The sequence below is a fragment of the Actinoplanes sp. NPDC023936 genome, from assembly GCF_040639325.1.
GTDB lineage: Bacteria > Actinomycetota > Actinomycetes > Mycobacteriales > Micromonosporaceae > Actinoplanes.
Genome location: NZ_JBEZZR010000004.1, coordinates 1 through 229,784 on the forward strand (window position 1 = coordinate 1; position 229,784 = coordinate 229,784).

At 71.3% G+C, this 229,784-nt stretch carries 203 protein-coding genes and 2 pseudogenes (1 of these 205 running past the window's edge); 105 read left to right on the forward strand and 100 right to left on the reverse strand.

The features are described 5' to 3' along the window. Positions 1–208: 208 nt before the first annotated feature. The 5 genes from AB0F72_RS06295 to AB0F72_RS06315 form a co-directional block, all read right to left on the reverse strand. Positions 209–502: a DUF1540 domain-containing protein gene (locus tag AB0F72_RS06295; protein ID WP_360426075.1), complete on the reverse strand. Its 294-nt coding sequence runs from the start codon at positions 500–502 to the stop codon at positions 209–211. 199 nt (positions 503–701) lie between these two features. Further along, positions 702–1,901, reverse strand: coding sequence for an adenylosuccinate synthetase (locus tag AB0F72_RS06300; RefSeq protein WP_360426078.1), 1,200 nt, complete (start codon positions 1,899–1,901; stop codon positions 702–704). Continuing rightward, positions 1,898–2,857 (reverse strand): hypothetical protein, encoded by a 960-nt coding sequence (locus AB0F72_RS06305; RefSeq protein ID WP_360426081.1) that lies wholly within the window; start codon positions 2,855–2,857, stop codon positions 1,898–1,900. Before AB0F72_RS06305 ends, AB0F72_RS06300 begins: the two co-directional genes overlap by 4 nt. A gap of 11 nt (positions 2,858–2,868) precedes the next feature. After that, a complete protein-coding gene (locus AB0F72_RS06310) occupies positions 2,869–3,840 on the reverse strand; it encodes a molecular chaperone DnaJ (protein WP_360426084.1) in 972 nt (323 codons plus the stop codon). Beyond that, positions 3,837–4,589 (reverse strand): NUDIX domain-containing protein, encoded by a 753-nt coding sequence (locus AB0F72_RS06315; protein WP_360427033.1) that lies wholly within the window; start codon positions 4,587–4,589, stop codon positions 3,837–3,839. Before AB0F72_RS06315 ends, AB0F72_RS06310 begins: the two co-directional genes overlap by 4 nt. Positions 4,590–4,864: 275 nt before the next feature. Between AB0F72_RS06315 and AB0F72_RS06320 the strand changes: the two genes are divergently transcribed. Both AB0F72_RS06320 and AB0F72_RS06325 read left to right on the forward strand, forming a co-directional pair. Next, positions 4,865–7,783: an IPT/TIG domain-containing protein gene (locus tag AB0F72_RS06320; RefSeq protein ID WP_360426087.1), complete on the forward strand. Its 2,919-nt coding sequence runs from the start codon at positions 4,865–4,867 to the stop codon at positions 7,781–7,783. A gap of 240 nt (positions 7,784–8,023) precedes the next feature. Beyond that, the gene (locus AB0F72_RS06325; protein ID WP_360426090.1) at positions 8,024–9,829 is read left to right on the forward strand and encodes an IPT/TIG domain-containing protein; all 1,806 of its coding nucleotides are present in this window, start codon (positions 8,024–8,026) and stop codon (positions 9,827–9,829) included. A 147-nt stretch (positions 9,830–9,976) separates the two neighbouring features. Here AB0F72_RS06325 and AB0F72_RS06330 read toward each other — a convergent pair whose 3' ends face one another. Next, positions 9,977–10,630 carry a hypothetical protein gene (locus tag AB0F72_RS06330; protein WP_360426094.1) on the reverse strand — a complete coding sequence of 218 codons (654 nt, stop codon included), beginning with the start codon at positions 10,628–10,630 and terminating at the stop codon, positions 9,977–9,979. 377 nt (positions 10,631–11,007) lie between these two features. On the opposite strand from AB0F72_RS06330, the gene AB0F72_RS06335 reads away from it, so the two are divergent. Further along, a complete protein-coding gene (locus AB0F72_RS06335; protein ID WP_360426097.1) occupies positions 11,008–12,957 on the forward strand; it encodes a S8 family serine peptidase in 1,950 nt (649 codons plus the stop codon). Positions 12,958–13,028: 71 nt separating this feature from the next. Here the strand turns inward: AB0F72_RS06335 and AB0F72_RS06340 are convergent, their stop codons facing one another. Beyond that, positions 13,029–13,757: a hypothetical protein gene (locus tag AB0F72_RS06340; RefSeq protein WP_360426100.1), complete on the reverse strand. Its 729-nt coding sequence runs from the start codon at positions 13,755–13,757 to the stop codon at positions 13,029–13,031. A 946-nt stretch (positions 13,758–14,703) separates the two neighbouring features. Between AB0F72_RS06340 and AB0F72_RS06345 the strand changes: the two genes are divergently transcribed. Then, entirely contained in the window at positions 14,704–14,934 is a 231-nt protein-coding gene (locus AB0F72_RS06345) for a hypothetical protein (protein WP_360426103.1), read from the forward strand. Positions 14,935–14,998: 64 nt separating this feature from the next. Here the strand turns inward: AB0F72_RS06345 and AB0F72_RS06350 are convergent, their stop codons facing one another. The 5 genes from AB0F72_RS06350 to AB0F72_RS06370 form a co-directional block, all read right to left on the reverse strand. Then, entirely contained in the window at positions 14,999–15,841 is an 843-nt protein-coding gene (locus AB0F72_RS06350; protein WP_360426105.1) for a class I SAM-dependent methyltransferase, read from the reverse strand. 14 nt (positions 15,842–15,855) lie between these two features. After that, entirely contained in the window at positions 15,856–17,079 is a 1,224-nt protein-coding gene (locus tag AB0F72_RS06355; protein WP_360426108.1) for a VWA domain-containing protein, read from the reverse strand. Continuing rightward, a complete protein-coding gene (locus AB0F72_RS06360; RefSeq protein WP_360426111.1) occupies positions 17,076–19,250 on the reverse strand; it encodes a DUF5682 family protein in 2,175 nt (724 codons plus the stop codon). The genes AB0F72_RS06355 and AB0F72_RS06360 overlap by 4 nt, the downstream gene beginning before the upstream one ends. Further along, entirely contained in the window at positions 19,243–20,304 is a 1,062-nt protein-coding gene (locus AB0F72_RS06365) for an AAA family ATPase (protein WP_360426114.1), read from the reverse strand. Before AB0F72_RS06365 ends, AB0F72_RS06360 begins: the two co-directional genes overlap by 8 nt. Before the next feature lie 89 nt (positions 20,305–20,393). Next, complete coding sequence (locus AB0F72_RS06370; RefSeq protein ID WP_360426117.1) at positions 20,394–23,348, reverse strand: SWIM zinc finger family protein; 2,955 nt, start codon at positions 23,346–23,348, stop codon at positions 20,394–20,396. Positions 23,349–23,399: 51 nt separating this feature from the next. On the opposite strand from AB0F72_RS06370, the gene AB0F72_RS06375 reads away from it, so the two are divergent. Continuing rightward, complete coding sequence (locus AB0F72_RS06375; RefSeq protein WP_360426120.1) at positions 23,400–24,044, forward strand: epimerase; 645 nt, start codon at positions 23,400–23,402, stop codon at positions 24,042–24,044. Between the two features lie 52 nt (positions 24,045–24,096). Here the strand turns inward: AB0F72_RS06375 and AB0F72_RS06380 are convergent, their stop codons facing one another. The 3 genes from AB0F72_RS06380 to AB0F72_RS06390 all read right to left on the reverse strand — a co-directional run bounded on the left by AB0F72_RS06380 (position 24,097) and on the right by AB0F72_RS06390 (position 29,761). Continuing rightward, on the reverse strand, positions 24,097–25,098 hold the full coding sequence (locus tag AB0F72_RS06380; RefSeq protein WP_360426123.1) for a glutathione S-transferase C-terminal domain-containing protein: 1,002 nt from the start codon (positions 25,096–25,098) through the stop codon (positions 24,097–24,099). A gap of 899 nt (positions 25,099–25,997) precedes the next feature. Beyond that, positions 25,998–26,768 (reverse strand): DUF5995 family protein, encoded by a 771-nt coding sequence (locus AB0F72_RS06385; protein WP_360426126.1) that lies wholly within the window; start codon positions 26,766–26,768, stop codon positions 25,998–26,000. 176 nt (positions 26,769–26,944) lie between these two features. Then, on the reverse strand, positions 26,945–29,761 hold the full coding sequence (locus AB0F72_RS06390) for an AAA family ATPase (protein WP_360426129.1): 2,817 nt from the start codon (positions 29,759–29,761) through the stop codon (positions 26,945–26,947). Between the two features lie 177 nt (positions 29,762–29,938). Between AB0F72_RS06390 and AB0F72_RS06395 the strand changes: the two genes are divergently transcribed. The 3 genes from AB0F72_RS06395 (at position 29,939) to AB0F72_RS06405 (ending at position 35,270) form a co-directional block, all read left to right on the forward strand. Next, positions 29,939–30,547 (forward strand): adenylate/guanylate cyclase domain-containing protein, encoded by a 609-nt coding sequence (locus tag AB0F72_RS06395; protein ID WP_360426132.1) that lies wholly within the window; start codon positions 29,939–29,941, stop codon positions 30,545–30,547. Between the two features lie 111 nt (positions 30,548–30,658). After that, the gene (locus AB0F72_RS06400) at positions 30,659–32,740 is read left to right on the forward strand and encodes a DNA topoisomerase IV subunit B (RefSeq protein ID WP_360426135.1); all 2,082 of its coding nucleotides are present in this window, start codon (positions 30,659–30,661) and stop codon (positions 32,738–32,740) included. Between the two features lie 10 nt (positions 32,741–32,750). Continuing rightward, positions 32,751–35,270 (forward strand): DNA topoisomerase IV subunit A, encoded by a 2,520-nt coding sequence (locus AB0F72_RS06405; protein WP_360426138.1) that lies wholly within the window; start codon positions 32,751–32,753, stop codon positions 35,268–35,270. Positions 35,271–35,598: 328 nt separating this feature from the next. Here AB0F72_RS06405 and AB0F72_RS06410 read toward each other — a convergent pair whose 3' ends face one another. From AB0F72_RS06410 to AB0F72_RS06460, 11 genes are all read right to left on the reverse strand, one after another. Beyond that, on the reverse strand, positions 35,599–35,757 hold the full coding sequence (locus tag AB0F72_RS06410; protein WP_360426141.1) for a hypothetical protein: 159 nt from the start codon (positions 35,755–35,757) through the stop codon (positions 35,599–35,601). A 76-nt stretch (positions 35,758–35,833) separates the two neighbouring features. After that, on the reverse strand, positions 35,834–36,034 hold the full coding sequence (locus AB0F72_RS06415; protein ID WP_360426144.1) for a hypothetical protein: 201 nt from the start codon (positions 36,032–36,034) through the stop codon (positions 35,834–35,836). 45 nt (positions 36,035–36,079) lie between these two features. Further along, entirely contained in the window at positions 36,080–36,907 is an 828-nt protein-coding gene (locus AB0F72_RS06420) for a class I SAM-dependent methyltransferase (RefSeq protein WP_360426147.1), read from the reverse strand. After that, positions 36,904–38,220 (reverse strand): GH1 family beta-glucosidase, encoded by a 1,317-nt coding sequence (locus AB0F72_RS06425; RefSeq protein WP_360426150.1) that lies wholly within the window; start codon positions 38,218–38,220, stop codon positions 36,904–36,906. The genes AB0F72_RS06420 and AB0F72_RS06425 overlap by 4 nt, the downstream gene beginning before the upstream one ends. Before the next feature lie 69 nt (positions 38,221–38,289). Further along, positions 38,290–39,285, reverse strand: a complete 996-nt coding sequence (locus AB0F72_RS06430; protein ID WP_360426153.1) for an ABC transporter ATP-binding protein — start codon at positions 39,283–39,285, stop codon at positions 38,290–38,292. Further along, on the reverse strand, positions 39,282–40,286 hold the full coding sequence (locus AB0F72_RS06435) for an ABC transporter permease (RefSeq protein WP_360426156.1): 1,005 nt from the start codon (positions 40,284–40,286) through the stop codon (positions 39,282–39,284). Before AB0F72_RS06435 ends, AB0F72_RS06430 begins: the two co-directional genes overlap by 4 nt. Before the next feature lie 3 nt (positions 40,287–40,289). Further along, a complete protein-coding gene (locus tag AB0F72_RS06440) occupies positions 40,290–41,270 on the reverse strand; it encodes an ABC transporter permease (protein WP_360426159.1) in 981 nt (326 codons plus the stop codon). Next, a complete protein-coding gene (locus tag AB0F72_RS06445; protein WP_360426162.1) occupies positions 41,267–42,310 on the reverse strand; it encodes an ABC transporter ATP-binding protein in 1,044 nt (347 codons plus the stop codon). The genes AB0F72_RS06440 and AB0F72_RS06445 overlap by 4 nt, the downstream gene beginning before the upstream one ends. A 66-nt stretch (positions 42,311–42,376) precedes the next feature. Next, positions 42,377–44,065, reverse strand: a complete 1,689-nt coding sequence (locus tag AB0F72_RS06450) for an ABC transporter substrate-binding protein (protein ID WP_360426165.1) — start codon at positions 44,063–44,065, stop codon at positions 42,377–42,379. A 142-nt stretch (positions 44,066–44,207) separates the two neighbouring features. Next, a complete protein-coding gene (locus AB0F72_RS06455; protein WP_360426168.1) occupies positions 44,208–45,212 on the reverse strand; it encodes a LacI family DNA-binding transcriptional regulator in 1,005 nt (334 codons plus the stop codon). Positions 45,213–45,310: 98 nt separating this feature from the next. Continuing rightward, positions 45,311–46,195 carry an NAD-dependent protein deacetylase gene (locus tag AB0F72_RS06460; RefSeq protein ID WP_360426170.1) on the reverse strand — a complete coding sequence of 295 codons (885 nt, stop codon included), beginning with the start codon at positions 46,193–46,195 and terminating at the stop codon, positions 45,311–45,313. A 398-nt stretch (positions 46,196–46,593) separates the two neighbouring features. On the opposite strand from AB0F72_RS06460, the gene AB0F72_RS06465 reads away from it, so the two are divergent. Together AB0F72_RS06465 and AB0F72_RS06470 are read left to right on the forward strand one after the other, a co-directional pair. After that, a complete protein-coding gene (locus tag AB0F72_RS06465; RefSeq protein WP_360426173.1) occupies positions 46,594–47,295 on the forward strand; it encodes a hypothetical protein in 702 nt (233 codons plus the stop codon). A gap of 89 nt (positions 47,296–47,384) precedes the next feature. Further along, on the forward strand, positions 47,385–48,437 hold the full coding sequence (locus AB0F72_RS06470; protein WP_360426176.1) for a phosphatase domain-containing protein: 1,053 nt from the start codon (positions 47,385–47,387) through the stop codon (positions 48,435–48,437). 16 nt (positions 48,438–48,453) lie between these two features. Here the strand turns inward: AB0F72_RS06470 and AB0F72_RS06475 are convergent, their stop codons facing one another. Next, complete coding sequence (locus AB0F72_RS06475; protein WP_360426179.1) at positions 48,454–48,618, reverse strand: hypothetical protein; 165 nt, start codon at positions 48,616–48,618, stop codon at positions 48,454–48,456. A 17-nt stretch (positions 48,619–48,635) separates the two neighbouring features. On the opposite strand from AB0F72_RS06475, the gene AB0F72_RS06480 reads away from it, so the two are divergent. Further along, positions 48,636–49,292: a hypothetical protein gene (locus AB0F72_RS06480; RefSeq protein ID WP_360426182.1), complete on the forward strand. Its 657-nt coding sequence runs from the start codon at positions 48,636–48,638 to the stop codon at positions 49,290–49,292. A gap of 334 nt (positions 49,293–49,626) precedes the next feature. Here the strand turns inward: AB0F72_RS06480 and AB0F72_RS06485 are convergent, their stop codons facing one another. Continuing rightward, a complete protein-coding gene (locus tag AB0F72_RS06485; protein WP_360426185.1) occupies positions 49,627–51,201 on the reverse strand; it encodes a DEAD/DEAH box helicase in 1,575 nt (524 codons plus the stop codon). Between the two features lie 245 nt (positions 51,202–51,446). Here AB0F72_RS06485 and AB0F72_RS06490 point away from each other — a divergent pair, with 245 nt between their 5' ends. Continuing rightward, positions 51,447–52,298 (forward strand): sigma-70 family RNA polymerase sigma factor, encoded by an 852-nt coding sequence (locus tag AB0F72_RS06490; protein ID WP_360426188.1) that lies wholly within the window; start codon positions 51,447–51,449, stop codon positions 52,296–52,298. A gap of 6 nt (positions 52,299–52,304) precedes the next feature. On the opposite strand, the gene AB0F72_RS06495 is transcribed toward AB0F72_RS06490, so the two are convergent. Beyond that, entirely contained in the window at positions 52,305–52,820 is a 516-nt protein-coding gene (locus AB0F72_RS06495) for a hypothetical protein (RefSeq protein ID WP_360426191.1), read from the reverse strand. A 154-nt stretch (positions 52,821–52,974) separates the two neighbouring features. Here AB0F72_RS06495 and AB0F72_RS06500 point away from each other — a divergent pair, with 154 nt between their 5' ends. Next, a complete protein-coding gene (locus AB0F72_RS06500; protein WP_360426194.1) occupies positions 52,975–55,311 on the forward strand; it encodes an ATP-binding domain-containing protein in 2,337 nt (778 codons plus the stop codon). 90 nt (positions 55,312–55,401) lie between these two features. On the opposite strand, the gene AB0F72_RS06505 is transcribed toward AB0F72_RS06500, so the two are convergent. Continuing rightward, a complete protein-coding gene (locus AB0F72_RS06505) occupies positions 55,402–55,902 on the reverse strand; it encodes a DUF456 domain-containing protein (protein ID WP_360426197.1) in 501 nt (166 codons plus the stop codon). Positions 55,903–56,083: 181 nt separating this feature from the next. Between AB0F72_RS06505 and AB0F72_RS06510 the strand changes: the two genes are divergently transcribed. After that, positions 56,084–56,998, forward strand: a complete 915-nt coding sequence (locus AB0F72_RS06510) for a sigma-70 family RNA polymerase sigma factor (protein ID WP_360426199.1) — start codon at positions 56,084–56,086, stop codon at positions 56,996–56,998. Positions 56,999–57,316: 318 nt separating this feature from the next. Here the strand turns inward: AB0F72_RS06510 and AB0F72_RS06515 are convergent, their stop codons facing one another. Both AB0F72_RS06515 and AB0F72_RS06520 read right to left on the reverse strand, forming a co-directional pair. Then, on the reverse strand, positions 57,317–58,540 hold the full coding sequence (locus tag AB0F72_RS06515; protein ID WP_360426202.1) for a serine hydrolase: 1,224 nt from the start codon (positions 58,538–58,540) through the stop codon (positions 57,317–57,319). After that, entirely contained in the window at positions 58,531–58,962 is a 432-nt protein-coding gene (locus AB0F72_RS06520; RefSeq protein ID WP_360426205.1) for a hypothetical protein, read from the reverse strand. The genes AB0F72_RS06515 and AB0F72_RS06520 overlap by 10 nt, the downstream gene beginning before the upstream one ends. Before the next feature lie 190 nt (positions 58,963–59,152). On the opposite strand from AB0F72_RS06520, the gene AB0F72_RS06525 reads away from it, so the two are divergent. After that, the gene (locus tag AB0F72_RS06525) at positions 59,153–59,503 is read left to right on the forward strand and encodes an Lsr2 family protein (protein WP_360426208.1); all 351 of its coding nucleotides are present in this window, start codon (positions 59,153–59,155) and stop codon (positions 59,501–59,503) included. A 102-nt stretch (positions 59,504–59,605) separates the two neighbouring features. Here AB0F72_RS06525 and AB0F72_RS06530 read toward each other — a convergent pair whose 3' ends face one another. The 4 genes from AB0F72_RS06530 to AB0F72_RS06545 all read right to left on the reverse strand — a co-directional run bounded on the left by AB0F72_RS06530 (position 59,606) and on the right by AB0F72_RS06545 (position 62,678). Continuing rightward, the gene (locus tag AB0F72_RS06530) at positions 59,606–60,487 is read right to left on the reverse strand and encodes an LLM class flavin-dependent oxidoreductase (protein WP_360426211.1); all 882 of its coding nucleotides are present in this window, start codon (positions 60,485–60,487) and stop codon (positions 59,606–59,608) included. Positions 60,488–60,508: 21 nt separating this feature from the next. Next, positions 60,509–60,967, reverse strand: coding sequence for a MarR family transcriptional regulator (locus AB0F72_RS06535; RefSeq protein WP_360426214.1), 459 nt, complete (start codon positions 60,965–60,967; stop codon positions 60,509–60,511). Positions 60,968–61,041: 74 nt separating this feature from the next. Beyond that, positions 61,042–62,184, reverse strand: a complete 1,143-nt coding sequence (locus AB0F72_RS06540) for a PP2C family protein-serine/threonine phosphatase (protein WP_360426217.1) — start codon at positions 62,182–62,184, stop codon at positions 61,042–61,044. 95 nt (positions 62,185–62,279) lie between these two features. Beyond that, a complete protein-coding gene (locus AB0F72_RS06545) occupies positions 62,280–62,678 on the reverse strand; it encodes an ATP-binding protein (RefSeq protein WP_360426220.1) in 399 nt (132 codons plus the stop codon). Between the two features lie 132 nt (positions 62,679–62,810). Here AB0F72_RS06545 and AB0F72_RS06550 point away from each other — a divergent pair, with 132 nt between their 5' ends. Beyond that, positions 62,811–64,670, forward strand: a complete 1,860-nt coding sequence (locus tag AB0F72_RS06550; RefSeq protein ID WP_360426223.1) for a sigma-70 family RNA polymerase sigma factor — start codon at positions 62,811–62,813, stop codon at positions 64,668–64,670. Between the two features lie 9 nt (positions 64,671–64,679). Beyond that, on the forward strand, positions 64,680–65,678 hold the full coding sequence (fgd, locus tag AB0F72_RS06555) for a glucose-6-phosphate dehydrogenase (coenzyme-F420) (RefSeq protein ID WP_360426226.1): 999 nt from the start codon (positions 64,680–64,682) through the stop codon (positions 65,676–65,678). Between the two features lie 413 nt (positions 65,679–66,091). Here the strand turns inward: fgd and AB0F72_RS06560 are convergent, their stop codons facing one another. Further along, positions 66,092–67,363: a glycosyltransferase gene (locus tag AB0F72_RS06560; RefSeq protein ID WP_360426229.1), complete on the reverse strand. Its 1,272-nt coding sequence runs from the start codon at positions 67,361–67,363 to the stop codon at positions 66,092–66,094. A 238-nt stretch (positions 67,364–67,601) separates the two neighbouring features. Between AB0F72_RS06560 and AB0F72_RS06565 the strand changes: the two genes are divergently transcribed. From AB0F72_RS06565 to AB0F72_RS06580, 4 genes are all read left to right on the forward strand, one after another. Continuing rightward, positions 67,602–68,255: an HAD family phosphatase gene (locus tag AB0F72_RS06565; RefSeq protein ID WP_360426232.1), complete on the forward strand. Its 654-nt coding sequence runs from the start codon at positions 67,602–67,604 to the stop codon at positions 68,253–68,255. Positions 68,256–68,315: 60 nt separating this feature from the next. Further along, a complete protein-coding gene (locus AB0F72_RS06570; protein ID WP_360426235.1) occupies positions 68,316–69,992 on the forward strand; it encodes a sodium:solute symporter family protein in 1,677 nt (558 codons plus the stop codon). Positions 69,993–70,002: 10 nt separating this feature from the next. After that, positions 70,003–70,272: a hypothetical protein gene (locus AB0F72_RS06575; protein WP_360426238.1), complete on the forward strand. Its 270-nt coding sequence runs from the start codon at positions 70,003–70,005 to the stop codon at positions 70,270–70,272. A 121-nt stretch (positions 70,273–70,393) separates the two neighbouring features. Continuing rightward, positions 70,394–70,645, forward strand: coding sequence for a hypothetical protein (locus AB0F72_RS06580; RefSeq protein ID WP_360426241.1), 252 nt, complete (start codon positions 70,394–70,396; stop codon positions 70,643–70,645). Positions 70,646–70,664: 19 nt separating this feature from the next. Here the strand turns inward: AB0F72_RS06580 and AB0F72_RS06585 are convergent, their stop codons facing one another. Further along, positions 70,665–71,783, reverse strand: coding sequence for a PQQ-dependent sugar dehydrogenase (locus AB0F72_RS06585; protein ID WP_360426244.1), 1,119 nt, complete (start codon positions 71,781–71,783; stop codon positions 70,665–70,667). Positions 71,784–71,922: 139 nt separating this feature from the next. Between AB0F72_RS06585 and AB0F72_RS06590 the strand changes: the two genes are divergently transcribed. The 5 genes from AB0F72_RS06590 (at position 71,923) to AB0F72_RS06610 (ending at position 79,550) form a co-directional block, all read left to right on the forward strand. Next, positions 71,923–73,431 (forward strand): alpha/beta hydrolase, encoded by a 1,509-nt coding sequence (locus AB0F72_RS06590; RefSeq protein ID WP_360426247.1) that lies wholly within the window; start codon positions 71,923–71,925, stop codon positions 73,429–73,431. 82 nt (positions 73,432–73,513) lie between these two features. Further along, positions 73,514–75,307 carry a gamma-glutamyltransferase gene (ggt, locus tag AB0F72_RS06595; protein ID WP_360426250.1) on the forward strand — a complete coding sequence of 598 codons (1,794 nt, stop codon included), beginning with the start codon at positions 73,514–73,516 and terminating at the stop codon, positions 75,305–75,307. A gap of 161 nt (positions 75,308–75,468) precedes the next feature. After that, on the forward strand, positions 75,469–76,518 hold the full coding sequence (locus tag AB0F72_RS06600) for a hypothetical protein (RefSeq protein WP_360426253.1): 1,050 nt from the start codon (positions 75,469–75,471) through the stop codon (positions 76,516–76,518). Positions 76,519–76,546: 28 nt separating this feature from the next. Continuing rightward, on the forward strand, positions 76,547–77,224 hold the full coding sequence (gene trmB / locus AB0F72_RS06605) for a tRNA (guanosine(46)-N7)-methyltransferase TrmB (RefSeq protein ID WP_360426256.1): 678 nt from the start codon (positions 76,547–76,549) through the stop codon (positions 77,222–77,224). A 133-nt stretch (positions 77,225–77,357) separates the two neighbouring features. After that, a complete protein-coding gene (locus AB0F72_RS06610) occupies positions 77,358–79,550 on the forward strand; it encodes an ATP-binding protein (RefSeq protein ID WP_360426259.1) in 2,193 nt (730 codons plus the stop codon). Between the two features lie 326 nt (positions 79,551–79,876). On the opposite strand, the gene AB0F72_RS06615 is transcribed toward AB0F72_RS06610, so the two are convergent. Continuing rightward, positions 79,877–80,935 carry an EamA family transporter gene (locus tag AB0F72_RS06615; RefSeq protein ID WP_360426262.1) on the reverse strand — a complete coding sequence of 353 codons (1,059 nt, stop codon included), beginning with the start codon at positions 80,933–80,935 and terminating at the stop codon, positions 79,877–79,879. Positions 80,936–81,401: 466 nt separating this feature from the next. After that, entirely contained in the window at positions 81,402–82,085 is a 684-nt protein-coding gene (locus AB0F72_RS06620) for a hypothetical protein (RefSeq protein ID WP_360426265.1), read from the reverse strand. Positions 82,086–82,315: 230 nt separating this feature from the next. On the opposite strand from AB0F72_RS06620, the gene AB0F72_RS06625 reads away from it, so the two are divergent. Together AB0F72_RS06625 and AB0F72_RS06630 are read left to right on the forward strand one after the other, a co-directional pair. Continuing rightward, complete coding sequence (locus tag AB0F72_RS06625) at positions 82,316–82,663, forward strand: YciI family protein (RefSeq protein ID WP_360426268.1); 348 nt, start codon at positions 82,316–82,318, stop codon at positions 82,661–82,663. After that, a pseudogene (locus tag AB0F72_RS06630) lies at positions 82,657–83,850 on the forward strand (sigma-70 family RNA polymerase sigma factor). Before AB0F72_RS06625 ends, AB0F72_RS06630 begins: the two are co-directional and overlap by 7 nt. Positions 83,851–83,853: 3 nt before the next feature. Here AB0F72_RS06630 and AB0F72_RS06635 read toward each other — a convergent pair. Further along, the gene (locus AB0F72_RS06635) at positions 83,854–84,756 is read right to left on the reverse strand and encodes a PAC2 family protein (RefSeq protein WP_360426270.1); all 903 of its coding nucleotides are present in this window, start codon (positions 84,754–84,756) and stop codon (positions 83,854–83,856) included. 195 nt (positions 84,757–84,951) lie between these two features. Between AB0F72_RS06635 and AB0F72_RS06640 the strand changes: the two genes are divergently transcribed. From AB0F72_RS06640 to AB0F72_RS06660, 5 genes are read left to right on the forward strand one after another with little or no spacing between them, the layout of a single operon-like run. After that, positions 84,952–85,620, forward strand: coding sequence for an EcsC family protein (locus tag AB0F72_RS06640; protein ID WP_360426273.1), 669 nt, complete (start codon positions 84,952–84,954; stop codon positions 85,618–85,620). A 31-nt stretch (positions 85,621–85,651) separates the two neighbouring features. Then, complete coding sequence (locus AB0F72_RS06645; protein WP_360426276.1) at positions 85,652–86,245, forward strand: fibronectin type III domain-containing protein; 594 nt, start codon at positions 85,652–85,654, stop codon at positions 86,243–86,245. Positions 86,246–86,300: 55 nt separating this feature from the next. Then, positions 86,301–87,875 carry a Na+/H+ antiporter gene (locus tag AB0F72_RS06650; protein WP_360426279.1) on the forward strand — a complete coding sequence of 525 codons (1,575 nt, stop codon included), beginning with the start codon at positions 86,301–86,303 and terminating at the stop codon, positions 87,873–87,875. Then, a complete protein-coding gene (locus AB0F72_RS06655; protein ID WP_360426282.1) occupies positions 87,872–88,135 on the forward strand; it encodes a UBP-type zinc finger domain-containing protein in 264 nt (87 codons plus the stop codon). The genes AB0F72_RS06650 and AB0F72_RS06655 overlap by 4 nt, the downstream gene beginning before the upstream one ends. Before the next feature lies 1 nt (position 88,136). Continuing rightward, on the forward strand, positions 88,137–89,078 hold the full coding sequence (locus tag AB0F72_RS06660; protein WP_360426285.1) for a 2-dehydropantoate 2-reductase: 942 nt from the start codon (positions 88,137–88,139) through the stop codon (positions 89,076–89,078). Positions 89,079–89,262: 184 nt separating this feature from the next. Here the strand turns inward: AB0F72_RS06660 and AB0F72_RS06665 are convergent, their stop codons facing one another. Together AB0F72_RS06665 and AB0F72_RS06670 are read right to left on the reverse strand one after the other, a co-directional pair. Further along, positions 89,263–90,492 (reverse strand): glycosyltransferase family 4 protein, encoded by a 1,230-nt coding sequence (locus AB0F72_RS06665; protein WP_360427036.1) that lies wholly within the window; start codon positions 90,490–90,492, stop codon positions 89,263–89,265. Positions 90,493–90,500: 8 nt separating this feature from the next. Further along, positions 90,501–92,327, reverse strand: coding sequence for a glycogen debranching enzyme N-terminal domain-containing protein (locus AB0F72_RS06670; RefSeq protein WP_360426288.1), 1,827 nt, complete (start codon positions 92,325–92,327; stop codon positions 90,501–90,503). A gap of 208 nt (positions 92,328–92,535) precedes the next feature. Between AB0F72_RS06670 and glgX the strand changes: the two genes are divergently transcribed. The 8 genes from glgX (at position 92,536) to AB0F72_RS06710 (ending at position 104,324) form a co-directional block, all read left to right on the forward strand. Beyond that, a complete protein-coding gene (gene glgX, locus AB0F72_RS06675; RefSeq protein ID WP_360426291.1) occupies positions 92,536–94,647 on the forward strand; it encodes a glycogen debranching protein GlgX in 2,112 nt (703 codons plus the stop codon). Next, entirely contained in the window at positions 94,647–96,962 is a 2,316-nt protein-coding gene (treY, locus tag AB0F72_RS06680) for a malto-oligosyltrehalose synthase (RefSeq protein WP_360426294.1), read from the forward strand. The genes glgX and treY overlap by 1 nt, the downstream gene beginning before the upstream one ends. Continuing rightward, on the forward strand, positions 96,959–98,689 hold the full coding sequence (gene treZ, locus AB0F72_RS06685; RefSeq protein WP_360426297.1) for a malto-oligosyltrehalose trehalohydrolase: 1,731 nt from the start codon (positions 96,959–96,961) through the stop codon (positions 98,687–98,689). The genes treY and treZ overlap by 4 nt, the downstream gene beginning before the upstream one ends. 38 nt (positions 98,690–98,727) lie before the next feature. Next, entirely contained in the window at positions 98,728–98,925 is a 198-nt protein-coding gene (gene yidD, locus AB0F72_RS06690; RefSeq protein WP_360426300.1) for a membrane protein insertion efficiency factor YidD, read from the forward strand. A 24-nt stretch (positions 98,926–98,949) separates the two neighbouring features. Continuing rightward, entirely contained in the window at positions 98,950–100,098 is a 1,149-nt protein-coding gene (locus AB0F72_RS06695) for a transporter substrate-binding domain-containing protein (RefSeq protein ID WP_360426303.1), read from the forward strand. Continuing rightward, positions 100,095–101,129, forward strand: coding sequence for a hypothetical protein (locus AB0F72_RS06700; protein WP_360426305.1), 1,035 nt, complete (start codon positions 100,095–100,097; stop codon positions 101,127–101,129). Before AB0F72_RS06695 ends, AB0F72_RS06700 begins: the two co-directional genes overlap by 4 nt. Before the next feature lie 81 nt (positions 101,130–101,210). Further along, positions 101,211–101,933 carry a protein phosphatase 2C domain-containing protein gene (locus tag AB0F72_RS06705; protein ID WP_360426307.1) on the forward strand — a complete coding sequence of 241 codons (723 nt, stop codon included), beginning with the start codon at positions 101,211–101,213 and terminating at the stop codon, positions 101,931–101,933. Between the two features lie 105 nt (positions 101,934–102,038). Next, positions 102,039–104,324 (forward strand): bifunctional diguanylate cyclase/phosphodiesterase, encoded by a 2,286-nt coding sequence (locus AB0F72_RS06710; protein ID WP_360426309.1) that lies wholly within the window; start codon positions 102,039–102,041, stop codon positions 104,322–104,324. Positions 104,325–104,675: 351 nt separating this feature from the next. Here the strand turns inward: AB0F72_RS06710 and hrpB are convergent, their stop codons facing one another. Beyond that, complete coding sequence (gene hrpB / locus AB0F72_RS06715; protein ID WP_360426312.1) at positions 104,676–107,246, reverse strand: ATP-dependent helicase HrpB; 2,571 nt, start codon at positions 107,244–107,246, stop codon at positions 104,676–104,678. A gap of 110 nt (positions 107,247–107,356) precedes the next feature. On the opposite strand from hrpB, the gene uraD reads away from it, so the two are divergent. The 6 genes and pseudogenes from uraD (at position 107,357) to AB0F72_RS06745 (ending at position 113,208) form a co-directional block, all read left to right on the forward strand. After that, positions 107,357–107,851 carry a 2-oxo-4-hydroxy-4-carboxy-5-ureidoimidazoline decarboxylase gene (gene uraD, locus AB0F72_RS06720; protein WP_360426314.1) on the forward strand — a complete coding sequence of 165 codons (495 nt, stop codon included), beginning with the start codon at positions 107,357–107,359 and terminating at the stop codon, positions 107,849–107,851. Next, on the forward strand, positions 107,841–108,203 hold the full coding sequence (gene uraH, locus AB0F72_RS06725; RefSeq protein WP_360426317.1) for a hydroxyisourate hydrolase: 363 nt from the start codon (positions 107,841–107,843) through the stop codon (positions 108,201–108,203). Before uraD ends, uraH begins: the two co-directional genes overlap by 11 nt. Before the next feature lie 4 nt (positions 108,204–108,207). Next, positions 108,208–109,068 (forward strand): factor-independent urate hydroxylase, encoded by an 861-nt coding sequence (pucL, locus tag AB0F72_RS06730; protein WP_360426322.1) that lies wholly within the window; start codon positions 108,208–108,210, stop codon positions 109,066–109,068. Then, complete coding sequence (locus AB0F72_RS06735) at positions 109,065–110,417, forward strand: 8-oxoguanine deaminase (protein WP_360426324.1); 1,353 nt, start codon at positions 109,065–109,067, stop codon at positions 110,415–110,417. The genes pucL and AB0F72_RS06735 overlap by 4 nt, the downstream gene beginning before the upstream one ends. A 93-nt stretch (positions 110,418–110,510) precedes the next feature. Further along, positions 110,511–112,061: pseudogene (aceB, locus tag AB0F72_RS06740) on the forward strand (malate synthase A); the annotation flags it as partial. Between the two features lie 10 nt (positions 112,062–112,071). Next, the gene (locus AB0F72_RS06745) at positions 112,072–113,208 is read left to right on the forward strand and encodes an aldolase/citrate lyase family protein (protein WP_360426326.1); all 1,137 of its coding nucleotides are present in this window, start codon (positions 112,072–112,074) and stop codon (positions 113,206–113,208) included. A 103-nt stretch (positions 113,209–113,311) separates the two neighbouring features. Here the strand turns inward: AB0F72_RS06745 and AB0F72_RS06750 are convergent, their stop codons facing one another. Then, a complete protein-coding gene (locus AB0F72_RS06750; RefSeq protein ID WP_360426329.1) occupies positions 113,312–113,944 on the reverse strand; it encodes a hypothetical protein in 633 nt (210 codons plus the stop codon). 362 nt (positions 113,945–114,306) lie between these two features. Next, on the reverse strand, positions 114,307–114,732 hold the full coding sequence (locus AB0F72_RS06755; protein WP_360426332.1) for a glutaredoxin domain-containing protein: 426 nt from the start codon (positions 114,730–114,732) through the stop codon (positions 114,307–114,309). Between the two features lie 90 nt (positions 114,733–114,822). On the opposite strand from AB0F72_RS06755, the gene allB reads away from it, so the two are divergent. Genes allB through AB0F72_RS06780 form a run of 5 tightly spaced genes read left to right on the forward strand, consistent with a single transcriptional unit; the run spans position 114,823 to position 120,000 of the window. Then, entirely contained in the window at positions 114,823–116,154 is a 1,332-nt protein-coding gene (gene allB, locus AB0F72_RS06760; RefSeq protein ID WP_360426335.1) for an allantoinase AllB, read from the forward strand. Then, complete coding sequence (gene alc / locus AB0F72_RS06765) at positions 116,154–117,149, forward strand: allantoicase (RefSeq protein ID WP_360426338.1); 996 nt, start codon at positions 116,154–116,156, stop codon at positions 117,147–117,149. The genes allB and alc overlap by 1 nt, the downstream gene beginning before the upstream one ends. Further along, the gene (locus AB0F72_RS06770) at positions 117,146–118,264 is read left to right on the forward strand and encodes a phosphotransferase (protein ID WP_360426340.1); all 1,119 of its coding nucleotides are present in this window, start codon (positions 117,146–117,148) and stop codon (positions 118,262–118,264) included. Before alc ends, AB0F72_RS06770 begins: the two co-directional genes overlap by 4 nt. A gap of 39 nt (positions 118,265–118,303) precedes the next feature. Next, positions 118,304–119,392, forward strand: a complete 1,089-nt coding sequence (locus tag AB0F72_RS06775) for a methyltransferase domain-containing protein (protein ID WP_360426343.1) — start codon at positions 118,304–118,306, stop codon at positions 119,390–119,392. An 11-nt stretch (positions 119,393–119,403) separates the two neighbouring features. Next, the gene (locus AB0F72_RS06780; protein WP_360426346.1) at positions 119,404–120,000 is read left to right on the forward strand and encodes a GNAT family N-acetyltransferase; all 597 of its coding nucleotides are present in this window, start codon (positions 119,404–119,406) and stop codon (positions 119,998–120,000) included. 4 nt (positions 120,001–120,004) lie between these two features. Here the strand turns inward: AB0F72_RS06780 and AB0F72_RS06785 are convergent, their stop codons facing one another. After that, entirely contained in the window at positions 120,005–121,588 is a 1,584-nt protein-coding gene (locus AB0F72_RS06785; protein WP_360426349.1) for a phospholipase D-like domain-containing protein, read from the reverse strand. A 99-nt stretch (positions 121,589–121,687) separates the two neighbouring features. Here AB0F72_RS06785 and AB0F72_RS06790 point away from each other — a divergent pair, with 99 nt between their 5' ends. Further along, positions 121,688–121,816 (forward strand): hypothetical protein, encoded by a 129-nt coding sequence (locus tag AB0F72_RS06790; protein ID WP_360426352.1) that lies wholly within the window; start codon positions 121,688–121,690, stop codon positions 121,814–121,816. Between the two features lie 885 nt (positions 121,817–122,701). On the opposite strand, the gene AB0F72_RS06795 is transcribed toward AB0F72_RS06790, so the two are convergent. Next, positions 122,702–123,649: a pirin family protein gene (locus AB0F72_RS06795; RefSeq protein ID WP_360426355.1), complete on the reverse strand. Its 948-nt coding sequence runs from the start codon at positions 123,647–123,649 to the stop codon at positions 122,702–122,704. Between the two features lie 3 nt (positions 123,650–123,652). Continuing rightward, entirely contained in the window at positions 123,653–124,093 is a 441-nt protein-coding gene (locus AB0F72_RS06800; protein ID WP_360426358.1) for a MarR family transcriptional regulator, read from the reverse strand. Positions 124,094–124,287: 194 nt separating this feature from the next. Here AB0F72_RS06800 and AB0F72_RS06805 point away from each other — a divergent pair, with 194 nt between their 5' ends. Next, positions 124,288–124,764 carry a GNAT family N-acetyltransferase gene (locus AB0F72_RS06805; protein ID WP_360426360.1) on the forward strand — a complete coding sequence of 159 codons (477 nt, stop codon included), beginning with the start codon at positions 124,288–124,290 and terminating at the stop codon, positions 124,762–124,764. A 100-nt stretch (positions 124,765–124,864) separates the two neighbouring features. On the opposite strand, the gene AB0F72_RS06810 is transcribed toward AB0F72_RS06805, so the two are convergent. The 7 genes from AB0F72_RS06810 to AB0F72_RS06840 all read right to left on the reverse strand — a co-directional run bounded on the left by AB0F72_RS06810 (position 124,865) and on the right by AB0F72_RS06840 (position 131,154). Then, a complete protein-coding gene (locus AB0F72_RS06810; RefSeq protein WP_360426363.1) occupies positions 124,865–125,566 on the reverse strand; it encodes a Clp protease N-terminal domain-containing protein in 702 nt (233 codons plus the stop codon). A 1-nt stretch (position 125,567) separates the two neighbouring features. Further along, positions 125,568–125,804 (reverse strand): helix-turn-helix domain-containing protein, encoded by a 237-nt coding sequence (locus AB0F72_RS06815; RefSeq protein WP_360426366.1) that lies wholly within the window; start codon positions 125,802–125,804, stop codon positions 125,568–125,570. Positions 125,805–125,942: 138 nt separating this feature from the next. Beyond that, entirely contained in the window at positions 125,943–126,152 is a 210-nt protein-coding gene (locus AB0F72_RS06820) for a DUF3072 domain-containing protein (protein ID WP_360426369.1), read from the reverse strand. Positions 126,153–126,208: 56 nt separating this feature from the next. Beyond that, positions 126,209–126,985: a VOC family protein gene (locus AB0F72_RS06825; protein ID WP_360427039.1), complete on the reverse strand. Its 777-nt coding sequence runs from the start codon at positions 126,983–126,985 to the stop codon at positions 126,209–126,211. A gap of 84 nt (positions 126,986–127,069) precedes the next feature. Then, a complete protein-coding gene (locus tag AB0F72_RS06830) occupies positions 127,070–128,314 on the reverse strand; it encodes a cation:proton antiporter (RefSeq protein ID WP_360426372.1) in 1,245 nt (414 codons plus the stop codon). Continuing rightward, a complete protein-coding gene (locus AB0F72_RS06835; RefSeq protein ID WP_360426375.1) occupies positions 128,315–128,980 on the reverse strand; it encodes an HAD family hydrolase in 666 nt (221 codons plus the stop codon). 11 nt (positions 128,981–128,991) lie between these two features. After that, entirely contained in the window at positions 128,992–131,154 is a 2,163-nt protein-coding gene (locus tag AB0F72_RS06840) for a SpoIIE family protein phosphatase (RefSeq protein ID WP_360426378.1), read from the reverse strand. A 267-nt stretch (positions 131,155–131,421) separates the two neighbouring features. Between AB0F72_RS06840 and AB0F72_RS06845 the strand changes: the two genes are divergently transcribed. Next, entirely contained in the window at positions 131,422–133,047 is a 1,626-nt protein-coding gene (locus AB0F72_RS06845; RefSeq protein WP_360426381.1) for a hypothetical protein, read from the forward strand. 106 nt (positions 133,048–133,153) lie between these two features. Here the strand turns inward: AB0F72_RS06845 and AB0F72_RS06850 are convergent, their stop codons facing one another. Beyond that, positions 133,154–133,510 carry a DUF6401 family natural product biosynthesis protein gene (locus AB0F72_RS06850; protein ID WP_360426384.1) on the reverse strand — a complete coding sequence of 119 codons (357 nt, stop codon included), beginning with the start codon at positions 133,508–133,510 and terminating at the stop codon, positions 133,154–133,156. A 111-nt stretch (positions 133,511–133,621) separates the two neighbouring features. Between AB0F72_RS06850 and AB0F72_RS06855 the strand changes: the two genes are divergently transcribed. Further along, positions 133,622–134,071 (forward strand): hypothetical protein, encoded by a 450-nt coding sequence (locus AB0F72_RS06855; RefSeq protein WP_360426386.1) that lies wholly within the window; start codon positions 133,622–133,624, stop codon positions 134,069–134,071. Here AB0F72_RS06855 and AB0F72_RS06860 read toward each other — a convergent pair. Next, positions 134,059–134,268, reverse strand: coding sequence for a hypothetical protein (locus tag AB0F72_RS06860; RefSeq protein ID WP_041830174.1), 210 nt, complete (start codon positions 134,266–134,268; stop codon positions 134,059–134,061). The two genes, AB0F72_RS06855 and AB0F72_RS06860, sit on opposite strands and share 13 nt — an antisense overlap. Before the next feature lie 100 nt (positions 134,269–134,368). Between AB0F72_RS06860 and AB0F72_RS06865 the strand changes: the two genes are divergently transcribed. Then, the gene (locus AB0F72_RS06865; RefSeq protein ID WP_360426390.1) at positions 134,369–135,133 is read left to right on the forward strand and encodes a hypothetical protein; all 765 of its coding nucleotides are present in this window, start codon (positions 134,369–134,371) and stop codon (positions 135,131–135,133) included. 33 nt (positions 135,134–135,166) lie between these two features. Here AB0F72_RS06865 and AB0F72_RS06870 read toward each other — a convergent pair whose 3' ends face one another. Continuing rightward, entirely contained in the window at positions 135,167–135,352 is a 186-nt protein-coding gene (locus tag AB0F72_RS06870; protein WP_360426393.1) for a hypothetical protein, read from the reverse strand. 72 nt (positions 135,353–135,424) lie between these two features. Continuing rightward, complete coding sequence (locus tag AB0F72_RS06875) at positions 135,425–135,889, reverse strand: SRPBCC family protein (RefSeq protein ID WP_014446455.1); 465 nt, start codon at positions 135,887–135,889, stop codon at positions 135,425–135,427. A gap of 118 nt (positions 135,890–136,007) precedes the next feature. Here AB0F72_RS06875 and AB0F72_RS06880 point away from each other — a divergent pair, with 118 nt between their 5' ends. Continuing rightward, on the forward strand, positions 136,008–137,597 hold the full coding sequence (locus AB0F72_RS06880; RefSeq protein WP_360426396.1) for an NAD(P)/FAD-dependent oxidoreductase: 1,590 nt from the start codon (positions 136,008–136,010) through the stop codon (positions 137,595–137,597). Positions 137,598–138,149: 552 nt separating this feature from the next. On the opposite strand, the gene AB0F72_RS06885 is transcribed toward AB0F72_RS06880, so the two are convergent. Then, positions 138,150–138,581: an SRPBCC family protein gene (locus AB0F72_RS06885; protein ID WP_360426399.1), complete on the reverse strand. Its 432-nt coding sequence runs from the start codon at positions 138,579–138,581 to the stop codon at positions 138,150–138,152. A gap of 153 nt (positions 138,582–138,734) precedes the next feature. Between AB0F72_RS06885 and AB0F72_RS06890 the strand changes: the two genes are divergently transcribed. The 7 genes from AB0F72_RS06890 (at position 138,735) to AB0F72_RS06920 (ending at position 144,708) form a co-directional block, all read left to right on the forward strand. Further along, positions 138,735–139,934 (forward strand): glycosyltransferase, encoded by a 1,200-nt coding sequence (locus AB0F72_RS06890; protein ID WP_360426402.1) that lies wholly within the window; start codon positions 138,735–138,737, stop codon positions 139,932–139,934. Between the two features lie 81 nt (positions 139,935–140,015). After that, positions 140,016–140,930 (forward strand): ABC transporter ATP-binding protein, encoded by a 915-nt coding sequence (locus AB0F72_RS06895; protein ID WP_360426405.1) that lies wholly within the window; start codon positions 140,016–140,018, stop codon positions 140,928–140,930. Next, positions 140,927–141,667 (forward strand): ABC transporter permease, encoded by a 741-nt coding sequence (locus tag AB0F72_RS06900; protein ID WP_360426408.1) that lies wholly within the window; start codon positions 140,927–140,929, stop codon positions 141,665–141,667. Before AB0F72_RS06895 ends, AB0F72_RS06900 begins: the two co-directional genes overlap by 4 nt. A gap of 37 nt (positions 141,668–141,704) precedes the next feature. Further along, on the forward strand, positions 141,705–142,934 hold the full coding sequence (locus tag AB0F72_RS06905) for a sensor histidine kinase (RefSeq protein WP_360426411.1): 1,230 nt from the start codon (positions 141,705–141,707) through the stop codon (positions 142,932–142,934). Further along, entirely contained in the window at positions 142,931–143,557 is a 627-nt protein-coding gene (locus AB0F72_RS06910) for a response regulator transcription factor (RefSeq protein WP_360426414.1), read from the forward strand. Before AB0F72_RS06905 ends, AB0F72_RS06910 begins: the two co-directional genes overlap by 4 nt. 55 nt (positions 143,558–143,612) lie before the next feature. Beyond that, complete coding sequence (locus AB0F72_RS06915; protein WP_360426417.1) at positions 143,613–144,110, forward strand: SigE family RNA polymerase sigma factor; 498 nt, start codon at positions 143,613–143,615, stop codon at positions 144,108–144,110. Further along, entirely contained in the window at positions 144,100–144,708 is a 609-nt protein-coding gene (locus tag AB0F72_RS06920) for a hypothetical protein (RefSeq protein ID WP_360426419.1), read from the forward strand. The genes AB0F72_RS06915 and AB0F72_RS06920 overlap by 11 nt, the downstream gene beginning before the upstream one ends. 12 nt (positions 144,709–144,720) lie before the next feature. On the opposite strand, the gene AB0F72_RS06925 is transcribed toward AB0F72_RS06920, so the two are convergent. From AB0F72_RS06925 to AB0F72_RS06945, 5 genes are all read right to left on the reverse strand, one after another. After that, on the reverse strand, positions 144,721–146,010 hold the full coding sequence (locus AB0F72_RS06925) for a vanadium-dependent haloperoxidase (protein ID WP_360426422.1): 1,290 nt from the start codon (positions 146,008–146,010) through the stop codon (positions 144,721–144,723). 118 nt (positions 146,011–146,128) lie between these two features. Then, positions 146,129–146,506 (reverse strand): VOC family protein, encoded by a 378-nt coding sequence (locus AB0F72_RS06930; RefSeq protein ID WP_360426425.1) that lies wholly within the window; start codon positions 146,504–146,506, stop codon positions 146,129–146,131. After that, a complete protein-coding gene (locus AB0F72_RS06935; protein ID WP_360426428.1) occupies positions 146,472–147,338 on the reverse strand; it encodes a helix-turn-helix transcriptional regulator in 867 nt (288 codons plus the stop codon). The genes AB0F72_RS06930 and AB0F72_RS06935 overlap by 35 nt, the downstream gene beginning before the upstream one ends. 169 nt (positions 147,339–147,507) lie before the next feature. Next, a complete protein-coding gene (locus AB0F72_RS06940) occupies positions 147,508–148,011 on the reverse strand; it encodes a hypothetical protein (protein WP_360426431.1) in 504 nt (167 codons plus the stop codon). Between the two features lie 73 nt (positions 148,012–148,084). Then, positions 148,085–149,125, reverse strand: coding sequence for a class I SAM-dependent methyltransferase (locus AB0F72_RS06945; protein WP_360426434.1), 1,041 nt, complete (start codon positions 149,123–149,125; stop codon positions 148,085–148,087). A gap of 76 nt (positions 149,126–149,201) precedes the next feature. Here AB0F72_RS06945 and AB0F72_RS06950 point away from each other — a divergent pair, with 76 nt between their 5' ends. Beyond that, the gene (locus AB0F72_RS06950; protein WP_360426437.1) at positions 149,202–151,763 is read left to right on the forward strand and encodes an AAA family ATPase; all 2,562 of its coding nucleotides are present in this window, start codon (positions 149,202–149,204) and stop codon (positions 151,761–151,763) included. 4 nt (positions 151,764–151,767) lie between these two features. Then, a complete protein-coding gene (locus AB0F72_RS06955; RefSeq protein ID WP_360426439.1) occupies positions 151,768–152,439 on the forward strand; it encodes an MBL fold metallo-hydrolase in 672 nt (223 codons plus the stop codon). A gap of 23 nt (positions 152,440–152,462) precedes the next feature. On the opposite strand, the gene AB0F72_RS06960 is transcribed toward AB0F72_RS06955, so the two are convergent. The 7 genes from AB0F72_RS06960 to AB0F72_RS06990 are packed head-to-tail and all read right to left on the reverse strand — an operon-like array spanning position 152,463 to position 160,085. Then, positions 152,463–154,532: a PQQ-dependent sugar dehydrogenase gene (locus tag AB0F72_RS06960; RefSeq protein WP_360426442.1), complete on the reverse strand. Its 2,070-nt coding sequence runs from the start codon at positions 154,530–154,532 to the stop codon at positions 152,463–152,465. Positions 154,533–154,535: 3 nt separating this feature from the next. Then, positions 154,536–155,486: a LamG-like jellyroll fold domain-containing protein gene (locus AB0F72_RS06965; RefSeq protein WP_360426445.1), complete on the reverse strand. Its 951-nt coding sequence runs from the start codon at positions 155,484–155,486 to the stop codon at positions 154,536–154,538. A 10-nt stretch (positions 155,487–155,496) separates the two neighbouring features. Further along, positions 155,497–156,246 carry an ABC transporter ATP-binding protein gene (locus AB0F72_RS06970; RefSeq protein WP_360426448.1) on the reverse strand — a complete coding sequence of 250 codons (750 nt, stop codon included), beginning with the start codon at positions 156,244–156,246 and terminating at the stop codon, positions 155,497–155,499. Further along, positions 156,236–156,970 (reverse strand): ABC transporter ATP-binding protein, encoded by a 735-nt coding sequence (locus tag AB0F72_RS06975; protein WP_360426451.1) that lies wholly within the window; start codon positions 156,968–156,970, stop codon positions 156,236–156,238. The genes AB0F72_RS06970 and AB0F72_RS06975 overlap by 11 nt, the downstream gene beginning before the upstream one ends. Then, on the reverse strand, positions 156,967–158,028 hold the full coding sequence (locus AB0F72_RS06980; RefSeq protein WP_360426454.1) for a branched-chain amino acid ABC transporter permease: 1,062 nt from the start codon (positions 158,026–158,028) through the stop codon (positions 156,967–156,969). Before AB0F72_RS06980 ends, AB0F72_RS06975 begins: the two co-directional genes overlap by 4 nt. Then, positions 158,012–158,899, reverse strand: a complete 888-nt coding sequence (locus AB0F72_RS06985) for a branched-chain amino acid ABC transporter permease (RefSeq protein ID WP_360426457.1) — start codon at positions 158,897–158,899, stop codon at positions 158,012–158,014. The genes AB0F72_RS06980 and AB0F72_RS06985 overlap by 17 nt, the downstream gene beginning before the upstream one ends. 7 nt (positions 158,900–158,906) lie before the next feature. Then, a complete protein-coding gene (locus tag AB0F72_RS06990; protein ID WP_360426460.1) occupies positions 158,907–160,085 on the reverse strand; it encodes an amino acid ABC transporter substrate-binding protein in 1,179 nt (392 codons plus the stop codon). Positions 160,086–160,239: 154 nt separating this feature from the next. Here AB0F72_RS06990 and AB0F72_RS06995 point away from each other — a divergent pair, with 154 nt between their 5' ends. Further along, on the forward strand, positions 160,240–161,298 hold the full coding sequence (locus AB0F72_RS06995; protein WP_360426463.1) for a LacI family DNA-binding transcriptional regulator: 1,059 nt from the start codon (positions 160,240–160,242) through the stop codon (positions 161,296–161,298). Between the two features lie 193 nt (positions 161,299–161,491). Here AB0F72_RS06995 and AB0F72_RS07000 read toward each other — a convergent pair whose 3' ends face one another. The 3 genes from AB0F72_RS07000 to AB0F72_RS07010 are packed head-to-tail and all read right to left on the reverse strand — an operon-like array spanning position 161,492 to position 164,227. Beyond that, positions 161,492–163,135 (reverse strand): RecQ family ATP-dependent DNA helicase, encoded by a 1,644-nt coding sequence (locus AB0F72_RS07000; protein WP_360426466.1) that lies wholly within the window; start codon positions 163,133–163,135, stop codon positions 161,492–161,494. Beyond that, entirely contained in the window at positions 163,132–164,082 is a 951-nt protein-coding gene (locus AB0F72_RS07005) for a TIGR03557 family F420-dependent LLM class oxidoreductase (RefSeq protein ID WP_360426468.1), read from the reverse strand. Before AB0F72_RS07005 ends, AB0F72_RS07000 begins: the two co-directional genes overlap by 4 nt. Before the next feature lie 16 nt (positions 164,083–164,098). Then, the gene (locus AB0F72_RS07010) at positions 164,099–164,227 is read right to left on the reverse strand and encodes a hypothetical protein (RefSeq protein ID WP_360426471.1); all 129 of its coding nucleotides are present in this window, start codon (positions 164,225–164,227) and stop codon (positions 164,099–164,101) included. Positions 164,228–164,365: 138 nt separating this feature from the next. On the opposite strand from AB0F72_RS07010, the gene AB0F72_RS07015 reads away from it, so the two are divergent. Further along, positions 164,366–165,955 carry a glycoside hydrolase family 3 N-terminal domain-containing protein gene (locus AB0F72_RS07015; protein ID WP_360426474.1) on the forward strand — a complete coding sequence of 530 codons (1,590 nt, stop codon included), beginning with the start codon at positions 164,366–164,368 and terminating at the stop codon, positions 165,953–165,955. An 18-nt stretch (positions 165,956–165,973) separates the two neighbouring features. On the opposite strand, the gene AB0F72_RS07020 is transcribed toward AB0F72_RS07015, so the two are convergent. Beyond that, positions 165,974–166,261 (reverse strand): GNAT family N-acetyltransferase, encoded by a 288-nt coding sequence (locus tag AB0F72_RS07020; RefSeq protein ID WP_360426477.1) that lies wholly within the window; start codon positions 166,259–166,261, stop codon positions 165,974–165,976. Positions 166,262–166,302: 41 nt separating this feature from the next. Here AB0F72_RS07020 and AB0F72_RS07025 point away from each other — a divergent pair, with 41 nt between their 5' ends. The 7 genes from AB0F72_RS07025 to AB0F72_RS07055 all read left to right on the forward strand — a co-directional run bounded on the left by AB0F72_RS07025 (position 166,303) and on the right by AB0F72_RS07055 (position 170,550). Then, complete coding sequence (locus AB0F72_RS07025) at positions 166,303–166,629, forward strand: hypothetical protein (protein WP_360426479.1); 327 nt, start codon at positions 166,303–166,305, stop codon at positions 166,627–166,629. Between the two features lie 60 nt (positions 166,630–166,689). Next, positions 166,690–167,514 carry a DUF1206 domain-containing protein gene (locus tag AB0F72_RS07030; RefSeq protein WP_360426482.1) on the forward strand — a complete coding sequence of 275 codons (825 nt, stop codon included), beginning with the start codon at positions 166,690–166,692 and terminating at the stop codon, positions 167,512–167,514. A gap of 126 nt (positions 167,515–167,640) precedes the next feature. Next, entirely contained in the window at positions 167,641–168,822 is a 1,182-nt protein-coding gene (locus AB0F72_RS07035; protein WP_360426485.1) for a mechanosensitive ion channel domain-containing protein, read from the forward strand. 80 nt (positions 168,823–168,902) lie between these two features. Continuing rightward, on the forward strand, positions 168,903–169,373 hold the full coding sequence (locus AB0F72_RS07040; protein WP_360426488.1) for a phage holin family protein: 471 nt from the start codon (positions 168,903–168,905) through the stop codon (positions 169,371–169,373). Further along, positions 169,370–169,744, forward strand: a complete 375-nt coding sequence (locus AB0F72_RS07045; RefSeq protein ID WP_360426491.1) for a DUF3618 domain-containing protein — start codon at positions 169,370–169,372, stop codon at positions 169,742–169,744. The genes AB0F72_RS07040 and AB0F72_RS07045 overlap by 4 nt, the downstream gene beginning before the upstream one ends. Next, the gene (locus AB0F72_RS07050; protein WP_014446413.1) at positions 169,744–170,016 is read left to right on the forward strand and encodes a DUF4235 domain-containing protein; all 273 of its coding nucleotides are present in this window, start codon (positions 169,744–169,746) and stop codon (positions 170,014–170,016) included. The genes AB0F72_RS07045 and AB0F72_RS07050 overlap by 1 nt, the downstream gene beginning before the upstream one ends. Before the next feature lie 330 nt (positions 170,017–170,346). Further along, positions 170,347–170,550, forward strand: a complete 204-nt coding sequence (locus AB0F72_RS07055; RefSeq protein ID WP_011905669.1) for a cold-shock protein — start codon at positions 170,347–170,349, stop codon at positions 170,548–170,550. Between the two features lie 198 nt (positions 170,551–170,748). Here AB0F72_RS07055 and AB0F72_RS07060 read toward each other — a convergent pair whose 3' ends face one another. Then, entirely contained in the window at positions 170,749–170,967 is a 219-nt protein-coding gene (locus AB0F72_RS07060; protein WP_360426495.1) for a hypothetical protein, read from the reverse strand. 11 nt (positions 170,968–170,978) lie between these two features. Next, a complete protein-coding gene (locus tag AB0F72_RS07065) occupies positions 170,979–171,956 on the reverse strand; it encodes an aldo/keto reductase (protein WP_360426498.1) in 978 nt (325 codons plus the stop codon). 67 nt (positions 171,957–172,023) lie between these two features. Here AB0F72_RS07065 and AB0F72_RS07070 point away from each other — a divergent pair, with 67 nt between their 5' ends. Both AB0F72_RS07070 and AB0F72_RS07075 read left to right on the forward strand, forming a co-directional pair. Beyond that, complete coding sequence (locus tag AB0F72_RS07070) at positions 172,024–172,749, forward strand: methyltransferase domain-containing protein (RefSeq protein WP_360426500.1); 726 nt, start codon at positions 172,024–172,026, stop codon at positions 172,747–172,749. A gap of 9 nt (positions 172,750–172,758) precedes the next feature. Continuing rightward, entirely contained in the window at positions 172,759–173,781 is a 1,023-nt protein-coding gene (locus tag AB0F72_RS07075) for an adenosine deaminase (protein WP_360426503.1), read from the forward strand. Positions 173,782–173,789: 8 nt separating this feature from the next. Here the strand turns inward: AB0F72_RS07075 and AB0F72_RS07080 are convergent, their stop codons facing one another. From AB0F72_RS07080 to AB0F72_RS07095, 4 genes are all read right to left on the reverse strand, one after another. After that, positions 173,790–173,936 carry a hypothetical protein gene (locus AB0F72_RS07080; protein WP_014446408.1) on the reverse strand — a complete coding sequence of 49 codons (147 nt, stop codon included), beginning with the start codon at positions 173,934–173,936 and terminating at the stop codon, positions 173,790–173,792. A gap of 32 nt (positions 173,937–173,968) precedes the next feature. Continuing rightward, on the reverse strand, positions 173,969–176,257 hold the full coding sequence (locus AB0F72_RS07085; RefSeq protein WP_360426506.1) for an RICIN domain-containing protein: 2,289 nt from the start codon (positions 176,255–176,257) through the stop codon (positions 173,969–173,971). 233 nt (positions 176,258–176,490) lie between these two features. Then, on the reverse strand, positions 176,491–177,909 hold the full coding sequence (locus AB0F72_RS07090; RefSeq protein ID WP_360427042.1) for a HAMP domain-containing sensor histidine kinase: 1,419 nt from the start codon (positions 177,907–177,909) through the stop codon (positions 176,491–176,493). Positions 177,910–177,911: 2 nt separating this feature from the next. Further along, positions 177,912–178,601 carry a response regulator transcription factor gene (locus tag AB0F72_RS07095; RefSeq protein ID WP_360426509.1) on the reverse strand — a complete coding sequence of 230 codons (690 nt, stop codon included), beginning with the start codon at positions 178,599–178,601 and terminating at the stop codon, positions 177,912–177,914. Positions 178,602–178,697: 96 nt separating this feature from the next. Here AB0F72_RS07095 and AB0F72_RS07100 point away from each other — a divergent pair, with 96 nt between their 5' ends. The 5 genes from AB0F72_RS07100 (at position 178,698) to AB0F72_RS07120 (ending at position 184,964) form a co-directional block, all read left to right on the forward strand. Then, positions 178,698–179,612: an ADP-ribosylglycohydrolase family protein gene (locus AB0F72_RS07100; RefSeq protein ID WP_360426512.1), complete on the forward strand. Its 915-nt coding sequence runs from the start codon at positions 178,698–178,700 to the stop codon at positions 179,610–179,612. Positions 179,613–180,222: 610 nt separating this feature from the next. Then, entirely contained in the window at positions 180,223–182,220 is a 1,998-nt protein-coding gene (thrS, locus tag AB0F72_RS07105; protein ID WP_360426515.1) for a threonine--tRNA ligase, read from the forward strand. 74 nt (positions 182,221–182,294) lie between these two features. Then, entirely contained in the window at positions 182,295–184,307 is a 2,013-nt protein-coding gene (locus AB0F72_RS07110; protein ID WP_360426518.1) for a sensor domain-containing diguanylate cyclase, read from the forward strand. 9 nt (positions 184,308–184,316) lie between these two features. Next, complete coding sequence (locus tag AB0F72_RS07115; protein WP_360426521.1) at positions 184,317–184,826, forward strand: HIT domain-containing protein; 510 nt, start codon at positions 184,317–184,319, stop codon at positions 184,824–184,826. 3 nt (positions 184,827–184,829) lie between these two features. Next, positions 184,830–184,964 carry a hypothetical protein gene (locus AB0F72_RS07120; RefSeq protein WP_360426524.1) on the forward strand — a complete coding sequence of 45 codons (135 nt, stop codon included), beginning with the start codon at positions 184,830–184,832 and terminating at the stop codon, positions 184,962–184,964. Here the strand turns inward: AB0F72_RS07120 and AB0F72_RS07125 are convergent. After that, positions 184,961–187,111 (reverse strand): elongation factor G-like protein EF-G2, encoded by a 2,151-nt coding sequence (locus AB0F72_RS07125; protein ID WP_360426527.1) that lies wholly within the window; start codon positions 187,109–187,111, stop codon positions 184,961–184,963. The two genes, AB0F72_RS07120 and AB0F72_RS07125, sit on opposite strands and share 4 nt — an antisense overlap. A 142-nt stretch (positions 187,112–187,253) precedes the next feature. Here AB0F72_RS07125 and pgsA point away from each other — a divergent pair, with 142 nt between their 5' ends. Genes pgsA through AB0F72_RS07145 form a run of 4 tightly spaced genes read left to right on the forward strand, consistent with a single transcriptional unit; the run spans position 187,254 to position 190,486 of the window. Next, entirely contained in the window at positions 187,254–187,880 is a 627-nt protein-coding gene (gene pgsA, locus AB0F72_RS07130) for a phosphatidylinositol phosphate synthase (RefSeq protein WP_360426530.1), read from the forward strand. After that, complete coding sequence (locus AB0F72_RS07135) at positions 187,877–188,743, forward strand: phosphatidylinositol mannoside acyltransferase (RefSeq protein ID WP_360426533.1); 867 nt, start codon at positions 187,877–187,879, stop codon at positions 188,741–188,743. The genes pgsA and AB0F72_RS07135 overlap by 4 nt, the downstream gene beginning before the upstream one ends. Positions 188,744–188,754: 11 nt before the next feature. Further along, entirely contained in the window at positions 188,755–189,891 is a 1,137-nt protein-coding gene (locus AB0F72_RS07140; protein WP_360426536.1) for a glycosyltransferase family 4 protein, read from the forward strand. A gap of 43 nt (positions 189,892–189,934) precedes the next feature. Continuing rightward, positions 189,935–190,486 (forward strand): hypothetical protein, encoded by a 552-nt coding sequence (locus AB0F72_RS07145; protein WP_360426540.1) that lies wholly within the window; start codon positions 189,935–189,937, stop codon positions 190,484–190,486. A gap of 797 nt (positions 190,487–191,283) precedes the next feature. On the opposite strand, the gene pdxS is transcribed toward AB0F72_RS07145, so the two are convergent. Next, the gene (gene pdxS / locus AB0F72_RS07150) at positions 191,284–192,180 is read right to left on the reverse strand and encodes a pyridoxal 5'-phosphate synthase lyase subunit PdxS (protein WP_360426544.1); all 897 of its coding nucleotides are present in this window, start codon (positions 192,178–192,180) and stop codon (positions 191,284–191,286) included. Positions 192,181–192,300: 120 nt separating this feature from the next. Here pdxS and pdxT point away from each other — a divergent pair, with 120 nt between their 5' ends. Together pdxT and AB0F72_RS07160 are read left to right on the forward strand one after the other, a co-directional pair. Continuing rightward, positions 192,301–192,906, forward strand: a complete 606-nt coding sequence (gene pdxT / locus AB0F72_RS07155; RefSeq protein ID WP_360426547.1) for a pyridoxal 5'-phosphate synthase glutaminase subunit PdxT — start codon at positions 192,301–192,303, stop codon at positions 192,904–192,906. A gap of 15 nt (positions 192,907–192,921) precedes the next feature. Further along, the gene (locus AB0F72_RS07160) at positions 192,922–193,677 is read left to right on the forward strand and encodes a YebC/PmpR family DNA-binding transcriptional regulator (protein ID WP_360426549.1); all 756 of its coding nucleotides are present in this window, start codon (positions 192,922–192,924) and stop codon (positions 193,675–193,677) included. Positions 193,678–193,684: 7 nt separating this feature from the next. On the opposite strand, the gene AB0F72_RS07165 is transcribed toward AB0F72_RS07160, so the two are convergent. Next, a complete protein-coding gene (locus AB0F72_RS07165; protein ID WP_360426552.1) occupies positions 193,685–194,209 on the reverse strand; it encodes a hypothetical protein in 525 nt (174 codons plus the stop codon). A gap of 109 nt (positions 194,210–194,318) precedes the next feature. Here AB0F72_RS07165 and ruvC point away from each other — a divergent pair, with 109 nt between their 5' ends. The 8 genes from ruvC to AB0F72_RS07205 all read left to right on the forward strand — a co-directional run bounded on the left by ruvC (position 194,319) and on the right by AB0F72_RS07205 (position 203,480). Next, positions 194,319–194,834, forward strand: a complete 516-nt coding sequence (gene ruvC / locus AB0F72_RS07170; RefSeq protein ID WP_360427044.1) for a crossover junction endodeoxyribonuclease RuvC — start codon at positions 194,319–194,321, stop codon at positions 194,832–194,834. After that, complete coding sequence (ruvA, locus tag AB0F72_RS07175) at positions 194,831–195,430, forward strand: Holliday junction branch migration protein RuvA (protein ID WP_360426554.1); 600 nt, start codon at positions 194,831–194,833, stop codon at positions 195,428–195,430. The genes ruvC and ruvA overlap by 4 nt, the downstream gene beginning before the upstream one ends. Beyond that, on the forward strand, positions 195,427–196,470 hold the full coding sequence (gene ruvB / locus AB0F72_RS07180; protein ID WP_360426558.1) for a Holliday junction branch migration DNA helicase RuvB: 1,044 nt from the start codon (positions 195,427–195,429) through the stop codon (positions 196,468–196,470). Before ruvA ends, ruvB begins: the two co-directional genes overlap by 4 nt. Positions 196,471–196,616: 146 nt before the next feature. Then, a complete protein-coding gene (gene yajC, locus AB0F72_RS07185; protein ID WP_360426561.1) occupies positions 196,617–197,003 on the forward strand; it encodes a preprotein translocase subunit YajC in 387 nt (128 codons plus the stop codon). A 160-nt stretch (positions 197,004–197,163) separates the two neighbouring features. Continuing rightward, complete coding sequence (gene secD / locus AB0F72_RS07190; RefSeq protein ID WP_360427046.1) at positions 197,164–199,044, forward strand: protein translocase subunit SecD; 1,881 nt, start codon at positions 197,164–197,166, stop codon at positions 199,042–199,044. Between the two features lie 2 nt (positions 199,045–199,046). Beyond that, positions 199,047–200,225: a protein translocase subunit SecF gene (gene secF, locus AB0F72_RS07195; RefSeq protein ID WP_360426564.1), complete on the forward strand. Its 1,179-nt coding sequence runs from the start codon at positions 199,047–199,049 to the stop codon at positions 200,223–200,225. A gap of 57 nt (positions 200,226–200,282) precedes the next feature. Continuing rightward, positions 200,283–200,813, forward strand: a complete 531-nt coding sequence (locus tag AB0F72_RS07200) for an adenine phosphoribosyltransferase (protein WP_360426567.1) — start codon at positions 200,283–200,285, stop codon at positions 200,811–200,813. 174 nt (positions 200,814–200,987) lie between these two features. Then, positions 200,988–203,480: a bifunctional (p)ppGpp synthetase/guanosine-3',5'-bis(diphosphate) 3'-pyrophosphohydrolase gene (locus AB0F72_RS07205; protein ID WP_360426570.1), complete on the forward strand. Its 2,493-nt coding sequence runs from the start codon at positions 200,988–200,990 to the stop codon at positions 203,478–203,480. Positions 203,481–204,047: 567 nt separating this feature from the next. Here the strand turns inward: AB0F72_RS07205 and AB0F72_RS07210 are convergent. Further along, positions 204,048–204,875 (reverse strand): peptidylprolyl isomerase, encoded by an 828-nt coding sequence (locus tag AB0F72_RS07210; protein ID WP_360426574.1) that lies wholly within the window; start codon positions 204,873–204,875, stop codon positions 204,048–204,050. Between the two features lie 155 nt (positions 204,876–205,030). Further along, positions 205,031–205,891 (reverse strand): peptidylprolyl isomerase, encoded by an 861-nt coding sequence (locus tag AB0F72_RS07215; RefSeq protein WP_360426577.1) that lies wholly within the window; start codon positions 205,889–205,891, stop codon positions 205,031–205,033. 157 nt (positions 205,892–206,048) lie between these two features. Between AB0F72_RS07215 and AB0F72_RS07220 the strand changes: the two genes are divergently transcribed. Further along, positions 206,049–206,741 carry an MBL fold metallo-hydrolase gene (locus tag AB0F72_RS07220; RefSeq protein ID WP_360426580.1) on the forward strand — a complete coding sequence of 231 codons (693 nt, stop codon included), beginning with the start codon at positions 206,049–206,051 and terminating at the stop codon, positions 206,739–206,741. 40 nt (positions 206,742–206,781) lie between these two features. Further along, positions 206,782–208,095, forward strand: a complete 1,314-nt coding sequence (gene hisS, locus AB0F72_RS07225; RefSeq protein WP_360426583.1) for a histidine--tRNA ligase — start codon at positions 206,782–206,784, stop codon at positions 208,093–208,095. Between the two features lie 209 nt (positions 208,096–208,304). Here the strand turns inward: hisS and AB0F72_RS07230 are convergent, their stop codons facing one another. Together AB0F72_RS07230 and AB0F72_RS07235 are read right to left on the reverse strand one after the other, a co-directional pair. Next, on the reverse strand, positions 208,305–209,891 hold the full coding sequence (locus AB0F72_RS07230; protein ID WP_360426586.1) for an MFS transporter: 1,587 nt from the start codon (positions 209,889–209,891) through the stop codon (positions 208,305–208,307). Between the two features lie 27 nt (positions 209,892–209,918). Beyond that, positions 209,919–210,446, reverse strand: a complete 528-nt coding sequence (locus AB0F72_RS07235) for a helix-turn-helix domain-containing protein (protein ID WP_360426589.1) — start codon at positions 210,444–210,446, stop codon at positions 209,919–209,921. Between the two features lie 56 nt (positions 210,447–210,502). Between AB0F72_RS07235 and AB0F72_RS07240 the strand changes: the two genes are divergently transcribed. The 6 genes from AB0F72_RS07240 (at position 210,503) to AB0F72_RS07265 (ending at position 219,083) form a co-directional block, all read left to right on the forward strand. Next, positions 210,503–211,021 carry a PaaI family thioesterase gene (locus tag AB0F72_RS07240; RefSeq protein ID WP_360426592.1) on the forward strand — a complete coding sequence of 173 codons (519 nt, stop codon included), beginning with the start codon at positions 210,503–210,505 and terminating at the stop codon, positions 211,019–211,021. Positions 211,022–211,564: 543 nt separating this feature from the next. Then, positions 211,565–212,380 (forward strand): cyanophycinase, encoded by an 816-nt coding sequence (locus tag AB0F72_RS07245; RefSeq protein ID WP_360426595.1) that lies wholly within the window; start codon positions 211,565–211,567, stop codon positions 212,378–212,380. Then, on the forward strand, positions 212,377–215,163 hold the full coding sequence (gene cphA / locus AB0F72_RS07250; RefSeq protein ID WP_360426598.1) for a cyanophycin synthetase: 2,787 nt from the start codon (positions 212,377–212,379) through the stop codon (positions 215,161–215,163). The genes AB0F72_RS07245 and cphA overlap by 4 nt, the downstream gene beginning before the upstream one ends. Before the next feature lie 387 nt (positions 215,164–215,550). Beyond that, positions 215,551–217,521 (forward strand): serine/threonine-protein kinase, encoded by a 1,971-nt coding sequence (locus AB0F72_RS07255; RefSeq protein WP_360426601.1) that lies wholly within the window; start codon positions 215,551–215,553, stop codon positions 217,519–217,521. Positions 217,522–217,732: 211 nt separating this feature from the next. Beyond that, entirely contained in the window at positions 217,733–217,984 is a 252-nt protein-coding gene (locus tag AB0F72_RS07260) for a hypothetical protein (RefSeq protein WP_014446370.1), read from the forward strand. Positions 217,985–218,180: 196 nt separating this feature from the next. After that, positions 218,181–219,083 carry a sigma-70 family RNA polymerase sigma factor gene (locus AB0F72_RS07265; protein WP_014446369.1) on the forward strand — a complete coding sequence of 301 codons (903 nt, stop codon included), beginning with the start codon at positions 218,181–218,183 and terminating at the stop codon, positions 219,081–219,083. A gap of 175 nt (positions 219,084–219,258) precedes the next feature. On the opposite strand, the gene AB0F72_RS07270 is transcribed toward AB0F72_RS07265, so the two are convergent. The 10 genes from AB0F72_RS07270 to AB0F72_RS07315 form a co-directional block, all read right to left on the reverse strand. Then, on the reverse strand, positions 219,259–220,134 hold the full coding sequence (locus AB0F72_RS07270; protein ID WP_360426606.1) for an urease accessory protein UreD: 876 nt from the start codon (positions 220,132–220,134) through the stop codon (positions 219,259–219,261). Positions 220,135–220,197: 63 nt separating this feature from the next. Continuing rightward, positions 220,198–220,917 carry an urease accessory protein UreG gene (ureG, locus tag AB0F72_RS07275; RefSeq protein WP_360426609.1) on the reverse strand — a complete coding sequence of 240 codons (720 nt, stop codon included), beginning with the start codon at positions 220,915–220,917 and terminating at the stop codon, positions 220,198–220,200. Beyond that, complete coding sequence (locus AB0F72_RS07280) at positions 220,907–221,554, reverse strand: urease accessory UreF family protein (RefSeq protein ID WP_360426612.1); 648 nt, start codon at positions 221,552–221,554, stop codon at positions 220,907–220,909. Before AB0F72_RS07280 ends, ureG begins: the two co-directional genes overlap by 11 nt. A gap of 1 nt (position 221,555) precedes the next feature. Beyond that, positions 221,556–223,274: an urease subunit alpha gene (locus AB0F72_RS07285; RefSeq protein ID WP_360426615.1), complete on the reverse strand. Its 1,719-nt coding sequence runs from the start codon at positions 223,272–223,274 to the stop codon at positions 221,556–221,558. A 40-nt stretch (positions 223,275–223,314) separates the two neighbouring features. Beyond that, entirely contained in the window at positions 223,315–223,749 is a 435-nt protein-coding gene (locus AB0F72_RS07290) for an urease subunit beta (RefSeq protein ID WP_360426618.1), read from the reverse strand. After that, a complete protein-coding gene (locus AB0F72_RS07295; RefSeq protein ID WP_208470219.1) occupies positions 223,746–224,048 on the reverse strand; it encodes an urease subunit gamma in 303 nt (100 codons plus the stop codon). The genes AB0F72_RS07290 and AB0F72_RS07295 overlap by 4 nt, the downstream gene beginning before the upstream one ends. Positions 224,049–224,224: 176 nt before the next feature. Then, the gene (locus AB0F72_RS07300) at positions 224,225–226,468 is read right to left on the reverse strand and encodes an acyltransferase family protein (RefSeq protein ID WP_360426621.1); all 2,244 of its coding nucleotides are present in this window, start codon (positions 226,466–226,468) and stop codon (positions 224,225–224,227) included. A 100-nt stretch (positions 226,469–226,568) separates the two neighbouring features. After that, positions 226,569–228,071 carry a serine/threonine-protein kinase gene (locus tag AB0F72_RS07305; protein WP_360426624.1) on the reverse strand — a complete coding sequence of 501 codons (1,503 nt, stop codon included), beginning with the start codon at positions 228,069–228,071 and terminating at the stop codon, positions 226,569–226,571. A 144-nt stretch (positions 228,072–228,215) separates the two neighbouring features. Beyond that, positions 228,216–228,596 (reverse strand): RidA family protein, encoded by a 381-nt coding sequence (locus tag AB0F72_RS07310; RefSeq protein WP_360426628.1) that lies wholly within the window; start codon positions 228,594–228,596, stop codon positions 228,216–228,218. Further along, positions 228,596–229,784, reverse strand: the 3' portion of a protein-coding gene (locus AB0F72_RS07315) for an amidohydrolase/deacetylase family metallohydrolase (protein ID WP_360426631.1). The gene runs 11 nt beyond the window's last position; only the last 1,189 of its 1,200 coding nucleotides appear in the window; its start codon lies off the right edge, out of view — the gene reads right to left on this strand; it ends in the stop codon at positions 228,596–228,598. The genes AB0F72_RS07310 and AB0F72_RS07315 overlap by 1 nt, the downstream gene beginning before the upstream one ends.

Genomic DNA, 229,784 nt, shown 5'->3' on the forward strand with positions numbered 1-229,784 from the left:
TGTCTTGGAGTGACAAACCTCTATACCGAGACCCCGCCGCCTTCGTCTCGCGACACTCTTGACACCCGCCGCGAATCCTTAACTACCCGGCATTGGGGCTAGCCGCTCACCAGCACCGACTCCAAGATGCACTTAAGCGAAGTGGCATCGTACGACGCGGGCCCGTCACCGGAAGACGGTGACGGGCCCGCGGCGAGGCGCGAACGGCTCAGGCGCGCGCGTAGGTCAGGCAGTCGGCCTTGTCGGCGGAGGCGCCGACGGTGATCGCCGGGGCGCGGCACTCGAGGTTCTCGTTGTAGGTGCAGTCGGCGCGCTTGCAGGCGCCGACCTGGGCGGTGGCGACACCCATGCCGCCCTTCTCGCCGGAGCCGATGAAGGTGTCGCACTCGGCGGTCTGCAGGCTGCCGATCGTGATCGCGAAGGCGGTACAGCCGTCGTGGTTGTAGCCGCACTCGGCGACCGTGCAGGTCTGCACACGCGGCATGTTCATCATCTGCGTCATGGTTTCGACTCCCCTGATCGTTAATGGCCTTACCGAACCATAACCCCGATCGCGGATTCTATTCCAGTCATTCAATGATGCCGCCGGAAAAGTTCTATTACATTAGGTAAGGCAAGCCTCAATCAATTTAGGTTAGCCTTGCCTACGGCTCTGAGCAGGGAATGTTTCCTTCCCGTGCCTCCAGGGTAACGAATTCAGGTCACACCGCGACGCCAATTCTTTTGTCGCTGCTACGGGGCCCGTGTGATTCGATTGCCACAGGTGTGCCGAGCAATTCTGATATTTCCCGTGCCCAGTTTTCCGGCCGGTGCGTCGCGGCCGGCACGGCGCGGGCCAGGCGCTCGGTGAGCCGTTCCTGGTACGCCAGGTCCCGATGCGGGCCGGGCTCGATCCGGTCCCAGATCGCGCCGCCCTCCCGGTACGCCGTGCAGATGCCGAGATCCGGGCAGCGCTCCGGCGCGTCCAGGTGGGTGATCGCGAGCGCGTCGGCCCCGCCGGCCACCTCGGCCGCGTACCGGTGCGCCACCGCGTCGAAATGGCCGGTCCGGAACGCGCCCTGCCAGGCGTCCGCGCCGTTGTGCGCCTCCGGCAGGTCCAGGCCGGGCGCCTCGGTGACGAATGGGCCGGTGCCGTGCCGGGTGGTGTAGGCGCGGACCACGCCGAGACGCCGGAACGAGTCGCAGAGCTCGGCCACGTTGTCGAACGTCGTCGTCGACCACGTCGTGTACGGATGCCAGCCGCGCCACTCGTCGAGAAGGACACCCTGGGCGCCCTCGAAGACGCACGGGCCCTCGCTGAGCAGGCGGCCGGTGTGCTCGGGGCCGACGATGCGGACCGCCTCGCCGAACGCGGTGAAGGCGTCGATCACGTCGTCCAGCGAGATCCCCGGATCGGGGAGGGCGGCCTGGACCGCCGCCAGCCGGCGGCGCAGGCGTGCCGGGGAGAGCACGTCGGCGACCCGTGGGGCATCGGAGTTCGTCAACGCGTACCCCATCGTCTCGCCGACGCCCATGCCGCACGAACCGTGCCGCTCAGGCCCGCGCGCGACCTCCCGCCGCCGGTTCGCGGCGCGATGCCACGGAGTGGCGAGCAGTGCGTCGGAATCCACCGTGAGCAGGTGAAACGGGTTTCCGAGAGCCTTCGCCTCACCGGCCAGCGCGAGCGGGTCGACGATCATGAAGCGGGTCAGGTGGGTCGGGACGCCGCGCAGGGTGCCCGAGCCGAACTGGGCGAACGTGTGGTGCCGGCCGTCCTCGGTGACCACGTTGTGTGCCGCCTGCGCCCCGCCGTTGAAGCGCAGCACCGCCCGCCGCGGCGAGGCGGCACAGAGCGCATCGACGATCGTGCCCTTGCCCGCATCGCCATAACCGAGATCGACGACGGCGATGTGCTCCGTCACAGCCGCTGGTTCCCGCCCTGGCCGGCGGTGATCTCGAACGGCTCGCCACGGACCACAGCGGTGCGCTGCAGCGGCGCCAGGGCGCGGCCCACCGAGTCGCCGGCCGCCGAGCCGACGTCCTCGAGATCGGCGATGCCCTCGTCCAGATCGATCGCGTCCTCGCCGAGGCCCACGGTCAGCGCGATCGTCTCGCAGACCGCGTCCAGATCGTCGAGTTCCAGCACGTTCTGCCCGAGCAGTTCGCGCCAGCGGGCCAGCACCTCGGAGTCGCCGCCCCAGCCGGCCGCGGTCGGCAGGATGTAGTAGACCTCGTAGCGGCGGCGCAGCTCGGCGATGATCTCCTCGATCGGAATCGGCTGCTTGATCCGGTCGCCGATCACGGCCTGCACCTCCCGCGGCTTGACCCGCGGGTACGGCATCTCGTCGCCGATGATGAAGAGGTATCCCCGACGTCCGCGATTGACCATCGAGTCGATGATCGTGTGCCGGGCCATGAAGTAGAGCGCGAGCTCATAGGACTCGTGCTTCTGCCCACCGCCGCCGCCCTCCAGGTAGATCTTGGAGAGATCGTCGTCCATCCGGTTGTCCGACTCGAACTGTCCGACCTGCAGCGGCGCCCGGTCACACGTCGCGTCACCGATCGCACCGAACATGATCTGCGGGTCGATCGCGTAACTCTTCCTGGTCAGCAGCCCGAGCAGCTGCGGAAGCTTGGTCTGCAGCACCCGCGGCACGTTGCCCATCGAGCCGGTGACGTCGAAGAGGACGGCGATCGGCGTGCTGAACGGGTGCTCCTCCGAGTCCCGCGACTCCCGCATGAAGACCCCGTCCGGATCGAGATCCGGGTGGACCCGGCGCGCGCCGCTGTCGCTGTAGTCGAAGGCGCTCTTGCCGGTAGCGGCGCGGTAGGTCGAGGCTGCGGTGTAAACGTCGGTGGACCAGTGTCCGCTTCCCATCACAAACTCCTTCAGTTCCGGTACCGCTCGGGGATCAGCTCGTCGAATTCGCCCAGCAGCGCCCAGGCGTCCTGGGGCCGCATCCGCGGCGCGTCGTAGCAGCAGCCTGCGGCGAACCGCCGCAGCGGTTCGGGCATCCGGGCCGGGCCGATGATCCGTGTCATCAAGCCGGTCGCCATGTAGATGTCGGTGGCCGGGCTCGCGGTCCTGTCGTGAAGCACCTCCGGCGGGTAGGCCGCCTCGCTTGCCTTCACTATCGCTCTCGGTCGATGCCCGGCATAGCACCAGTCGAGGAGGACCAGGCCGCGTCGCTCCGGGTGGATCAGGACGTGGCTCTCCAGCACCGCGCCGTGCACCACCCCGGCCCGGTGCGCCCAGCCGATCGCGATCAGCAGCCGCCGCCAGATCCAGATCGCGTCCGGGATCGTGATCTGCCCGGCTTGATCGAGGCGCAGCATGCCGCGCTGCCGTTCCACCACGTTGATCCGTCTGCGACGTTTCGCCTGGTCCTCGTGGAGAAAGCTGTCGGTGAGGACCGGCGCGTAGGCCCGGAATCGCGGATCTCCCCGGGTCTGGAGATCGTGGAGAGCCTCGGCCTCGGCCTCCATCAGGTCGTTGTCCGCCGGGTCGCGGGGAATCTTCAGCAGGACCGCGCCGTCCGCGTAGATCTCCGCGATGTCGCCGCTCGCGAAGACCGGACCGACCCGATATGTCGCGGTTTTCGTCTTGAGTGTCGCGCCGCTGTTCCGCCGCTGATAAAGGGCCGAAAGCTTGGCGAAAGCCTCCGTCGCGATGGCGCGCCGTTGCGCGCCGGCGGCATCCGGGTGCACGATCTTGGCCCATTCCCGGTACGTGTGACCGCCGCCCGCCAGCTCCGTGAAGCTCGTGGCGGACATGATCCGGGCGACCGCGTCGTCGAAACTCACGTGCCCCATGTGCTCGGCCTGCCGGCGTCGTCTCTCCGCTCCGACCAGGGTGCTCATCGGACCCGGTCCTCACCGGTCGGCCGCAGCAGCGCCGGGTGCAGCAGCGTGGCGTCACCGGCCCGGTAGAGCTTCGCCTTCGGGCCGCCGCGCTCGCCGCCCCGCGAGGTCGTCCGCCCGGTGCTCTCCACGAACCCCGGCACCGACAGCACCTTGCGGTGGAAGTTACCGGGATGCAGGTCCTCACCCCAGACGGCGGCGTAGACCTGGCGCAGCTCGCCGACGGTGAACTCCTCGGCCACGAACGCGGTGGCGAGCGGCGTGTACTCCAGCTTCGACCGGGCCCGCTCCAGGCCGTCGGCGAGCACGTCGTCGTGATCGAACGCCAGATCCTTCGCCTCGTCGACCGGCACCCAGTACGCCCGCGCCGCGTCGCTGCCGGCCGTAGGCTCGGGCAGGCTCGGCGCGAACGCCAGGTACGCGACGGACACGACCCGCATGCGGGGGTCGCGGCCGGGGTTGCCGTACGTCTTCAGCTGCTCCAGGTGCACCCGGTCGAGCTCGCCCCGGCCCGGCGTCAGCCCGGTCTCCTCGGCGAACTCCCGCAGCGCCGCGTCGTCGAGCGTCTCCTCCTTGACGAAGCCGCCGGGCAGTGCCCGCTGCCCGGCGAACGGCTGCGCGCCGCGCTCGACCAGCAGCACGCAGAGCGTGCCGTTGCGGATCGTCAGGGCGACAACGTCCACGGTGACCGCGACCGACGGGTATCTCCGCGGGTCGTAGCCGGCCAGGAAGCTCTCCTGATCCTCCATCGTCGCCTCCGCCTCGGTTGTTCTCAACAAGTAGTTCTCAATGTGAGTCTTACTCGATCTGAGAGCAACTTAGCGCGGCATGATGCGGCTGTCAACTGGATGTTTGCTGAGAGTTTGTACGTGAATGTCAGACATATACCCATCTTGGTAACTCTGGGGAGGCGAACCGTCTCTAATCGTTACGCTTCCGGCGAGACGGCCCACGACGGTTCCCCGAACCGCGGGCCCCCTTTCCAGCCAAACGCGGTTCGCATGAACCCGTAGGAGGACCTCGCATGTCCAAATCCAATCCCAGGGCCCGGCTTGCGTATGCCGGGCTCTCCATCGGGGCGCTGGGAGCCGCCCTACTCGTGGGCCCGCAGGCGGCCCACGCCGCCGTGGCACTGAGTTCGATCACCCCGAGCAGCGCCTCCGCCGGCACCCTTGTCACGGTGGTCGCTCCGAGCTCGATCTTCACGCAGAACGTGACGCCGGTCGTCACGCTCACGACCGGGAACACCACCTGCTCCGCCACGTCGAACGGCTCGACCATCATCGACGCGACAGGTGAGGACGCTGCCAACAGCGGCGGCGCCACCGCGACGATGACGTTCGTCATGCCGGGCGGGCTGGGTGCCACCGCCGGATCCGTAGCGCGCAACGTCAACCTGTGCATCTATGTGAGCGGTACCCTCCAAAATGATCCGGCGACGATCAGCGCCCTGCCGCCGATCACGCCGAACGCGGGCGTCCCCGGCACCGCCGTCACCGCGACGTTCTCGTCGGCCACGGCCACCGGGCCGTTCGCCGCCGCCACGCCGACGGTTCTCTTCAGCTCGGCCGTCAACTGCCCGGGCACCAACGCCACCAGCACGACCGCCTTCGCGGCCACCAACGTCGCCAAGAGCGGCAACTACTCGGTCACCTTCAACGTGCCGCCCGGTATCTCGTCGGCGGGGGTGAACCGCAACTACCTGGTCTGCGTCTATACGGGAGCGAGCACGCTGCTCTCCGACTCGGGCAGCCCACGGAACTTCACCGTCCGGCCCACGATCAGCCCGAGCGGCGCCGCTGCGGGGTCGACCGTGACGATCAGGACGGCGGCCCCCCTTGCGGGCGGCAGCACGCCGGGCGTCGTGATGACGACGAACCTCAGCTGTCCGACCAACTACACGACGACGATCTCCGGTCAGACGACCGCGGCCGGCACCAACGTCACCCGGGTGGACGAGAACACCGCCACCTTCACCATCCCCAGCACGCTGGCCCTCAGCAGCGGCGGGGCGCGGGCCTACAACGTCTGCCTCTACGCCGGGGCCACGACGACGAGCGCTCAGCTCGCCGACCCGCTGCACGCCTTCATCCTCACGCCGGGTGTGGCGCTGAGCGCGCAGACCGGTACCAGCGGCGGCGGCAACACGCTGACCTTCACCGCGCCGACGGGTAGCGCGCCGTTCACCGACATCCCCGGTGTGGTGTTCACGACGACCGGGTGCCCGGGCACCTACGGGAGCCCGGGCGGTGGCATCGCCACCAGCATCGTGCGCACCTCGACCAGCGTGGTCACGGCCACCGTGCCGACCGACGTGCTCGCCACCGGGCTGAGCACGCCGTACACCGTCTGCTTCTACGGCGGCACCGCCACGTCCGACGTGCTGATCGCCGCGGCCGCGGCGCCCTACACGATCCTGCTGTCTCCGGTGACCCTGAGCAGCAGCGTCGGCTCGAGCGCCGGCACGTCCCCGGGCGCGATCACCGTCTCGTCCACCACTGCCTTCCTGGTCGGTGTCTCGGCGCCGGGTGTCGCCTTCACCACCGCGGCCACCTGCCCGGCGATCTACCCGTCCAACGTGCCGTTCGCGGCCGCCTCCGGCAACACGCCGGTCGTGCACGGCGTCATCCAGGCCTCGGCGCCGCGCGTGGTGTCCACCAGGTCTCTCGCCGTGGTCGTTCCCGCGCTGCCGTTGAGCCTGGGCACGCCGACGCCGTACCAGATGTGCGTCTACAACGGCACCAACACGTCGACCAGCACCCTCATCGCTGTCGCGACCTACACCTCGACGACAGTCCACACGCTGGTGAGCGTGTCGCCGCGGGCCGGCTCCGCGCTGGGTGGCGACGAAATCGTCATCACCGGTACCGGCTTCCCGACCACGCCGGGCTCGATCACGGCGACGCTGGGCGGTGTCCCGCTCATCGACGTCACCCCGGTCAACGCGACCACCTTCACCGCGATCACTCCGATCCATGCTCCGGAGAACGGTGTGCCGCTGGTCGTGACCACCTTCGCCGGAACGCGGACGCTCGCGTCGTCGTTCTCCTACCTGCACGCTCTCAAGGCAGACCCGAACACGGCGCCGAACACGCGGCCGATCGACATCGCCGTGCGTGGCGCGGACTTCCTCAACGTCACCTTCGGCGCCAACGATGCCGACGCGCACATCTACCTGGTTCGCGGGGAGTACAACTCGCGTACCGTCGTGTCCGCCGGTAACAAGGTCAACGGGCCGGTGCAGGAGTGCGGCAGCGTTCTCGTCATCACCGACAACGATCTGGTCTGCACGCTCAATCTCCACCGCCGGCTCGGTCCGGACGGCGCGCAGATCGCCCAGACGACGGCAGCGCTCGACACCCGCGCGGCGGCGGACACGGCCGTCGCGGGCACCGGCGACCGTCTCATCACCTCCGCTGCCAACGCGCTCTTCACCTACGCCGACATCGGCAAGACGGTCACCGGCATCGGTTTCGCGCCGAACACCGTGATCGTGGACGTGACCCCGGCTTCCGGCGGTACCGTGTCCAGCGCGACCATCTCGCGGGGAACCACGGGCGCCCACTCCGGAGGCACCACCATCGTCTCCGCGGCACGTAGCGTTCCGCTGGTGGTGACCGGAAACGCGTCGGCCAATGTCACCGCGCCGCCCGGATCGTTCACCCAGGGTGACGTCGGACGGCCGATCACCGGTGGCAACATCGACACCGCGACCACGATCAGCGTCGTCGCTCCCGGTGGAGCGAGTGCCACGCTGTCCAAGCCGACAACCGCCACCACCGGTGGGACGCATACGGTGTCGGTCTTCGGCGCTCCCGTGCCGAACGGCGCCTACAACCTCACCTATGTGAGCAACGGTTCGCCGGACGCGGTCACCGCCGACCCGAACTACCGCCAGAGTGTCCTCTCCAGCGGCTCCGTATTCACGGTTGCCCCGTTCTGACAGATCAGCACCAGCTGAATCTTCAGCCGGCGGCCCGAGCTCATGCTCGGGCCGCCGGTCTGTCCCTGCCGGACGGCGGCGAATGGACCAGCTAAAGCGGACCAATCCATTGGACTCCGGCGTTATGAGCTTTTATCGTGATTTGCCGGGCTAGGCTCCTTCCAGACGGCCCGCTGACCTCGCGCGCGGGCTCACCCAAACCCACTGAGCGGTTCGTCAGGAACCGTAGGAGGACCTCGCATGCGCAAGTCCCAACCTCGAACCGGCTTCCGGCCCCTCCGGGCCGGCACCGTCGTGGCGGCGGCGGCCGTCGCAGTGGTGGCCGGCACCGCAGCACCGGCCTTTGGCGTCACCGGGGAGATGTCCGTCGACACGGCCCCCATCGGTGGTGGCACTACAACCGTGGTCACCGCCGTCGGCGCGTTCACCACCCTGAACAACGAGGCCAAGGCCCGCTTCGTGGCCAGCACCGCGAACTGTGGCACCACGTTCGGAACCTCCACGACCGGCATCGGCACCGTGGCGATCGATAACGACGACACCGCCACGGTCACCATCCCCGCTCTCGCGGCAGGTAGCTACAAGGGATGCATCTACGCGTCCGCGACCACGGTCGGCGGCACCACCGCCCTGACCGTCAACACCACGGACCTCCTGGTCGTCAGCGCGGCGTCCACAACGCCGACACTGAGCCAGACGGCCGGCCCCGTCGCCGGTGGCAACGCCATCACCGCGACCGGGGTCGGCCCCTACCTGGCCTCCGCCACCACTCCGGCGGCGACCTTCAAGCTGAACTCGGCCGGCGCCTGCAACGCGACGTACCTGACGACAGGCGTGACCACGGCGACGATCACCAAGGTCGCGGCTGACGCCAACGCCGGCATCGCCGCCAACACCGTCGCGTCGATCACGGTTCCGAGCGGCCTGACCGCCTCCTCGGCGTACAAGATCTGCATCTACGCGGGCAACGCCAGCAACTCCGCGCTGCTGGCGACCGCGACCTACACGCCGCTTCCGCCGGCCACCCTGAGCCCGACGGCCGGCAACTCCGGCGGCACCAACACCATCACGCTGACGACCGCGTCGGCCATCATCGAGGGTGACGCTCCGGGCGCGATCTTCACGCTGGAGAACTGCCCGGCGACGTACACCACCGGCAACGCCGACTACCTCAACGTCGTCACCATCACGAAGATCTCGAACAGCAAGGTCGCGCTGCTGGTGCCGGCCACTGTCGAGGTTGAGGACGACGTGGCCACGAGCACGTACAACACATGCCTCTACAGCAACAAGACGACCGGCCCGCTGCTCGCCGCTCCGGCCAGCTACACCGTGGCGCCGGCGCTCGACCTCGGCACCGCGGTGGCCAGCCCGGCCGGCGGCCCCGCGCAGGGTGGCACGAGTGTCCTGTTCACCGGCCTCGAAGGCATTCCCGAGGCCGACGATGCTCTGCTCACCGCGACCCTGGGCGGCAAGGCGATGACCGACATCCGGGTCATCGACGACACCTCGTTCCGGGCGACCACGCCGGCCAGCGCCGCCGGTCCCGCCGCGCTGAGTGTCACCACCTCCGCGGGCACGCAGAACAAGGCCGCGATCTTCACGTACTCCTACGGCATCACGACCGCGCCGAACGCCGCCGTGGCGAACACGACACCCACCCTGGACATCATGGGCGCCGGGTTCAACGATCTGGTCGTCACCAACACCAATGACTACGACGACGCGAGCTCGCGGGTCTTCCTCGTGACGACCGACTGGTTCGCCAGCGCCAGCGGTGGTACCAACGGCGCCTGGGCGACCGTCGACCCGGTCACCGCCTGCACCGGGATCGTGGTGATCAGCGATGTCGAGCTGATCTGCACGCTCGCCCTGAACAACCTTCTCGACGCCACCACCAAGGACTTCACCGCGGCCACGGATGAGGTCGCCGACGGCACCTATTCGCTGGTGGTGGTGGAGGACGCCTCGGACACCAGCACGCTGGTCGACGTCGACTTCTCCCGCATCTCCAGCGGCTCCACCTTCACCGTCGCGGACTACTAGGAACACAGGTAAGTCCCGCTGCATCACTACGGCGGCCCGGAGCGCGGATGCTCCGGGCCGCCTTCTGTGCCCGTACCGGGAAAATGGGAATGAAGAGCGACCGCGGCAGTGCCGGAAGCACCGCCGCGGTCGCGTTGTGATCTCTGCTCAGCCCATCTTGTTCCACTGTTCGTCGAGCTTGGCCACGGCCTTCTCGGCATCGGGCTTGCCGCCCGTGGGCCGGACCGCGATCGTGATGACGCTCCTCGTCTTCTCGGTGCGCCAGCACATCAGCATGGTCGGGCGGACCCGCGGCTCGTCCTCGTTGCTGAACCGGAACTTCTGGGTGCACTCGGCGTCGCCGACCTTCTTGACGCCGCCGGCGATCCAGAGCATCTCGCGCTGGCCGGTGAGGTCGTACTTCGCGGAGATGGTGCGCAGCGTGCCGCCCTTCTTGGGATCGCCCTCGTTCGTGACGGCGACCTCGCCGACCGGGGCGGCCACATCTGTGCCCGGCTCGAGCGCGCGCTTCACCTCGTAACCGTCCTTCGCGGCCTTCGCACGGGCCTCCATCACCTGCTTTCTGACCTCTTCGCTGGTCAGCGGGGCAGGTGACGTGGTCGCGGCGCCATCGGATTTCGCCGGCGACTTCGACGGGGACGGCGCGGGCGACTCGGTCGCCGGGGACTCCGCCGGGGTCGACGCCTCCGGTGGAGGCGCCAGCGCGGTGACCTCGCGGGTCTCGGTGGCGTTGTCGCCGCTGACGATCCAGGTGGTGGTCAGGTAGGAGCCGGCGCCGAGGATCGCGGCCAGTCCGGCCACGCCCGCCACCGCCCGCGCGCGGCGACGGGGTGGCCGCGCGACGCTTGCCGCCGGCGCCGGGCGGTCGGCCTCTCCCTCGGATCGGTCTTCGTCATGAGTTGTCATGATTGGTACCCCTCTGGGTTCTGGCTGGTCGAAACTGGTTGATCCGCCGAAGTCGGGATGGCGGACCCGAGTATTCATGCTGCCAATGCCTGTGACATAAGGGGCTAAATCCACCAATCCGGGTGCTGAGAGTTTGATGAGTGCGCCTCCTCACCGGCCGGATCCGCTGCTACCGGACCGCAACTCTTCGCTCACTCAGCGCGGAACGAACCTGGCCGACGCTCGTACCCAGCGCCAACGGGAGAAATGACAACGGGAGAACGAGGTCGAGGATGAAGGTTCAGCTGCGCCGGTACGCCGCCGGAGCCGTTGCCGCAGGTGCGCTCGCGGCCGTGGGCGTGGTCGCCCTGCCGGCCGGGACGAACGACTTCGTGCCGGTCACCTACGGCCTTGCCGAGGCGCCGGAGCAGATCGTGCCGGTCACCTACGGCCTCACCGAGGCGCCGGAGCAGATCGTGCCGGCCACCGTGAGCACGACGCGGCCTGCCCGGGTCGTCAGCACGACGATCGACGAGGAGGGCCGCCCGGTCGTCACCGTCGAGGAGGCGACAAGCAAGAAGGCCGCCGTCAAGCTGGTGAAGAAGGCGCAGCAGGCGGAGAATGCGGTCGGCGTCGAGGTGGACGCGCCGGTGCACGCGCTCGGCATCCCCACCGGCAGCGACCCGTACCGGTCCCAGCAGTGGGACTTCACCAAGATGAACGTGGCGAACGCCTGGCAGCGGTCGACCGGTTCCGGCGTCACCGTCGCGGTGATCGACACCGGCGTCGACGCCGCCCACCCGGACCTGGCCGCCAACACGCTCAGCGGCTACGACGCAATCGCCGACCGGGCCGGTGTGAGCACCGACGGCAACGGGCACGGCACGCACGTGGCCGGCACGATCGCCGCGGTCACCGGCAACGGGGTGGGCGTCTCGGCGGTCGCGCCGGACGTCAAGATCCTGCCGGTCAAGGTGCTCGACGCCAACGGCAGCGGGTACATGTCGGACACCGCCGAGGGCATCGTCTGGGCCGCCGACCACGGCGCTCAGGTGATCAACATGTCGCTCGGCTCCACCGCCAAGGTAACCGCGGTGACCAACGCTGTCGCGTACGCGCGGAGCAGGGGCGTCACGGTCGTCGCGGCCGCCGGCAACAGCCGTACCTCGGGGAGCCCGATCTCCTACCCGGGCGCCGACGAGGGCGTGATCGCGGTGGCCGCCACCGATTCGGCGGACCGGTACGCGTCGTACTCGAACGCCGGCGGCTATGTGGACGTCGCCGCCCCCGGCAGCGGCATCATCAGCACCTACCCGACCGCCCGCGGCATGTACGCGAACCTCAACGGCACCTCGATGGCGGCGCCGCACGTCGCGGCGGTGGCCGCGCTGCTGAAGAGCTACCGGTCGGCGCTGACCCCGGACCAGATCGAGTCCCTGCTGGAGAAGTCCGCCGTGGACCTCGGCGGCGCCGGGTTCGACACCGACTACGGTTACGGCCGGATCGACGCCGCGGCTGCGCTGGCCGCCGCCGGATCGCCCGCCACCACCGCGCCGACGACGGCTCCCACCAAGGCGCCGACCACTGCGCCCACCACTGCGCCGGCCACCAAGGCGCCGACGACGGCTCCGACCACCAAGGCGCCCACCGCCGCGCCGACCACCAAGGCGCCGACTCCCACGCCGACCAGGACCACCCCCGCGCCGGTCGTTCTCACGCCGGTGATCACGGCGAACGTCAGCGCCAAGGATGTGAACTACGGGACGACGAGCGTCACCACGTTCACGGTGAAGGCCGGCGGCAAGGCCTTCGCGAAGAAGGCGGTCCAGGTCTGCGTCGCCGACAACGGCGCCGGGTTCGCCTGCACCGACACCGTGACGACGTCCTCCGGCACCGTCGCGGTGAGCCGCAAGGCGACCGCCGCGTACCAGCTGCAGCTCAAGGTCGTCCCGTCGGCGACGAACGCGGCCGCGACCTCGGCCACGGTGAGTTACCGGGTCAAGGCCACGGTGAGCGCCGTCCGCGGTCTGAAGGGCTCGATGACCGTGACGATCAACGGGGTCGCCGGCCAGACCGTGCGGGTGCAGCAGTTCGTCGGCGGTCTCTGGACCGACGTGAGCACCTTCGTGGCGCAGACCGCGAAGACGCCGGTGACCGGGCTGACCGTCAAGCAGAAGTACCGCGTCGTCGTGCCGGACGCCGCCGGCATCCTCGGCGCGACCAGCGCCACCGTCACCCTCTGACCGTCACCCTCTGACCGTTATCGGTCGCTGAATGATCGGGCAGGGCCACAATGGCCCTGCCCGATCGCCGTTCAGCCGAGTTTCGCCCACTCCCTGCCGATGATCTCGACGCTGGACGCGGTCGGTGGCTCGCCGGACGGGACGACCGCCATCGTGACCACGCTGCGCTCCTCCGAGGTGCGCCAGCAGAGCAGCATGGTCGGGCGCGCACTCTCGGGGACACCGCCGGTGATCCGTACCGTGGTCGTGCAGGTGACCCCCTGACCCGCCGGCTTTCCCCGGTCGGCGGCCAGCTGGAGATCCCGCTCGCCGGTCAGGTCGCGCGGCGCGGAGACGATGCGGATCGTGCCGTTCTTCAGCAGTTCGGTGCGCTCGGACACCGGTCCCGCGGTCACGGTGGCCGCTTTGAGCCGGTCCTTCGCCGCGGCGGAGGCTTCCGCCTCCGTCGCGCTCGGCGAGGGGGAAGGCGCGGGGCTGATCTCGACGGCATCCGCCGGCTTGGTGGTCTTCTTGGGGGTACGAGTCTCGCTGGGATCTGCTTCGCTGGACTCCTGTTCGGCCGGGGCGGACGCCGGGGCCGAGTCCGTCAGGGGTGCGAGTGCCGCGGGTTCGGGGAGGCTCGGTTGCTCGGCGCTGTTCAGCTGGAGCACCAGGAAACCGGCGCCGGCCAGCACCGCGGCGGCGCCGGTGATCCCCACGATCGCCTGCTTGCGCCGGCGGTTCCGGCGTTCCGGGGTGTCGGCTACCGCTGAGGCGTACAGGCCGCTGGTCACGGGTTCCTTCTCGTCCTCGTCGGCCATGTCGTCCTCCTCCCGTTGATTTAGCGAGCCTCCATGCTCCCAAATATGAGGACATACAGTACGGAATTCGACCAGATCGCCACCTTCTCAGCGCCCTCCGCTGGCCCGGGCGTGCGCTGGGTTCCGCTGGCCCGGCCGTGCGCTGGGCTCCGCTGGCCCGGGCGTGCGCTGGACTCCGCTGGCCCGGGCGTGCGGTCCGCCCCGCTGGTCCGGCCTCGCACTTCGCCGCGCCGGCCCGGCCGCGGAGGGCTCGCGCCGCCGGTCCTGCCCCGAGCCGTAGCTGAAGCAGGTCAAAGCGCTTGATCACCGTGCTGGGCTACGGCCGACGATGGCGAGCCGTAGCGGGGACAGGTCAAAGCGCTCTGGTTGCCTGTCCCAGCTACGGCTGGGTTCGCCGAGCCGTAGCTGGGACAGGTCAGAGCGCTCTGGTTGCCTGCCGGAGCTACGGCTCGGTTGTGGCTGGGCCTCCGGCGCGTCGGGGTCGTGGACGGGCCTCATCATGCGGGAGTGTTCCGCGATCTTGGAGCCTTCGCGCTTCACGGAACCTCGCGGACGCCAGGGGCCCCACCAGTTACCGCAGACCCGCGCCGCACCACCACACCGACAAGTGGGGACGGCGCGGCGGGGCAACGGGGCGCAACGGGGCGTGGCGGGGCAACGGGGCGCGGCGGGGCAACGGGGCGCGGCGGGGCAGGACGGCGGGGCAGGCCGGCGGCGCGGGGTGGCGGGCTGGTCGGGGGTGTCGGATCGAGGTCAGGCGGGGCTGGTCCGGCCTGGTGGGGCGTCCCCTGAAGGGGGAGTGGCAGCGGTGGCGGTTGACCCCGCACCGGATCGCCCAGCAAGGTGTGTGAACCACGGGTGCGATGGCGGCGGACCTGGACGCTCCCTCGTGCGCGCGTATGCCGGAGGAGGGGCTCTTGCCTGATCAGACGGGTTGCGGCCGGTCATGTCCGTGACCGGGGGCGAGGTGGAGCATGCGCCCGCCAAGCCGTCCTGGAAGTGCGAGTCCTGCGGCCGCCCCTGGCCGTGCGCGCCGGCTCGCGAGCGCCTGACCCGCGAGAACGGCCGCGTCGAACTCGCCGTTCTGATGTGGGACTACATCGAAGAGGCGGCCCGCGACATGCCGCAGTCCCCGGCCTCGGAGTTGTTCGACCGCTTCCTCCGCTGGACCGACTGACACGCCGGACCGACTGACACGCCGGACCGACTGACACGCCGCGGGCCTCAGCCTTCGGCAGGTGTCAGCGCAGGCCGGCCACTGCCGCGTCCGTGCCGCCGCGCCAGATCACTCCGGCCTCCCGGAACCCGCCCGCCAGCAGCGCCTGGACGTGCCACGACGCGGGCGGCGTCCACGCGTCACCGTGCTCGCGGGCCGGGTAGATCCGCTCGCGCTCGACGGCCTTCGGCGCGAGCTGCTCGTCGGCGGCGGCGCGGGCCCACCAGTCGGGCCACGAGGTGGACGCTCCGGACGCGTACCGGGCCTCACGCTGTGCCCGCGCGTGATCGCGCAGCTTGACCGACAGCTCCGGCAGGCCCTCCTCGGGCATGTGGTCGGCGTTCGCGAAGACGCCACCGGGCCGTAGGACCTCGCGGATCTCCGCGTAGAGCGTGCGCAGCCGCTCGGCCGGCAGCCAGTGCAGCGCGGTCGCGGTCAGCACCGCGTCGTAGCCATCGCGCAAGGCATCGTGCGGCAGCTTCGACCGCCACGCCGGGTCGCTCAGGTCGGTGTCCACGATGGTGGCCCGGTCGCGCAGCGACGACTCGGCGATGGTGAGCAGCACCGGGTCCTGGTCGAGCACGGTGATCCGGGCGAGCGGGAAGCGGGCGAGCGCGCGCAGGCTGATCGACCCGGTCCCGCCGGCGAGGTCGAGCAGACGCGGAGCATCGCCGCCGGTGACCGTGCCGGTGTCGGTGCCGGTGCCGGAGGCGTTGCTGACCGTGCCGCCGGTCCCCGCGACGTCGCTGACCGCGGCGACGGCGTCCAGCATGGCCTCGAACCGGTGCTCGCGGTCCGGCAGGAACGCCTCCTGCTGCCGGTCCCAGCTCTCCTGCCAGATCGACGGATTGCTCAAGTAAGCAGTCATGCCCCCTACGGTAGTTACTTCGCGGCCGCGAACGCCATCAGGTCCCGCTGTTCGATCGCGGCGGCCATCAGTTCCGGGAAGACGTCCGGTGTGCACGCGAACGCCGGCACCCCCAGGGCGGCGAGGGCCGCCGCGTTCTCGTGGTCGTAGGAGGGCGCGCCCTCGTCGGAGAGCGCGAGCAGCACCACGACCCGTACGCCCGCGGCCGTCATCTCGGCGACCCGGCGCAGCATCTCCTCCCGCACACCACCCTCGTAGAGGTCGCTGATCAGCACGAGGATGCTGTCGCGCGGCCGGGTGATCAGCTGCTGGGAGTACGCCAGGGCCCGGTTGATGTCCGTCCCGCCGCCCAGCTGGGTGCCGAACAGCACCTCCACCGGGTCGCTGAGCTGCTCGGTCAGGTCCACCACCGCGGTGTCGAAGACGACGAGCGACGTCCGCAGCGAGCGCATCGACGCCAGCACCGCCGCGAACACCCCGGCGAACACCACCGACGACGCCATCGAGCCGGACTGGTCGACGCAGAGCACCACGTCCCGTTGCACCGCGGTGGTCCGCCGCCCGTACCCGATCAAGCGCTCCGGGATCAGCGTGCCGTGGCCGGGCTGGTAGTGCTTGAGGTTGGCGCGGATGGTCCGGTCCCAGTCGATGTCGGCGTGCCGGGGCCGGTGGATCCGGGCCGCCCGGTTGAGCGCGCCGGACACCGCCGACCGGGTGCGCTGGGTGATCCGGCGTTCCAATTGCTCCACGACGGTACGCACGACCTGCCGCGCCGCCTCCTTCGTCGCGTCCGGCATCACCCGGTTCAGCGAGAGCAGCGTGCCGACCAGGTGCACGTCGGGTTCGACAGCGGCGAGCATCTCCGGTTCCAGCAGCAGCCGGGTCAGGTCGAGCCGCTCGATCGCGTCGGCCTGCATGACCTGGACGACGGTGCTCGGGAAGTACTCCCGGATGTCGCCGAGCCAGCGCGCCACCTTCGGCGCCGAGCTGCCCAGGCCGGCCGACCGCTGGCCGGCGGAGCCCGCTTCGGCGCTGTCGTAGAGCGCCGCCATCGCCGCGTCCATGGCGCCGTCCTTGCCGGCGGCGGCCGCGCCGAGCGACTCGTCAGCCGCCCCGCCGAGCACGAGCCGCCACCGCCGCTGCCGCTCCCGCCGAGCGTCAGCGCCCGGCTGCCGGTCGTCGGCGCCGGGCCGCTGATCTTCCGCAGCCGGTAGCCCGATTGAGTCAGCGCCCGTCATCGCATCTCCAGCTCTCGTCCCAGCAGCGCGGACAGGGTGGGCAGCGCCGCAGCCGCCCGCTCCCGATCGATCGCCGGCGCCGTCTCGGCGGCCGCCCCGCTGCCGGTGCCACGCGCCACCCGCTCGCCGATCGCCCGCCGCTCACCGGCGTCGAACCCGCCGAACGTCCGCCGCAGCAACGGCAGCACGTCCTCGAACGACTCCGGCGGGATGTCCGCCAGCCACTCGTCCACCAGCGACAACAGCGCCTCGTCGTGAACCAGCAGCAACCCGCCACCGGCCAGGAAGCCCTCCACCCAGGCGGCGGCGGACGCCGGTGAGCCACCCGCGGTCAGCGGCAGCCGCAGTCGCCGCCGCACCTCGGCCGCGTCCAGCCGCCCGGCGTCGAGCAGCAGCCGGGTGAGCCGCCCGGCCGGCAGACCGTGCAGACCGGGCCGGGCCGCGAGCGCCGCGATCGTGGTGAGCCACAACTCGCGCAACGCGTCGTCGCCGAGCAGCGCGACCGCCTGGTGCACGCCGTCCATGCCGTCCCGCAGCTGCTTCGCGGCCTCGTCGGAGAGCGAGCCGGCGGCCGCCGGCAGTCCGGCGCAGATGCGTCCGAGCAGTCCGGCGGTGACGGCCGACAGATGGGAGACATCGGTACGGCGGACGTCGGAGTACCGGGAAGTGCGGGCCAACGCCGGCAGCGCCGCCATCAGATGGTGCACGTCGGCGTCGAGCGCGGCCCGGGTGTCCAGAGCGGCGAGCACCCGTGGGTACGCGTCGCCGAGATCCGCCAGCAGGCAGATCTCCACAAGTCCGGTCACCTCGGCGAGCGTGGTGGCGGCATCGGCCCGCCGGGTGACCCGTGCGGTAGCGGCCGAGGCGACGGTGGTGCCCCACATGCTCCCCTCGACGAGCCGCACCGCGAACTCGGGCTGCCAGCAGATCCGCCACTCCTCCCGGAACGTGCCGGTGCCCCGCCGGTTCGGCGTGCGCTCACCCCACGGGAGGTCCAGGGTCCGCAGCCGGTGCAGCAGCCGGCTGCGTCGCAGGTCGATCTCGCGCCGCAGGTCCAGGTCGAGGGCGCGCTCGGCAGGCTCGGGCCGGAGGCGCACCGATCTCTGCTCGGCGGCCAGGTCGCGGGCGAGCGGGACGGCCGGCATCTCGTCGGGAACCGTGCCGAGCCGTTCCCCGACGACCAGGCGACGGGCGATCAGCTCGGTGCGCAACGGCTCGCCGTCGCACATCACCGCCTCGGCCGCCTCGGTGACCTCGGCCAGACCGGCGAGCGGTCGCCCGCGCAGGGTGGCCAGCGCCTCGGCGAGCCGGGTCGCCTCGATGACGTGCGCCGACGACGTCGGAACCCCCTCGGCACGCAGCACTCCGGCGGCGTCGACGAGCCAGCGCGGCACCACGTCGGAGGCATTGGCGAACAGGTGGTGGTACCAGCCGGGCGAGCGCACCCCGGCGCCGTAACCGGACCAGGAGGCCAGCCGCCCGTACGTCCACGGCACCCAGGTGACCGCCACCTTCGCCTTGCGCCGGCCTTTGAGCAGCGCGGTGTCGTCCTTCACCGGGACCTTGCGGGCGAGCGCCGGCACATGCCACGCGCCGCACACCACGGCGATGTCGTCGTGCCGCCGTCGCTCCGCCCGCAGCACCGACCGCATATGGGCCTCCCGGACCAGATCCGAAGGATCTTCCTCGGCGCTGTCCCGGATCGCGGTCATCGCCTCCTCGATCGCCTCGAAGACCGGCACTCCGCGGTGCTCCACCACGTCCTCCCACCAGCGTTCCGGATCGTCGTAACCGGCGGCGGCCGCCAGCTCACCGATCGGATCGACCGGCCGCCGGACACGCTTTTCACGATCAAGTTCCGATGTGTACGCGTACGGGAGGTCGAAGAAGCGCACCGGAACGCCGTGCCGCACCGCCCATCGGATCGCCTGCCACTCCGGTGAGAAGACCGCGAACGGCCAGAACGCGGCCTTGGCGGGGTCGTCCACCGAGTACCCCAGGAGCGCCACCGGTGGCCGCAGACCGTCGTCCGCCGCCCAGCGCACCAGGTCGTCGGCTTCCGGCGGCCCCTCGATCAGCACCACGTCCGGCCGTTGCCGATCCAGCTCGCGCACCACGGCGCGGGCCGAACCGGGGCCGTGGTGGCGGATGCCGTAGAGCCGTTCAGGCATCGCTGGCGGCCCGGTAGAAGTCGCGCCAGCCGGTGCGCTCACGGACCACGGTCTCCAGGTACTCCCGCCAGACCACGCCGTCCGAGGCAGGGTCCTTGACCACCGCGCCGACGATGCCGGACGCGATGTCGGCCGGGTGCAGCGTGCCGTCGCCGAAGTGGGCGGCGAGCGCCATCCCGTTCGTGATCACCGAGATCGCCTCCGCTGTGGAGAGCGTGCCGGTCGGCGATTTCAGCTTGGTACGCCCGTCCTCGGTCGTCCCGCTGCGCAACTCACGGAAGATCGTGACGACCCGGCGGATCTCCTCCAGCGCCTCGGGGACATCGGGCAGCTCGAGCGAACGGCCCAGCTGCGCGACCCGCCGCGCGACGATCTCCACCTCGTCGTCGGCGCTGGCCGGCATCGGCAGCACGACGGTGTTGAACCGCCGCCGCAGCGCGCTGGAGAGCTCGTTGACGCCCCGGTCCCGGTCGTTCGCCGTGGCGATCAGGTTGAACCCGCGCTGCGCCTGGACCTCGGTGTTCAGTTCCGGCACCGGCAGCGTCTTCTCGGACAGGATGGTGATCAGCGCGTCCTGCACGTCGGACGGGACCCGGGTGAGCTCCTCCAGCCGGGCGATCGCGCCGCTCCGCATGGCCCGCATGATCGGGCTCGGCACCAGCGCCGCGTCGGTGGGGCCGTCGGCGAGCAGGCGGGCGTAGTTCCACCCGTACCGGATGGACTCCTCGGCAGTGCCGGCGGTGCCCTGCACCAGCAGCGTGGAATCGCCGGAGATCGCCGCCGCCAGGTGCTCGGAGACCCAGGTCTTCGCGGTCCCCGGCACGCCGAGCAGCAGCAGCGCCCGGTCGGTGGCGAGGGTCGCGACGGCCACCTCGATCAGGCGGCGCGGCCCCACGTACTTCGGGGTGATCTTGGCACCGTCCCCGAGCAGATAGGTGACCACGGCGTGCGGGGAGAGCCGCCAGCCGGGCGGCCGGTGCCGCTCGTCCGCGTCGGCGAGCAGGGCCAGCTCCTCGGCGTACTGGTCCTCGGCGTGCGGGCGCAGTGCGGTCACTGAACTTTTTTCAACGTGTCGAGGGGCCGTAGGTGCCGGCGCAGGACGACGGCCCGGCTGCTCCGGCCCGATGTCAGGTTGAAAATGGTTCACTGGAGCTCCTGAAGCATCTCGTTGCGGAAAGTGAGGGTGCGGGCCAGGTCGGCGACCGGCCGCACCCGCGACGGGTCGAGGGACTGGTCCAGCTCGGTGGCGAGGCGCCCGGCGAGATCCGCGTACCCCGGTGGCATCGCGAGCGCCGCGGTCCGGCACAGCTCGCCGAGCTGCCAGGTGTGCCGATCGGTACGCGCCCGTGCCGCGACCGTCTCCAGAACGACGACCGCCAGACGGTCCGGCCACGGTCCCGGATGCAGCGTGAGCAGCCGGTGCGCGGAGCCGTCCTCGGTGCGCAGCGCCTCGGCGGCGAGCCGGGCCAGATGGTCCGGTGGCAGCACCAGATGCAGGTCCCAGCGCACCGATTCGCGCAGCGCGCCGGCCGCCGCGGCGAGCAGCGCGGACGCCCAGGCGGGATCGTGCTGGAGGATCGCGGCTTTCGCCCAGCCGTGCAGCAGGGGAGTGGCCCAGTCGTGCCCGCGGGCCACCCGCACCCACTCGTCCGGGTCGAGCCCGGTCCAGGTGGCCAGCGGCGTGCCGGCCACGACCTCTTCCAGCAGCCACGCCCCGGCGCCGACGCCCCGGACCTGGGCCGCGCTCACCCCGTCGCGGCCCAGCGCCTGGTCCAGCTCGGCGGGCGGCTCGACGAACAGCCGCCGGCCGTCGAAGCGGACCGCCGCATGCGCCCGCTCGGCCATCCGCCGCCCGAGCGCCGCGCCGGGCAGGACCCGGAGCAGGTCGAGGGCAGCCTCCCGAACCTCTTTGCGCCGGTCGTCCAGCGCCCGCTCCAGCAACGGCTCGTCCCGCAGCGACAGCCCGGTGCCGAAGGCGCCCAGGAACCGGGCGCGGTCCTCCGGCGACTCCCGCGCCCAGGTGCTCTCGACCAGCTCCCGCGCCCGATCCGGGTCGGCCCGGCGCAGCGCCACCAGCAGCCCTAGCCGCACGCTGCCGGAACCGGTCTCCCAGACGCCCTGGTCCGAGTCGGCGCGCCCGCCGCTGCCTCCGGGCCGGCCCGGCCAGGCGCCGAGCGCGGACAGGTCGGCGCGGCTCGGGATCACCTCGTCCAGCAGCCAGCGCCACTCGGTGCGCTGCCCGGCCAGCCACGCGCCGCGCGCCCCCGCGACCTGAGCGAGCGCCGGCCGGACCGTCGTGTCGCGCCGCCCGGCGTCGAGCAGCGCGGGCAGCAGCGCCGGCCGCACGAACCCGCCCCGCGCCGCCGCCGCGGCCAGCCACTGAGCCAGCAACTCCTGCTGCAGATGGCCGCCACCGGGCGCGCCACCGGCGAGAACGCGCTCCAGCCGCGCCGAAGCAGCCGGCGGCAACGGCGACGCGACCTCCGCGGGAGCCGCCGGCGCCGGCGCACGACCGGCCTCCGGCTCGACGCCCGCCCGCCGGCAGACCAACGCGACAGCCACCGCCTCAAGCAGCGCCGCCGCCCCGGTGGCGACGCTCGGCGAACCCGGTGGCCCGGTCGTGACGCTCGGCGAACCCGGTGGCCCGGTCGTGACGCTCGGCGAACCTGGTGGCCCGGTCGTGACGCTCGGCGAACCCGGTGGCCCGATCGCTACGCTCGGCGAACCCGCCGCGACCGCGCCGACCGCCCACGGGCGCCGGGCCGTCCCGACCAGCGCCGCCGCCAGCAGCTCGGCCGGCAGCTCCGGCTCCCGCCGCGCGCCCGGCTCGGGCACCGGCGACGCGGCCGGCACGAACTCGCCGCCGACCCAGGCGGCGAGCGGCCGCAAACCCGCCGGCGACCACTCCGCCGCGACCGTCGCGGGGTGGCCGCCCGCCGCCGCGAGCAGCCACCACGGCTCACGGTGCCCCGGCGCGAGCGGCAGGGCCGAGCCCTCCTCGTCGACCAGGTGACCGTCACCGGGCCGGACGCCGGCGAGAAGCATCGGTCCGTCGTACCGGAAAGGCTCTGCGGCCAGGAGCGCCGCCCAGCTGGAGAGAGCCGCCCGGATGGACCCCGCGCCCTGCGGCGAGGCGAACGGCTCGGCCGCCGAGAGACGCTCGGCGACGAGCGCGCGCAGCGGGGCCGAGCCGGGGTAGAAACAGAGGTCGCCGCGGAACTCGGTGCCGGGGACCAGGTCGGCGGGGAGTGGCTGACCGGCCGCGGCGAACGCCAGGACCAGCGCGAACCGGTCGGTGCCCGTGCCGTGCAGCCAGGTGCGGCGGGTGGTGAGCGCGCCGTCGTCGACCTCGACCCGGCCGAGGACCTGCCAGCGGTCGGTGGTGCGCGGACCGGCCAGAACCTCCTCGGTCGCGGTGGGGAAGCCGATCCGGGAGCGGACCGTCGCGGCCAGCGCCGGATCGAGCTCGCCGAGCCGGGCGTGGCCGTCGGCGAGCAGCCGCAGAAGGCCCAGCTCACCGAGCACCCGATCGGCCCAGTGCGGCCCGGCGCCGGCGGCTCCGGCGAGACGGCGCAGCATGCCGGCCGCGCCCGGCGCCTGGGCGTCGACCAGGCGGGCCGCCATCGACTCGGCCGCCTGCCGGCCGGACCGCGCGAAGCCGGCCAGGCCCTGCTCGACCTGGTCGTCGAGCCAGCGGCGCAGCTCCGCCATGCCGCCGGCCACCCGCTCGGCACGCTCCGCTGCCCGCCGAGCCGCCGCGACCGGGTCGGGGGTGGTGCTCACTTTCGGACGGGAGCGCGCGGCCTGCCACTTGCCGGCGAACTCCGGCGCCTCCCCCTCGGCGACGCCGGACTCGGCCCAGCGCAGCAGCAGCGCCAGCGCGTGCTTGCACGGGATCTTGCGACTCGGGCAGGAGCACCGGAAGGCCGGACCGGACAGATCGACGGCCACCTCGTAGCCCCGGCAGAGACCCCACAGGATGTCGCCGAGCCGGCCGGACGCGGTGAACCGGCCGGTGACGCCGCGGGCGTTCCGCAGCGAACCGGGGTCGGGTGCGAGAGCCTCGACCTGGGCGGTTGACCAACGTTCGACTTCCACGATGAGACCCTAGGCCGGGGGTACGACGTTTTCCCGGCCGGAGGAGCAGGCATGCGGGTGATTGTTTTCGGGGCGACCGGGATGGTGGGTCAGGGCGTCCTGCGGGAGTCGCTGCTCGCGCCGGACGTGACAGGGGTGCTGGCGGTGACGCGCACGCCCACCGGCGTGAGCCACCCGAAACTGTCCGAGGTGACGCTCGCCGATTTCGCTGATCTGTCCCCGATCGCCGGGCAACTGTCCGGGTACGACGCCTGCTTCTACTGTCTCGGCGTGTCGTCGCTGGGCATGGACGAGGCCTCGTACACGCGGATCTCCTACGACTATCCGGTGGCCGCCGCCCGTACCCTCGCGGGGTTGAATCCGCAGTTGACCTTCATCTACGTCTCCGGCAGCGGCACCGACCCGAGCAGCCGGATCATGTGGTCGCGGGTCAAGGGCCGCACCGAGAACGAGATCATGAGCATCTTCCCGAACGGCTACGCGTTCCGTCCCGGTTTCATCCAGCCCACACACGGCGCCCGCTCGAAGACCGGCTGGTACAACACGGCGTATGCCCTGACCGCCCCGCTCGTGCCGGTGCTGCGCCGCGTCGCGCCCGGCCACATCACCACCACGGACGCGATCGGCCGGGCGATGCTGCGGGCTGCCCGGACCGGTTTCCCGCGCCGCGTCGTGACGACCGCGGACATGCGCTGAGGCCCGCGGACATGCACTGAGGCCCGCGGACATGCGCTGAGGCCCGCGGCCGTCAGGCGGTGTGGCCGGCCGGGACGGTCTCGTCGTCGCGGGGCGGCGGCGGGGGAGTGCCGTCACCGAACGGCCGGCCGCCCAGCGACTCCCGCCCGTGCGGCTCCCGCCAGTTGCCGAGATCCGGCCCGGCCGGCACGATCCCGGTCGGATTGATGTCGCGGTGCACCTCGTAGTAGTGCTGCTTGATGTGTACGAAGTCGATCGTGTCCCCGAAGCCCGGCGTCTGGAACAGGTCACGTGCGTAAGCCCAGAGCACCGGCATCTCGGCCAGCTTCGACCGGTTGCACTTGAAGTGCCCGTGGTAGACCGCGTCGAACCGGGCCAGCGTCGTGAACAGCCGGACGTCCGCCTCGGTGATCGTGTCTCCGACCAGGTACCGCTGCCGCGCGAGCCGTTCCGACAACCAGTCCAGCCGGTCGAAGAGCCGCCGGTAGGCCTTCTCGTAGGCTTCCTGCGACCCGGCGAATCCGGCCCGGTAGACGCCGTTGTTGACGTCGGCGAACACCACCTCGTTGACCTCGTCGATCTCCGCTCGCAGCGCCGCCGGATACAGTTCCGGAGCGCCCGGCCGGTGATACGCCGACCACTCCAGCGACAGATCGATGGTGATCTGCGGGAAGTCGTTCGTCACCACCTTCCCGGTCGGCACGTCCACGATCGCCGGAACCGTGATCCCCTTGTCGTAGTCCGGGTACCGCGCCAGGAACGCCTCCCGCAGCCGCTCGATGCCGAGCACCGGATCCCGCCCGCCCGGATCGAGGTCGAACGTCCAGCTCCGCTCGTCGTGCGTAGGCCCGGCGACGCCCATCGACAGCGCGTCCTCGAGCCCGAGCAGCCGCCGCACGATGATCGCCCGATTCGCCCACGGACACGCCCGGCTCACCACCAGCCGGTACCGTCCCGGCTCGACCGGAAATCCGTCGCGGGCGTCCGCGGTGATCCGGGTGGCGATGTAGCGCTGATCGCGGGTGAACTCCCCCGCCGGATTCACATAGGCCATCCCTCATCCATACCCCGAAACCCTTCAGCGGTACGTCCAACGCAGCGCACCGTGGCGACCCCCGGGGGCCGTGAGCTGACCTCGGGCCCGCGGGGGTGTGCTTCGAAGCGATCGTCACCCGGGGTGCCCGCGTCAGGGGTGAACCCTGCACTGACCGGAAACGCGCGGACGTCCAAGGCCCCGCAGAATGCCGCAAAGCAGCAGTGCTCCACGGTCGTTGTCACAGACCGTGACGCCGCGTGTGGCTCAGCGGGCGTATGCGGCGACTAGAACGCCAGCGTGTTTTCATGCCGCGCGAGGCGTTCCGCGGGTGGGTGACGAGGTGGGTGGGTGACGAGGTGGCGGGGGTGACGAGGTGGGGGGTGACGAGGTGGGTGGGCCGGCGAGGCTGGGTGGGCGAGGCATCCCCCCGTGTGCGACGCCTCGCCCGGCTCCAGGGGCGACAGAAGCCCGGCGCACGTTCACAATCGCAGCGCCGCTTCCATCGAAGCGCACGGCGGCCACGTCCTGCGGGACACCGTGTCCGGCATGGGCCTTCGGTGCGCACGCTCGTCTTTATAGCATGTCCGGGAGAGCGCTTTCCGGACTCTGGAAGCGTTCCCGGACAAACCGCCGAGACGACGCGGATGAATGACTCGTGTGGGTTACCGGGCACTCCGGGCATATAGCTCTGTCAGAGCGGCCGCGCACGCCGGCGCCGGGCCCGGGGCGCCTGCGCCGTCGAGGGTTTCGAGGCGGCCGCCTCATCGTCGTCCGCTGAGCGGAGCCGGCACCGCCCCCGGAAGCCGGCTCCGCTCAGCGAGCGACGCAACGCCGGAACGCCGAAACGACGGAACGCCGGAACGCCGCAACGCCGAAACGGCGGAACGACGCAACGCCGGAACGCCGGAACGCCGCGATTACTGCAGGAAACCCGCGAACGGCGAGAGCAGCAGCTTGCCGAGCCCGGCAGCCGTGTCGTCCAGGCGGCGGCGGTGCTTGTCCAGCGCGATCATGTCGTGCCGGATCGACCAGATCTTCTGAGCGTTGCGCCAGGCGACATTGCGGGTGTACTCCACCATCTCGCCCTGCCACCAGTCGTCCAGATCGCCGTTCATCGTGTCGATGAGCAGCTGCCAGCGATCGAGGTAACCGCGGCGCAGGCCCGGGATCTCCTCGTTGAAGATGTCGTTGACCTGCAGGTAGTCGTAGTGCTGGTCGCTGCCGTCGATCGGGTCGGTGCCCAGGTGGTCGAACGTGGTGACCAGCGCGAACGGCAGGTCGAAGTTGATGTGCGCGTTGACCCCGGCGACGGCGGAGGGCAGCGGGCGGGCGTCCGGGCCGGGAACGCGGCCGAACAGTCCGGCCCACACGCCGGGGCACGCGGGGCTCCCGTCGGTCCAGTAACGCAGCGCGTCGAAGTAGCGCGCCGCGAACTCCACGTCCAGCCGGGACAGGAACGCCGGGTCCTTGAACTTACCGGCGTAGAGGCGCTCCAGCACGTTCTCGGTGATCGTCAGGTAGAGCTGGTTGAAGTCCGCGAGCGGGTTGCTGTTCAGCAGTGGCGGCACCTGACAGAGCACGTCCTGCAGTTTCGTCAGCTGGTCGACGACGCCTGGCACGTCGTCGGGGTGACCCTTCAGCAGTGCGGACATCTCCTGCTGGACGGGGCCCCAGATGGCTTGGGTCATTTCGGATCCTCCACGGGTGAAACAGAACTGCGGAGGGCCCCCAGCACCACCCGACGGCACCGGCCGCCGGGTGGTGCTCCCCCGTGCCGCCCAGCTTTCCACCGGGCCGGAAGCGGGGGATCGGTAAAACGACGTATTCTGCGTACGTATGTCACGGAAAGATAACGAACGCCTGGTCAGGCTGCTGTTAGATAGACGCGACTTGCCTGCACGCGGCTACGTACCTGCAGCTTGTCGAAGATGTGTCCGAGGTGAACCCCGACGGTGCGCTCGCTGATGAAGAGGCGCTCGCCGATCTCCCGGTTGGTGAGGCCCTCGGCCACCGCGGCGAGCACCTCACGCTCCCGCCCGGTCAGCGTCGCGAGCTCGTCGACCGGCTGGTCGGGGAGGGCCATCGGCACGGTCGGCATGTCGTCGGCGAGGGTCACCCGGAACCGGTGGGCGATCCCGACGATCTCGGCGGCGAACGGGCGGGCGCCCATCGCGGTCGCCGTGGCGTACGCCTCCCGGAGCCCGGAGATGGCGGCGGCGCGACGAACCTTGCGCTGCAGGGAGGCCTCGGCGTGCCGCAGCCGGGCATAGGCAGCGGGGTACGGCTGCTGACGCCGATCCCAGATGGCCGCCGCCCGGGCCCACGGCGCGGGATCGTGCCGGCCCTCGATCCGGCTCAGCTCCGCGGCGCAGAGGTCCAGGTAGGCGTCGATGATCGCGCGAGCCGCCGGTCCGGCGGTGCCCGCGTTGGAGGCCATCCGGTCGCGCACCATCAGCAGGCGGCGGACCGCGCCCTGGTCGACGGGCTTGCCGGCGGCGTGCGCCTCGGCCTCGGCCCGCAGACCGTGCCAGACCAGGACGCCGAGCAGCACCAGGTCGTCGGAGCGGGTCTCGGTGATGCCACGCTGCACCGCGGTCCGGGCGTCGGCGTGCTCGCCGAGCCACATCGCCAGGCCGGCGCGGAGCGTCAGCATCGGCAGCACGTGCCGCGCGCCGCCGCCGGCCAGCAGGATGGCGGCCGCGTCCAGGTCACGGCCCGCGTCGTCCAGGTCGCCGTAGCCGACCAGGAGCCGGCAGCGGGCGAGCAGCAGCTCCACCGCCTCGGCGCCGGAGGGCCGGTGCCGCATGGCGGCGTCCAGAACCGCGTCCGCCTCGCTCCACTGACCGATCCGGAACAGGCCGTTCGCGGCGATCGCGAGCAGCCGGCACTGGTGGGTGCGGCCGCCGCCGAGCGTGGAGAGCCGCTCGGCGCCGCGGCGGGCCACCAGCACGCCCTCCTCGATGCTGTTCAGCGGGCCGGTCAGCAGCTCGGCCAGGTGCAGGTAGGCCACGCCCAGGTCGTCCGGGTGGCCGGAGCGCTCGGCGATCTCCACGGCGTGCCGGATCACCGCGAGGCCGGCGTCCGGGTCCTCCCGGAACGCGGCGCTGAAGCCGAGCGCCGCACTGGCCCGGACCAGGTCGGCGGTGGTGCCGTTGACAGCGGCGAGCTCCAGGGCCTCGCGGGCCCGCTCGTGGGCGTCCGCGTACCGGGTGAGCTGGACCAGCAGCTCGGCGAGGAACGCGGCGGCCGAGGCGCGCAGCTGCGGGGTGCAGTCCGGGGCGCCGAGGGCCAGCTCGTACTCACTCTCGGCGGGTGCGAAGCGGCCCGCGGCGGCCAGGTACCGGGCCCGCCGCAGATGCAGTTCGCCCAGGCCGGGGGCGTCCTTGCGGCCGGACAGCTCCTCCAGCCGGGAGAGCGCGAGCAGGTGCTCGCCGCACTGGTGGGCGGACTCCGCGGCGTTGCCGAGCAGCTCGGTGCGCTCGGCGTCGTCCTCGGTGACCAGCTGCAGCGCGATGCTCCAGTACCGATGTGCCTCGGTGAAGCCGTAGAGAGCCTCCGCGGAACGCGCGGCGGCGACCACCGGAGGAAGAGCCCTTTCCGGTACGCCGGCACGCTGCCAGTGGTGTGCCAGACGCGCGTGGTCGGGCTCGCCGGTCTCCGCCTCCAGCGCCTCGGCGTACCGCCGGTGCAGGGCGGTGGCCTCGGCCGGCAGCACCTCCTGCTCCAGGACCTCGGCGACCAGCCGGTGCCGCAGGCGGTAGCCGTCGCCGTCGCTGGAGACGAAACGGTGCGCGACGGCGGCCCGCATCGCCTCGAGCAGCTGGTCCTCGGGCAGCGGGACGACCCGTGCCAGCACCGCGTGGTCGACCGGCTCGACGCCCGCCGCCATCGCGTGCACCACCTGGTGCGCGTGCGCCGGCAGCTCGTCCACCCTGGTCAGGAAGATCTCGCGGAGGGTGTCGGAGAGCTCGACCCGGCCGTCGCGCAGGTCCCGGGCGAGCTCCTCGGCGATGAACGGGTTGCCGCCGCTGCGCTTGTAGACCCGGTCGGCGTCCTCGGTCGCCACGGCGTCGCCGGCGATCGCGGTGACCAGCTCACGGGTCTGGTCCTGGTCGAGCGGCGACAGATCGACGACACGCACCGAGCGCAGGCGGCGTAGCTCGGCCAGGACCCGGCGCAGCGGGTGGGTGCCGTGCAGCGCCTCGGCCCGGATCGCGGCGAGCACCGAGATCCGCACGTCACCGAGGCCGGCGAGCAGGTAGAGCAGCAGCTGACGGGTGGACCGGTCGGCCCACTGCAGATCGTCGAGGACGAGCAGCAGTTGCTGGTCGCCGGCGATCACCCGGAGGTCGTGCGAGACCCGCTCGAGCAGGGCGCCGGCGTCGCCCGCGGCGGTGGCGGTGATCGGCGTGCCGCCGTCGTGCCGGCGCAGCGCCTGCAGCACCGGGTGCAGCGGCGAGGCGTCGCCGATGTCCAGACAGGTCCCGGAGAGCACGGCGAAGCCCGTCCCGCGCAAGGCGTCGGCGGTCTCGCGGAGCAGGCGGCTCTTGCCGACACCACTCTCACCGGTCACGAACACCGCAGCGGTGCCGCCGGTGCCGACGTTGCGCAGGTCGGACTGAATCTCGGCCAGCGTGCCGGTGCGTCCGACAAGCGGCCCGTCGTCCTCCTGGCCCTCCATGACCGGCAGCCTAATGCGAATCGGCCTATCACGTTGTCGTCGGTTCGGCCTGTTCTCCGTCACAAAAATGACGAGGGCCGATGCTGTCAGAGATACGTCGTTCTGCGGATCCGCGTCTTCGCCGAGGCTGGCACCGTACTCCCGGTCAACGCAGTGACCTGGGGGAGCGTGAGACGCATGACCACCATCACCATGGCCGAACAGGAGCGGCGCCAAGACGTCACCGTGCTGTTCATCGACATCGTGGGCTACACCACGCTTGTCGACCGGCTGGATTGCGCGGACGTTCGAGCGCTGCAGCGGGACTACTTCTCGGCAGTGTCCGGAGTGGTCCGCGCGTGCGGCGGCATCGTCGAGAAGTACGTCGGTGACGCGGTGATGGCGGTCTTCGGCGCGGGGGAGGCCGGATTCGGCCCGGAGGCGGCCGCTTCGGCGGTCCGGGCGGGCCTGTCGGTCCAGGAGACGTTGAGGGGGCGTCTCCTGGCCGGCAGGTTCCCGGTCCGCACGCGGGTGGGCCTGGCCACCGGCGAGGTGATCCTGGACCCGCTCGCCGCGTTCGACGGCGGCTACGCGATGATCAGCGGCAGTGTGGTGACGACGGCGGCACGGCTGCAGTCGTACGCGCCGCACGACACCGTGGTGGTCTGCAGCGCCACACGCGAGGTGACCGAGTCGCTCATCGCGTACCAGGAGTTGCCGCCCGTCTCGGTGCCCGGCAAGCCGTACCCGCTGGATCTTTTCCGGGCGCTGCAGCCGCAGGCTGCGCGGCTGGTCGCGGTGGCCTAGGATGGTTTCGGTGCTTTTATCCCGATTTAGGCCACGGTGTGGTTGAGACCTGCCTCGCCTGGGACAGAAGTGTCACAGGCGCCGGGTAGGCTCGCGCCGTCTTGACCACCCATGGCCGATCGGGAGTACTGCCTCGTGACCGCACAGCCAGAGACCTTGTACGGGGCTGACGACCTCACGCACCTCGAAGGGCTGGATGCTGTCCGCAAACGCCCGGGTATGTACATCGGGTCCACGGACAGCCGGGGCATCAACCACCTCGCGAACGAGATCATCGACAACTGCACCGACGAGGGTGTGGCGGGATTCGCCACCAAGGTCGCGGTGACCCTGCACTCGGACGGGTCGGTCCAGGTCGACGACGACGGCCGTGGCATCCCCACCGACGTGCACGCCAAGTCCGGCCTCTCCGGCGTCGAGCTGGTGCTGACCCGGCTGCACGCCGGTGGCAAGTTCGGCGGCTCGGGCTACAAGACCTCCGGCGGCCTGCACGGCGTCGGCGCCTCCGCGGTCAACGCGCTGGCCCTGCGCTTCGACGTCACGGTCAAGCGGGACGGCAAGGTCCACGAGATCTCGTTCCAGCGCGGCGTGCCCGGCTCCTTCGACGGCCCCGGCCCGGAGGCCTCCTTCACCCGCGAGGCCGGCCTGCGCATCGTCCGCAAGATGAAGCGTGGCGAGCCCTCCGGCACCAGCATCCGGTACTGGTACGACGCGCGCTACTTCGAGACCGGCGCCCGGCTCGACGTCGACGCGGTCCGCACCAAGCTGCGCAACACCGCGTTCCTGGTCCCCGGCGTGCAGTACACGCTCTTCGACGCGACCGCCGAGGAACCGGCCACCGAGACCTTCCATTACCCCAACGGGCTCACCGACATGGTCGAGTTCCTGACCCCACCGGGTGACAAGCCGGTCTCCGGGATCCTCATGGTCACCGGCGAGGGCACCTACAAGGAGAACGCCGCCGACGCCAACGGCGTCATGCAGTCGAACGTGGTGCGCCACGCCCAGGTCGAGGTCGCCTTCCGCTGGGGCACGGGTTATGAGCGCTCCGTCGAGTGCTTCACCAACACGATCCGCAACGTGCACGGCGGCACCCACCGCAAGGGCTTCGAGCGGGCTCTCGTGCGGTCGCTCACCGACGCCATCCGCAACACCCGCGGCCTGCTCAAGCCCAAGGAGGAGCCGCCCGTCCTGGACGACCTGCTGGAGGGGATGACCGCTGTCATCCACGTGCGGGTCCCGGAGCCGCAGTTCACCTCGCAGACCAAGGACGAGCTCTCCACGGCCGGTGTCACCCGGGTCATGCAGGGGCTCGTCGAGGCGTACGTGAAAGAGTGGATCGAGAACCGGAAGACCAAGGCCGAGGCGCGCACGGTCCTGCAGAAAGTGGTGGACGCCGCCCGCGTCCGCCTCACCCAGAAACAGCAGAAGGACGCCGCCCGCCGCAAGACCGCCCTGGAAGGCGCGTCGATGCCGGCCAAGCTGGTCGACTGCCGCGCCATCGGCATCGACCGCTCGGAGCTCTTCATCGTCGAGGGTGACTCGGCGCTCGGTACCGCCCGGATGGCCCGCAGCTCGGAATACCAGGCGCTGCTGCCGATCCGCGGCAAGATCCTCAACGTGCAGAAAGCGAGCCTGCAGCAGGTGCTCGACAACGCCGAGTGCTCGGCGATCGTGCAGGTCCTCGGCGCCGGCTCCGGGCGCACGTTCGAGATCGGCGCGATGCGGTACGGCCGGGTCATGATCATGGCGGACGCGGATGTCGACGGCTCGCACATCCGGACCCTGCTGATCACGCTCTTCGCGAAGTACATGCGGCCGGTCATCGAGCACGGCCGGCTCTTCGCCGCGATGCCGCCGCTGCACAAGGTGGTCACCAAGGGCCGCAACGGCGAGACGCTCTACACCTACACCCAGCAGGAGATGGAGAGCACCGTCAGCCGGATCGAGCGAGCCGGCCGCCAGGTGCAGAAACCGGTTCCGCGGTTCAAGGGCCTCGGCGAGATGGACGCCGACGAGCTCTGGGAGACCACGATGAACCCGGCCGCCCGCACCGTCCGGCGGATCACCATCGAGGACGCCGAGCGCGCCGAGGCCACCCTCGAACTGCTCATGGGTGAGCGTGTCGAACCCCGTAAGAACTGGTTGATCGAGGCCGCCGGCCGGATCGACCAAGAGACGATCGACGCCTGAGAGGTCATTGATGGCACGCCGTAAATCCGAGAACCGTGTCGACCTGTCCGCGTTCGACCAGCCAGGCGCCCGGGTCATCGACAACCCGCTCACCACCGAGGTCGAGGACTCCTACCTGGAGTACGCGTACTCGGTGATCCACTCACGGGCGCTGCCCGACGCGCGGGACGGGCTCAAGCCCGTGCACCGGCGGATCCTCTGGTCGATGTCCGAGCAGAACCACCGTCCCGACCGGCCCTACGTCAAGTCCGCCCGGGTGGTCGGCGACGTGATGGGTAAGTACCACCCGCACGGCGACGTGGCGATCTACGACGCCCTGGTCCGGCTCGCCCAGGACTTCTCCCTCAACACGCCGCTCATCGACGGCCACGGCAACTTCGGCTCGCCCGACGACGGGCCGGCCGCCGCGCGGTACACCGAAGCGCGCATGTCGCCCGAGGCGATGCTCCTGGTCGGCGAGCTCGGCGAGGGCACCGTCGACTTCAAGCCCACCTACGACGGCTCCGAGCAGGAGCCCAAGGTGCTGCCGGCGGCCTTCCCGAACCTGCTGGTCAACGGCACGTCCGGGATCGCGGTCGGGATGGCGACCAACATGATCCCGCACAATCTGGGCGAGGTGGTGGCCGCCGCCCGGCACCTGATCACCAACCCGGAGGCCGATCTCGACGAGATCATGCGCTTCGTGCCCGGTCCCGACCTGCCCACCGGCGGGCAGCTGCTCGGCCTCGACGAGGTGCGCCGGGCGTACGAGACCGGCCGTGGCGTGGTGCGCATCCGGGCCCGCGCGCAGACCGGCCTGCTCGAAGGCGGCCGCGGCCGCCAGGCGATCACGGTGACCGAGCTGCCCTACGGCGTCGGCGCCGAGAAGATCATCGAGGCGATCACCGACGAGGTGAAGGGCAAGCTGATCACCTCCGGCCCGCGCCGCGGCCAGCGGCAGGCGGCTCGCCTGGTGGGGATCTCCGACGTCAAGGACCTCACCGACCGCGAGCACGGCACCCGCCTGGTCATCGAGTGCAAGATCGGCGTCAACCCGCAGGCGCTGCTCGCCGACCTCTACCGGCTCACCCCGCTGGAGAGCTCGTTCGGCATCAACAACCTGGTGCTCGTCGACGGCCAGCCGCGGACACTCGGGCTGAAGGCGCTGCTCGAGGTGTTCGTCCAGCACCGCTACGACGTGGTGACCCGGCGGACCACGTTCCGGCGGACCAAGCGCGAGGACCGCCTGCACCTGGTCGACGGCCTGCTGATCGCCCTGATCGACATCGACCGGGTGGTCGCGCTGATCCGGGCCAGCGACGACGCGGCCGCCGCCAAGGCCGGCCTGATGAGCGAGTTCGGGCTCTCCGAGATCCAGGCGACGTACATTCTGGACACCCCGCTGCGGCGGCTCACCCGGTTCGACCGGATCGAGCTGGAGACCGAGCAGGAGCGGCTGCGCAGCGAGATCGCCGAGCTCACCCGGATCCTCGACAACTCCGACGTCCTCAAGCAGGTCGTCTCCGACGAGCTCGCCGAGGTGGCGACCGAGTTCGGCCGCCCGCGGCACACCACGCTGATCGACGGTGACCTCAAGGAGGTGCTCGCCGCGTCGGTGCCGGCCGGCCCGCTCGAGGTCGCCGACGACCCCTGCCAGGTGATCCTCTCCGCGACCGGGCTGATCGCCCGGACCGCGGCGGAGAGCGAGGAGAGCACCGAGGCGCGCAAGCGCAGCGGCCGGGTCAAACACGATGCGGTACGAGCGGTGATCCACTCCACGGCCCGCGGGCGGATCCTGCTGATCACCAACCGGGGACGCGCGTTCAAGACCGACGTGCTGACCCTCCCCGTGCTGCCCGAACAGTCCGGGACCGTGTCGCTGCGCGGCGGGATGTCCGCGTCCGAGTTGGTGCCGCTGCACAAGGGCGAGAAGGTCGTCGGCATGGCGCCGCTGGCCGCCGGGGACTCGCCGGGCCTCGCGCTCGGCACCAAGCAGGGCATCGTCAAGGTGTGCGCGCCGGAGTGGCCGGTCCGCTCCGACGAGTTCGAGGTGATCACTCTGAAGGAGGGTGACGAGGTCCTCCAGGCGACGTGGCTCACCGACGGGGCGGAGTCGCTGGTCTTCGTGACGTCCGACGCGTCGCTGCTCCGGTTCCCGGCGAAACTCGTGCGGCCGCAGGGGCTCAAGGGCGGCGGGATGGCCGGGATCAACCTCACGGCCGAGGCGGAGGTTCTGTCGTTCAACGCGGTGTCCACGTCGGACCCGCAGCACGGGGAGCCGATGGTCGTCACGTCCACCGGGACCCAGGCCAAGGTCACGCCGTTCGGGTTGTACCCGGCGAAGGGGCGGGCCACGGGCGGGGTTCGGGTGCAGCGGTTCCTCAAGGGGGAGACGGCGCTGACCGTGGCGTGGGTCGGTCCTCGTCCCGTCGGCGCGTCGGCTACCGGTGACCCGGTGGAGTTGCCCGAGGCGGATTCTCGTCGGGACGGGTCTGGTACCGCTGTTCTCATGGCGCCGCAGTTGATCGGGCATCTGATCGAGCGGGACTAGCGCTTTCTGGGACGGTTGTGGGGCGGAGATGGACACTCCGGGCGGTCAGGCTTGATCCCTGCGTGGCCATCTCCGCCCCGAAACCTTGCCTGGTCGCGCTAGGGGAGGCGGGTTGCGCCGGGCTCGGGACGCCGGCTTCTGCGGGCCAGCGGGGGCGGCGGCACACGAAGCTTCCCCCCGGCAGTGACGAGGGTCCACCGAAGCTCGGGCCGGCAGCGATGAAGGCACACCAATGCGGTGCGTGTGATTTCATCGCTGCCCTGGCACAGATGAAAACGCGCAATGACGTTATGTGTGCCCTGATCCGCGCCCAGCCGCCGGGCCGCGCTCAGCCACCGCCCGGGCCGCGCTCGGCCGCGCTCAGCCGCTCGGCCGCGCTCAGCCGCTCGGCCGCGCTCAGCCGCTCGGCCGCGCTCAGCCGCTCGGCCGCGCTCAGCCGCCCGGCCGCCGCCGGGCCGCGCTCGGCCGCGCTCAGCGGCGGATTCAACCGGGTGTTGCAACCACCGGCTGACTCCGCCGCGCGCGCTCCAGCTCAAGCTCACAGCGCCGGAAAAATCCGGAGCCTACTCGCTGGGCTCCGGGACATCACAGGTGATCTTCGGGTTGACGCCCATCCAGTTCAGCGGACCGGCGATCGTGGTGACGATGACCGTGCCCGCCTCGGCACAGCTCGCGTCGCCGGTGTCCTTGAAGTAGCCGCGCTCGAACGCCGCGACCACGCCGAGCACGAGCCAGATGACAATTATGACCGCACCGATACGCATCGGGGACCTCCTCAGCCGGGGATGGCCGGGAGGTACCCCGCAGCGTCAGTCCGCTAAACGGCGGGCCTGGAGGGTATAGGTGTGCGGCAGGCGTGACGGCTTCTCGATCAGCTGGTACTCGCCGTCGCCGATCTCCCGCATCCGGCCGGGCAGCGCGTCCCACGGCACCGATTGATGCTCTTCGAGCCCGGTCAGGGTCAGCCCGGCGTCGAGGACCGCTGTGACGATCTCGGCGAGCCCGTGGTTCCACTCGTGGGTGGTGGTGTGCTGGAACTGGTGGTCGCTCGACACGTAGGTGCCCGGTTCGTCGTAGATCTGCGGCTCGGCCTGCTCGAAGTACGGCTCGGACAGAGCGATCACCCCATCGGTACGGTCGTAGTCGAGCGCCCAGAGGATCGGATGGCCCTCCCGGATGAAGAGCCGGCCGCCCGGAGCGAGCAGTGACGCCACGGTCCGCGCCCACCGGTTGATGTCGGGCAGCCAGCCGAGCGCGCCGATTCCGGTGTAGACCAGGTCGAACTCGCCGTCGAGCGCCTCCCGCGCCGCGTAGACGTCGCTCTGCACGAACGCGACGTCCGCGCCCGCGCGTGCGGCGATCGCCCGCGCCTGCTCCACCGAGGCGCCGGAGAAGTCAAGGCCGGTCATGGTGGCGCCGAGCCGGGACAGCGAGATCGTGTCGGTGCCGATGTGGCACTGCAGGTGCACGCCGCGCAGCCCGGCGATGTCACCGAGGCGGGGCAGGTCGAAACGGACGACCTGGCTGAGGTACGTGGGATCGGTGGCGAAGTCCTTGACGTGGTAGTCCGGTGAGGCGGCGTGCGGCGCGGCGCGCTCGTCCCAATTAGCCCGGTTCACATCGAGGTAATCGGTCATGCGCCGGAGCGTACGCGGTCCCGGAACCAGAGCGCGCTCCTTTTCAGCGAGCGCATCTGGGTCTCGTAATCGACGTGCACGAGGCCGAATCGCTTCGAGTATCCTTCCGCCCACTCGAAGTTGTCCATCAGTGACCAGGCGAAATAGCCGCGTATGTCGGCGCCGGCCGCCCGGGCCGCGAAGACCGCGTCGACGTGGGCGGCGAGGTACGCGGTTCGCTCGTGGTCCGCGATGAATCCGGTGGCATCCGGCACGTCGTCGTAGACAGCGCCGTTTTCGGTCACGGCGAGCGGGATCCCGTAGTCGTGGTGCAGCCGCAGCAGCAGGGTGGTGAACCGGTCCGGCGTGATCGGCCAGTTCAGCGCGGTGCGTGGCACGTCCGGCATGATCTCCCGGACGATCGGCAGCCCGTTCGCGTCGGTGGAGTTGCCGTCGACGTCGTACCCGGAGAAGTCCTGTCCGAAGTAGAAGTTGACGCCCAGGATGTCGATCGGCGCCGAGATGATCCGCATGTCGCCGTCGCGGATCGGCAGCTCGTGGCCGCGGGCGGCGAGATGCTCGAGGACGTCGGCGGGGTAGGCGCCACGGGCGATCGGATCGAGGAAGATCCGGGTGCCCATGCCGTCGGCGAGACGCGCGGCCGCGATGTCCACCGGGTCGTCGGAGGCAGGGGTAGCCGTCCCGATGTTGAGGGCCGGTCCGACGATGTTGCCCTCGCGGCGCAGCGCCGAAGCGACGAGCCCGTGCGCCAGCAACAGATGATGCGTCGCGTCGAGCGCCGCCTGGAAGTCGCGACGGCCGGGCGCGTGCACCCCGTGCTCATACCCCAGGTATGCCACGCACCACGGTTCGTTGACGGTCCCCCAGTTGCGGACGCGATCGGAGAGCCGATCGGCGACGAGTGCGGAATAGTCCGCGAACCGGTACGCCGTGTCGCGTACCGGCCACCCGCCGGCGTCCTCCAGCTCCTGCGGCAGATCCCAGTGGTAGAGCGTGAGCCAGGGGTCGATCCCGGCCGCCAGCAGCTCGTCCACGAGCCGGTCGTAGAAGTCCAGGCCGGCCGGGTTCGCCGGACCCTTCCCGCGCGGCTGCACCCGGGGCCAGGAGACCGAGAAACGGTACGCGTCCACGCCAAGACTCTTGATCAGCTGAACGTCGTCAGGCATCCGGTGGTAGTGGTCGCACGCCACCTCACCGGTCTCGCCGACCACGTCCCGGGCGAACGTGTCCCAGATGGACGCGGTGCGGCCGTCGGTGAAGGCGGCGCCCTCGATCTGATAGGCCGAGGTGGCCACGCCCCAGGTGAATGTCACGAAGTTTCTCCAGAAAGCGGAAGAGAAGTGGTGCGGGCCGGTCCCGACGGCAGGGGACCGGCCCGCTGCTCAGGAAACCGGGTGCAGCCAACAGGCGACGGACCGGGTCGGGCCGTCCGGGGTGGCGGGGGAGCCGAGCACCGGGATGGCCGACGAGCACGTGTCGAACGCCCTCGCGCACCGCGGATGGAAGGAGCAGCCGCTCGGCATGCCTTTGAGGTCCGGCGGCGAGCCGGGGATGCCGGTCAGCTCCCGGCGCGGCCCGCGCAGGGCGGGGAACGATCCGAGCAACCCCGCGGAGTACGGGTGCAGCGCGTCCCGGTAGATCGCCCCGGCCGGCGCCTCCTCGACGATCCGTCCGCCGTACATGATGGCGATCCGGTTCGAGAACTCGACGAGCAGCGACAGGTCGTGGGTGATGAAGATGACCGAGAAGCCGAGCCGTTCGCGCAGCTCGATCAGCTGCCCGAGGATCTGCCGCTGCATGACCACGTCGAGCGCCGTGGTCGGCTCGTCCATGATCACCACTTGTGGCTGCAGGATCAGCGCCATGCCGATCATGACGCGCTGCCGCATGCCGCCGGAGAGCTGATGCGGGTACGCGTCCATCCGGTCCGGCGAGATGCCGACCAGCTTGAGCATCTCGCGGGCCCGGGCGTTGCGGCTGTGCTCGCTCATCCTCGGGTCGTGCGCCCGGAGCACGTCGGTGAGCTGGGTGGAGATCTTGTGCACCGGGTTGAGCGAGTTCATCGCGCCCTGGAACACGATCGCCGTCTCGTTCCACCGGAAGCCGCGCAGGTCACTGTCGGAGAGTCCGAGCACGTCGTACGGGTCACCGTCGGCGGGGTGGTAGACGACCTCGCCGCCGGTGATCACACCGGGGGGCGGGAGCAGCCGGGTCATCCCGTACGCGAGGGTGGATTTTCCGGATCCGCTCTCGCCGGCCAGGCCGAGCACCTCGCCGCGGTGCAGCGTGAGGTTGACGTCGCGGACCGCACGGACCGCCTGGTCGCCCAGGCCGTACTCGACGGTGAGGTTACGGATCTCGAGGACGGGCTGGCTCATCGGTTGGATTCCTTCGAAAGCACCGGCGTGAACCCGATCCGCATGCGCGCGGTCCGGCCGGACACCGTCTTGATCTTGGTTTCGCCCATGCTGCGCAGGCGCGGGCTGACGAACTCGTCGATCCCGAAGTTGATCAGCGAGAGCGCGGTGCCGAGGACGGCGATCGCGAGACCGGCCGGCACGAACCACCACCACGCGTTCTGGGCGAGCGCCTGCTGGCCCTGCGCCCAGAACAGGATGGTTCCCCAGTTCCAGGTGGTGGCCGAGGTGACGCCGATGAAGGCCAGGGTGATCTCGGAGAGCACCGCGAAGATGACAGTGCCGACGAAGCCGGAGGCGATCACCGCGGTCAGGTTCGGCAGCAGCTCGTAACCGATGACCCGCCAGGTCCGCTCGCCGGCCGCGCGGGCCGCCTCGACGAAGTCGCGCCGGCGCAGCGACAGCGTCTGCGCCCGCAGCACCCGCGCGTTCCAGGACCACGAGGTGAGGCCGATGACCAGCGCGATCAGCCAGTCCTCGGCGCTCTCCAGGGTGGACGTGATGATGATGATCAGGGGCAGCGCGGGGATCACCAGGAAGACGTTGGAGAGCGCGGAGAGCACCTCGTCGGTCTTGCCGCCGACGTACCCGGCGGTCACCCCGATCAGCACCGAGAGCACCGTCGCCACGATGCCGGCGAAGAACCCGACGAAGATGACGCTGCGGGTGCCGGTCAGCAGCTGGCTGAAGACGTCCTGGCCGAGGTGGGTGGTGCCCATCCAGTGATCCGCGGACGGCGGCTGGACCAGGGCGTTGCTGCGGGCGTTCGGATCGTAGGGCGCCACCCACGGCCCGATGATCGCGAACAGCAGGTAGATGCCGAGCACGACCAGGCCGGTCGCGGCCTTCTTGTTGGCGACGAACCGGAAACGCCGGCGCTTCGCCTTCTTCACCGCGGCCGGCTGGGCCATCGCTCCCTGACCGGGAATGACCTGCTCGATGCTGGAGGTCGGGATGGACATCGCTCAGCCCTCCTTGCGAGTGCGCGGGTCGAGAAGCAGGTACGCGATGTCCGCCAGCAGGTTCGCCACCAGCACGGAGATCGTGATGATCAGGAAGATGCCCTGCATGAGCGGGTAGTCCGAGGCGCCGAGCGCCTGGAAGAGCTGGAACCCGATGCCCGGGTAGGAGAAGACGATCTCCACGAGCAGGGTGCCGCCGACGATGAAGCCGAGCGAGAGCGCGAAGCCGGAGACGTTCGGCAGCAGCGCGTTGCGGGCCGCGTAGCTCATCGCGACCCGGCGGTCGGAGAGTCCCTTGGCGTGCGCCACGGTGATGTAGTCCTCGGAGGCGACGGTCACCATCATGTTGCGCATGCTGAGGATCCAGCCGCTGACCGACGAGATCAGGATGGTCAGCGCGGGCAGCAGGCTGTGCTGGATCGCGCTCGGGATGAAGTACTGGTCCCAGGCCGGCACCAGGCCCGCGTCGAAGCCGCCGGACGACGGGAAGAAGCTGTCCGGCCCGGTGAGCAGGTAGATCGCGATGATGCCGAGCCAGAAGTACGGCACCGAGGAGAGGAAGGTGGTGACCGGCAGCAGGCCGTCGGTCCAGGAGCCGCGCCGCCAGCCGGCCAGGATGCCGAGGCCGGTGCCGAGGAAGAAGCTGATCACCGTGGTGATGCCGACCAGCAGCAGCGTCCAGGGCAGGCTGGTGGAGATGATCTCGGAGACCGGCGTCGGGAAGAACGTGAACGACAGGCCCAGGTCCCCGGTGAGCAGCTGCTTCCAGTAGGTCACGTACTCCGACCAGATGCTGGCGTCCTTGTCCAGTCCGAACAGGACGTAGAGCGACTCGATCGCCTGGCTGCTCAGCTGACCCTGGTACTTGGTGACGAGCGCCTGCACCGGGTCGCCCGGGATCATCCGGGGGATGAAGAAGTTCAGCGTGATCGCGGCCCACGCGGTGAACAGGTAGAACGCGAGGCGCTGCAGGAAGTACTTCACCGGGCGCCCTCACTGTCGTAGAGCCAGCAGGCCGCCCAGTGGCCGGGCACGTCACCGATCTCCAGCGGCACCGGCAGCTCGACCGAGCACCGCGGCATCGCGACCGGGCAGCGCGGGTGGAAACGGCATCCGGCAGGCGGATGGATCAGGCTCGGCGGCTCGCCGTTGCCACGCTCCTCGCCTGCGGCTTCGGAGAGACCGGTGAGACGATCCGGGTCCGGCGCCGATTCGATCAAGAGCCGGGTGTACGGGTGAGCCGGCGCCTGGGTGACCGTTTCCGAGTCCCCGCCCTCGACCATCCGCCCGGCGTACATGACCATGGTCTGGTCCGCGAAGTACCGCGCCGACGCGATGTCGTGGGTGATGTAGAGGATCGCCAGGTTCAGGCGTTCCTTCAGGTCGCGCAGCAGGTTGAGCACGCCGAGCCGGATGGAGACGTCCAGCATGGACACCGGCTCGTCGGCGAGCAGGGCCTCCGGCTGGGCGCCGAGCGCGCGGGCGATCGCGACGCGCTGCCGCTGGCCGCCGGAGAGCTCGTGCGGGAACTTGTCCAGGTATCGCTCGGGCGGTGTGAGCGAGACCCGTTCCAGGAGCTGGTGCAGCGCGGTCTCCAGGTCGTCGCCGGCGTTGCCGTGGATCTGCAGCGACCGGCTCAGGTGGTACCGGATGGTGTGCACCGGGTTCAGCGACGCGAACGGGTCCTGGAAGATCATCTGGACCCGGGCGCAGTACCGGCGGAACGCCGATCCGGACGTGACCCGGGTCGACGTCCCGTGCAGCCGGATGTCGCCGCCGGTCCGCGGGTAGAGCTGGGCGAGCAGGCGGGCCACTGTGGATTTGCCGGAGCCGGATTCGCCGACGAGGGCCACCACCTGGCCGCGCCGGAGCGTGAGGTTCACATCGTCGACGGCGTGCACCGCATCGTGCCGCCCGGAGAACAGATCACGGAGTCGCCGGCGGACGGGGAAGTGCTTGGTCAGGCCGATCGCCTCAAGCACCACCTCGCCGGCCGGCGCCTTCGTGTCGGGAATCGACGTCATGCCGGGGTTCCTTTTGTACTGGAGGTGACGCGGGCGTCCCGGTGTGGCGGGACGCCCGCGAGGCGATCAGGAGTTGGCGGGCTGCAGCTTCAGGACGACCTGGAGGGCGGCCGCCTGAGTGGGCTGGGCGGGCGCGTAGGAGTCGGCGTCCGTGGGCCAGCCGACCCAGTTCTTGGTGCTGTACGCGGCGCCGACGTTGTCCGCGCCGATCGGCAGCATCGGGGCCTGCTCCACGAAGATCCGCTGGATCGTGGCGAGCGCGGTCTTGCGGGCCGCCTCGTCGGTCGCGTTCGAGTACGCCTTCAGCGCGGCGGTCGCCTCCGGGCTGTCGAAGCGGCCGAAGTTGCCCTGCTGCGCGGCGGTGCCGATCGGCTTCATCAGGTCGCCGTCCATGACGGTCTGGTAGATGTCGAACGGCGTCGAGCCGCCGTTGGTCCACCGGACGGCGGCCTCGAAGTCGCCCTTCTGGACGTTCGCCTCCCAGACGTTCTGGTTCGGCTTCTCCACGGTGGCGGCGATGCCGATCTCGGCGAGGTTGCTCTTGATGATCTCGAGCGTGGTCTGGTAATCGGACCACGGCGCCGGGTCGCTGAGCTTGATGGTGACCGGCTTGCCGGCCTTGTCCTTGAGGGTCGTGCCCTCCAGCTTGTACCCCGAGTCGGCGAGCAGCTTCTTGGCGCCCTCGACGTCGACCGAGAACGTCTTGCCCTTGAACTCGTCGGCGATGTAGGCGTCGCCCGCGCCCTCGGGCAGACCGGTGACGCTCTTGATCTCCGGGTGGAAGTAGCCGGCCTCGGCCTGCACGAAGACGTCGTTGCGGTTGATGACCATGTTCATCGCCCGGCGCAGCGCGGGGTCGTCGAACGGCTTCTTGGTGGTGTTGATGTAGAGGCCGTGGATGCCGAGCACGCCCGGGGCCCAGACCTTGTAGTGCTCCGGGTCCTTGGCGACGAAGGTCTGCTGGTAGTTCGGGATGAAGACGAAGCTCCACTCCGACGTACCCGTGGCAAGGGCTGTGGCCTGCGCGTTGTTGTCGGCGAAGGAGGTGTAGCGGAGCTCCTTGACCTTCGGCTGAGTGCCCCAGTAACCGCTCTCTCGGGCGGCGAGGATCGTCGCCTGCTGGGAGAACGACTTCAAGGCGTACGGGCCACTGCCGACCGGCTCCTTGATCGGGTCGGTGGCCGGGTCGGACAGCTTCTCCCAGACGTGCTTCGGCACGATCGGGGTCTGCCCGATGACCTTGTGGTGCGTGGTGAACTGCGACGTCTTGAAGGTCATCTTGACCTTGTTGCCGTCCGCGGTGATCTGGTCGTACGGGATGGCGAAGATGTTGAGCGCGTCGTTGTCCTTGATCATGGTGTGGGTGAACACCACGTCCTCGGCGGTCAGCGGCTTGCCGTCCGACCAGGTCGCGCCGTCCCGGATCACCAGGTCGACGGTCTTGTAGTCGGGCGACCAGGTGATCGCGCTGGCCAGCCACGGGGTGAGCGGCTCGGACGGCTTGGTGTTGTTCCACTGGCCGAGCGGCTCGTAGAGCATCCAGCGGTAGCCGAGCGAGGCGGCGGCCGAGGTCTGGACGAAGGGGTTGTTGCTCTCGGTCACCGTGCCGTTGGGCATGCCGATCGACAGGTAGTCGATCTGCTCGCCCTTGGCGGCGTTCTTGTTGTTGGCGTTCGGCGAGTCACCGCACGCGGACAGCCCGCCTGTGGCGAGCGCGCCGGCCAGGGCGACCGCGAACAGTTTCCTTCTCTGCATCGCAAAACTCCTCGGGATTTCATGCGGGGTGAGAGGGGTGAGGGTGCCCGGAGGGCGTGCGGTACCGCGCGGCCGGCATCAGCCGGTCGCTGGGTGTCGCTGTGTCCCGGCCGTCATAGCGGCCGGTGGATGAGGGTGTGTGTTACGCGGCTGTCGAGTCGCGGACGGTGAAGGTGGCCGGGATTATCGTCGGCCGGTTCGGGAGCGGGGCTCCCTCGAAGTGGGCGAGCAGCGTGCGTGCCGCCGCCTCGCCCATCTCCCGCAGGGGCTGGTGAACGGTGGTGAGTGCCGGCTTGGCGTGTGCCGCCATCGGGATGTCGTCGAAACCGACCACCGCGACGTCGTCCGGGACGCTCCGGCCGCTCTCCTGGATCGCCTGCATGGCGCCGAACGCGGAGAGGTCGTTGTGGCAGAACACCGCGTCGAACTCGATGCCGGTCTCGATCGCCTTCCGGATGTTGTCCACACCGCAGCCGACCTTGAAGTCCCCGAGCATGATCCGGTCCTCGGAGAGCGGGATCCCGGCGTCGGCGTAGACCGAGACGAAGCCGTCGGTCCGCTGCTGGGTGCAGCCGAAGCGGGACGGCCCGGTGATCACGAGCGGCTTGTGGCGCCCGATCCCCAGCAGGTGGTGCGCGGCGTCCGCGGCGCCGGTGTGGTTGGTGGTGCCGACGGTCGGTATCGTGCCGCCGGAGATCTGGTCCCGGTCGTCGATGAGAACCATCGGCAGGCCCCGGGCGTGCAGGTTGGCGATGTAGTCGAGGGTGCCCTCCGGCTCGATCACCAGCAGGCCGTCGAAGGATTTCGCGGCGACCTGGCCGGCGAACTGCCGCATCGAGTCGTCACCGCGGTTGCAGGTGAAGAGCAGCAGGCCGTAGTTCTCCGCTTCGAGAACGTCGACCGCGCCCTGCAGCACCTCTCCCATCCAGGGCCAGGTGAGCGAGGGCACCAGCATGCCGACCACCCGGGTGCGCCCGCGGGCCAGGTTGACCGCCCGCGCGCTGGGCACGTAGCCCAGTTCCTCGATGACCGCGCGCACCCGTGCGGCGGTCGTCTCGTCGAGCTCGCCCTTGCCGTTCAGCACCCGCGAGACCGTGGTCTTGCTGACCTTGGCCCGGGCCGCCACGTCGGCGATCGTGATCGGCACTGCTCCTCCGATGTTGCTGAAGGGTTTCGGAACCGGTTTCGGTACCGGTTTCGGCAGTCAACCTCAGTGAGGGCCGTCACGTCAATGTGCCGGGAGATCTATTTCGGTTTCGAGACGGTAACCGTGTTTACAAATCGGTGGTTATCGGTATCCGTCGCAAGATTCGGAAGCACGACGCCGAGCGGGGCATCGATGACCATGTCGGCGTACGGCTCGCCGCGGGTCACGCCGCGGTTCACGATCGCCACCCGGATGCCCTCCCGGACCGCCCGCAGCACGAACCGCCGGCCCGACATCACGGTCAGCGAAGAACCGAGAACCAGCAGCGTACGAGCCGTTTCGACGAGCTCGAACGACAGCGCCACCCGGTCGGCGGGCACGGTCTCGCCGAAGTACACGACGTCGGGTTTCAGCACCCCGCCGCAGGACCGGCAGGGCACCACCGTGAAATCGGAGAGCTCGGCGTCGTCCAGCTCCACGTCGCCGTCCGGGTTGATCGTCGTGGCGACCGCGGCGAAGCCCGGGTTCGCCGCGGTCAGCCGGTGCTCCAGCTCGACCCGGGAGGTCAGCTCCCCGCAGTCCAGGCAGACGATCCGGGCCAGGTTGCCGTGCAGCTCGACCACGTCGCGTGCGCCGGCCGCCTGGTGCAAGCCGTCCACGTTCTGTGTGATCAGCCCGGTCAGCAGCCCGGACTCCTGCCAGCGGGCCACCGCCGCATGCCCCTCGTTGGGCCGCGCCCCGCCGATCGTGCGCCAGCCCAGGTGGCTGCGCGCCCAGTACCGCCGGCGGGCCAGCGGGTCCGAGGTGAACGTCTGGTACGTCATCGGCGTGCCGCGCCGGGCCGAGCCGGACGGGCCCCGGTAGTCCGGGATCCCGGAGTCGGTCGAGAGGCCGGCACCGGTGAGCACCGCGACGCCGCCCTCGGCGATCCACGCGTCCAGCCGCGTCACCTGCTCCACCACAGACAAGTCCATGACACCCATGGTCCCTCGCCCGGGTGACCGCGTGTGCCATCCCTTCGGGTGGGCGTGACCTCATCAGGCCGTGCGCGTTGACCTGCGCTCCGATAGGTTGGATCCCGTGATCGAGATGGCGAGGCAGGCGCACCGTCCCCGTGGCGGGCGGCTCCTGCGGCGTGTCTTGACCGGTCTCGTGATGCTGGCGCTCGCGGCTACCCCCCACTTCCTCGCCGCGCCCGCCATCCCGGCCGCACCCACCCCCACGGCGGTTTTTGCTGTCGCAGAGTTCCCCGCACTGAAAGCCGGAGAGGTCCCGCAGGCCACCGGCCCGCGCGCACCTCCGACCGCCTGACCCGCGGACAGCCGACCGGCCGTCCGCACCCGTCGCTGCCGGCCGTGTCTTCTCTCCTGGGGGTTGTTCCATGGATTCCGCACTGCAGAGCTTTCTGAGCGCCGTGCCGCAGGCCGCCGCCATCTGGCTGACCATCCTGCTCCTGCTCGCCGTGGCAGTGGTGAGCGCGCGGCTGCCGCGTGCCACCACCCCGCCCGCACCCGAGCCCGACGAGAACCCGTACGCGGCGGAGGTGGAGAGCGCCGTCGCCGAGGCGTCCGTGGCAGCGGAGCGGCGCCGGGCCGAGTGGCTCGAGGCCCAGCAGGCGGTGGATGCCGCCTGGACGGCGTACGAGCAGGCCGAGGAGGATGCCCGGCGGATCGGGGCGGCCACCGCGTTCCCGTTGATGAGCCGCCGCCGCAAGCCGGGCGAGAACGTCGACCGCCAGCGCTACCTGCACCGGGCCGCCACCGAGCTGTGCCGCACCCAGGACCTGTCGATCGGCCAGCTCAACGACGTCTACGCGCACCGCGGCTGGAACCCGCGCCTGCACCCGGTCCAGCAGGAGGCCGCGCTGCACGCCGCGGTCCGCGAGCACCGGCTGGAGGCGTACCGGAAGGTGGTCGCCGCGGAGCAGGCGGCGTGGCGCGGCGCCGAGGCCGCCGCCGAGACCCTGCGCGACCTGCGCGCCGAGGCGGCCGCGGCCCGGCTGCGCGGCCCCGCCTCGCAGGCCGCGGACCAGCAGTGGTGGTCGGAGCAGTGGACGGGAGCCGAACTGCCGGCCGCCGCCTGACGTCCATTCCGGACAGCCCTACCGTTCCGATCGGCCGTACAGGTGGCTTGGGTAACGTGACCGTCGGCGGTCTTGGGGGTAAGGAGGCGATGGTGACGGTAACTCCCGCAGGTGACAGCACATCGGTAAACCGTGCGGCCATGCACCGGGCCGCCCTGGTCGAGGACGCGATTCACGACATCATCGAGCGCCGCCTCATGGGCCGGGGCTGGAAGCCGTACATCACGGCCTACACCGGTTACGGCGCACCCGGCTGGGCCCGGGTGATGGGCCGGGTGCTGCTGGCCCGCCCCGGCACGGTCAGCAAGCGCCGGGAGAAGGTGCGCGGCTGGCGCAGCTTCACCACCACCCCGGTGAACGGCGCCGTGGTCCGCATCGAGCTCGGCGGCACGATCACCGAGACCCGGTCCGACCGCAGCGGCTACGTGGACTGCAAGGTCAAGGGTGATCTGGAGCCGGGCTGGGGCACGGCCCGGATGCACACCGAGGGTGCGGCGCCGGTCGACGCGCCGATCCGGGTGATCGACCCGGCGGTGCGGTTCGGCGTCGTCTCCGACATCGACGACACGGTCATGGTCACCGCGCTGCCGCGCCCGCTGCTCGCCGCGTGGAACACGTTCGTGCTGGACGAGCACGCGCGGACCGCGGTGCCCGGCATGGCGGTGCTCTACGAGCGCATGGTCAACGCGCACCCCGGCGCGCCGGTGATCTACCTCTCCACCGGCGCGTGGAACGTCGCGCCGGCGCTGACCCGCTTCCTGAGCCGCCACCTGTACCCGGCCGGCCCGATCCTGCTGACCGACTGGGGTCCCACGCCGGACCGCTGGTTCCGCAGCGGCCAGGAGCACAAGCGCAAGTCGCTGCGCCGGCTCGCCGACGAGTTCCCGCACATCCGCTGGCTGCTCATCGGCGACGACGGCCAGCACGACCAGGAGATTTACTCCGAGTTCGCCCGGTCGCACCCGGAGAACGTGTCAGCCGTCGCGATACGCCGGCTCTCGCCCACCCAGGCGGTGCTGGCCGGCGCGATCCCGGGCCCGTCCGAGACGGCCGAGGTGGTGCCGTCCGGCGGCAAGACCTGGTTCTCCGCCCCGGACGGCGCCGGCCTCTGGTCCGTGCTGCGCGACACCGACGTGGTGTGAGCGTGCCCGGACAGGTTCACTCAGTGGCCGGCTCGGTCGCCTCACTGACCCGCTCGTGCAACTTCTGCCGGATCTCGTCCGGTGTGTACGCTCGCCGCCGCCGCTCGGCCCGGGCGATCACCGCGCCCGTCGCCGCGACTCCGGCCAGCCCTGCCAGTCCTGCTACCTTCCACCAACGCATCAGCTGAGGATAGACACGTGGTTGCCGAACTCAGCCTCGACGAGGCCATCGACCTGACGCGTACGGGTGACATCTGGATCTTCCGCGGCCGCTCCGGCCCGGATCGTGCCATCCAGACGCTCACCAACAGCCCGGTGAACCACGTCGGCATGTCCCTGGTGATCGAGGACATGCCGCCGCTCATGTGGCACGCCGAGCTGGGCAAGTCCCTGCCCGACATGTGGTCCGGCACGTTCCGGCGCGGCGTGCAGCTGCACGACCTGCGCGACGCGGTGACGGTCTGGGCCCGCCGGTACGGGCAGCGCGGTTACCTGCGTCAGCTCGACCCCGGCGTGACCCGGGCGATGGAGGACAAGGCGCTGAAGACGGTGGCCCGCCTGGACGGCACCCCGTTCCCGTCCACGTCGCAGCTGGCCTGGCGCTGGGCGCGCGGCCGGGTGCCGCAGATCCGGCTGCCGTGGCAGGACAAGGACGGGCCGGTCAGTGAGGCGACGCTGGAGAAGGCGTACTGCGCCGAGGTGGTCGCGGTGACCTATGAGGACATGGGACTGCTGCCGCGCGGGCGCAAGGCCAACTGGTACGACCCGGGACGTTTCTGGAGCGGCGACGAGCTGGAGCTGTGCGCGGGTTTCACCCTCGAGGACGAGATCTCGGTCAGCGTGCCGGAGGCCTGATCCCCTGGGTTCGCCGACGGTCGCCATCTCTCTCGCGGATCCGGCCGCCCCTCGCAGCCGCCCGACTACCCCGGATGGTCACGTGGTGTGCGGGCATCCGGGGTGAAGCCGGCGCTTTTCCGGAAAGCCGCGGACGTGGGAGGCCCCGCGGAATGCCGCACACCCCGTAGTGCTCCCCGTGAACGGTCACCCATCGTGACGCGGGGTGGGTTCGATGATCCGCCCGGACGCCGACGCGGCGATCCGTGCAGGCGAGCATCACCCCCGCAGGCCCGGATTTCGCGGGCCTGCGGAGCTGTCGCCGGCCGAGCGGTCGCGGCGCGGTCCCAGAGGCCTACCGGCCGGAGCGGCGGCCCGTGCTCCGGGAGGAGAAGGCCGCGGCGCCGCCGGAGGAGGCGGGACGCTGCTGCGGCGTACCCGATCGGTGCGCCGAACCACGCGCCTGGCCGGACCCGCGCGACGAGCTCGCGGTCCGCGCCTGGCCCGCGTTGTGGGCCTTGCCGCCTTCCGGCGCCGGCGACTTCTTCGGGGTGCGGGACTCGGTCGTCGTGCTCCGGGCCGGAGCAGCCGCGCCGGCCGGACGGCGGCCTCGGCCACCACGACGGCGACGCGGACGGCCGGTGCCGTCGGTGTCCGCCTCGGCGCCCGCCTGGCCACCGGACCTCGCACCCGCCGGAGCGGCCGAGACCGGGGCGGCAGCGGCGGCGGACTCGGCCAGCGCGGCCGAGATCATGGCGGGGGAGACGAAGGTCCGCTCGCCCGGCGCCAGCTTCGCCAGCAGCACGTCACCGGGACGCGTGCGGTGCGTCGTCGGCCGGATGCCCGCCTTGCGGGTCAGGTCCCGGACGTCCGCCTGCTGGTCGTCGGTCATCAGGGTGATCACCGTGCCGCGGGCGCCGGCCCGGGCGGTCCGGCCGGACCGGTGCAGGTACGCCTTGTGCTCCACCGGCGGGTCGGCGTGGATGACGAGCGCGACGTCGTCGACGTGGATGCCCCGGGCCGCGATGTCGGTCGCGACGAGGGTCTCCGCGGTGCCGTCGGAGAACGCCGACAGGTTGCGGTTGCGCGCGTTCTGCGCGAGGTTGCCGTGCAGTTCGACGGCGGGCACCCCGGCCGCGTTCAGCTGACGGGTCAGCACCTTGGCGCGGCGCTTGGTCCGGGTGAACACCACCGACCGTCCCGGCGCGGCGAGCAGCTCGACGAGCACGCCGAACCGGTCGTCGTGCTGGACGTGCAGCACGTGGTGCTCCATCTCGATCGGCGCCTGCGCGGCCGAGTCCACGGCGTGCGTGATCGGCGACCGCATGAAGCGCTGCACCAGCACGTCCACGCCGTTGTCCAGAGTGGCCGAGAAGAGCAGCCGCTGGCCGCCGGCCGGGGTCTGCGACAGCAGCCGCCGCACCACCGGCAGGAAGCCCAGGTCGGCCATGTGGTCGGCCTCGTCCAGGACGGTGATCTCCACATCGTCCAGTGCGGCGTGACCGTTGCGGATGTGGTCGTCGAGCCGGCCGGGGCAGGCGACGAGCACGTCGACACCGGCCTTCAGCGCCCGGATCTGCGGGTTCGCCCCGACGCCGCCGAAGACCACGAGGGTACGCAGCCCGGCCGCGTCGGCGAGCGGGCGCAGCGTGGCCTCGATCTGGGTGGCGAGCTCGCGGGTGGGCGCGAGGATCAGCGCGCGCGGCCGGCCGGCCCGGGGCTTGCGGGCCGCGGCGGCCAGGCGGGCCACCAACGGGATGACGAACGCGTACGTCTTGCCGGACCCGGTGCGTCCGCGGCCCAGCACGTCCCGGCCCGCGAGGGTGTCGGGCAGCGTGGCCGCCTGGATCGGAAACGGGGCGGTGATGCCGAGACCGGTGAGTGCCGTGGCGAGAGCGGCGGGCACGCCGAGCTCGGAGAAGGTGGTCATTAAGTTACGAACTCCAACGTCGTCGAGGGTCGTGTCACCCGGCGCTGACCATGTTTCCCTGCCGCGGCGCGTGGTGGTCGACCCGAGGGCGGCCTAGGCGAAGAGTGCCGACCGCTCCAGATCATTGTACCGGGTACGGACCGCAACCGGTTCGCACCCGAGGGCGAACCGCGCAGCACTCAGCAGGCCGGATCTTTCTCCTCAGCGCCGGGATCCCCGCCCGGCAGGCGATCGAGGAGACCCTGATGACCGGTGAGACATCTGCCACGGAGAGGCGTGGCGAAGACATCGTACGGGCGAACATGCCGCTCGTCGGGCACCTTGTCCGGGAGATGCTGGCCCGGGTCCCCGCTCACGTGAACCGGGACGACCTGCTCTCCGCAGGATACGCGGCGCTGGTGGCCGCGGCACGCGGTTTCGACGCCGAGCGGGGTGTGCCGTTCCCCCGCTTCGCCGCGACCCGGATCCGCGGCGCGCTCCTGGACGAGCTGCGCGGCCTCGACTGGGCCAGCCGCTCGGTGCGGCAGCGGGCCCGGCGTACCGACTCGGCGCGCGAGGAGCTGATGGCCGAGCTGGGCCGCACCCCGACCGTCCAGGAGGTGGCCGAACGGCTCGGCTGCACCGTCGAGGACATCGAGGCCGCCGAGGACGACGTGCACCGCGCGACGGTCTTCAGCCTGCAGGGCTTCGCGACCGCGACCGCCGACGACGTGGTCACCGAGCCGGGCGCGGGCCCGGAGGAGATGCTGCTGCGCCGGGAGCGGCTCGGCTATCTGCGCAACGCCGTTGACGTGCTGCCCGAGCGGCTGCGCGCGGTGGTGCAGGGCTACTTCTTCGAGGAGCGGCCGATGGCGGACATCGCGGCCGACCTCGGTGTCAGCGAGTCCCGGGTGTCGCAGCTGCGCGCCGAGGCGCTGGTGCTGCTCCGGGACGGGCTGAACACGCACCTGGAGCCGTCCCTGGCGGCGCAGAACCCGCCGAAGGAGGGCTGTGTGGCCCGGCGGCGGGCGGCGTACTACGACCGGATCGCGAGCCGGGGCACGCTGCGCAGCCGGCTCGCGATGACCAGTCCGGAAGGGCTGCCGGTGGCCGCCTGATCCGCGTCAGGCGTTCGCGCAGGTGCCGGCCTTCTTCTGGACGGCGATGGCCTTCGCCGCACCCAGCTTGTAGAGGGCGAGACCCTCCTTGGCCGGCTCCAGCTTCCACGAGCCCTTCTCGTAGATCATCGTGTAGGACTGCGCCGCGACGAGCTGCTTCGCGATCACGATGGCCCGGTCGGCGCCCTCCATCCGGGCGCTGGTCAGCGTGATCGCGAGGCCCTTGCGCGAGCAGACCTCGTTGAGCTTGACGTAGTCGGCCTTGCTGATCGCCTTCTTGCCGGCGGCCGTGTAGAGCTCCCAGGCCCCGGCGAAGTCGCCGCCGCTGAACCGGTCGAACACCGTCTGCGCCGCTGCCTTCGCGCCGTCGAGCGTCTTCTGCTCCGCTGCGGGGGCCGCCGCGGCGGCGTTGCCGGCCGCGCCCTCCTCGTCGTCGGAGGAGCAGGCGGACGTGACGACGAGCGTGGCGACCGCGGCGAGGGCCAGGGCGCCGAGGCGGCGGTACGGGTGGTTGTAGTCCATGCCCGGTTAATGAGGCCCGCCCCCGGCCCGTAACGGCCCCGGCGTGTCCAGACGGATTGCTGACAGAAGCACCCCAGCCCGTAACCCGGCAAAGATGAGCTAGTCTGGTCGTTTGCCGAAAGCATTGGCAGAAACACAAAATGGCAACCATTAAATGGTTGCCAGCGCCGGAATGATAGCACGAAAAGGGGCGACTTTGTCAAGCTCGGGCGCCGAGATCGATTCTGAACAGGCGTACTTGACCACGCTCTACGGGCGACTGGATCAACTGCGTGAGCAGGCCGACAGCCGTTTGCGCAGCATCCTGCTGGAGGCCGGCGGCACGCCGCAGGGGCGGGCCCAGCGCGAGGCCACCCGCAGCCACTATTCCGAACAGCTGGCGCAGTTCAATTCGGTCGAGAACGGTCTTTGCTTCGGCCGTCTCGACTTCTCCGCGGACAATCCTCGTTATATCGGCCGTCTGGGTCTTTTCGCGGAAGATCGTGATCAGGACCCGTTGCTGGTCGACTGGCGGGCGCCCGCCGCCCGGCCGTTCTACCTCGCCACCGCGGTCCACCCGCTCGGCGTCACGCGGCGGCGTCACCTGCGCACCCGCGGCCGGATCCTGACCGGCATCGACGACGAGGTGCTCGACATCTCAGCCGGCGACGGCACCGGCCGCGAGGACGTGACGGGTGAGGCGGCGCTGCTCTCCGCGCTCACCGCGAACCGCACCGGCCGGATGCGCGACATCGTCGAGACCATTCAGGCGGAACAGGACGAGGTGATCCGATCCGGACTGCCCGGCGTGCTCGTCGTGCAGGGCGGGCCGGGCACCGGCAAGACCGCTGTCGCACTGCATCGGGCGGCCTACCTGCTCTACACGTACCGGGAGCAGTTGACCCGGTCCGGGGTCTTGATCCTCGGGCCGAACACCACGTTCCTGCGGTACATCTCCCAGGTTCTGCCGTCGCTCGCGGAGACCGGCGTGCTGCTCGCCACGCTCGGCGACATGTTCCCCGGCATCCGGGCCCGGGCCGTCGAATCGCCGGCCACCTCGGCGCTCAAGGGCAGCCTGCACATGCTCGACGTGCTGGAGAACGCGGTCGCCGACCGGCAGACCGTGCCGGACGAGTTCGTCGAGGTCGACCACGACGGTTACCCGGTGCGCATCGAGCGGGCCGTGCTGGAGGACGCCCGGGCCGTGGCCCGCCGCTCCGGCCGCCCGCACAACGTGGCCCGGCAGATCTTCGTGACCGAGGCGATCCACGCGCTGTCGCTGCAGATCGCCGAGCGGATCGGCGCCGACCCGCTCGGCGGTGACAACCTGCTCTCCGAGGCCGACCTCGCGGAGACCCGCCGTGAGCTGCGCGAGGACATCGACGTGCAGCAGGCGCTCTTCGAGTTCTGGCCGGTCCTCACCCCGCGCCAGGTGCTGCGCGACCTGCTCTCCGACGACGATCGCCTGGAGTCGGCCGGCTGCACTCCCGCCGAGCGCGCCCTGCTGCTGCGCGACCGGAACGCCGGCTGGGCGCCCGCCGACGTGCCGCTGCTCGACGAGCTCGCCGAGTTCCTCGGCATCGACGACACCCTGAAGGTCCGCGAGCAGCAGCGGCAGCGGAAAGCCGCGATCGAGTACGCGGAGGGCGTCCTGGAGATCGTCGAGGGCTCCCGGTCGCTGGACTTCGAGGACGAGGGCGCCGAGCGGGACGAGGTGCTCTCCGCGCTCGACGTGGTCGACGCGAGCTCCTTCGTCGAACGGCACGAGGTGATCGACACGCGGACCGCCGCGGAACGTGCCGCTGCGGACCGCACCTGGGTCTTCGGCCACGTGATCGTCGACGAGGCGCAGGAGCTGTCGCCGATGGCCTGGCGGCTGCTGATGCGCCGCTGCCCGAGCCGGTCGGTCACCGCTGTCGGCGACGTCGCGCAGACCTCCGAGCTCTCCGGCACCACGACCTGGGAGCAGGTCTTCGAGCCGTACGTGGCGCAGCGCTGGCGTCTCGTCGAGCTGACCGTCAACTACCGCACCCCGGCCGAGGTGATGGCGGTCGCGGCCGACGTGCTCACCGCGGTCGACCCGAATCTGCGCCCGCCGCGCTCGGTCCGCTCGGCCGGCGTCACGCCGTGGGCACGCCGGGTGCCGCCGGTCACCCTCGCCGAAGAACTGATTGCCGACGTACGCAAGGAGGCCGCCCTGATCGAGGAGGGCCGCCTCGGCGTGCTGGTGCCGGACGCGCTGGAGGCGTCCCTCGGCGAGGCCTTGGTCGCGGCCGTCCCCGGCGCGGCCGTGGGGGAGCAGCCCGACCTGCTCAACCACGTGGTGCTGATGACGGTGCGGCAGGCCAAGGGCCTGGAGTTCGACTCGGTGCTGGTCGTCGAGCCGGGCCAGATCGTCGCGGAGAGCCCGCGCGGTCTCTCCGACCTGTACGTGGCGGTGACCCGGGCGACCCGCCGCCTCGGCATCCTCTACACCGGCGAGCTGCCCGAGGTCCTCGCCAGCCTCGCCTGACCCCTCCCGGCGTGTGGAGCTGGGGCGCGCTCCGCGCCTCAACTCCACACGCCGCTGGGGTTCCGCCCTGGCGTGGAGTTCGGGCCGTTCTCAGGCCGCCAGCAGGCCGACCACCCAGGTGATCGCGATCGCCAGCGCCGCCGCCAGCTCCACCAGCAGCGACAGCCCGACCGCCGCGATCGCGGACCGGGTTGACGGCCAGGCCCGCTCGGAACCCAGCCGGTTCACCTCGACCAGCCAGACGCCGAGGACGAAACCGAGCACCAGGCCGATCACCGGCACCACGAAGAACCCGATCAGGCCGAGCACGCCGCCGGCCAGCAGCGCCGAGTTCGGCACGCCGGTGCTCTTCAGCTTCTTCCCCGGCCACAGGAACTTGACCACCAGGCCGGCGCCGGCGATCAGCGTGGCGACGCCGAGAACCGCCCACCGCACCGCGGCGCTGCCGTCGCCGAGCAGCGCCCAGAGCAGCACACCTGACCAGCTCAGCAAGAGGCCGGGCAGCACCGGCAGCATCACGCCGATCGCGCCGACGGCGATCAGCAGGCCGGACAGGAGGGTGATCGCGCCACCGGTGTCGCTGAGATCCATGGCGCACAGCGTAGAACCCTCAAGCCGCCCGGCCCGCCGCCGATAGCTGGACAACGCCGCCGACGGTCCGCCGGGTACAACCGGCATGCAACTGTGCGTGACCCGGCCGTGCACCCTCCGCTCGCGAATCTTTCTCCTGTCAGCCGGTGCCGCGAGGCGCCGACATACTGGGGGAGACGACTTGACCAGCAACGTTGCTACCGCTGCCGACCTTGCCGCCACCGCCACCGCGGTACTCACGGCCGCCGAGCAGGAGGAGCTGATCCGCACGCACATGCCGCTCGTCGGCCACCTGGTGCGGGACATGCTCAGCCGGATCCCCAACCACATCCACCGCGACGACCTGACCAGCGCCGGCCTGCACGCCCTGGTCACTGCGGCCCGCAGCTGGGACCCGGAGCGCGGCGTCCCGTTCAACCGGTTCGCCGGCACCCGGATCCGCGGCGCGCTCCTCGACGAGCTGCGCGCGCTGGACTGGGCGACCCGCTCGGTGCGGTCCAAGGCCCGCACCACCGACACCACGCGCCAGCAGCTCACCACCACGCTGGGCCGCACCCCGACCGCGGACGAGCTGGCCCAGGCGCTCGGCACCACCACGACCGACCTGCAGCAGACCGACACCGACGTGCAGCGGGCGACCGTCCTCTCGCTGCAGGGCTTCACCACGAGCAGCGCCGACGACATGGTCACCGAGCGCGCGCCCGGCCCGGAGGAGATGCTGCTGCGCCGCGAGCAGATCGGCTACCTGCACCACGCGATCGCGTCGCTGCCGGACCGCCTGCAGACCGTCGTCACCGAGTACTTCCTGCGGGAGCGCCCGATGGCCGACATCGCCGCCGACCTGGGCGTCACCGAGAGCCGGGTCAGCCAGTTGCGCGCCGAGGCGCTGTCGCTGCTGAAGGACGGCCTGAACACCCACCTCAACCCGGACCTCGCGCCGATCCCGGAGAACCCGGAGAGCATCGTGGCTCGCCGCCGCGCGTCCTACTACGCCAACATCGGGAACAACACGAGCATGCGCAGCCGTCTCGCCATGACCAACGAGCACGGCCACACCACCCTCGGCCAGGGCCTCGCTGCCGCTGCGGCCGCCTGACCCACCCTTTCTGCGAAAGCCCGGCGTCCCCGCGACGCCGGGCTTTCCCGCTTGGGTACGCCCTCAGCGCCGCCCCCAGCCGGAATTCCGCTGCGTGTGGAGTTGGGGTGTGGAGCGCGCCCGAATTCCACACGCTCGGGCGGAGCGGCAGCTGCGTGTGGAGTTGGGGTGCGGAGCGCGCCCGAATTCCACACGCCCGGGCGCAGCGGCAGCTGCGTGTGGAGTTGGGGTGCGGAGCGCGCCCGAATTCCACACGCCCGGGCGGAACCGCAGCTGCGTGTGGAGTTGAGGTGCGGAGCGCGCCCGAATTCCACACGCCTAGACGCGGCGGCTCAGTCTCCGGCGGCGGCGCTGGATCAGCAGCAGGAGCAGCGGCGCCACGGCGAGCAGCACCGCGACCGTGAGCGCGGCCGCCACCGACAACCCGCGCGGCGCGTCCTGCTGCGCGGCCGGGACGGTCTCCTCGGTGGCCGGCGCCGGCGCGTCCGCAGCCGGCGCCTTCGTGTTCTCGGCGATCTCCTCGGGGGTGACCAGGGTGCCGACCGAGCTGCCCTTGGGCAGCGAGAATCCCCAGTCGAGCAGCGCCGCGCCCTGTTCCCAGCCGCGCTGCGGGCGGGCTTCGGCGCCGAGCAGCGTGGCGACCAGCCGGCGACCGCCGCGTTCGGCCGCGCCCACGTAGCTGTGCCGGGCGAGCGTGGTGAATCCGGTCTTGCCGCCCATCGCCCCGGGGTAGTTGTAGATCAGCTTGTTCTCGTTCTGGAACTGGAAGCCGCCGACCTTCGGTGACTTCTGCGCCGGCATCTGCGCGACCTTGGTGAGCGCGTACTTGCGGAAGTCGGCGTTCTCGAAGCACACCCGGGCGATCAGCGCGAGATCGTACGCGCTGGTGAACTGGCCCTTGCCGTCCAATCCGGACGGCGTGACGGCGTGCGTCTGGTACGCGCCGATCGACTTCGCGAGGGCGTTCATCGCGTCGACGGTCTTGGTGACGCCGTTCGTGCCGCCGCCACCGGCCATCCGGGCCAGCGCGTTCGCGGCGTCGTTGCCGGAGTTGAGCAGCAGGCCGAGCCAGAGCGTGGAGACCGGGTACTTGCCGCCGACCACGAGACCGACGGCCGAGCTGCCGGGTTCGATGTCGAGGTCGCCGCGGGTGACGGTGACCTGCTTCTTCGGGTCGAGGTCGGCGATCGCGGTCGCGGCGAGCAGCATCTTCTGCACGCTGGCCGGGGTCTGGTGCACGTGCGGGCCGCAGGCGCCGAGCACTTCGCCGGTGTCCAGGTCGGCGACCATCCAGGTGGTGGCGGTGAGCGCCGGCGGGCTCGTGGCGCCGTCCGGGACGATCAGGCCGTGGGTGGCGAGGTCCGCGCCGCCGACCGCCATCTGCTCGGCGTTCTCGGCCGGTGGGGTGGGCCGGGGCGGGGCGCTCGGCTTGGCGATCTTCGGCTTGGGGCAGGGGATCTCCGCGCGTGCCTGAGCCGCGGCCGGAACGGGGGTGACAAGGAGGAGGGTGGCGCTCAGGGCCGCAATGATCTTCACGGCCAACGTGCTCCCGCCTCCAAGCGCCGGTCCAGCAGTTGCTTCAACGGGATCGGATCCCCGTCACCGCCGCCCGCTCCGACGATCAGCCGGGCCCGGCTGGGTGAGAGATCGGCGCCGACGAATCGGGCACGCAGCGAGGCCGGGACGGTGAGGATGTAGTACTCCCCGTCCTCGCCGACCGCGACCGACCGATCGGACTTGAGGTACCACCCGCGGACGTGCGTCTTGTATGTGGAGCGCCCGTCCAGCGTGCGGGCGCTCAGCAGGTGCGGCTCGAGGCCGCGCTCACCGGCGGTGCGCACGAAGCCGTCGAGCAACGCCTCCGCCTGCCGGGCCTCTGCCACGCGGTCCGCCTCGAGGGCTGCCGCGCGACCGGCCGCAGCCAGCTTCTGCTGCTCTCGCCAGGCGACCTGCTCGTCCTGCATGGGCCAGACCCTAACGCGAGAGCCGGGGCCTCGGTCAACCCGGGCTTTCGCGTCGATTCGGCGCTATTACCGGGTCGCTATTCGGTAAAGAAGCGGAGAAAGAATTGCCGGATCGCGGTTGGGAGTTGCGCCATGTGCCAGTCGCGAGCGAGACTGGGCGCGGTTGATTAATAATCTCTCGGGAGTCGTTATGGCGCGGCAGGTAATCACCACCCTGATCGACGATCTGGACGGCAAGAAGGCGGATCGGACGGTCGAGTTCAGTCTCGATGGCGTCAGCTACACGATCGACCTTTCCGAGGCCAATGCCGGAAAGCTGCGTAAGGCGCTGGACCCGTACATCACGGCGGGCACCCGGCTGGGCCGGACCACCAGTGCCCGTATCGGTTCGCGGGCGGTGGCACCGGCCCGCACCGCCGGCTCGCGCGACGAGAACCGCTTGATCCGTGAGTGGGCGATCCGTAACGGGCACAAAATCTCCGAGCGGGGCCGCATTCCGCAGGAGGTAAGCAACGCGTACCGGGCGGCGAACGGCCGCTGATTCACCACGTGATGCCGTGCCGGTGCCGCGCCAGCGGCACGGCGTCCGTGAGAAATCCCACTGAGGGCGTCCGAATTGGACAAGAAGTGCCTGTAAAGGCACTTACCCTAAACGGATGCCGGGCAGCTCGGCGGCGACCGCTTCGAGCACCTTCTCGTCCCCGGCGTACCAGCTCGACTCCCGCGGCCAATGCGTGATCACGTCGGTGAATCCCAGCTCCCGGGCCCGGCCGGCGGCGTCGGCGAACGCGCCAACGCTGCTCATTGAGTAAACCGGCGACGTGTCCAGGTTGAGATAGCGATCCACCTCGTCCGGCTGCCGGCCGGCCGCGTCGAGAGCGGCGTCGAACCGGTCACGCGCCTTACGGATCGACGCCCACCATTCCTCGGCGGTGTCGAGATAGGCGTCGCCGGTGGTGACCCAGCCGTCGCCGTACTTCGCGGCCAGTTTCAGCGCCCGCGGCCCGTTGGCGGCCACCACGAACGGCGGCCGGGGCTGCTGGACCGGCCCGGGGATGCTGCGGGCGTCCACCGCGGAGAACCACGAACCGGACCACGTCGTCGACGGGTTGCGCAGGATCGTGTCGAACAGCTCCAGGAACTCGGCGAACCGGTCCACCCGCTGGCGTGGGGTCAGCTCCGGCTGCCCGAGCACCGCCGAGTCGAAGCCGATGCCGCCGGCGCCGAGGCCGAGGATCAGCCGGCCGCCGGAGATGTCGTCGAGCGCCAGCGACTCGCGGGCGAAGTGCACCGGGTGCCGGAAGTTCGGCGAGGCGACGTAGGTGCCGAGCTTGATCCGCTCGGTGACGGCCGCCGCGGCGGTCAGCGTCGGGACGGCGTCGAACCAGGGGCCGTCGGCCAGGTCACGCCAGCCGAGGTGGTCGTAGGTCCAGGCGTGGTCGAAACCGTACTCCTCGGCGAGACGCCAGCGTTCGCGAGATTCGGACCAGCGCTGGTCAGGGAGGATGACGATGCCGATACGCACAGCGGAAGCGTACTCGGGTGGTCAGGCGGACCGGAGGCTGCCGTCCGCCTCGGCCGCGTTCGCCGCCTCCTCGAAGCACTGCAACGCCTTCAGCAGGTCCGTGCGGGCCGCGGGCGGCATCCGGTCGAGCACCTCGCCGAGCGCGGCCCGGCGGCGTTCGCGCAGGTCGGCGAGGAGCCGGCGGGCGGCGGGAGTGAGCAGCAGCCGCACTTCCCGGCGGTCCCGGGGGTCGGCGACGCGGCGCAGCAGACCGGTCGCCTCCAGCCGGTCGCAGAGCCGGCTGGCCGACGACGGCACCACGTCGAGCGCCTCCGCGAGCCGGCTCATGTTGGTGTGCCGGCTGCCGGCCACGATGCTGAGCACCCGCAGCTGGGCGGGCGGCACCATCGGCGTCTGGGCCAGGCGGGCCCGATCGAGGACGGCCGTCAGCGCCTCGACCGACGACTCGATGGCCCCGGCTAGCTCGTTGGCGCGTTCCATGCCGATCCCCGTTGTCGAAGTCGCGGACCCGTGAGTATGCAGTTCTACCCGACGGGCCGCCGGTCGAACCGGGGTCAGCGCCGCCAGTCGAGGCACACTGTCACCGCATCGTCCTCGGGCTCGGCGCCGGCGTGGTAGTCGTGCAGACTTCTCATCACGGTACCCACTGCCTCGGTGGCCGGCTGCAACCGTGTCCGCCGAATCGCGGTGAGCAGGCCGGATTCGCCGAACGGGGAGCGGCCGCCGGGCACCGCGGCGTGCACGCCGTCGCTGACCACGAGCATGCGGTCGCCGGGTTCGAGACGGAACCGCTGGATCTCGTAGTGGGCCTCGGGGAACATGCCGAACGGCAGTTGCTGTTCCAGCTCCACCATCTCGATCTCGCCGCCCCGGGCGATCAGGCAGCGCGGCGACCCGGCGTCGACCGCTGCCACCTGCCCGCTGACCAGGTCCACCTCGAGCAGCAGGGTGGCGACGTGCGCGGCGCCGGCCCGGCGGGCGTGCACCGCGTCGGAGGCCAGCTCGGCCTGTTCGACGATGTCGGCGCCGCAGCGCCGGGCGTTGCGCATCGCGTTGACGGCGACGGTGGTGAGCAGCGAGGCCTCCATGCCGTCGCCGAACCCGTTCAGCACGGTGAGCGTCAGCCGCTCGCCGTCCAGCGCCCAGTCGAAGTGGTCGCCGCGAACGTCGTACGCCGGATCCAGCTGTCCCGCCACGAGGAACCGCTCGTCACCCAGCGACCGCCCGGGCAGCAGCTCCCACTGCAGCTCGGCGGCCATGGTGAGCCGTGCCCGGCGCTGCGCCCGGCGGTACCGGTCGGTGCTCGTGTCGGCGGCCCGCAGCGCGGTGGCCAGCTCGTCGGCGGCCGCGGCCAGCTGCTCGGCGGCCTCCGGCTCGGGCCGGGACGGCAGGTCCAGGCGCAGCACGCCGATCCGCTCTCCCCAGCAGCTCAGCGGCAGGTGCATCCGGATGGCGCCGTTCGCCGTGGTGGAGGTGGCGGCCCGCTGGCTGCCGAGGCACCGTAGCGCGGCCGGGTCCGGGTTCGTGCCGTTGATCAGCGGGCAGAGCGAGGACTGGGTCAGGTCAGCGAGGAACACCTCGACCGGCTCGGCCCCGAAGCGGCTGCGCAGATGGTCCGCGGCCACTTCGGGAAGCCGGTCGGGCGATGCCGCGCGTAGCGAGACGCCCAGCGCGACCGGTTGGTCGGACAACTCCACACTCCTCCCCAGTCGACGTCGGTCAGGTATTTGTTATACGGCAAGCAAATTTTACGCCGGACGGGCCACTGGCCCGTCCGGCGCGGGTAGAAGGGTCAGGCGAAGGATTTCTCGAAATGGATGAGGCTTCCGGTACGAGCGCTCGACTGCATCCGCACGTTCTCGCCGAGTGCCCGGATCAGGAAGAGGCCACGTCCCCGCTCGCTGTCGGAGGTGGGGGTCGCTGCGCTCACCGCGGCGGCGTCGAAGCCGGAACCCTCGTCGACCACGTCGATCGAGCAGCGGTCCTGACCCACGTCGAGGCGTACCTCGAAGTTCTCCGCGCCGGTGGCGTGCTTCACCACGTTGGCGCACGCTTCGGTGAGCGCGATCTCCAGATCCGTGCCGGCCTGACGATCCACTCGCAGGATCGTCAGCGCGCATCGCAACAGTCGGCGCACGGCGGGGACGCTGTCCACCTCGCGCGGCAGATTGAGCCGGACCGACATACGCATGCACTTTCTGTGCCCGGTCGGCCCGTCCGCTAACCACGGGCCGGTAGGCCGCTCCCCGATTCGTGTTATCCATGGTCGGCGCGCACGTCTCCCTATCCGGTGGACGCGTGCATGCCCAGGGAAGGCGGATTCATGGCTCGACAACCCGATCTCGCGACGGTGATCGCTGCCCGAGCCGGGGACCCGGCCGCCGTGGACCGTCTGGTGGCCGGTTACCTGCCGCTGGTCTACACCATCGTGGGCCGGGCCCTGGAGGGTCACGCGGATGTCGACGACGTGGTCCAGGAGGTCATGATCCGGGTCCTGCGCAACCTCGGTGAGCTGCGCGAACCCGAGTCCTTCCGCTCGTGGCTGGTGGCCATCACGGTCCGCCAGGTGCGGGAGCGGTTCCGCAGCCGGCACAGCGCTCCGGACGAGCTCCTCGATGCCGACCTGCGCGATCCGGGCGCTGATTTCACCGATCTGGCGATCACCCGCCTGGAGCTCTCCGGCCAGCGCCGGGAGACCGCCGAGGCGACCCGCTGGTTGGACGAGGAGAACCGGGAGCTGCTCTCGCTCTGGTGGCTGGAGGCGTCCGGCGAGCTCACCCGCGACGAGATCGTGGACGCGACGGGTGTCGGACGCCAGCATGCCGCGGTGCGCATCCAGCGGATGAAACTGCAGCTCGAGACGGCCCGGGCGGTGGTCCGGGCGCTGCACCGCACACCCCGCTGCCCGGATCTGGACGCCCTGCTCACGGCCTGGGACGGCCGGCCCGGCGCGCTCTGGCGCAAACGGATCGCCCGGCACACCCGCGAGTGCGGCCTCTGCGCCTCCGCCTGGCACGATCTCATCGCCGCCGAGCGGCTCCTGGCGGGCATGGCCCTGGTGCCGCTGCCGCCGGCTCACTTCTTATCCGGTACGGCCACAACTGCCACAACCGCATCAAAAGCCGTCACCGCAAACATTCCGGCAAAGCTCGGCGGCTCGCTGGCGCAGAAGGCGCTCGCCGGCGTGCTCGCCGCGACAGCCGTCGCCGGTGGTGGCGCGATCGTCGTGGCCAATCAGCAGCCCGCGCCGCCACCGGCCGCGACGGTCGCCGTGGCCGAGCCGGTGGCCCTGCCCGCGTCCCCCTCGGCGACGCCGCAGGTATCGCCGTCCGCCTCGCTGCCGCCATCCCCGTCGCCATCTCTTTCACCCTCCCCGGCGCCGTCCCTTTCCCGGTCCCCGGCACCGTCCCGCAAGCCGTCAGCCGCGCCGCCCGCCAGCACCGGCATCTCCGCGAAGAAGGGCGCCGCCGTCTGGAAGTTCACCGGGTCGAAAGCGGCCCTGAAGGACGTCGGCGCCTCCTGGTACTACGACTGGGGACCCAGTGACGACGACGTGCCCGGCCCGGCCGGCGTCGAGTTCGTCCCGATGATCTGGGGCCCCGCGAACGTCACCACCGCCACCCTGAAACAGGCCGCGGCCGAGGGTGGCGACTGGCTGCTCGGCTTCAACGAGCCGGACCTGGCCGAGCAGTCGAACATGACCGTCGAAGCCGCCCTGGACACCTGGCCCAAACTGGAGGCGACCGGGATGAACCTGGTCAGCCCGGCTGTCGCGTTCGGTGGTGACACCGCCGGCGGCTGGCTGGACCGCTTCATGACCGGTGCTTCCGAGCGGGGCCTGCGAGTCGACGCGATCGCCCTGCACTGGTACGGCTCCGACTTCAGCAAGGCCGCGGTGAACCAGTTCCTCGGCTACGTCGACGCGGTGCACGAGCGCTACCGCAAACCGATCTGGATCACCGAGTTCGGTCTGATCAACTTCGGCGCTTCCCCGCGCTATCCCAGCGACGCTCAGAAAGTCACCTTCATCAAGGGCGCGACGGCCGGCCTGGAGAAACGGAGGTTCGTCGCCCGGTACGCGTGGTTCGGTCTGCCCGCCGTCGGGGACAGCGTGGACTTCGGTCTCTACGAAGACGGGACGACCCCCACCGAGGCGGGCAAGGCGTACCGTGCCGCGGGATAGTCTCGTTTCATGATTCGGTTCGGGTACAAGGCGTCGGCCGAGCAGTTCGCGCCGGCTGAGCTGCTCAAGTACGGCATTCTCGCGGAGGAGTCGGGTTTCGACTCGGTCTTCGTCAGTGATCACTTGCAGCCGTGGCGGCACGACGGCGGCCACGCTCCGGCGGCGCTGCCGTGGCTGGGGGCGCTCGCCGCGCGTACCCAGAAGGTTCTGATCGGCACCAGCGTGCTGACGCCGACGTTCCGTTACCACCCGGCCGTGGTCGCGCAGGCGTTCGCCACGCTGGGCTGCCTCGCGCCCGGCCGCGCCATCCTCGGCGTCGGCTCCGGCGAGTCGCTCAACGAGGTGCTGCTCGGCACCGCGTGGCCGGACGGCAAGGAACGGTTCGCCCGGCTCAAGGAGGCGGTGCTGCTGATCCAGAAGCTGTGGGCCGAGGACCGGGTCACGTACGAGGGCCAGTTCTACAAGACCGAGAACGCCACGATCTACGACAAGCCGGAGACGCCCGTCCCGATCTACATCGGCGCGTCCGGCCCGGCCGCGACCCGGCTCGCCGGCCGGATCGCCGACGGCTTCATCACGACCAGCGGCAAGGGCCACGGTCTCTACACCGACACGCTGCTGCCGGCGGTCAAGGAGGGCGCGGAGAAGGCCGGCCGCAACCTCGACGACCTGGACCTGATGATCGAGGTGAAGGTCTCGTTCGACGACGACATCGAGCGGGCCCGCAACGACACCCACTACTGGGGTGCGCTCGCGCTGTCGCCGGAGGAGAAGACCGGCGTCGAGGACCCGATCGAGATGCAGCGGCTCGCCGACGCCCTCCCGGTGGAGCGAACCGTGTCCCGCTGGATCGTCTCCTCCGACCCGGCCGAGCACGCCGCGAAGGTCGCCGAGTACCTCGACATGGGCTTCAAGCACCTGGTCTTCCACGCCCCGGGGCCGGATCAGGAGCGTTTCCTGCGCCTCTACTCCACCGAGGTGCTCCCGCTCCTCCGCGCCCGCGCGTAGCCGAATCTCGACCGCTTCTCGCCCCCCCCGCGACGGGGCTGCGAGCCGTAGCCCACGCAGGTTCTCGGGGCCGCGAGTGGGGGCTGCGAGCCGTAGCCCACGCAGGTTCTCGGGGCGTCTACCTGCGTGAGCTACGGCCGGGTGGTGCGAGCCGTAGCCGGGGCAGATTTTCGGGGCGTTTTACTTGCGCTGGCTACGGCTCGGGGTCGCCAGCCGTAGCTCAGCCCGGTGATCAAGCTGTGTTTGCCTGTGTGGGCTACGGCCGGGTGTCGCGAGCCGTAGCTGGGGCAGGTTGTGCGCCGGCGTGACCTGCGTGGGCTACGGCTCGGTGGTGTGAGCCGTCGCTGAGGCCGGTTACTGCGGCCGGCAAACCGGATTTATCGTATTTGTTACCGCTGGACGGCCGGCGCGGGTCAGACGGAGCGCAGGTGGTCGTTGCGACGGGGGGACGGGCCGGCTCCCTCGCCGTTGATCACTCGGAGGTTGGGGCGGCCCGAGCCGGTGTTGCGGGTGCTCTGGTCGCGCCACCGCCGGCGGGTGAGGTTCTCCGCCGGGTCGAGCTTGGGCTTTCCCCAGCCCCGCCCCGCGAACGGGAGGTCGGCGTTCCCGGCGGCGCGGGCCCGTTCGGCGTTGCGGCCGTCGCTGCGGCGGCGCTCGGTGAAACCTCGGTCGCCGGGTAGCAGGCCGCTGTTGGGCAGGTCGGCCGAGGCGGTGGTCCGGCGCTGATTCGGCGCGGGCCAGACCGGCGCGGGAGCCCCAGCCACGTGACCAGCCCCGGCCGAATGGGAAGTCCCGGCCGCGTGGCGATCCCCGGCCGCGTGGCGATCCCCGGCCGCGTGGCGATCCCCGGTCGTGCGAGCAGCCCCGGCCGTGCGGGGAGTCCCGGCTGTGCGGGGAGCGCCGGCCGTGCGGTGAGTCCCGGCCGTGCGGGAAGCGCCGGCTGTGCGGGAAGCGCCGGCCGTGCGGGGAGCGCCGGCTGTGCCGGAGGAGCCGGCGCGTGGGTTGATCAGAGGGCGGCCGGTCACCACCACGATGCTCTCCGGGGTGCCGGCGCGGGCGGCGCGGCGGCGGCCGGCGTACTCGGCGACGAGGGCGCGCACGGCGGTGACCAGCGGAGTGCCGGCGGCGCGCGGATGGACGGTGGTGGGCACCTCGGCGCCGCGCAGGCCGGAGGCGGCGATCCGGACGGCGAGCAGCGCCTCGATCTCCGGGCCGTCGCCGCGGACCGGCTCGAAGCCGGTGATCGCGGGCAGGCCGAGCTGTCCGGTGCTGTCCCGCCAGAAGGCACGGTACCCATGACCGGGATCGCTGGGCCGGCAGCCGAAGAGCACCCGCAGGAACCAGAGCAGGATCATGTCGAGCACGCCGGGCCGGCCGGACAGGTAGCGGGAGCCGTGCACCACGTCGGCGCCCTCGCGCAGCGCGGCCAGCAGGCGGGGCAGTTCGGCCGGGTCGCAGGAGCCGTCGCCGGGGAGCGTCACGATGATGTCGCCGGTGCTGGCGTCCACCCCGCAGGCCAGCGCGTTGCCGACGCCGGACCGGGTCTGCCGGATCACCCGCGGCGGCCGGGGGAGCGTCCGGGTGGTGTCCTCGCCGCGCCCCACCACGACGATCACCTCGTCGACCGGCGGCAGCGCGCGCAGCAGCACGGGCAGGTCCGACGGGTCGCCGGCCGGGATCACCACGCTTACGGAGGGTGACGCCGGACGGTTACCGGCTGCGGCGCGGTGACTCGGTGAAACTGGCATGGTGCGACGGCTCCCGGCTCGGCTGCGGTGCAGTGCCGAAGCTACCTGCCTGCAACCCCGTAGCAACCGGGCCTAACGGCTGATAGTGATCATCTCTGCGGCCGGAAGAGGGCGGGACCGTCGTGTGCGGTTGTGGCGCGGTTACCCATCGTACACATGGGGTAGGGTCTTCGATGTGAGTGTCAAAGCTGTGGTGTTCGATCTGGACGGCGTGATCATCGATACCGAGGAGGTCTGGGAGGAGGTCCGGCGCGGCTATGTGGCCGAGTTCGGGCGCGCGTTCCTCCCGGACAGCCAGGACCGGATGATGGGCATGAGCACCGGCGAGTGGTCGGCGCACCTGGCCGACGAGGTGGGTGTGCCGCGCACGGCCGAGCAGGTGGCGGCCGACGTGCTCGGGCGGATGGCGGCGCGGTACCGCGAGGCGCTGCCGCTGATCCCCGGCTCGGTCGAGGTGGTCCGCTCCCTTCGGCAGAGCTATCGCCTGGCGCTGGCCAGCTCGTCCGCGCGGATCCTGATCGACCAGGTGCTGGAGACCGCCGGGCTCACCGGCGCGTTCGAGGTGACGCTCTCCACCGAGGAGGTGCCGCGCGGAAAGCCGGCGCCGGACGTCTACCTGACCGCTGTCGCGAAGATGGGTCTCACCCCGGCGGACTGCGCGGCGATCGAGGACTCCAGCAACGGTCTGCGCTCCGCCGCGGCGGCCGGTCTCACGGTGATCGCGGTGCCGCACGGCGTCTACCCGCCGGCGCCGGACGCGCTCGCCGGGGCGAGCCGGGTCGTCGGCGCTATCAGCGAGGTCACACCGGAGATGATCACCACGCTGTGAACTTCGTGTGAAAAATCTTCGATCGGGGCATAGCACGGGCCGACAAATGGAGGTGGGCCCGTGCGAACACTGGCTGCGGAGGGTCTTCGGCTAGATGTGGGCATCGTCGATTACCTGATTCTCACTCTTTACTTCGTCACGGTGCTCGGGATCGGATTCGCCGCCCGCCGTGCGATCAAGAGCAGTAACGACTTCTTCCTGTCCGGGCGGTCGATGCCTGCGTGGGTGACCGGCCTGGCCTTCGTCTCGGCCAACCTGGGCGCCCTGGAAATCATCGGCATGGCCGCGAACGGCGCCGAGTACGGCCTGATGACGCTCCATTACTACTGGATCGGCGCGGTACCGGCCATGGTGTTCCTCGGCATCGTGATGATGCCGTTCTACTACGGCTCCAAGGTGCACAGCGTCCCCGAGTTCCTGCGGCGGCGCTTCAACCGGCCGACCCACCTCTTCAACGCGCTGAGCTTCGCCCTCGCCCAGGTGCTGATCGCCGGCGTCAACCTCTACGCCCTCGCCCTGATCCTGCAGGCCCTGCTGGGCTGGCCGCTCTGGGTGTCGATCGTGATCGGCGCGGCGATCGTGCTGATCTACATCACGCTCGGCGGGCTCTCCTCGGCGATCTACAACGAGGTGCTGCAGTTCTTCGTCATCCTGGCCGGTCTGATCCCGATCACGGTGGTCGGCCTGGTCAAGGTCGGCGGCATCGACGGCCTGATGGAGAAGGTCCGGGAGAGCCCGCTCGGCGAGCCCGGCCTGCACACGTTCGCGGACACCGCCGGCACCGGCAACCCGCTCGGCGCGAACTGGATCGGCATCATCTTCGGTCTCGGTTTCGTGCTCTCCTTCGGGTACTGGACCACGAACTTCGCCGAGGTGCAGCGTGCGCTCAGCGCCAAGGACATGAGCGCGGCCCGGCGTACGCCGATCATCGGCGCCTTCCCGAAGCTGCTGATCCCGGCCGTCACCGTCATCCCCGGCCTGATCGCCCTGGTCACGGTCAAGGGCCTCGGCGCGGACAACGGTGACCTGGTCTACAACAACGCCATCCCGCTGCTGATGCGCGACCTGCTGCCGAACGGCGTGCTCGGTGTCGCGGTGACCGGTCTGATCGCGTCGTTCATGGCCGGCATGGCGGCCAACGTGAGTGGTTTCAACACCGTCTTCACGTACGACATCTGGCGCGCCTACATCCGTAAGGATCGGACCGACGCCCACTACATCCGGGTCGGCCGGATCGCCACGATCGGCGGTGTGCTGGTCGGCATCGGCACCGCGTTCATCGCGGCCGGCTTCTCCAACATCATGAACTACATCCAGGCGCTGTTCAGCCTCTTCAACGCGCCGCTGTTCGCGACGTTCATCGTCGGCATGTTCTGGAAGAAGATGACGCCGTGGGCCGGTTTCTGGTCCCTGCTGCTCGGCTTCCTGGCGTCCCTGACGCTGTACATCGGTCACCTCACCGAGGTCTTCCACTTCAACTCCGACCTGGAGGAGAGCTTCTGGGGCGCCGGCGCCGCGTTCCTGACCGCGGTCGTGGTCGCGGTGGTGGTCACCATCATGACCCGGGGCACCAGCAAGTCCGACGACGAGCTGCGCGGCCTGGTGTACGGGCTGGGCGGCCAGTCCACCTCCAGCGACGTGATCATCTCCGGCGAGAAGGTCTGGTGGCGCAACCCGGTGCTGCTCGGCACGCTCGCCCTGGTGCTGGCCGTCGTCCTGTACATCCCGGTCTGGTAAGGAGCCGACGATGAGTGAACCTACTGCGGGGAAGAGCCGCCTGTTCGACGTGCGGCTGGTGATCGGCGGCCTGTTCGTGATCTACGGCGTGATCGTCACGACGGTCGGGATCTTCGACAGCCAGGCCGAGATCGACAAGGCCGAGGGCGTCCGGATCAACCTCTGGATGGGCCTCGCGATGCTCGGCCTGGGCGCGTTCTTCCTGATCTGGCTGCGGCTCAACCCGACCAAGGGGGTACCGTCGCAGCCCGCTGACGAGGAGTCCGGCCGGGCGGAGTGACAGCCCGGCGGAGCGCTGGCCGGGCGGTTTGATGGCCACGGCGGTGTGCCCGGGTTGCGGTCGTGTTGCACAGGGTCCGCATATCTTCAAGACGGCTGCCCGTGCGACCGATAACCCGGGCATGGAAGCCCTCACCGCACTGAGCGGCCTCGCCTCGGGAGGTCGCCGCTCACCCGGCTGGCAGGTCCAGCTCCGGGTGGACTACGTCGTCAACCAGGTCATGAAGACCCACCGCGGGCAGAGCGAGGACGTCATCAAACAGGCGATCCAAGATCAGCTCCGGGTGTACGGGGTGGTGCCCAACAAGCGTCAGATCAACCAGTACGCGCAGGCCATCTCGGCCCTGCCCCAACTACCACCGGTCAGCAGGTAACCGTCATCGGGTCGCGACCCTACCGGGCCGGGAAACGCAGGATCCGGTCATCGCCGTCACGCTGGTCGCCGCGGCCGTCGGTGTTCGATGTGGTCACCCACAGCGAACCGTCGGGGGCCACGGCGACCGTGCGAAGCCGTCCGTACTCACCGGTGAGCTCGGCCGTGGTGGAACCACCGCCGAGCGGAACCGTCCACAGGCGCTCACCCCGCAGCGCCGCCACGTAGAGCGTGTCCCCGGCGACCGCCGCGCCACTCGGCGAGGCGTCGTCCGTGGTCCACTGCACGATCGGGTCGGTGAACCCGGAACTCCCGCCGCGGCCCTCCACCTCGGGCCAGCCGTAGTTCCGGCCCTTCTCGATGATGTTGACCTCGTCCCATGTGCTCTGCCCGAACTCGATCCCGTACATCCGGCCCTGGTCGTCCCAGGCCAGGCCCTGCACGTTGCGGTGACCCAGCGTCCAGACCGGCGATCCCGCCCACGGGTTGCCCGGCGCCGGATCGCCGTCCGGCGTGAGCCGCAGAATCTTGCCGCTCGGGTCGTCCCGGTCCTGTGACCTCGATTCCTCGCTCGCGTCGCCGGTGCCGACGTAGAGCATGCCGTCCGGCCCGAACGCGATCCGCCCGCCGTTGTGCCGGGAGCCCTTGGTGATCCCCTCGAAGATCACTTCCGGCTGCGGGTTCTCCAGCCTGAAGCGGACGATCCGGTTGTCCTCCGCGCCGGTGAAGTACGCGTAGACCCAGTCCTCGTGCACGGCCAGCCCGAGCAGCCCGCCCTCGCCGCCCGCGTCCACGCCCGGCACGGTGTAGACCTCGCGCGGCTCACGTCCCGGTTCCACCCGGAGCACCCGCCCGCTGTCCCGCTCCGACACCAGCGCGCTGCCGTCGGTGAGGAACGCCAGGCCCCACGGCACGCCGATGCCCGTCGCCACGGTCTCCGGCGCGGACAGGTCCGGCGCCTTCCCGGCGCTGTCCGGGGCCTTCGCGGTGCTTTCCACGGCGGGCGACCGTGCCGGGGACACCGCCGGCACCGGTTGCACGGTGGGGGCCGCCTCCCCGCCGGTCTCCGCGGAGCAGGCGGTCAGCAGGGCCGCGCCGGTCGCGGCGATGGCCAGGCGGGTGGTGCGGATGACGTTCATCGCTCCACGTTGCCACGGCCGCGGGCTGGCTCCAACGCCCAATCTGTGCTAAATGTGGCTGTTTGCCGGATTAGCCGGGGTGATCGGCATGAAGATGGTGGCCGCGCGGTGCGCCGGCCGCGCAGGGCGGAGAGAGGTTTTGCGAGCGGGACACCAGCGATTCCGGCGGCCGGTCACGGCCGCGATCCTCACCCTCACCACCCTTCTCGCGTACGCGCCACGGCCGGCCCTGGCCGACCCGGTGCAGGGGGTGCCACCGACGCTGCGGTCCGGCGGCCCCCCGGTGATCCACTGGGAGCCGTGCCCGGAGGACGAGAAGGCGCAGTGCGGGACCATGCGGGTCCCGGCCGACTGGTCGGCGCCGTACGGCCCGTCGATCGAGCTGACCCTGGCCCGCCGCGCGGCCGGAGACCCGTCCCGGCGGATCGGCGTGCTCCTGGTCAATCCGGGCGGTCCCGGCGCCTCGGCCGTCAACCAGGCGCTCGACACCGAGTACTTCGGGGACGAGGTGGAGCGCCGGTTCGACATCGTCGGCATCGACCCGCGTGGGGTCGGGCGCAGCGCCCCGATCCTCTGCGCCCAGGACCTGGTCGACGCGAAACCGTCCCCGCTCGCTGCCACCGAGGCCGAGTTCGGGCAGTGGGCCACGTACAACAAGCGGCTCGCGGCGGACTGCGCGTCCCGCAGCGGGCCGGTCTTCCACCAGGCCGGGACCGGCAACGTGGTCCGCGACATGGACGCCGCCCGGATCGCCCTGGGCGAGGAGAAGATCAGCTTCTACGGTGCGTCTTACGGCTCGCTGATCGGTCAGCTCTACGCCGAGCGCTACCCGGACCGGCTGCGCGCCCTGGTGCTGGACAGCGTGATGGACCACAGCGCCGACCTCGCCGCGTTCGTCGGCCGGACCGCGGAGTCCGCGCAGGACTCGTTCGACGAGTTCGTCACCTGGTGCGGCCGGGACGAGCAGTGCGCGCTGCGCGGCCGGGACATCCGGGCGATCTGGGCGGCGCTGATGGACCGGGCCGAGGCGGGCACGCTGCAGGACCCGTACGACCCGCCGGCCCCGCTGCGGAAGTGGGACCTGATCTCGGCGGCGTTCAGCGCGTTCTACGACCCGCAGTGGTACTCGTTCGCCTACTACCTGAAGGAGGCGTACGAGCCGGCGCCGGCCGGCCGGCGCGCGGCGCCCGAGGTGGACCTCACCCCGCACAGCTTCCCGGCGGTGATGTGCCGGGACTGGTCGCTGCCGGTCGGCGGCTGGACCGGGTACCGCGCCCTGATCGACGGGCTCGCCGCCCGGGCGCCGCAGATGACCGCCTCGCCGCTCGCGCTGACCGCGGTCTCCGGCTGCGCGGGCTGGCCCGACCCGCCCGCCGACCCGCAGCGCCCGATCCCGGCCGCGAAGACGCCGATGCTGCTGGTCAACGCCCGGCACGACCCGGCGACCGCGTACTCCTGGGCGACGAACGTGGCGCGGCAGCTCGGCCCGTCCGCCCGGTTGCTCACCTACGAGGGGTGGGGGCACGTCGCGTACAGCCACAGCGACTGCGTGTCCGGCGCCGCCGACCGCTACCTGACCGACCTGACCCTGCCGGCACCGGGCGCCACCTGCCCGCCGGTCGAGCCGGTGCCCTACGGCGTCGGCTGATATCGACGCCTGCGGTTGTGCCCCGCCCGGATCCCCGGTAGGCAGGGAATTGACAACCGACACTGTCCTGTCTGGAGGGCCGATGCGGCTCCTGCCCGCGCTCACAGCGCTTTCCCTCACCACCCTGGGAGTCGCGGTCGCGGCCCCACCAGCCTCCGCGGGTGGCGCGCCGGACCTCGGTCCGACCGCCACCGGGTACGGCGGGGCGGTCGCCACTGTCGACGCCACGGCCACCGCCGTCGGCCTCGACGTGCTGCGCAAGGGCGGCAACGCGGTCGACGCCGCGATCGCCGCAGCGGCCACCCTGGGCGTGACCGAGCCGTTCTCGGCCGGGATCGGTGGCGGCGGCTTCTTCGTCTACTACGACGCCAAGCGCCGCAGCGTCTCCACGATCGACGGGCGGGAGACCGGCCCGGCCACGATGACCGAGGACTACTTCATCGATCCCGCGGACGGGTTGCCGTACGACTTCCCCGAGGCCCGGGTGAGCGGCCTGTCGGTCGGCGTCCCCGGCACGGTCGCCACCTGGGAGGCGGCGGCCCGCAAGTGGGGCACCCGGTCGCTCGCCGAGGGCCTGCGCCCGGCCGCGCGGGTCGCCGATCGGGGCTTCGGAGTGGACGCCACGTTCCGGCAGCAGGTCGCCGACAACGCGGCCGCGTTCGGGCAGTTCGACTCGACCCGGGAGATCTACCTGCCCGGCGGCGCGCCGCCCGCGGTCGGCTCGACCCTGCGGAACCCGGATCTCGCGGACACCTACCGGCTGATCGCGGACCGGGGTGCCGGCGTCTTCTACCGGGGCGCGATCGCCGACGACCTGATCGAGACGGTCCAGAACCCGCCGGTCGCGGACGATCCGACCGGCGCCTGGGCGTACCCGATCCGGCCCGGCGAGCTCACCAAGGCCGACCTGGCCGGGTACCGGCTGAGGTTCCCGTCGCCGACCCGGTCCGACTACCGGGGTCTCACCGTCTACGGCATGAACACGCCGTCCAGCGGCGGCATCGCGGTCAGCGAGGCGCTCAACATCATCGAGAAGGGCCTGCCGGGCTCCGCCTCGGCGACCGAGAAACTGCACTACTACCTGGAGGCGTCGGCGCTCGCCTTCGCCGACCGGAACCGCTATGTCGGGGCGGACACCTCGCAGCGGACCGTGCGGCAGCTGCTCTCCGACCGGTGGGCCGCTCAGCGGGCCTGCCAGATCGACCCCGGCAAGGCGCTCACCAAGCCGGTCCCGCCCGGTGACATCACCGCTCGCGGCTGCACGCCGGCCACCGCCGGCAAACCCGTCGAGCAGGGTCAGAGCACCACGAACCTGACAGTGGCCGACCGGTGGGGCAACGTCGTCGAGTACACCTTCACGATCGAGCAGACCGGCGGCAACGCGATGGTCGTACCCAATCGTGGTTTTCTGCTCAACAACGAGCTGACCGACTTCAACTTCGCGCCGACGCAGGGGACGGCGGCCGACCCGAACCTGCCCGGGCCCGGCAAGCGCCCGCGCAGCTCGATGTCGCCGACGATCGTGCTGAAGGACGGCAAGCCGTTCCTCGCGCTCGGCTCGCCGGGCGGCGCGACGATCATCACGACCGTTCTGCAGGTGCTGGTCAACCGCCTCGATCTGGGGATGACCCTGCCGGAGGCGATGGCCGCGCCGCGGGCCTCGCAGCGCAACAGCGCCGGGATCCAGGCCGAGCCGGCGTTCCGCGCCCGGTACGGGCCGCAGCTCACCGCGCTGGGCCACACGTTCGGCCCGGACGTGGCGGAGCTGGGCGCGGCCACCGCGATCGAGTTCACCCGGGGTGGTGGCCTGATCGCCTCGGCCGAGCCGGCCCGGCGCGGCGGCGGCGCGGCGGCGGTGGTCCACCCGAGGCGCTGACCGGTTGTGGGGTGGATTTCGAGCCGAAATCCACCCCGCACTCGCCCGAACAGCTGTGATTTTTCGGTCTCCGCGCGGTTCCCGCTCAGCAGCGAGCCGGTTGCGACGATGCTTCCGGTGCAAGTGCAGAGCAACGGCAGAACTTCGGGGGGCGTTCGGCCATGAAGAACATCGGTCATGTCGCGGGGAACATGGCGGTAGCGGCGGCGGTCGGCATCTGCTGCGCGGTGTGCCATCCTGGCGCCGCGCAGGCGGCGGCCGGCCAGGCCACCGGCGGCGGCACGCAGAGCACCGTCAGCAGCAAGCAGGACAGGTCGGCCCAGCAAGCGGCGGCCGCGGCCGCACAGCTGCCGGGCCTGGTCGCCTACGTCCGCAACGGCGACGTCTACACCAGCAAGGGCGCCACCGAGACCCGGCTGACCACCGGCGGGGCCAGCGCCCGTCCGCGCTGGTCACCGAACGGCAAGCAGATCGCGTTCCTGAAGAGGGGCCAGCTCTGGACGATGAACGCGAACGGCACCGGCCAGCGCCGCCTGACCACCCGTCCGGCCGCCGGGCCGTCCTGGTCGCCGGACGGCAAGTGGATCGCGTTCGCGTCGCTCTCCTGCACCGGCGGCCCGGGCGTCTACCAGATCCGGACCGACGGCAAGGGCGCCCCGGCGGTGCTCTTCCCGCGGGACTGCCGGGCTGAGGCGCTGCCGGGCGAGACCGAGGCCGCCAAGAGCAGCGTGCAGAAGGAGCTGAGCACGGACAACGCGGTCGCCTGGTCGCCGGACGGGCGTCAGCTGGCGTTCCGCGGCGGCGACTGCGAATCGGTCTACGACTCCTGCCTGAGCCTCGGCGACGTGTCGACCGGCGGGGAGAAGACGGTGGCGGCGTACGGCGGTGGCGGCGTGCAGAACAGCGGGTTCGCGGTCGTGCCGAGCTGGCGTTCGGACGGCGCGAAGCTGGCGTTCACCGCGTACCAGGAGGGTGAGGTCGCCGCCGAGAACAAGCCGGTGCACCTGGTCGAGTACGACGCGGTGACCGGCGCGAAGCGGACGATCGGCAACGCGATGGACCGTGAGCTCGACTACGTGGACGCCAGCCGGGCCGTGATCACCAGCGAGAAGGCCGGAACGTCCTGGGTGACGGTGGTGGGCCTGGCGAACGGCCTGCGCGTCCCGCTCAAGTCCGGCTCGCAGCCGAGCGTGCAGCCGGTGACCCGGTAGAAGCCGGTAAAACTACACTGGGGCCGCCATGACTGAGACGAACATCCGGCCCATTCGCACGTTCCATCCTCGCCGGGGACGGATGAGCACCCGCCATGCGGATGCCCACGCCGCCTTCTGGCCCCATCTGGGACTCACTGTCATCGATGGCGACCGGAGCGAGCTCGATCTCGCCGGATTGTTCGGGCGCACCGCTCCGGTCGTACTGGAAATCGGTTTCGGCATGGGTGACGCGACCGCGGCGATGGCCGCGGCCGATCCGGACCGGGATTTTCTCGGTGTCGAGGTGCACACGCCGGGCATCGGCAACCTGCTCGCCCTCGTCGGTGAGCTGGGCGTGACGAACGTCCGGGTGGCGCACGGCGACGCCATGGAGCTGGTGCACCGGATCCCGGCGAACGCGCTGGACGCCGTGCACGTCTTCTTCCCGGACCCGTGGCCGAAAGCGCGTCACCACAAACGGCGGCTGATCCGGCCGGAGAACGTTGCGCTGCTGCGGGACCGCCTGCGTCCGGGTGGCGTGCTGCACTGCGCCACCGACTGGCCGCACTACGCGGAGGCGATGGCGGAGACCCTGGACGCGGATCCGGGCCTGCGCCGCCTTCCGGCGACGGCGTCGCCGCATGCGCGACCCGAGACCAAGTTCGAAAGGCGCGGCGCCGAGGCCGGTCGCCCGATTGCCGATTTACGGTACGAGAAAAGCTAGGTCCCGTTTCGTGAAGGATGGCGGGGCTGCGGGAGTCCGCACGCCGGACGACCGCGTCCACAGCGGCTAGGATGCCGCGATTTCACCCCGTTTAGCCTTTTCGCCCCTCTACCCTTGAGTGTGGAGGTCAGCCATGCGGCGAGATGACGCCGGCATCGACGCCGGGCGGTCCGGACGGACCCGTGCGGCTCTCGCACGCGTGGCCGCACCTCACGGGGGGACGGCCGCCGGTGGACACCCGCCGGCGGCTGCCGCACCTGCCGCCCGGCCTTCCGCAAGCTCCTTCCGCGACCTGCTCGCCGAGGCCGCCACCGGGCCCGAGCTGCACCGCGGCGTGCTCACCTCCGGATCGGCCGACCAGCTCGCCGCGCTGGTGGCCCGCGCCGCCGGAGCGCCGAGCGCCTGCATCCAGTTCGTCGAGGAGAACCGGCTGCGCCTCTACGGCAGCTGGGGTGTCGCCGCGGACTGGGAGGTGGTCGCCGAAACCGGGCTGGACCGCTCGCTCGGCGGCCTCGTGGTCCGCCACGGGAGCACGCTGATCGTGGAGAACGCCCGCGCCGACCCGCGCATCGACGACGGCCTGCTGCGCCGGGGCGGCGGCGCCTACCTCGGCTGCCCGGTGCACGACCGGTCCGGCGCCGTCCTCGGGGTCTGCTTCGCCTACGACCACCAGCCACGCCCCTGGACGCCGGGGCAGGTCGCGGCCGTCTCCGAGGCGTCCGAGGTGGCCACCCTGCTGATCGGCGAGCAGATCGCGAGGCACGAGCTGGAGCAGCAGCACCGGTTCCTCGACGCGGTGCTGGACAGCCTGCACGACGGGGTGGTCGCCTGCGACGCAGGAGGCCGGATCGCGTTCGTCAACGAGCGGATGCGCCGCCTCTGGGGTGACACGGTCTTCGGCACCGAGCCGGTGCCCGGCCTGACCGACGCCACCGGCACCCCGCTGACCCGCGACGACCTGGGCCTGGTCCGGGCGCTGCGCGGCGAGGTGATCCGGGACGAGCCGCTCGCCCTGCACGGCCGCAGCCGGCGCACCCACTACTACGTGATGGACGCCCAGCCCTTCCACGGCGTCGACGGCCGGGTGCTCGGAGCCGTCCAGGCCGTGCAGGACGTCACCCGGCAGCGCCGCGCCGAACGGTTCCGCAGCTGCGAGCTCGCCGTGACGACCGCGCTGACCGAGGAGCCGAGCGTCGAAGCGGCCGGTCCGCGAGTCCTCGAAGCGGTGGTCGGCGCGCTCGACTGGGTGCACGCCGAGCTGTGGCTCGTCGAGGAGGGGACGATCCGGGCGGCCGCGCGGTGGAGCGCGCCGGGCTGGCCGGGGGAGATCCCGGTGCCGGAGCGGCTGGCGTACGGGCAGGGACTCGCCGGGCGCGCCTGGCAGGTGGACAAGCCGCTCTGGATCCGGGACGTGGGCCAGCCGCAGAGCCTGATCTCGCCGGACACCTCGGCCGACCGGCTGCACACCGCGGTCGCCATCCCGGTGCACGACGGCTCCGGCCCGATCGGGGTGCTGACCGTCTTCGCCGACGCGATCGAGGACCCGGAGGACGAGCTGCTCGCGCTGATGTCCGGGATCGCCGCGCACCTCGGCCAGTTCGTCGAGCGGAGCCGGGTGGAGGACCTGCAGCGCCAGCTGACCCGCAGCAAGAACGAGTACCTGGCGCTGATCGGGCACGAGCTGCGCACCCCGCTCACCTCGATCAGCGCGTACACCGAACTGCTCCGGGAAGCCGACGAGGCGACACTAGTCCGCGACGGCCCCCGGCTGATCCAGGTGATCGAGCGGAACACCCTGACCCTCCGCGAGATCATCAACGAGCTGCTGGAACTGTCCGCCCTGGACGCCGGGCACGCGGACGTCCGGCGCACACCCGTCGACCTGGCCGCGGTCGTCCGCGACGTGGTGGACCGGACCCGGCGCGCCATCGACGGCGCGCCGGTGGTGATCGACGCCGACCTGCCCGGCGAGCTGATCGTGCCGTGCGACCGGGACCGGCTCCGGCACATCGTGCAGAACCTGCTGGGCAGCGCGGTCCGCTACAGCCCGGACGGCGGCCACGTCGCGGTGTCGCTGCGCAGCACCGGCCGGGCAGCCGAACTGTCCGTCTCGGACGCGGCCGGCGACGTGCCCCGCGCTGAGCGGGAGGAGCTGTTCACCGGCCACTATCGGACCAGCCGGGGCAGCGACCGGACGATACCGGGCAGCGGGCTCGGGCTGACCCTGAGCCGGGCCGTGGTGGAACGGCACCACGGCAGCGTGGAGCTGACCGGAGGCGAATCCGGAACCACGGTCCTGATCCGCCTCCCCCTGGAAGTCAGCTGACCCCGGCGGCCCTTTCCTGTTGTGTGGATTTCGGGTGCGGAGCGTGCCCAAGTCGACACGCTCGCTGGGTTCTGCTCGGGTGTGTGGAGTTGGGGTGCGGAGCGCGCCTGAAGTCGACACGCTCGCTGGGTTCCGCTCGGGTGTGTGGATTTGGGGTGCGGAGCGCGCCTGAAGTCCACACGCTCGCTGGGTCCCGCTCGGGTGTGTGGATTTGGGGTGCGGAGCGCGCCTGAAGTCGACACGCTCGCTGGGTTCCGCTCGGGTGTGTGTTTTTTGGGTGCGCTCCGCACCTCAAGTCCACACGGTGGCTGGTCTCGCCTGTGCCGTCAGGCTCTGGTTTCGGCGGACTGGATCTCGATCGGCCCGGCCGCCGGTTCGCCCGGTTGCTTCGCGCCGATGTACAGCGTCGCCACCGCACCGAGCAGCAACGCGCCGCCGGCGATGGTGGCGGCGCCGAGCGGCTCGTCGATGAGAAGCACGGCCAGCAGGGCCGCGGTGAGCGGTTCCAGCAGGGTGACCACCACGGCGACACTGCCCGTCGTGCGCCGCAACCCGGTGTAGAACAGCGCGTAGGCCAGGGCCGTCGTGATCGCCCCGGCATACACGAGCAGCGCGATCGGCTTCACCTGCGGCGTGAACGCGAGCCCTTCGACGGCGGCGATCGGGAGCAGCGTGACCGCGCCGATCGTGCACGACAGGGTGGTCAGGGTCAGCGGCTGCACGCCCTGGGTGGTGTGCCGGCTCAACGCGGTCGACGCGGCGTAGACGACGCCGGACCCGACGGCGGCGATCAGCCCGAGCCCGGCGGCCGGCACGCCCGTGTCGACCGTGGCGCCGGCGATCAGCGCGAGCCCGATGATCGCCGCCGCCGAGGCGGCCAGGACACCGGTGCCCGGCCGCTGCCGGGTGCGAACCGTCTCCCATGCGCTGAGCAGCACCGGCGCGATGCCGAGGCTGACCACTGTGGCGATGCTGACGCCGCCCAGCCGGACCGCGACGAAGTACAACGCCTGATAGGCGGCGAGCCCGGCGCCGGCCAGGACGATCGCCACGGGCGCGCCCCGGAACGCCGCGACGAGCTGCCGCGCTCCGGTGGCCGGCGCATGACCCTCGCGCGATGCCGCGGCCGGCGCATTCGCAGCCGTGCCGGTCGACGCGTTCCCGGCTTTGCCGCGTGTGGACAGGCCGAGCAGCAGCAGGACAACGGCCGCGAAGAGCAGCCGGTAGAAGCCGATCGCGACGGCGCCGAGCCCGGTACTTTCGGCGACGACCTGGACGACGACGCCGGCGGTGCCCCAGAGGATGCCGGCTGCGGAGAGTTGCAACAGGCTCAGGCGGGCGCCGGCCGTCGCGGAAATTGGCAGGGTGAAACGTTTGCTGAACACGTGCGCTCCGGAAAGAAGAAGTGAGTCGGTGTCGGCGAGCACCGGAGCGCAGCGAAAGGAGACCGGCCGAGCGATGCTCGATCGGTCAGGCGGGCGCTCCGGAGGGGAGCGCGACGGGCGCTCCGCCAGGGAGCGCGACGGGCGCTCCGGTCAGGAGCGCGGCGGGCCGAGGTTGCCGAGGTCGAGACTCACGCCAGGCAGCCTAGCGGCATCGGGAAGGGCGGCGCCTCCACCGGATCGGCAGTCCGCCATGCGGAACACCCGCGGGCACGTGCCGCCCCGGCATGCGGGACACCCGCGGGCACGTGCCGCCCCGGCATGCGGAGCACCCGCGGGCACATGCCGCCCCGGCGTGACAGGCACGCCGGGGCGGGCACGCGGGACGGGTCATGCCGGCCCGGCACGCCGGGCCGATCATGCCGGGACGGGGCACGCCGAGACGGGCATGCCGGGACGGACGGGCGGATCAGGCGGCGGTGGCGGCGCCGGTCGTAGTGGCGGTGTCGGTCGCGGTGGCGGCCCACATCGCGGTGAAGGCCGCCGCCTCACCGGCCAGCCAGCTCTCGACGTGAGCGGGCCGGGCGGCGGCGTCGAGACGGTGGGTGACCCCGCGCCGGACGTCGACGAGCACCGGCTCGGCGTTCGGCAAGATCTGGTCCATGTGACTCGCCATCAGGTGCAGCATCGCGGTCACCGCGTCGACGCTCGGCGGCTCCTCGTCGAAGTGCAGCCTGACCGCTTCGCGACGGCCATCGTCGTACCGAAGGCCGAAGTGGGGGTTGATCTTGACCGCGAGGGGTCCGACGGTGGCGATCGCGTCCCGCGTCTGTGCGAGGTTGACCTGGGCCGGGTCGCCCAGCGACGTCAGATAGGCCTGAGCGCCGGACCGCAGCGACGAGTAGAGCGGCTTCCACCGGTCCTTGACGAGGCCGACGACGCCGGCGAGGTAACTGCCGCCGGTGCGGAACGCGATGTCGGCTTTCAGTGCTTTCACCAGCTGGCCGTGCGGGTTGAACCCGGACCGCCGCTCCCGCTGCCGGCGCAGCCCGCCGACGAAGGTGGCCTTGGCGGGACCGGTGCGAGACACGTACCGCGTGAAGCCGAGCATCGTCGCATAAGGGCGGATCGTGGACATGGTTGACGTGGTCACGTCGGTCTCCTCACTCGCGCTGACCGCAGCCGGAAATCAGCCGAAGATCAGCAGCTCAGGGCCCCTCTTTCGTACATACATACTAATCGACGGGTACGACATTCCCAACGCGTTCCTGGCCCTCGCGGACGCCGGCTGGGATCCTCGGGAATCAGTGGAATCTCCGGCGCCGGGCTGTCGATTTCCGGGCTCGCCGTTCGTCTTACCGCGACTGTCCTGAGGAGGTAGCCATGAAGTACATCATGTTGATCTATCAAGGCACGGCGCTCGAACGGCAGGCCGAGCTCACCGCCGACGAGCAGAAGCAGGTCTACGCCGACTACCAGGCGATCAACCAGACGCCGGGCGTCACGCCGGCGCCGCCGATGGGCCTCGCCGAGAACGCGACGACGGTACGGGTCGAGGGCGGCCGGACACTGACCACCGACGGCCCGTTCGTCGGGATGAAGGAGGCCGTCGGCGGCGTGTTCATCCTGGAGGCGGACGATCTCGACGCGGCCATCGAGGTGGCCGCCCGGGTGCCGGCGGCGCGGTACGGCGGCGCCGTCGAGATCCGGCCTTCGGAGGTGTATTGGTAACCGCGCTGGACGAGATCTTCCGCGCGGAGTGGGGCCGGGTGCTGGCCGGCCTCGTCGGCGTCCTCGGCGACTTCGATCTCGCCGAGGACGCCGCGCAGGAGGCCTTCGCCATCGCCGCCGATCACTGGCCGCGCGACGGGGTGCCGGCCCAACCGCGTGCCTGGCTGATGCGGACGGCGCGTAACCGTGCCATCGACCGCATTCGCCGCGACCGGGCCCTCGCCGCGCGACTGGGCCTGCTCGCCGCTGCCCACGATGCCGAGGCGCCGATGAAGACGACCGACGAGCGACTGGAACTCATCTTCACCTGCTGCCACCCGGCGCTCGCGATCGAGGCGCAGGTGGCGCTCACCCTGCGGGCGCTGGGCGGCTTGACCACCGACGAGATCGCCCGCGCCTTCCTCGTGCCGGAGCCGACCATGGCGCAGCGGCTGGTACGAGCGAAACGCAAGATCAAGGCGGCCGGGATCCCGTTCCGTACCCCGCCGGATCACCTGCTCCGGGAGCGTCTCGACGCCGTTCTCGCCGTCGTGTACCTGATCTTCAACGAGGGCTACGGCGGTCGCGACGAACTCGCGGCCGAGGCGATCTGGCTGGGACGTGCGCTGACCGAGCTGATTCCCGGCGATCCCGAGGTGCGCGGGCTCCTGGCGATGATGCTGCTGCACGACTCCCGCCGCCGGACCCGGTTCCGCGACGGCGAGCTGGTGCTGCTCGGCGATCAGGACCGGTCCCGGTGGGACTGGGCGGAGATCGGCCACGGGCGCGCCGCGCTGGACCGGGCGATCGCGCTGGGCGGCCGCGGGCCGTACGTCCTGCAGGCGGCGATCGCCTCGCTGCACGCCGAGACGCCGTGCGACTGGGCGCAGATCGCCGCACTGTACGGCGAACTCGCCCGCCTGACCGCCTCACCGGTGGTGGAGCTGAACCGGGCCATCGCGGTCGCCTAGACCGACGGGCCGCAGGCCGGTCTGCGCATCGTCGACGGGCTCGGCCTGCACGACTTCCGGTACCTGCACTCCACCCGTGCCGAACTGCTGCGACGTCTCGGCCGGACCGGCGAGGCCCGCGAGGCCTATCGGCGCGCGCGGGCACTCACCGACGACGGGGCCGAGCGGCGCTTCCTGGAACGCCGGCTGACGGAACTGGCCGGCGGCCGGTCGAGCGCCGCTCCGGAAGACCCGTAGCCGTCACTCGTCCCGGCTCTGCTCGGCCAGGAACCGCTCCAGCTCCGCCCCCAGCTCCTCGGCCGTGGGCAGCGGCGTGTCGGTGTCCGCGAGCAGATTGCCCTGCCGGCCCCGGACGAACGCGTCGTACTGCGCCTCCAGCGACGTCACCAGCCGCCCGGCCTGCTCGTCGTCGGCGATCTGCTTGTCCACCTCTTCGCGGACCAGCTTGGCGGACTCGCGCAGCACACCGGTCGGCAGCGCCAGCCCGGTGCTCGCCGACACCGAGTCGAGCAGCAGCTCGGCGGCGGCCGGGTAGCCGGTCTGTGCCAGGTAGTGCGGGACGTGTGCGGCGTACCCCAGGGCGTCGTGCCCGGTCTCGCCGAGCCGGAACTCGAGCAGGTTGCCGACGCTGGCCGGCACCTGGACCCGCTGCAGCCAGGACTCGTGCTCGCCGAGCAGCCGCTTGTCGGTGGCGTGCGCGGTGAGGCCGACCGGACGGGTGTGCGGCACGGCCATCGGGATGGCGTTGAGGCCGACGGTGACGCGGACGTCCAGGTCCTCGATCAGCTGGGTGACCGCCAAGATGAATCGCTCCCACTGCAGGTCCGGCTCGGGGCCGGCGAGCAGCAGGAACTGGGTGCCCAGCTGGTCGGTGACCAGGTGCAGGGCGAGACTCGGATCCTCGTAGCTCTCGAAGTGGTCGGCCACGAAGATCATCGGAGGGCGGCGGGAGCGGTAGTCGAGGAGCTGGTCCAGGTCGAACGTCGCGACGACCTCGCTCTCCAGGTTCTCCAGCATGTGGTCGCGGGCCAACTGGATGGCACTGCCGGCGTCGACGAACCCGGTGAGCGCCTGGATGAGCACCGGGCTGTCCAGGACCGGCAGCTCACCGATCACCTCGTAGAGCCCGTGTGGGTCGAGCACGCTGCGGACCTCCTCGAAAGCGATGCCCGCTTCCGCGGGCCTCTCTGCGAACACCGGAACGGTCGCGTTCATTCCATCCCGCGAACCGCACCACGAATTCTTGCGCACCGGTGTGACAACCGTGTTGACGAGGGACGTGCGCGCACCGCGCACAATGGGGTGCAGATCAACTTCTACACCCCCTCGGAGTGATCTTTGAGTCGACACGTACCCGCCGTTCTGGAGAACACCGCGCCGCCGAGCACGCTCTGGTCCCGGATGAAGGCAGACCCGCAGTTCGCGCCCGAGCACCTGGCCCTCGAGGCGGTGCGGCGGCTCGGTCCGGAAGCCGCCGGCTGGCTCGCCCGGATGCGTGAGGAACGTCCCGATGCCGGTCCCGACGAGCTGGCCACCCTCGCCATCAAGCGCTTCACCACACTGGCCCGGGTCTCCGGCGCCGTCTCGGGCGCGGCCGGACTGCCCGGCGCGGTGATCGACGTCGGCGTGCTGGCCTGGACCCAGGCCCGCATGGTGCTGCACGTGGCGGCCGCCTACGGCTTCGATCCCGCGGCTCCGGAACGAGCCACCGAACTGCTGGTGCTGCAGCGGGTGCACAAGATCGCGGAGACCGCCCGGACCGCGCTCGGTGTGGCGGCCGGCCGGGAGCATGCCAGCCGGATCTTCACGGGTGCCTCCCGCGCGCCGATGGCGCGCGTCCTGGTCACGCTGGGCGTCCGGCTCGCGCAGATGGCCGGGGTACGGGCCGCCAAGCACGTCGTCGTGAAGGTGATCCCGCTCGGCGGCATGGTCCTCGGCACCTGGGCCAACTCGGTCGCCACCCGGGACCTGGCCCGGCGTGCCCGGGACCACTACCGCAAGGCCTAAGAAACCGCCGGCCCGGCCCGATCCTCCTGACGTGCTGGGATTCCGTAAGAAGTCCGCTCTGCTGCTGTCCGCCGTCGCGCTGCCGCTGCTGGTCGCCGGCTGCTCCGCCACGCCGGCGGCGTCCACGCCGGCGGAGAACAGCGGCGCCGACTGGATGGTGGTGAACGCCGGCAACCCGACCCCGTCACCGCAGACGACGTACGGCACGGCGTCGCCGACCCCCGAGGTGACACTGCCCACGCTGCCGGCGACCACGTCCCCGACGGCGAGCGCGAGCCCGTCCTGCACCCCGGCGCCGCGTGGCGCCGGCGTGATCAACGGTCTGGCCGTGACGCCGGGCCGGACCAGCGCCGCGGTGACCTGGTACCACCCGGGCGGGTCGAACATCGTCGACTACCGGGTGACAGCGGCCTCGCAGGACCTCAAGGCCGGCGAGCAGGACGAGGTCGGCTGGACCACCGTCACGCCGGCCGCGTGCGGCGACGTGAGCGCGACGGTCACCGGGCTGACCGCCGGCACGCCGTATGTCTTCTCGGTTGACGTGGTGATGACCCATACCGGCACCAAGGAGGGCACGTACACCCGCACGATTGCCCGTTCGGACGTGGTGAGCACCACTCCCTGACCTCCGGGCCGTCCGGGAGCGGACGATCGCCGGGGCACTCTCTAAGCTTCCCGGCATGGAAGCCATCGTCGACATGGTCGTGCTCGTAGCGATCTCCGTGGTCGGCGCCGCACTCGCTCGCCGTCTCGGCTTCGTGGCGCCTCTGGTGCTGCTCGTCGCCGGGCTGGCGTTGTCCTACGTACCGGGCTTCCCGGAGGCGCATCTCGAACCGGAACTCGTCCTGATCGGGATCCTGCCTCCGCTGCTCTACGTGGCCGCGCTGCAGACCTCGGTGCCCGCGTTCCGCCTGGCGTTACGGCCGATCCTGCTGCTCGCGGTGGGACTGGTCGTGCTGACCGCGCTGGTCATCGGGTACCTGGTCCATCTGCTGATGCCCGAGGTTCCGCTCGCCGCCTGCGTCGCGCTGGGCGCGATCGTCGCCCCGCCGGACGCGGTCTCGGCCACCGCGATCGCCCGCCGGGTCGGGTTACCCCGGCGGGTGGTGACGATCCTGGAGGGCGAGAGCCTGCTCAACGACGCGACCGCGCTGGTGATGGTGCGGGTCGCGGCGGGGGCGCTGGCCGGCGCGGCGGTCGGTTTCGCCGAGATCGCCGGCGAGGTCGCGCTCAAGGCCGGCGGCGGTGTGGCGATCGGCCTGGTGTTCGCGGTCGGCGCGGCCTGGCTGCACCGCCGGATCAAGGACCCGCTGCTGGAGGACGCGGTGGGTCTGCTCACCCCGTTCATCGTGGTGATCGTCGCGGAGGAACTGCACACGTCGAGCGTGGTGGCCGTGGTGATCGCCGGCCTCTACCTCGGGCACCGGATGCCGTACCTGTTGTCGGCGACCTCCCGGCTGCAGCTGGACGCGGTCTGGCGGCTGGTGACGTTCCTGCTGGAAGGCGTGGTCTTCCTGCTGGTCGGCCTGCAGCTGCGGACCGTGGTGAGCACGATCGAGACCGACATGGCGACGACCGTGCAGGTCACCGCCGTGGTCTTCGGCGCGCTGGTGGGCATCCGCTTCCTCTGGATGTACCCGGCCACCTATCTGGCCCGCCTGGTGCCGAGGATCCGCAACCGGGAGGAGCGCCCGCGCGTGGCCGTCCCGACGGTGATCGCCTGGGCCGGGATGCGCGGCGTGGTCACGCTCGCGGCCGCGCAGACGCTGCCGCCGCCCGGGGTGGACGGGGTGCCCGACTACCCCCGTGAGCTGTTCGTCTTCGTCGCCTTCGCGATCATCGTGCTGACCCTTCTGATCCAGGGCACGACGCTGCCGGTCCTGTCCCGGGTGCTCGGCGTGCGCGAGGACAACAGCGCGCAGGACGCCCTGGCCGAGGCCGGGGTGCAGCACACCGCGAGCCGGGCCGCCCTGGAAGCGCTCGACGCGCACGCGAACGGCGCGCCGCCGGCCGTGGTGGACCGGCTGCGCGGGCTGGTGGAGAGCCGGTCCAACAACGCGTGGGAGCGGTTGGGCAGCCAGCATCAGGAAACGCCGTCGGCGGCGTACGGCCGCCTCCGCCGCGAGATGATCAAAGCGGAGCGGCACGTCTTCAAGATCGCCCGGAACGAGGGGCGGATCCCGGAGGAAGTGCTGATCCGCGCCCAGCGAGAACTCGACCTCGAAGAATCCCAGCTGCATCGGAGCGAAGATTGATCTGCCAGCACCTGAAGGACGCGGGCGATCCGCCGCCCCGGACGCCGTACGCCCAGGGCTGCCCGGAGTGCGTGGCCGGCGGTTTCGACGACTGGGTCCACCTGCGCCTCTGCCTGACCTGCGGGATGGTCGCGTGCTGTGACTCGTCGCCGCGCCGGCACATGTCCCACCACCACGCCGAGGCCGGTCACCCGGTGATGCGCTCGTACGAGCCGGGGGAGACCTGGCGCTGGTGCTTCGACGACGAGCAGCTGGGCTGAGGTGCGGGTTCTCGTCGCCGGCGCCGGTGCGACAGGCGGCTACTTCGGCGGCCGCCTGGCCGAGGCCGGCCGGGACGTGACGTTCCTGGTCCGGCCGGGCCGGGCGGAGCGCCTGCGCGAGCGCGGGCTGCGCCTGCGCGGCCCGGACGGCGAGACCGTGCTGACGCCGCGACTGGTCACGGCGGGGAGCATGGACGGGCCGTACGACCTGATCCTGCTGGCGGTGAAGAGTCACGCCCTGGACACGGTGCTGGCCGACCTGGGACCGGCGGTCGGCGACCGTACCGTGATCGTGCCCTTGCTCAACGGGATGCGACACGTGAACGCGCTGGTCACGGCGTTCGGCGCGGACCGGGTCTGGGGTGGCGTCTGCATGATCCACGCGACGCTGGACGACGACGGCGACGTGGTCCGGATGACCGGCCTGCACCGGCTGGCCTACGGCCCTCTCGGCGGCGGCCCCGGCGAGGGTGGGCTGGGCGAGGGTGGTCCGGACGATCGGCTCGACGCCGTGACGCGGACACTGACCGGCGCGGGCTTCGACTCCCGGCCGTCGACCCGGATCGTCCACGAGATGTGGGAGAAGTGGGTGCTGCTCGCCTCGCTCGGCGCGGCCACCACGCTGATGCGGGCGTCGATCGGCGAGATCAACGCGGCGGCCGGCGGCCCGGCGTTCACCCGTGCGCTCGCGGCCGAGGCCGTCGCGGTGGCGACCGCGGCGGGATATCCGCCCCGGCCGGCGATGCTGGACGTGATCACGTCGACGATGTCGTCCGGCGAGCCGACCACCTCGTCGATGTACCGCGACATGACGCAGGGCCTGCCGGTCGAGCACGATGCGATCGTCGGCGACCTGGTGGCCGAGGCGGCGAGGCACGGTGTCGCGGTCCCGCTGCTGTCAGCCGCACACACCAGCCTGTCGATCTACGCCGCCGCCCGCTGACCCACCCGCGTGTTGATTTGGGGCGCGCTCCGCACCCGAACTCAACACACCGGGGTTGTTGCGGCTGAGCGTGTTGACTTGGGGCGCGCTCCGCACCCGAACTCAACACACCGGGGTTGTTGCGGCCGAGCGTGTTGATTTGGGGCGCGCTCCGCACCCGAAATCGACACGCGCCGGTGGTGGGTCAGACGGTGGCGTGGCGAGTTGCCGGGACGTGCGTGAGCAGGCTCTCCGCCTCCCGCGAGACCCGCCGGGCGTCCGCCGAGCGCGCCTGGTCGTAGACCGCGACGGTCTGCGCCGCGATCGCCCGCCAGTGGAAGTCCTCGCGTACCCGCAACCGGGCCTGCAACGCCAGTGAGCGGGCATAGTCGCGGTCCGCGAGCACCGCACCGACCGCCTCGGCCAGCGCAGCCGGATCGCCGGGCGCGAACTTCACCCCGGTGACGCCGTGCTCGACGATCTCGGCGAGGCCTCCGGTGTCGGCCACCGCGACGGGTGTGCCGGCCGCCGCCGCCTCCAGCGCCACCATGCCGAACGGCTCGTAGATGCTCGGCACCACGTAACAGTCCGACGCGCCCATCAGCGCGGTCAGCTCGTGCCCGCCGAGGAAACCCGCGAAGACCACGCCGAGCGAACCGGCCAGACCTTCAAGATTTTTCCGGTACGGGCCGTCGCCCGCGATCACGACACGGAGGCCGGGGTGGCGTTCGCGCAGCATCGGGACGGCCGCCATCAGGTGCTGCACGCCCTTCTCGTAGACGAGCCGGCCCGCGAAGCTGATCAGCGGACCGTCGCCGGCGTACCGGGCGCGGGCCGCCTCCACGGCACGGGGCCGGGCACGCCAGCGCAGCGCGTCCACCCCGTTGAAGACCACGTCGGCGCGGCTCGGCGGCACGTCGAACAGGCGGGTGACCTCCCGTTTCATGTACGCCGAGCAGACGATCACCCGGACCGCCTCGGCGCAGAGCCAGCGTTCGATGCCGTCGATCGCCCGGTTGGCCGGCGCCGGCAGCCAGCCCTGGTGCCGGCCGGACTCGGTGGCGTGGATGGTGGCGACGAGCGGCACGTCCAGGTGGTCCCGCAGCGTCACGGCGGCGTGCGCGACGAGCCAGTCGTGGGCGTGCACCACGTCGTACCGCTCGGTGCGGGCGGCGCGCAGCGCGGCCCGGGTGAGGGTGTGGTTGAACGTCATCGCCCAGCCCAGCATGTCGCCGTCCGCGCAGGCGGCGGTCGTCGGGTCGTCCGGGGCGCGGACCACCCGGACGCCCTCGGTGTACTCCTCGAGCAGCGCGCCGGGCGTGTGCCGGGTCACCACCGTCACCTCGTGCCCGGCCGCGACAAGCGTGGTGGCGAGCGCGTGCACGTGCCGGCCCAGGCCGCCGACCAGCAGTGGCGGGTACTCCCACGAGAGCATCAGGATCTTCACGCCAGGCCTCTTCTCACCCGTAGCACCTCGGCGACAGCCGTCGCCGCGAACGGACAGCCGGTGGCCCGGTGCGGCGGTTCGCCGTCCGCGCTCTCGCTGACCGAGCCGACACCCCATTCGCTCAGATGCGCCTCCAGGCCGGTGAGCAGACCGTCGGCCGGCCGGCCGGTGGCGGCGCAGGCGTCCGCGTACGGGCCGATCAGCCAGGGCCGGACCGTCCCGTCCCGGCCGCCGTCCTGCCGGGGCTGGTACCCGTACTCGTTCTCGGCGAGGGTGCGCAGGCCGAGCGGGGTGAGCAGGGTCTCCGCGACGGTACGGACCGCGGCGTCGTCGCGGCCCCGCATCGGCGCGTGCGGCAGCGACCAGGCGAGCAGCTGGCCGGGCCGCAGCGACGGGTCGTCGTGGTGCGCGCCGGCGCCGAGCGGATAGGTCGCGGCCGGGCCCTCGACCAGGTCGTACAGCCAGCCCTCCGGCGCCGGGAAGGCGGCCAGGAACGAGGTGCGGGCCCGGGCGTGCCGGGCGCGGGGCTCGCCGTCGTCGTAGCCGCCGTCGGTGAGCAGGTCGCCCATCGCGGCGAGCGCGTTCACCCAGAGGGCGTTGAGGTCGACGGGTTTGCCGGCGGCGGTCCGGAGCAGGCCGTCGGACGGGTCGACGGCGAGCGGCCCGGACCCGTTCAGCCGCTGCCGCAGCAGCCGGCCGAGCGGCGCGGCGAGCTCGGCGGCCAGGTCGCTGTCCCCGGTCCGGGTCACGTGCCGGTCCACCGCGTGCACCAGCCAGAGCGGCGCGTCCGGGGCGGCGGGCTCGTCGCCGGCGGTCCGGGTCCGGGCGATCAGCAGCTCCCGGCCCTCCTCGGCGCGGCCGGTGTCGAGGAACAGGCCCTCGTAGGCGATCATCGTGTCGCTCAGGCGGCTGCCGTGCCACGGGTAGCCGGCGATGACGTCCGGCCCGTCCGGGGCGCGGATCACGAACCGGTCGGCGGCGAGCGCGAGGGTTTCCCCGTACCCCTCTGCCTTGGCGGCAGTGACCAGGCGATGAGCGCGCTCGCGCTCCGCCGCGATGACCACCGGCGGGGGTGGCGGCTGGTCCGAGAGGGTGCCCGCCCACGCCGAGACGTCCATGGTGTCGCCCGGCCCGACCTGGGCGAAGAACGTCCCGGCCAGCCACAGGTCCTCGGTGGCGCCGTCGTGGCGGGTCCGCACGCCGTGGTGCCAGATGCCGGCCGGCTGCCAGCCCGGGCCGGCCAGCCGGTAGGCGTCCGCGACGATCACTCCACCGGCGGCCGGCGTCGTGCCGGGCGGGGGACCAGCGGCGTGCCGGGTGCCGTCCGCGTCGCGCCACGTGCACATCGCGGCGGCGGCCAGGCCGACCGGGCCGGGCGCCGACACCACCCGGTGCACGACCGCGAGCGAGGCGTGCCCGTGCCGCAGGGCCAGCTCGCGCTCGATCACCACGTCGCCGATCCGCCACCGCCAGCGCGGCAGCCCGCGGTCGAGCGTGAAGGTCTCCAGGTAGCGGTGCCCGCCGGGCACGACCGCGCCGGACTCCCACTCGTGGGTGTGCAGCGCGACCTTGGCGCCGGACGGGAGGGTGACGGTGAGATCGAGCGAGGCGAGGGCCGTCCATCGTGTGCCGGAGTGACGTGCGCCGGAGTGATCAGTCACGGTCAGCAGGGAGTGGTGGCGGCGGGTGCGCAGGCCGCTGACGGTGCCGCAGGCGTAACCGCCGAGGCCGTCGGTCACCAGCCATTCCCGGCCTGCGCCGGCGTCCGGGGTGAGCGCGCCGCACACCTGCGGCCCGAAGCTGAAATGATCGTTCTGCGGCACGTCGCCACAATTCTCAATTTTGCACACATCAAACCCCCGGACGGGGAGATCACACCGGCCAACCGGACATTCGGGCCGACCGTAGCAGTGACTTCCGGAACAATTGCGGCAAGACGCGGCCGGCCAGGGTTAGCTCCACCGGTTGGTGGGCATAGCAGCCGGCGCCGGTCGTGCGCGAGAAGATGACCGAGGGGTAGGAGCAACGAATATGCAGGTCTGGCCTGGTCACCGGTATCCACTGGGTGCCACTTACGACGGGACGGGCACGAACTTCGCGATCTTCTCAGAGGTGGCCGAGGCAGTGGAACTCTGCCTCTTCGACGCCTCGGGCAACGAGCGCAAGGTTCAGCTGCACGAGCAGGACGCGTTCGTCTGGCACGCGTACCTGCCGGGCGTCGAGCCGGGGCAGCGGTACGGCTACCGGGTGTACGGGCCGTACGAGCCGCACCGGGGTCTGCGGTGCAACCCGCACAAGCTGCTGCTCGACCCGTACGCGCGGGCCGTCGACTCGGACATCGAGTGGCATCCGGCGATGTACGCGTACGACTTCGCGAACCCGGATCAGATGTCGGATCTGGACTCGGCGGCGTACATGCCGAAGGGCGTCGTGGTGAACCCCTACTTCGACTGGGGCAACGACCGGCGGCCGGACATCCCGTACCACCACTCGGTGATCTACGAGACGCACGTGAAGGGCCTGACCCAGCGGCATCCGGAGATCCCGAAGGACATGCGGGGCTCGTACTCGGCGATAGGGCATCCGGCGATCATCGAGCACCTCAAGGGCCTCGGCGTGACGGCTGTCGAGCTGATGCCGGTGCACCAGTTCGTCCACGACAACCGCCTGGACGACCTGGGGCTGCGCAACTACTGGGGTTACAACACGCTGAGCTTCTTCGCGCCGTACCACGGGTACTCCTCGACCGGCACCCTCGGCCAGCAGACCCAGGAGTTCCGCGGCATGGTGAAGGCCCTGCACGCGGCCGGCATGGAGGTCATCCTCGACGTGGTCTACAACCACACGGCCGAGGGCAACCACCTGGGACCGACGCTCTCGCTGAAGGGCATCGACAACCGGACGTACTACCGGCTCGTCGACGACCAGCCGCAGTTCTACATGGATTACACCGGCACCGGGAACAGCCTGAACGTCCGCAGCCCGCAGAGCCTCCAGCTGATCATGGACTCGCTGCGGTACTGGGTCACCGAGATGCACGTCGACGGCTTCCGCTTCGACCTCGCCTCCACCCTGGCCCGCGAGTTCTACGACGTGGACCGGCTCTCCACGTTCTTTGAGGTGGTGCAGCAGGACCCGATCGTCGGCCAGGTGAAGCTGATCGCCGAGCCGTGGGACGTCGGGCCGGGCGGCTACCAGGTCGGCAACTTCCCGCCGAACTGGACCGAGTGGAACGGCAAGTACCGGGACACCGTGCGCGACTTCTGGCGCGGCGAGCCGGCCACCCTCGCCGAGTTCGCCAGCCGGATCACCGGGTCGGCCGACCTCTACCAGGACGACGGCCGCAAGCCCTTCCACTCGATCAACTTCGTGACCGCGCACGACGGGTTCACGCTCAACGACCTGGTCACCTACAACGACAAGCACAACGAGGCCAACGGCGAGGAGAACCGGGACGGCGAGAGCCACAACCGGTCCTGGAACTGCGGCATCGAGGGGCCCACCGACGACGAGAAGGTGCTCCAGCTGCGGGCCCGGCAGCGGCGTAACTTCCTGGCCACGCTGATGCTCAGCCAGGGCGTCCCGATGATCTCGCACGGCGACGAGCTGGGCCGCACCCAGCAGGGCAACAACAACGCGTACTGCCAGGACGACGAGATCAGCTGGATCGACTGGGAGAACGCCGACGAGCGGCTGCTCGAGTTCGCCCGTAAGCTGACCGCGTTCCGCCACCGGCACCAGGTGTTCCAGCGCCGCCGGTTCTTCACCGGCCTGCCGGTGACCGCGCGCGGCGGCGGGGACCCGCTGCCCGACCTGGAGTGGTTCACCCCGGACGGCCGGCAGATGGCCGGCGACGACTGGGGCAACGACTTCGGCCGGGCGGTCGCGCTCTTCGTCAACGGCGAGGGCATCCGGGAGCGCGGGCAGTACGGCCAGCGTCACGTGGACAGCTCGTTCCTGCTCTTCTTCAACGCGCACGACGCGCCGCTCGAGTTCACCACGCCTCCCGCTGAGTACGGGGAGAAGTGGGAGAAGGTCATCGAAACCGCCGAACCGGACCCTGATCACCCGTCCGTCGTCGAGGCCGGACACAGCATCTGGGTACCGGACCGTTCGCTCATCGTGCTCGACAGGACGGTGTAATGCCCCAGTCCAACCACCCCGCCACCGCCCGAGACCGGACTGAAGGCTCTGCTCCCAGCAGCACCTACCGCGTTCAGGTCCGTCCCGACTTCCCACTGTCCGCCACCGCCGAGATCGCCGACTACCTCGCCGATCTCGGGGTGAGCCACCTCTACTCGGCGCCGCTGCTCACCTCGGCGCCCGATTCCGAGCACGGTTACGACGTGGCGGACCACTCGCAGGTCAACCCGGCGGTGGGTGGCGCCGACGGGCTGAGCGCCCTGCATCGGGCGTTGCAGGAGGCGGGGCTCGGCCTGGTCGCCGACATCGTCCCGAACCACGCGGGCGTGGCCGTCGCCGCAGCCAACCCGACGTGGTGGGACGTCCTCAAGAACGGGCAAAAATCCCCGTTCGCCGGTTTCTACGACATCGACTGGTCGCGTGGCCGGCTGCTCATCCCGGTCCTCGCCGACTCGGACGACGCGCTGGACGATCTCCAGATCGCCGACGGGGAGCTCCGCTACTTCGACAAGCGTTACCCGATCGCCGACGGCACCGGCGACGGCACGCCCCGGGAGGTGCACGACCGGCAGCACTACGAGCTGGTCAACTGGACCCGCGGGGACAGCGAGATCAACTACCGCCGGTTCTTCGCGATCGTCGAGCTGGCCGCGCTGCGGGTCGAGGACCCGGAGGTCTTCGACGCCACCCACGCGGAGATCCTGCGCTGGTACCGCGAAGGCATGATCCAGGGCATCCGGGTCGACCATCCGGACGGCCTGCGCGACCCCGCCGGGTACCTGGCCCGGCTGCGGGACGCGGCGCCGGACGCCTGGCTGGTGGTCGAGAAGATCCTGGAGCCGGGGGAGAAGCTGCCGGCCTGGCCGATCGCCGGCACCACCGGGTACGACGCGATGGCCGAGGTGAACGGCGTCTTCGTCGACACCGGAACCGAGGCGTTCTTCGACACCCTCGACCATCACCTGACCGGGACCACGACGTCCTGGCAGGACCTGGTGCACAAGACCAAGTACACGGTCGCCACCACGCTGCTCGCCGCCGAGCTGGCCCGCCTGGCCCGGCTCGTGCCCGAGGTCGAGAACGCGCCGCGAGCCCTGGCCGAGCTGGCCGCCTGTTTCCCGGTCTACCGTTCCTACCTGCCGGACGGCAGCCGCCACCTGGCGCAGGCCCGGTCCGAGGCGGGCCGCCGCAACCCGCACCTGATCGGCGTGCTGGACCAGCTCACCGCCCGGCTGCGCAACCCCGGCGACGAACTGGCGATCCGCTTCCAGCAGTTCACCGGCGCGGTGATGGCCAAGGGCGTCGAGGACACCGCGTTCTACCGCTGGACGCGCTTCGTGGCGCGCAACGAGGTCGGCAACGACCCGGCCAAGTTCGGTGTCACCGCCGACGAGTTCCACGAGGCCGCCGAGGACCGGCAGAACAACTGGCCCGAGTCGATGACCTCGCTCGCCACCCACGACACCAAACGCGGCGAGGACGTCCGGGCCCGGCTCGCGGTCCTCTCCGAGGTGCCCGGCGACTGGACCGAGGTGGTGCGCCGGTGGGTCCGGGTCGCTCCGCTTCCGGACCCTTCGGTGGCCCATCTGATCTGGCAGGTCGCGGTGGGTGCCTGGCCGATCTCCCGGGAGCGATTGCAGGCGTACGCGGTGAAGGCCGCCCGGGAGTCCGGTGCGGCGACCACATGGCAGCACCCGGACGAGGCGTTCGAGACGGCGCTGCGCGGGATGATCGACAAGATCTACGACGACCCGGCGCTGCACCGGGAGATCAGTGATTTCGCCGCGTCGATCGCGCCGCCCGGCTGGTCCAACTCGCTCGGCCAGAAGCTGGTGCAGCTCACCATGCCCGGCGTGCCGGACGTCTACCAGGGCACCGAGCTCTGGGACTACTCGCTGGTCGACCCGGACAACCGGCGGCCCGTCGACTTCGCGCAGCGCCGTGAGCTGCTCGGCCGCATCGACGACGGGTGGCTTCCGCCGGTGGACGAGACCGGCGCCGCGAAACTGCTCGTCACCAGCCGGGTGCTGCGCCTGCGCCGGCAGCGGCCGGAACTGTTCAGCGGGTACCGGCCGGTCTTCGCCGACGGCCGGGTCGGCGAGCACGTGCTCGCGTTCGACCGGGGCGGCGTGGTGGCCGTGGCGACCCGCCTGCCGGTCGGATTGTCACGACACGGCGGCTGGCACGACACGACCCTTTCACTCGACGGACACAGTTGGACGGAAGTGTTCACGAATACCAGTTACGGTGGCAATCGCCTGGCGGTGGCCGAGCTTCTGCACACCTATCCCGTCGCTCTCCTGGTGAAGGAATGACCATTTTCGAAGTCTGGGCGCCGGAGAAACCGGTCCGTCTCGTCGTCGACGGCCGTGCGCACGAGATGGAGCCCGGTGACGGCGGCTGGTGGCGGCTCGACGTCCCCGAGGCCGGCCCCGGCGCCGACTACGGATTCGTGCTGCCCGACCAGGACAAGCCGCTGCCCGACCCGCGCTCGCCCTGGCAGCCGGAGGGCGTGCACGGTCTCAGCCGGGTCTACGACCACTCCGCGTTCGCGTGGACCGACCAGGCCTGGACCGGCCGGCAGCTGCCCGGCTCGGTCCTCTACGAGCTGCACATCGGCACGTTCACGCCGGAGGGCACCTTCGACGCCGCGATCGAGAAGCTGGACCACCTGGTCGACCTCGGCGTCGACCTGGTCGAGCTGCTGCCGGTCAACGCGTTCAACGGCACCTACAACTGGGGTTACGACGGCGTCTGCTGGTACGCGCCGCACGAGACCTACGGCGGTCCGGACGGCCTGAAGCGGTTCGTCGACGCGGCGCACGCCAAGGGACTCGGCGTGGTGCTCGACGTGGTCTACAACCACTTCGGCCCGAGCGGGGCGTACGCGCCGATGTTCGCGCCGTACCTCTCCGCCGGCAGCAACACCTGGGGCGACTCGCTGAACCTGGACGGGCCGCACTCCGACGACGTCCGCCGTTACATCGCCGACAGCGTGCTGATGTGGCTGCGCGACTACCACGTCGACGGCCTGCGGCTGGACGCCGTGCACGCGCTGCACGACGAGGGCGCCGTGCACCTGCTGGAGATGCTCGCGGTCGAGGTGGAGGCGCTCTCCGCGCACGTGCGCCGGCCGCTCACGCTGATCGCCGAGTCCGACCTCAACGACGCCAAGCTGATCACCCCGCGGGAGGGCGGCGGGTACGGGCTGCACGCCCAGTGGGACGACGACGTGCACCACGCCCTGCACGCCCTGCTCACCGGCGAACGGCAAGGCTATTACGGGGACTTCGGGTCGCTGGACTGCCTGCGTACCGTCCTGGAAGGCGCGTTCTTCCACGCCGGCACCTGGTCCAGCTTCCGCGGCCGCCGGCACGGCCGTCCGGTGGATCGCCAGCGCGTCCCCGGGCACCGGTTCGTCGCGTTCCTGCAGAACCACGACCAGATCGGCAACCGGGCGATCGGCGACCGGCTCACCGCCGTGCTCTCGCCCGGCCTGCTCAAGGTCGGCGCGACCCTGCTGCTCACGTCGCCGTTCACGCCGATGCTCTTCATGGGCGAGGAGTGGGCGGCGAGCAGCCCGTGGCAGTTCTTCACCAGCCACCCCGAGCCGGAACTGGCCGCCGCCGTGCAGACCGGGCGGCGCAAGGAGTTCGCCCGGCACGGCTGGGCCGAGGCCGAGGTGCCCGACCCGCAGGACCCGGCCACCTTCGAGCGCTCCAAGCTGGACTGGTCGGAGCCGGAGAAACCGGGCCACGCCGAGATCCTGGACCTCTACAAGCGGCTGATCCAGCTGCGGCGTACGGTCCCCGGCCTCACCGACCCGTGGCTGCACGACGTCGAGGTCTGGCACGGCGACCAGCACGTGGTGATCCGCCGCGGGTCGTACGTGGTGGCCGCGAACCTGGCCGGCGTCGAGCAGACCGTCAGCGTCCGCTCGCCGGCCCGCTCGGTGCTGCTCGCCACCGAACCCGGCGTCGTCGTCCAGCGCGACCGTCTCGTGCTTCCGCCCGAGAGCGCCGCAGTGGTCGCCGTGCGGTGACCCGTACCCCCGGGAACGAAGGCCCTGCCGAACGGGCCGTGACGCGCGCGATCATGCTGTACCGCCGCGTCTCGCCGCGGCTCGGCACCCGGTGCCGGTACACGCCCACCTGCAGCGCCTACGCCCTGGCCGCGATCGAGAAACACGGTCTCGCGGCCGGGGCGCGGCTCGCGCTGCGCCGGATCGCCCGGTGCGGTCCGCTCGTCCCGTTCGGTACCTCGGACCCCGTTCCGTGACATCGGTGTAGCACCATGTCCCGCATGGTCGAGCGGGACGACAGTGAAACCCAGCCGGTGGGGCGGCGATTCCGGCAGTGGGCGCCGCCGGATCTGCCGTGGCTACGCCGCCGGATCGTCCCGCCCCCGGACGTCACCGTCGAGGAGATCGCTTCCCGGGACATCGCCGAGCAGGAGATCTTCGAGGAGGCCATCGAGGAGGTTGAGCTCCGCACGGTGGCCGACTGGGAGCTCCGGTTCCGGGCGTGGCGGCTCGCCGGGCTCGGGCTGCTGCTGGTGCTGGTGCTCGTCGTGACGATGAGCCGGCTGCTGGTCGGCGGGCCGCCGTCGGTGGCGGAGCTGCGCGCCGAGGCCGGGGTGGACGAGTGGACCACGCTGAACATCGGCGTGAAGGACGACCAGTACGGGGTCGCCTACTACGACCCGGCCGACGGCGGCAAATGGTCCGGGTTCGACATCGAGATCGCTTACATGATCGCCGAAGATCTTGGTTTTCGCCGTGCTGACGTGCGGTTCTACGGCCTGGAGAGCGAGGACCGGGCGCGGATGCAGGCGACCGACCCGAAAGGCAACCGGGTCGCGGTCCAGTTGGTCATCGCCAGCTACAGCGTCACCGACAAGCGCAAGAGCGAGGGGGTGCACTTCTCCGCGCCCTACCTCTTCACCGAGCAGTCGGTGATCACGCTGAACGACCATGACCCGGTGTCCGCGCTGGAAGACCTCAAGGACCAGCGGGTCTGCACCCTCTCGACCTCCACCAGCCAGAACGCCCTGCAGGACGCCGAAGCCGTCGTGTCGCGCAAGAACCGGGTGCGGGAGTGCTTCGCCGAGCTGGACGCCGGCAAGATCGACGCGGTCAGCACCGATGCCGCGATCCTGGCCGGATGGAAGGACCGGTTCCCGGAGAAATACCAGCACTGGGACCTGGGCCTGGAGTCGATCGAGCGGTGGGGCGTCAACGTCGGCGACAACCCGGCGCTGGAGAAGCTGGTCAACCTGACGCTGTACCGCTCCTACGCCGACCCGAAGGACTCGCGCTGGGAACGGGCCTTCCAGGAAAACCTCCAGGCCGAGATCGACCGGGACAAGAAGACCCCGATCGCCGACGGGCAGCAGCCGCGCGTCGAACGGCCCGACGTGCGGCACCTGCCCTGGGAGGACCCGCTGGGATGAGCGACATCCACACCGGCGCGGTGTCGAAGGAGCGGCTCGGCGCCCGGCCCCGGTACCGGGCCGAGTTCAACTGGCTGCTCGCCGTCCTCCCCGGCTTCCCGCTGCTGCTGCTCGTGCTCCGGCTCTGGTACCTGAGCCGGCAGGACATGGCCACCATGCTGCTGCTGGTGCAGTACATCAACCCGCTCGGCATGCTCGGCGCGCTCTTCATCACGCTCAGCTGGACCATCCCGGCGGCCATCCTGGTGGTCCGCGTGCTCGGCGGGATCCTGCTGGTCAGCGTCCCCGGACAGGCCGGCACGTCGTACCTCGCGGTGGCCGCGCTGCGGATGCCCGGCTGGGTCGTCGGGATCGCCGCGATGATCGCCGCGTTCACCTGGCAGGCACAGCTGCTGCCGCTGCTCGCGATGCTGGTCGTCGCGATCCTCGGGCTGACCGCCGTGCAGAGCGTCCAGGGCGAGAGACCGCTGATGCTCTGGATCACCGTCGGCGTCCCGGTGATCACCGCTGTGCTGGTCTGGGTGTTCGTCTGGCCCGGGGTGGCCGAGGCGGTGGCGGCCGGCGAGTGGGCCACGGCCGCCCTGCTGGTCCTGCCGCCGCTGTTCGGGCCGGTGCTCACCGGGCCGGTCCCGGCGAAATGGGCGCGGATGGCCACCTACTGGCCGGCGATCGGCGCGGCGTTCGCGCTGCCGTTCGTCGTCGGCGTGGTGTTCCTGCGGGCGCCGGTGCTGCCGGACAGCGCCGTCGAGGTGAAGCCCGAGGGCGAGCCCGTCACGGTTGTCCGCGGGCAGCTGATCTCGGTGGACGACACCTCCACCACGATGCTGGAGGCGGACGGCGAGGTCGTCTTCATCCCGAACGGGGAGGTGCGGTCGAAGACGCTCTGCCCGGACACGGCGCCACCGTCGTACAGCGGAGTGACCGTCCGGGGATGGCCGGTCGAGGCCTCGGCACTGCGGTGGATCGCGCCGACACGCACCGTCACCGAAGTCGATCCGCGGTGCCTCGGACGCCCGCTTGATCCGAGCTGAGTGTATTTTGGTCCACGACATGTGCGACATGCCGCCCACCACGTGCAGACAGCTCGGCATCGACCTGGCAGGCTGCACGCCATGACCTTGCAACTCCGGTGGGCGGCCGTCACCGACCAAGGACACGTCCGGAGCAACAACGAGGACTGTCACTACGCCGGTGACCACCTCCTCGTGGTTTGCGACGGCATGGGCGGGATGGCCGCCGGCGACCTCGCCAGCCGGCTCGCCATCGAAGCCATGGTCGCGCTCGACGCGCCGATCCCCACCGACCTCCAGATGGACGCGCTGCACCGCGCGCTCGAAGTGGCGAACGGCCGGATCGCCGAGCAGGTGGCCGCCGATCCCTCGCTGCAGGGGATGGGCACCACGCTGACGGCGGTGCTCTTCAACGGTGAGCGCGCGGCGATGGCCCACGTCGGCGACTCCCGGGCGTACCTGCTGCGCGACGGCCGGCTCAACCAGCTCACCAAGGACGACACCTACGTCCAGATGCTCATCGACCAGGGCCTGCTCAAGCCCGAGGAGGCGGCCGGGCACCCACGCCGGGCCGTCGTCACCCGGGTGCTCCAGGGCGAGCCGGTGACCCCGGCCTACGTCATCGTGGAACCACAGGCGGGCGACCGGTGGCTGCTCTGCAGCGACGGCCTCACCGGTGTGGTCAGCGACACGACGCTGGAGCAGGAGCTGCGCACCGTGCCCGACCCGAAATCGTGCTCGGAGCGGCTCATCGATCTCGCGCTGCGCGGCGGCGGGCCGGACAACGTGACGGTCGTCGTCGCGGACGTGATGACCGCGGACTGACCCTGGTCCGGCAGCCCCGGACCGGACCGGAGGCCGACCAGGTATTTTACTCCGGCCGCGACACAACGGGCGCGGCCGGAGAAAATCTGGTGGTGATTGGCGGCCGTGGTCGTTCTCGGTGACCTGGTTCAGCTCATCGTCGGGCTGATCGCCGCCGTCACCTGCCTGACGGCGGCCCGCGGCCGGGCCGGCATCCCTCGTCGCTGGCGGCTGCTCGCCGCCGGTGGCCTGCTGATCTGGGCGGCGACCCGGCTCGCCGGGATCGTCACCGATCCGCCCCCGCTGGTCGTCGACATCGGCTTCCTGGTGCTGCCGGCCTGCATGCTCGCCGGTCTGCTGGCCGTCGCGTACACCCGGCCCCGGCCGGTGCCCACCTCGCCGCGCCGCGACCAGTTCGCGCTCGTCATCGACAGCGTGCTGATCACCGGCTCGGTGCTGGCGCTGCTCTGGTCGGTTGCGCCCGCCCTCGTCGAGCCCCGGCTGGCCGCCTACCCGGTCGCCGACCTCGTCCTCCTGACCATGGTCGTGCTGCTGCTCACCGCCCGGCCCGACTCGCCGGCCGGGCGCCGGCCGCTGGTGCTGATCGGGGCGGCGATCGTCGCGTTCGGCGCCGCCGACACGCTGCGGCTGTTCGGCGCCGGCCCGGAGTGGCTGGCGGCGGCCGGGCATCTGCTCGGGCCGGTGTTCATCGCGCTCGCGGCGCTCAGCCCGGCCCGCCCGGCGCCGGACCGGCCCGCGGCGGCGCTTCTCGCGCACGACTGGTTCCACCTGCTCCTGCCGTACGGGCCGGTGCTGGTGGCCGGGGTCGTGCTGATGGCGCGGACCATCTCCGGGGAACCGCTGACCCCGTTCCAGGCGTACCTCGGCTGGCTCGGTCTTGCCCTGGTCGTCACCCGGCAGATGCTCACGATCATGGACAACACCGTGCTGCTGGACCGGATCGCCGACACCCAGCAGCGGCTCCAGCACCTCGCCTTCCACGACCCGCTGACCGGGCTCGCCAACCGGGCGCTCTTCTCCGAACGGCTCTCGCTGGCGCTCGAGGCGAACCAGAGCCGGGGCGCGCCGGTCGCGGTGCTCTTCGCCGACCTCGACGACTTCAAGCTGATCAACGACACGTTCGGGCACGCCATGGGCGACCGGGTGCTCACCGCGGTCGGCGAGCGGATGCGGTCCTGCGTGCGAGCCCAGGACCTGGTGGCGCGGCTCGGCGGCGACGAGTTCGCGGTGGTGCTCGACCACGGCTTCCTGCCGCCGGCGCCGGTGCGGCGCCGGAGCCGGTTCCGGCCCCGCAGGTACGTGTTGTCGGCCGCCGGGGTGCGCGTCCACGACGGCCTCGAACGGCGGGTCGCGGCGCGGCGGGCCACGGCGGAGCTGCCGTACCCGGTCTGGGTCGCCGAAGCGGAAGCGATCGGGCAGCGCATGCTGGCCGCGCTGCGCGAGCCCTATCTGATCGACGGCCGTTCCGTCGGTGTCGGCGTGAGCGTCGGCCTGGTCGCGGCCGAACCGGGCGACCGGCTCTCCGCCGACATCCTGCTGCGCCGCGCCGACGCCGCCATGTACGCGGTGAAACGCCGCGGCAAGGGCGCCCTCGTCACCTACACCGGCCCGCGCGACGCCACGCCGCACGCCGACCTGCCGCAGCTGCTGGCCGGTGCGCTCGCCGAGGGCGGCAGCCCCGCCGCGGCCGGCTTCGAGGTCCACTACCAGCCCATCGTGCGGCTCGCCGACTCGGCGACCGTGGCCGTCGAAGCCCTCGCCCGCTGGACCGACCCGGTCGCCGGCCCGGTGCACCCGGACGTCTTCGTCACGATGGCCGAGCGCACCGGGCTGGTCGCCGCGATCGACGACTTCGTGCTGGACCAGGCGTGCGCCGACGCCGCCCGGCTCGCCGAGCGCTACGGCCGCCCGATCGACCTGCACGTGAACGTCTCCGCCGGCCGGCTCGGCCAGCACGGCCTGCGCGACGCGGTGGCGGCCGCGCTGGCCCGCCACGACGTGCCCGCCTCCCGCCTCGTCGTCGAGATCACCGAGACGCTGCGGATCCCGGACCTGCCGCGGGCGGCGTCGGTGCTCTCGGCATTGCGCGATCTGGGGGTACGGGTCGCGCTGGACGACTTCGGCAGCGGGTACAACGCGCTCGCCCAGCTGCACGCGATGCCGGTCGACATCGTCAAGCTCGACTCGACGCTCACCGACGTCGCCGCGTCGCCGGAGCGGAGCGGGGCGCTGTGCCGGTCGGTGCTGGCGATCTGCGGGGAGCTGGGGATAGCGGTGGTCGCCGAAGGGCTGGAGACGGCGCAGAGGGCGGCGGGGATGGCGGAGCTGGGGTGTCCGCTGGGCCAGGGCTACCTGTTCGGTCCGCCGGCGCCGCTGGGCCGCCACCCCTGACCGGTCAGCTGCCGCCGCCGGCTATCGGCGCGTCTTAGCTGCGCGGGCTACGGCGTGTGTCTCCGAGCCGTAGCCCACGCAGGCAAAGCGTTCCGGGAAGCTGCGTGGGCTACGGCTCGCGTCCCCGCGCCGTAGTTCATGCAGGTAAAACGCTCCCGGAAGCTGTGTGGGCTACGGCTCGCGTCCCCGAGCCGTAGTCCACGCATCCAAGACGCCCCTGGAAGCTGCGTCGGCTACGGCTGGCGACCCCGAGCCGTAGTGCGGGCAGGTTGTTGGGCCGTTTTGGCTGCGTCCGCGACGGCTGGTGGGCGCGAGCCGTCGGTCAGGCATGTGATCACGGGCTTTGACCGGCTACGGCTGGGGGCGGCGGGCGCGGGGGTTGGCCCGGCGGGTCGGGGTGGCTGAGGTGGGGTCCTCGGGCCACGGGTGGCGGGGGTAACGGCCACGCATCTCGGCCCGTACCTGGGGATAGCCCTGTGCCCAGAACGACCGCAGATCCCGGGTGACCGCCACCGGCCGCCCGGCCGGGGAGAGCAGGTGCAGCAGGACCGGGATCCGGCCGTCGGCCAACATCGGGGCGTCCTGCCAGCCGAACGCCTCCTGCACCTTGACGGCCAGGACCGGGGCGGCCGGATCGGAGTAGTCGACGCGGACCTGGGAGCCGCTCGGCACGGGCAGCCGTTCCGGGGCGACCTCGTCCAGGCGGCCCGCGACCGACCAGGGCAGCAGCCTGCGCAGGGCGCTCGTGACGTCGAGCCGGGCCAGCTCGGCGCGGCGGCGGGCGGCGCCGAGCGGCAGCCACTCGCCGGCGCTGTCGAGCAGGGCGGCGTCCGAGACGTCGGGCCACGGATCGCCGAGGGCCGCGTGCGCGAACGCCAGGCGGTTCCGCAGTTCGGTCGCGTTCCGGGTCCAGGTGAGCAGGCCGAGGCCTTCGGCGCGTAGGCCGGTGACCAGCGCGTCGTGCAGCTGGGCCGGAGGCGGGTCGGTGATCCGGACGCTGGTGAGGGTGATCGCGCCGAGCCGCCGCACCCGCCGGGCCACCACGTCGCCGTCGATCCAGCCGATCTCGGTGGCTTCGGTGAGCTGGGCGGCGGCCACCTCGCGGGCGGTGGTCTCGTCGAGGGGCGCGGCGCTGCGGATCCGGGCGGTGCGTGATCCGGCCGCGCGCTCCGCGGCGGCCACGGCCAGCCAGGGTGCGCCCATCAGCGGGCTGCCGCCGGCAAGCTCCGCGGCGGTCCCGCCCACCATGAGGTACGAGTTTCCGCCCGGTTCCCGAGCCTTCGCGACACGTTCGGGGTAAGCGAGGCCGACGACGAGTCCCGCCGCGAGGTCGTCGGGGATCCGCGCGTGCGGTCCGGCGGCGGGTGGCGAGGGGGTATCGGCGGTGCCTGCGCTCGGTGACGGCGAGCCGGCCTCTTTCGCGCTCAGGGATGCCGTCAATCTCCGTACCTCGGTCTGGAAGGCCGGGTCGTTCGTGGCTCGCGCCCGCCGCCAGAGGGTGACCACGTCGCCGCCTGCGGAGGCGCTGTCGTCGAGGACCGCGACGATCTCGGCGGCCCGGCGCGCGCCGGCTCTGCCCCCGCCGAGCAGGCCGGCGCCGTCGAGCAGGGCCCGGGCGAGGCGGGGGTGCAGGCCGGCGTCGGCGAGGGCGCGGCCGCGCGTGGTGATCGTGCCGGCGGCGTCGATGGCGCCCAGATCGTGGAGCGTCTCGGTGGCGACGGCCAGCGCGCCCGGCGGGGGTGGGTCGGGCAGCGCGAGACCGGTGCCGCCGGGATGTCCCCACCACGCGAGGTTGAGGGCAAAACCGGTCAGGTCGGCGACGGCGATCTCGGGCTCGGGCTGGGCCGGGAGACGGTCGTGCAGCACCGCGGACCAGCAGCGGTAGACACGGCCCGGCGCCTCGCGGCCGGCCCGCCCGGCGCGCTGCTCGGCGCTCGCCCGGGAGACCGGCACGGTGGCCAGCGCGCCCAGGCCGCGGGAGTGATCCATGCGCGGCACCCGGCTCAGGCCGGCGTCGACGACGGCGCGCACGCCGGGCACGGTGAGGCTGCTCTCCGCGATCGCGGTGGCCAGGACGACCCGGCGGCGCGGGCCGGCCCGCAGCGCGGCGTCCTGGGCAGAACCGGACTGGCGACCGTGCAGCGTGATCACCTCGGCATCGATGCCGGTCAGCCGGGAAGCGACAGTTTCGATCTCCCGGGCGCCGGGGAGGAAGACCAGCACGTCGCCGTCGCCCTCGGCCAGCGCGCGGCGGGTGGTGGCCGCGACGTGGTCCAGCAGGCGCGGGTCGACGCGGAGGCCGAGCGGCGGGGTGACCGGACCGGACGGCGGCGCCCAGATCACCTCGACCGGGTAACTGCGGGCGTGCGCGGTGAGCACCGGCGCGGGATCGCCGAGCGCCGGTCCGAGCACCGCCGCGAGCCGATCAGAGTCGGCCGTCGCCGAGGTCGCCAGCAGGCGCAGCTCAGGCCGGAGCGCGGCCCGGATCTCGACCAGGAAGGCGAGCGCCAGGTCCGAGTCGAGGTGGCGTTCGTGGCATTCGTCGAGCATCACGGCGCCGACGCCGGCGAGTTCCGGATCGTGCTGCAGGCGGCGGACCAGCAGACCTGTCGTGACCACCTCGACCACGGTGTCCCGGGAGACCCGGCGGTCGCCGCGGACCGCGTAACCGACCCGGCCGCCGACCTGCTCGCCGATCAGCGCGGCCATCCGCCGGGCCGCCGCCCGGGCCGCCACCCGGCGCGGCTCGGCCACGATCACTTTCAGACTCCCGTCGGCCAGCGCCAGGGGTACGAGCGTGGTCTTGCCGGTGCCCGGGGGCGCCACCAGCACTGCCGCTCCCTTCCGGCTCAGGGTGGCTGCCACCTCGGGCAGCACGGACCGGACCGGCAGCTCCGGCAGGGACGAGGCGGGGATCAGCACCAGGTTCCGTTTCTGTTTCGTGGCAGTCTGTCGGTTAATTCTTGCGTCCGCCGGTGGGTTCCGCGGACGCCGCCTGCTTGACTGATCAACATTGACAGAGGGGGTGACGGGTGGAGGCCTTCAACAGGCTGCCCGCCGAGCGTCTGGAGGGCGAGCTGCTGGCCTGCCTGGCAGCGCCGTCGTGGGGCGCCGGGATCGCCGCGAAGCGGCCGTACCCGGACCGGGCCGCGGTGCTGGCCGCGGCGGACGCCGAAGCGCGGGCGCTGAGCTGGGACGACGTGCTGCTCGGGCTGTCCGCGCACCCGCGGATCGGCGAGCGGGCGGCGGGGGAGTCGACGGAGGCGGCCTGGTCGCGGGCCGAGCAGTCGGCGGCCGCGTCGTCCGATGCGGCCGGGAAAGCGGCTCTCGCCGAGGCTAATCAGCGCTACGAGGAGAAGTTCGGTCACGTCTTCCTGATCTTCGCCAGCGGCCGGTCGCAGGACGAGATCCTGCGGGCCGCGCGGGAGCGGCTCGGCAACGACGAGGCGACCGAGCGGGCGATCGTGGCCGGCGAACTCCGCAAGATCGCGCTGCTGCGGCTGGAGCGGGTGCTCGATGCCCTCTGACGACGGCACGGCGGCCGAGTTCCACGCCAAGATCTCGACGCACATCCTGGACACCGTCTCCGGCAATCCGGCGCGGGACGTCTACGTGCGGCTGGACCGCCGCGACTCCGACGGCTGGCAACTGATCGGCCAGGGGCGTACCGACGGCGACGGCCGGTTCCGGTTCCAGGTGCCGGTGCGCGACTGGCAGGCCGGCGGGTACCGGCTCTTCTTCTACGTGGAGCCCTATCTCGGCGGGGACTGTTTCTTCCCGGAGATCACTGTCGCTTTCCACGTCCACGACCCGGACCGTCACTACCACGTGCCGCTGCTGCTCAGCCGGTACGGCTACACCACCTACCGAGGGAGTTAGTCAGTTGGCGATCGTGCTCGGACCGAACCGATACGGCAAGGCGGAGACCCGGCTGGTCCGGGTGACGCGGGACGGTGACACCCACGGCCTGCTGGACCTCAACGTCAGCGTCGCGCTCGCCGGTGACCTGGCCGCCACCCACGCGACGGGCGACAACTCCACGGTGCTGCCGACGGACACCATGAAGAACACCGTGTACGCGTTCGCGAAGAAGCACGGCGTCGGCGAGCCGGAGTCCTTCGCGCTGCTGCTCGGGCGGCACTTCGTGGCGTCCCAGCCGCAGGTGGCGCGCGCCACGGTGTCGATCGAGGCCTATGCGTGGGATCGGCTGGGGCCGCACTCGTTCGCGAAGCGCGGTGACTGCACGCGGACCGCCGTGGTGACAGTGACCGAGGACGCCGCCCAGGTGGTCTCGGGGGTCACCGGGCTGGTGCTGCTGAACACGACGGACTCGGAGTTCCACGGGTTCGTGCGGGACGAATACACGACGCTGCCGCCGGCGACCGACCGGATCCTGGCGACCGCTGTGGACGCGAAGTGGCGGCATCTCGGTGATCAAGGGGACTGGAATCAATCGTACGAAACCGCAGTTGATGCTCTTAAAAGCGGGTTTGTCGGAACCTATAGCTATTCGCTCCAGCAGACGCTGATGGCGATGGGAACCCGGGTCCTCACCGAGCGGCCGGAGATCGCCGAGGTGCGGCTCGCGCTGCCCAACAAGCATCACTATCTGGTGGACCTGTCACCGTTCGACATGTCCAACGACAACGAGGTGTTCATCGCCGGTGACCGGCCCTACGGGCTGATCGAGGGCACGGTCACCAGGGACGACGCGCCGGCGGCGATCGCGGAGTGGTGGCTGTGATTCTTTTCGAGAACGTCACGGTGGCGACGGTCGACGCCTCCGACACGGTGCACCCGACAGGTCACGTGCTGGTCGGGGACGACGGCCGGATCGCGGCGGCCGGTCCGGGCGGCATCGCCGATCTGCCGCCCGGGACCCGGCGCGTCGACGGCGCCGGCTGCCTGCTCACTCCCGGGCTGGTCAACACCCATCACCACCTCTACCAGTGGGCGACCCGTGGCCTGGCCCTCGACGAGACCCTCTTCGGCTGGCTCACCACGCTCTACCCGATCTGGGGACGCCTCGACGCCGACGTCGTCGGCGCGGCTGCCGGGGCCGGCCTGGGCTGGCTCGCGCTCTCCGGCTGCACCACGTCGATGGACCACCACTACGTCTTCCCCCGTGACGGCGGCGACGTCCTGGAGGCCGAGATCGCGGCGGCCCGGAAGATCGGCCTGCGGTTCCACCCGACCCGCGGCTCGATGGACCTGAGCCGCAAGGACGGTGGCCTGCCGCCCGACAACGTGGTCGAGGAGACCGACGAGGCGCTGGCCGCGACCGAGGCCGCGATCGACCGCTGGCACGACCCGTCCCCGGACGCGATGCTGCAGATCGCGGTGGCGCCCTGCTCGCCGTTCTCGGTCACCACCCGCCTCATGGAGGAGGCCGCGGTGCTGGCCCGCCGGAAGGGCGTACGGCTGCACACCCATCTCGCCGAGACCGACGACGAGGAGGAGTTCTGCCGCAAGCAGTTCGGTTGCACCCCGGTGGAGTACGCGGAACGCGTCGGCTGGCTCGGCGACGACGTGTGGCTGGCGCACGGGGTGCACCTGGACGACTCGGCGATCGCGAAGCTGGGCGCGACCGGCACCGGCGTCGCGCACTGCCCCAGTTCCAACGCCCGTCTCGGGGCGGGCATGGCCCGGGTCCGCGAGCTGATCGACAGCCGGGTCCCGGTCGGGCTGGGCGTGGACGGCGCCGCCTCGCAGGAGGTCTCGCACCTCGGCGCGGAGTTGCGGCAGGCGCTCTACACGGCGCGGCTGCGCGGGGGACCCGCGGCGATGAACGCCCGGGAGGCGCTGCGGCTCGGCACGATCGGCGGCGCCCGGTGCCTCGGCCGGCAGGACGATCTGGGTTCGATCGAGGTGGGCAAGCTCGCCGACCTGGTGCTGTGGCGGCTCGACGGGATGGGGCACGACGGCATCGACGATCACGTCGCGGCGCTGGTCTTCGGCCCGCCGGCGCCGGTCGAGCTGGCGCTCGTCGGTGGCCGGCCGGTGGTGGAGCGCGGCGATCTCGTGAACGCCTCCGAGGAGGAGCTGACCCGGGAGGCGCGACGGGCTCACCGGAAGTTAATGGTATACCGTTAAACCGCGCGTGATCCCGGTGCCCGTGCGCATGCAGGAGCGTGAATAATGCTCGATTACGGTACGGGGGAGTAACCACACCGAGAGGAACCGTCAACGATGACCGAGATCCTGTCCGACGAGGCCGTGGCGTTCGTCGCCGACCTGAACCGGCGATTCCGGCCTCGCCGTAACGAGCTTCTCGAGGCCCGTGCCCGCCGCCGCGCGGAGATCGCGGCCGGGGCGAGCCTCGGCTTCCTCGCGGAGACGGCGGACATCCGTGCCGCCGAGTGGACGGCGCCGCCCGCGCCGGCCGATCTCCAGGACCGCCGCGTCGAGATCACCGGGCCGACCGAGCGCAAGATGACCATCAACGCGCTCAACTCCGGCGCCAAGGTGTGGCTCGCCGACCTGGAGGACGCGAACACACCGCACTGGTCCAACGTGGTCGACGGCCAGCAGAACCTGTACGACGCGATCCGCCGGACGATCTCGCTGCAGACGGAGAAGAAGACCTACGAGCTGGGCGACGGCCCCTACCCCACGATCGTGATGCGGCCGCGCGGCTGGCACCTCGACGAGCGGCACCTCCCGGTGGACGGGGAGCCGGCCGTCGGCGCGCTCGTCGACTTCGGCCTCTACTTCTTCCACAACGCCGCCGAGCTGCTCGAACGCGGCAGCGGGCCGTACTTCTACCTGCCGAAGATGGAGTCGCACAAGGAGGCGGAGCTCTGGAACGACGTCTTCACGTACGCCCAGGAGCAGCTCGGCATCCCGGTCGGCACCATCCGGGCCACCGTGCTGATCGAGACGATCCCGGCCGCGTTCGAGATGGAGGAGATCCTCTACGCGCTCCGGCCGCACATCTCCGGGCTCAACGCCGGCCGCTGGGACTACCTGTTCAGCATCATCAAGTACTTCCGTGACAACCCGACCATGATCCTGCCGGACCGGGCCGCCGTCACGATGACCGCGCCGTTCATGCGCGCCTACTCCGAGCTGCTCGTCGCCACCTGCCACCGGCGGGGCGCGTTCGCGATGGGCGGCATGGCCGCGTTCATCCCGAGCCGCCGCGACCCGGAGGTCAACAAGGTGGCCCTGAGCAAGGTCCGCGAGGACAAGGAGCGCGAGGCCGGCGACGGCTTCGACGGCTCCTGGGTGGCCCACCCCGACCTGGTGCCGGTCTGTGCGGAGATCTTCGACCGGGTGCTCGGCGACAGGCCGAACCAGCTCGACAAGCAGCGCCCGGACGTCGCCGTCGACGCGCACGACCTGCTCAACGTCGCCGCCCTGAAGGCGCAGGTCACCGCGGCCGGTCTGCGGAACAACGTCAACGTGGCGCTGCAGTACCTGGAGGCCTGGCTGCGCGGCAACGGCGCGGTCGGCATCCACAACCTGATGGAGGACGCGGCCACCGCTGAGATCTCGCGCTCGCAGGTGTGGCAGTGGATCCACAACGGGGTACGGCTCGAGGACGGCACGTTGATCACCGCTGAGCTGGTCGGCCGGATCGAGGACGAGGAGCTCGCCGCGATCCGCGAGTCGATCGGTGACGAGGCGTGGACGGCGGGCCGCTACGACGACGCTCGCAAGCTCTTCGAACGGGTCGCCCTCGCCGACGACTTCGCCGACTTCCTCACGAGCGCCGCCTACGACTCGATCGACTGAAAGGTCCCCCATGCGCCTGTCCGATCATGATTACTCCGAGATCGACCGGCGCCTGGCTGCCCACGACGCGTTCCTCCGGGCTCGTTACCCGGGGGAACGCGCCGGACGGCAGCCGATCCACACCGTCTACATCCCCGCCGACAGGCTCTCGTCGTACCCCGACTGGGGTTCTGAGGCGCTGAAGGCGATGGACGAGAACGACTTCCCGTGGCCGGATCCGACCATCCGGGCGAAGCTGGAGCTGGAGCCGATCGAGGACCTGCGCGTCGACTTCGAGGACGGTTACGGCGTCCGCGACGACGACCAGGAGGATGCCGCCGTCCGCTCTGCCGCCACGATCCTCGCCAGGGGCCCGCGACCCCCGTTCCTCGGCATCCGGATCAAGAGCCTGGAAGCCGCCACCCGGCACCGCTCGCTCCGCACGCTCGACCTCTTCCTCGACTCCTACCAGGAGCTCTTCACGATCACGCTGCCCAAGGTCAGCGGTACCGACCAGGTCAGTGCGATGGTCACCCTCTGCGAAAAACTCGAGCGTGGGTACGGGTTGAGCGAGGGCACCCTGACCTTCGAGATCCAGGTCGAACTGCCCTCCGCGGTGCTCGCCGCCGACGGCACCGCCACGGTGGCCCACCTCATCACGGCGGCCGGCGGCCGGTGCACGGGGCTGCACTACGGCACCTACGACTACAGCGCCGCCGCCGGGGTGGCCGCGGCCTACCAGTCGATGGAGCACCCGGCCGCCGACTACGCGAAAGCCGTGATGCAGGCCGCCGCCGCCCAGACCGGGGTGCGCCTCTCCGACGGCTCCACCAACGTGCTCCCGGTCGGGCCGCCCGCCGCCGTGCGCGAGGCGTGGCAGCTGCACCACCGCCTGGTCCGGCGTTCCCTGGAGCGCGGCTTCTACCAGGGCTGGGACCTGCACCCGGCCCAGCTGCCCAGCCGGTACGCGGCGACCTACCAGTTCTTCCGGGACGGCCGCGACGTGGCGATCGAGCGCCTGCACCGCTACCTGCACCGGCAGGACAGTGGGATAGCCGACGAGCCGGCCACGGCGCGAGCCCTCGCCGGTTATCTGCTGAGAGGGCTGGACTGCGGAGCGTTCGACGACGCAGGCTTCCCCCGCCAGGAGCTGACCCTCCTGACGTAACCCACGCCCTCCCGGCTTCTCTCGCGATCTTGGCGAGTTGCGCACCCCCCTTTTTCGCGATCTTGGCGAGTGGGGCGCGGGAGGGGCCGGAGGGGCGGCGCGGTCAGCCTCGGCGGCGGAGGAAGAGCTGGCGCATCGCGATGGCCAGGGCCGACATGACGATGACCGCTGTCGCGCTGCCGATGACGCGGCTTGATCCCGGTTCGGCGAACCAGTCCGGCACGAAGCTGATCAGCGTTACCGGGTCGAACACGATCAGCCCGAAGACGACGACCACGGCTACGGCGAGCAGCCCGACGACGACGCTCAGCGCGAGGAGTTGCGGGTCGAGGCCCTCGGCGGGTTCGTCCTGCGGCTCCTCGGCCGGTGCGGCGCTGAGGTCGATGAGCGGCTCGGGCTCGATGAGCGGCTCGGGCTCGATGTCCTGAGTGGACTCGGAGTCGTCGTCGTCCGCGGCCGGCACGAGCGCGTCGTCGTCCGCGGCGAGCGCGGGCGCGTCGTCGTCCGCGGCCGGCGCGGGCGCATCGACCGGCTGAGGCTCGGAAGCTCCCTCGGCGGCCGGCTGCTCCGCCACCACCTCCGCGTCTTCGGCGGCCGGCTGCTCCGCCACCACCTCCGCGTCTTCGGCGACCGGCTGCTCTGTTGCGGGGCCCGCGATATCGGTGGCCGATTCCTCCGCGACGGCATCCACGGCCTCGGCCTCCGCTGCTTCGACGTTCTTCTCGTCCTTGACCACGCGAACCCCCGTTACTTGATCGTGACCCGGCACCTTAGCGCATGCCAATCCTTCGCGGTGTCGAACGATCGGCGCTCGGGCCGCGTGCTATCTACCGCCGACTAACCATGCGGGGAGGCATCCGGTGCGGTACATCTCGTCCAAGCCAGCCCGATCCGAGCACATCTGGCAGCGTCCATCGTGGAGGTGCCGGGCCTGCGGACGGGCCTGGCCGTGCGCTCCGGCCCGGGCGCATCTCAGCGACGGCGCCGACCGGGTGTCGCTCGCCATGTACATGTGGGGCAACCTCGACCAGGCCGTCTCCGACCTGCCGCGCCGGTCGCCGGCCGAGCTGTTCGACCAGTTCCTGGGGTGGACGCAGGTCAGGAGACCGTCGCGATCCGGTCCCGGATCCACGACGGGTCCGGGTTCACGAAACCCTCGCCGCCGATCACAACGGTCGGGACGGTCTCGTCACCGCCAGTGATGGCGCGGACTGCTGCGGCGCCTTCCGGATCACGCCAGATGTCGACCCAGTGCACGCGGTCGGCATCCGGCCCGAGGCGGGCGCGCAGCCGCACGCAGAACGGGCACCCGGGCCGCCAGTAAACCACCGGCCGCCCGTCGGTGAGCGCCTCCGCCGCGCTCTCCGCACGCGGGAAGAGCTGCGGGGAGACGACGAAGGCCAGACCCAGGAAGATCACCAGGACAAATGCGGCGCCCCACGGGGAGTCGTCACCGATCTTGACGGCGGCGATGAGCGCACCACAGGTGGCCGTCAGGATCGCCAGCCTCCACCGTCGCAGCATGCGCGGAGAGTACCCCGCTACCGCCGGTGACGAAATCCCCGGCCGGGCGGAAGAGCATCCGGTGAAACAAACCGCGTTTAGGGTCTTGCCATGGTTGATCTGGTGGTGCGGTCCCGGCGGGTGTTCACCCCGGAGGGCGAGCGGGCGGCGGCGGTGGCGGTGACCGGCGGGCGGATCGTGGCGATCCATGCCTACGACGCGGAGGTGACGGCCGCCGAGGACGTCGACCTCGGCGCCGACGCGCTGCTGCCCGGCCTGGTGGACACGCATGTGCACGTCAACGAACCGGGCCGTACCGAATGGGAGGGTTTCGCCACCGCCACCCGGGCCGCGGCGGCCGGGGGAGTCACCACGATCATCGACATGCCGCTGAACAGCCTGCCGCCGACAGTGAACGCGGAGGCGCTGAAGATCAAGCAGGCGGCGGCCGCCGGTCAGTGCCACGTGGACGTCGGGTTCTGGGGCGGCGCGATCCCGGGCAACGCCGGCGACCTGCCCGGACTGCACGCCGACGGGGTCTTCGGCTTCAAGGCGTTCCTCGCCGACTCCGGTGTGCCCGAGTTCCCGCCGGTCGACGCGGATCAGCTGGCCGAGGCCATGGACGCGGTGGACGCGCTGTTCGTGGTGCACGCCGAGGACCCGGAGCACCTGCGGGACGCGGCGAGCTCGGCCGCGTACACCGACTTCCTGGCCTCCCGCCCGGCCGACGCCGAGCACGCGGCGGTGGCCACCGCCATCGCGGTGGCCCGCGAGGCGGGCCGCCGCGTGCACATCCTGCATCTCTCGGCCGCGTCGGCGCTTCCGCTCATCGCGCGGGCCCGAGCCGAGGGGGTACGGGTGACGGCCGAGACCTGCCCGCACTATCTGACCCTGGACGCCGGGCAGATCCCGGACGGCGCGACCGAGTTCAAGTGCTGCCCGCCGATCCGGGACTCCGCGAACGCGGATCAGCTCTGGGCCGCCCTGGCCGACGGGTTGATCACCTGTGTGGTGAGCGACCACTCGCCGTGCACGCCCGAGCTGAAGCGCCAGGACACCGGTGACTTCGCGGCGGCGTGGGGCGGAATCGCCTCGGTGCAACTCGGTCTGCCGGTGATATGGACCGCAGCTCGTGAGCGCGGACACACCCTCTCTGACGTGGTGAAATGGATGTCACGCCGACCCGCCGACCTGGCCGGGCTGCGGGAGAAGGGACGGATCGCCGTCGGCGCGGACGCGGATCTCGTGGCATTCCAGCCGGACGGGGAGTTCACGGTCGACGCGCACGCGCTGCACCACAGGAACCCCGTCACCCCGTACGCGGGAAGGGTCGTGACAGGCGTGGTGGGCACGACCTGGCTGCGCGGCAGCAGGGTGACCGGCGACGCGCCACGCGGCCGTTTCCTCCGGCGAGAGATCGCCACCGGAACGAAGGAGATTTGATGGACGAATTCACCGGGCTGCCGGACTTGGCATCGCGCGCTTTCGGCGGTGGCGTCGTCTACGCCAACGACGAGTTCTTCGCCGCGGCGGACCACCTGGTCCTGCCGGCGCCGGCGGGGCACGCTCCGAAGACGTTCGACCACAAGGGACAGGTCTACGACGGGTGGGAGACCCGGCGCCGCCGCGAGGCCGGTCACGACGTCGCGATCATCCGGCTCGGCGCGCCCGGCGTCGTCCACGGCATCAACGTCGACACCGCGTTCTTCACCGGGAACTACCCGCCGCAGGCCTCGGTCGAGGCGGTCTCGCTGCCCGGCTACCCCGGCCGCGAGGAGCTGGAGGCGGCCGAGTGGACCGAGCTGGTGCCGCGTTCGGACCTGAAGGGCGACAGCGGCAACCTGTTCCCGGTCGCGAACCGGCGCCGCTGGACCCACGTCCGGCTGCGGATCTTCCCGGACGGTGGCGTGGCCCGGCTGCGGGTGCACGGCGAGGTGGTGCCCGACCCGGCGCTGCTGCCGAAGACGTTCGACGTGGCCGCCGCACAGTACGGCGCCACCGTCGTCGACTGCAGCAACATGTTCTACGGCAACCCGCAGCGGATGCTGATGCCCGGTCTCGCGCAGAACATGGGCGACGGCTGGGAGACGTCCCGGCGTCGCGACGACGGCAACGACTGGGTGCTGGTGAAGCTGGCGGCGCCGGCCGTGCTGCGCTTCGCGGACCTGGACACCAGCCACTTCAAGGGCAACGCGCCCGGCTGGGCCCGGCTCACCGGACGTGACGAGCGGACCGGTTCCGGCGAGTGGATCGAGCTGCTGCCCCGGGTGGCGCTGCGGCCGGACACCCCGCACCGGTTCCCGATCGCCAAGGCGCTCGGGAAGGGGCCGGAGGTGACGCACGTGCGGCTGGACATCTTCCCGGACGGGGGGATGGCCCGGCTGCGTCTGCTGGGACGGGCGTCGCGGGCGTACCTGCACGCCAGAATGAGCGGGTGACTCGTACCGTTTCGCTGGTCCTCGTCGACGCGGAGGGTGTCCTGCGGGGCGCCCTCCCGCCGTTTCCGGTCGTCACCCCGTGGTGGCAGGAGGTGGCGGAGGTGGTCGGCAAGGCCGGCGCCGAGGTCACCGTGCTGCGCCTGCTGCACGGTGACCCGTCCGGTGCGGTGACCTATCTGGCCTCGTGCGCCGCGCCGCCGCCCGGTCTGCTCCCGGCCGACGTGGATCTCTCCCCGCACCCGCTCCGCGCGCCCTACGCCGAGATCGGCGGCCCGGAGGCGTCGCTGGCCTGGGCGGCCGGCGCGCTCGACCGGATCGGTCTGACCGGGACGGTTCCCCGCCAGCAGCGCACCTGGAACCTCTCCGCGATCTGGCGGTTCGACCTGCCGGACGGCAGCCCGGCGGCCTGGCTCAAGCAGGTGCCGGCGTTCTTCCACCATGAGCCGGTCGTGCTGCGGCTGGTCGACACTGTCGCGCCGGGCCTGGTGCCCTATCCGCTGGCGTCCGGGGAACAGGGCCGGATGCTGCTGGCGCACGTGCCGGGCGAGGACCGGTACGGCGCCGGGCCCGCGCTCTGCGCCGAGGTGGCGGCCGCGTTCCACCCGGTGCAGGAGCATTTCGCGGGCCGCGTGGCGGAGCTGCTCGCGGCCGGACTGCCGGACCGGCGGCTGTCTCCGGAACGTGCCGCTGAGGTCGCGAAGCCGTTCCTGCCCGAGATCCCGGGGCTCGAGGAGCTGATCGACGGGCTGCCCGAACGGCTCGCCGCGGTGGCCGCGTGCGGGCTGCCGGACACCCTGATCCACGGCGACCTCCACCCGGGCAACGTGCGTACCGACCCCGGCGGCGACCTGGTGATCCTGGACTGGGGTGACTCCGGCGTCGGCAACCCGGCCCTGGACGTGCTGCGGCTCAGCGACGACCCGGACGTGCTGCGGCAGTGGGCGTCGCGGTGGCCGGGCCGTGACGCGCTGCGGGCCGTCGAGCTGCTCCGGCCGGTGGCGGCGCTGCGGGCGGCGGTCACCTACGCGGACTTCCTCGCGAACATCGAGCCGGCGGAGTGGCCATACCACGCCGGTGACGTCGCGGCGAGTCTGCGGCGAGCCGTCCATCGATGAACCTCGTGCCGTGCCGGTCATGCTCGTACCGTGTCTGTCATGGAGGACGCCCGCCGGCACTACCTCGATCTGATCCGCCACGACGGAGTGACCCTGTCGCCCGAGTTGGCCAGGGCATTCGCGACGGTGCCGCGGGAGGTGTTCGTCCCGGACGGCTTCCACCGCCGGGACGGGCGGCTGGTGCTGCCCGCCGACCCGGAGTACCTGCGAGCGGTCTACAGCAACGACGTCCTGGTCACCAAGCTGAGCGGCAACCGCCCGATCAGCTCCTCCAGCCAGCCGTCGCTGATGGCTCTCATGATCGAGGCGCTGGACGTGCGCCCCGGCCAGCGGATCCTCGAGATCGGCGCGGGAACCGGGTACAACGCGGCGCTGCTCGCCACCCTGGGCGCCGCGGTGACGACCGTGGAGGTGCAGGAGGACGTCGCGGACCGGGCGCGCTCCGCGCTGGCCCGGGCCGCCATCAATGGGGTACGGGTGGAGAACGCCGACGGATACACCGGAGGGCCGGCCGGCGACTACGACCGGATCATCGTGACGGTCGGGGTCGCCGGGATCTCGCCGTACTGGACGGGTCGCCTGCTGCCCGGCGGCCGGATCGTCGCGCCGGTCGAGCACGCCGGCATGCATCCGGTCCTCAGCGTCGACACCGGGGGCGAGGTGACGGTGATCTGCCCGGCCGGCTTCATGAGCGCGGCCGGTCCGCTCACCGCCCGGCATCCCGGCAGCCACCCGCCGCCGCCGTCCGAGCCGCTCACCGGACTCGACACGGTCGTCCCGGCCCGGTGGGAGACGACCCTGGAGGCACTGGCGTACCGGGATCTGTGGTTCGCCGCCGGCGTGTGGCACCGGCGGGTCACGTACGCCTCCGTGCCGGGCCGGGAGCAGTCGCTGATCGCGGTGCTCGACGAGGACGGCCCGGGCAGCGCCGTGGTGCTCCCGGACGGCGCGGTGCTGGCCTCCGCGGATCGGTGCGCCGCCGTCGCGCTCGCGCTCGCCGACCGGTGGTGGGCGATGGGCCGGCCGCCGATGCGGGCGTGGCGGGCCACGCTGGCGTCCGCGGGCGGCCCGGTTCTCGTGCCCGGCCCGTGGCGTCTGACCCGCCCGCGGGACCCCGGCCACCCGTAGACTTCCAGGCCATGGGCATCTCCGTGGTCGCGGCCAACGAGGCGTCCTGGTCCGATCTCCGGGCCGTCTTCGGCACGCGCGGCGAGCCGGCCCGCTGCCAATGCCAATGGTTCAAGATCACGGCGGCCGAGTGGGGCTCGGTGCCGGTCGAGGAGCGAGCCGAGCGGTTGCGCGCCCAGGCCGGCTGCGACGATCCGGACGCCACGACGACCAGCGGGCTGGTCGCCTACCTCGGCGGCGAGCCGGTCGGCTGGTGTGCCGTCGAGCCACGCTTCGTCTACCCGCGCCTGATGACCGCGCGGGTGCCGTGGGCGGGACGGGACGAGAGCCGTACCGACGCCGGGGTCTGGGCGGTGACGTGCTTCGTCACCCGGACCGGATTCCGCCGGCGCGGCGTGAGCCGGGCCCTGGTGGCGGCCGCGGTCGGGTTCGCCCGGGAGCGGGGCGCCCGCGCGATCGAGGGCTATCCGATCGTCGCCAGGGCGGACCGGGAGTACAGCTGGGGCGAGCTCTACGTGGGCAGCCGGAAGATCTTCACCGAGGCGGGGTTCACCGAGGTGAGCCACCCGACGCCGCGCCGCGTGGTGATGCGCCGGGATTTCTCCTGAGCTCTCACCAGGTCCCGGCCCGGCGCTCCCGCCAGGGGCGGCCGTCCGGGTCGTAGATCAACCGGTACGCGGGCACCGCCCACCACCGCTGATGCCACGGCAACCGCTCGGTCTCGTGCGGCACCAGCCGGCCGGGCGGGCGCGGGCCCGTCCGCCCGCCGGCATGCCAGTCCCGCAGCCGGTCCGCCGCCTCGGTCACCGCGCGCACCGCGCCCAGCGGATCGATCAGATCGTCGCGGTCGTCCCCGGCCCGGTCCAGGTGCTCGCCGAGCAGCGACAGGCGCAGGTCACGGGCGAACCGCCGGGCGCCGTCACCGAGCCCGGCCGGATCCTCGGGCGCCCGCCCGTCCCGGGTGTCGTCGAGAACCGCGCAGGACAGCTCGCTGTCGTGGGTCCACGAACGGCGGTTGAAGTTGTCGCTGCCCACGCTCGTCCACACGTCGTCGACCACACACACCTTGGCGTGCACGTAGATCGGGGTGCCCTCGGAGTTCTCCAGGTCGAAGACGTGCACCCGGTCGCCGGCGGCCCGGCGGCAGAGCTCGATCGCCTGCTCCCGGCCGACCTGGTTCGGCGGCAGCGCGAACGCGCCGTCCACGTCCGGGTGGCGTGGAACGACAGCGATCAGATGCAGATCCGGGTTGTCCCGCATCGAGTCCGCGAAGAGCTGGGCGACCTCCTTCGACCAGAGATACTGGTCCTCCAGGTAGATCAGCCGCCGCGCCCGGCGGATCGCCTTCGTGTAGCCGCGGGCCACGGTGCGCTCGCCCAGCTTCGCGAAGCTGTACGCCGGACGCATCGCCGGGTAGGTCCGCAACACCTGCACGGTCATCGGGCCGGCCGACGGCGGGTCCGGCGGCTGCGGCGGGAGCTTGTCGGCACGCATGTCCTCGTGCTTGAGCATGTCGGTGGCCGTGGAGATGGGACCGTGCTGGTCCAGCGGCGCCGGGTCGTTCCACCGCTCCCGGAAGCTCAGGTCGAGCGTGCCGACGACCGGCCCGCGCAGCATCAGCTGGACGTCGTGCCAGGGCGGGTGCGGGCCGTACGCCTTCGCCATCCGCACCGCCTGCGGATCGCCGTGGTGCGCGTCGTCGTCGCGCCGGCTGTGGCACAGGTCGATGCCGCCGGCGAACGCGACGTCGAGCTCCGGGCGGCCGGGATGCCGGAGCACCACGAGCTTCTGGTGGTGCGAACCGCCCCGGCGAACCCGCTGGTCCAGCAGCACCTCACCGCCGGCCGCCTCGATGTCGTCGCTGAGCGTGCGGTTCTCCTCCTCGCTGTACGCCAGCTTGTCCACATGCGAACGCCACAGCAGGCCCTTGACGACCACGCCACGCTTGGCCGCCGCCGCGAAGAGTTCCGCGATCGTCGGGCCGTCCTCGCGCATCCGCTCGTCCGGGTCGCCGCGCCAGTCGGTGAAGAAGAGGTGATCACCCGCCTCGAGCGCCTCGACCTCCGAGGCCAGCCGATCGAAGTACTTTTGCCCGTGAATTAGTGCTTCGACCGTGTTTCCGGTGTTCCATGTGGGTATGGAGGTGTCCGGGTTGCCGCGTTCGGCAGCGGTCAGAAGCCATTCCTGCGGCGGCACAGCAACCCCTCCGAGGTCGACGACGCCCTCACCGTAAGCCTCCAGACCGCCGTCCGCACGCGGAGCGGCAACCCCTCGATCGCGCGGAGGAAAGATCACATGAGCGCTGAGCCGCTGGCCACCACGAGCGTCCCCGACACCGCCGCATCCGCCGAGAAAGGGCTGCTCATCGCGGTCCTGCTGCTGGTGCTGGCGGGAACCGCCGCCATCCTGATGATGATGCCCTGACCGAGGATCTCCGGTAGTCGCCCGGCCCCGCCCGCCGGGCTCCCTGTGATCAACAACTCGTCGTGTGCGGCCGTGTGGGTCGCCCCCTCCGAGCCCTCTCCGAGCCCCCTGCCAGCCCTCTCCGAGCCCTCTCCGAGCCCTCCGATTCCGCGCGGCGTCACGGTGGGTCACTGCGACGGTGGAGCGCTGCGGCTTTGCGTCATTCTGTGGGGCGTGGAGCATCCGCAGTCTTCCGCGAAGCGCCACGTTTACCGCCGATGCCGGCACGCTCCGTGACAATCAGGCGGAGCGTGAGTGACGTGGCGTTCCCCCGATCGAGCCGTAGCTCATGCCTGTGATCAAGGCGTCGTAGCGTGCACTGACTACGGCCGACCCTGCCGAGCCGTGGCTCATGCCTGTGATCATGGCGTCGTAGCGTGCACTGGCTACGGCCGAGCGAGCCGAGCCGTGGCTCATGCCTGTGATCATGGCGTCGTAGCGTGCGCCGGCTACGGCCGACCCTGCCGAGCCGTAGCTGGTGCCTGTGATCATGGCGCGGTGACCTGTGCCGCCTACGGCTCGGGCTGCTCCGTGGACTCCCGGACTCCCGGCCCTCTCGGGCTCCCGGCCCTCCCGGCCCTCCCGGCCCTCCCGGCCCTCCCGGGCTCCCGGCCCTCCCGGGCTCCCGGCCCTCCCGGGCTCCCGGCCCTCCCGGGCTCCCGGCCCTCCCGGGCTCCCGGCCCTCGCGGTTCGGCTGCGGGACTCCGCCTCTCGCGCCGGCGGCCCCCGGCTCAGCCATGCACCGGTAGCGATGGCCGCGCAACGGCCGTGCCCCGGCACACGGCCGCGTCGTAGGCGCGGGACGGCCACGAAGAGAAGGGGCGGCCGTGGCGCGTACCCGGAAAATCAGTCGGTGTGCGGGAGCCGGGTTGCCGGGATGACGCCGAGGCGGCCCTTCTGGAAGTCGTCGAAAGCCTGCTTGAGCTCGGCTTTCGTGTTCATCACGAACGGGCCGTAGTGGGCGATCGGCTCGCGGATCGGGCGGCCGCCCATGATGAAGAGGTCGAGTTCGGTCTTGGCTTCGACGCGGATGGCGTCGCCGGGGCCGTGGGTGGCGAGCTGTCCGAGAGTGATCGGGCGCATGTCGGTGCCGACCCAGCCCTCGCCGGAGAGGGTGTAGACGAGCGCGTTGTAGTCGGGCTGCCACGGCAGGTCGAGGCGCGCGCCGGGTTGGAGCGTGACGTGCGCCAGGTTGATCGGGGTGAACGTGGAGCCGGGTCCGCTGTGCCCGGCCACCTCGCCGGCGATCACGCGGATCAGCGCGCCGCCGTCCGGAGTGGTGAGGAGAGCAGCGGCTTTACCGCGAATGTCCTGATATTTCGGGTCAATCATCTTCGCGGCGGCGGGCAGGTTCACCCAGAGCTGGAGGCCGTGGAAAAGTCCGCCACTCATCACCAGGTGCTCCGGCGGCGCCTCGATGTGCAGAATCCCCGCGCCCGCGGTCATCCACTGCGTGTCGCTGTTCGAGATCGAGCCGCCGCCACCGAGCGAGTCGGAGTGGTCCATGATGCCGTCGATCATGTAGGTGACCGTCTCGAAGCCGCGGTGCGGGTGCCACGGGGTGCCCTTCGGCTCGCCCGGCGCGTAGTCCACCTCGCCCATCTGGTCGAGGTGGATGAAGGGGTCAAGTTCGGTCAGCGGCACTCCGGCGAAGGCTCGCCGCACCGGGAATCCCTCGCCCTCGTAGCCCTGCGGCGCGGTGGTCAGCCGGCGAACCTGGCGGAAATCGGTCATCGGGTCGAGCCGGGGCAGACGCGGCAGGACGAGGACGTCGTCGACGGTGATGGCGGGCATGGTTCACACCTTCCTGATCTTGGCGAAAACCCGGCCGATCACGGCCAGTTCCTCGTCGTCCAGATGATCGATGAAGCTCTCTCGAACGGTCTTCAGGTGCGCCGGTGCGGCCTCGCGCAACGTCCGCAACCCGGTCTCGGTCAGCACGGCCTCCTGGCCGCGTCCGTCGTCGGCGCAACTCTCCTTGCGCACGAGACCGCGTTTGATCATTGAGTTGATCTGATAGGTGATGCGGCTCGGCGACAGCACGAGCCGGTTGGCGAGCTCGCCCATGCGAATCCGTCGATCGGTCGCCTCGGCGAGCGCGACGAGCACGTGGTAGTCGTTCATGCTCAGCCCGGTCGCTGCCCGCAACTCGTCCTCGAGCCGTGTCTGCAGCGCCCACGAGCTCTCGATGAACGTCTGCCAGTGCTGCAACTGGCTGTCGCTGAGCGGTTCCGCCATGCCCGGAACCGTACTCCTTCAAATCTGAAACTTCAAATCTGAAATGTACGGGCACATCCGTCCCCGCCGATCCCGGCCGTCCCGTGACACCCGGCGCGGCCACCTGCCGGGGCCCGGCCGTTGCGCGCGTTTCGCTACCGGCGCGTGGCTGGGCGCAGACCGGTCACCCGCGTGCGGTGGCTAACCTTCTCGGCGTGCAAGAACACGTGCGGGCCCGACGGGCCACTCCCGACGACGCCGCTGAGCTGGTCCGGCTCCGTGCCGTCATGTTCCAGAGCTTCCCGCAGCCGAACCGGAACGACGACTGGCGGAAAGCGTCCGAGGAGATCCTGCGCAGGCGGTTCGCCGAGCCGTCCCCGACGATGGCGGCCTTCGTGGTGGACTGCCCGGACGGCGCCGGGCTCGCCGCGTGCGCGCTCGGCATCGTCGAGGAGCGCCTCGGCGGCCCGGGCAATCCGAGCGGGATGATGGGGTACGTCTTCAGCGTCGTCACGGACCCGGACCAGCGCCGGAAGGGGTACTCGCGGGGATGCGTGACCGCGCTGCTGGACTGGTTCCGCGAGCAGGGCGCGGGCGCCGCCGACCTGCGGGCGTCGGAGTCCGGCGAGCCGCTGTACACGTCGCTGGGCTTCCGCCGCACGCCCGACCCCGCGATGCGCCTGCGCCTCTGACCCCGGTCGCCCGGCTCGTGTCACGCGGCGCCGGCTTGTGTCACGCGGCGCCGGCTTGTGTCACGCGGCGCCGGCTTGTGTCACGCGGCGCCGGCTCGTGTCACGCGGCTCGGGCGGACAGGGCGTCGGTCAGGTCGGCTCGCAGCCTGGTGGTGTCCACTTCCAGCTCGGCCAGGATCAGGGCCGCCAACCCTTCCCCCTCGCGCAGGATGCCGAGCATGATGTGCTCCCGGGCGATGTAGTTGTGCTTGAGCCGTAACGCCTCCCGCAGCGACAGCTCGAGCACCTTCTTGGCGCGCGGCGAGAACGGGATGTGGCCGCTCCCGGCGTAGAACCGGCCGAAGATGCCCTTCTTCTTCGGCGCCGGCTGCGGCAGGTGCAGCGACCCGGCCCCGAAGTTCTCCTCGATCGCGGCGCGGACCGCGTTCAGGTCGATGCCGATCGCCTTGAGGGCGGCCGCGTCCTCGGCGTCCCGGTCGGCGAGAGCGGTGGCCTCGGCGCTGCGGTCGCCGACGTGCGCGACGATCGCGGCCCGCACCCGCTGCCGGTCGGCGCCGGCGTCGCGGAGCAGGACCGCGACGGCGCTCGGCGACCGCTCATCGCCGCGGTCGCCGCCTCGGTCACCGCCGGGGCCGGCTTGGCGGGGATCGGCGCGGCTCGGCGTCGCTTCGGCGGGGCCGGCGTCGGTGGTCAGCGCCAGCAGCACGTGCTCGGTGCCGATCACGGTGTGGCCCAGCTCGCGGGCCTCCTGCTGGGCGCCGATCACCGCGCTGCGGGCGCCCTTGGTGAATCGCTCGAACATGTCAGCCCTCCCGTGGGTCCTGCATCGGCATCAGCCGGGCGTGCTTCTTGTGCACGCCCTGCCGGGTCACCTCGAGTGCGTCGGCGATCTCCTGCCAGGACCAGCCCTTGGCGCGGGCGTTGGCGACCTGGAGACGCTCGAGGCCCTCCAGGAGGCGGCGGAGCGCCACGACCGCGCGCAGGCCGACCCGTGGGTCGGTGCTGCCGGCGGCGGCGGCGAGGTCGGTCGCTTCGGTCATGTCGTCAACGTACGTTGACAACCGCGCCACGTCAACCACAGTTGACACGAGAACCGAAAAAAGCCCGGCCCTGCGGGGGCCGGGCTCGACGGACGGGAAAGCCCGGCCCCCGCAAGGGCCGGGCTCACCGGAGGGGGCTCAGCGGCCCCGGCCGGTCTTTTCCTGCAATTCGTCGATCTTGCGAGACGCGTCGGCCTTGGTCAGTTCGTCCGGAACGTCCTCGTGGGCCTCGGCGGCGAGGGTGTGCAGGTACGACTCCTGCGCTCCGGTCACCGGCTCGTCGCCGGTCGTCCAGTCCGCCGGGTCCTTGATCGTGTTGCCGTTCTCGGCGTTCGCCTGGTCCGTCATGACGCCGTCCTTCGCAGGTAGTGGTGTCGAACGTCTGTACCACTACCCGGGAACGGTCAGTCCCAAGCCGGGAGATTTCCCAGCGACACGGTCAGTTCGACCGGGTGGTGCACCGGCGCGGCCACCGAGAACCGTGCGCCCCACGGGTCACGCAGCTCGGCGAAGGCGCTCAGCCCGGTCTCGACCGGCTCCGAGATCACCCCGCCGCCGAGGCGCTCGCAGTGGTCTGCCGCCTCCTGGATGTCGGCGACCTGGAACGCGGCCCGCCACCAGGCGCCGCGGTAGCCGGCCGCCAGCCCGGCGATCGCGTCGTGCCCGTGGTTCAGCCACTCGCCGGTGCCGAACTCGTGGCGCAGCAGCCAGCCGAACGCGGAACCGTAGAACCGGGCCGCGCTGCTCGGGTCGTCGGTGATCAGTTCCGGCCAGGACATCGTGCCGGGTTCGTCCCGGGCCTGCGCGCCGGCGAAGTCGGTGGCCTGCCAGAGGCCGAGCATCGCGCCGGCCGGGTCGGCGATGATCGCACGAATGCCACCGTGCGCGTCGGCCGGATGGCTCAGGCAGTGGCCGCCGGAGAGGGCGACCTGCTCGAGCGTCTCGTCGAGATCGGGCGTGCTCAGGTGGGTGAGCCAGCCGTCCGGCCGCTCCGGCATGCTGCGCGTGAGCCCCGCCACGGCCCGTCCGCCCAGCTTGAACCGATCACCCGCAGACTCCCAGCCAAACAACTCTCCGTAGAACTCCGCCGCACGGGCGGGGTCCGGACTTGCCAGTTCCACCCAGCAAGGTGTCAAGGGTGCATAGCCTCTGATCCGCATGAGCCGCTCCATGGTGGACATCCCCAGTTGCTTGAGCACTCTACGGCACTGAACACGCTTCGTCACCACCGGACGGTCCATTGTCCGGTTTGGAGCAGAAAACTATCACTTAGCGTCACTGGTTGAGTGATCCAGGTAACGCATGACGGGTGTCGCGGCGATTCCGTGCAGGATGACGGAGACGACGACCACGAATCCGGTGGTCGCCCAGAGTAGATCGGCGCCGGGGAAATTTGCGTGTGTCATTGCGTACGCTAAGTAATAAAACGATCCGATGCCACGGATCCCGAACGCCGCGATCACCCAGTGTTCCGCAGTGGTCCCCGGCGCGCCCCGCAACGCGGCGAAAGCGGCCAGCGGGCGGATCATGAAGATCAGGACGAGACCGGCTGCCGCGGCCGGCCAGGTGAGCGGAGCGAGCAGCCCGCCGACCACCGCGCCACCGAGCAGCAACAGCAACAGCACTGTCAGGAGTCGCTCGGTCTGCTCCGCGAAGTCGTGCAGCACCTGGTGGTACTCGTGCGAGCGCTCGGCGGCCCGGATCGCCCGTGCCGCCACGAAGACGGCCAGGAAACCGTAGCCACCGGCGACCTCGACAAGCCCGTACGCGAGGAACGTCGCCGCCAGTGCGAGGAAGCCCTCGGAATGCCGGGCGAGGCGAAGCGCGTCGCGCTTCGCGCGGAAGAAGAGCTTGCCCAGTGCCCATCCGATCAGCGCGCCACCGGCGAGGCCGACGACGCCCTTGTAGAGCACGTCCTTCAGCACCCACTCGCCGAGCCAGCCCGCCGGGTCGACCCCGTGCATCGCGATCGCGATCGCGGCGTAGACGAACGGGAACGCCAAGCCGTCGTTGAGTCCCGCCTCGGAGGTCAGCGCGAACCGCACCTCGTCCTCCGAGTCCTCCTCGTCGGTCGGCTCGCCCACCTGCACGTCCGAGGCGAGCACCGGGTCGGTCGGCGCCATCGCCGCGCCGAGCAGCAGGGCGGACGCCGGCACCAGGCCGGCCCACCACCAGCCGAACAGGGCCACCGCGGCGATGGTGATCGGCATCGCGATGATCAGGAGGCGGCCGGTCGACGCCCACCGGCGACGGCCGAACGGGCGGTCGATCTTCAGGCCGGCGCCCATCAGCGCGACGATCACGCCGATCTCGGTGAGGTGCTCGGTCAGTTTGGCGTGTTCCAGGGGGTTGGCCTCGGGCAGGCCGATCGGCAACCCGAAGACGAGCATGCCCAGGGCCAGGAACGCGATCGGCATCGAGAGCGGGCGTTTCTCGACGAGGCGGGGGAGGATACCGGCGAGCAGGGCGCCCACCCCGATCAGGGCGAACACCACATCGGACAGTTGCATCTATCGGATCTTGGCGATCGGCGAGGTGTCCAGGTCACGCAGCAGGTCGGCCGGATCCTGGTACGTCGCTACCGCACCGGCGTCCCGCAGTTCCGCGGCACTCGTTCCGCCGCAGACCAGGCCGATGCACGGCATGCCGAGCTTGCCGGCCGCCTGGACGTCCCAGACCGAGTCGCCGACATAGACCGCGCGCTCGGGGTCTACATCCGACTGTTCCAGGGCGGCCCGCAGGATGTCCGGCGCCGGCTTGCTCTCCTCGGCGTCGGCCGACGAGGTGGCGGCCGCGATCACGTCGTCGGCGTCCAGCACGCGGCGCAGCTGCTTCAGCTCGGGTTCCCGGGCCGAGGAGGCGAGCACCACGGCGAGATCGCGGGCGGCGACCGCCCGTACCAGATCGGCCGCGCCCGGCAGCGGGCGCAACCGCTCCCACCAGGCCCCGTAAAGAACGTCGTGCGCCGTGGTCATCCGCTCGTCGTCCGAGGTGTCCCGGACCTCGCCGAGCAGGTGGTCGAGCAGCTTGTCGGAGCCCATCCCGATGCCCCGGTGGATCAGGGCCATCGGCACGTCGCGGTCGTGCTGGCGCAGCGCCTCCCACCAGGAGACGGCGTGCAGGTACGTGGTGTCGATCAAGGTGCCGTCGACGTCGAACAGAACTCCGGGCCTCATGCCCTTACGCATTACCCGGCTTGATCGCCGCGAATCAGCAACATCTCGAACCAGACCGTCGATCCGCGAACCGTCGGGTCGGTGCCCCACGAGTCGCTCAGCTCCTCGATCAGCCCGAGCCCGCGGCCCCGGCTGGCCATCGTGTCGGCGCGGGCCCGGATCACGCTGCCCCGGGTGCCGGTGTCGGCGACCGAGACGAGCAGGCGCTCCGCGTTCAGATCGATGTGCACCTGGGCCGGCGTGCCGGCGTGCAGCAGCGCGTTCGTGGTGAGCTCGCTGGTGCAGAGGATCGCCGCGCCGATCACCGCCTCCGGAACCTGCCACTCCCGCAGCCGGGTCGACATCCACTGCCGGACCCGGCTCGGCCCGGTCGGCTCGGCCGCCACCTGCATGGTCGCCGAGCGGCTCATCGCGAGCGCGTGCTCCACCGCGAGCACCGCCACGTCGTCGTCGGTGGTGCCCTCGACCGCGGCCGTGGCCAGCGAGCACATGTTGCGCGGGTCGCCGCTGGCCGAACCGGCGGCAGCCGCGACGAGAGCGTCCAGGCCGTCGTTGAGCGGACGGCCACGACGCTCCACCACGCCGTCGCTGAACATCAGGATGGTGTCGCCCGGCTCCAGCCGCAGCGAGCCGGTCTGCCAGCGGCCGCCCAGTCCGAGCGGCGCGCCCGGTGGCACCTTGACCAGCTCGGCGGTGGCGCGCTCGCCACCGTGCCCGGCGCGGCGCAGCACCGGCGGCGGGTGACCCGCGCTGGCCAGCGTGATCGTGCCGTCGGTGGGGTCGAGCACCCCGTACACCACGGTCACGAAGATCTCCTCGTTGCGCGACTCCGCGCCGAGCGAGCCGACCAGCCGGTCCAGCCCGGCCAGCACGCTGGGCGGCGCCGGGTCGGTCAGCGCCAGGGCGCGCAGCGCGGCCCGCACCTGGCCCATCACGGCGGCCGCCCGCACGTCGTGCCCGGCCACGTCGCCCAGGACCATCGCGAGCCGCCCGTCGACCAGGCGGAACGCGTCATAGAAGTCGCCGCCGGCCGCGTTGCCGTCCACGCCGACGTCGTAACGGGCCGCGATCCGGAACGTGTCCAGTTCCGGGAGGTGCTCGGGCAGCATGCTTCGTTGCAGCAACTGGGCCGTACCGTGCTGGGCCTCGAACCGCCGGGCGCGCTCCGCGGCCTGCGCGACCAGCTCGGCCGCGGCTTTCAGCAGGGCCCGCTCGGCGGGCAGCCAGTTGTGCGCGCGGGTGAAACCCACGGTGAGCGCGCCGCGCAGCGACGGCGTCCGCAGCGGCAGGGCGGCCAGCGCCCGGACCCGCCGCTCGTGCCGGTCGGTCGCCACCTCGCGCAGCGGCTCGCCGTCGGCCACGAACGTCGCGCGCCCGGACTCGGCGGCCGCGACAAGGGGCGCGCCCGGATCGCTGCCGACCCGGCGCCAGACCGGTGGCAGCCGCTCGTCGGCCTCGTCCAGCATCTCGCCGCGAATCCGGCGGACATAGCGATAGGCCAGGCCGTCGTCGACCGCCAGCACACAATGATCAAGATCAAAGGACGCCATCGCGTACGCCAGGACGACGCGCGTGACATCGTCGATGGTCAGTGCTCCGGCCAGCCGGGCGGTCAGCTCGCCGAGACTCTGCAACCGGTGGATCACCTGGGTGGTCTCGGCGGCCACGGTGAGCACCCCGGCGATCGTGCCGCGCGAGTCCCGGATCACCGAGTGGCCCTGGGTGTAGAACGCCGGTTCGGTGCCGCCCGGCTGGATCGGCACCTGGCTCTCCGGCTCGAGGACCGCGCGGCCGGTCCGGTACACCTCGGCGATCACGTCGCCCATGCCGTGCCGGCTCCACGCCTCGCCGAACGCCGCAGCGGCGGGCTTGCCGAGCGCGTCCGGATGCAGGTCGTTCAGCACGTCCGCGTAGGCGTCGTTGTAGAGCACCAGGCACTCGGAGCCATAAGTGAGCATCATCGGCACCGGCGACGCCAGCATCAGCTCGACGGACGCCCGGACCGCCGGATCCCAGTGCGTGATCGGGCCGAGGGCCGTGCCCGACCAATCGTGGGCATGCACCAGCGCCGCGCAGCCCCTGCCGGTGTGCTGTGCCCCGACCCCCTGCACGGGCAGCGTTGAGATCCCTGCCGGGCGAATCCCGCCCGAGCCGATCGCTCCCGAGCCGACCATGCAGAAAGCCTATCCCGAGTGGTCCGTTTGTACGATGCCGCACCGTCCGACCGTCCGGTTGATGACCGTACGCCTGTCAGGTTCCCTGCGAGACGGTACTACCGGGCCGCTGTGACCGCGTATTCCGGCTCTCTCCACGACTCACGACATGTCGGAAATCAGCCCGGCCGTTTCTGTCGCAGGCGCGTGGTACTCCTGAGCCCTAAGGTCGAAGAGACGCCGTCCCGGGCTCGCCGGAGGCGTCGCAGCCGAGGCGAGGGAGGTCGGATGACCGGGGACGGGCTGAGCCGTGGGCTGAGTGACATGTGGCGTTCGGTGGTGCTGTTCCTGCCGTACGCGCTGGCCTTTCTCGCCATCCTGCTGGTCGGCTATCTGCTGGCCCGGCTGGCGCGCACGGTGACCCGCAAGGCGTTGCGCCGGGTCGGGTTCGACCGGGCGGTGCAGCGCGGTCCGGCCGGCCGGCTGTTCCGCGGCGAGGCGCCCAGCCCCGCCGAGCTCTGCGCCCGGCTCGCCTTCTTCGTGGTGCTGCTGATCGCGGTGCAGGCGGCGTTCGGGCTGTGGGGACCGAACCCGGTCAGCGACCTGCTCAACAACCTGATCTCCTGGCTGCCGCAGGTCTTCGTGGCGGTCGTCATCGTGGTGGTCAGCGCGGCCGTCGCGGGCGCCGCCCACGATCTCATCGTGGCCGCGCTGGGCGACCTCGGCTACGCCCGGGTGCTCGCCAAGGCAGCCGCCGCCGTGATCGTCACGCTCGGCGTGATCGCCGGCCTCGACCAGGTCGGCATCGCCACCTCGGTCACCCGGCCACTGCTCATCACGATCCTCGCCACCGTCGCCGGCGTGATCATCGTGGGGGTCGGCGGTGGCCTGATCCGGCCCATGCAGCAGCGCTGGGAGGGCTGGCTCGACCGCGCCGCCACCGAGTCCGCGGCGATCCGGGAGCAGGCCCGGGCCTATGCGGAGGAGCGTGCCCGCCAGGCGGCGGCCGAGGAGGCGCGCAAGGCCGAGGAGGCTCGCCTGGCGGAAGAGGCGCGGCTCGCGGAGGAGGCCCGCAAGGCCGAGGAGGCCCGCCTGGCGGAAGAGGCCCGGCTCGCCGAGGAGGCCCGCAAGGCGGAAGCGGCCCGCCTGGCGGAGGAAGCGCGCAAGGCGGAGGAGGCCCGGCGCGCCGAGGAGGCTCGCCAGGCCGAGGAGCGCCGTCGTGCCGAGGAGGCGCGGAAAGCCGAGGAACGCCGGGTCGAGGAGGCGCGCAAGGCCGAGGAGCGCCGGGTCGAGCAGGAGCGGAAAGCCGAGGAGCGCCGGGCGGCGGAGGAGCGGAAAGCCGAGGAGCGGCGGGCGCGGGCCGAGGAGGCGCGCCGGGTGGAGGAGGAGCGCCGGGTTGAGGCAGCGCGCCGGGCGGAGGAGGCCCAGCGGGCGGCCGCCGAGCAGCGGGAGCGGGAGCTGCGGGCCGAGCAGGAGCGCCTCGACTGGGAGCGCCGCAGCGCCGACGAGCAATGGTCCGGCACCGGCGACGACGATGTGTCCGGCGACCGGACCCAGGTGATCGCGGTGCCGCGGGACGACCGGCCGCACATGATTCCCGGGTTCGACCGCGACGAGGAGGACCCGCCGGCGGTGATCCGGGAGACCGAGGTGATCCCGCGGAGCCGGCCCGGCAGCGGCGACACGACAGTGGTCACCCAGGGCCCGGCGGACGAGGAGTCAACGCTCATCCGGCTTCCGGACGGCGACTCCACCGTGGTGATCGACGAGAGCGACGAGGGGGAGCGGACGCAGGTGGTGCGGCCCTCCGGCCCGGAGTCGACGCAGGTGATCGGCCCCGGGGCCGACGACGAGGTGACCGAGCCCTTGGCGAAAGGGCGGCGCGACCCGGGATCCCCACCGGCGACGAAGTAATCCGCGCCCCGCCAAAAGGCGCGGGGCCGGCCTCGATGAGGCCGGCCCCTTCTACGGTCGGATGTCGGTGGACTGCTGGCCGCGGTCCGGCCGTGGAGTCAGCTGGTCAGCGCGGCGCCGGCAGCGACCGGGCCAGCATGCAGATCGCCAGCAGGCGGCGCAGCACCCAGTCGTTCTCGGACCAGTCGATCTCGCCCTCGGGGGCCTGCCAGCCGTGCTGCAGGGCGGCGTCGCGGACACCCTCGGCGTACGCGGCGAGCAGGATCGCGGTCAGCGGGCGGGCGTCGGCGTCGAGGCTGTCCCGCACACCGGCTGCGTGCTGGTCGATGACGGACATGAGACCGGGGTTCGCGGCGGTGGCGGCGAAGCCGCTCACACCGACGGCGGCGGTGAGGTCGGCGAGCGACGCGTGGGCGGAACGCTGGGCGGAGCGGGCGGCGGCGTTGCTGAACAGGCCATTCATGAGACGAAACGTTAAGGAGCCCGGGGTCGCCAACGGTTCTTCGAACGGGTGCAGCTCGGTTGAACCCGGATCTGCGGGGAAAGTGCGAAACCGGCCGACGAGAGGAGAGGGATGAGCACGCACACCGACGGGCCGGACGGGCAGCACCGCCGGCCGGCTGGGCTCGACGACACGACCGTGCAGGCGCTCGGCAAGCTGAGCGAGGCCCTGGAGACGGTCGAGCGAGTCCGCGGGCACCTGTACTCGATGCACCAGCTGACCGGCACCGCCGATTTCATGCTGGACGAGGCGGTGTCGCTCTTCATGCAGGCCGGGCAGACCGCGATGGCCGAGCGGATCCAGCGTGAGCTGATCGGCCGGAACGTCATCCCGGGGCACTGGACCTTCCAGATCGTCGAGGAGTTCGACGACGGGTACTACGCGGAGTTCCGCGCGGTGGAGCGGGACGCCCGTGATCAGTTGGCACAGGGCCGCCGCCACCTGTACGAGGCGGAGCTCAAGGAGCAGCGGCGCACACACGGGCGGACCGGTCACGAGGCCCAGCCGGATTACTCCGCGTAGTCGGCTGTCTCCGGACGGCGCCGCTGGGCGTCGTCCGCGATGATCACGGTGGCGACGAGGAGAGCCACGACGACGGCCAGGAACCAGGAGGCGTCGTCGATCAGTTTCGCGGCCAGCGGAGCCTGGAAAGCGGCGAGCAGGAAACCCACCCAGGCGAGACGGCGCTGACGTTCGGTAAGAAATCCGGCAGATCGCACCCGGACAGTCTTACTCGATCAGCCTGCTCCGCCGTCACCCGTTCGGCCGATTCTGCGTTGTCCGATGGTGCCCACCGCCTTGCGTCGCCACCGCTCAAGCATGGTCCTGCCCGGCCTGTCCGTGCTGGCCGGAGCCCTGCTGACGGCTTCCTGCACGGTCAGCCCACCGTCGCCGCCGCCGTCGCCGTCCGAGCCGAGGATCGTCGAGCCAGCGACGCTGCGGGCGGCGCCACCGGCCGTCGACCGCCCGGTCCGGGTGCTGGCCGGCCCGCTGCAGCGCCGGAAAGGCGCCTGGCTCACGGTGGGGGACGCGGCGAGCCGGGTACGCGTCCAGTTCGCCCCCCTGCCCGGCCAGCTCTACCGGATCACGACCGGACCGGACGCCGGCGTCGCCCCGGTGGTGTTCCGCCGGGGCGGCCGGGTCGTGGTCCGCCTGCGCGTCACGGACGGTGAGGGTTTGGACGAGCTGCGGATCGTCCTGAACCGGGACGTCCGCTGGGACATCCGGCTGCCGGCCGGCGCCGGGGAGCAGCAGCTGAACCTGCGGCACGGCCGGGTGCGACGTGTCGTCCTCGGCTCGTCCGGCCTGGCCGAGCTGTCGCTGCCGGATCCGGTCGGCACGGTGCCGGTGACGTTCACCGGAGGGGTGGGCTCCGCCGTGGTGACGGCCCGGACCGAGGCGCCGTTCCGGATCCGGTTCGACCAGGGGGCCGGGTCGGTGGTGACGCCGTGGACCGCTAACAACGGGACCCCGGCCGGGACGGTGCTGCGGGAGCCCGGCTACCGGCGGGCCGCCGACCGGTACGCGATCCGGGTGCGCTCGGGTCTGGGCGACATGACACTGCGCCGCCGCGACCCGAGGTGATGCCGCCGGGACTCGAGATGACGAGTCGTCGGCTCAGTGCGGGCCGGTGTGGCCGGTCGTGCTCGGCCGGTCGCTCGCCTCGCTCGGTTCCTGACCGGTGTCGTTGTCACTGGCGTCGTTCTGCCCGTCGATGTCCCACGTGGCCATCGCCTTGTTGAGCTCGCTCAGAGGCAGCTTCTCCTCGTCGCGCCACACGCCGTCCTGCTCTTGATCAGTCATGGGAGTGCGTTACCCGTACCCACAAAAGCGAAACGGCCGCCCGGAGGCGGCCGTCCCAGCTTGACTCACGTCTCAGATTCCGGGCCGATCCACCTGGCCGCGCCAGGCGCCGGTCTCGATGCCGCCACGGCTCTCGATGAACTCCTTGAACCGGTGCAGATCACCCTTGACCCGGCGGTCGACGATCCCCAGCTTGTCACCGGCGGTCTCGACGAAGCCCTGCGGGTCGAAGTCCATCTGCACGGTGACCCGGGTGTGGGTCTCGTCGATCCGGTGGAACGTCACCACGCCGGCCTGCTTCTCGCCGTCCGTGGCGTGCCAGGCCACCCGCTCGTCCGGCAGCTGCTCAGTGATCTCCGCGTCGAACTCCCGCTTCACCCCGGCGATCTCGGTCTTCCAGTGGGTGTGCGTGTCGTCGACCTGACGGATCTCGCTGACGCCCTCCATGAACCGCGGGAAGTCCTCGAACTGGGTCCACTGGTTGTAGGCGGTGCGTACCGGGACGTTGACGTCAACGAACTCGGTAACGGTGCTCACGAGTTTCTCCCTTCACTGCCTTCACTGCGTTCTGTGCACGATCCGTGATCTTCAGGGTGCCCGGGCGACGACGGCCTAAACGCTGTTTGTCCCGCGCGGCGACGGGTAGCGTTCCGCTGTGGAGACCGTGGATGCGATTGTCGTCGGCGCCGGGCACAACGGATTGGTGGCGGCAAATCTTCTTGCCGACGCGGGCTGGACGGTGCGCGTCCTCGAAGCGACACCGCACCCCGGCGGGGCGGTGCGTTCCGGGTTCGTGACGGCGCCCGGGTACCTGTCCGACCTGTTCAGCTCGTTCTACCCGCTGGGTTACGCCTCGCCGGTGATGCGGGCGCTGCGCCTGGAGGACCAGGGGCTGCGCTGGACGCATGCGCCGGACGTGCTCACCCACCTGCTGCCGGACGGCCGGGCCGCCACCATCAACCGCGACCTGGAACGCACGATGGCGTCGATGGAGCAGTTCGCGGCCGGCGACGGTGAGCGGTGGCGGCACGCCTACGACGACTGGAAATCCGTGTCCGCGCGGATGCTGGACACCCTCTTCACCCCGTTCCCGCCCATCACCTCGGGCCTCGGCCTGGTGCGGGACCTGCGCGTCAGCGGCGCGCTGCGCCTGGCGCGGCGCTTACTTCTCTCGGTACGCGAGCTCGGCTCCGAGCTGTTCCAGGGTGAGGGCGCGACCCTGGCCCTGGCCGGCTGCGCGCTGCACACCGACCTCTCTCCGGAGCAGGCCGGCAGCGGCGTCTACGGCTGGCTGCTCGCGATGCTCGGCCAGGAGTTCGGCTGGCCGGTGCCGGCCGGCGGCGCTCAGGAGATCACCAGCGCGCTGGTGAACCGGCTCACCGCCCGCGGCGGGGAGATCGTCTACCAGGCGCCGGTGGAGCGGATCCTGGTGGCGCGCGGCCGGGCGATGGGCGTGCGGACCGCCGACGGCCGGGACTGGCGGGCCCGCCGCGCGGTGATCGCCGACGTGCCGGCCCCGGCCCTCTATCTGGACCTGGTCGGCGAGCGCTGGCTGCCGCCCCGGCTCGTCGAGGACCTCGCCCACTTCCGCTGGGACGGCGCCACCCTCAAGGTCGACTGGGCGGTGCGGTCCGCGGTCCCGTGGACCAACCCGGCGGCGGCCGGCGCCGGCACCGTGCACCTCGGCGCCGACCTGGACGACCTCACCCGGTACGCCGCGGAGATCGCCACCGACGAGCTCCCGTCGAAACCGTTCCTGCTGCTCGGCCAGATGACCACGGCCGACCCGTCGCACTCGCCGGCCGGCACCGAGTCGATGTGGGCGTACACCCACCTGCCGCACCGCAAGTCCTGGTCGGCCGAGGAGATCAGCGAGCACGTGGAACGGATGGAATCGGTGATCGAGGACCACGCGCCGGGCTTCCGCGGAGCGGTCGCCGGCCGCAACGTCTTCTCCCCGGCCGACCTGGAACACGAGAACCCGTCCCTGGTCGGCGGCGCCCTCGGCGGCGGGACGTCGGCCGCGTTCCAGCAGCTGTTCCTGCGCCCGATCCCGGGACTGGGCCGCCCGGACACGCCGGTCGACCGCCTCTTCCTGGGCAGCGCCTCCGCCCACCCGGGCGGCGGCGTCCACGGCGCACCGGGCGCGAACGCGGCGAGGGCGGCGCTGGCCCGCGATCGGGCGCTGACGGGTGACCTCTACCGAGCCGTGATCACCGGAGCGAACCGCGCGATCTACGGCTGAACGTCCGCCTCCACCGCGCCGGCGTGGATGAGGGCACACCGAAGCCCGCGCTGGCGTGGAGGAGGCCTCACCGAAGCTCGCGCCGGCGTGGACGAGGCCTCACCGAAGCCCGCGCCGGCGTGGATGAGGGCACACCGAAGCCCGCGCTGGCGTGGATGAGGGCACACCGAAGCCGTGTGTGTGCCCGCGTCTCCGCTATGGAGCCTGTTGCTAAATGGGCCGACTACGCAACGCACTCGACAAAACACGGCTGAGCGAGCGGCTGGGCGGCGATCGGCTCTCGACGAGGGTTCGCAGGACCCCCGAAAACGCGCTCGACAGCTAAAAAGCAACAGGCTCTATGGCGAAGGCGTGGTCACACGGTGACGTTGTGTGTGACCTCATCCGCCCTGCATCGACGATGTTGGACGGTTCGGGGTGTCGATCAGCGTGCCGGCCGGCGCGTTCCGGGCGTCCCCGCTGGCCCTCCGCGGGCCCCCGCGGGCTGGCGCGGGCCCTCGCGGGCTGGCGCGGGCCCTCGCGGGCTGGCGGGGGCCCCGTTGGCCGGCGCGGTCAGCGGTTGCGTTCGGCGATGTCGGCCAGGCGGCGCAGGGTCTCGACGTTGCGGCGGTGCAGGATCAGGTCGTTGACCTTGTTGCGGATCCAGCGCAGCGGCCCCGCCTCGAAGTCCTCCTCGATCACCACCCGGGTCGCGGATCCGCCGTTCAGCGGTTCCAGCCGGATGCCGACGACTGCCTCGCCGAGCGGCCACAGGCCCGCGTTCAGCCGCAGCTCGCGGCCCGGCGTGCAGGCCAGGACCGTCGACGAGTCGTGCAGCGACAGCGGCCACGGGCCCGCCTTGTGATGCAGCTTGGAGCCGGGAGCCGGCCAGGACTGCTCGACGTCTCGGATGTGCACGGTGCCGACCACCCAGTCGCTGTACGTCCAGCCGTCGGCCAGCACGGCGAAGACTCGATCGGGTGGGGCCTGAACGGTACGCGCCACGATTGCCACGGCGACCGGATTACCCTGCTGGCGGCCCTTGTAACGATCGGGCCATGTTTACGTCTGGGGCTGTAGGGCAATCCGGACCGCGTACTCACGCTTGCCTTTCCGGCACTTGAAGCACGAATCTCTAGCCCGCTGGAGGAGACCACGGTGCGTATCGCGATGATCTCCGAGCACGCCAGCCCGCTGGGCGCGGGCGACCAGGACTCCCACGTCGCCGAGTTGTCCGACGCGCTGGCCGAGCTCGGCCACGATGTCCGCGTCTACACCCGGCGCGCAGATTCGGAGGTCGCCGAGGTGGTTCTCACCTCGACCGGCGTCCGTGTGGTGCACGTGGTGGCCGGTCCGGTCCGCCCGGTGCCGCCGGAGCTGTTGCTGCCGCACATGGGCGAGTTCGCCCGGGTGCTCAGCGAGCAGTGGAGCAGCGGCTGGACGCCGGATGTCGTGCACGCCCACTATTGGACCAGCGGTCTGGCCGCGGTCACCGCCGCGCGCCAGGTCGGCGTCCCGGTGGTGCAGTCGTTCCACGAGCTGGCCGGCCTGGAGGATCAGCCGAAGACCACGCAGGGTCCGTCGCGGTCCGGCTACGAGCGCGCGCTCGGCCGGGCGGTGGACCGGGTGGTGGCACAGACCCAGGACGAGGTACGGGGTCTGGTGCGCATCGGGATTCCCCGGGAACGGCTCACCATCGTCCCGTCCGGCGTGAACAGTGAGCTCTTCACTCCCGACGGCCCGGCCGTCCAGCGCGATCCGCAGCGCCCGCGGATCCTCTCGGTCGGCCGGCTGGTCGAGCGCAAGGGCTTCGGCGACGTCATCCAGGCGATGCGGTACGTGCCCGGCGCCGAGGTGGTGGTGGTCGGTGGCCCGCCCGCGGAGCAGCTGCCCGCCGACCCGGGCGCCAAGATGCTGCGCGCGCTGGCCGAGCAGTTCCACGTCGCCGACCGGTTCAAGCTGGTCGGCTCGGTCGCGCACCGGGACCTGCCGAGCTGGTACCGCTCGGCCGATCTGCTGGTGGCCGCGCCGTGGCAGGACGAGCAGTCGCTGGAGCAGACGGCACTGGAGGCGATGGCCTGTGGTGTGCCGATCGTCGGGACGGCGGTGGGCTCGCTCTCCGAGACCGTGGTGGACGGGCTGACCGGTGACCTGGTGCCGGCCCGTGACCCGCGGGCGCTCGGCGGGGCGCTGCGCCGGCTGATCAACGACAAGGTGCGGCGGTTCACCTACGCGACGGCGGCGCTGGACCGGGCCCGTCAGGCGTACTCCTGGCGCCGGGTCGCCGCCCAGGTCGGCTCGGTCTATTCCGGCCTGCGCCGGACCACGCCGGCGAGCACCGAGGAAGCGGTGGCGTAGACCGGCATCAACCGATCGGTTGACGACCGGTCTCGCTCGCCGGTCGATCCGGGCGTCCTGCCCATCGATCACGATTGGTGCATGGCAGTCATCGAGGTGAAGAACCTCAGCAAACGGTACGGGGACACCGTAGCTGTCCGGGACGTCTCGTTCACGGTGGAGTCCGGCGAGATCTTCGGCATTCTGGGCCCGAACGGGGCCGGCAAGACCACCACGGTGGAGTGCATCGCGGGGCTTCGCACGCCGGACTCGGGCACGATCGCCGTGCTCGGCCGCGATCCGCGGGACCGGGCGCTGCGTACCGAGGTCGGTGTGCAGCTGCAGGAGAGCGAACTGCAGGAGAAGCTGACGGTACGGGAGGCGCTGGAGCTCTACAGCGCCTTCTACCCGGACCCGGCCGACTGGCGCGAGCTCGCCGGCGACCTGGGCCTCGACGAGAAGCTGAACACCCACTTCGGCAAGCTCTCCGGCGGCCAGAAGCAGCGGCTCTCGATCGCCCTCGCGCTGATCGGGAACCCGAGGATCGCGATCCTGGACGAGCTGACCACCGGCCTCGACCCGAAGGCGCGCCGGGACACCTGGGAGCTGATCGCGGGCGTCCGGGACCGTGGGGTCACGCTGCTGCTGGTCACCCACTTCATGGAGGAGGCCGAGCGCCTCTGCGACCGGATCGCGGTGATCGACCACGGTGAGGTGGTGGCGCTGAACACCCCGGCCGGCCTGGTCGAGCAGACCGCCACCCAGGATCAGACGATCCGGTTCCGGCCGTCCGCCCCGATCGCGGACGTGCTGCTCACCGGCCTTCCCGAGGTGAGCCGGGTCAGCCGGCAGGGTGACCGGATCGAGGTCACCGGTACCGGCAATCTGCTGCACGCGGTCACCTCGGTGCTCGCCGTCAACGGCATCGTCGCGGTCGAGCTGCGCCTGGAACAGGCCACTCTGGACGACGCCTTCGTACGCCTGACCGGCCGCGCCACCGAGGAGCACTCGTCATGAACGTCTTCGTCAAGCTGGTCGCCACCGAGTTCCGTACCGCGTTCCGGGAGCCGGTCTACCTGTTCTTCGCGGCGCTGTTCCCGGTGGTGCTCATCGCGATCCTCGGCGCGGTGCCGTCGTTCCGGGAGCCGTCGGCCGAGCTTGGCGGCCTCCGGGTGGTCGACGTGTACGCCGGCATCGTGATCGCGCTGAGCGTCGCCATGATCGGCCTGCAGGGCATGCCGACGGTGCTCGCCAACTACCGGGAGAAGGGCATCCTGCGCCGGCTCGCCACCACCCCGGTCCGGCCGGTCGCGCTGCTCGGCGCCCAGCTGGTGTTCTCGGCCGTCACCGTGGTGTTCTCCTCGGTCCTGGTGTTCGCGGTGGCCGGGATCGCGTACGGCGTGCCGCTGCCCGAGTCCCCGATCGCGTTCCTGCTCGCGGTGATCCTGGCCGTCTCCGGCGTCTTCGCGGTCGGGCTGCTGATCGCGGCGCTGGCGCCGAGCGGCAAGGCGGCGAACGCGATCGGCCTGATCCTGTTCTTCCCGCTGATGTTCCTGGCCGGCCTGTACGCGCCCCGCGAGGTGATGCCGCAGATCATCCAGAACATCGCCGACTACACGCCGCTCGCGGCCGGCGAACGCCTCATGCACGAGGCGATGACGGGACACTGGCCCAACCTCCTCTCGGTTACCGTGCTCCTGGGATACCTGCTCGTCTTCGGTGCGGCGGCGGCGAGGCTCTTCCGTTGGGAGTGATGAGATGCTGGCGGCGGAGGTGCAGGAAGGCTCGAGCATGACGCGGGGCGCGTGGCTGACCTGGCTGCCCTACGCGACGCTCGCCGTCTCGGTCCTGCTCGTCCTCGCCGCCGGCGACGCCCTGGTGGAGCCGCCGGACCTCCGCCTGATCCTGCTGGTCGTGGCCGGCACGGCGGCCTGGATCGCGTTCTGGGTGACGTCGCACCCACTGTGGAACGATCGCCGCGTACTCATGCTGATCTTCCTTCTCGGGATGCTCGGCTGGTACGCGGTGCTGGTCTGGATGAGCCCGCTGTTCGGCTTCTTCACCTGGACCGGATACCTCTTCATCGGATACGCGCTCAACGGCCTGTGGCGGTTGCCCGCAGTGCTCCCGGTGGCGGCCATCGCGGCGCTGTCCCAGGTCGGCGGGGTGCCCACGCTCTCCGCCGAGGGCGGGTACATCTTCTGGGGATTCGCCGTCCTGATCAACGCGCTGATCGCCGGCGTGATGTTCTACGTGGAGATCCAGACCGAGAAGAACTCGACCCGGCGCGCTCAGATGATCGAGGAGCTGGCCGAGGCGAACCAGAAGCTGGAGGCGGCGCTCAGGGAGAACGCGGGCCTGCACGCCCAGCTGCTGGTCCAGGCCCGCGAGGCCGGGATGCTGGACGAGCGGCAGCGGATGGCCGGGGAGATCCACGACGTGCTGGCGCAGGGCCTCACCGGCATCGTCACCCAGCTGGAGGCGGCCGAGGCGGACCCGGCGGGCCGGCCGCACCACCTGACGTCGGCGAAACGGCTGGCCCGGGAGAGCCTCGCCGAGGCCCGCCGCTCGGTGCAGGCGCTGCGCCCGCAACAGCTGGACGGCGCGGCCCTCCCGGACGCGCTCGACGACGTCGTGCGCAGCTGGTCGGAGCGGACCGGCGTGCGAGCGGAACTGATCACCACCGGGCCGCCGCGCCGGCTGCTCCCGGAGATCGAGGCGACGCTGCTGCGGACCGCTCAGGAGGGCCTCGCGAACGTGGCCCGGCACGCCGCCGCCGGCCGGGTCGGCCTGACCCTCTCCTACATGGAGGACGTGGTGACCCTGGACGTCCGCGACGACGGCGCCGGCTTCGACCCGGCCCAGCCGTGCGTCCCGCACGCGGAGGGCGGGTTCGGCCTGCGCGCCATGCGGGAACGGCTGGCCCGGATCGCCGGCAGCCTGGAGGTCGAGTCCGAGCCGGGCGGCGGGACCGCGCTCTCCGCCTGCGTGCCGGCGATCGCGGTCGGAGCCGGCGCGTGATCGGGCTGCTGATCGTCGACGACCACCCGGTGGTGCGGGACGGGCTGCGCGGCATGTTCGCGGCCGACGACCGGTTCACGGTGCTGGGCGAGGCCGGGAACGGGCGGGAGGCGCTCGCGGTGGCCCGTGCGGTGAGCCCGGACGTGGTCCTGCTCGACCTGCGGATGCCGGTGATGGACGGGGTGACCACGATCCGCGAGCTGAAGGCGTCCGGCTCGGCGGCCCGGGTGCTGGTGCTCACCACGTACGACACGGACAGCGACGTGCTTCCGGCGATCAAGGCGGGCGCGACCGGCTACCTGCTCAAGGACACGCCGCGGGAGGAACTGTTCCGGGCCGTCCTCTCCGCGCACCGGGGCGAGTCGGTGCTCTCCCCGGCGGTCGCCGGCCGCCTCATGGGCGAGCTGCGGTCCCCGGCTAAGGAGCCGCTGAGCCAGCGCGAGCTGGAGGTGCTGACACTCATCGCGCAGGGCTGCACGAACCGGGAGACGGCCGGGCGGCTCTTCATCAGCGAGGCCACCGTGAAGACGCATCTGCTGCACGCGTACGCGAAGCTGGGTGTCCGCGACCGCGCCTCGGCCGTCGCGACCGCGTTCGAGCGCGGTCTGCTGGGCCGTGAATAGATCTGCCGCGAATATCTGATGCAACCTCGCCGCCGCGAGCGGGGTGTTACAGGGCATGGGGCAGACAGCGGACTTCGACGCGTTCTACGCGAGCACCGCACGCCGGGTGATGCTGCAGGTCTACGCCGTCTGCGGTGACCTCGGCGACGCGCAGGACCTCACCCAGGAGGCGTACGCGCGGGCCTGGCAGCGCTGGCCGGAGGTCTCCGGCTACGACAGTCCGGAGCACTGGGTCCGCCGGGTGGCCTGGAACCTGGCCGCGAACCGCTGGCGTGGCCTGCGCCGATGGCTCGCCGCGCAGACCCGGTTCGGGCCGCCGCCGGAGACGACCGCCGGTCCGACCCCGGAACGGGTCGCGCTGCTCGCCGCGCTGCGCCGGATTCCCGAGGCGCAGCGGCAGACCGTCGCCATGCACTACCTGATGGACATGTCGGTCGAGGAGATCGCGTCGAGCGACGGTGTCCCGGCGGGCACCGTGAAGGCCCGGCTGTCCCGCGCCCGCGCCGCCCTGGCCCCGTTGCTGACCGATGTGGAGGTGTCCGATGTCGCGTGACCTTCGTACCGCGCTCGCCGAGCTGGAGGACGACGTCCGGCTGGTGCGGCTCGCGCCGGCCGCCGAGATCCGTGGCCGCGGGCGCGGGCGCCTGCTGCGACGCCGGGCCGCGGTGGCCGGCGGGTTCGCGGTGCTGCTGGTCGCGGCGATCGCCACGGCCGGGACTCTGCTGCCGGGCGAGCGGGAGACGCTGCCGGCGTCGCCGGGATGTGCGGCCCCGGTCGACCTGACCCTGCCGGACAGCAGCGCCGGCGTGGCGGTGCGGGTGCTCTCCGGCGCGGCGGACGCGAGCCGGGCCGAGCAGGCGATCAAGGACATCCGGGTACGGATCCCGGACGCGCGCGCCGACACGACGGCCCGCGAGGAGTTGCCGTCCGGGACCGTAGCGGTGATCCGGTACGGCCCCCGGGCGGTCGGCGAGGCCGCGTTCCTCGACGCGATGCTGCTCGGCCAGGCCGAGGTGATCTTCGTGCCGTCCCGGGCCGACGCGAGGCTCGATCTCGTGGTCGGCCCGGCCTACCAGCAGCTGGCCACGCCTACCGAGCTCAACCGGGCTCTCGTCGAGATCACGCCGCAGGACCTGCCGCACGAGTGTTAGATCTCCCGGGTGTCAGTTCCGGCGGAACTCGCGGGCCAGGACGTACCGCGCCACCTTGTCGCCGAGTTCCACGCCCTGCACGTCGGCGGTCCGGAAGTGCACCCCGCCCCAGATCCGGGCCTCGATCACCTCGGCCACGGCGTGCGAGAAGCTCCGGAAGTGCCGGGTGGTGCCGGAGTCGGCGCTGTACGCGCTGAACGCGATGTCGTCGCGGCCGAAGAACCGGCGCATCGCCGACATCAGGGTGGCCGTCGAGCAGGCGTGTCCGGACGTGTGGTCCGGGAACGGCGGGGTGACGAGCAACGGCGTCCACCCCGGATCGCCGGTGGTCGCCGGGTTGCCGTCGGTGTCGGCGAGCCGCACGGCGGTCACCGGCCGCCAGAAGCTCCACCGCCGTTTCTGGCCGAAGCAGGCGATCGTCGAGTCGGCGCGCGCCACGTCCGCCATCGCGTACATCCGGGCGGTCTGCAGCGGCGTGAGCCGCTGGGTCCGGGCGACCTGCTGCTTGATCTCCCATTCGGTCTGCCGGCGGTCGTGCCACCAGAGCGCCGACTCGGTCTGGTCCCGCGTGCGTGACGTGCTGGTGGCCGAGCCGAGCGCCGCGACCTCGTCGAGGTCGCGGGCGTAGGCGTCGCTGTCCAGGGCCGGCGGCCCGGCGGTGCCGAACAGGGCGCCGCTTCCGATGACGAACGGTTTGTAGCCGGCGACCTCGGCGCCCTGCTGCGCGAAGGCGGGCGGGGTCGGCCGCCACTGTCCCGGCTCGGTGCCGACGGCCCAGGTGGCGGTGGCATCGGAGCCGTCGTTCTCCCGGAACTTGATCATGGCGGCCGCGCTGGCCTCGCCGACGGCGACGCCGCCGCGCTTGGACCGGCCGTCGCGGATCGGCGTCAGCGACTCGGCGTACCAGGCACCGAGGGTCGCCGCCTGCTCCGGGAAGACGCTGAGCAGCACCCGGTACGCGGCGGTGGCGACGGCCGCGTCGAGCGAGTCGCCCCGGCGTGCCGGCGGGGCGACCAGATACGGCTCGTACGGCGTGCCGGAGACGGCGTTGGCCGCGTCGTACACCGCGCCCTGCACCATCGCGAAGACGCGCCCGTTGTAGTACGGCGGCTGGCGGGCGATCTCGTACGCGGCGGTCTCCGAGTGCACCGCCCAGGTGATCACCATGTTGCTGCCGGTGCCGGTGCCGGTGCCGGTGCCGGTGCCGGTGCCGGTGGCGGTGGCGGTGGCGGCCAGGGCCGGCGCGGGCGTCACCAGCAGGGGCGCGGCCAGCACGAACGCGGCCAGGATTCTGCGGAACATGTCGGCGCTCTCCCCGTCGGTCGGCGACTCGGCCGCGATCCAGCCTGGCGGGGCCGCCCCCGGGAAGGCAAGGCATCGACATGCAGCTATGTCTTTTTGTCCGGATGATGGCGTTCGATCACTTCGGGGGTTCGCCCCGGTAGGTGCCGAAGCTCCACAGATTTCCCTCCGGGTCACGGGCGGTGAAGTCCCGCGACCCGTAGTCCGTGTCGGCCGGCGCCTTGACGATCTCCGCGCCGGCCGCGGCGGCCCGTTCGTGCAGCTTGTCCACGTCGTCGGTCACCACGTACGCCCCGAACGTGCCGGGCGGCAGCTGCCATGTCGGCGAACCCGAGCCCAGCATGATCCCGCCGCCCAGCGGCCAGTCCAGCTGCGCGTGATCCACGCGATCACCCTCACCGTGCACCACGTTCTCCACGAAACCGAACGCGTCGACCAGGAACCTGATGAGCGAGCGGGCGTCAGTCGCCTGAAGTGTCGGCCATACGTAAGTCATGCGTCTCATCGTCGCCGGGAAGCATCGGCAGGGCTTGGACGAAACCGAACTCGTCGGCCAGCCACCTCGACGGCGAGCACCCGGCGAACGCGTGGAAGTCGCGGACCAGGTGCGACTGATCGGCGTATCGGTGCGCGGCCGCCACGTCGGCGAGCAGCACGCCCGGCCGGATAGCCCGCCGGGCCCGGTCGAAGCGGGCGACCCGGGCCGCCTCCTTGGGGCGCAGCCCCAGCTCGGCGCGGAACCGGCCGGTGAGGTGCCGGCCGCTCCAGCCGATCTCGCCGGCGAGATCGGCTATCGCCACCGGCTCGCGGAGGAGCCTGCGGTACGCGTACCCAATGAGGTGATGTGTTCCGGACACGTCGCCGCGCAGCGCGCCCAGCGCATGGTCCAGGACCGCGAAGCGGGCCGGCCAGTCCGGCGCCGCGGCCAGACGCTCCCGGATCTCGCCGACGCGGCCCTCACCGAGCACCGCCGACGCGTCCACGTCGAGGTTCGCGAGCTCGGCGGCGGGCAGGCCGAACAACTCCCGGCAGCCGATCGGGGAGACCGCGACCTGCACACCGGACTGCCGGCCGTCGTGGGTGATCAGCGCGGGCGCCAGGTGCAGTCCGCCGATCAGCGCGCCGAACGCGCCGGGCTTCTGAGCAGGATCGGGATGCGCGGCCACCACCAGCGGATCGTCGATCGTGAAGATCAACGTCAGGTACGGCGACGGCAGTCCGCGATGCCGTGCCGGCGGCACACCGCGCTGCCGGTAGCCGGAGTAGAGCCCGACGAACGGGCGCAGCGCCGGTGCGGGCCGGGCCTGCGCGTATTCGTCGACCACCACCGTTCGATTGTCGTGCGAGGATCGATGTCGTGTCACGCGCTGTGGTGATCGGGGCGGGAATCCGCGGCATCGCGCGCCACCGGCCGTAGCTCAGCCCTGTGAGGGCGGCCGGCGCACACACAACCCATCAACGTGTGCGCCGGCCGCCCCGGCGACGGCTCGAAAGCGGTCAGGAAGCGAGAATCTTCGCCAGGTCGTCCCGGAACGAGCGCTCACTCTCCGTCACCGACTCGGCGCCGATGCCCAGTACCCCACCCGTCGAAGCCGCGCCCACGACCTCGTCGGCGATCTCCACGAGCCAGTGCTTGTAGGTCTCGGCGTCGGCCGGCGACGCCTTGACCGCCAGCAGCGCGTTCGCCTCGGCCGCCCGGGCCAGCACGTCGGCCGCGTATCCGACCGGGTCGGCCGGCTCGATCACCGGCGGCTCCTCGCCGAGTTCCGGGTCGCCGGCCTCGCCCACCGCGGCGGACGCGGCGGCGGCGACGAGTGGGCTGGCCGAGGCGCGGGCGTCCGAGATGCGGTCGAGGCCGACCGCCACTTCGGCGCGGGTCTTGCGGGCGCTGTCGGGGGTGGCGGCGCTCGCCGCGGTGAGCACCGACTGTGGCAGGCCGGCGATCAGCCCCCACTCGGCGTCGGTGAATCCCAGCTGGGCGTAGAGCGGTACGTCCGTCACGCGAGGGTCCTTTCCCTTTGGTCGACAGCATTCTTACCTACCCGCGAAACCCGTCGGCCTAATCAGGGGTGAATCAGGGGCGTGCCTCGTACGCGATGTTGAACGGTGTCTCGCCGACCCGGCGGAAGCCTGTGAACCCGGCGTCCGTGACCAGGCGGCGGATCGGCTCCTCGCCGGCCTGGGCGCCGAGCGAGTACCCGCCCTCCTGGGAGAGTGCGCTGGGCACGCAGAGGAACGTGGAGAAGTTGTAGTACGCGCGCCCGACCGGGTTCAGGTTCTCGGCGACCGTCGAGCCGGCCGCCGGTTCGACGATCAGCCAGGCCCCGTCGCCGTCCAGCTGGCTCAGCACGTGCCGGGCGGCGCCCAGCGGGTCGCCCATGTCGTGCAGCGCGTCGAACGTGGTCACCAGGTCGTACGGCCCGCCGCCGAAGTTCTGCGCGCCGGCCACCTCGAACCGGACCCCGGCCAGCGCCCGCTTGCGCGCGTGCTCGATGGATCCGCCGTGCAGGTCGGAGCCGACGAACGCCGACGACGGGTAGGCCTGTGCCATCAGCGCCGTCGACGCGCCGTGCCCGCAGCCGACGTCCGCGACCCGGGCGCCGCGGCGCAGTTTCTCCTCGATCCCGCCGAGCGCCGGGATCCACGCGGTGACCAGGTTGGCGCTGTACGCCGGCCGGAAGAACCGCTCGCACCCGTCGAACACGTCCTCGTGGTGCTCGTGCCAGCCCATGCCGGAGCCGGTCCGGAACGCGGACTCGATCTGCGGCGCGGCCCGCAGCGCGCCGAGGGCCAGCTGGAACGCGCCGGGCGCGAAGATCGGCCCGTCCGGGTCGGTCAGCGCGAACGCCTGTTCCGGGGTGAGCGAGTACTGCCCGGACGCGGGGTCGTACTCGACGTATCCGCCGGCGGCCTGCCCGCGCAGCCACTCCTCGACGTACCGGGGCGCGGTGCCGGTGCGCTCGGCCAGTTCCTGAGGTAGCGCGGGAGCCGTGGCGAGGGCCTTGTAGAGGCCGAGCCGGTCGCCGAGGACGATGCCGCCGGCGGCCATCGTGGCACCGAGATCTCCCACGAACCGGTGCACGAATGCCATGAGTTTTTGCTCGTCAACTGTCATGTATCCGTTCTACGGGTGCCGCCGGCCACCGGGATCGGTGTCGAATACCTAGGTCGGAGGAAGGACCTACCTAGAAGTGCTGGAGCGCGGGCACGAACTCGCCGAGCTGGGCGCCGCCGCCCGGCGGGCCCGGGACGGCCACGGCTCGGTCGTGTTCGTCACCGGCGAGGCGGGGATCGGCAAGTCAACCGTGGTCGCCGCGGTCCGCTCGGTGCTGCCGGCCGAGGGGCGGCTGCTCGTCGGGTACTGCGACGACCTGGCCACGCCGCGGGTCCTCGGCCCGCTGCGTGACCTGGTCGGCAAGGTGGGCACCGCGCTGACCGAGGCGCTCGGCTCCGGTGACCGGTCCCGGGTGTTCGAGGCGTTCCGGGCCGAGCTGGACTGGCCGGGCCACCCGACGGTGCTGGTCGTGGAGGACCTGCACTGGGCCGACGAGGCGACCCTGGACGTGCTGCGGTTCCTGGTCCGGCGCCTGGCCACGCTGCCGGTGGTGCTGGTCGGGACGTACCGGGACGACGAGATCGGCGCCGGCCATCCGCTGCACGGCCTGCTCGGGCTCACCGCCGGCACGCCGATCCGCCGGCTGCCGCTGGCCCGGCTCTCCCCGGACGCGGTTCGCCGTCTGATCGGCGCGAAGAAGATCGACCCGGAGAAGGTCTTCACCGTCACCAACGGCAATCCGTTCTTCGTCACCGAGGTGCTCGGCGCCGGTGACGCCGACGCGGTGCCGGCCACCGTGACCGAGGCGGTGCACGCCCGGCTGCAGAGCCTGGACCCGCCGTGCCGGGACGCGCTCGGGGTGCTCTCGGTGATCCCGTCCACGGTGGATCACTGGCTGGTCGAGGCGGTGGTGCCGGGCGGTCTCGCGGTGCTCGCCCCGGCCGAGCAGCGCGGCGTGCTGACCGTGACGCCGGCCCGGGTGGCGTTCCGGCACGAGCTGATGCGGCGGGCGGTGGCGGCCGGGCTCACCGCGTCCCGCCGGATCGCGGCGAACCGGCAGGTGCTGGCCGCGCTGCTGGATCACGGCGGCGCCGATCTGTCCCGGATCGTGCACCATGCCGCCGAAGCCGGGGACGCCGGCCTGATCGTCCGTTTCGCGCCGGCGGCGGCACGGGAGGCGGCTCGCGCGGGCTCGCACCGGGAGGCGGCCGCGCACTACCGGATGGTCCTGGAGCACCGGTCCGCGTTCGGGCCGGACGAGCGGGCCGGGCTGCTGGAGGCGTACGCCGAGGAGTCGTACATGCTCGGCCTGGACGGCCCGGCGGTGACCGCGCAGCAGGAGGCCGTCGGGTTGCGCCGCACCCTTGGCGACGCCGCCGCGCTCGGGCTGGCCCTGCGCCGGCTGTCCCGGCTGTACTGGTACGCCGGGCAGCGCCCACCGGCGGAGAAGACGGCCGTGGAGGCGGTCACGGTGCTGGAGGAGGCCGGCGACCCGGCGGCGCTGGCGTTCGGGCTGAGCAACCAGTCCCAGTTGTACGCGCTGGGCGGGGAGACGGCCGCGGCGATCGTCGCGGGGGAGCGGGCGATCGAGCTGGCCCGCGCGGCCGGTGACGCGGCGGTGCTGTCGCACGCGCTGAACAACGTCGGCTACGCGTACTGGGACGGCGATGATCCGCGCGGCCGGGAGCTGCTGGAGGAGAGCCTGGAGGTGGCGCTCGCGGCCGGCGAGGACGATCACGCCTGCCGCGCCTACACCAACATCGCCTGGCATCTGATCGACGAGAGGCGGATGCCGGAGGCGGGCGCGCTGCTCGACGCCGGGATGGCGTTCGCCGAGCGGACCGAGGTGCTGGGCTTCCTGCGCTACCTGCACATCACCCGGTCGGTGGTGCACCTGGCGCGGTGCGAGTGGGACGACGCCGAACGGCACGCCCGCTGGGAGGAGGGCGCCCCGGCGATGATGCGTTCGCCGGCCCTGGTGGTGCGCGGCATGCTGCGGATCCGGCGCGGCCTGCCCGGCGGCGAGAAAATGATCGAGGAGGCGTGGGGGATCGCCCGGGGGATCGGCGAGGCGCAGCGGATCGGCCCGGCGGGCGCGGCGATGGCGGAGGCGGCCTGGCTGCGCGGCGATTCCCGGACGGCCGAGACGCTGACCCCGGTCTATCTCGAACGCTTCGCCGCGGAGGGCGGCCGCCGGCTGTCGGCCTTCGGCTATTGGCTGGTCCGGCTGGGTGCGCAGGTTCCGCTTTCCCTTCCGTACGCTCTCCTGCCGGCCGGCCGCGCGAAAGAGGCGGCCCGGATCTGGCACGTGGCGGGCTGCCCCTACGACGAGGCGCTCGCGCGCAGTCACAGCGAGGACCCGGCGGACCTGCTGGCGGCGGTGCGGCTGCTCGACGGCATCGGCGCGGAACCGCTCGCCCGCCGGGTCCGGTCCCGGATGCGCGAGCTCGGTCTGGCCCGCATCCCGCGCGGCCCGGCCGTGGCGACGCGGGAGAACGCGGCCGGGCTGACCGGCCGGCAGGTCGAGGTGCTGCGCCTGCTGGCGGACGGTCTGAGCAACCCGGAGATCGCCGCCCGGCTGGTGCTGTCGACGCGCACCGTGGACGCTCACGTGGCGGCCGTGCTGATGAAGCTCGGCGCCCGCAACCGCCACCACGCCGTGGTCCGGGCCCGCGAGATCGGCCTGCTGTCACAATGATCGGGTGCGGGAAGTGGTCGACGGGGTCTTCGAGCTCCCACTGGGATACGTCAACGTGCATGTGGTCGTCACCGACGACGGGCTGGTCCTGGTGGACACCGGCCTGCCGCGCCGGGCGCCGGCCATCGAGCGGGCTCTGAAGGGCATCCGGCGCAGCCTCGGCGAGGTGCGGACCGTGCTCGTCACCCACCACCATCCGGACCACGTCGGCAGCCTGGCCGAGGTGCGGCGACGCACCGGAGCACGGGTGGTCGTGCACGCGGCCGACGCGCCGCACATCACCGGCGCGTTCCCGGCGCCGCCGCCGGCGGGCCGGCTGGGGAAGCTGGTCAGCAAGCTGATCGGCACGGTCGAGCCGACGAAGGTCGATCAGCTGGTCGGTGACGGCGCCGAGCCGCTCCCCGGTTTCACGGCGCTGCACACTCCGGGGCACACCCGGGGCCATCTGTCGTACCTGCTGGATCGCGACGGCGGCGTGCTCTTCGCCGGCGACGCCGCCGGCAGCCGCAAGGGGACTGTCTCGCCGCCGCCCGACCTGGTCACCGCGGACCCGGTGGAGGCGGCGGCCAGCCTGGCGCGTCTCGCCGAGAGGGAGTTCGAGCACGCGGTGTTCGGGCACGGCCGGGCGGTGACCGGCCGTGCCGTCGACCGGTTCCGTGAGGCCGTGGCCGGGTAGACCCACCCGGCCACGGCTGCTGATCACGGTGCGGGGGTTCCGGTGACCGTGAAGTCCCGGGCCCGCCCGATGTTGTCGAACGATCCGAATCCGACCCGGCCGGAGGCGAACGTCTTGTCCACGGCCGTCATGATCGGATCCTTGCCGCCGTCCACGTAGACGGCGATCTGCCCGCTGGCCGGCAGGTGCTTGACCTTGACGTCGTGCCAGGCGGTGTCGGTGATCGCCGGGTTGGCCCCGCGTGACCGGCCGTTCCACTGGTAGTCGATCCGCTCCCGGTCCGCGTTGTTGACCTTGAAGATGCCGTTGTGCGGATAGATCGTGTTATCGCTGGAGAGGTGCGCGTAGTAGAACTGCGTCGGTGACTGGTAGCCGAACACGATGATCACGTCCCGGTTCGACACGTCGACCGGGGTGTCCAGCCGCACCTCGGCGCTCACCTCCACGCTCGAGAACGCCGGCCCCTTGGTCAGCACCGCGTACTCGAACGGCCGCCGCGGCGCGCCCGGGTCGGCGCCGGCCTCGGCGAGGATCAGCTCACGACCGGTGAACTGCCACTTCGACGGGGTCACCGGGGCCCAGTTCGCGGCGACGGCCGTCCCGTGCACCCGGTGGTGCCCGACCGGCCCGGCCGCGAACGTCCTCGTGCCGGTCACCTTCCACACCTTGCCGTTCGCCTTGGCCAGGATGTAGAGCTCACCCTTGGCGTCGGTGCCGAAACGCAGGTCCACCCGGTTCGGGTCGCCCGGCGCGCCGGGGCCGGAGAGTTGCTGCATCCGGACCGATTCGCCGGCCGCGGTGAACAGGTGCAGCCGGTGGATGGTGGCCGGCGGGCCACCGCGCTTCATCTCGCTGACCTCGGTGTAGAAGACGGTGCCCGCGACCAGGTCGCCGAAGACGTACTTGCCGCGCAGCGCCGGGATGGCGTTGCCCCGGTAGACGAAGCCGCCGGCCACCGCGACACCGATGTCGGAGGTGCAGTTCCAGCCCGGCTGCGGGTTGTGGTCGTACGCCGCGACCGGGTAGACGTAGCCGTACTGGGCGTCGTCGGCGGGCAGCGGGTAGAGCCGGTCGCAGACGTTCGTGGCGTTGCGGTCGAAGACGAAAGCGCCCTCGCGCTCGCTCCAGCCCATGTTGTCGCCGCGCCGCACCTCGTAGATCGCCTCGATGGTCTTCTCACCGATGTGCCCGAGGTACATCCGGCCGGTGGCCGGGTCCCAGCTGAACCGGTGCGGGTCGCGGTATCCGTAGGACCAGATCTCGCCGAGCGCGCCGGCCTGCCCGACGAACGGGTTGTCGGCCGGGATGCCGTACTCGCCGTTGGCGGAGTTGGTGCCGCGCGGGTCGATGCGGAGCAGCTTGCCGTGCGGGATCGCCAGGTTCTGCGGGTCGGTGGTGCGCACGCCGATGCCGCCGTCACCCACGGCGAGGTAGAGCTTGCCGTACTCGGCGGTGCCCTTCCGCGCGGTCGGGTTGAAGTTGATTTCCTGGATGCCGTGGATCTGGCCGGCGAAGCCGATCCGCAGCACTTCCCGGTGGGTGCCGGCGAAGGTGTCGGCGGCCGGGTCGGTGGCGGTCCACTCGTTGATCACGCCGTGGAACAGGGTGGTGCCGGACTGCTCGTAGTCGGGCACCGCCGTGGTCAGCGTGGCCTGCTCGGTGTGGATCGTGTAGAACAGGCCGTTGCGCTTGAACTCCGGGTGGAATGTGACGTACCCGAAGCCCTGGCCGAGGCCCCGGCCGGAGAAGAACTGCGGCGCGAAGGTGGCGGCCACGTCCAGGTAGACGTGCGGCACGCCGTTCTTGACGAGGTAGAGGTTGCCGTTCAGATCGGGCACCGCGCGGCGGCCGGAGCCGTCCGGCAGTTCCATGATCGTGTTGATCCGGGCGAGCCGGTTGAGCCGCTGGTCGGTCAGCGGCGGATTGGTGAAGGACTGCGGGAACTGGGCGTACTCGGTGAGCTCCAGGCCCAGCCGGGACATCACCGGTTCGGTCGGGATCGGGTCGTCGATGGCCTCGGCGGCCATCGCCCGGCCGGGAAAAGCCACCAATGTGGACAGTAGTAACAGGATGGGAAGAATGAAGCGGCGCATGAATTATCCCCGATTATTCATGTAACGGTATTGGTTCGCGACATCCCGGGCCCCCAGTGAGCGGTCCAGGAACATGAGCGCGTCCATCCGGCAGTCACACGGGTTGCGCTCGACGGTGTTCTGCGGGAAGCTCCCGCCGATCTTGATGCCACGCGGGTCGGTGGCCGTGGTGACGTGCGGTCCCGGGCCGCTGACCAGCCACGGGTCGCCCGTCACGGTGTAGAAACCCTCGACCGGCACGCCGTTGCGGTACAGCGCCATGGTGCCGGCGTTGAAGTCGAACGTGGCGGCCAGGTGCACCCACTCGTCCTTGGGCAGCAGGGTCTTCCAATCGGCGGTCGCCGCGAAGGTCTGCGAGGCGCCGCCGTCCAGCCGCCGCCCCAGGGCGACCAGTCGCAGGGTGCCCTGCACGTCGATGAGCTCGAGCAGCGCGCGGACCGCGTGGCCGTCGGAGTCGCCGGTCAGCACGCCGGCCAGGCCGATGGCGTTGAACCGGTCGTCCGGCGCCGGGGTGACGGTGTTCGGGGCCGGGCCGTCCATCGAGCGCTTGAACCAGCCCATCACCGTGGTCCCGCCCACGGCGTTGAAGGCGCGCAGCGTGCGCACCCCGGTCGGCGAGTAGACGCCGGCCTTCCAGTCGTCGTTGCCGGTGGCGTCCGGATTGACCTGCTTGGTCTGCAGAGCCCGGCGGCTGCCCGGGTACGCGGTGTCGGCGACTCGCTGCGCGGCACCCCCGTTGATCAGCTCGATCTCCGTGGAGGACCGGCCCTGGTCCCGTTCGAGGGCCGGATCGTCGGGCATCGGGTGATCGAAGTCGTAGAAGGCGATCAGATCGGAGCGGAGAGACGGGTGTACGTCACGCGGGCCTGAATCCCCCGCGTTGACCGGTGTTCCAGCGATGCCGGCCGCCAGAACGGCGGTGACGGCGATGGCGATTCTTCCAGTTCGTCTCATGGACGACCTTTCAGAGCTTCGGCTGTACCGGTGGCTCGGCGGGACGGCCGCCGAGATAGAGCTCCCCGAGCTGTGGATCGGCCAGAAGTTCCGAGGCAGGCCCGGAGATGTGCACGCGCCCGAGGTCGAGCACGCACCCGAGGTCGGCGGTCTCCAGCGCGCGGCGGGCGTTCTGCTCGACGAGCAGCACCGCCGTGCCCGCGTCACGCATCCGCACGACCTGTTCGAACACCGTGCCGGTCGTTTTCGGGTCGAGACCCATCGACGGCTCGTCCAGCAGGACGACCTTCGGGTCCACCATCAGCGACCGGGCGAACTCCACCTGTTTCTGCTGCCCGCCGGAGAGCAGACCGGCGAGCGATCCCCAGCGGTCGGCGACCACCGGGAAGACCTCTTTCACGAACGCCACGCGGTCGGCGATGCGCGCCTTGTCCCGCATCGAGTACGCGCCGAGCAGCACGTTCTCCTCGACGGTCATCTCGCGGAAGACGCTGTGTCCCTGCAGCACGAGCGACACCCCGGCCGCGAGCATGGCCTGCGGCCCCCGGCCGGTGACGTCCTCGCCGCCGACCAGAACCTTGCCGTCGCGCGGTTTGAGGAGCCCGCCGGCGACCTTCAGCACCGTGGACTTGCCGGCGCCGTTCGGGCCGACCAGGCAGACGATCTTCCCAGCCGGCACCTCGACGCTGAAGCCGCGCAGTACCGGCGCCGCGCGGCCGTAGCCGGCGACGATCTCGGAGAGAGAAAGCTCAGACGCCAAGGTATGCCCCCAACACGCGCTCGTCCGTCTTGATCACCGACGGCGGCCCGTCGGCGATCGGGCGGCCCCGGTCGAAGACCACGATGTGGTCGCTGATGCTCATGACCAGGTCCATGTTGTGCTCGACGATCACGAAGGTGCGGCCCTCCGCGTTCAGCTCGCGGATCAGCACCCCGATCCGGTCCAGCAGCGCCGGGTTGACGCCGCCGGCCGGCTCGTCGAGCAGCACCGTTTCCGGCTCGGCCATCAGCACGCCCGCGAGCTCGAGGAGTTTCTGCTGGCCCCAGGACATGTCCCGGGCCTCACTGCCGGCCAGGTGCTCGATGCCGAGACGGCTCAGCCAGCCCATCGCCCGGTCGATCTCACTGCGGCGCCGCGCGCCGCGCAGCCCGCCGAGCACACCACCCGGGGGTACGGCGGAGAGCACGTTCTCCAGAGCCGTCATCCGCGGGAACGTCCGGCAGAGCTGGAAGGTGCGCCCCATGCCACCCCGGGCGATCCGGTGCGGGGCCTTCCCGGTGATGTCCCGGCCGGCATAGGTGACAGTGCCGCTGTCCGGTTTGATCATGCCGGTCACGCAGTTGAAGAACGTCGTCTTGCCGGAGCCGTTCGGCCCGATCAGCGCGTTCACCCTGCCGTGCTGGAACGCCACCGTCGCGCCGTCGAGCGCTGTCACCCCGCCGAACGCCTTCCGCAGGTCGGTGGTGCCGAGGGTCTCGGTCATCGTCCCGCCTCCGTCATCGCGGTCCGGTTCGGATCGTCCTGCTCCCCGCGCCGCTGCTCGCGCAGCTCGGCCGCGGTGACCTCGCGGATCGACGACTTCTGCGTCCGGTCGAAGCGTTTCAGCAGGTCACCGATGGCCGGCAGGATGCCGTCCGGCATGAAGAGCACGACCAGACCGAGCAGCAGGCCGGTCGCGACAAGGTGCAGCGGGGTGTCGCCGTACTCGACCTTGAAGTACTCCAGCGCGGTGCCCACGATGATCGCGCCGGCGACCGGGCCGAACAGCTGCCGCACCCCGCCCAGCAGCGCCATCAGCACCAGGTAGGACCCGGTGAGGATGGAGAACTGGAAGACCGGGTCGAGGTCGCCGAACCAGAGCGCGTACAGCCCGCCGGCGAGGGCGGTGAAACCCGCCGAGACGACGAAGACGATCAATTTGTACGAGAAGGTGGCCGTCCCCAGCGCCTCCGCCTTGTCCTCGTCCTCGCGGATCGACTTGAGACCCAGACCGAACCGGGACCTGTCGATCAGCCACCAGGCCAGCAGCGCCACGGCGAGCAGGCCCGCGAACAGGTAGTAGAAGACCCGGTGGTGCTCGGGCCGGGTCAGGTCGAACGGCCGGGGGACGACCAGTCCGCGCGAGCCACCGGTGACCGAGGCCGAGCTCTGGAAGACCAGCAGGAGGATCAGGACCAGCGCGATCGACACGATCACGAACGAGGCACCCCGTACCCGCAAGGCGGCGAAGCCGATCGGAACCGCGAGTGCGGCGACCAGAGCGGCCCCGGCGAAGAGGGCGAGGAAGGGCGGAAGCCCGCCCTTGGCCACCAGCAGACCGGTGCCGTAAGCGCCCAGACCGGCGAGCGCGCCGTGCCCGAGCGAGATGTACCCGGTGAAGCCGCCCACGAAGTTCCACGAGGTGGAGAGCACCGCGTAGTTGAGCACCAGCACGCCGGCCGACAGGATGTACGGGTTGGGCGCGAGGCTCGGGAAGGCGAGGATCGCCACCGCGAGCAGGACGACCGCGCCGATCTTGAGGTACCTAGAAGCGTTGAGCAAGGCGGCCTCCGAAGAACCCTTGTGGCCGGAACGCCAGGGTGGCGAAGAGCGCGACGTAGAAGACCGTCTGTGCCCAGGTGGTGCCCATCGGGATCTGGAGCAGGCTCTGCGCCATCCCGAGCACCATCGCCGCGATTGCCGCGCCCGGCACGCTGCCCAGCCCGCCCACCACGATGATCGCCATGAGCGGGCCGATCCAGTGCCAGTGCAGCGACGGATAGATCGTGGTGTCCAGCGACAGCGCGGTGCCGCCGATCGCCGCGGTGGCCAGCCCGATGCCGAAGCCGTAGCCGGCCACCTTCTCGGTGTCGATGCCGAGCAGCCGGGCCGCGTCCCGGTGCTGGATTGTCGCGCGCAGGGCCCAGCCGAAGCGGGTGCGTTTCATCAGCAGGTAGAGCGTGGTGAGCGCGACCGCGGCGAGCCCGAACGCGATGAGTTTGACCACCGCGATCCGGGCTCCGAACAGCTCGATGCTGGCCGAGCCGTACCCGAGGTTGATGCGCCGCTGTGTGCCGGTGAACGCGTAGCCGAGCAGCCCCTCGATGAGCAGCGCGACAGCGAACGTGAGCAGCACCGACATCATGGTCAGGGTGGCCGGCCGCAACCGGGTGAGCAGGAGACGCTGCAGTCCGACACCGGCGCCGAAGAAGAGCGGAACCGTGACGATCATCGAGAGCAGCGGGTCGATGCCGGCCGAATCGTGCAGGTACCACGCCAGGTAGGCGGCGAGGATGAGGAACGCCGAATGGGCGATCATCACCACCCGCATGATGCCGAAGTAGAGGGTCAGCCCGGAGGCGAGCAGGGCGTAGAGACCGCCCAGCAGCAGGCCCAGGAGGATGCTCTGGAACAGCAGCGCACCGGATGGCATCAGCGCATCACCAGGCCGGTTTCGGGTAGAGGAACTCAGCCTCCTTGACGTCCTCCGGCAACACGATCTTGATGTCGCCGCCGACCCACTGCTGGATCATGTGCGCGCCCTTCGGCTTGCCGGTCTCGTCCCAGCTCAGCGGCCCGACCACGGTCTCCACCGTGTTGGCGCGCACCCAGTCCACCAGCTTCTTCTGGCACTCGCCCTGCTCGGCGCAGCCCACCGCGGTGACAGCGGCCGCGACCACCTGGCCGGTGGTGTAGCCGTTCGCCTGGTCCTCCTCCGGCGCCTTGCCGAACTGGGCCGTGTACTTCTCGACGAACTCCTTGTTGCTCGGGTACTGCGCGTCCTGGCTGTAGCCGGTGGGGGAGAGGACGCCCGCGGTCTTGTTGCCGATCGCCGAGGCGAACTCCGGGTTGGTCGGCGCGGTCGAGAACGCGGCCAGTTTCGGCTGGTAGCGCAGCTGCTGGAGGGCCACGATCAGGTTCACGCCGTCCTGGTACTGCGAGCCGCCGACCAGCACGTCCGCCTTCGAGTCGGCGATCTTGGCGGCGATGCCGGAGAAGTCGGTGGTGTTCGGCGGGTAGACCTCGTTCACCACCGTCTTGATCCCGCCGGCCTCCAGCTTGTCCTTGAGCCCGTACGCCGTGCCCTGCGCGAACGGGTCGTCCATCGCCGCGTAGGCCGCTGTCTTGGGCCGCTGGTCCGCCGGCATCGCCAGGATCTTCTCGGCGAGGTGGTTGTAGTGGTCGTTCGCCACCGCGGGGGCCGCGTAGAAGAGGTTCTTGAAGCCCTGCTCGAACACCTCCTTGGCGGCGCCGGCCGGCTCGACGAAGAGCATGTCGTATTCCTCGGCGACACGGGCCGAGGGCACCACGAGGCGGGTCGAGAACGGGCCGAAGAGCAGGTCGACCTCGTCCTTGCCGATCAGTTGCTCGTAGTCGGCGACGACCCGGTCCGCATTGGACTGATCGTCGAGGATCTTCAGTTCGACCTGGCGGCCGAGCAGGCCGCCCTTCTCGTTGATGATCTTTTGCCAGGCTTCGTAGCCCTGCTGGACGCCCTTGCCGGGCTCGGAGAAGTCACCGGTAAGCGGCAGCGATACGCCGATCACGATCGGGTCGTCGGCGTTCCCGCCGGCGGCGTCCCCGTCGCCTGAGGAGCAGGCGCCGAGTGTGAGAATCAATGTGGCAGCCAGGGCGTTTCTGGAGATTCGTGCGCGGAAAGACGTGGTCGGCATCCTCGGACGCTCCTTCGGGCCGATTACGAAAGCGCTTCCGTAAGCGCTTGCGTACTCTATGCTGTGACATCAATCACGGGCAATAGCTTGGGAGTTAACGATGCCGAAACCGGGCCCCGGGCTGCGCCTCATCGACGTCGCTCAGCGCGCGGGAGTGTCACTGGCCACGGCCTCGCGGGCGCTCGCCGGACGCGAGGGGGTGAGCGAACAGGTCGCCAACCGTGTTCGCCAGGTGTCCGCCGAGCTCGGGTACGTCGCGAACCCGTACGCCCGGACCCTGGCCGGCGGATCCAGCTCGACCGTCGGGCTGATCGTGCACCAGGTCGACGACCCGTACTTCTCCGAGATCGCCGGCGGTGTCATCCAGCTCGCCGGTGAGCAGGGCCTGCTCGTGCAGATCTGCCACTCCGGCCGCGATCCCGAGCAGGAGCTGCGACAGATCCGGAACCTGATCGCCCAGCGGGTCGGGATCATCATCGTGGCCGGCTCCGGGTACGGCGACCCGCGGATGGAGGCCGAGGCCCGCACGGTCCTGGCCGGGTACCAGCACGCCGGCGGCCGGGTCGCGGTGATCGGCCGGCACGCGCTCGGCGCCGACGCGGTGCTGCCCGACAACGAGGCCGGCGGCCGCGCGCTCGGCGAGCACCTGCTCGGACTCGGCCACCGCCGGATCGCGCTGGTGGCCGGCACCCCGGAGCTCAACACGGTGATCGACCGGATGGCCGGGGTGGCCGCCGCGCTGCACGCCGCCGGCCTGTCCCTCGAGGACATGCCGATCGTGCACACCGACTTCGTCCGGGAGGGCGGCCGGATCGCCACCGAGAAGATCCTCGAGAAGTACCCGGACACCACGGCGATCATCGCGCTCAACGACGCGATGGCGATGGGCGTGCTCGCCGTGCTCCGCGAACGCGGAATCCCGGTGCCCGGCCGGATGTCCGTGGTCGGCTTCGACGACGTCTCGGTCGCCGGCGACCTGGCGCCCAGCCTCACCACGATCCGCCTGCCGATGCCCGACATGGGCCGGATGGCCCTGGAGCTGGCCCTGAAGCCGCCGACCAGCCGCCCGCGCAGGCGAGCGACCGGCCAGCAGCTGATCATCCGGGACTCGACCGGCCCGGCCCCGGGCCCGTCGAGCAACGGTCAGCGCAGCGGATAGCCCGCGTCACCACATCGCCGGCGCCCGCTCGCCCGGGAGTTCAGGTAGATCGCGCCGAAGTTAGATTCAATCTAGCTTCGGTGGTCGCCTCGTTCTTCGGTGAGCACACAGCGCTCAACCGCGGTCCAACCGAGTCTTGTGAGTTTCGGGTCGGCCGGGACGGCGGAACGACACAAGATCCGGGGCGATCCGGTCAGGCGGGCGTCAGGAGTTTCTGCTCGACCACGACCGGGACCGAGAGCGTCTTGTAGCCGACCGTGTCGAAGAGGACCGTCATCCTCTCCTCCTCGTAGTTCATCACCATGCCGGTGCCCCACTCGCCGTGCCGGACCTGGCTGTGCACCGGGAACGGGCCCTCCTCCTCCGCCGCGTCGACCTCGGCGGCGCTGCCGTCGGCGCAGTTGTCGCAGTGGCCGCACGGGCGCTTCTGCTCCTCGCCGAAGTAGGCGAGCAGCGTCTCGGTGCGGCACTGCCGGGATTGCGCGAAGGCGCGCATCATGTCAGTTCGCGAGCGGACGACGGCCTGCTGCCGCTCGTGCTCCCGGATCGCGGCCTCGGCGGCCTCGGCCGGCATCGGCGCGCGAGCCGGGACCGAGAGCTTGTTGCCCGCGCCGGTGCGCACCGCGCCCACCTGCTCCAGCAGGCCGAGGTACTGCCCGAGCTTGCGCGGGCCGAGGCCTGTCGTCTTCTGCAGCGCGGTCTTCGTCTGCGGTCCCTTGTGCAGGGCGCCGGCGAGCTCGCGCAGCTCCTCCGGGTCCGGCGAGCCACCGGCGAAGAAGCGCTGGATGGCCTCGTCCTCGGAACGCCACAGCAGCACCGCCCGGCCGGGTTCGCCGTCCCGGCCGGCCCGGCCGATCTCCTGGAAGTAGCTGTCCGGGGAGTCCGGCAGGGCCATGTGCGCGACCCAGCGGATGTTCGGCTTGTCGATGCCCATGCCGAACGCCGAGGTCGCCACCATGATGTCGACCTTGTCGTCGGTGAAGTCCTGGTGCCGCTGCTCGCGGAGCCCGGCCGCCATGCCGCCGTGGTAGAACTCGGCGCCGTACCCGGCCGTGGTCAGCCGCTCGGCCAGTTCCTCGGCGGCCCGGCGGGTGGGCACGTAGATGATGCCCGGCCGCTGTTCCGCGTCGAGCATCGTGGTGAGCCGCCGCCACCGGTAGTCCTCGTCCGGGCAGTACGCGACCTCCAGGAAGAGGTTGCGCCGGTCCAGCCCGGACACGTGGATCTCGGGGTTCCGCAGGTGCAGCCGCTCGATGACGTCCTCGCGGACCGGCGGCGACGCGGTCGCGGTCAGCGCCAGGATCGGCGGCCGGCCGATCTGCTTGATCATGTCGCCGAGAGCGAGGTAGTCCGGGCGGAAGTCGTGTCCCCAGGCCGAGATGCAGTGTGCCTCGTCGACCGCGACCAGGCCGGGCTTGAGCCCGCGCACCTCGGCGAGCTTGTCCGGGTCGGAGAGCTGCTCCGGCGTGATGAACAGGAACTCCGCCTGGCCGGTGCGGATCAGCTCGAACGCCTCCCGCTGCTGGGCCGGCGTCTCGGCCGAGCTGACCCGGACCGCGCGGATCCTCGGGTCGTCCCGTTCGTTGAGCGCGGCGATCTGGTCCTGCTGCAGGGCGAGCAGAGGCGAGATCACCACGGTCGGGCCGGGCAGCAGCACGGCCGGGATCTGGTAGATCGCCGACTTGCCGGCGCCGGTGGGCAGCACCACGAGGGCGTCCTTGCGGCGCAGCACCGCGCGCATCGGCTTGAACTGACCCGGCCGCAGCGCCGGCCACCCGAAGTGCTTCCGGGCGACCTTGCGCAGCCGCGGCCCGTAGACGGGGATGTTCAGTTTCATGCGAACTTCGGCAGGATCTCGCGTGCGTACAGGTCGAACAGACCCTGGTAGTGCGGCCCGGTGTTCGCGACGTAGACCTCGTCGAAGCCCGCGTCGGCGTACTTCTGGATCATCTCGAGGTGCTTCTCCGGGTCGTTGCCGCAGACGAAGGCTTCGGCGATCATGTCCTGGGTGACCAGCTGCGACGCCTGCTCGAAGTGCTTGGGCGAGGGCAGCACCTGGGAGAGCTCGCCGGGCACGCCGGCGTTGGGCCACTTCTCGAAGGCGATCCGGGCGCCCTCCTCCGCCGAGTCGGCGAACGCGGCCTTGAAGCCCGCCTGGCACGTCCGGTCACCGCCGCCTTGCGAGCGGAACTGCTGGACCATGTCGCCGTCCGGCATCGTGCTGACGTAGCCGTCGCCGATGCGTGCCGCGACCTCGATCGCCTTCGGCCCGAACCCGGACACCAGGATCTCGACCGGCTTCTCGGGCAGGGTGTAGACCCGGGCGTTCTCGACCGTGTAGTGCTTGCCCCGGTACGAGACGACGCCGCCCTTCCAGAGCTTCCGCATGATCTCGACGGCCTCTTCGAGCATCTCCAGCCGGACGTCGGCCTCGGGCCAGGCGTCGCCGAAGATGTGCTCGTTGAGGGCCTCGCCGGTGCCGACGCCGAGCCGGAAACGTCCGCCGGTCAGCACCGCGCTGGTCGCGGCGGCCTGGGCGATCACGGCCGGGTGGATGCGGACGGTCGGGCAGGTCACCGCCGTGGTGATCTCCAGATTCGTGGCCTGGCTGAGCGCGCCGATCATGGACCAGACGAAGGCGCTCTGTCCCTGGGCGTCCACCCACGGGTGGTAGTGGTCGGAGATCCACAGGCCCGAGAATCCGGCGCGTTCGGCGCCTTTCGCCTGCTCGACGAGTTCGGCGGGCGAGTACTCCTCGCTCGACAGGAAGTATCCGATGCGCATGGGCGCCCCGTTACCCCTATTTGCCCCCGAACATGCGGCGGATGGCCCAGAGCAGGAAGAGGACGCCCAGCGCGATGCCGAGGAGCCGCACCGCGTGGATCTCGGACCAGTCGACGCCGGTCGCCGCGAGGGGGGTGGCAGGCACACCGGGAGTTTACCGGGAGGGTGCCACAGCTAATAGAAAGGTTTGTTGACTAATCGCGGATCGGGTGTGAGCATGGGTCCCCGGACAGGGAGAGCGCTCACATAGGCGTTCGTGAATGCAACGGAGGTACGGGGGCGCATGTCCATTCACGGCGAATTGCCGGAACTCGCCGCTGCTGTCCTGCAGCCGGGTTTCGTCGGAACGTCCGCACCGGACTGGGTCCGCCGCTGGCTCGGCGCCGGACTGGGCGGTGTCGCTCTCTTCGCCCGCAACGTCGAGTCACCGGCCCAGGTCGCGGCGCTCACCGCCCAGCTGCGGGCCGAGTACCCGGACGTGATCGTGGCGATCGACGAGGAGGCCGGTGACGTCACCCGGATCGAGTCCCGGCTCGGCAGCTCGCGGCCCGGCAACCTGGCGCTCGGCGCGATCGACGACCCGGAGCTGACCGAGACGGTCGCCCGGGACCTGGGGCGCGACCTCGCGGACGCCGGGATCACGCTGAACTACGCCCCGGACGCGGACGTCAACAACAACCCGGCGAACCCGGTGATCGGGGTCCGGGCGTTCGGGGCGGAGGCGGACCTGACGGCCCGGCACACCGCGGCGTTCGTCCGCGGGCTCCAGGAGTCCGGAGTGGCCGGCTGCGCCAAACACTTCCCGGGCCACGGTGACACCGGTGTCGACTCGCACCACGATCTGCCGCTGATCGGCCAGAGCCTGGCCGAGCTGGACGCGATCGAGCTGGTCCCGTTCCGGGCGGCGATCGCGGCGGGCGTGAAGTCGGTGATGACCGGCCACCTGCTGGTCCCGGCGTACGACAGGGAGCTCCCGGCCACGCTGAGCCGGCGGATCCTGGTCGGCCTGCTCCGGGAGGAGCTCGGCTTCGGCGGCCTGATCGTCACCGACGCCATCGAGATGCAGGGCGTCAGCCGCCGGTACGGCCTGGCCGGCGCGGCGGTCCGTGCGCTCGCCGCCGGGGTGGACGCGATCTGTGTCGGTGGCGAGCACGCCGACGAGCAGACCGCGATCGAGCTGCGCGACGCCATCGCGGCCGCCGTGCGCTCCGGCGAGCTTCCCGAGGAGCGGCTGCGGGACGCGGTCGCCCGGGTCCGCGCCCTCGGCGCCTGGACCACCGGGAAGCAGACCGAGACCGGCGCGCGGGCCATCGCCGACGCCGCCGCCGAACCCGGGGTCGCCGTTCTCGCGGCGCCGCCGGCCACCCGCGGCTCGGCCGTCGGCTTCGCCGCCGCCCGCCGGGCGATCAGGGTGACCGTCGCCGAGGACGGCCCCGAGCTGCCCGTGGCCGGCGCCCCGCACGTTGTCGAGTTCGCCCCCGAGCGCAACATCGCGATCGGCAGCGAGACGCCGTGGGGCCTGGGCGCGCCGCTGGCCGGCCTGCTGCCGGGGACCACCTCGTGCCGGCTGACCGCCGACGACCTGGACGGGTCCGCCGACCGGGCCGGGCCGGTGCTGGCCGGCGCCGATGACCGCCCGCTCGTGCTGGTGGTCCGGGACGTGCACCGGCACCGGTGGATCGCCGAGACGCTGACCGCGGTGCTCGCCGTCCGGCCGGACGCGATTGTGGTCGAGATGGGCATCCCGGTCGAGGTGGCCGGGGGAGTCCACATCGCCACCTACGGCGCCACCCGTGCCCTGGGCCAGGCGGCCGCCGAGATCATCGCCGGGCTGGACGCCCCGGCGCCCGCCGCCGAGCCGGTGCCGGCGTAACGCCCGGACCCAGCGCCGTCAGCCGTGATGCACCAGGTCGGCGTATTCCGGGTGCTCGCCGATGTACTTGGCGAAGAAGGGACAGGACGGGACGACCGTGCCGCCGCGGGCGCGGATCTGGTCCAGGGTCTGGCGGGCCAGCTCGCTCGCCAGGCCCCGGCCCTGCATCTCGGGCGCTGTCTCGGTGTGCAGGATGATCATCGCGTCGCCGCGGGTGTGGTAGACGGCCAGGGCGCCCACCTCGCCGTCGACCAGCAGTTCGAATCGGCGTGCCGCCGGGTTGTCCCGGACCTCGAAGTCGCTCACTGGATCAGCTTAGATTTGCTCCGACCCCGTACCTTATAAGGGTGTTGATCTCCTCTCCTCGCCGTCTCGCCGCCGCCGTCGCGTCCGCCGCCCTGGGTCTCACCCTGCTGACCGGGTGCAGCAACGACAACGTCGACTGCAGCCTCGACGAGTGCACCGTCACCATCGACCGTGAGACCAATGCCAGCGTGAGCGTCCTCGGGGTGGAGGCCAAGTTCATCAGCGCCGACGAGAACACGGTCACCCTCGACGTCGCCGGCGAGCAGGTCTCGCTCACCAAGGGCCAGCAGGCGGTCGACGTCGGCGGCCTCCAGGTGTCGCTGGACAGCGTCACCCCGGAGCAGGTCCAGGTGCAGATCTCGAAGTAACACGCTCGCGCCATTCGCACACGGGGTTTGACGAAAGTCGCGCTCGGTCACATTGGAGCCATGTCCTCCACGACCTCGAACGTCAAGTACCACGCATCGCGTGCCGCGGATAGCAAGCCTCTGGAGTACCTCGCCCGGGGAGGCTTCATCGGGTACGGCATCATTCACCTGCTCTTCGCCTGGATCGCGTTGCAGGTGGCCTTCGGCGGCTCCGGGCAGGACAGCGACCAGTCCGGAGCCCTGCAGGAGCTGGCCACCCACTCCTACGGCAAGACGCTGCTCGTCGTGATCGTGATCGGCCTCGTGGCGATGGCGATCTGGCAGGCCTTCGAGGCGGTCATCGGCGAGAGCGGCGAGCGCAACCGCACGGCCATGGCCGAGCGGGTGCTCTCCGGGGCGCGCGCGGCTCTCTACGCGTACCTGGCCTGGATGGCCGTCAAGGTGATCCAGGGCGCGAACGCCTCGATGGGCGACAACTACGAGAGCAAGACGACCGGCCTGATGAGCTCGACCAGCGGACGCTGGACGGTCGGCCTGATCGGCCTCGTGGTGCTCGGCATCGGCGCCGGGATGGCCTACTACGGCCTCAAGCGCAAGTTCGTGAAGCACCTCAACACCGGCCAGATGCCGGCCTCGACCCGTGAGTCGATCATCAAGCTGGGCGTCGCCGGTTACACCGCCAAGGGCATCGCGTACGGGATCGCCGGCTTCCTGGTCGTGCTGGCCGCCGTGAACTACGACCCGGAGAAGGCCCGTGGCCTGGACGCCGCCCTGAAGACCCTGGCGTCCTACTCCTGGGGTGTCTGGGTGCTGGCGCTGATCGCCGCCGGCATCGCCGCGTTCGGCGTCTACTGCATCGCCCAGGCGAAGTACCGCAAGATCTAAACCCCGTGCATTGGGTACGACGGCAGATGTGAGCAATGTCTGACATCTGCCGTCGCCAGTGTGTGGACAGCCCGACGGGGCAAACTAGGGCGCTGGCACAGAACCCTACGTGGGAGGGAAAGGTCGGTGTCCAGCCTTCTGACCGCCGTTCTCGCCGTGGTGATCGCGGCGACCGTGACGATCGTGATCGACGAAATCCTGCACAAAGTCGTCCGCCGGGTGGGCCGGCGCTCCCCGCTTGCCGCGGATCTCGCGCGCAAGGTCCGGCGTCCGTTCCTGGTGACCACGGTCCTGGTCGCGGTCCAGCAGGCGATCCGGGTCTTCGCCGGCGACTTCTCGTTCCGGGCCGGCGTGCTGCACAGCCTGGTGCTGCTCTGCATCGCCTCATCGGCCTGGCTCGTCGCCGCGATCCTGCTGGTCTGTGAGGACGTCGCGCTCGCGAAGTGGCGCACCGACGTCCCGGACAACCGGAAGCGCCGCCGGCTCAAGACGCAGGTGGTGATGCTGCGCCGGGTCACCGTCGCGGCGATCGTGGTGCTCACCGTCGGCGTCATGCTGATGACCTTCCCCGGCATCCGGGCGCTCGGCGCCAGCCTGCTGGCCTCGGCCGGCCTGCTCAGCGTCGTCGCGGCGCTGGCCGCGCAGAGCACGCTCGGCAACGTCTTCGCCGGTATCCAGCTGGCGTTCAGCGACGCGATCCGGGTGGACGACGTGGTCGTGGTCGAGCAGGAGTGGGGCCGGATCGAGGAGATCACCCTGACCGTGGTCGTGGTGCAGATCTGGGACGACCGGCGGCTCATCCTGCCGACCTCGTACTTCACCACGAAGCCGTTCCAGAACTGGACGCGTACCGGATCCGCGGTGCTCGGCACGGCCGAGGTCGACGTGGACTGGTCGACGCCGATCGAACCGCTCCGCAGCGAGCTGCAGAAGGTCTGCGAGGGCTCGGATCTGTGGGACGGGCGGGTCTGCGTCCTGCAGGTGACCGAGGCGATCGGCGGCATGGTCCGGCTGCGCGCCCTGGTCAGCGCGGAAGACGCGGGCGCGCTGTGGGACCTGCGCTGCCTGGTCCGGGAGCGGCTGGTCGGCTGGATCTGGGAGCACCAGCGCGACGCGCTGCCCCGGATGCGGGCCGAGCTGCGCCAGGTGGAGGCGACGCCGCAGACCCGCCGGGGCACCGCGCGTGTCTACAGCACGGGTCTGGACGCCACCTCGGAGCAGGCGCGGGTGTTCAGCGGCGGCGACGACGGGGACACCCGGGGCATCGCGTTCGGTGGCCCGGATCCGGTCGCGGTGTCGCGTAGCTGACCGGATGTGTTGCGTGTTCCCGCGAGGATTGAGGGGCGCGTGATCAGGGCATACCCCGATCACACGGAAAGGGGGACACGATGGCCGATGTCTTGAACGGCCCTGCGGTTACGCCGATTCCCGCTCAGACCGCGCCGGTGGCCGCCCGGCCGCTCTCCGAGCAGTCCACGGGTGAGCTGGTGCAGCGCGCCAGTGAGCAGCTCAGCAAGCTGGTCCGGGACGAGCTGACGCTGGCCAAGGCGGAGCTGGCGGAGAAGGGCAAACACGCCGGGATCGGCGCGGGGCTGTTCGGCGGCGCCGGGGTCCTCGCCGGTTACGGCATCGGCGCGCTCATCGCGACACTGGTCATCGTGCTCGATCTGTTCCTCGACCTCTGGCTGGCCGCCCTGATCGTGACAGTCGTGCTGTTCCTGGTCGCCGGTGTGCTGGCCCTGCTGGGAAAGAAACAGGTGAGCCGGGCGGTCCCGCCCGAGCCCTCGGCGGCGATCCAGGGGATCAAAGCCGATGTCGACGAGGTGAAGCACGCGGTCAAGGAGCGTAGCCGGGCATGAGTGAGAGAAACGGTTCCGCGGCGAAGCCGGATCTGGCGGTGCTGCGGGAAGAGATCAAGCAGACCCGTGCCGAACTCGGTGAGACGGTGCAGGCGCTCGCCGCCAAGGCGGACGTCAAGGCGCGCGCCCGCGATCAGGTGGAGCAGACCCGGCAGCGGGTGCTCGCCCAGGCGCACGAGCTGACCGGCCGGGTCCGGGAGGCCGCGGTGACAGCGGGTGGGCGGGCGGCCTCGGCCACCGGGCACGCGCGGGAGACGGCGCTCGCCCCGGCAGCCGAGCGGGTCCGCGCCGATCCGGCGCCGGCCCTGTTGGTCGCCGCCGGGCTGGCGGCGCTGGTGGGAATCATTCTGATCGTGCGAGGGAGGCGCTGATGGCGGGCAAACTGGAGAAGGTCGCGTTGAAACCGGTCAACATCGCGCTGGGCTTCGCCGCCGGCACGCTGGCCGGCGTGCTGTTCAAGCAGGCCTGGAAAGTGGTGTCCGGCGACGACGACGCCCCCGACGCGGGCGACGAGGACCGCGGCTGGGGCGAGATCCTCGCGGCGGCCGCGATACAGGGCGCGATCTTCGCGGTGGTGAAGGCGGCGGTTCATCGCGGCGGCGCGATCAGCACCCGCAAACTGACCGGACACTGGCCCGACTAGATCAACTTCGGTATCGACAGCAGTCTTGCCGGTCCCCCGCTTCGCCACCGCGAAGTGGGGGACCTTTTCCATATCGGCAACCCATTATTGGATTCCTTCGAGGGGCAGCTTTACGGCCTCTTTTTCGGGTACAGTGTGGCCAGTTTTTGTGTACGTGGTTCGCTGCTTCCGCTTGGCCGCGGGCACCGCCCACTTCGGGCGAGGTCGCGAGGTCTCGTGGAGGGGACGTCCTCTGAAAGGGCCGCCTCGCGGCGCCGCTGCTCGAAAACGGTCATCGGCCCCGCGCTACTGCGGTTGGGCGGGCCGGCATTTTCAGAAGGAGAGTTCAGCATGGCGCAAGGAACCGTGAAGTGGTTCAACGCAGACAAGGGCTTCGGCTTCATCACCGTCGACGGCGGGGGTGCTGACGTGTTCGTCCACTTCTCGGCCATCCAGACGAGCGGTTACCGCACTCTGGAGGAGAACCAGCGGGTTGAGTTCGAGATCGCCCAGGGCCAGAAGGGCCCGCAGGCGGAGCAGGTTCGCCCGCTCTAGGACCTTTTCTAAAGCCGGTCGCCTGGCGGAGGCCGGCCTGAGCGAGTGGCCCCGCATCCTTTCGAGGGTGCGGGGCCTCTTTGTCGCCTCCCGCCGCCCGCCGGCCTGACCTTCAGGCCTGCCGGCGGCAGGTTTCGTTCTTCAGGCCTGCCGGCGGCAGGTTTCGTTTTTCAGGCCTGCTGGCGACAGGCCTGGTTTTCAGGCTTGCTGGCGGCCGGCCTCCCGGCGGCGCATTCCGACGACGATCAGGACCAGTCCGAGCACGGCGACGCCACCGCCGACCGCCACCCACACCGGTTGATCGCTCATCAGGTGGTTGGTGAGGTAGTTCAAGCCTTGAAGCGCCCACACCGCACCCAGCACGATCGCCAGCAGACCGAACGACATCGTGAGCCAGCCCCGCAATGGCGGCCTCACGGTTTCATTGTTCACCATTTGTCGTGCACCTGGGGGCGAATCAACTCATCGTAGACTGCCGTGATCATTTCTCGGGTTTCCGGCGTAAGCGGAGCGAGATCGGCGGCGGCCGCGTTGGCCCGTGCCTGTTCCGGGTTACGCGCACCGGGGATCACCACTGTCACCCCGGGCTGATCGATGATCCAGCGGATCGCGAATTGCGCCATCGTCGCGCCGGCCGGCACCAGCGGGCGCAGCCGGCGGACCGCTTCCAGGCCGACCTGGAAGTCGACGCCGGAGAAGGTCTCGCCGACGTCGAACGACTCGCCGTGCCGGTTGTAGTTGCGGTGGTCGTCGGCCGCGAACGTGGTGTTCTCGTCGTACCGCCCGGAGAGCAGGCCGCTGGCCAGCGGGACGCGGGCGATGACGCCGACACCGGCCTCGGCGGCGGCCGGCAGCACCCGCTCCAGCGGCTTGAGCCGGAACGCGTTGAGGATGATCTGCACGCTGGACAGGCCCGGGCGGGCGATCGCGGTGAGCGCCTCCTCGACCTTCTCGACGCTCACCCCGTACGCCGCGATCCGCTTTTCCTGCACCAGCGTGTCGAGCGCGTCGAACACCTCGTCACTGCTGAAGACCGGGGTCGGCGGGCAGTGCAGCTGGACCAGGTCGAGGGTGTCCACGCCGAGGTTGGCGCGGGACCGGTCGGTCCAGGCCCGGAAGTTGTCCAGGGTGTAGTTGGCAGGCTCCTGCGGGAGGCGGCGGCCCATCTTGGTGGCGACGGTGAGACCGGGCTTGTCCTTCACGAACGAGCCGACGATCTGCTCGCTGCGGCCGTCACCGTACACATCGGCGGTGTCGATGAACGTGACACCCGCGTCGACGGCGGCCTGCAGTGTCGCGTGCGCGTCGGCCTCGCTGACCTGGCCCCAGTCGGCGCCGAGCTGCCAGGCGCCCAGCCCGACCACCGAGGCGGACCGTCCCATCCTGCGAAAATCTCGGTTTTCCACGTCACGACCCTACCGCCCGGCTGATAACTTCTAGCAAGACGTACGTACGGTTTTGAAAGGGAGTTGCATGTGGGATCCCGCCGTCTACCAGCGTTTCGGCTCGGAACGGTCCCGGCCGTTCGTCGACCTGGTCCGGCGCGTCGGCGCGGAGGCGCCGCGCGCTGTCGTCGACCTCGGGTGCGGGACCGGTGACCTCACCCGCACCCTCGCCGGGCGGTGGCCGGGAGCCCGCGTCACCGGCATCGACTCGTCACCCGAGATGATCGCGGCGGCGGGGGAGGGCTTCGAACTGGGCGACATCGCCGCGTGGCAGCCCGGCCCGGACACCGACGTAGTGGTGACCAACGCGGCGCTGCAGTGGGTGCCGGAACACCGTGAGCTGCTGCCCCGGTGGTTCGCCGCGCTGCCGGCCGGCGCCTGGCTCGCGATGCAGGTTCCCGGCAACTTCGACAGCCCCGGCCACCGGGTGGTCCGCGACCTGGCCCCTGAGCTGAACCGGGCGGACCCGGTCGACGACCCGGAGACCTACGCGCGGCGGCTGATCGCGGCCGGCGCCACTGTCGACGCGTGGGAGACCACCTACCTGCACCTGCTGCCGTTCGACGGCGAGCATCCGGTCGTGCGCTGGATGGAGGGCACCGCGCTGCGCCCGGTCCGCGCGGCCCTGGACGATCAGGAGTGGAGATCGTTCCGGGCGGAGTTCGCGGATCGGATCGCCACGGTGCATCCCGTCCGGGACGGCGTCGTGACGTTCCCCTTCCGCCGTATCTTCGTGGTGGCGCACAAAGACTGAGGAGATCCGTTGACCGACCTGACCGGATTCATTGCCGGACTGCCCAAGGCCGAGCTGCACGTGCATCACGTCGGCTCGGCCTCGCCCCGGATCGTCGCCGAGCTGGCGGCGCGGCACGAGGGCAGTTCGCCCGTGCCGGCCGATCCGGACCGGCTCGCCGAGTACTTCGAGTTCCGCGACTTCGCGCACTTCATCGAGGTCTACCTGAGCGTCGTGGACCTGATCCGCGACGCCGAGGACGTCCGCCTGCTCACCTACGAGATCGGCCGGGAGCTCGCCCGCCAGCAGGTGCGGTACGCGGAGCTGACCATCACGCCCTACTCCAGCGTGCGCCGGGGCATCCCCGCGGCGGCGTTCTGCGAGGCGATCGAGGACGCCCGCACCGGCGCGGCCCGGGACTTCGGCGTGGACCTGCGCTGGTGCTTCGACATCCCCGGCGAGGCTGGTCTGGCGTCGGCCGAGGAGACGCTGCGGATCGCCCTGGAGGAACGCCCCGACGGTCTGATCAGTTTCGGTCTGGGTGGGCCGGAGATCGGGGTGCCACGGCCGCAGTTCAAGCCGTACTTCGACAAGGCGCGGGCGGCCGGCCTGCACAGTGTCCCGCACGCCGGCGAGACCACCGGGCCGGAGACGATCTGGGACGCCATCCGGGAGCTCGGCGCCGAGCGGATCGGACACGGCATCGCCGCCGCACAGGACGAGCGCCTGATGGCGTACCTGGCGGAGCACGGCATCCCGCTGGAGGTCTGCCCGACCTCGAACCTGCGGACCCGGGCGGTCGCCTCGCTGGACGAGCACCCGATCGCCAGGCTGGTCGCCGCCGGCGTGCCGATCAGCGTCAACTCCGACGACCCGCCGATGTTCGGCACCACGCTGGAACACGAGTACGCGGTCGCCGCCCGCCTGCTCGGCCTGGACCGCGACGGCGTGACCGAGCTGGCCCGCGCCGCGGTCCGGCACAGCTTCCTGGACGACGCCGGCAAGGCCGCGCTGATCGCCGAGATCGACGGGTACCGCGAGAGCAACGGGTAGAGCGGGACCTACGGGTAGAGCGGGTCCTGCCAGCAGGCGACCATGGTGATCGTGCCGATCGTCAGGATGGTCAGCCAGCGCACCAGGCGCCGCCGATTGAACCGGGCCGGACCCTCGTCCGGCTCGGTCTCCTTCCTGCTCAACACATCGGGCATGACAACTCCCAAGATCATTCGGGGTCGGCGGGTCAGTCGGGAACGGCCGTCCAGCTCTGGTGGCGCTGGCCGGTGTCCCGCTGCAACACCAGCACCCGGTGCGCGCCGAACCGTTGCGCGCCCACCCCGATCACCAGGTCACCGCTGGCGCTGCGAACCGTGAAGCCGTAATCGGAGGCCTGCAGCGTCCACCGGGCGCCGTCGGCCGCGTAACAGTCGCCCTGCACCAGCGGAGCCCCGGCGACCGGCCGCCCGCCCAGGGCCACCGCGCACCTGTTGGTCGCGCGGGACACCAGCGAGTAGGTGCCGTTCTCCGCGGGTACCAGCTGCCACTGCTGCTGGGCGCCGCCGTCCTGGTCGCCCAGGGTGAGCGGGGTGCCGTCGGTGTCGCGAGCCGCGTACAGGTCGGCCGCCCCGCCGGTCAGCGAGTTGGTCAGCACGAACCAGGAGTTCTGCACCGGGCGGGCCGCCGGAGCGGTGACAGCGGTGCCCTTGGCGACGTAGCCGAGCTTGCGGTTGCGGATCTCCACGACGTACTTCGCGTCCGGCTTGAGGCCGATCAGCCGTGCCCGGGTGGCCTTCGTGGTCGCCACCGGCTCACCGCCGACCGACACCTCGTAGCTCGCGTCGTCGGCGCCCGAGCTCCACGTCAGACGGACCGACGTGCTGGTCGGCTCGCGGATCTCCAGGACCGCCTGGACGCCGTCGTTGGTGGTGCCCGGCGACTCGGCCGGCGCGCCCCGCTCGGCGTCGCCGTCCGACCCGGCCGGAGCGCTCGGCGCGACGGTGTGCGCGACCTCCTCGATCACCGGAGGCTCCGGCGCGGTGTTCTCCTCGGTGTTCTCCTCGGCGCTCGGCGCGGGCTCCACGCTCTCCGAGACGCTGGGCGACGGTGAGGGCGGCGCCGACGAGGGCGCCTCGGCGCTCGGCGCCACGCTCGGAGCGGCGCTGGCGGCCACCGACGGCGACGGCGACGCCGCGGCGGACCGGGACGGCGCGGGCGCGTCCGGCTGCTCGGCCGGCCGCGGCACGACGGCGCCGGGCGCGTCCGGGATGTCGTCGCCGCCGTCGCTGCGCAGCAGGAAGTCGCTCAGCGCCACGTTCCAGTGGGTGTCCAGGTAGCTGCCCGGCTTCGGGTTGGTGCTGAAGTAGTCGTCGTGCCCGCAGTCCAGCCGGATCTCCTGGGTCTTCGGGCACACGGTACGCATCGGCTTGCCCGACCGGTCCGCGCCGCAGAGCAGGTCGTGGTCGTCGGTGCAGCTGCCCGAGCCGGTCGAGTTCGGAGAGTCGGTGAGCACCGCGCCGAGCGTGTGGGTCAGCTCGTGGGCGGCCATCACCGAGCTCCAGCAGCCGGAGTCGACACGCGCGTACGACGGCCCGCCGTTGTTGCGGTTGCCGCGTCCGGGGCGGGTGTCGGCGATGTACGACGAGATGCCGCAGTAGACGTTCGTGTCGGAGAACATCAGGTACTTGCGGTCGGTCCGGTTGTAGCCGAGGTCGCGCAGGGACTCGATGGTGCTGGTGAACGAGCGCAGCGAGTCGTCCGGCAGCTGCACCTCGGAGACGTCGACCCGGCACTCCGGCGTGGTCACGTACCGGATGTGGCGGGAGCCGCCGGTCTCCCCGGCGCTGGCGTCGAAGATCGCGTCGACGCCGGCGGCCCAGGTCCGGAACGAGTTGAGGAACTTCGCGTACCGGCTCGGGGTGGCGGACTCGTACAGGTAGAGCAGCTGGACCCGCTTGCCGCTGCGGCCGTCGCCGGAGCAGGCCACGTCGTCCGGGCCGAGGATGAAGTCGGCCTGGCCGGGCGCCGCGTCCGGGATCAGCGCCGGCGCGTCAGCGGTCAGGGCGCTGCCGCCCTCGTCCCGGGCGATCTCGGCGTCCAGCGGCACCGCGCCGGTCTCCCGCCGCACCGCGCTGACCTGGCGGGCCGGGCTCTCCGTCACCGGGGCCACGTCGCGGCGCACCGCGAGGCCGGCCGGGGCCGCGTCCGGGCCGTGGGTGCAGGTCTGCTCGTAGAGCAGGTAGTTGCCGGAGCAGAGCGAGCCGGCCGAGGCGAGCTTGAGACCGCTGTAGACCAAGCCCTCCTCGGGCGCGTCGGCCGGCAGCGCGGAGAGCGCGAAACGGTCCGGGTCGTCCGCGGGGGTGGCGCCGATGACACTGGGGCCGACGACGCCGCCGACGCCGAGCAGGGCCAGGCCGAGGGCTACCGGGAGGAGCCGGAACGCTGCGGAGCGTGTCCCCCTGCGGCTGTCGTCGCCCGCCGCGCGACGCCGCCCCGGAGGCGACCCGCGGAACGCTGGCCGGCGATGCGCGGACACTGCGTCTCCTCGTCGAGCATTGGTGCGATGGGAGGGGCCCATGGGGTGGCCGCCTCCCATCACAGGGCGGTTCCGCCGAGCGCGGCGATGGGGACGCGCTGCGGGTTGCGACCCGGGGAACCGGATGGGATCGGAGGGAAGATTGCCAGTCCGGCCGCTCCAGGGGAACGCTTTTAAAAGAGATATAAGCCAGCGCTGTGTCGTTCGGGGGACCTGTCCGTCGTAGCCCTTGCTCATTCCCGTCCTCGTTGCCAGCGCCGCCGTCCCGGATCCTTCGCCGCGGCGAGCCGGCCCCGCCCGACCAGTCCGAACCTGCTCGGTGTCTTCGGTGTCGCGTCCGCGTCGGCGAGCAGCATCACCACGCTCGCGCCGCCCATCGCGGCCCGGTCCAGGCTGACCGAGCCGCCGGTGGCCTGCGCCACGCGGCGGGCGATGTCCAGGCCCAGGCCGGTCGAGCCCTGGTTGCTCTGCCCGCGCCGCAGCGCCTGCTCCGGATCGGCGATGCCCGGCCCGGCGTCGTCCACCCGCAGCGCCACCCAGCCGTCCCGGCGGGAGAGGCCCACCTCGAACGCGGTGCCCTGCGGGGTGTAGCGGAACACGTTGCCGAGCACCGCGTCCAGCGCGGCGGCCAGCTCGGCCCGGGCCACCGGCACCGGGATCCGCAGGTGCGCGCCGACCACCCGGTACTCCCGGTCCTGGTCGCCGGCGAGCGCGGACCAGAACATCATCCGCTCGCGGACCACCTCGCTGGCGTCGCAGAGCCCGTCCTCGGGGGCGGCCACCTGCGCCGCGACCGCCTGTCGCGTCGTGTTGATCAGCTGGTTGACCTCGTCCTCGAGGGTCGTGATCGCGGTGCGGATGCGCCGGATGCCGCGGCGGCGGTCCAGCTCTGCGGCGGAGAACTCACCGATCTGCGTGTCGTCCGGGTCGAGCGCCTCGGCGTCCAGCCGCAGGGCGGTCAGCGGGGTGCGCAGCCGGTGCGACAGGTCGGCGACCAGTTCCCGCTCGTCGGTGCGCGAGGTGACCAGGCGGTCGGCCATCCGGTTGAACGCGTACCCGGCCTCGGCCAGCTCCCGCGGCCCGGACGGCGTTATCCGCACGCCCAGGTCACCGTCGCCGACCGCGAGGGCCGCATCCACCAGGTGGCGGGCCGAGGAGACCGCGCCGCGGGCCAGCCGATCCACCACCACGACCGAGCCGCCGACCAGGAAGACCGCGAGACCGAGCAGCAGCCACCAGTCGCGGGCGGTGTCCTTGTTCAGCTCCGAGGCCGGGATGAACGCCTCGACCACCGAGTGTTTGCCGCCGGCCGGGATGTACCGCAGGACGACCATCCCGCCGTCCACCTCCGCCTCGATCGGCCCCGGCTTCTGCGTCGCGTCGTCGATCTGGGCGGCGCTCGCCCGGCCGCCCGCGGCCGGCGCGATGCCCGGCGTGTGGATCACGGCGCTGCCGCCGGCCAGTTCGCGCGCGGCGGCGACGCCTTTCGCGTCGGCGCCCGCGGTGATCGCGCCGGCCACGGCCGCGGTGCGTTCCCGGGCCGTGGCGATCGCGGCGTCCCGATGGTCGTTACGCAGGCCCCAGCCGAGCGGGACGAGGAAGACGAGTGCGGCGACAGCGGTGGTGGCGGCCGTGATGTAGGCCAGCCGCAGCCTCAGTCCGGCGCCACCAACCGGAATCCGACCCCCCGCACGGTGCGCAGGTAGCGGGGTTTCGCCGCGGACTCGCCCAGTTTCCGGCGAAGCCAGTACAAATGCACGTCGATGGTCTGGTCCTCGCCGACCGATGGCTGTCGCCATACCTCCTCCAACAGCTCACGACGGGACACCACCCGGCCCGGGCGGGCGGCCAGGTACGCCAGCAGATCGAATTCCTTGCGGGTCAGCGCGAGCGGCTGATCCCCGAGCATGGCGCTGCGCTCGCCGACGTCCACCCGCAACTCGCCCACCTCGTAGACCGCCGGTTGCGCGGTGCGGCTGGCCCGGCCGACCCGCCGCAGCACGGTGGCTATTCGCGCGTCCAGGTGAGCGCCGGTGAACGGCTTGACCATGTAGTCGTCGGCGCCGGCCCGCAGCAGCCGCACCACGGTCTGCTCGTCGTCGCGCGCGGTGGCGATGATGATCGGCACGTCGGTGATGCCGCGCAGCATGCGGAGCGCGTCCGAGCCGTCCAGATCGGGGAGTCCAAGATCGAGCACGACCAGGTCGGGCGTCTCCGCGGCGACCCGCCGCAGCGCCTCCAGAGCCGTGCCGACGGCGTGCACGGCATGCCCCCGGTCGGCGAGCGAACGGAGCATGGCGCCGCGCACGACATGATCGTCTTCGACGAGCAACACCGTGGCCATGCGAAGACCGTAGCGTCCCTGGCAAGGAGAACCTAAAGGGTGATCCAGCGAGACTCTTTGATGACGCTCAGTGATGCAATATGATCCGAAGCGCTGATGTCATTCACTCTCTTCCCCGGTACGCGTCTCGCGTTGGCCTGCGAGAGCCTGGCCGGCCTCAGTGTCGGCGACGCCCTCGGAGCCCAGTACTTCATGCCCGAAAACAAGCCGTCGGCCCTGATCGAGTCCCGGCTGCCGGAGCCACCGTGGGAGTGGACCGACGACACCGAGGAAGCCTGCTGCCTGGTGGTGACGCTCGCCGAGGGCGAGTTCGACCGGGACGCCTTCGCCGAGCGGCTGGGACGCCTGCACGACCCGTACCGCGGCTACGGCCCCGGCGCCGTCGTGATGCTCCGTGAGATCCGGGAGGGCCTGCCCTGGCCGATCGCCGCGGCGGCCGCCTTCGACGGCGAGGGCTCCTGCGGCAACGGCGCGGCGATGCGGGCCGCGCCGCTGGGCGCCTGGCACGCCGATTCGCTGGCGCACGCGGCGGCACAGGGCGCCCGCGCGGCCGAGGTCACGCACTCCCACCCGGAAGGCATCGCCGGGGGCGTCGCGGTAGCGGTCGCCGCGGCGATGGCAGCGGCCGGCCGGCTGGACGGCCACCGCCCGGAACCCGCGCTGTTCCTGCGCGCCGTGGCCGCGCACACCCCGGCCGGGCTGGTCCGGGAGGGCCTGCTGGAGGCCGTCACGATCACGCGCGCCGACGAGGCGGCTCACCGCCTGGGCACCGGCGCCCGGGCCCTCGCGCAGGACACCGTGCCGTTCGCGCTCTGGGCAGCGGCCCACCATCTCGAGGACTACCCGGCCGCGGTCACCATCTGCGTCACCGCCGGCGGTGACATCGACACCACTGCCGCCATCACCGGAGGTGTGGTCGCGGCGCACACCGGGCTCGACGGGATACCGGGTGACTGGCTCTCCGCCCGTGAGCCCCTGCCGCCGTGGCTGGCCTCGGCCGGCGGCGAATAGCCCGATCCGGGAGTCGGTCGCGGTTCGGCCGGGGTCACGGTGGGCGCTGGTCGCGGTTCTGGCGGGTCGTGGTGTGCGCTGATCGTCCCGGAGCCTGTGCCGGGCGGGCGGCGTCACGGTGGGTCACTGCAACGGTGGAGCGGTTGCGCTTTGCGTCATTCTGTGGGGCCTGGAGCGTCCGTCGATTTCCGCAGAGCGTCATCTTTACCCCGGATTCCGGCACTCTGGGTGGCGGTCACGGGTTGACTGCCGGATTTAGGCGACGAATCCGATGTGCTGGTGGGCGGGGAGCGCGTCCGAAGCCGATTGTGTGCGCTGACCGTCGCTGCGGGGCCGCCAGCGCCGCTTCGGGGAGCCATCGTGTGCGCTGGTAGTGGTTTCGGCGGGGTCACGGTGGGCGCTGGTAGTGGGCCGGGTGGGGTCACGGTGGGCGCTGGGCGTCGTCAGAGGGGACACGGTGGGCGCTGGGCGTGGTGAAGGCGGGGCGCGGTGGCGCGTACCCGAAAGGAAAATCGCTGGCCGCGCCGGTCGGAGCATGGGAAAACAGGACGGATAGCATCGTGGACGGCCCGGATGAGCCGGGTGTCGTCGGAGCGAATGGAGAACTACCGTGTCTGCACCCCGTAACCCCGCTGTGGCCGACCCTCTCGTCGTCCCGGCCGGGACTACGGCGGCCGACGCGGTGGCCGCCGCCGGTCTGCCGGCGCATGGGCCCAAAGCGATCGTCGTCGTGCGGGACGCCGAGGGGCGGCTGCGTGACCTGACCTGGTCGCCCGAGGCCGACGCCGAGGTGGTTCCGGTGGCGATCGACGAGCCGGACGGTCTGGACGTGCTGCGGCACTCGACCGCGCACGTGCTCGCGCAGGCCGTGCAGGACGTGTTCCCGGAGGCGAAGCTCGGCATCGGGCCGCCGATCCGGGACGGGTTCTACTACGACTTCGACGTGGAGAAGCCGTTCCAGCCGGACGATCTCGGCAAGCTCGAGAAGCGGATGCAGGAGATCGTCAAGGCGGGGCAGACCTTCCGCCGGCGGGAGTACGCGTCGCTCGACGAGGCGAAGGCCGAGCTCAAGGACGAGCCGTTCAAGCTGGAGCTGGTCGACATCAAGGGTGACGTGGACGCCGAGGCGGCCGCGGTCGGCGCCGGTGAGCTCACCCACTACGACAACCTCAACAAGGACGGCGAGCGGGTCTGGGGCGACCTGTGCCGCGGGCCGCACCTGCCGTCGACCCGGCTGATCCCGGCGTTCAAGCTGATGCGCTCGGCCGCCGCCTACTGGCGTGGCTCGGAGAAGAACCCGCAGCTGCAGCGCATCTACGGCACCGCCTGGCCGTCCCGGGACGAGCTGAAGGCGTACCTGAACCGGCTCGCCGAGGCCGAGCGCCGCGACCACCGCAAGCTCGGCACCGAGCTCGACCTGTTCTCCTTCCCCGACGAGATCGGTTCCGGTCTCGTGGTCTTCCACCCGAAGGGTGGCGTGATCAAGCGGGAGATGGAGGACTACGTGCGGGCCCGGCACATCGAGGAGGGCTTCCAGTACGTCGGCACCCCGCACATCAGCAAGGAGGGCCTGTTCCACACCTCGGGCCACCTGCCGTACTACGCGGACACGATGTTCCCGCCGATGGAGCTCGAGGGGGCGAACTACTACCTCAAGGCGATGAACTGCCCGATGCACAACCTGATCTTCAGGTCGCGCGGGCGGTCCTACCGTGAGCTGCCGCTGCGGCTGTTCGAGTTCGGCTCGGTGTACCGGTACGAGAAGTCCGGCGTGGTGCACGGCCTCACCCGGGTGCGCGGGCTGACCCAGGACGACTCGCACTCGTACGTGACCGCCGAGCAGGCGCCGGGCGAGATCAAGCACCTGCTGAACTTCGTGCTGTCGCTGCTGCGCGACTTCGGGCTCGACGACTACTACCTGGAGCTGTCGACCCGGGACCCGCAGAGCGACAAGTTCATCGGTACCGACGAGCAGTGGGAGAAGGCCACCAAGGTCCTCGAGGACGTGGCGGTCGAGTCCGGCCTGGAGCTGGTGCTGGACCCGGGTGGCGCGGCGTTCTACGGCCCGAAGATCAGCGTGCAGGCGAAGGACGCGATCGGCCGGACCTGGCAGATGTCCACCATCCAGTACGACTTCAACCAGCCGGCCCGGTTCGGCCTGGAGTTCCAGGCGGCCGACGGTTCGCGCCAGGAGCCGGTGATGATCCACTCGGCGAAGTTCGGCTCGATCGAGCGGTTCTTCGGCGTGCTGGTGGAGCACTACGCGGGCGCGTTCCCGGCCTGGCTCGCGCCGGTGCAGGTGGTCGGCATCCCGATCCGCGACGATCACGCCGACTACCTGCAGTCGTTCGTCGACCGGCTGCGCAAGGAGGGCATCCGGGCCGAGGTGGACTACTCGACCGACCGGATGCAGAAGAAGATCCGGACCGCTCAGCAGCAGAAGATCCCGTTCATGGCGATCGCCGGTGACGACGACGTGAACGGCGGGACCGTCTCGTTCCGCTACCGGGACGGGTCGCAGCGCAACGGCGTCTCGATCGACGAGGCAGTGGCGCACGTGGTCGAGGTGGTCCGCTCCCGCACCAATGCCGGGCCGTCCGCGGCCTGACGGTCTTTCCGGGGCCTGCTCAGCTCACGCTCGCGCCGTCCGAAGGTAAGTCGGGCGGCGCGAGCGGAGGGGCGATGCGGTTCCGGACACCACCGACGGCGTGGGCGGGGTACGCCCTGGCCGCGGCCTGGTTCGTGCTGCACCTGTCGAACGTGGGCGGCTGGGACGTCCAGATCGTCGGATACAAGATCTTCTCCCCGCTGCTGTCGGCCATCCCGGCCTGGCTGGCGTGGCGCGGCTGGGCGGCGGCCCGCGCGGCCGGCCTGCCGGCGGTCCGTCGGCACCTGCTGCTCACGTCCGGCGCCTGGACGTTCATGGCGGCGGCCTCGTCGATCGCCTTCTACCACCTGGTGGTGCACGGCGACACGTCGTATCCGTCGCCGTTCCCGCTGATGCAGGTGTGTGACTTCGCCACGCTGGTGCTGATCCTGGCCGGTCTGCTCAGCGTCCCGGTGCGCCACCGGTGGTCGGCCAGCAAGCTGCGGCTCGGCCTGGACATGGGCATCGTGCTGCTCGCCGGCGCTCTCTTCTCCTGGTACTTCCTGGTCTATCCGGCGGTCAGCAAGCCGGGCGCCGAGATGAGCCTGCCGATCTTCATCTTCGTGAAGACCACCGGGCTGATGGTGGTGCTCTTCGCGATCGCCCGGATCGTGCTGGGCGGCGTCGAGGAGCTGAGCCGCCGGGCGATGATGTTCGCGATCGCGGCCACCGTCGTGCAGTCCCTGCTCAACGTGATGCAGCAGACGCTGGCCGGTACCCCGTACGCGCACCTCGCCCTCGCCACCCGGCAGATCTTCATCGCGCTGCTGATCGCGATGGGGGTGGCCCACCTGCGGCGGATCGCTGTCGGCTCGACGGCGGCGCCGCGGGCCGAGCGGCGGCCGGCCAGCCTGATGCCCTATCTCGCGGTGGCGGCGGCGGACGCGCTGCTGATCGTCGCGCTGCTCGGCGGCCTGGACGCGCGCTCCTGGCCGGTGCTCGCCGGGACGATCACGCTGACCGCGCTCGTGGTGGTGCGGCAGCTCGTCGGGATGCGGGACAACAACCGCCTGATGGTACGGGTCGACGCCTCGATGCGGGCGCTACGGGAGTCGATGGGCCGCGAGCAGATCCTCAGCGACCTCGGTGTGGCGCTGCTGCGCACCACGGATGCCGCCGAGGTGCACAAGCTGGCCGCCGAGGGCGCGGCGACCCTGCTGGCCGGATGCGCGGGCGCCCGGACCGCCGTCGTCACGGTGTCGCCGGAGGACCCGGAGAACTGGACAGTGGCGGAAGCCTCCGGCGCGTCAGCGGGTTCGCTGGCCGGTCTCCGGGTGGCGAGCGACGCGGTCCCCGGTGAGCTGCTGGCCCGGCTCGCCGGCGGCGAGATGATCACCGTGCCGGGCTGGCCGAGCCTCGGCATCGACGGGCTGGACGCCTTCGACGACCGGCCGCTGATGATCCTTCCGCTGCTCAGCGGGGAGCGTTTCTTCGGCGTGCTCACCGTCGGCAGCGACGAGGATCTGCCGGAGGACGTGCTGAAGTCGTTGCAGACCCTGCGGACCCAGGTCTCGCTGGCGCTGGACAGCGTGGCGCTCACCGCCGAGCTGACCCGCCGGGCCATGCACGACATGCTGACCGGCCTGGGCAACCGGGCCCTGCTGTGGGACCGGCTGAACGGCGCGCTCGCCCGCTCACGGCGCACCGGGCGGCCGGTCGGCGTGCTGCTGCTCGACCTCAACGGGTTCAAGCCGGTCAACGACACGTACGGGCACGACGCCGGTGACCTGCTGCTCAAGGTGGTGGCCGAGCGCCTACGGCTCTGCGTGCGCACCGAGGACACGGTGGCCCGGCTGGGCGGCGACGAGTTCGTGATCGTCACCGAGGACCTGCGGGAGACGGGTGACGCCGAGCGGATCGCCGAGCGGGTGGTCGCGGCGCTGAACGAGCCGGTGCCGATGGACGGCCACGAGCTGCGGACCCCGGCGAGCATCGGCATCGCCCTCTCCCAGCCGGGCCAGGGGCCGGACGACGTGCTCCGCGAGGCGGACGCCGCGATGTACGTGGCCAAGCGTCGTGGCACCGGACTTTTCCACGTGCACGCTTAGTATTTCATCGTGGACGACGGCCTCGAGCGGCTCTGGGCGCCGCACCGGATGATGTACATCGCCAGCCAGAGCAATGCCGGCCAGAACCAGCCGGAGGGCTGCCCGTTCTGCCTGGCGCCGGGGCTGGAGGAGCCGGAGACGCTGGTGGTGGCGCGCGGTGCGACGGTCTACGCGCTGCTCAACCTGTACCCGTACAACCCGGGGCATCTGCTGGTCTGCCCGTACCGGCACGTCGCGGACTACACCGATCTCACCGAGGCGGAGACGGCCGAGGTGGCGGCGTTCACCCGTACCGCGATGCGGGTGGTCCGGTCGGTCAGCAGCCCGCACGGCTTCAACATCGGGATGAACCAGGGCTCGATCGCCGGCGCCGGGATCGCCGCCCACCTGCATCAGCACGTGGTGCCGCGGTGGGGCGGGGACGCCAACTTCATGCCGGTGATCGGTCAGACGAAGATCCTCCCGCAGCTGCTGGCCGAGACGCGGGACCTAATTCTGAAGGCGTGGCCCGCCGTTTAGGGCGTGCCGTCCAGCCGCCTCGCCATCGGGTTCCGTAACTACGGCATGCGTACCCTGCGGTTCCACCCGCGCAAGGAGCAGGTGATCGACAAGGTGCTCGCGCCGATGCACGAGGCGGCGAACGCGATCACGATCTAGCGGGCGTGCTCCTTGCGGACGGCGTCGGTCAGGTGCGGCGGCATCGGCTCGTGGCGGACGTAGCGGCGGGTGAACGTGCCGGTCCCGGATGTCAGCGCGCGCAGCTCCACGGCGTACCGGATCAATTCGGTCGCCGGGACCTCGGCGCGCACCAGGCTCCCGTCGCCGTCGGACTCGCTGCCCATCGGGCGGCCGCGCCGGCCGGAGAGGTCGCTCATCACCGCGCCGACGTAGTTCTCCGGCACCTTCACGAGGATCTCGTCGACCGGTTCCAGGAGGGTGAGCTGCCCGTTCTCGGCGGCCGCCCGCAACGCGAGCGCGCCGGCCGTCTGGAAGGCCGCGTCCGAGGAGTCGACGCTGTGCGCCTTGCCGTCGTAGAGGGTGACCTTCAGGTCCACCACCGGGTAGCCGGCGACCAGGCCTTTCTCCAGCTGGGCGCGGACCCCTTTCTCCACCGAGGGGATGTAGTTGTGCGGCACGGCGCCACCGACCACCTTGTCCACGAACTGGAAGCCCTCGCCGCGGGGCAGTGGCGAGACCTCGATGTCGCAGACCGCGTACTGGCCGTGGCCGCCGGACTGCTTGACGTGCCGGCCGTGGCCTTTCGCCTCGGCGCCGAACGTCTCGCGCAGCGCGACCTTCACCGGCTCGGTGTCCAGCTCGACGCCGCCGGCCCGGAGCCGGTCCAGCACCACGTCGGCGTGTGACTCGCCCATCGTCCAGAGCACCTGCTGGTGGGTCTCCGGGTTGCGCTCCAACCGCAGCGTCGGGTCGCCGGCGACCAGCCGGCCCAGGTTCTTGGCGAGCGCGTCCTCGTCCGAGCGGGTCTTCGCGACCACGGCGATCGGGAGCAGCGGCTCGGGCATCGACCAGGGCTCCATCAGCAGCGGGTCGTCCTTGCTGGAGAGCGTGTCGCCGGTCTCCGCGCTGCCCGACTTGGTGATCGCGCAGAGGTCGCCGGCGATGCAGTACGGCACCTCGCGCAGCTGGGCGCCGAGCGGGGCGTAGACGTGCGCCACCCGCTCGTCGGCGTCGTGGTCGGGGTGACCGCGCTCGGCCATGCCGTGGCCGGAGACGTGCAGCGTCTGGTCCGGGCGCAGGGTGCCGGAGAAGACCCGGACCAGCGAGACCCGGCCGACGTGCCGGTCGATCGTGGTCCGCACCACCTCGGCGACGAGCGGGCCGTCCGGGTCGCAGGTCAGCGGCGGCCGCGGCGAGCCGTCCACACCGGTCACCACCGGCAGCTCGTGCTCCAGCGGCGAGGGCGCGCCGCCGACCAGGCCGTCGAGCAGCGCGTCGAGTCCGACGCCGGTGCCGGCGCAGACCGGGATCACCGGGTAGAAGTTGCCCCGCGCGACGGCTTTCTCCAGGTCCGGGACGAGCGCCTCGGTGCTGATCAGCTCGCCGGCGACGTACCGGTCCATCAGGGTCTCGTCCTCGCTCTCCGCGATGATCCCCTCGATGAGCTGGTTCCGGTCGTCGGCGATCGGGTTGAGGTGCTCGGGCTCGGCCTCGCCGGCCCGTGGCGGGTACCCCTGCGAGTAGTCCAGGACCCGGAGCGTGACCAGCCCGAGCAGGCCGGCGACCGACTGGCCGTCGTCGCCGAGCATCGGCTGGTAGATCGGCATCACGTTGTCGCCGAACGCCTCCTGGCAGTCCTGCAGCGCCTCCTCGTAGTCGGCGCGCGGGTGGTCGAGGCGGGTGATCGCGACGGCCCGCGGCATGCCGACCGCGGCGCACTCCTCCCAGAGCGCGACGGTGGACTCGTCCACACCGTCGACCGCGGAGACCACGAAGAGCGCCGCGTCGGCGGCTCGCAGGCCGGCCCGCAGCTCCCCGACGAAGTCGGCGTAGCCGGGAGTGTCCAGCAGATTGATCTTCACTCCGTCGTGCATCAGCGGCGCGCAGGCCAGCGCCACCGAGCGCTGTTGCCGGATCGCCGCCGGATCGTGATCGGTGACCGTGGTGCCGTCCGTCACCGTGCCGGCCCGCGGAATCGTGCCGGTCGCCGCGAGGAGGGCCTCGACCAGCGTGGTCTTCCCGGAACCGGAGTGGCCCACCAGCACCACGTTGCGAACTCTGCCGGGTTCTGTCACCACCGGCGCGGCGGCGCCAGCGAGTCCCTTCTCCGAAGTCTTCTGCGCCATGCCGAGCGCTCCCGTCGTTTCAGTTTTGTTACGCCGCTGTTCTATGAATCCCACACCCGGGGCGATATCGGTCGCAAGCACCACTGTTCCGGATGGTGACGATCCGGCCGATGCGGGGGTGAGCCGATATGGTGGGACGGCCATGGCAAAGATCGTTCAAACTACGGCCCGTGCCGCCGTCGCGTACGGCGTCAACCCGGTCGCTCGCTTCCTGCTCCGGATCGGTGTCACGCCCAACGCGGTCACCGTCGCCGGAACCATCGGCGTGCTGATCGGTTCCTACTTCGGGTCACAGGGACACCTCTTCTGGGGCACTGTGATCGTAACCGCCTGTGCGCTCACTGATGCGCTCGACGGCACAATGGCCCGCATGCGGGGCGGAACCGGAAAATTCGGCGCCCTGCTCGACTCCTCGATGGACCGGCTCGCCGACGGCGCGGTCTTCGGCGCGGTCGCCTACTACCTCGCCACCGAGGGTGATTACTGGGGCGTCGTCGCGGCCCTGATCGCCCTGGTGGCCGGCGGTGTGGTCTCCTACGTCAAGGCCCGTGCGCAGAGCCTCGGCCTGAACGCCGACGTCGGCATCGCGGAGCGCCTGGAGCGGTTGCTGATCGTCGGTGTCGGCGGTCTCCTCGGCGCCGCCGGGGTGGACTGGGGTCTGCCGGCCGCGCTCTGGGTGCTCGCCGCGCTCTCGCTCTTCACCGTCTTCCAGCGGCTGGTCGCGGCGGCCCGCTCCGACGTGCCCGCCGACCTGAAGGCCACCGAGTGAAGGACCAGCTCACCGCGCTCGGCTTCATGGCCGGCTGGCGGGCGGTGCGGATGCTGCCCCAGCCGGTGGCCCGCGCGCTCTTCACCGCCGCCGCCGACCGGGCGTACAGGGCGAACGGCAAGGGGACCCGGCGCCTGCGGGACAACCTGCGCCGGGTCGTCGGCCCGGGCATGCCGGACACGCTGGTGCGGGACGGGTTGCGGTCGTACGCCCGGTACTGGATGGAGGCGTTCCGGCTGCCGTCCCAGTCCGAGCAGCAGTTCCTCGAGGGCTTCTTCATGGAGCCGGAGAGCTACGCGCTGATGAAGAAGGCGATCGCCGAGGGCAACGGCCTGGTGCTGGCGCTGCCGCACGTGGCGAACTGGGACGCGGCCGCGGCCTGGGTGGTCGCGCACGGCTGGCAGATGATCACGGTCCAGGAGCGGCTCAAGCCCGAGGCCGTCTTCGAGCAGTTCCTCGCGTACCGGGAAGGGTTGGGTATGCGGGTGCTGCCGCTCACCGGCGGCGAGCGGCCCCCGCTCGACGTGCTCGGTGAGCACCTTCGCCAGGGCTGGGTGGTGCCCCTCCTGGCCGACCGGGACCTGTCCCGCAGCGGTGTCGAGGTGGAGTTCTTCGGCGGTCGTGCCCGGATGCCCGCCGGGCCGGCGATCCTGGCGATCCAGACCGGCGCGCCGATCTACGCGGCCGACCTGTGGTTCTCGGAGAAGCGCGTGGAGGCCCGGCTGCGTCCGATCACCCCACCCACCGAAGGGCCGCTCGACCAGCGGGTCAAGCAGACCACGCAGCAACTCGCCGACGCGTTCGCGGAGGGCATCGCCGAGCATCCGCAGGACTGGCACATGCTGCAGAAGCTCTGGGTCTAGGAGGGCCTGGCGTGCGGATCGGGATCGTCTCGCCCTACTCGTTCGACGTCCCGGGTGGAGTGCAGAACCACATCATGGACCTCGCCGAGGCGCTGATCGGGCTCGGTCACGAGGTGAGCGTGCTGGCGCCGGCGGACGACGACGCCGAGCTGCCGTCCTATGTCGTTTCGGCGGGGCGGGCGGTGCCGTTGCCGTACAACGGGTCGGTGGCCCGGATCGCGTTCGGCCCGGTCTCCACGGCCCGGGTGCGGCGCTGGCTCAAGAACGGCGAGTTCGACGTCCTGCACGTGCACGAGCCGCTCTCCCCGAGCCTGTCGTTCCTCGCGGTGCTCTCCGCCCGCGGGCCGGTGGTGGCGACGTTCCACACCGCGATGACCCGGTCTCGGGCGCTCGCCGGGCTGCAGAGCTTCCTCCAGCCGGTGATCGAGAAGATCACCGCGCGGATCGCGGTGAGCGAGCTGGCCCGCAAGGTGCAGGTGGAGCACCTCGGCGGCGGCGCGGTGGAGATCCCGAACGGGGTGGCGGTCGCGAAGTTCGTCTCCGCGACCCCGCTGCCGGGCTGGCCCGGTACCGGGGGAGCGCTGGGCTTTCTCGGTCGCTTCACCGAGCCGCGCAAGGGGTTCCCGCTGCTGCGCAGCGCGTTCGTCACGCTGGCGCAGGAGCGCCCGGACCTGCGGCTGCTGGTGGCGGGCCCGGGCGACCCTGACGAACTCTACGCAGATATTCCGGACAAATTGCAAGATAGGGTCGAATTCCTCGGACTTGTCTCCGAGGAGGACAAGGCGCGGATGCTGCGCAGCGTCGACGTCTACGTGGCCCCGAACACCGGCGGCGAGAGCTTCGGCATGATCCTCACCGAGGCGATGGCGGCCGGCGCGGCGATCGCGGCGAGCGACCTTGACGCGTTCCGTCGGGTTCTCGACGGCGGCCGGGCCGGCGCGCTGTTCCCGAACGGTGACGCGGCGGCCCTGACGACCCTGCTCGGCGACCTGCTCGACGACCCGCGCCGGCGGGCTGAGCTGGCCTCATGCGCTCGTACCGTGGTCGCGACGTTCGACTGGCCGAGCGTGGCCAACCGGGTCCTCGAGGTCTACGCGACAGCGATCGAGGCCACCGACGGGCGTGTCTTCGACGACGAGTGGTCCTGACCACGGTCGGGGGAGAATCAGTCCGACACAATCCGGCACTACGATGCCCGGCATGTGGTGGGTGGTGGGAGTCGTCGTGCTGGCGACGGTCTTCTCGGCGTACCTCGGCTGGACGGCTCAGCGGGTGGAACGCCTGCACGCCCGAGCGCAGTCCGCCGAGCGCGCCCTCGACGCGCACCTGGTGCGCCGGGCGGCCGCCGCGGCGGTGGTGGCGGAACACGGTGACCGGGTGGAGCTCTACGCCGCCGCGAGGCTGGCCCTAGACGCCGAGCCCGGCGACCGCGAGTCCGCCGAGAACGACCTCACCCGCCAGCTGCGAGCCCTCGACCTCGACCCCGGCGACCCGGCGGTCCGCGCCCTGATCGCCACCAGCCGCCGGGTCGTCCTGGCCCGCCAGGTGCACACCGACCTGGTCCGCGACGCGTTGAGCGCCCGCCGCCGCCTGCTGGTCCGGCTGCTGCGCCTGGCCCGGCGCCATCCCCGCCCGGAGTACTTCGACATCGTCGAGCCCACGATGCCGGACCTGCCGCCGCCGCTCACGGTCCCCGGCCCGACCATCCCCCCGGAAACCCCACTCCCGGTCCAGGCCGTCTGACTTTCCGGGTACGGGTCACGGCCGCACCCGGAAGCAGGCTCCGGTCCCGCCTCCTCCGGGCGACTGACGTCCGCCGGGCCGGCGCATCCCGCCGCCGGGCCCGGCGTCCCCTCGCGCCCGCGCCGGTCGCTCCGTGTTGCCGGTCGCTCCGTGTTGCCGGGCGCTCCGTGTTGCCGGTTTTTCCGTGTTGCCGGTTTTTCCGCGTCGCCGGGCGCGCCCGCGTCGCCGGTTGCTCCGCGTTGCTGGTCGCCGCCGCGCTGCTGGTCGCGACGATGCTTCCAGGCGGGGCGATGCTTGCGGCGAGTCAATGTTCACGGGGAGCGTCATGGCCGCCGGGGCATATCCAAGGCGCAGGGCCGGGGTCGCCCGTCAGCCCGGACCGTTGTCACCCTGCGTGCCGGCATCCGCGGTAAACGTTGCGCTTTTCGGAAACCCGCGGACGCTCCAGGCCCCACAGAATCACGCGATGCCGCAGCGCTCCACCATCGCGGGGGCCCACCGTGACGCGCAGTGAGACCGGCACGGCTCTGGGCGGGGACCACCGAGATCGACGCGGAGGCGCTGGTAGCGCGGGCTGGCTGGGCGGGGGAGCAGTGGGAGCGGCGGCGGGCTGGCCGGGGATGAGCGGAGCAGGGCGGGCTGGCTGGGCGGGGACCAGTGGGAGCGGGGTGGGAGCGTGACGGGGCGCCGGGGCCGGCGGTGGGATGCGCCGGCCCGGCGGACGTCAGTCGCCCGGAAGGGGCGGGACGGGTGGGGTGCTTCTGGTGACTGTCCGAATCCGTACCGGAGGAGGGGTTTTACCAGCCCCGGTCGGCCAGGCGGTGGGGGACCGGGATGTCGTCGACGTTGATGCCGACCATGGCTTCGCCCAGGCCTCGGGAGACCTTGGCGATGACGTCCGGGTCGTCGTGGAAGGTGGTGGCCTTGACGATGGCGGACGCGCGCTGGGCCGGGTTGCCGGATTTGAAGATGCCGGAGCCCACGAAGACGCCCTCGGCGCCGAGCTGCATCATCATCGCGGCGTCGGCGGGGGTGGCGATGCCGCCGGCGGTGAACAGGACCACCGGGAGCTTGCCGGCCTCGGCGACCTCCTTGACCAGCTCGTAGGGGGCCTGGAGCTCCTTCGCGGCGACGAACAGCTCGTCCTCCGGCAGGGTCTGCAGCCGGCGGATCTCGGCACGGATCTTGCGCATGTGGGTGGTGGCGTTGGAGACGTCGCCGGTGCCGGCCTCGCCCTTGCTGCGGATCATGGCGGCGCCCTCGGTGATGCGGCGCAGCGCCTCGCCGAGGTTGGTGGCGCCGCAGACGAACGGCACGGTGAACTGCCACTTGTCGATGTGGTTGGCGAAGTCGGCCGGGGTGAGCACCTCGGACTCGTCCACGTAGTCGACGCCGAGTGACTGGAGCACCTGGGCCTCGACGAAGTGGCCGATGCGGGCCTTGGCCATCACCGGGATGGAGACCGCGTTGATGATGCTGTCGATCATGTCGGGGTCGGACATCCGCGAGACGCCGCCCTGGGCCCGGATGTCGGCCGGGACGCGTTCGAGGGCCATGACGGCGACCGCGCCCGCGTCCTCGGCGATCTTCGCCTGCTCGGCGTTGACCACGTCCATGATCACGCCGCCCTTGAGCATCTCCGCCATGCCGCGCTTGACGCGGGCGGTTCCGACGGCGGGCTGGTTGTCAGACATGGGTTCTGCTCCTCGTGGTCCGGACGCTGTCAACGGGATGCTACGAACTGGTCACGGCCGTGCCGATAGCCAATCGACCTGCTGGTGGCCTGCATGAAGGCCGCTGCTTAGAGTGGCGCCGTGAACATCGGAGTGCTTGCCCTGCAGGGCGACGTGCGTGAGCATCTGGCCGCGCTGGCCGAGTCCGACGTGCTGGCCCGGCCGATCCGCCGTCCCGAGGAGCTCGACGGCGTCGACGCGCTGGTCCTCCCGGGCGGCGAGTCGACAGCGATCAGCAACCTCGCCGTCACCTTCGGCCTGCTCGACCCGATCCGGGAGCGGATCGCCGGCGGGATGCCGGTCTACGGCTCCTGCGCCGGCATGATCATGCTGGCCACCACGGTGCTGGACGGGCGGCCGGACCAGGAGACTTTCCGGGGGATCGAGATGACCGTGCGGCGCAACGCGTTCGGCCGGCAGGTCGACTCGTTCGAGGCGGCGGTGACCATCGAGGACGTCGAGGGCGGCGATTTTCACGCCGTCTTCATCCGCGCGCCGTGGGTCGAGGAGGTCGGTGAAAACGTGCGGGTGCTGGGCCGCGTAGCAGATGGACCCGCCGCCGGTAGGATTGTCGCCGTTCGGCAGGGCAACCTGCTCGCCACGGCTTTCCACCCGGAGCTGACCGGCGACCTTCGCGTCCACCGGTACTTCGTCGAGATGGTCCGCCAGGCCGCACCCGCACGGTAGACACGGAGGTTACGCATGTCCGGCCACTCCAAGTGGGCGACGACCAAGCACAAAAAGGCCGTCATCGACGCTAAGCGCGGCAAGATGTTCGCGAAGCTCATCAAGAACATCGAGGTGGCTGCGCGGACCGGTGGGGGCGACCCGTCGGGTAACCCCACGCTCTACGACGCGATCCAGAAGGCGAAGAAGAGCTCGGTCCCGAACAACAACATCGACAACGCGGTCAAGCGCGGCTCCGGCCTGGAGGCCGGCGGCGCCGACTGGCAGACGATCATGTACGAGGGGTACGGGCCGAACGGCGTGGCGCTGCTGATCGAGTGCCTCACCGACAACCGGAACCGCGCGGCCACCGAGGTGCGCACCCGGCTGACCCGGAACAACGGCACGTTCGCGGACGCGGGCAGCGTGTCGTACCTGTTCAACCGCAAGGGCGTGGTGATCGTCCCGAAGGCCGGCCTGAGCGAGGACGACGTGATGCTCGCCGTGCTCGACGCGGGCGCCGAGGAGATCAACGACCTGGGCGAGTCGTTCGAGGTGGTCAGCGAGCCGACCGACCTGGTCGCGGTGCGGACCGCGCTGCAGGGCGCCGGGATCGACTACGACTCGGCCGAGTCGGTGCTCATGCCGACGATGACGGTGCCGGTCGACGAGGACACCGCCCGCAAGGTGCTCAAGCTGATCGACGTCCTCGAGGACTGCGACGACGTGCAGAACATCTTCGCGAACGCCGACATCTCCGACGAGATCCTCGCGGCCCTCGACGAGGAGTGAGCCGGTCTCAGTAACCGGTGCTCAGGTGGCTGAAGTACTGGATCATGCCGCCGACCAGCAGCACCCCGCCGCCGACGACCCGCGCGACGTGGTGCCACTGGCTGCGGCGCCACGCGTGCACCCAGGCGATCTCGGCATCGGCCAGGGCGTCCAGCGACGTCCTGGCCGTGCTGTCGAGGACGGCGGCTTTGCGCAGGGCGAGCGTCGCGGGCTGCACGCCGTGTTTTTCCTGATATATCGGGACGACTCGAACCTCGTAGATTTGATCCTCACGCCACTGCTCAGTGCTTTTGTCGAGAAATTTCCGGACATAGCTGGCGACGGCATCGCTTCTGGTCAATCGGCCCCACCAGCAGAGCCGGCGCCATCGCCCGGCGGTCTCGGTGAGCGCCTGCAGATAGATCCGCTCGGCCGCCGCGGCGTCGCCGCCCACCAGGCGTGCGGCATCGGCGCGCAGCTCGGCGCCGCGCAGCGCGACGAAAGCGATGTACTCCGGTGGCGGCTCGTCGTCCATCGGCGGGATGAGATACATGGCACCTCCCGCCATCCATCGTCGAGGCGTGTCGGCGGCGGGCGCAACCCGGCGGCGTACTAGGGTGTCGAACACACGTTCGCTCACGTGTGCGAGGGGGAGGTTCGTGGTGCGGGTGCTCGGCATCGACCCGGGGCTGACGCGGTGCGGCGTCGGCGTCGTCGAGGGGGTGCCGGGGCGGCTCGGGAACCTGATCGCGTACCACGTGGTCCGCAGCGAGCCGGACGAGGACATCGCGCAGCGCCTGCTGAACCTGGACCGTTCGCTCGCCGAGCTGGTCGACCGGCACCGGCCGGACAGCGTGGCCGTCGAGCGGGTGTTCTCCCAGCACAACGCCCGGACCGTGATGGGCACCGCGCAGGCCAGCGGGGTCGCGATCCTGGCCGGGGCGCGGGCCGGGCTGCCGGTGCAGACCTACACCCCGAGCGAGGTCAAGGCGGCCGTCACCGGCTCCGGGACCGCCGACAAGAAGCAGGTCACCGCCATGGTGACCCGGCTCCTGAGACTTGACGCGCCGCCCAAGCCGGCCGACGCGGCGGACGCCATCGCCATCGCCATCTGCCACATCTGGCGCGGGGGCACCCGCGCGAAACTGGAAGCCGCAGTCCGTAGGGGTTATCGATGATCGCCAGTGTGCGCGGCGTGGTCGCCGCGATCCTCCACGACAGCGCCGTGGTCGAGGTCGGTGGCGTCGGTATGCGCGTCTTCTGCACGCCCGGCACGCTCGCCGGCCTGCGCACCGGCGCCGAGGCCCGGCTCTCCACCACCCTGATCGTCCGGGAGGACTCGCTCACTCTCTTCGGGTTCGCCGACGAGGACGAGCGGCAGCTGTTCGACCTGCTGCTGACGGCGAACGGGGTGGGGCCGCGGATCGCGCAGGCGGTGCTCGCCGTCCACCAGCCGGACACCGTGCGCCGGGCGATCGCCGGTGGCGAGATCGCGGTGCTCACCGCGGTGCCCGGCATCGGCAAGCGCGGCGCCGAGAAGATGATCGTCGAGCTGAAGGACAAGATCGGGCCGGTCGGTTTCGCCGACACGGGCGCCGGCGTGCTGAACGGCGCGTGGCAGGAGCAGGTCCGGCAGGGTGTGCTCGCGCTCGGCTGGACCGCGTCGCAGGCCGATCAGGCGGTGGCCGCGGTGACCGAGACGATCGACGGCGAGGTGCCGCCGGTTCCGGTCCTGCTGCGCCAGGCGATCAGGCTGCTGGGTAAGACGCGATGAGCGACCTGGTCTCCTCGGACGCCTTCGACGACGACCTGGACGCCGAGGCCAGCGTCCGGCCGAGACGGCTCGCCGACTTCATCGCCCAGCACCGGGTCCGCGACCAGCTGGAACTGCTGCTCAAGGGCGCGATGGGCCGGGGCACGCCGCCCGACCACATCCTGCTCTCCGGCCCGCCCGGGCTGGGCAAGACCACGCTCGCCAACATCGTCGCGGCCGAGTTGGGCACCGGCATCCGGACCACCAGCGGCCCGGTGATCGAGCGGTCCGGCGACCTGGCCGCGATCCTGACCGGCCTCGCTCCGGGCGACGTGCTCTTCATCGACGAAATCCACCGGATCGCGAAACCGGCCGAGGAGCTGCTCTACAGCGCGATGGAGGACTTCCGGGTCGACGTGGTGGTCGGCAAGGGGCCGGGCGCGACAGCGATCCCGCTGGACGTGGAGCCGTTCACCCTGGTCGGCGCGACCACCCGGGCCGGCCTGCTGTCCGGGCCGATGCGTGACCGGTTCGGTTTCGTCGCCCATCTCGACTTCTACTCCACGGCCGACCTGGACGCGCTGCTGCACCGCTCGGCCCGGATCATCGGCGTGCCGATCACCGCGGAGGGCGCCGCCGAGATCGCCGGCCGCTCCCGCGGCACGCCGCGGATCGCCAACCGGCTGCTGCGCCGGGTGCGGGACTTCGCCGAGGTACGGGCGGACGGCGTGGTCACCGAAGAGGTGGCGAAGGCCGCCCTCAAGGTCTACGACGTCGACGCGCTGGGCCTGGACCGGCTGGACCGGGCGGTGCTGCGCGCCCTGATCGAGTCGTTCAAGGGCGGGCCGGTCGGCCTCTCCACGCTCGCGGTCGCGGTGGGTGAGCAGTCCGACACGGTCGAGGAGGTCTGCGAGCCGTTCCTGGTCCGGGCCGGGCTCCTGGCGCGGACGCCGCGGGGCCGGGTGGCGACCGAGGCCGGCTGGGCGCACCTCGGCAAGACGCCGCCGGCCGACGGCAGGCCGGGCGTCTTCCAGGGTGACCTGTTCGCCCGGGACGCGTGAGTTTCCCTCGTGATGTGAACGTGACGTGTGCCGCATTCGTTATCTCAAGGTTGACCCATTAGACTCGCCGCCGTTCGAACCGGTATAAGCATCTCACCCCGGCGCCCGCCCATCGTCGCGCCGGTGGCCTACGGAAGGCTCTCTTCGTGCTCCAGCTCCAGGCAGCTGACCAAGCAGCGGGTGGCGGCAACTACTCGTTCCTGCTGATTCTCGTTCTGCTCTTCGGCTTCATGTACTTCGTCATGATCCGCCCGCAGCAGAAGCGGCGCAAAGAGGCCCTCCAGATGCAGAACACGCTGGGCCCCGGCGACGAGATCGTGACCATCGGCGGGCTGCACGGCACGGTCGTGCTCGCCGAGACCGACACCGTGACCATCGAGATCGCCCCGGGCGTTCAGGTCCGTTTCGCCCGCCCGGCGATCGCCCGCGTGCTGACGAAGGCGGGTACGGTCTCCGAGGAGCCGGTGCCCGCCGACGAGCCGCTGGCGGACGAGCCGGAGAGCCCGGTCACCGAGACGCGCAAGCAGGACTGACCAGACTCGCATCACCGGACCGGCCCACGGCGCCATCTGCCGGCGGGCCGGTTCGTCAGGCCGCCGTTCCGGCGGCCCCACGACCAGAGAGCGCCGTGCCCCACGCGCGGCCGGAAACGCAGGGAGACCAAACGCCGTGGCACGACCACCACAGGGACAGATGCATCCCGGACGCCAACTCGGCGTGCTCGGTCTGGTCTTCGTCGTCCTGTATCTGCTGGTCTTTTTCGCCGGTGGCGCGAAGGGCAGCTTTACCGAGCGTCTCGAGCCGAAACTGGGCCTCGATCTGGTCGGTGGCACCCAGGCGACGTACATCGCCTCGCAGCAGGGCGCGCCGCCGACCCAGGAGGCCATGGAGACCGCCCGGCAGATCATCGAGAGCCGGGTCAACGCGCTCGGTGTCTCCGAGGCCGAGGTCGTCATCCAGGGCAACAACACCATCGTCGTCTCGCTCGCCGGTGAGGCCGACGACCAGCTCAAGGACCTGTCGCAGGCCGCGAACATGCGGTTCCGGCTACTCACCGGCACGACGATGGACGTCTCGTCGGCCGCGCTGAACCCGGCGTCGCCGTCCCCGAGCGGCAGCGCCGCCCCGGCGGCCGCGCCGTCCGCCGCCGCCTCCGGCGCGGCGCCGGAGGCCACGTCGAAGCCGTCCGCCTCCACCGGCGGGCAGGGTGGCGGCGAGGCCGCTCCGGCCGCCAGCGCCACGCCGTCGGCCCCGGCGCCCTCCACGGCGCCGTCCGCCGCGGCGTCCGCGCCGGCCGCCGCCCCGGCGGCGCAGACCGTGGACCAGAAGGAGCTACTCGCCTCCGCGAAGAAGAAGGTCGGCGCCGCGGCGTGGGCCGCGGCGGAGAAGCTCACCGCCCCGGTCGACCTCAGCACCGACGCCAAGGCGGGCCTGCCGTTCAAGAACTTCGCCCAGCTGACCGGTCCCGAGGTGGGCGTGCTCACCCCGGACATGCAGTTCAACGTGCCGACGATCGGCTGCACCCAGCTCGACGCCCGGCCGAACGGCTCGATCGACGACATCAACTCCAAGGTGGTGGCCTGCTACCAGGCCGGCGCCAAGGTCATGCTGGACAAGGCCGAGGTCGTCGGCGACGACATCAGCGAGGCCAGCCCGCAGCTGGACCAGACGCAGAACCAGTGGGTCGTCTCCCTCGACTTCACCAGCGCCGGCCAGACCAAGTGGACCGAGCTGACCCGCAAGGCGTTCACCGCGACCACCACCGACCCGTGCTTCGTCGCGGTGCAGTCGCTCTACGGCACGGCCGACCACTGCGCCGTCGCCGTGGTGCTGGACAAGACGATCCTCTCCGCGCCACAGATCCAGGGTGTCCTGAGCGGCCAGTCGCAGATCACCGGTGACTTCACCGCGGCGTCCGCGAAGGAGTTGGCCGACCAGCTGAACTTCGGCGCCATCCCGGTCACCTTCGAGTCCGGCCCGGCGCAGACCGTGTCGGCGACCCTCGGCCTGCAGCAGCTGGAGGCGGGTCTGCTCGCCGCCGCGATCGGCATGGGCCTGGTGGCGATCTACGCGTTCTTCTACTACCGCCTGCTCGGCACGGTCATCTTCCTGAGCCTCGGCCTCTCCGCGCTGCTCACCTTCGGCGCGCTGGTGTTCCTCGGCCGGACCATGGGTTACACGCTGACCCTCGCCGGCATCGCCGGTTTCATCGTGTCACTGGGTGTCGCCGCGGACTCGTTCGTCATCTACTTCGAACGGCTCAAGGACGAGATCCACGAGGGCCGGACCCCGCGGAGCGCGGTGCCGCGCGCCTGGCACCGGGCCCGCCGGACGATCATCTCGGCGAACACGATCACGATCCTGTGTGCGGTCGTGCTCTACATCGTCTCGATCGGCGCGGTCCAGGGCTTCGCGTTCGCGCTCGGCCTGTCGACGGTGCTCGACCTGCTCGTGGTCTTCCTGTTCCGGCATCCGATCATGACGATGCTCGCCAGCACCAAGGCGTTCCTGTCGCCGCGGGTCAGTGGCCTCGGCCGTGTCCTGCGCAACCGGACCGACGTTAAGGAGGCCTGACCATGGCCAGCTCCGGTCTTGCCGCTCGCCTCTACACGGGCGAAGCGAACATCAACATCGTCGGCCGCCGGAAGATGTGGTTCGCCGCCGCGATCGCCATCGTGATCATCTCGTTCGGCAGCATCCTGATCCGCGGTTTCGAGCTCGGCATCGAGTTCGCCGGCGGCACCGAGTTCATCGTGCCGGCCACCGCGAACAGCCAGACGCTCACTCAGGAGGAGGCCGGCGACGCGGTCGCCAAGGCCGTGCACGCCGCGGCGCCGGACGCCGAGGTGCTCGCCGCCCAGCAGGTCGGCACCGGTGGCGAGTCGTTCTTCCGGGTTCGCGCCTCGGCGCTGACCACGGCGGAGACCGAGGAGGCGAAGACCGCGCTCGTCGCCGACCTGGGCGTCAACGCCGACCAGGTCAGCGACAACCAGGTGTCGGCGGCGTGGGGTGGCGCGGTCACCGAGAAGGCGGTGCTCGGCCTCGTCGTCTTCCTGGTGCTGGTCAGCGCGTACCTGATCATCCGGTTCGAGTGGCGGATGGCGGTCGCCGCGCTGGCGTCGCTGCTGCTCGACCTGATCCTGACCGCGGGTGTGTACTCGCTCGTCGGCTTCGAGGTCACGCCGTCCACCGTGATCGGCTTCCTGACGATCCTCGGTTACTCGCTCTACGACGTGGTGGTCGTCTTCGACAAGGTGCAGGAGAACACCCGCGGCCTGACCGCCGGGACCTCCCGCACCTACGCGGAGGCCACCAACCTGGCCGTGAACCAGACGCTGATGCGGTCGCTGAACACCGGTCTGGTGGCGCTGCTGCCGGTCGGCGGTCTGCTCTTCATCGGCGCCGGCCTGTTCGGCGCGGGCACGCTGAAGGACCTCGGCCTGGTGCTCTTCGTCGGCATGGGCTTCGGCGTCATCTCCTCGATCGTGTTCGCCGCCCCGGTGCTGAGCGCGCTCAAGGACCGCGAGCCGAAGATCAAGGCGCACAACGCCCGGGTGCTGGCCCGCCGGGCGAGCCGCTCCGACGACGTGGCGCCGCGTGCCGACCGCACCCGGCCGGCGAACGCCACCGAGTCGGACGAGGTGCCCGCGTTTGCCGGCGGCACCACGCCGCGTCCCGGCGCGCGCCCGGTCGTCAAGCGCAACACCACCAACCGTGGTGGCGGCGCCGGCAACCGGCCCGGCAAGCGCCGCTGACCCATTGTCGAACGGCCCGTCATCCCTCGTGATGGCGGGCCGTTAGGCTGTCCGACCGTGACCACTGAGAAAGAACTGGCCGAGCTCGTCGCCGGGGGCACCGTCGACGTGCTGGACTTCCCGAAGCCCGGCATCGTCTTCAAGGACCTGATGCCGCTCTTCGGCGACGGCCCGGCCTTCAAGCGGGTGATCGACGGGATCATCGCCTACCACGACAGCTTCGACGTGGTGGCGGGGATCGAAGCCCGGGGCTTCCTGATGGCGGCGGCGATCGGGTACGCCACCGGCGCCGGGATCGTGCCGGTGCGCAAGGCCGGCAAGCTGCCGCGCCCGGCCTTCTCCGCCTCGTACGCCCTCGAATACGGCGAGGCCACCCTGGAGGTGAGCGAGGGCGCTTTCGAGCCCGGACAGCGCGTCCTGGTCGTCGACGACGTCCTCGCCACCGGTGGGACGGCCGAGGCCACGCTCGACCTGATCGAGCGGGCCGGCGGAATAGTCGCCGGTTTCACGGTGCTGATGGAGCTGGGCTTCCTGGACGGGCGTCAACGACTGAGCCCTCGGCCGGTACACGCGCTACTGACCGTTTGATCCGTCTTCGATATTTTTCGCCCGGTCGATCCTGCTAATTCATAGGTTGCTTATTCGTAGGTTCGGCCGGGTCAAGCGGCAGGGCGGTGCGGGTAAGATGGGCGGTCCAAGGTGACCAACCCTGGCATGAACCGACTTCCACGGCCGGTTCCTAGCGAAGGTGTGAGGAGGCCGGTGTCCAGCGACGTCGCCCCTCCGGCGGAGGGCACGGTGCAGCCGACCCAGAACTCGCGGAACGGCGGAGGCGAAGCCACGCCCGGCGACAAGGTCAATCCTGGCGATTCCGGTGACAAGCTCAGTTCCGGCGACAAGGTCGGTTCCGGTGACCGGGCCCAGGCCGAGGAAACCGACCTGGAGACGACACAGCCACTGGCCCCTGAGGACACACCCGGCGGCGGATTCGGGCTGGCCAGCGCGCCCACCGGCAGGCGGGTCCGGGCCCGTCTCGCCCGGTTCAACGCGCCCTGGCAGAGCACCCAGGTCAGCGAGGTTCTCGAGCCGCTGATCGCGACGCACCGGGCGAGCCACCCCAAGGCCGACGCCCGCGCGCTGCAGAAGGCGTTCGACGTGGCCGCCCGCTGGCACTCCGGGCAGTACCGGAAGTCCGGCGACCCGTACATCACGCACCCGCTCGCGGTGGCGACCATCCTGGCGAACCTCGGGATGGACACCACGACGCTGGTGGCGGCGTTGCTGCACGACACGATCGAGGACACCGACTACGGCCTCGAGCAGATGCGCAACGACTTCGGCGCCGAGGTGGCGCTGCTGGTCGACGGCGTGACGAAACTCGACCGGGTGAAACTCGGCGACGCGGCGAAAGCGGAGACGATCCGCAAGATGGTCGTCGCGATGGCCAAGGATCCCCGGGTGCTGGTCATCAAGCTGGCCGACCGGCTGCACAACATGCGGACCCTGACCTTCCTGCCCCGCGCCAAGCAGGAGCAGAAGGCCAAGGAGACCCTGGAGATCCTGGCGCCGCTGGCCCACCGCCTCGGTATGAACACGATCAAGTGGGAGCTCGAGGACCTCGCGTTCGGCACCCTCTTCCCCAAGCGGTTCGAAGAGATCAACCGCCTGATCGGGGAGCACCAGCCGCAGCGTGAGGCGCTGCTGCGCCAGGTGACGAACCGGGTCAGCCTCGACCTCAAGTCGGCGAAGATCAAGGCCGAGACCACCGGCCGGCCCAAGCACCTGTACTCGATCTACCAGAAGATGATCGTGCGGGGCCGCGACTTTAACGACATCTACGACCTGGTCGGCGTGCGCATCCTGGTCGACACGGTCCGCGACTGCTACGCCGCGCTGGGCGTCATCCACGCGAACTGGCAGCCGGTGCCGGGCCGGTTCAAGGACTACATCGCGATGCCGAAATTCAACATGTACCAGTCGTTGCACACGACGGTCATCGGCCCGACCGGCAAGCCGGTCGAGATGCAGATCCGCACGTTCGCGATGCACCGCACCGCCGAGTTCGGCATCGCCGCCCACTGGAAGTACAAGGAGCAGAAGGGCGCGACGATCGTCGGCCCGCCGGCCCACATCGACGAGATGACCTGGCTGCGGCAGCTGCTCGACTGGCAGCGGGAGGCGAGCGACCCGTCCGAGTTCCTGGACGCGCTGCGCTTCGACCTCTCCAGCCAGGAGGTCTACGTCTTCACCCCCAAGGGTGACGTCATCCCGCTGCCGACGGGCTCCACCCCGGTCGACTTCGCGTACGCGGTGCACACCGAGGTCGGGCACAAGTGCATCGGAGCCCGGGTCAACGGCAAGCTGGTCCCGCTCGAGTCGACGCTCTCCAACGGCGACGTGATCGAGATCTTCACGTCGAAGTCGGCGACAGCCGGCCCGACGCAGGACTGGCTCGGGTTCGTCAAGAGCCCGCGCGCCCGGACGAAGATCCGGCAGTACTTCAACAAGGAGCGCCGCGAAGAGGCGATCGAGGACGGCAAGGAGGCGATCGTCAAGGCGATGCGCAAGCAGGGCCTGCCCCTGCAGCGCATGCTGACCAGCGAGAACCTCACCACGATCGCCCGCGATCTGCACCTGCCCGACGTGGCCTCGCTCTACGCCGCGGTGGGGGAGAACACCACCTCCGCCCAGTCGGTCGTGCAGAAGCTCGTCGCCGGGTTCGGCGGCGAGGAAGGCGCTGTCGAAGACATCGCCGAAACCGCCGTCGCGACCCGCCCGCCGCGCAACCGGAGCTCCGCGCAGGACCCGGGCGTCGTGGTGAAGGGCGTCTCCGACGTCTGGGTGAAACTGGCACGCTGCTGCACCCCGGTCCCCGGCGACGCGGTGTTCGGCTTCGTCACCCGGTCCGGCGGTGTGAGCGTCCACCGGGAGGACTGCGCGAACGCCGAGGACCTGCGCGAGCAGCAGGAGCGGGTGGTCGAGGTCAGCTGGAAGCCGACGTCGGCTTCCACGTTCCTGGTGGCGATCCAGGTGGAGGCTCTCGACCGGCACAAGCTCCTCGCCGACGTGACGCGGGTCCTCTCCGAGGAGCGGGTGAACATCCTGTCCGCGACGGTCACCACCACGCGTGACCGGGTGGCGGTCAGCCGGTTCACGTTCGAGATGGCCGATCCGAAGCATCTCGGTCACCTGGTGGCGGCGGTGCGCAAGGTGGACGGGGTGTTCGACGCTTACCGGGTCACGTCTGGGGCGTGACGCCTTCCCGCGTTCGGTGGGCCGGGCGGCGGCGCCGGGTGGGACGGTTTTGGGCCGGTGCTGGCCCACTCCGGGCGGTCAGGCTTGATCCCTGCGTGGGCCAGCACCGGCCCAAAACCTTGCCTGGGCGCGCTTTCCGGCGCGACTTGCGCTGAGCGCGCCTCTGAGTCGCCTGCCCGCGCGAGCTTACGTCCAAGCTCACGCTGAGCGGCCTCATCCGGCGCTGGCTGCCCGGCGCGCTCGCGCTGGGTGGTGCCCTGGCCGCGCTGTGCGCACGCTGACCGGGAGCCCGCGCTGAGGGGGTTGGGCGGGATGATCGCCCGGCGTGAGGGTTGTGGTGCCGGGAAGCGTGCGCGGATCGCCCGGCGTGAGTTGCGGTGCCGGGAGGCGTGCGGCGCGCCGGGCAGAGTGAGTGGGCAAGGTTTTGGGCGGGGGAGGGCCCACGCAGGGATCAAGCCTGACCGCCCGGAGTGGGCCCTCCCCCGCCCAAAACCGTCCCGCAGGCGCCCCAACACAAAAACGGGCGGCCCCGGGAGAAGACCCGGAACCGCCCGAGAAGACAAACCCTTAGGACACCGTCATCGTCTTGATGCCGAGTTCCTTCTTCGGGTGCCCGCCACCGGCCGACGCGTCGAACGCGCCGTCGTCGCCGGCCTTCACGACGTCCTTGACGATGTCCAGCCCGCTCGTGATGGTGCCGAGCAGCGTGTAGTTCGGGGACAGCTGGGTGTCCTCCGAGACGATGAAGAACTGGCTGCCGGTGCTGCCGGGCTGCCCGGTGTTCGCCATCGCGATCGAGCCCGCCGGGTACGGCTTCGCCGTGTCGGTCGGCAGGTTCTCCTCGACCATCGTGTAGCTGGGGCCGCCGGTGCCGTCGGTCTCGCGGTATCCCTTGCCGGTGGCGAACGGGTCGCCGCACTGCAGGACCTTGAACGTGTCCTCGTTGACCAGACGGTGGCACTTGGTGTTGTCGAGGAACTTCGCCTCGGCGAGGTGCTTGAAGCTGGCGCCGGTGCACGGCGCCTTCGCCAGGTCGATCGTGGCCGTGATCTTGCCGAGGTTGGTGTCGAAGGTCAGCGTGCTGGTGCCGGTGTTCGGAACCGTGGCGGGCGGCAGGCCGACGTCCTTGACCTTGCCGCCGGTGGACTCGTCCGCCGGGGTCCAGCTGCAGGCGACCGTGCCGGCGGCCGCGACCGTCGGGTCACCCGCCTCCTCGTCGGACTTCAGCGTGTTGACGAGGACGAACGCCACACCGGCGATGACCACCACCGCGAGGGCGGAACCGATGATCGCCCGGTTGCGGCGGCGCTTGCGCGCGGCCGTGGCCCGCTCGGCCATCTCCTTCTCGAGCCGGGCCCGCGCCGCCGCGCGCTGCCGGTCCTTGATCGATGACACGTCGTTCCTCCTGCTGCTGGTCTCGTCCTGCGAACTCACGACTGGGCCGCTCTCGTCCGGCGTACCGGCGTCCGATCCGCTCAGCTCGGTGCCACTCGGGTCGCTTCCACTCAGCTCTGTGTCACTCACGGTCCTGCCGCTCTCGTCCGGGGTGCTCATGACTGCGCCGCGCTGGCTGACGGGGCCGGCGTTCCGGCCGCACCGACGGTCAGGCTCTTGATGGTGATCTTCTCTTTCGGGCTGACCTTGTCGCCGCCGGTCGTCTCGACCGTCGGGATCTTGCCGATCTTCTCGAGCGTGTCGAGGCCTGCGGTGACCGTGCCGACGATGGAGTACTGCGGGTTGGCCGCGGTGAAGTCCTTGAAGAACAGGAGGAACTGGCTGCCGTTGCTGCCCGGCGGGTTGCCGATCATCGCGACCGTGCCCTTGGGGTAGGTCACCTCGGCGGCCGGCGCCGCGCTGGCGCTGGGCGAGGGCTCCGGGGCCGCGGCCGGCAGGTTCTCGCTGTAGAAGCTGTACGTCGGGCCGCCGTTCCCGGTGCCGGTCGGGTCGCCGCAGCGCACCGCGCCCTCAGTGGTGATCTCGTGGCACGTGGTGTCGTCGAAGAACCGCTTGCCGGCCAGGTACGAGAAGCTGGCCGCCGCGCACGTCGCGTTCTCCACGTCCATGCCGACCACGATCGGGTCACCCTTGTCGGTGGTGATCGTCATGGTCTCGGTGCCGGTCTCGGGCAGGTCTTTCGTCGGCGGGGTGCCGACCTCCTTGAGGTCGGTGTTGGTCGCCGCGTCCAGTGGCGTCCACAGGCAGATGTCGGCGGCCTCGGTCGTCGCGCTGTCGTCGCTGTCGAAGGCGCCGCCCACCCAGGCCACGCCGGCGATGATCAGCAGCACCGCCAGACCGGTGCCGAGGCCGGCTGTGATCCGGCGTCGGCGGCGCTCGCGCTCGGCGCGGCGGGCCTGTTGCCGGTCGAATTTCGCCCGCGCGAGTCTGCGCTGCCGGTCCTTGCTGGGAGCCACCGAAAGCTGTCCTTCCCTGTGTATGTCAAGGGGTGCGGCACGCCACACGCCCGCAAGAGTGTACGGGTACCTCCTGAGAAAGTGGTGTGCGCCCGCCCGGCTAGGCTCGTTACGATTCCGCACCTGTGCAGCGTCCATGAATAGGTAGGTCCCCACCGTGCTCGTCACCGGCTTCCCGGCCGAGGCCTTCGGCACCAACTGTTATGTGGTGGCCGCCGGTCCGGGCGAGCAGTGCCTGATCGTCGATCCGGGCATCGGGGTGCTCGACCGGCTGGAGGAGACCCTGGCCCAGCACCGGCTGCACCCGGCCGCGGTGCTGCTCACGCACGGGCACCTGGACCACACCTTCTCGGTCGCGCCGGTCTGCGGCGCCCGCGGCATCACGGCCTACGTGCACCCCGCCGACCTGGAGATGCTGGCCGACCCGTCGAAAGGCCTGAGCGCCGACCTCAACCAGATCTTCGGTGGCCGCCTGGAGTACACCGAGCCCGACGACGTCGCTGAGCTGGCCGACGGCGCGGTGCTGAGCATCGCGGGTCTCGAGATCACCGTCGACCACGCGCCCGGCCATACCGGCGGGTCGGTGCTGTTCCGCCTGCCAGGTTCGGCGAACGAACCGGAAGAAGTCTGTTTCTCCGGAGACGTCCTCTTCGCAGGATCCATCGGACGCACCGACCTGCCGGGCGGCGACACCGCGACGATGATGACCAGCCTGCGGGACAAGATCCTGCCGCTGGCCGACGACACCGTCGTGCTGCCCGGCCACGGCCCGGCCACCACCATCGGCCGTGAGCGCGCGTCGAACCCGTACCTGCGGGAGTTGACCGCAGCGCCGCGCCGCGGTTTCTGACTTACGGCGTGCCGCCGCCTCTGACTTTTGGAGTTGAAAAGTGCCAATTTCCGGTTTTCCCGAATGGCTGCCATCGCAGCGCATGATCGAGCAGTACGTCCTCGACAAGATCCGCTCCACGTTCGAGCTCTACGGCTTCGCCCCGCTCGAGACCCGTGCCGTCGAGCCGATCGAGACTCTCCTCTCCAAGGGCGAGACGTCCAAGGAGGTCTACCTCCTGCGCCGCCTGCAGGAGGACGAGGCCTCCACGAAGGAGGACCAGCTCGGCCTGCACTTCGACCTGACCGTCCCGTTCGCTCGGTTCGTCACGGAGAACCACGGAAAGCTGCAGTTCCCGTTCCGCCGCTACCAGATCCAGAAGGTGTGGCGCGGTGAGCGCCCGCAGGAGGGCCGGTACCGGGAGTTCCTCCAGGCCGACATCGACGTGGTCAACCGGGACACCCTGCCGTTCCACTTCGACACCGAGATGCCGCTGGTGATCGGCGACGCGTTCCGCTCGCTCCCGATCCCGAAGGCCGTCATCCAGGTCAACAACCGCAAGGTGTGCGAGGGCTTCTACCGCGGCCTCGGCCTTGAGGACACCGCCCAGGTTCTGCGCACGGTGGACAAGCTCGACAAGATCGGCCCGGAGAAGGTGGCAGCACTCCTGATCGAGACGGCGGGCGCGACGGACGAGCAAGCCCGGCTCTGCCTGAAATTGGCCGAAATTTCGACATCTGACGCTTCGTTCGTCGATCACGTCAAAGCCCTTAAGGTCGGCGATCCGCTGCTCGACGAGGGCCTGGACGAGCTGCGCCAGGTCGTCGAGGCGGCGAACGAGCACGCCCCCGGCCTGATCCGCGCCGAGCTGAAGATCGCCCGCGGTCTCGACTACTACACCGGTACCGTCTACGAGACCCAGCTGGAAGGCTACGAGCGGTTCGGCTCGATCTGCTCCGGCGGCCGCTACGAGAACCTCGCCTCGGTCGGCAACACCCGGTTCCCCGGCGTCGGCATCTCGATCGGCGTCTCCCGCATGCTCGGCCTGCTCTTCGGCCGGAACGCGCTGACCGTCTCCCGCTCGGTGCCCACCGCCGTGGTGATCGCCCTGCCCAGCGAGGACGAGCGCGCGAACTGCGAGCGCATCGCCGCCGGCCTGCGCCGGCGCGGCGTCCCGACCGAGGTGGCGCCCACCGCCGCGAAATTCGGCAAGCAGATCCAGTTCGCCGACCGCCGCGGCATCCCGTTCGTCTGGTTCCCCGGCCCGGACGGCCACTCGGTCAAGGACATCCGCTCCGGCGAGCAGGTCGACGCCGACCCGCAGACCTGGATGCCACCCGCCGACGATCTCCACCCCCAGATCAAAGGCCTCTGACAGTACGGATCTGTGCTTGCCGGCTGCGCTTCGCTCCGCGGCGATTGCCTGGTAACCGGTGAGATGGCACGCGGTTTCCCGCCACCGCAAACCCCGCGGCGTCGGGAAACCGAGTGCCATCTCACCGGCGGCAATCGCGGACTCCCCGCTCGGGGCTCAACGGTGGCTTCCCCGGGCGGGGCTCAGCGGTCGGCTTCCCGCGCGCGGGGTCAGCGGTCGGCGGCGAGCAGGTGGGTCACCTCGGGTGAGCCCTCGGCCAGGGCGATCGCCCGTTCCTCCATCCGTTCGTCGGTCTCGGTGAGCCGCCCCTCGTGCTGGCGCAGGTGTTCGTCCCACGTCGGCACGAGATAGGCCTCCACGAACAGCTCCGGGTCCGCGGTGTCCCGGAACAGTCCCCACTGCGAGGCGCCGGTGCGCATCCGTGACCCCCGGACCCGCTGCATGGCGGTCAGGAAGGCGGCCGCGTTCTCCTGCCGGACCCGGTACCGCGCCGAGACCAGCACCGGCCCGTCGTCCCGATGCGGCTCGATCACCAGGTGCGGCTCGGCCCAGTAGACGGCCGGGGTGTAGTCGTCGTTCTCGTGGGTGTGCACGGGCCATACCCGTACCAGAAGGAGACCCGCCGCCATCAGCGCCGCGGCCGTGGCAAACGCCGCACCGAGGCCGAAGGCCGAGGCGAACTGGCCCCAGACCAGCGCACCCAGCGCCTGGCCGCCGGCGAACACCAGCTGATAGATGGCGAGCGCCCGGGCGCGCACCCAGTTCGGCAGGACGAGCTGCATCGCGGCGTTCATCCGGGACACCAGCATCATCCAGGCCGCACCGCCGAGGACCAGCGTGGGCACCACGGCGATCACGTGCGGCACGAACGCCACCACGGTCAGCGCCGCGCCGTAGACCAGCCCGGTCGCGACGATCATCTGGTTGGTGCTGAGCAGGTGGCGGGCCCGGGGCATCAGCAGCGCGCCGGCGATCGCGCCGACGCCGAGCGCGGCGAGCAGGATGCCGTAGCCCTGCGCGCCCATGCCCAGTTCCTGGCGTGCCACCACCGGCAGCAGCGCCCAGACCACGCTGCCCGGGAGCACGAACAGCAGCACCCGTCCGAGGATCCGCCGGACCACCGGTGACCAGCGCACATAGCGTTCCCCGGCGCGCAGCGCGGACCCGAACCGCTCGGCCTGGCCGGTCGGCGGCTGCGGGTCGCGCCGCCACCGCAGCAGGGCCAGCGCGAAGATCGCGAAGGAGAGCGCGTTCAGCCCGAACACCACCGCCGAGCCGAACTGCGCCACCAGCAGCCCGCCGATCGCCGGACCGGCCGACCGCGCCAGGTTCGTGTTGACCGCACCGAGGGCGGACGCGGCCGGCAGCTGGTCGTGCGGCACCACCTCCGGGATCACCGCCTGCCAGGACGGCAGCGTGAGCGCCTGCCCGCAGCCGAGCAGGAACGTGAAGACCAGCAGGAGCGGGGGCGAGAGGTGGTCCAGCGCGGCGAGCGCGGTCAGCACCGAGGCGACACCGAAGAGCCCGATCTGTACGGCGAGGAGCAGTCGCCGCCGATCCAGGGCGTCCGCGAGGGTGCCGGAGGGCAGGGCGAACAGGAGCACCGGCAGGGTGGTGACGGTCTGCACGAGGCTGGTCCAGGTCGCCGCGTCCGGTTCGTGGACGACGAGCCACTGCGCGCCGACGGTCTGCATCCAGGTGCCGGCGTTGCTGGCGAGAACGGCCAGCCAGAGCATCCGGTAGACCGGGTTCTTCAGGGGAGTCCAGGGGCCGCCGGCGGCCGTTGTTGCTGTCACGCGGTGCAAACTACCCATCCGCGCCGGTCACGAGCGGCGATGTGCTCCAGGTCCCGGCTGGGGCAGCACGGCGCGGTTGTCGGACACCTCGTGACCGCCGGCGCAGCGCATCTCGACCCGGATCTCCGCGCCGCAGTCCCGGTGCGCGTAGCGGATCGGCGGTCCCTCCGGGTCGGCCAGATAGCGGTTGCCCCACTCGGCGACGGCGATCAGCATCGGGTACAGATCGAAGCCCTTCTCGGTCAGCCGGTACTCGTGGCGGACCCGCGCGCCCGGCTCCCGATAGGGCTCGCGCCGCAGCACACCGTGCCCGACCAGCGCGGCGAGACGGTTCGTCAGCACCTGCCGGGGGATGCCGGTGCGCACCCGCATGTCGTCGAACCGCCACACGCCGTTGAAGACCTCCCGCAGCACGACGACTGTCCACTTCTCGCCCAGGATTTCCATGGCGCGGGCCAGCGTGCAGTTGTCGACGGACCAGTCGAGGGCGGCTGGTTTCTCTTTCGGTGCCGCTTCGTCCCGGGGTACTTCGGGGGGTGTGACATGTCCGACCATGCCGCCAACGCTAGGTCTCGTTGACAGACGCAGCAAGCCGATGCCAGCCTGAATCCATGACGCAGACCCAGGATCCCGCCACGCTCCGGACCCGTACCTTCGGCTGGTCCGACCCCGCCGAACACGCCAGCCAGCTGGGCCGGCGCAGCGGCATGGAGATCCTCCAGGCGATGGCCGCCGGCGAACTGCCGCCCCCGCCCATCATGAACCTGATCGACGCGGCCGGCCTGCACGCCGAAGAGGGAAGCGTCACGATCACGCTCGACCCGCAGGAGTTCCACTACAACCCGCTCGGCACCGTGCACGGCGGCGTCATCTCGACGCTGCTCGACACCGCCGCCGCGTGTTCCGTGCACAGCACCCTGCCGGCCGGGGTGGGGTACACGAGCATGGACCTGAACGTGAAGTTCCTCCGCGCCGTGACCGTCGACTCCGGCCGCTTGACCTGCACCGGAGCGGTCCTGCAGAGGGGCCGCCGAACCGCCCTGGCCGAGGCCCGCCTGGTGGACGCCGCCGGCCGGTTGGTGGCGCACGCGACGTCGAGCTGCCTCCTCTTCGAGATCCCTGCGGCCTGAGAAGCCCAGCGCCGCGTACGCAGGCGCGCCGGTCCGCCCGCTGTGCCGGATCGCATGCCGAGCGGCCCGCTCGCTGTGCGGATCCGCTCGCTGTGCCGGTCCGCCCGCCGCGCCTGCGTCCCTGCGTCCCGGCGTCCCGGCCCCGCGTCACGCGGGGTAACCGCCGACCGTGGAGCGCTGCGGCTTTGCGTCATTCTGCGGGGCCCGGAGCGTCCACGCCTTTCCGCGAAGCGCCGCCTTTACCCCGGATGCCGGCACGCCGAGTGGCGATCATGGCATCGGCCGGCGGCGACTCCCGAACGCTGAGCCGAACGCCGCCCTCGCCCCACTTCGGCGCGATCCAGGCGAGTTGGCGGCCGCCAGTGCAGGCCACCAGAGCGGTCATAACTCGCCAAGATCTGGGGCGCGGATGCGCGGTGACAGCGCAATCCGGTTTACCCGACAAATCTGATTAGGCGGATGTTTCGGTTTTGTTCCGATTAGCCTCGATGGTGGCTCGCTCCGGCTGTGCCGGACTGTGCGGGCCCGCGTCGAGGAGGAGCGGTGAACGGCAGCGTCGATCCGCACCACGGCCGCCTGCTCATCATGGGCGGGGCCGCGGGACCGGGGCTGCTCGCGCGGTTCGTGGAGCTGGCCGGGGGAGCGACCGCACGGATCGTGGTGATCGCGACCGCCAGTGCGGAACCGGATGCGGCCGCTGCCGCCTACACGGCGCAGATGTCCGGCGCCGGGAGTGTGCGGGCGCTGCGGATCGTCACGCGTGCCGACGCGAACGCGCCGGGGGTCGAGCCGGTGCTGCGCGGGGCGACGGGGGTCTTCTTCACCGGCGGTGACCAGGAGCGGATCACCAGCGTGATCGGCGGTACGGCGACCGATTCGCTGCTGCAGGAGCTGGTGAGCGAGGGCGACCTGATTCTGGCCGGTACCAGCGCCGGCGCCGCGATGATGTCGGCCACGATGATCACCGGTGGGGAGAGTCAGCGGATCACCGCGAGCAGCGTGCGCACCGGGCCGGGGCTGGAGTTCCTGCCGGGGGTGCTGATCGATCAGCACTTCGCCGAGCGGGGGCGGCTGAACCGGCTGCTCAGCGCGGTCGCGCGGTACCCGCACGAGCTCGGCCTCGGCATCGACGAGGATACCGCGATCCTGACCGAGGGCGACTGTTTCGAAGTGCTCGGCAGTGGCGCGGTCACGGTGGTGGACGCCGGCGCCGCCACCGACATCCAGGTCCCGCCGACCGGGCCGATCGCGCTGGCCGGGGCCACGATTCACGTGCTGCCCGCCGGATACACCTTCCACCTTCCGGGCCGCCGACCGGTCGCCGGCACGCCCGTCGCAGAACGGGAACGAGCCGCATGAAGATCGAGTTTCTGCGCCGCCTGCGCGGCCCCAACGTCTACCTCTCGCGTCCCGCGGTCGTGGCCCGGCTGCGTCTGGAGGAGCTCGCCGGGCTGGAGACGACCGACGTCACCGGGTTCACCGAGCGGCTGCTGAGATCGCTGCCCGGCCTGGCCGAGCACCACTGCGCGGCCGGCGCTCCGGGCGGGTTCGTCAGCCGGCTGCGCAACGGTACCTACTTCGGCCATGTCACCGAGCACGTCTGCCTGGAGTTGTCCCAGCTGATCGGCCGGGATGTGAACTTCGGCCGGACCGTCGGAGCCGGTGAGCCCGGCGTGTACGACGTGATCGTGGAGTGCCCGGTGGACGAGTCGCCGGGCTCGCGCGTACCCGGTGAGTTGTTCGAAGCGGCGATCGACCTGGTCCTCGCGGTGCACGGCGGGCCGTCGCCGGTGCACGTGGGTCAGGGTCCCTCCGGTGGCGCAGCCGGGCAGCGAGGCGGGCTTCTGGGGCAGCGTCTCGCCGACCTCGCCGTCCTGGCCGAGCGGGAGGCAGCCGGCCCGAGCACCCGGTCGATCATCGAGGCGGCCCGTCGCCGGGGCATCCCGGTGGAACGTTTCGACGACCTCAGCCTGCTCCGCCTCGGCTGGGGGACCCGGCGCCGCCTGGTCTGGGCCGCGATGACCGACCGGACCAGCGGCATCGGCGTGGACATCGCCGGCGACAAGCACGTGACCCGGCGGCTGCTCGGCGAGGCGGGCGTCCCGGTGGCGCCGGGCGGCACCGCGGGTACGCCGGCGGAGGCGGTGGCGCTCCTCGGCGAGCTGGGCGCGCCGGTGGTGGTCAAGCCGCGTCGTGGCGCGCAGGGGCAGCGGGTGGCGCTCAACCTGAGCGCGCCGGACGAGGTGGAGCGGGCGTTCGCCGAGGCGGGCGGGGACGTGGTGGTGGAGCGGCAGCTGGCCGGCCGGGACTACCGGGTGCTGGTGGTCGCCGGCGAGGTGGTGGCCGCCGCCGAGCGGGTCGCGGCGCACGTGGTCGGCGACGGCCGGGCCACCGTGACCGAGCTGGTCACGGCGGCCAACGCGGACCCGCGGCGGGGTCCCGGGCACTGCCGGGCGCTGACCCGGATCGAGCTGGACGAGAACGCCGAGCGGGTGCTGTGGCGGCAGGGGCACACGCCGGGGAGCGTGCCGGCCGACGGGGCGACGGTCTGGCTGCGGGACACCGCGAACCTCTCCACCGGCGGCACCAGCCGGGACGTCACCGACCAGGTGCACCCGGACGTGACCCGGGTGTGCCAGCGGGTGGCCGGCCTGACCGGGCTGGACATCGCCGGGATCGACCTGCGGCTGCCGGACATCGCGGCGCCGCTGCCGCCGCTCGCCGACCCGGACCGGGTACGTGCCGGGGTGATCGAGGTGAACGCCGCGCCCGGCCTGCGGATGCACCTGTCCCCGGTGCACGGCCGGGCCCGGGACGTCGGCGGCGCGATCGTGCGGGCCATGTTCCCGGGCGGGTCGGACGGGCGGATCCCGACTGTCGCGGTCACCGGGACGAACGGCAAGACCTCGGTCACCAAGCTCACCGCGCACCTGCTCAGCGGCAACGGGATGCGGGTCGGCACGGCCGCGACCGACGGGGTGGCGATCGACGGGCGGACCGTGCTGGTGGCCGACGCGACGGGTCCCCGCTCGGCGCAGATGGTCCTCGGCGACCCGCACGTGGAGGCGGCCGTCCTGGAGACCGCGCGGGGCGGGCTGCTGCGGCGCGGGCTGGGATACGACTGGACCGACGTCGGTGTGATCACCAACATCACGGCCGACCACCTCGGACAGGACGGGCTCGGCTCCATCGAGGACCTGGCGCACCTGAAGTCGGTGGTCGCCGAGCGGGTTCGTGACGGCGGCACGCTCGTCCTCAACGCCGACGACCCGTGGGTGCGCAGCATCGCGGACCGCCCACGGGTACGGGCCGACCGCAAACGTCTCGTCTGGTTCGGCCTGGACCCGGAGAACCCGGTGCTGACCGAGCATCTGGGCCGGGGCGCGACCGCGTACGTGCTGCACGACGGCTGGCTGGTGCAGGCCACGGGCGCCCGGCGTACGCCCCTGATCCGGCTCGCCGAGGTGCCCGGCGCGCTCGGCGGCGCGGCCCTGCACGTGGCCGCGAACACGCTCGCCGCGATCGCTGCCGCACGGGCTCTCGGCGCCCGCCCGGAGGCCCTGGTGGACCGGCTCGGCGAGTTCGACCCGAGTGTGGAGAACCCGGGCCGGGGCACGTTGCTGCGGGTCGGCGAGGTGTCGGTGTTCGTGGACTACGGGCACAATCCGGCGGCTCTCGCGGCGACCCTGCGGACGCTGCACCGGCTCTGGGGCGCCGAGCGCTGCGTGGCCGCGGTGACGCTGCCCGGGGACCGCCGGGAGGACCTGCTGGCGGCGTCGGCGCAGGTGCTCGCGGACGGGCTGACCCGGGTGGTGCTCTACGAGGACGAGGATCCGCGGGGCCGCCGGCCGGGCGAGGTCACCGATCTGGTGGAGCGGGAGATGCGGGCCCGCCGTCCGCAGCTGCGAGCGGTGCGTGCCGACGGCTGCCGGGACGCGATCACGAAGGCGCTGGCTCTGGCCGCGCCGGGCGAGGTGGTTCTGGTGATCTACGAGAAGTGGGCGCCGGCGCGGGCGTTCCTGGCCGGTCTCGGCGCGGTGCCGGCGGGCGGGACGCCGGTGCTGACGCTGCCCTCGGCGGCGGCGCCGGGGGCTGTTCCGGCGGTGGTCCGGAGCCTCACCGCGACCCGGACGCGTGGATGAGGTGGATGACAGATCTCGGACAGAGTAGATCTCTCTGCGTAGCGAGACATTGACTGATGGTCACACTCTCCGACGTGGACACTCGGATCGTTGAAACTGCAAGTTCCGACCAAGCGGGCATTCCCTCTGCGTAGTCGTGGCGCTGTGTGCATACCCGGTGCCGCAGCGCCGATCCCGCCCGCCCACGAGCGGCGGCCCGGTACCCACTGACCGTGACGAGTGCCTGCTAGATCGCCTTGTGGCAGGCCGAACTGGGGACGGATGGGGACTAACATCCTCGCCGCCGATGGGGGATGCTCAGGGTCCGATGGTGGGCTCGACCCGCCCGGCACCAGGCGGCATGGCGGTGCGGCCCGGTGTTATCTCGAAGCGCGCATGTGGGGGCACATGAGCACGACGGACCTGCCCGGCTCCGGGCTGCTCGCCGGTCGATATCGACTGGTCGAGCGCCTCGGTGCCGGCGGGATGTCAGTGGTGTGGCGAGGGTTCGACGAAGTTCTCGGCAGGCAGGTCGCGGTCAAGGTCCTGCCGCCGTCCACCAGCACCGACCCCTCGTTCCGGCGCCGGTTGCGTGCGGAGGCTCAGGCCGCGGCGCGGCTCACGCATCCGCACATCACCAATGTGTACGACTACGGCGAGGCCACCACCGTCGACGGTGAGCCGGTGCCCTACGTCGTGATGGAGCTCGTCGACGGCGAGTCGCTGGCCGCCGTCCTGGCCCGGGTCCGGACGCTGCAGTGGCCCACCGCCGTGCGGATCAGCGCCGAGGTCGCGGCCGCTCTCGCCTCGGCACACGCGCGCGGCATCGTGCACCGCGACGTCACCCCGGCCAACGTGATGCTGACTCCGTCCGGCGCCAAGGTGGTCGACTTCGGCATCTCCGCCCTGATCGGCGAGAACGACGTGGACCCGGACGGCAGCCTGATGGGCACCCCGGCCTACCTCGCGCCCGAGCGGCTGGAGGGCGGCCAGGTCAGCCCGGCCACCGACGTCTACGCGGTGGGCCTGCTGGTCTACCGGATGCTGATCGGCCAGCTGCCGTGGGACGTCGGCACGACCACCGCGCTGCTCCGCGCCCATCAGTACGTCGAGCCCGAGCCGCTGCCACCCGTCGACGGGCTGCCACCGGCAATCGAGGCGCTGATCGCCCGCTGCCTGGAGAAACGGCCCGAGGACCGGCCGCCGACCGCCGAGGTGGCCCACGTGCTGGCCGGCCTCGCCGCGGGGGCGCCGCCGGTCAGCTCCGGGTTCGAGGCGCACTGGGCGGACGGTGAGGACACCTTCATCCTGCCGTCCGGTTATCCGTACGCGGGTTTCGGCCCGGCCGCCGCTGCCGCCGGTGGCCCGACCGATCCGAACGCGGTGCACCCGGTCGTCGGGTCGGCCGTCACGGAACCGGCCAAGCCCGGGTCGGCGCCGCCGTTGCGGCCCGGCGCCCGCGGCCCGGCGTCCGCCGTGCCGCCGGCCCGTCCCGGTCACAGCCGGAACCAGGTGCGTGCCCGCCGCGCCCTGGTGGTCGTCGGCACTGTCGCGCTGCTCTCCGCTCTCGTCTACGGCTGGTCCGCGATCGGCGAGGAGAGACCGGAAGCGGCCGGCGCGCCCGCCGCGCCGCGGCCGAGCGTGGTGCCCGTCGCCGCCACCTGCGTGGTCAGCTACGCCGTCTGGTCCGACGACGACCACCGGTTCAAGGCCCAGGTCACCCTCGCCAACCGGGCCGACGCCCCGGTGCGTGAGTGGGACCTCTGGTTCCTGATGAACGGTGACCAGACCGTCTCCGGCAACGGCAAGACCGTGCTGACCCAGCAGGACCGCGCGGTCACTGTCTCGTCGGTGGGCGCGCTGGCCGCCCAGAAAACCGTCACCCTGCAGATCACCGGTCGCTACACCGAGAGCAACGCGGCGCCGATGGTCTTCAAGCTGAACGGGTCGAAGTGCGAGGCGTACGTGTCGGCCGAGCCGGGCCAGCCGTCCCGCCCGGTCGTGCACCTCGCCGACGGCCGGGTGCGTTTCGGCGACCCGACCACCAAGCCTGCGCCGGGCATCTCGATCGACCCCGGCGGCAACGTGCACATCAGCCCGACGGCGTCGAAGCCGTCCAGGACCACCGTTCCGGTCAAGCCAGTGCCCAGCGCCAGCGGGTCCAAACCGGCCACAACGGATCCCAGTGACAACGTCCCGTCGTCGCCGGTGCCGCCGTCGCTCCCGGTGCATCCGAGCGAGTCGGAGACGTCCGACAAGCCGCCCAGCCCGTCGCCGAGCCCTTCGTCGCCGCCGCCCGAGCCCGGCACCGGCATCGACAATCCGTGCGACGCGGAGGCCGAGGACGAGCCCTGCCCGGACCCGGTGACCTCGGAGTGACACGAACAGTCAGCGGAAAACCGGAGGCCGAGCAGCCGACCACCGCGTTACCGTGAAGGTGATACCGACAGGCGCTTCTGCTCCGGGCTTTTCGCCCCGGATCGCGACACTTTCGCACGGCGTGGCTGCCGGCCGGCGTCGCACTCGTGAGGAAGATGGGCTTGCGAGTGTTGAACCGGATTCAAGCAGGTCGTCGACACAGGAGATCGACATGATCAGCACAGTCAGGGAACTGGCCGCCGAGGCGCTGTTCGTCTCGTGCTTGCAGCCGTCCGAGTGTCCCAGCCGGGAAACGGTGGAGGACGCCATCACGACGATGATCCTGCGGCACGGCAGTGACGGCTGCGCGGCCGGCGTCGCGTCAGAGTTCGGTGACCATCCGGACGTCGCGGTGCGCCGGATGGAGTGGGTCCGCTCCGAGCTCACGGAGATGCTGGTGCCGCGCGTTTCGGTGCTGCACTGACCCATCGAGTCACACCAACCCCTTCCACCTGGTACGGGTGGGAGGGGTTCGCTGTTTCACGCCTCGCTTCTGAGGTTTTTCATGAAAAAACTCCATAAAAGCAACCGAGTTCGGGCTCCGCTGCACCCTGCGGCCGCCATGGTTCTTCTCGTCAGCCGGTGTTCATCAGCCGGTTCGTACAAGCGAGGAGGACTACGTGACCACCACGACCGAACTCCCCGCCACCATCGGCGTCACCCACGACGCGCCCTCGGCGCGCGACATCGAGGACCTGATCCGCGAAAACATGCCGATGGTTGGCCATCTGGTCCGGGAACTGCTCAACCGGGTACCCGGCCATGTCCACTCAGATGACCTCTCCTCAGCCGGGTTCGCGGCGCTGCTGGGAGCCGCCCGCTCGTTCGACGTGACCCGTGGCATCCCGTTCCATCGCTTCGCCGCGGTCCGGATCCGCGGCGCGCTGCTGGACGAGCTGCGCGGGCAGGACTGGGCCAGCCGATCCGTGCGGGCCCGGGCGCGCAAGGCGGCCACCGCACGGCAGGAGCTCACCGCCGCGCTGGGCCGCACGCCGAGCGACGCCGAGGTCGCCGAGGTGCTCGGCATCGGTGTCACCGAACTCGCCAGCGTCGAGGACGACGTACAGAAGGCCTCGCTGCTCAGCCTTCAGGGCTTCCCGACGGGCGCGGCCGAGGAGATGGTGCCGGAGACATCTGAGGGCCCGGAGGATCTGTTGCTGAAGCGGGAACGGCTCGGCTATCTGCACCAGGCCATCCAGGCGCTTCCCGAACGGCTGCGCCAGGTCGTGCAGGAATCCTTCTTGCAGGAACAACCGCTCAGCGAGGTGGCGGCCCGGCTCGGCGTCACCGAATCCCGGATCTCGCAGCTGCGCACGGAGGCGCTACGCCTGCTGCGCGAGGGCCTGAACAGCTCGCTCGCGCCGGAACTCCTCACCGTCGCGGCCGGCGGGCCGCGCACCCGCAAAGGCTGTCTGCAGCGCCGCCGCACCGAGTACTTCGCGAAGGTGGCGCAACAGGGCAGCCTGCACACGCGGCTCGCGCTCACCGACAGCCACGGCGTCCCGATCGCTGTCGCTGCCTGAGCTCGCACCGGCTGGAGCGGCGTCCGGTCGCTCCAGCCGGTTCTCTCACGCTTCTTTCCCCGGTACGGACGTCGATTTCCCCGGTACGGACGTCGATTTCCCCGGTACGGACGTCGAAGAGTCCCCGGACTACACCGCGGCCGTGTGCCCGCGCACGGCCGTCCGGCGACTTTCGCTATCGGTGCGACGCAGGCCGCGGGTCGTCCCGCTCCGCACGCGGGCTCTCGCCGGCGCACCAGGGATCCAGGGCGGCCGCCACCTGACGAGTGTCCGCCCCGACGGCGCTGACCAGCACCCCGCCCCGAGCCAGCGGCATGACGGCAGCGTCGCCGCCTCCGCCCCGGCCCGCGGACGTGCCGGCGTCGCCGGGCCCGCCGCCCGGCCCCGCAGAGCCGCCGCCCGGCCCCGCAGAGCCGCCGCCCGGCCCCACAGAGCCGCTGCCCGTGGATCCGCTTCCCGGGCCCACTGCCACGACGGTTCCGATGGCGCGGCCCTCGCCGAGGACGGCAGCTCCCGACCACCCCGGCGCATTCGGGCCGACCGACAGCTCGTGGCGATAGACGGTCGTCCCGCCGTACCGCACGGTCATGTCGGCCCGGACGTCCCCGGACTCCTCACGATGCCGCCCGCAGACCAGATCGTCGCGCCACAGCAGCGAACCACCCTCGGCGACGTCGACCCGGGTGCTCGCCACATGGTCACATCCGGCGGCCGCGATCAGCGGCTCCGGGAGGTACCGCAGTGTCCCGCCGGGCGCGACGGCGGCCGTGACGGTGAGCCGCGAGGCGGGCAGGAACGACCGGCCCGGCAGCGCGAGCGAGGCCGCCACGCTGCGGAACTCCAGCCACGCCCCCGGCCCGACCTCGATCTCCAGCCGGAGCTCGTCCCCGCGCAGTGGGCCCGCCGCGCCCCCCACGAGGTGCACGGTGACCCCGGCGCCGGTCCGGGGCCCGGTCCGGCGCAGCAGCAGCGGCGACTCCCCCCGCAGAACAGCGAGCCGCGTCCCGCCACCCCCGTCGGAGCACGCGACGACCCGCGCCTCAGCCCGCATCAGCCACCCGCCACCGCCGCCGCCACCGGCGAGGTGGGAGCGGCGGGCGAGGTGGCGGCGGCGTCAGACACGCGCGGCCACCAGCGAGCGGATCCAGTCCGCCACGGGGGTGGCCTGCTTGTCCTGCGCCAGGGACAGGAACACGGTCGGCAGCTCGCCGCGCCGGGCGCCCGCGTCGCGTTCCATCACCGACAGGTCCGCGCCGACCAGCGGCGCCAGGTCCGTCTTGTTGATCACGAGCAGGTCGGACGTGGTGACGCCGGGACCGCCCTTGCGCGGCACCTTGTCCCCGCCGGACACGTCGACCACGAAGATCTGCTGGTCGATCAGGCCCTTGCTGAACGTCGCGGTCAGGTTGTCCCCGCCGCTCTCCACCAGCACCAGGTCGAGCGGGCCGAGTTTCTCCTCGAGATCCTCGACGGCGTCCAGGTTCGCCGAGATGTCGTCCCGGATCGCGGTGTGCGGGCAGCAGCCGGTCTCCACCGCGCGGATCCGCTCGGCCGGCAGCACCCCGTTGCGCAGCAGGAAGTCCGCGTCCTCGGTCGTGTAGATGTCGTTGGTGACGACCGCCAGCCGCATCTGGGCGCCGAGCGCCCGGCAGAGGGCGGCGACGAGCGCGGTCTTGCCCGAGCCGACCGGGCCGCCGATCCCGATCCGCAGCGCGCGGGCACCCCCGGCGAGCGGCTCGTGCGGGTCGACGCCCGCTTCGGGATGCGTGTGCGGAACCTCATCGGGGCCGTGTTCGTGCGGTTCCGGGCTCAGGTGTGGGGTTTCAGGACGCAAAGAGACGCACCTCCCAGGTGGCGTGGTGCTCGGCGCCGATGTCGAGCAGTGGAGCTCCCGCGGCCGGCAGGTCGTCGACCGCGTCGTGGTGCCGGGCCGCGGCCAGCGCCGCGATCCGGTCACAGTCAGATGTCAGGCGGGCAAGGAGGGCGTGTACCCCGTACGGATCAAGTCCGAGGAGCCGGACCGCCGCGCTGGCCGGACCGGTGATCGTGCCGTGCGCCGCGGCGACCGCGGCCTCGCCGGGCGTCAGCCCGGCAGCCGACGCCAGAACGCCCAGCGCCACCGGCTGATGAGGGTCCCTGCCGATCGCGCCGGACAGCGGCCACATCGCCCGCCCGGCCCGCAGCAGGGCGCGACCCTGCGCCCGGGACGCCTTGCGCAGCGCTGGTGAGGGTGTCCGCGCGTCGAGGCCGTCGTCGAGTTCGGCGCAGCGGCTCACATCGGCGCAGGCGGCGGCCGCGAACGCCGCGGCCACCAGGCCTCCGGTGGCGAGCCGGCCCCGGAGGAACCCGTCCAGCCCGGTGACGTCGGTGATCCGTCCCGCCGCGACCTGGGCCTCCAGCCCGCCCGAGTGGGCATGGCCTCCGGAGGGCAGCCGCCCGTCCGCGAGCAGCAGCAACGTTGCCAGGCTCATGTCAGAACAGGAAGTACCGCTGGGCCATCGGCAGTTCGGACACCGGGTCGGGCTCGATGACCTGGCCGTCGATCCGCACCTCGAACGTGTCCGCGCTGACCTCGATCCGCGGCATCGCGTCGTTGTGCACCATGTCGGCCTTGCCCACGGACCGGGTGTCGGCCACCGGGACGAGCGCCCGCTTCACCCCGATCCGGTCGGAGAGCAGCGCGTCGATGGCCGCCGGGGCGACGAACGCCACTGACGTCTGCGACGGCACGACGCCGTAGGAGCCGAACATCGGCCGGGGCAGCATCGGCTGCGGTGTCGGGATGGAGGCGTTCGCGTCGCCCATCTGCGCGTACGCGATCATGCCGCCCTTGATCACGAGCGACGGGCGCACCCCGAAGAAGGCCGGGTCCCACAGCACCAGGTCGGCCAGTTTCCCGGGCTCGACCGAACCGACCTGCTCGGCCATGCCGTGAGCGACGGCCGGGCAGAGGGTGTACTTCGCGACGTACCGTTTCGCCCGGTTGTTGTCGGCCGCGCCGTCGCCCGGGAGGGCGCCGACGCGCGCCTTCATGACGTGCGCGGTCTGCCAGGTACGCGTGATCACCTCACCGACCCGGCCCATCGCCTGCGAGTCCGAGCCGATCATCGAGATCGCCCCGAGGTCGTGCAGGTAGTCCTCGGCGGCCATGGTGGACGGCCGGATCCGGCTCTCGGCGAACGCCAGGTCCTCCGGCACGGCCGAGTTCAGGTGGTGGCAGACCATCAGCATGTCGAGGTGCTCGCTGAGCGTGTTGCGGGTGTACGGCCGGGTCGGGTTCGTCGACGAGGGCAGGATGTTCGGGTGGGACGCGACGGTGATGATGTCCGGCGCGTGCCCGCCGCCGGCGCCCTCGGTGTGGTAGGCGTGGATCGACCGCCCGGCGATGGCCCGCAGCGTCTCCTCGACGAAGCCGGCCTCGTTCAGCGTGTCGGTGTGGATGGCGATCTGCACGCCGGAGGCGTCCGCCACGGTCAGGCAGGCGTCGATCGCGGCCGGCGTGGTGCCCCAGTCCTCGTGCAGCTTGAAACCGCCGGCGCCGCCGCGCAGCTGCTCCCACATCGACTCGGCGGACATCGTGTTGCCCTTGCCGAGCAGCAGCACGTTGATCGGCCAGGTGTCCAGCGACTCCAGCATCCGGGCCAGGTGCCAGGCGTTCGGCGTGACGGTGGTCGCCTTGGTGCCCTCGGCCGGCCCGGTGCCGCCGCCGATGATCGTGGTGATGCCGGACGCGAGCGCGGTGTCCAGGATGGTCGGGCTGATCAGGTGCACATGGCTGTCGATCGCGCCGGCCGTGAGGATCTTGCCGTTGCCCGCGATGATCTCGGTGCTGGCGCCGATCACCAGGTCGGGGTGGATCCCGTCCATGGTGTCCGGGTTGCCGGCCTTGCCGATCGCCACGATCCGCCCGTCGCGGATGCCCACGTCCGCCTTGACGATGCCCCAGTGATCGAGGACGACCACGCCGGTGATCACGGTGTCCGGGGTGCCCTCGGCGCGGGTGGCGCGGGACTGGCCCATCGACTCACGGATCACCTTGCCGCCGCCGAAGACGACCTCGTCGCCGGGCTGCGGCCCGGCGCTGCGGTCCTCCTCGATCTCGATCAGCAGGTTGGTGTCCGCGAGCCGGATCCGGTCACCGGCGGTGGGCCCGTAGAGGGCGGCGTACCGGCTGCGGTTCAGTGAGGTCATGCCGGCTCTCCGCTCCGCGTCCGGGTGTTCTCCCGTGCTGTCATCGAGGGCTCCCGGTGCCGCCGTCGTCCTGGCTCTCGCCGGTGTCCTCGTCGAGGGAACCGGCCGGCTCGATGTCGGACGGATCGGGTTCCGGCGGCGGCGCCTCGGCGTCGAGGGGACCGCCGGCCAGGCCGCGCAGTCCGGGGACGATGCGCCGGCCGGCCAGGGCCACCAGCGTGACGTCGCGCGGGATGCCCGGCTCGAACCGCACCGAGGTGCCGGCCGGCACGCCGAGGCGGTGACCCCAGGCCGCGTCCCGGTCGAATTCCAGGGCCGCGTTGGACTCGGCGAAGTGGAAGTGCGATCCGACCTGGACCGGCCGGTCACCGGTGTTGCGCACGGTCAGCGCGAGGGTCGGGCGGCCCGCGTTGATCTCGATGTCGCCGTCGCCGTACAGGATCTCGCCGGGCAGGATCTCGCGGGGACCCGTCATGAGATCGGCCCGTGCACCGTGACGAGCTTGGTGCCGTCCGGGAAGGTCGCCTCGACCTGCACCTCGGCGAGCATCTCGGGCACCCCGTCCAGAACGTCGTCCCGGGTCAGCACCCGGCGCCCGGCGTCCATCAGCTCGGCGACGGTACGGCCGTCGCGCGCCCCTTCCAGCAGGAACGCGGTGATGATCGCGGTGGCTTCGGGATAGTTGAGCCGCAGACCCCGTTCGCGGCGGCGCCGGGCGACGTCGGCCGCCACGTGGATGAGCAGTCTTTCCTGCTCGTGCTGGCTGAGGAACAAAGGGACCTCCTGATCGCGCCCCGGAATGCTCGCAGCTGGAAGTTTCGGACGTGTTTCCCGCGGGTTCGGACGTTCGCCGTCCGAACCCGATGATCGTCGTCCGGTTGCCCGAAATCCCGGGTCTGACTCGTTTCCCCGGCGGATCGCGGGCTCAGGGCGCGGAGCTCAACGGCCGGTCACTTCGGCATGCGTTCGTTCAGCAGCGGCGCGAGCATCTCGGCGTACCCGGTGCTGATGTGGCTGCTGTCCTTCCACACCATGAGGTTGCCGACGATCGCCGGGCACACCTTCGCGGTGCAGAACCAGTCCCGGGTGTCGATCACGGTGGTGCCCCGCGCCTCGGCGGCCGCCGCGACCAGCTTGCGGCGGCCGGGCTCGACGAACGCCTCCCGCGCCGGGCGGGCGCACCGGTTCACCTCGTCCGGGTGGGTCACCACGCACTCCGGCGTCGAGCCGGCCGGCCACGGCGTGTCGAGCAGCAGCACGGGCGTGGCGCCGGCCTTCTTGATCCGGTCGATCGTCTGCGTCCAGGCGTCCACCCAGAGCTGGTCCCGGTCCGGCCCGCGGTCCAGCGGCTTGCCGTCCGGTGAGACCAGGCCGCCGCTGTCGCCCCCGTTCGAGGACATGATCACGAATTTCGGGCGCCGCTCGGCGATCTCGTCGAGAGCCCGCTCCCGGAACTCCGCGCACTCCTGGTAGGGCCGCTTCAGCACGCCGTTGAAGACCAGCACCGACGGCGCCTGACAGGCGGCCTTGGTACGGGAGTACAGCTTCAGGCCGCGCTCCCGGGCGATCGCGTCGGCCGCCGGGAACCAGTGAGCGGCGTGCGAGTCGCCGAGCAGGAAGATCTCGTCGGTGCCGGCCGGGTCGCCGTACACACAGGGGTTGTCCGCGGTGACGAACGGATAGTCGAGGTGACAGTGGTCCCGGTAGATCACCGGCTGGTCCTTCGCGGCGTTCGCCGGAGCCGGGCGCAGGTTCGCCGGCAGCGTCCGCTGCTTCGCTGCCTGGGCCAGCAGGGTCCGCAGCTCCGCCTGCCGATCGGACGCGCCGGCGAGCTGGTCGCTCGTCTCCGCGACCGCGTCACCGGTCGCCACGGACGGGGTGAGCCGGCCGGCCGTCAGGGCGAGCCCGGCCGTCACAGCGGTCAGCGCCAGCCCGACGGCCAGGCCCCGACGGGCCCGCGCCTTGATCCACGGACGGTTCCGGACCGGGTCCTCCACCAGGTGGTACGACGCGACGGCGAGCAGCAGCGACCCGGCGGCGAGCGCCAGCCCCAGTTTCAGCGACGGCTCCCGGCCGAGCGCCGCGGGACCGATCATCAGCACCGGCCAGTGCCACAGGTACCAGCTGTAGGAGTACCGCCCGATCAGCTGGAACGGCCGGGTGCGCAGCACCACCGCGGCGCCGCCCGCCGGTGCGGCGCAGCCGGCCGCGATGATCGCCGCGGAACCGAGGACCGGGAGCAGGGCGGCCGAACCGGGGAACGCGGTGTGCTCGCCGTAGAGGAACGCCGAGCAGATCACGGCGGCCATGCCGAGCCAGGTCAGCACGGCGGCGAACCGGCCGGGCAGGCCGGCGAGCCGGGAGGCGGCGACCGCCACGAGCGCGCCGATCGCCAGCTCCCAGGCGCGGGTGTGCGCGCCGAAGTAGGCCCACGGCGCCGCCGACTCGGTCTGGGTGATGCTGGCGGCCAGCGAGATCACGGCGATCACCGCGAGCACCACGGTCAGCGGGACGTGCTTCACCCGTACCCGGGAAGGGTTGGTGTCCGGGGTCGCGCCGGCGGGCTTGCTCTCCGCGAAGCTGCCGTTGCGCTGGGCCGGGATCGTGACCCGGGGCTGCGCGCGGCGGCGGCGCATCCAAACCGCGGCGTAGACCAGCATGAGCAGGGGCCAGACCAGGTAGAACTGCTCCTCGACGGCCAGTGACCAGAAGTGCTGCAGGGGCGAGGGCGCGGCGTCGGCGTTCAGGTACTGCACGCCCTCGCCGGCCAGGCGCCAGTTGATGCCGTAGAACGTGGTGTAGAGCGCGTCCAGGCTGATCGAATGGAACCGGGTCGACGGCAGCCAGAGCCAGGCGCCGGCCAGCGTGGCGACCAGGACCACCGCTGAGGCCGGCAGCAGGCGCACCGCCCGGCGCGCGTAGAAGCTGGTCAGCGAGACGGTGCCGGTGCGGTCCAGCTCCTTGAGGAGCAGTGTGGTGATCAGGAAGCCGGAGATCACGAAGAAGACGTCGACGCCCACGTATCCGCCGGCCAGTGACGCGACGCCGGCGTGCGACAGGACCACGAGGGTCACCGCGATCGCCCGCATGCCCTCGATGTCCGGCCGGAAGCCGAGGTGCGGGCGGGATCTCTGAGCCGGCGCCGAGGTGTGAGAACCGCGTGAGCTGACACCGGAGCCGTGGATGACCGACATGTCCTGCCTTCGAATCGCCCCGCAAACGCCGACCCGGCCTGCGGTCTGAAGCTGGTGATACTACCGACCGCCGCACAGAGTCAGCACAGTTATACCGTCACTATTCGGTCTCCTGCTCGTTTTCCGCGTTACTCCCGTCGTCATCGCCGTTTCCGTTCCCGTTTCCGTTGCCGTTGCCACTCCCGTTTCCGTTGCCGTTGCCGTTTCCGCCGGGGTTGCCGGTCGGATTCGCGGTGGTCTCCTGCTCGGTGGGCTGGGTGGGCTCGGTTGTCGGGTCTGCGGTCGGTGTGGTGGCTTCGGTCGTTTCGGGCCCGGTGGTCTCCGGTGGCGTGGTCGCGGGCGCGGCGGGCGCCGTGGTTTTCCGTTCCTCGCGGGGCGCCGGGCTCTCGGTGGACTTCGTCCGCTGGTCCGTGTCGCTGTTTGTCGCGTTCTCGCCGGTGTCGTTCCGGTTCTTCTTCGGGGCGCCGGGCTTGCTCGCCGATTCCTGGGGCGCGGGCTCGGTGGACGCGGGGGCCGTCGCGGGGAAGAAACCGAACGGGTCGGCCACGGCGATCAGGGTTCCGGCGCCGACAAGGGCCGCCAGCAGGGCGGAGAGGAGTACGAGGTTCCGCCGCTTGCCGGTGCTCCCGGTGGCCTCGGCGGGCGTGGTGGTGCCCGGCGGCGGGGTCCAGGCCGGGGTCTGTGCCACAGCGGTATCGGCGAGCGGCGTCATACCCGCGCCTGCTCCGGCGGCTCCGGCCGCGAATCGGACGGTGTCGGCGCTGCCCGCCGCCGTTGCCGAGAGGCCGGTGGCGGTCAGGGCCTGGTCCGCCGCGTCCGCCATGGCGGACGCCGAGGGGAACCGGGCGGCCGGATCCTTCGCCAGCGCCGTGGCGATCAGGTCGCGCACCGGGGCGGGAACGCTGCCGGGCAGCGGCGGCGGCTCGTCGGTCACGTGCTGCAACGCGATGGCGAGCGGGTTGTCGCCGAGGAACGGTGGACGGCCGGCGAGGCAGTGGTAGGCGACGACGCCCAGCGCGTACACGTCGGCGGCCGGGCCGGTGACCTGCTTCGACACCTGCTCCGGGGCGATGTACAGGGCGGTGCCCACCACCTCCCGCGCGCCGGTGAGGGTGACCGACTGCGCCGAGCGGGCGACCCCGAAGTCGACGAGGACGACAGTGCCGTCCGGTTCGATGATCAGGTTGCCGGGTTTGACGTCGCGGTGCACGATCCCGGTGTCGTGCGCGGCGGCCAGGGCGCGCGCGGCCTGCGCCACGATCGACATGGTCTCGGCCGGGCTCAGCGCACCGCGTTCGGCGATCCGCCGGTTCAGCGGCTGGCCGTCGACGCGGGCCATCACGAGGTAGGAGCCGTCACCGGTGTCACCGAAGTCGTAGACCGGGACGACGCCCGCGTGCCGCAGCGCCGCCATGGCCCGCGCTTCGTGGTGGAACCGGCTCCGGAACGACTCGTCACCGGCGTATCCGGCCAGCAGCGTCTTCACGGCGACGGGCCGATCGAGGACGGTGTCCGTGGCTCGCCAGACGTCTCCCATGCCGCCTGCGGCTATCCGGTCGTCGAGCCGGTAGCGGCCACCGAGCAACTCTCCGGGCTGAGGCATGGGGATTCCCCTACCCAGTTACATCCGTCGCTACCCGTCGCCCACCCCGATCTTGGCAACCTGTGCGATGACGTGCAATGACGTGCGGCGGTCATTCGCCAAGATCGGGGCGGGCGCGGCCGGGCGCGAGGCGGAGCGGGGGCGTCAGGCGCCGGTGTAGAGGATCGCGTCGATCTCGATGTCGAAGCCGACCAGCGGCACCGGCAGTGTCGTGCGTACCGGGAGGTTGTCGCCCTTGATGTACTGCTTGTAGATCTCGTTCATCTCCGGGAAGTCGCCGAAGTCGCGCAGGTAGACGCCGACCCGCACGGCCTGGTCCAGGCTCGACCCCGCGGCCTCGGCCACCGTCGCCAGGTTGCGGAACGCCGCGTGCGCCTGCTCCGCGAAACTCCCGGTCACCCAGGTGCCGTCGGGCAGCGCCGGAACCGCACCGGCCAGGTAGATGGTGTCGCCGGCGACGACGGCGTGCGAGTACGGGCCACCGGCGGGCGCCGCCTTGTCGGTGATCACAGCGCGCTTGGGCATCAGAAACTCCTTCGTGGGAACTGTTCGGCCAGCCCGTCCACCCCGACCAGCGGGGTGGTGAGCAGGTCACGGATGGCTTGCGAGCGGTCGGCCAGCGCCGACCGCTGCGCGTCGGTGAGCGGGATCCAGGGTGCGGGCGGCTCCGGCAGGCGCGGCGGGAGCAGCCGGCCGGCGACGTAGGTGGCCCGGTTGACGAGGCGTACGGGGGAGACCCGGACCTGGCGGTGGGCGTCGACGACCGGGAGCGGCTCCGCCCGTACCTCGAAGATCGCGATGTCGGCCGGAGCACCCACCTCGAGGGAGCAGGAGAGGCCCAGCGCCCGGGCCGGATGCGTGGTGACCGCCGCGACCACGTCGGGCAGGGCGACGCCGCAGGCGAGCAGTTTCGCCATCGTGGTGGGCAGGTCGAAGACCGGGCCGTGCAGCGAGCGCGCGTGCAGGTCGGTGGAGATCGTGTACGGGCGCAGTCCCGCGTCGAGCTGCGCTTCCAGGACGTCGAACGCGAACCCGCCCGAGCCGTGCCCGATGTCGAGCAGCACCCCGCGGGCGGCGGCCGCGCGCACCGCCGGGCCGAGCGGCGCCGCGATGCCGCTCGCGCAGTGCGTCACGATGTCGCCGGGGCGGAGCAGGTCGAGCACCTCGTCGAGCGAGGGCGGCGCGGTGCCGATGTGGACCATCACGGGCACGCCGCAGGCCTCCGCGGCGGCGAGACCGCGGCGCAGCGGCTCGACCCCGTTGGCGCCCACGGTCTCGCTGTCGATGCGCACCTTGATGCCGTGGAAGAGGTCGCGGTTCGCCTGGATGGCGTCGGTCGCCAGCGCGACGTCGCAGTTGGCCAGGTCACGGCTCTCGCCGGTGCGCCCGGCGAGGCCGACAGCGGAGACGTTGAGCAGGGCGCGGACCCGGACGGCGGCGGTGTCGGCGACGCGGCGCAGGCCGCTCACCGTGTACGCCCCCGCGGAGCCGGCGTCGACCCAGGTGGTGACGCCGGAGCACCAGGCGATCGGATCCGGGTCGATGCCCCAGTAACCCGGCCCGACGTGGGTGTGCACGTCGATCAGCCCCGGGGTGACCAGGCAGCCCGTCACGTCGACCACCTGCCGGGCGTCGCCGGTCAGGTCGCCGATCGCGGCGATCCGCCCGCCGGTGATCGCGATGTCCCCGGACGAGCCGCCGCGCAGCAGCAGA

What these genes read in the sequence shown, in the direction of transcription:
- AB0F72_RS06295 (WP_360426075.1), bottom strand. Translation starts at nt 502, where the DNA reads ATGACGCAGATGATGAACATGCCGCGTGTGCAGACCTGCACGGTCGCC.
- AB0F72_RS06305 (WP_360426081.1), bottom strand. Translation starts at nt 2,857, where the DNA reads ATGGGAAGCGGACACTGGTCCACCGACGTTTACACCGCAGCCTCGACC.
- AB0F72_RS06310 (WP_360426084.1), bottom strand. Translation starts at nt 3,840, where the DNA reads ATGAGCACCCTGGTCGGAGCGGAGAGACGACGCCGGCAGGCCGAGCAC.
- AB0F72_RS06315 (WP_360427033.1), bottom strand. Translation starts at nt 4,589, where the DNA reads ATGGAGGATCAGGAGAGCTTCCTGGCCGGCTACGACCCGCGGAGATAC.
- AB0F72_RS06320 (WP_360426087.1), top strand. Translation starts at nt 4,865, where the DNA reads ATGTCCAAATCCAATCCCAGGGCCCGGCTTGCGTATGCCGGGCTCTCC.
- AB0F72_RS06325 (WP_360426090.1), top strand. Translation starts at nt 8,024, where the DNA reads ATGCGCAAGTCCCAACCTCGAACCGGCTTCCGGCCCCTCCGGGCCGGC.
- AB0F72_RS06335 (WP_360426097.1), top strand. Translation starts at nt 11,008, where the DNA reads ATGAAGGTTCAGCTGCGCCGGTACGCCGCCGGAGCCGTTGCCGCAGGT.
- AB0F72_RS06340 (WP_360426100.1), bottom strand. Translation starts at nt 13,757, where the DNA reads ATGGCCGACGAGGACGAGAAGGAACCCGTGACCAGCGGCCTGTACGCC.
- AB0F72_RS06345 (WP_360426103.1), top strand. Translation starts at nt 14,704, where the DNA reads ATGTCCGTGACCGGGGGCGAGGTGGAGCATGCGCCCGCCAAGCCGTCC.
- AB0F72_RS06350 (WP_360426105.1), bottom strand. Translation starts at nt 15,841, where the DNA reads ATGACTGCTTACTTGAGCAATCCGTCGATCTGGCAGGAGAGCTGGGAC.
- AB0F72_RS06355 (WP_360426108.1), bottom strand. Translation starts at nt 17,079, where the DNA reads ATGACGGGCGCTGACTCAATCGGGCTACCGGCTGCGGAAGATCAGCGG.
- AB0F72_RS06360 (WP_360426111.1), bottom strand. Translation starts at nt 19,250, where the DNA reads ATGCCTGAACGGCTCTACGGCATCCGCCACCACGGCCCCGGTTCGGCC.
- AB0F72_RS06375 (WP_360426120.1), top strand. Translation starts at nt 23,400, where the DNA reads ATGCGGGTGATTGTTTTCGGGGCGACCGGGATGGTGGGTCAGGGCGTC.
- AB0F72_RS06380 (WP_360426123.1), bottom strand. Translation starts at nt 25,098, where the DNA reads ATGGCCTATGTGAATCCGGCGGGGGAGTTCACCCGCGATCAGCGCTAC.
- AB0F72_RS06385 (WP_360426126.1), bottom strand. Translation starts at nt 26,768, where the DNA reads ATGACCCAAGCCATCTGGGGCCCCGTCCAGCAGGAGATGTCCGCACTG.
- AB0F72_RS06390 (WP_360426129.1), bottom strand. Translation starts at nt 29,761, where the DNA reads ATGGAGGGCCAGGAGGACGACGGGCCGCTTGTCGGACGCACCGGCACG.
- AB0F72_RS06395 (WP_360426132.1), top strand. Translation starts at nt 29,939, where the DNA reads ATGACCACCATCACCATGGCCGAACAGGAGCGGCGCCAAGACGTCACC.
- AB0F72_RS06400 (WP_360426135.1), top strand. Translation starts at nt 30,659, where the DNA reads ATGGCCGATCGGGAGTACTGCCTCGTGACCGCACAGCCAGAGACCTTG.
- AB0F72_RS06405 (WP_360426138.1), top strand. Translation starts at nt 32,751, where the DNA reads ATGGCACGCCGTAAATCCGAGAACCGTGTCGACCTGTCCGCGTTCGAC.
- AB0F72_RS06415 (WP_360426144.1), bottom strand. Translation starts at nt 36,034, where the DNA reads ATGCGTATCGGTGCGGTCATAATTGTCATCTGGCTCGTGCTCGGCGTG.
- AB0F72_RS06420 (WP_360426147.1), bottom strand. Translation starts at nt 36,907, where the DNA reads ATGACCGATTACCTCGATGTGAACCGGGCTAATTGGGACGAGCGCGCC.
- AB0F72_RS06430 (WP_360426153.1), bottom strand. Translation starts at nt 39,285, where the DNA reads ATGAGCCAGCCCGTCCTCGAGATCCGTAACCTCACCGTCGAGTACGGC.
- AB0F72_RS06435 (WP_360426156.1), bottom strand. Translation starts at nt 40,286, where the DNA reads ATGTCCATCCCGACCTCCAGCATCGAGCAGGTCATTCCCGGTCAGGGA.
- AB0F72_RS06445 (WP_360426162.1), bottom strand. Translation starts at nt 42,310, where the DNA reads ATGACGTCGATTCCCGACACGAAGGCGCCGGCCGGCGAGGTGGTGCTT.
- AB0F72_RS06450 (WP_360426165.1), bottom strand. Translation starts at nt 44,065, where the DNA reads ATGCAGAGAAGGAAACTGTTCGCGGTCGCCCTGGCCGGCGCGCTCGCC.
- AB0F72_RS06460 (WP_360426170.1), bottom strand. Translation starts at nt 46,195, where the DNA reads ATGGGTGTCATGGACTTGTCTGTGGTGGAGCAGGTGACGCGGCTGGAC.
- AB0F72_RS06465 (WP_360426173.1), top strand. Translation starts at nt 46,594, where the DNA reads ATGGATTCCGCACTGCAGAGCTTTCTGAGCGCCGTGCCGCAGGCCGCC.
- AB0F72_RS06470 (WP_360426176.1), top strand. Translation starts at nt 47,385, where the DNA reads ATGGTGACGGTAACTCCCGCAGGTGACAGCACATCGGTAAACCGTGCG.
- AB0F72_RS06475 (WP_360426179.1), bottom strand. Translation starts at nt 48,618, where the DNA reads ATGCGTTGGTGGAAGGTAGCAGGACTGGCAGGGCTGGCCGGAGTCGCG.
- AB0F72_RS06485 (WP_360426185.1), bottom strand. Translation starts at nt 51,201, where the DNA reads ATGACCACCTTCTCCGAGCTCGGCGTGCCCGCCGCTCTCGCCACGGCA.
- AB0F72_RS06490 (WP_360426188.1), top strand. Translation starts at nt 51,447, where the DNA reads ATGACCGGTGAGACATCTGCCACGGAGAGGCGTGGCGAAGACATCGTA.
- AB0F72_RS06495 (WP_360426191.1), bottom strand. Translation starts at nt 52,820, where the DNA reads ATGGACTACAACCACCCGTACCGCCGCCTCGGCGCCCTGGCCCTCGCC.
- AB0F72_RS06500 (WP_360426194.1), top strand. Translation starts at nt 52,975, where the DNA reads ATGGTTGCCAGCGCCGGAATGATAGCACGAAAAGGGGCGACTTTGTCA.
- AB0F72_RS06505 (WP_360426197.1), bottom strand. Translation starts at nt 55,902, where the DNA reads ATGGATCTCAGCGACACCGGTGGCGCGATCACCCTCCTGTCCGGCCTG.
- AB0F72_RS06520 (WP_360426205.1), bottom strand. Translation starts at nt 58,962, where the DNA reads ATGCAGGACGAGCAGGTCGCCTGGCGAGAGCAGCAGAAGCTGGCTGCG.
- AB0F72_RS06525 (WP_360426208.1), top strand. Translation starts at nt 59,153, where the DNA reads ATGGCGCGGCAGGTAATCACCACCCTGATCGACGATCTGGACGGCAAG.
- AB0F72_RS06535 (WP_360426214.1), bottom strand. Translation starts at nt 60,967, where the DNA reads ATGGAACGCGCCAACGAGCTAGCCGGGGCCATCGAGTCGTCGGTCGAG.
- AB0F72_RS06545 (WP_360426220.1), bottom strand. Translation starts at nt 62,678, where the DNA reads ATGCGTATGTCGGTCCGGCTCAATCTGCCGCGCGAGGTGGACAGCGTC.
- AB0F72_RS06550 (WP_360426223.1), top strand. Translation starts at nt 62,811, where the DNA reads ATGGCTCGACAACCCGATCTCGCGACGGTGATCGCTGCCCGAGCCGGG.
- fgd (WP_360426226.1), top strand. Translation starts at nt 64,680, where the DNA reads ATGATTCGGTTCGGGTACAAGGCGTCGGCCGAGCAGTTCGCGCCGGCT.
- AB0F72_RS06575 (WP_360426238.1), top strand. Translation starts at nt 70,003, where the DNA reads ATGAGTGAACCTACTGCGGGGAAGAGCCGCCTGTTCGACGTGCGGCTG.
- AB0F72_RS06580 (WP_360426241.1), top strand. Translation starts at nt 70,394, where the DNA reads ATGGAAGCCCTCACCGCACTGAGCGGCCTCGCCTCGGGAGGTCGCCGC.
- AB0F72_RS06585 (WP_360426244.1), bottom strand. Translation starts at nt 71,783, where the DNA reads ATGAACGTCATCCGCACCACCCGCCTGGCCATCGCCGCGACCGGCGCG.
- ggt (WP_360426250.1), top strand. Translation starts at nt 73,514, where the DNA reads ATGCGGCTCCTGCCCGCGCTCACAGCGCTTTCCCTCACCACCCTGGGA.
- AB0F72_RS06600 (WP_360426253.1), top strand. Translation starts at nt 75,469, where the DNA reads ATGAAGAACATCGGTCATGTCGCGGGGAACATGGCGGTAGCGGCGGCG.
- trmB (WP_360426256.1), top strand. Translation starts at nt 76,547, where the DNA reads ATGACTGAGACGAACATCCGGCCCATTCGCACGTTCCATCCTCGCCGG.
- AB0F72_RS06610 (WP_360426259.1), top strand. Translation starts at nt 77,358, where the DNA reads ATGCGGCGAGATGACGCCGGCATCGACGCCGGGCGGTCCGGACGGACC.
- AB0F72_RS06625 (WP_360426268.1), top strand. Translation starts at nt 82,316, where the DNA reads ATGAAGTACATCATGTTGATCTATCAAGGCACGGCGCTCGAACGGCAG.
- AB0F72_RS06650 (WP_360426279.1), top strand. Translation starts at nt 86,301, where the DNA reads ATGGAAGCCATCGTCGACATGGTCGTGCTCGTAGCGATCTCCGTGGTC.
- AB0F72_RS06665 (WP_360427036.1), bottom strand. Translation starts at nt 90,492, where the DNA reads ATGCTCTCGTGGGAGTACCCGCCACTGCTGGTCGGCGGCCTGGGCCGG.
- glgX (WP_360426291.1), top strand. Translation starts at nt 92,536, where the DNA reads ATGCAGGTCTGGCCTGGTCACCGGTATCCACTGGGTGCCACTTACGAC.
- treY (WP_360426294.1), top strand. Translation starts at nt 94,647, where the DNA reads ATGCCCCAGTCCAACCACCCCGCCACCGCCCGAGACCGGACTGAAGGC.
- treZ (WP_360426297.1), top strand. Translation starts at nt 96,959, where the DNA reads ATGACCATTTTCGAAGTCTGGGCGCCGGAGAAACCGGTCCGTCTCGTC.
- AB0F72_RS06695 (WP_360426303.1), top strand. Translation starts at nt 98,950, where the DNA reads ATGGTCGAGCGGGACGACAGTGAAACCCAGCCGGTGGGGCGGCGATTC.
- AB0F72_RS06700 (WP_360426305.1), top strand. Translation starts at nt 100,095, where the DNA reads ATGAGCGACATCCACACCGGCGCGGTGTCGAAGGAGCGGCTCGGCGCC.
- AB0F72_RS06705 (WP_360426307.1), top strand. Translation starts at nt 101,211, where the DNA reads ATGACCTTGCAACTCCGGTGGGCGGCCGTCACCGACCAAGGACACGTC.
- uraH (WP_360426317.1), top strand. Translation starts at nt 107,841, where the DNA reads ATGCCCTCTGACGACGGCACGGCGGCCGAGTTCCACGCCAAGATCTCG.
- AB0F72_RS06745 (WP_360426326.1), top strand. Translation starts at nt 112,072, where the DNA reads ATGCGCCTGTCCGATCATGATTACTCCGAGATCGACCGGCGCCTGGCT.
- AB0F72_RS06755 (WP_360426332.1), bottom strand. Translation starts at nt 114,732, where the DNA reads ATGCTGCGACGGTGGAGGCTGGCGATCCTGACGGCCACCTGTGGTGCG.
- allB (WP_360426335.1), top strand. Translation starts at nt 114,823, where the DNA reads ATGGTTGATCTGGTGGTGCGGTCCCGGCGGGTGTTCACCCCGGAGGGC.
- alc (WP_360426338.1), top strand. Translation starts at nt 116,154, where the DNA reads ATGGACGAATTCACCGGGCTGCCGGACTTGGCATCGCGCGCTTTCGGC.
- AB0F72_RS06775 (WP_360426343.1), top strand. Translation starts at nt 118,304, where the DNA reads ATGGAGGACGCCCGCCGGCACTACCTCGATCTGATCCGCCACGACGGA.
- AB0F72_RS06780 (WP_360426346.1), top strand. Translation starts at nt 119,404, where the DNA reads ATGGGCATCTCCGTGGTCGCGGCCAACGAGGCGTCCTGGTCCGATCTC.
- AB0F72_RS06790 (WP_360426352.1), top strand. Translation starts at nt 121,688, where the DNA reads ATGAGCGCTGAGCCGCTGGCCACCACGAGCGTCCCCGACACCGCCGCA.
- AB0F72_RS06795 (WP_360426355.1), bottom strand. Translation starts at nt 123,649, where the DNA reads ATGCCCGCCATCACCGTCGACGACGTCCTCGTCCTGCCGCGTCTGCCC.
- AB0F72_RS06800 (WP_360426358.1), bottom strand. Translation starts at nt 124,093, where the DNA reads ATGGCGGAACCGCTCAGCGACAGCCAGTTGCAGCACTGGCAGACGTTC.
- AB0F72_RS06810 (WP_360426363.1), bottom strand. Translation starts at nt 125,566, where the DNA reads ATGTTCGAGCGATTCACCAAGGGCGCCCGCAGCGCGGTGATCGGCGCC.
- AB0F72_RS06815 (WP_360426366.1), bottom strand. Translation starts at nt 125,804, where the DNA reads ATGACCGAAGCGACCGACCTCGCCGCCGCCGCCGGCAGCACCGACCCA.
- AB0F72_RS06820 (WP_360426369.1), bottom strand. Translation starts at nt 126,152, where the DNA reads ATGACGGACCAGGCGAACGCCGAGAACGGCAACACGATCAAGGACCCG.
- AB0F72_RS06825 (WP_360427039.1), bottom strand. Translation starts at nt 126,985, where the DNA reads ATGTCCACCATGGAGCGGCTCATGCGGATCAGAGGCTATGCACCCTTG.
- AB0F72_RS06830 (WP_360426372.1), bottom strand. Translation starts at nt 128,314, where the DNA reads ATGCAACTGTCCGATGTGGTGTTCGCCCTGATCGGGGTGGGCGCCCTG.
- AB0F72_RS06835 (WP_360426375.1), bottom strand. Translation starts at nt 128,980, where the DNA reads ATGAGGCCCGGAGTTCTGTTCGACGTCGACGGCACCTTGATCGACACC.
- AB0F72_RS06840 (WP_360426378.1), bottom strand. Translation starts at nt 131,154, where the DNA reads ATGGTCGGCTCGGGAGCGATCGGCTCGGGCGGGATTCGCCCGGCAGGG.
- AB0F72_RS06845 (WP_360426381.1), top strand. Translation starts at nt 131,422, where the DNA reads ATGACCGGGGACGGGCTGAGCCGTGGGCTGAGTGACATGTGGCGTTCG.
- AB0F72_RS06850 (WP_360426384.1), bottom strand. Translation starts at nt 133,510, where the DNA reads ATGAATGGCCTGTTCAGCAACGCCGCCGCCCGCTCCGCCCAGCGTTCC.
- AB0F72_RS06855 (WP_360426386.1), top strand. Translation starts at nt 133,622, where the DNA reads ATGAGCACGCACACCGACGGGCCGGACGGGCAGCACCGCCGGCCGGCT.
- AB0F72_RS06865 (WP_360426390.1), top strand. Translation starts at nt 134,369, where the DNA reads ATGGTCCTGCCCGGCCTGTCCGTGCTGGCCGGAGCCCTGCTGACGGCT.
- AB0F72_RS06870 (WP_360426393.1), bottom strand. Translation starts at nt 135,352, where the DNA reads ATGACTGATCAAGAGCAGGACGGCGTGTGGCGCGACGAGGAGAAGCTG.
- AB0F72_RS06895 (WP_360426405.1), top strand. Translation starts at nt 140,016, where the DNA reads ATGGCAGTCATCGAGGTGAAGAACCTCAGCAAACGGTACGGGGACACC.
- AB0F72_RS06900 (WP_360426408.1), top strand. Translation starts at nt 140,927, where the DNA reads ATGAACGTCTTCGTCAAGCTGGTCGCCACCGAGTTCCGTACCGCGTTC.
- AB0F72_RS06905 (WP_360426411.1), top strand. Translation starts at nt 141,705, where the DNA reads ATGACGCGGGGCGCGTGGCTGACCTGGCTGCCCTACGCGACGCTCGCC.
- AB0F72_RS06915 (WP_360426417.1), top strand. Translation starts at nt 143,613, where the DNA reads ATGGGGCAGACAGCGGACTTCGACGCGTTCTACGCGAGCACCGCACGC.
- AB0F72_RS06920 (WP_360426419.1), top strand. Translation starts at nt 144,100, where the DNA reads ATGTCGCGTGACCTTCGTACCGCGCTCGCCGAGCTGGAGGACGACGTC.
- AB0F72_RS06925 (WP_360426422.1), bottom strand. Translation starts at nt 146,010, where the DNA reads ATGTTCCGCAGAATCCTGGCCGCGTTCGTGCTGGCCGCGCCCCTGCTG.
- AB0F72_RS06930 (WP_360426425.1), bottom strand. Translation starts at nt 146,506, where the DNA reads ATGACTTACGTATGGCCGACACTTCAGGCGACTGACGCCCGCTCGCTC.
- AB0F72_RS06945 (WP_360426434.1), bottom strand. Translation starts at nt 149,125, where the DNA reads ATGACAGTTGACGAGCAAAAACTCATGGCATTCGTGCACCGGTTCGTG.
- AB0F72_RS06960 (WP_360426442.1), bottom strand. Translation starts at nt 154,532, where the DNA reads ATGCGCCGCTTCATTCTTCCCATCCTGTTACTACTGTCCACATTGGTG.
- AB0F72_RS06965 (WP_360426445.1), bottom strand. Translation starts at nt 155,486, where the DNA reads ATGAGACGAACTGGAAGAATCGCCATCGCCGTCACCGCCGTTCTGGCG.
- AB0F72_RS06975 (WP_360426451.1), bottom strand. Translation starts at nt 156,970, where the DNA reads ATGACCGAGACCCTCGGCACCACCGACCTGCGGAAGGCGTTCGGCGGG.
- AB0F72_RS06985 (WP_360426457.1), bottom strand. Translation starts at nt 158,899, where the DNA reads ATGCCATCCGGTGCGCTGCTGTTCCAGAGCATCCTCCTGGGCCTGCTG.
- AB0F72_RS06995 (WP_360426463.1), top strand. Translation starts at nt 160,240, where the DNA reads ATGCCGAAACCGGGCCCCGGGCTGCGCCTCATCGACGTCGCTCAGCGC.
- AB0F72_RS07000 (WP_360426466.1), bottom strand. Translation starts at nt 163,135, where the DNA reads ATGAAACTGAACATCCCCGTCTACGGGCCGCGGCTGCGCAAGGTCGCC.
- AB0F72_RS07005 (WP_360426468.1), bottom strand. Translation starts at nt 164,082, where the DNA reads ATGCGCATCGGATACTTCCTGTCGAGCGAGGAGTACTCGCCCGCCGAA.
- AB0F72_RS07015 (WP_360426474.1), top strand. Translation starts at nt 164,366, where the DNA reads ATGTCCATTCACGGCGAATTGCCGGAACTCGCCGCTGCTGTCCTGCAG.
- AB0F72_RS07030 (WP_360426482.1), top strand. Translation starts at nt 166,690, where the DNA reads ATGTCCTCCACGACCTCGAACGTCAAGTACCACGCATCGCGTGCCGCG.
- AB0F72_RS07040 (WP_360426488.1), top strand. Translation starts at nt 168,903, where the DNA reads ATGGCCGATGTCTTGAACGGCCCTGCGGTTACGCCGATTCCCGCTCAG.
- AB0F72_RS07045 (WP_360426491.1), top strand. Translation starts at nt 169,370, where the DNA reads ATGAGTGAGAGAAACGGTTCCGCGGCGAAGCCGGATCTGGCGGTGCTG.
- AB0F72_RS07050 (WP_014446413.1), top strand. Translation starts at nt 169,744, where the DNA reads ATGGCGGGCAAACTGGAGAAGGTCGCGTTGAAACCGGTCAACATCGCG.
- AB0F72_RS07055 (WP_011905669.1), top strand. Translation starts at nt 170,347, where the DNA reads ATGGCGCAAGGAACCGTGAAGTGGTTCAACGCAGACAAGGGCTTCGGC.
- AB0F72_RS07070 (WP_360426500.1), top strand. Translation starts at nt 172,024, where the DNA reads ATGTGGGATCCCGCCGTCTACCAGCGTTTCGGCTCGGAACGGTCCCGG.
- AB0F72_RS07080 (WP_014446408.1), bottom strand. Translation starts at nt 173,936, where the DNA reads ATGCCCGATGTGTTGAGCAGGAAGGAGACCGAGCCGGACGAGGGTCCG.
- AB0F72_RS07095 (WP_360426509.1), bottom strand. Translation starts at nt 178,601, where the DNA reads ATGGCCACGGTGTTGCTCGTCGAAGACGATCATGTCGTGCGCGGCGCC.
- AB0F72_RS07100 (WP_360426512.1), top strand. Translation starts at nt 178,698, where the DNA reads ATGTCATTCACTCTCTTCCCCGGTACGCGTCTCGCGTTGGCCTGCGAG.
- AB0F72_RS07110 (WP_360426518.1), top strand. Translation starts at nt 182,295, where the DNA reads ATGCGGTTCCGGACACCACCGACGGCGTGGGCGGGGTACGCCCTGGCC.
- AB0F72_RS07125 (WP_360426527.1), bottom strand. Translation starts at nt 187,111, where the DNA reads ATGGCGCAGAAGACTTCGGAGAAGGGACTCGCTGGCGCCGCCGCGCCG.
- pgsA (WP_360426530.1), top strand. Translation starts at nt 187,254, where the DNA reads ATGGCAAAGATCGTTCAAACTACGGCCCGTGCCGCCGTCGCGTACGGC.
- AB0F72_RS07145 (WP_360426540.1), top strand. Translation starts at nt 189,935, where the DNA reads ATGCCCGGCATGTGGTGGGTGGTGGGAGTCGTCGTGCTGGCGACGGTC.
- pdxS (WP_360426544.1), bottom strand. Translation starts at nt 192,180, where the DNA reads ATGTCTGACAACCAGCCCGCCGTCGGAACCGCCCGCGTCAAGCGCGGC.
- AB0F72_RS07160 (WP_360426549.1), top strand. Translation starts at nt 192,922, where the DNA reads ATGTCCGGCCACTCCAAGTGGGCGACGACCAAGCACAAAAAGGCCGTC.
- AB0F72_RS07165 (WP_360426552.1), bottom strand. Translation starts at nt 194,209, where the DNA reads ATGTATCTCATCCCGCCGATGGACGACGAGCCGCCACCGGAGTACATC.
- ruvA (WP_360426554.1), top strand. Translation starts at nt 194,831, where the DNA reads ATGATCGCCAGTGTGCGCGGCGTGGTCGCCGCGATCCTCCACGACAGC.
- ruvB (WP_360426558.1), top strand. Translation starts at nt 195,427, where the DNA reads ATGAGCGACCTGGTCTCCTCGGACGCCTTCGACGACGACCTGGACGCC.
- secD (WP_360427046.1), top strand. Translation starts at nt 197,164, where the DNA reads ATGCATCCCGGACGCCAACTCGGCGTGCTCGGTCTGGTCTTCGTCGTC.
- secF (WP_360426564.1), top strand. Translation starts at nt 199,047, where the DNA reads ATGGCCAGCTCCGGTCTTGCCGCTCGCCTCTACACGGGCGAAGCGAAC.
- AB0F72_RS07235 (WP_360426589.1), bottom strand. Translation starts at nt 210,446, where the DNA reads ATGGTCGGACATGTCACACCCCCCGAAGTACCCCGGGACGAAGCGGCA.
- AB0F72_RS07240 (WP_360426592.1), top strand. Translation starts at nt 210,503, where the DNA reads ATGACGCAGACCCAGGATCCCGCCACGCTCCGGACCCGTACCTTCGGC.
- cphA (WP_360426598.1), top strand. Translation starts at nt 212,377, where the DNA reads ATGAAGATCGAGTTTCTGCGCCGCCTGCGCGGCCCCAACGTCTACCTC.
- AB0F72_RS07255 (WP_360426601.1), top strand. Translation starts at nt 215,551, where the DNA reads ATGAGCACGACGGACCTGCCCGGCTCCGGGCTGCTCGCCGGTCGATAT.
- AB0F72_RS07260 (WP_014446370.1), top strand. Translation starts at nt 217,733, where the DNA reads ATGATCAGCACAGTCAGGGAACTGGCCGCCGAGGCGCTGTTCGTCTCG.
- AB0F72_RS07270 (WP_360426606.1), bottom strand. Translation starts at nt 220,134, where the DNA reads ATGCGGGCTGAGGCGCGGGTCGTCGCGTGCTCCGACGGGGGTGGCGGG.
- AB0F72_RS07280 (WP_360426612.1), bottom strand. Translation starts at nt 221,554, where the DNA reads ATGAGCCTGGCAACGTTGCTGCTGCTCGCGGACGGGCGGCTGCCCTCC.
- AB0F72_RS07285 (WP_360426615.1), bottom strand. Translation starts at nt 223,274, where the DNA reads ATGACCTCACTGAACCGCAGCCGGTACGCCGCCCTCTACGGGCCCACC.
- AB0F72_RS07290 (WP_360426618.1), bottom strand. Translation starts at nt 223,749, where the DNA reads ATGACGGGTCCCCGCGAGATCCTGCCCGGCGAGATCCTGTACGGCGAC.
- AB0F72_RS07300 (WP_360426621.1), bottom strand. Translation starts at nt 226,468, where the DNA reads ATGTCGGTCATCCACGGCTCCGGTGTCAGCTCACGCGGTTCTCACACC.
- AB0F72_RS07305 (WP_360426624.1), bottom strand. Translation starts at nt 228,071, where the DNA reads ATGCCTCAGCCCGGAGAGTTGCTCGGTGGCCGCTACCGGCTCGACGAC.
- AB0F72_RS07310 (WP_360426628.1), bottom strand. Translation starts at nt 228,596, where the DNA reads ATGCCCAAGCGCGCTGTGATCACCGACAAGGCGGCGCCCGCCGGTGGC.